Source organism: Streptomyces kaniharaensis (genome assembly GCF_009569385.1).
In the GTDB taxonomy this organism is placed as follows: domain Bacteria; phylum Actinomycetota; class Actinomycetes; order Streptomycetales; family Streptomycetaceae; genus Kitasatospora; species Kitasatospora kaniharaensis.
Genome location: NZ_WBOF01000001.1, coordinates 2889021 through 3115459, shown reverse-complemented (window position 1 = coordinate 3115459; position 226439 = coordinate 2889021). Strand labels below are relative to the sequence as shown.

Annotated in this window: 201 protein-coding genes, 10 tRNA genes, 1 other RNA gene, 6 pseudogenes and 1 riboswitch (2 of these 219 cut by a window edge); of the genes and pseudogenes, 111 read left to right on the top strand and 107 right to left on the bottom strand. The window is 72.5% G+C overall.

The genetic code is table 11. The features are described 5' to 3' along the window. The 5 genes from F7Q99_RS14275 to F7Q99_RS40400 all read right to left on the bottom strand — a co-directional run. A protein-coding gene (locus F7Q99_RS14275; protein ID WP_326846651.1) for an MBL fold metallo-hydrolase crosses the window boundary here: on the bottom strand, positions 1-246 show its 5' end (the start). The gene continues 588 nt to the left of window position 1, outside the view; 246 of the gene's 834 nt are visible here — the first part of the coding sequence; the start codon lies at positions 244-246; its stop codon lies off the left edge, out of view. Further along, positions 243-419, bottom strand: coding sequence for a hypothetical protein (locus F7Q99_RS41145; RefSeq protein WP_230210217.1), 177 nt, complete (start codon positions 417-419; stop codon positions 243-245). The genes F7Q99_RS14275 and F7Q99_RS41145 overlap by 4 nt, the downstream gene beginning before the upstream one ends. 90 nt (positions 420-509) lie before the next feature. After that, the gene (locus F7Q99_RS14270) at positions 510-1373 is read right to left on the bottom strand and encodes an NUDIX hydrolase (protein ID WP_153461659.1); all 864 of its coding nucleotides are present in this window, start codon (positions 1371-1373) and stop codon (positions 510-512) included. Between the two features lie 62 nt (positions 1374-1435). Continuing rightward, positions 1436-1903 (bottom strand): RidA family protein, encoded by a 468-nt coding sequence (locus F7Q99_RS14265; RefSeq protein ID WP_153461657.1) that lies wholly within the window; start codon positions 1901-1903, stop codon positions 1436-1438. Beyond that, positions 1900-2058 carry a DUF4177 domain-containing protein gene (locus F7Q99_RS40400; RefSeq protein ID WP_195911064.1) on the bottom strand — a complete coding sequence of 53 codons (159 nt, stop codon included), beginning with the start codon at positions 2056-2058 and terminating at the stop codon, positions 1900-1902. Before F7Q99_RS40400 ends, F7Q99_RS14265 begins: the two co-directional genes overlap by 4 nt. Positions 2059-2272: 214 nt before the next feature. Between F7Q99_RS40400 and F7Q99_RS14260 the strand changes: the two genes are divergently transcribed. Both F7Q99_RS14260 and F7Q99_RS14255 read left to right on the top strand, forming a co-directional pair. Then, on the top strand, positions 2273-3352 hold the full coding sequence (locus tag F7Q99_RS14260) for an ArsA-related P-loop ATPase (RefSeq protein WP_326846650.1): 1080 nt from the start codon (positions 2273-2275) through the stop codon (positions 3350-3352). Between the two features lie 65 nt (positions 3353-3417). Next, positions 3418-4632 (top strand): ArsA family ATPase, encoded by a 1215-nt coding sequence (locus tag F7Q99_RS14255; protein WP_153466173.1) that lies wholly within the window; start codon positions 3418-3420, stop codon positions 4630-4632. Positions 4633-4753: 121 nt separating this feature from the next. Here the strand turns inward: F7Q99_RS14255 and F7Q99_RS14250 are convergent, their stop codons facing one another. Next, positions 4754-5077, bottom strand: coding sequence for a WhiB family transcriptional regulator (locus tag F7Q99_RS14250; RefSeq protein WP_195911063.1), 324 nt, complete (start codon positions 5075-5077; stop codon positions 4754-4756). A gap of 425 nt (positions 5078-5502) precedes the next feature. Here F7Q99_RS14250 and F7Q99_RS14245 point away from each other — a divergent pair, with 425 nt between their 5' ends. Continuing rightward, on the top strand, positions 5503-7854 hold the full coding sequence (locus F7Q99_RS14245; protein ID WP_153461653.1) for a transglycosylase domain-containing protein: 2352 nt from the start codon (positions 5503-5505) through the stop codon (positions 7852-7854). Between the two features lie 102 nt (positions 7855-7956). Here the strand turns inward: F7Q99_RS14245 and F7Q99_RS14240 are convergent, their stop codons facing one another. Beyond that, positions 7957-8412, bottom strand: coding sequence for a GatB/YqeY domain-containing protein (locus tag F7Q99_RS14240; protein ID WP_153461651.1), 456 nt, complete (start codon positions 8410-8412; stop codon positions 7957-7959). 366 nt (positions 8413-8778) lie between these two features. On the opposite strand from F7Q99_RS14240, the gene F7Q99_RS14235 reads away from it, so the two are divergent. The 3 genes from F7Q99_RS14235 (at position 8779) to F7Q99_RS14225 (ending at position 11795) form a co-directional block, all read left to right on the top strand. After that, on the top strand, positions 8779-9723 hold the full coding sequence (locus tag F7Q99_RS14235; RefSeq protein WP_153461649.1) for a metallophosphoesterase: 945 nt from the start codon (positions 8779-8781) through the stop codon (positions 9721-9723). Positions 9724-9823: 100 nt separating this feature from the next. Beyond that, positions 9824-9897: transfer RNA gene (locus F7Q99_RS14230), tRNA-Pro, on the top strand. 545 nt (positions 9898-10442) lie between these two features. Further along, the gene (locus F7Q99_RS14225; protein WP_153461647.1) at positions 10443-11795 is read left to right on the top strand and encodes an EVE domain-containing protein; all 1353 of its coding nucleotides are present in this window, start codon (positions 10443-10445) and stop codon (positions 11793-11795) included. A 156-nt stretch (positions 11796-11951) separates the two neighbouring features. Here the strand turns inward: F7Q99_RS14225 and F7Q99_RS14220 are convergent, their stop codons facing one another. Continuing rightward, a complete protein-coding gene (locus tag F7Q99_RS14220) occupies positions 11952-14681 on the bottom strand; it encodes an ATP-binding protein (RefSeq protein WP_153461645.1) in 2730 nt (909 codons plus the stop codon). Positions 14682-14828: 147 nt separating this feature from the next. On the opposite strand from F7Q99_RS14220, the gene F7Q99_RS14215 reads away from it, so the two are divergent. From F7Q99_RS14215 to F7Q99_RS14205, 3 genes are all read left to right on the top strand, one after another. Further along, a complete protein-coding gene (locus tag F7Q99_RS14215; RefSeq protein WP_153461643.1) occupies positions 14829-15206 on the top strand; it encodes a nuclear transport factor 2 family protein in 378 nt (125 codons plus the stop codon). A 121-nt stretch (positions 15207-15327) separates the two neighbouring features. Next, positions 15328-17175, top strand: a complete 1848-nt coding sequence (locus tag F7Q99_RS14210; RefSeq protein ID WP_153461641.1) for a S9 family peptidase — start codon at positions 15328-15330, stop codon at positions 17173-17175. After that, the gene (locus tag F7Q99_RS14205; RefSeq protein ID WP_153461639.1) at positions 17172-17711 is read left to right on the top strand and encodes a hypothetical protein; all 540 of its coding nucleotides are present in this window, start codon (positions 17172-17174) and stop codon (positions 17709-17711) included. The genes F7Q99_RS14210 and F7Q99_RS14205 overlap by 4 nt, the downstream gene beginning before the upstream one ends. Positions 17712-17745: 34 nt before the next feature. On the opposite strand, the gene F7Q99_RS14200 is transcribed toward F7Q99_RS14205, so the two are convergent. The 10 genes from F7Q99_RS14200 to ffs all read right to left on the bottom strand — a co-directional run bounded on the left by F7Q99_RS14200 (position 17746) and on the right by ffs (position 27753). Further along, complete coding sequence (locus F7Q99_RS14200; protein ID WP_326846649.1) at positions 17746-18537, bottom strand: SURF1 family protein; 792 nt, start codon at positions 18535-18537, stop codon at positions 17746-17748. A gap of 108 nt (positions 18538-18645) precedes the next feature. Further along, positions 18646-19908: a hypothetical protein gene (locus tag F7Q99_RS14195; RefSeq protein ID WP_153461637.1), complete on the bottom strand. Its 1263-nt coding sequence runs from the start codon at positions 19906-19908 to the stop codon at positions 18646-18648. Next, positions 19901-20446 (bottom strand): SigE family RNA polymerase sigma factor, encoded by a 546-nt coding sequence (locus tag F7Q99_RS14190; protein WP_230210216.1) that lies wholly within the window; start codon positions 20444-20446, stop codon positions 19901-19903. Before F7Q99_RS14190 ends, F7Q99_RS14195 begins: the two co-directional genes overlap by 8 nt. A 235-nt stretch (positions 20447-20681) precedes the next feature. After that, positions 20682-21737 carry an aspartate-semialdehyde dehydrogenase gene (locus F7Q99_RS14185; protein WP_153461635.1) on the bottom strand — a complete coding sequence of 352 codons (1056 nt, stop codon included), beginning with the start codon at positions 21735-21737 and terminating at the stop codon, positions 20682-20684. Beyond that, positions 21734-23014, bottom strand: coding sequence for an aspartate kinase (locus F7Q99_RS14180; RefSeq protein WP_326846648.1), 1281 nt, complete (start codon positions 23012-23014; stop codon positions 21734-21736). Before F7Q99_RS14180 ends, F7Q99_RS14185 begins: the two co-directional genes overlap by 4 nt. Positions 23015-23350: 336 nt before the next feature. Further along, complete coding sequence (locus F7Q99_RS14175) at positions 23351-24091, bottom strand: DUF5063 domain-containing protein (RefSeq protein WP_230210215.1); 741 nt, start codon at positions 24089-24091, stop codon at positions 23351-23353. Next, entirely contained in the window at positions 24084-24683 is a 600-nt protein-coding gene (gene recR, locus F7Q99_RS14170; protein WP_153461632.1) for a recombination mediator RecR, read from the bottom strand. The genes F7Q99_RS14175 and recR overlap by 8 nt, the downstream gene beginning before the upstream one ends. Positions 24684-24968: 285 nt before the next feature. Beyond that, complete coding sequence (locus F7Q99_RS14165) at positions 24969-25307, bottom strand: YbaB/EbfC family nucleoid-associated protein (protein WP_326846647.1); 339 nt, start codon at positions 25305-25307, stop codon at positions 24969-24971. Positions 25308-25374: 67 nt separating this feature from the next. After that, complete coding sequence (locus tag F7Q99_RS14160; protein WP_326846646.1) at positions 25375-27576, bottom strand: DNA polymerase III subunit gamma and tau; 2202 nt, start codon at positions 27574-27576, stop codon at positions 25375-25377. Positions 27577-27656: 80 nt separating this feature from the next. After that, an RNA gene (gene ffs, locus F7Q99_RS14155) (signal recognition particle sRNA small type) lies at positions 27657-27753 on the bottom strand. A gap of 107 nt (positions 27754-27860) precedes the next feature. On the opposite strand from ffs, the gene F7Q99_RS14150 reads away from it, so the two are divergent. Then, positions 27861-27945 (top strand) — tRNA-Ser (locus F7Q99_RS14150). Positions 27946-28398: 453 nt separating this feature from the next. After that, a complete protein-coding gene (locus tag F7Q99_RS14145) occupies positions 28399-29574 on the top strand; it encodes a hypothetical protein (RefSeq protein WP_153461629.1) in 1176 nt (391 codons plus the stop codon). A gap of 686 nt (positions 29575-30260) precedes the next feature. On the opposite strand, the pseudogene F7Q99_RS14140 reads toward F7Q99_RS14145, so the two are convergent. The 3 genes and pseudogenes from F7Q99_RS14140 to F7Q99_RS14130 form a co-directional block, all read right to left on the bottom strand. Beyond that, positions 30261-31466, bottom strand: a pseudogene (locus F7Q99_RS14140) (tyrosine-type recombinase/integrase); the annotation flags it as partial. 11 nt (positions 31467-31477) lie between these two features. Next, the gene (locus F7Q99_RS14135) at positions 31478-31771 is read right to left on the bottom strand and encodes a helix-turn-helix domain-containing protein (RefSeq protein WP_153461625.1); all 294 of its coding nucleotides are present in this window, start codon (positions 31769-31771) and stop codon (positions 31478-31480) included. A 182-nt stretch (positions 31772-31953) separates the two neighbouring features. Next, positions 31954-32712, bottom strand: coding sequence for a helix-turn-helix domain-containing protein (locus F7Q99_RS14130; protein WP_153461623.1), 759 nt, complete (start codon positions 32710-32712; stop codon positions 31954-31956). 282 nt (positions 32713-32994) lie between these two features. On the opposite strand from F7Q99_RS14130, the gene F7Q99_RS14125 reads away from it, so the two are divergent. From F7Q99_RS14125 to F7Q99_RS14105, 5 genes are all read left to right on the top strand, one after another. Next, positions 32995-34791 carry a DnaB-like helicase N-terminal domain-containing protein gene (locus F7Q99_RS14125; RefSeq protein WP_153461621.1) on the top strand — a complete coding sequence of 599 codons (1797 nt, stop codon included), beginning with the start codon at positions 32995-32997 and terminating at the stop codon, positions 34789-34791. A 232-nt stretch (positions 34792-35023) separates the two neighbouring features. After that, positions 35024-35827 carry a DUF2637 domain-containing protein gene (locus F7Q99_RS14120; RefSeq protein ID WP_153461619.1) on the top strand — a complete coding sequence of 268 codons (804 nt, stop codon included), beginning with the start codon at positions 35024-35026 and terminating at the stop codon, positions 35825-35827. Between the two features lie 416 nt (positions 35828-36243). Then, a complete protein-coding gene (gene mobC / locus F7Q99_RS14115) occupies positions 36244-36909 on the top strand; it encodes a plasmid mobilization relaxosome protein MobC (protein ID WP_326846645.1) in 666 nt (221 codons plus the stop codon). Continuing rightward, the gene (locus F7Q99_RS14110) at positions 36906-38648 is read left to right on the top strand and encodes a relaxase/mobilization nuclease domain-containing protein (RefSeq protein WP_326846644.1); all 1743 of its coding nucleotides are present in this window, start codon (positions 36906-36908) and stop codon (positions 38646-38648) included. The genes mobC and F7Q99_RS14110 overlap by 4 nt, the downstream gene beginning before the upstream one ends. Positions 38649-38711: 63 nt before the next feature. Continuing rightward, the gene (locus tag F7Q99_RS14105) at positions 38712-39071 is read left to right on the top strand and encodes a hypothetical protein (protein WP_230210214.1); all 360 of its coding nucleotides are present in this window, start codon (positions 38712-38714) and stop codon (positions 39069-39071) included. Positions 39072-39140: 69 nt separating this feature from the next. On the opposite strand, the gene F7Q99_RS14100 is transcribed toward F7Q99_RS14105, so the two are convergent. Next, a complete protein-coding gene (locus tag F7Q99_RS14100; RefSeq protein WP_153461617.1) occupies positions 39141-40487 on the bottom strand; it encodes a transcriptional regulator in 1347 nt (448 codons plus the stop codon). A 453-nt stretch (positions 40488-40940) separates the two neighbouring features. Between F7Q99_RS14100 and F7Q99_RS14095 the strand changes: the two genes are divergently transcribed. Genes F7Q99_RS14095 through F7Q99_RS14065 form a run of 7 tightly spaced genes read left to right on the top strand, consistent with a single transcriptional unit; the run spans position 40941 to position 48222 of the window. After that, positions 40941-41981, top strand: a complete 1041-nt coding sequence (locus F7Q99_RS14095) for a UDP-glucuronic acid decarboxylase family protein (protein WP_326846643.1) — start codon at positions 40941-40943, stop codon at positions 41979-41981. Further along, the gene (locus tag F7Q99_RS14090; RefSeq protein WP_153461615.1) at positions 41978-42856 is read left to right on the top strand and encodes a glycosyltransferase family 8 protein; all 879 of its coding nucleotides are present in this window, start codon (positions 41978-41980) and stop codon (positions 42854-42856) included. The genes F7Q99_RS14095 and F7Q99_RS14090 overlap by 4 nt, the downstream gene beginning before the upstream one ends. Next, a complete protein-coding gene (locus F7Q99_RS43135) occupies positions 42853-44409 on the top strand; it encodes a glycosyltransferase family 2 protein (protein WP_195911062.1) in 1557 nt (518 codons plus the stop codon). Before F7Q99_RS14090 ends, F7Q99_RS43135 begins: the two co-directional genes overlap by 4 nt. Continuing rightward, positions 44406-45050: an AAA family ATPase gene (locus F7Q99_RS43130; protein ID WP_195911061.1), complete on the top strand. Its 645-nt coding sequence runs from the start codon at positions 44406-44408 to the stop codon at positions 45048-45050. The genes F7Q99_RS43135 and F7Q99_RS43130 overlap by 4 nt, the downstream gene beginning before the upstream one ends. After that, a complete protein-coding gene (locus F7Q99_RS14075; protein ID WP_153461611.1) occupies positions 45047-46015 on the top strand; it encodes a Gfo/Idh/MocA family protein in 969 nt (322 codons plus the stop codon). Before F7Q99_RS43130 ends, F7Q99_RS14075 begins: the two co-directional genes overlap by 4 nt. After that, on the top strand, positions 46002-46970 hold the full coding sequence (locus F7Q99_RS14070) for a phosphotransferase family protein (protein ID WP_153461609.1): 969 nt from the start codon (positions 46002-46004) through the stop codon (positions 46968-46970). Before F7Q99_RS14075 ends, F7Q99_RS14070 begins: the two co-directional genes overlap by 14 nt. 43 nt (positions 46971-47013) lie before the next feature. Beyond that, on the top strand, positions 47014-48222 hold the full coding sequence (locus F7Q99_RS14065; protein WP_153461607.1) for a DegT/DnrJ/EryC1/StrS family aminotransferase: 1209 nt from the start codon (positions 47014-47016) through the stop codon (positions 48220-48222). On the opposite strand, the gene F7Q99_RS14060 is transcribed toward F7Q99_RS14065, so the two are convergent. Beyond that, positions 48212-48826, bottom strand: a complete 615-nt coding sequence (locus tag F7Q99_RS14060; RefSeq protein ID WP_153461605.1) for a phosphotransferase — start codon at positions 48824-48826, stop codon at positions 48212-48214. The genes F7Q99_RS14065 and F7Q99_RS14060 overlap by 11 nt on opposite strands. 50 nt (positions 48827-48876) lie before the next feature. Here F7Q99_RS14060 and ltrA point away from each other — a divergent pair, with 50 nt between their 5' ends. The 5 genes from ltrA to F7Q99_RS41135 all read left to right on the top strand — a co-directional run bounded on the left by ltrA (position 48877) and on the right by F7Q99_RS41135 (position 53321). Further along, entirely contained in the window at positions 48877-50310 is a 1434-nt protein-coding gene (gene ltrA, locus F7Q99_RS14055) for a group II intron reverse transcriptase/maturase (RefSeq protein WP_326846642.1), read from the top strand. Positions 50311-51061: 751 nt separating this feature from the next. Further along, positions 51062-51856 (top strand): phosphotransferase, encoded by a 795-nt coding sequence (locus F7Q99_RS40390; RefSeq protein ID WP_195911060.1) that lies wholly within the window; start codon positions 51062-51064, stop codon positions 51854-51856. A 217-nt stretch (positions 51857-52073) separates the two neighbouring features. Continuing rightward, entirely contained in the window at positions 52074-52631 is a 558-nt protein-coding gene (locus F7Q99_RS40385; protein WP_195911059.1) for an ATP-binding protein, read from the top strand. Between the two features lie 14 nt (positions 52632-52645). Then, positions 52646-52945 carry a winged helix-turn-helix transcriptional regulator gene (locus tag F7Q99_RS14040; RefSeq protein ID WP_407697782.1) on the top strand — a complete coding sequence of 100 codons (300 nt, stop codon included), beginning with the start codon at positions 52646-52648 and terminating at the stop codon, positions 52943-52945. Beyond that, entirely contained in the window at positions 52929-53321 is a 393-nt protein-coding gene (locus F7Q99_RS41135) for a DUF6296 family protein (RefSeq protein WP_326846641.1), read from the top strand. Before F7Q99_RS14040 ends, F7Q99_RS41135 begins: the two co-directional genes overlap by 17 nt. 100 nt (positions 53322-53421) lie before the next feature. Here the strand turns inward: F7Q99_RS41135 and F7Q99_RS14030 are convergent, their stop codons facing one another. Next, positions 53422-53856, bottom strand: coding sequence for a CBS domain-containing protein (locus tag F7Q99_RS14030; RefSeq protein WP_153461599.1), 435 nt, complete (start codon positions 53854-53856; stop codon positions 53422-53424). Between the two features lie 245 nt (positions 53857-54101). Between F7Q99_RS14030 and F7Q99_RS14025 the strand changes: the two genes are divergently transcribed. Both F7Q99_RS14025 and F7Q99_RS14020 read left to right on the top strand, forming a co-directional pair. Continuing rightward, entirely contained in the window at positions 54102-54551 is a 450-nt protein-coding gene (locus F7Q99_RS14025; protein WP_326846640.1) for a DUF5994 family protein, read from the top strand. Between the two features lie 204 nt (positions 54552-54755). Then, a complete protein-coding gene (locus F7Q99_RS14020) occupies positions 54756-55334 on the top strand; it encodes a DUF5994 family protein (RefSeq protein ID WP_045698467.1) in 579 nt (192 codons plus the stop codon). Positions 55335-55373: 39 nt separating this feature from the next. Here F7Q99_RS14020 and F7Q99_RS14015 read toward each other — a convergent pair whose 3' ends face one another. After that, positions 55374-55625 carry a hypothetical protein gene (locus tag F7Q99_RS14015; RefSeq protein WP_153461595.1) on the bottom strand — a complete coding sequence of 84 codons (252 nt, stop codon included), beginning with the start codon at positions 55623-55625 and terminating at the stop codon, positions 55374-55376. A gap of 126 nt (positions 55626-55751) precedes the next feature. Between F7Q99_RS14015 and F7Q99_RS14010 the strand changes: the two genes are divergently transcribed. The 3 genes from F7Q99_RS14010 to F7Q99_RS14005 all read left to right on the top strand — a co-directional run bounded on the left by F7Q99_RS14010 (position 55752) and on the right by F7Q99_RS14005 (position 57061). Further along, a complete protein-coding gene (locus F7Q99_RS14010) occupies positions 55752-56108 on the top strand; it encodes a PRC-barrel domain-containing protein (protein WP_153461593.1) in 357 nt (118 codons plus the stop codon). A gap of 30 nt (positions 56109-56138) precedes the next feature. After that, positions 56139-56306, top strand: coding sequence for a hypothetical protein (locus tag F7Q99_RS40380; RefSeq protein ID WP_195911058.1), 168 nt, complete (start codon positions 56139-56141; stop codon positions 56304-56306). Between the two features lie 146 nt (positions 56307-56452). Beyond that, a complete protein-coding gene (locus F7Q99_RS14005) occupies positions 56453-57061 on the top strand; it encodes a DUF5994 family protein (RefSeq protein WP_153461591.1) in 609 nt (202 codons plus the stop codon). Positions 57062-57106: 45 nt separating this feature from the next. On the opposite strand, the gene F7Q99_RS14000 is transcribed toward F7Q99_RS14005, so the two are convergent. The 5 genes from F7Q99_RS14000 to F7Q99_RS13980 all read right to left on the bottom strand — a co-directional run bounded on the left by F7Q99_RS14000 (position 57107) and on the right by F7Q99_RS13980 (position 60440). After that, on the bottom strand, positions 57107-57352 hold the full coding sequence (locus F7Q99_RS14000) for a hypothetical protein (RefSeq protein WP_157882149.1): 246 nt from the start codon (positions 57350-57352) through the stop codon (positions 57107-57109). Positions 57353-57407: 55 nt separating this feature from the next. Further along, positions 57408-57899 (bottom strand): DUF5994 family protein, encoded by a 492-nt coding sequence (locus tag F7Q99_RS13995; RefSeq protein ID WP_153461589.1) that lies wholly within the window; start codon positions 57897-57899, stop codon positions 57408-57410. Between the two features lie 153 nt (positions 57900-58052). After that, positions 58053-59249 (bottom strand): PP2C family protein-serine/threonine phosphatase, encoded by a 1197-nt coding sequence (locus F7Q99_RS13990; protein ID WP_326847204.1) that lies wholly within the window; start codon positions 59247-59249, stop codon positions 58053-58055. Between the two features lie 511 nt (positions 59250-59760). Next, entirely contained in the window at positions 59761-60174 is a 414-nt protein-coding gene (locus F7Q99_RS13985) for a PIN domain-containing protein (protein WP_153461587.1), read from the bottom strand. Then, positions 60156-60440 (bottom strand): hypothetical protein, encoded by a 285-nt coding sequence (locus F7Q99_RS13980; protein WP_153461585.1) that lies wholly within the window; start codon positions 60438-60440, stop codon positions 60156-60158. The genes F7Q99_RS13985 and F7Q99_RS13980 overlap by 19 nt, the downstream gene beginning before the upstream one ends. 558 nt (positions 60441-60998) lie before the next feature. Here F7Q99_RS13980 and F7Q99_RS13975 point away from each other — a divergent pair. Further along, positions 60999-61622 carry a hypothetical protein gene (locus F7Q99_RS13975; RefSeq protein WP_153461583.1) on the top strand — a complete coding sequence of 208 codons (624 nt, stop codon included), beginning with the start codon at positions 60999-61001 and terminating at the stop codon, positions 61620-61622. Positions 61623-61800: 178 nt separating this feature from the next. Beyond that, the gene (locus F7Q99_RS13970) at positions 61801-62214 is read left to right on the top strand and encodes a VOC family protein (protein WP_153461581.1); all 414 of its coding nucleotides are present in this window, start codon (positions 61801-61803) and stop codon (positions 62212-62214) included. On the opposite strand, the gene F7Q99_RS13965 is transcribed toward F7Q99_RS13970, so the two are convergent. Both F7Q99_RS13965 and F7Q99_RS13960 read right to left on the bottom strand, forming a co-directional pair. Then, positions 62211-62921 carry a helix-turn-helix domain-containing protein gene (locus tag F7Q99_RS13965; protein ID WP_326846639.1) on the bottom strand — a complete coding sequence of 237 codons (711 nt, stop codon included), beginning with the start codon at positions 62919-62921 and terminating at the stop codon, positions 62211-62213. The genes F7Q99_RS13970 and F7Q99_RS13965 overlap by 4 nt on opposite strands. Positions 62922-62931: 10 nt before the next feature. Next, entirely contained in the window at positions 62932-64431 is a 1500-nt protein-coding gene (locus tag F7Q99_RS13960) for a dienelactone hydrolase family protein (RefSeq protein ID WP_153461579.1), read from the bottom strand. Between the two features lie 92 nt (positions 64432-64523). Between F7Q99_RS13960 and F7Q99_RS13955 the strand changes: the two genes are divergently transcribed. After that, entirely contained in the window at positions 64524-65471 is a 948-nt protein-coding gene (locus F7Q99_RS13955) for a helix-turn-helix domain-containing protein (RefSeq protein WP_230210213.1), read from the top strand. A 165-nt stretch (positions 65472-65636) separates the two neighbouring features. Here F7Q99_RS13955 and F7Q99_RS13950 read toward each other — a convergent pair whose 3' ends face one another. Together F7Q99_RS13950 and F7Q99_RS13945 are read right to left on the bottom strand one after the other, a co-directional pair. Then, positions 65637-66446 (bottom strand): VOC family protein, encoded by an 810-nt coding sequence (locus F7Q99_RS13950; protein ID WP_153461577.1) that lies wholly within the window; start codon positions 66444-66446, stop codon positions 65637-65639. A 193-nt stretch (positions 66447-66639) separates the two neighbouring features. Further along, entirely contained in the window at positions 66640-69075 is a 2436-nt protein-coding gene (locus tag F7Q99_RS13945) for a terpene synthase family protein (RefSeq protein WP_326846638.1), read from the bottom strand. Between the two features lie 400 nt (positions 69076-69475). Here F7Q99_RS13945 and F7Q99_RS13940 point away from each other — a divergent pair, with 400 nt between their 5' ends. After that, positions 69476-70075: an HhH-GPD-type base excision DNA repair protein gene (locus tag F7Q99_RS13940; protein WP_153461576.1), complete on the top strand. Its 600-nt coding sequence runs from the start codon at positions 69476-69478 to the stop codon at positions 70073-70075. 78 nt (positions 70076-70153) lie between these two features. Beyond that, positions 70154-70426: a DUF2087 domain-containing protein gene (locus F7Q99_RS13935; protein WP_153461574.1), complete on the top strand. Its 273-nt coding sequence runs from the start codon at positions 70154-70156 to the stop codon at positions 70424-70426. Between the two features lie 12 nt (positions 70427-70438). On the opposite strand, the gene F7Q99_RS13930 is transcribed toward F7Q99_RS13935, so the two are convergent. Together F7Q99_RS13930 and F7Q99_RS13925 are read right to left on the bottom strand one after the other, a co-directional pair. Further along, positions 70439-70651: a KTSC domain-containing protein gene (locus F7Q99_RS13930; protein ID WP_153461572.1), complete on the bottom strand. Its 213-nt coding sequence runs from the start codon at positions 70649-70651 to the stop codon at positions 70439-70441. A gap of 64 nt (positions 70652-70715) precedes the next feature. After that, positions 70716-72209: an MFS transporter gene (locus F7Q99_RS13925; RefSeq protein ID WP_153461571.1), complete on the bottom strand. Its 1494-nt coding sequence runs from the start codon at positions 72207-72209 to the stop codon at positions 70716-70718. 96 nt (positions 72210-72305) lie between these two features. Between F7Q99_RS13925 and F7Q99_RS13920 the strand changes: the two genes are divergently transcribed. After that, positions 72306-73274: a helix-turn-helix transcriptional regulator gene (locus F7Q99_RS13920; protein ID WP_153461570.1), complete on the top strand. Its 969-nt coding sequence runs from the start codon at positions 72306-72308 to the stop codon at positions 73272-73274. Positions 73275-73310: 36 nt separating this feature from the next. On the opposite strand, the gene F7Q99_RS13915 is transcribed toward F7Q99_RS13920, so the two are convergent. Next, the gene (locus F7Q99_RS13915; RefSeq protein WP_153461569.1) at positions 73311-73829 is read right to left on the bottom strand and encodes a YbhB/YbcL family Raf kinase inhibitor-like protein; all 519 of its coding nucleotides are present in this window, start codon (positions 73827-73829) and stop codon (positions 73311-73313) included. Between the two features lie 119 nt (positions 73830-73948). On the opposite strand from F7Q99_RS13915, the gene F7Q99_RS13910 reads away from it, so the two are divergent. From F7Q99_RS13910 to F7Q99_RS13900, 3 genes are all read left to right on the top strand, one after another. After that, entirely contained in the window at positions 73949-74605 is a 657-nt protein-coding gene (locus F7Q99_RS13910) for a rhomboid family intramembrane serine protease (protein WP_153461568.1), read from the top strand. A gap of 135 nt (positions 74606-74740) precedes the next feature. After that, positions 74741-75037 carry a type II toxin-antitoxin system VapB family antitoxin gene (locus F7Q99_RS13905; RefSeq protein ID WP_030061387.1) on the top strand — a complete coding sequence of 99 codons (297 nt, stop codon included), beginning with the start codon at positions 74741-74743 and terminating at the stop codon, positions 75035-75037. 286 nt (positions 75038-75323) lie between these two features. Further along, positions 75324-76007 carry a LytR C-terminal domain-containing protein gene (locus tag F7Q99_RS13900; protein ID WP_153466161.1) on the top strand — a complete coding sequence of 228 codons (684 nt, stop codon included), beginning with the start codon at positions 75324-75326 and terminating at the stop codon, positions 76005-76007. Positions 76008-76088: 81 nt separating this feature from the next. Here the strand turns inward: F7Q99_RS13900 and upp are convergent, their stop codons facing one another. Beyond that, entirely contained in the window at positions 76089-76724 is a 636-nt protein-coding gene (gene upp / locus F7Q99_RS13895; RefSeq protein WP_153461567.1) for a uracil phosphoribosyltransferase, read from the bottom strand. A gap of 171 nt (positions 76725-76895) precedes the next feature. Between upp and F7Q99_RS13890 the strand changes: the two genes are divergently transcribed. From F7Q99_RS13890 to F7Q99_RS13860, 8 genes are all read left to right on the top strand, one after another. Continuing rightward, on the top strand, positions 76896-77144 hold the full coding sequence (locus F7Q99_RS13890) for a hypothetical protein (RefSeq protein ID WP_153461566.1): 249 nt from the start codon (positions 76896-76898) through the stop codon (positions 77142-77144). A gap of 225 nt (positions 77145-77369) precedes the next feature. After that, positions 77370-77945: a tRNA adenosine deaminase-associated protein gene (locus F7Q99_RS13885; protein WP_153461564.1), complete on the top strand. Its 576-nt coding sequence runs from the start codon at positions 77370-77372 to the stop codon at positions 77943-77945. Positions 77946-77985: 40 nt separating this feature from the next. Then, a complete protein-coding gene (tadA, locus tag F7Q99_RS13880) occupies positions 77986-78507 on the top strand; it encodes a tRNA adenosine(34) deaminase TadA (RefSeq protein ID WP_153461562.1) in 522 nt (173 codons plus the stop codon). 56 nt (positions 78508-78563) lie between these two features. Beyond that, a tRNA-Ser gene (locus F7Q99_RS13875) sits at positions 78564-78653 on the top strand. A gap of 446 nt (positions 78654-79099) precedes the next feature. Next, complete coding sequence (locus F7Q99_RS40375; protein WP_167344920.1) at positions 79100-79264, top strand: hypothetical protein; 165 nt, start codon at positions 79100-79102, stop codon at positions 79262-79264. A gap of 78 nt (positions 79265-79342) precedes the next feature. Continuing rightward, positions 79343-79636 carry a Dabb family protein gene (locus F7Q99_RS13870; RefSeq protein WP_326846637.1) on the top strand — a complete coding sequence of 98 codons (294 nt, stop codon included), beginning with the start codon at positions 79343-79345 and terminating at the stop codon, positions 79634-79636. 282 nt (positions 79637-79918) lie between these two features. After that, positions 79919-80758 carry an RNA polymerase sigma factor SigF gene (locus tag F7Q99_RS13865; protein WP_407697854.1) on the top strand — a complete coding sequence of 280 codons (840 nt, stop codon included), beginning with the start codon at positions 79919-79921 and terminating at the stop codon, positions 80756-80758. Positions 80759-80902: 144 nt separating this feature from the next. Then, positions 80903-81808, top strand: a complete 906-nt coding sequence (locus F7Q99_RS13860) for an RNA polymerase sigma factor SigF (protein ID WP_153461560.1) — start codon at positions 80903-80905, stop codon at positions 81806-81808. Here the strand turns inward: F7Q99_RS13860 and F7Q99_RS13855 are convergent. After that, on the bottom strand, positions 81795-82706 hold the full coding sequence (locus F7Q99_RS13855; protein WP_195911057.1) for a tyrosine-protein phosphatase: 912 nt from the start codon (positions 82704-82706) through the stop codon (positions 81795-81797). The two genes, F7Q99_RS13860 and F7Q99_RS13855, sit on opposite strands and share 14 nt — an antisense overlap. 496 nt (positions 82707-83202) lie before the next feature. Here F7Q99_RS13855 and F7Q99_RS13850 point away from each other — a divergent pair, with 496 nt between their 5' ends. From F7Q99_RS13850 to F7Q99_RS13815, 8 genes and pseudogenes are all read left to right on the top strand, one after another. Then, positions 83203-85554: a hypothetical protein gene (locus F7Q99_RS13850; RefSeq protein ID WP_195911056.1), complete on the top strand. Its 2352-nt coding sequence runs from the start codon at positions 83203-83205 to the stop codon at positions 85552-85554. A 116-nt stretch (positions 85555-85670) separates the two neighbouring features. Further along, positions 85671-87176, top strand: a complete 1506-nt coding sequence (gene pelF, locus F7Q99_RS13845) for a GT4 family glycosyltransferase PelF (RefSeq protein ID WP_153461556.1) — start codon at positions 85671-85673, stop codon at positions 87174-87176. A 94-nt stretch (positions 87177-87270) separates the two neighbouring features. Beyond that, positions 87271-88794, top strand: a complete 1524-nt coding sequence (locus F7Q99_RS13840) for a hypothetical protein (protein WP_153461554.1) — start codon at positions 87271-87273, stop codon at positions 88792-88794. Positions 88795-88923: 129 nt separating this feature from the next. After that, a complete protein-coding gene (locus F7Q99_RS13835; protein WP_153461552.1) occupies positions 88924-89916 on the top strand; it encodes an SDR family NAD(P)-dependent oxidoreductase in 993 nt (330 codons plus the stop codon). 69 nt (positions 89917-89985) lie between these two features. After that, positions 89986-90687 (top strand): annotated as a pseudogene (locus F7Q99_RS13830) (nucleotidyltransferase family protein); the annotation flags it as partial. Between the two features lie 122 nt (positions 90688-90809). Then, complete coding sequence (locus F7Q99_RS13825) at positions 90810-91724, top strand: NAD-dependent epimerase/dehydratase family protein (protein ID WP_326846636.1); 915 nt, start codon at positions 90810-90812, stop codon at positions 91722-91724. After that, a complete protein-coding gene (locus F7Q99_RS13820) occupies positions 91721-92413 on the top strand; it encodes a spherulation-specific family 4 protein (RefSeq protein WP_153461548.1) in 693 nt (230 codons plus the stop codon). The genes F7Q99_RS13825 and F7Q99_RS13820 overlap by 4 nt, the downstream gene beginning before the upstream one ends. 22 nt (positions 92414-92435) lie before the next feature. Next, entirely contained in the window at positions 92436-93440 is a 1005-nt protein-coding gene (locus F7Q99_RS13815; protein ID WP_326846635.1) for an endo alpha-1,4 polygalactosaminidase, read from the top strand. Positions 93441-93500: 60 nt separating this feature from the next. On the opposite strand, the gene F7Q99_RS13810 is transcribed toward F7Q99_RS13815, so the two are convergent. Beyond that, on the bottom strand, positions 93501-93704 hold the full coding sequence (locus F7Q99_RS13810; RefSeq protein ID WP_153461546.1) for a hypothetical protein: 204 nt from the start codon (positions 93702-93704) through the stop codon (positions 93501-93503). A gap of 333 nt (positions 93705-94037) precedes the next feature. On the opposite strand from F7Q99_RS13810, the gene F7Q99_RS13805 reads away from it, so the two are divergent. Both F7Q99_RS13805 and F7Q99_RS13800 read left to right on the top strand, forming a co-directional pair. Beyond that, positions 94038-94364 carry a hypothetical protein gene (locus F7Q99_RS13805; protein WP_153461544.1) on the top strand — a complete coding sequence of 109 codons (327 nt, stop codon included), beginning with the start codon at positions 94038-94040 and terminating at the stop codon, positions 94362-94364. Between the two features lie 5 nt (positions 94365-94369). Next, positions 94370-96559, top strand: coding sequence for a hypothetical protein (locus tag F7Q99_RS13800; protein WP_153461543.1), 2190 nt, complete (start codon positions 94370-94372; stop codon positions 96557-96559). A 61-nt stretch (positions 96560-96620) separates the two neighbouring features. On the opposite strand, the gene F7Q99_RS13795 is transcribed toward F7Q99_RS13800, so the two are convergent. The 5 genes from F7Q99_RS13795 to F7Q99_RS13775 form a co-directional block, all read right to left on the bottom strand. Beyond that, positions 96621-97889, bottom strand: a complete 1269-nt coding sequence (locus tag F7Q99_RS13795) for an SPFH domain-containing protein (RefSeq protein WP_153461541.1) — start codon at positions 97887-97889, stop codon at positions 96621-96623. A gap of 169 nt (positions 97890-98058) precedes the next feature. Beyond that, a complete protein-coding gene (locus F7Q99_RS42565) occupies positions 98059-100500 on the bottom strand; it encodes an Ig-like domain-containing protein (protein WP_153461539.1) in 2442 nt (813 codons plus the stop codon). Between the two features lie 136 nt (positions 100501-100636). Next, positions 100637-100712: transfer RNA gene (locus tag F7Q99_RS13785), tRNA-Arg, on the bottom strand. A gap of 31 nt (positions 100713-100743) precedes the next feature. Continuing rightward, positions 100744-100819: transfer RNA gene (locus F7Q99_RS13780), tRNA-Arg, on the bottom strand. A 194-nt stretch (positions 100820-101013) separates the two neighbouring features. Continuing rightward, positions 101014-101107: transfer RNA gene (locus F7Q99_RS13775), tRNA-Ser, on the bottom strand. A 176-nt stretch (positions 101108-101283) separates the two neighbouring features. Between F7Q99_RS13775 and F7Q99_RS13770 the strand changes: the two genes are divergently transcribed. Continuing rightward, a complete protein-coding gene (locus F7Q99_RS13770; RefSeq protein WP_326846634.1) occupies positions 101284-104718 on the top strand; it encodes a hybrid sensor histidine kinase/response regulator in 3435 nt (1144 codons plus the stop codon). A gap of 70 nt (positions 104719-104788) precedes the next feature. On the opposite strand, the gene F7Q99_RS13765 is transcribed toward F7Q99_RS13770, so the two are convergent. Next, positions 104789-106450, bottom strand: coding sequence for a long-chain fatty acid--CoA ligase (locus F7Q99_RS13765; protein WP_326846633.1), 1662 nt, complete (start codon positions 106448-106450; stop codon positions 104789-104791). A 170-nt stretch (positions 106451-106620) separates the two neighbouring features. Between F7Q99_RS13765 and F7Q99_RS13760 the strand changes: the two genes are divergently transcribed. Continuing rightward, positions 106621-106803: a hypothetical protein gene (locus F7Q99_RS13760; RefSeq protein WP_153461535.1), complete on the top strand. Its 183-nt coding sequence runs from the start codon at positions 106621-106623 to the stop codon at positions 106801-106803. A gap of 7 nt (positions 106804-106810) precedes the next feature. Here the strand turns inward: F7Q99_RS13760 and F7Q99_RS13755 are convergent, their stop codons facing one another. Continuing rightward, complete coding sequence (locus tag F7Q99_RS13755) at positions 106811-107683, bottom strand: DUF1906 domain-containing protein (protein ID WP_153461533.1); 873 nt, start codon at positions 107681-107683, stop codon at positions 106811-106813. A gap of 152 nt (positions 107684-107835) precedes the next feature. On the opposite strand from F7Q99_RS13755, the gene F7Q99_RS13750 reads away from it, so the two are divergent. After that, positions 107836-108921 (top strand): EamA family transporter, encoded by a 1086-nt coding sequence (locus F7Q99_RS13750; RefSeq protein ID WP_230210212.1) that lies wholly within the window; start codon positions 107836-107838, stop codon positions 108919-108921. Positions 108922-108935: 14 nt separating this feature from the next. Here F7Q99_RS13750 and F7Q99_RS13745 read toward each other — a convergent pair whose 3' ends face one another. The 5 genes from F7Q99_RS13745 to F7Q99_RS13725 all read right to left on the bottom strand — a co-directional run bounded on the left by F7Q99_RS13745 (position 108936) and on the right by F7Q99_RS13725 (position 115111). Continuing rightward, entirely contained in the window at positions 108936-109718 is a 783-nt protein-coding gene (locus F7Q99_RS13745) for a pyridoxine/pyridoxamine 5'-phosphate oxidase (RefSeq protein WP_230210211.1), read from the bottom strand. 962 nt (positions 109719-110680) lie between these two features. Next, entirely contained in the window at positions 110681-112045 is a 1365-nt protein-coding gene (locus F7Q99_RS13740) for an FAD-binding oxidoreductase (protein ID WP_153461531.1), read from the bottom strand. A gap of 91 nt (positions 112046-112136) precedes the next feature. Beyond that, positions 112137-112964 carry a MerR family transcriptional regulator gene (locus tag F7Q99_RS13735; RefSeq protein ID WP_153461528.1) on the bottom strand — a complete coding sequence of 276 codons (828 nt, stop codon included), beginning with the start codon at positions 112962-112964 and terminating at the stop codon, positions 112137-112139. 130 nt (positions 112965-113094) lie between these two features. Continuing rightward, positions 113095-113182, bottom strand: a tRNA-Ser gene (locus F7Q99_RS13730). 63 nt (positions 113183-113245) lie between these two features. Further along, a complete protein-coding gene (locus F7Q99_RS13725) occupies positions 113246-115111 on the bottom strand; it encodes a S1C family serine protease (RefSeq protein WP_326846632.1) in 1866 nt (621 codons plus the stop codon). Positions 115112-115339: 228 nt separating this feature from the next. Next, positions 115340-115488: riboswitch (TPP riboswitch) on the top strand. Here F7Q99_RS13725 and F7Q99_RS13720 point away from each other — a divergent pair. The 4 genes from F7Q99_RS13720 (at position 115481) to F7Q99_RS13705 (ending at position 119760) form a co-directional block, all read left to right on the top strand. Beyond that, positions 115481-116947, top strand: coding sequence for a purine-cytosine permease family protein (locus F7Q99_RS13720; RefSeq protein WP_153461526.1), 1467 nt, complete (start codon positions 115481-115483; stop codon positions 116945-116947). It overlaps the preceding riboswitch by 8 nt. An 88-nt stretch (positions 116948-117035) precedes the next feature. Then, positions 117036-117860, top strand: a complete 825-nt coding sequence (locus F7Q99_RS13715; RefSeq protein WP_326846631.1) for a glycerophosphodiester phosphodiesterase family protein — start codon at positions 117036-117038, stop codon at positions 117858-117860. 230 nt (positions 117861-118090) lie between these two features. Beyond that, positions 118091-118675, top strand: coding sequence for an ATP-binding protein (locus F7Q99_RS13710; protein WP_407697781.1), 585 nt, complete (start codon positions 118091-118093; stop codon positions 118673-118675). A gap of 101 nt (positions 118676-118776) precedes the next feature. Further along, positions 118777-119760: a DUF5926 family protein gene (locus tag F7Q99_RS13705; RefSeq protein ID WP_153461524.1), complete on the top strand. Its 984-nt coding sequence runs from the start codon at positions 118777-118779 to the stop codon at positions 119758-119760. 174 nt (positions 119761-119934) lie between these two features. Here F7Q99_RS13705 and F7Q99_RS13700 read toward each other — a convergent pair whose 3' ends face one another. Further along, entirely contained in the window at positions 119935-120570 is a 636-nt protein-coding gene (locus F7Q99_RS13700; RefSeq protein ID WP_153461522.1) for a bifunctional DNA primase/polymerase, read from the bottom strand. A 618-nt stretch (positions 120571-121188) separates the two neighbouring features. Here F7Q99_RS13700 and F7Q99_RS42560 point away from each other — a divergent pair. Beyond that, positions 121189-122622 carry a PP2C family protein-serine/threonine phosphatase gene (locus tag F7Q99_RS42560; RefSeq protein ID WP_268267545.1) on the top strand — a complete coding sequence of 478 codons (1434 nt, stop codon included), beginning with the start codon at positions 121189-121191 and terminating at the stop codon, positions 122620-122622. A 124-nt stretch (positions 122623-122746) separates the two neighbouring features. Then, a complete protein-coding gene (locus F7Q99_RS13690; protein WP_326846629.1) occupies positions 122747-124246 on the top strand; it encodes an aminopeptidase P family protein in 1500 nt (499 codons plus the stop codon). A gap of 155 nt (positions 124247-124401) precedes the next feature. Here F7Q99_RS13690 and F7Q99_RS13685 read toward each other — a convergent pair whose 3' ends face one another. Both F7Q99_RS13685 and F7Q99_RS13680 read right to left on the bottom strand, forming a co-directional pair. Continuing rightward, positions 124402-125835 carry a hypothetical protein gene (locus F7Q99_RS13685; RefSeq protein WP_153461518.1) on the bottom strand — a complete coding sequence of 478 codons (1434 nt, stop codon included), beginning with the start codon at positions 125833-125835 and terminating at the stop codon, positions 124402-124404. Next, positions 125832-126509, bottom strand: coding sequence for an RNA polymerase sigma factor (locus tag F7Q99_RS13680; protein WP_230210210.1), 678 nt, complete (start codon positions 126507-126509; stop codon positions 125832-125834). The genes F7Q99_RS13685 and F7Q99_RS13680 overlap by 4 nt, the downstream gene beginning before the upstream one ends. A gap of 345 nt (positions 126510-126854) precedes the next feature. On the opposite strand from F7Q99_RS13680, the gene F7Q99_RS13675 reads away from it, so the two are divergent. Further along, positions 126855-127802, top strand: coding sequence for a helix-turn-helix domain-containing protein (locus tag F7Q99_RS13675; RefSeq protein ID WP_407697853.1), 948 nt, complete (start codon positions 126855-126857; stop codon positions 127800-127802). Positions 127803-127810: 8 nt separating this feature from the next. Here the strand turns inward: F7Q99_RS13675 and F7Q99_RS13670 are convergent, their stop codons facing one another. The 7 genes from F7Q99_RS13670 to F7Q99_RS13640 form a co-directional block, all read right to left on the bottom strand. Further along, the gene (locus F7Q99_RS13670) at positions 127811-128581 is read right to left on the bottom strand and encodes a MerR family transcriptional regulator (protein ID WP_153461514.1); all 771 of its coding nucleotides are present in this window, start codon (positions 128579-128581) and stop codon (positions 127811-127813) included. A gap of 142 nt (positions 128582-128723) precedes the next feature. After that, complete coding sequence (locus tag F7Q99_RS13665; RefSeq protein ID WP_407697780.1) at positions 128724-129956, bottom strand: hypothetical protein; 1233 nt, start codon at positions 129954-129956, stop codon at positions 128724-128726. 158 nt (positions 129957-130114) lie between these two features. Then, complete coding sequence (locus F7Q99_RS13660) at positions 130115-131272, bottom strand: LPXTG cell wall anchor domain-containing protein (RefSeq protein ID WP_153461512.1); 1158 nt, start codon at positions 131270-131272, stop codon at positions 130115-130117. Positions 131273-131640: 368 nt separating this feature from the next. Next, the gene (locus tag F7Q99_RS13655; RefSeq protein ID WP_326847201.1) at positions 131641-132192 is read right to left on the bottom strand and encodes a flavodoxin family protein; all 552 of its coding nucleotides are present in this window, start codon (positions 132190-132192) and stop codon (positions 131641-131643) included. A gap of 84 nt (positions 132193-132276) precedes the next feature. Next, positions 132277-132852 (bottom strand): GNAT family N-acetyltransferase, encoded by a 576-nt coding sequence (locus tag F7Q99_RS13650; protein ID WP_153461509.1) that lies wholly within the window; start codon positions 132850-132852, stop codon positions 132277-132279. Between the two features lie 58 nt (positions 132853-132910). Beyond that, positions 132911-133792 (bottom strand): NAD(P)-dependent oxidoreductase, encoded by an 882-nt coding sequence (locus tag F7Q99_RS13645; RefSeq protein ID WP_153461507.1) that lies wholly within the window; start codon positions 133790-133792, stop codon positions 132911-132913. A 107-nt stretch (positions 133793-133899) separates the two neighbouring features. Beyond that, positions 133900-134313, bottom strand: coding sequence for a YunG family protein (locus F7Q99_RS13640; RefSeq protein WP_153461505.1), 414 nt, complete (start codon positions 134311-134313; stop codon positions 133900-133902). 288 nt (positions 134314-134601) lie between these two features. On the opposite strand from F7Q99_RS13640, the pseudogene F7Q99_RS13635 reads away from it, so the two are divergent. Continuing rightward, positions 134602-134745: pseudogene (locus F7Q99_RS13635) on the top strand (response regulator transcription factor); the annotation flags it as partial. 437 nt (positions 134746-135182) lie between these two features. Here the strand turns inward: F7Q99_RS13635 and F7Q99_RS13630 are convergent. Beyond that, complete coding sequence (locus F7Q99_RS13630; RefSeq protein ID WP_153461503.1) at positions 135183-135686, bottom strand: hypothetical protein; 504 nt, start codon at positions 135684-135686, stop codon at positions 135183-135185. A 304-nt stretch (positions 135687-135990) separates the two neighbouring features. Between F7Q99_RS13630 and F7Q99_RS13625 the strand changes: the two genes are divergently transcribed. From F7Q99_RS13625 to F7Q99_RS42555, 6 genes are all read left to right on the top strand, one after another. Beyond that, positions 135991-136773, top strand: a complete 783-nt coding sequence (locus F7Q99_RS13625; RefSeq protein WP_153461501.1) for an alpha/beta fold hydrolase — start codon at positions 135991-135993, stop codon at positions 136771-136773. Positions 136774-136887: 114 nt separating this feature from the next. Next, complete coding sequence (locus F7Q99_RS13620) at positions 136888-137478, top strand: hypothetical protein (protein WP_153461500.1); 591 nt, start codon at positions 136888-136890, stop codon at positions 137476-137478. Between the two features lie 262 nt (positions 137479-137740). Further along, entirely contained in the window at positions 137741-138862 is a 1122-nt protein-coding gene (locus tag F7Q99_RS13615; RefSeq protein ID WP_153461499.1) for a nucleotide disphospho-sugar-binding domain-containing protein, read from the top strand. 324 nt (positions 138863-139186) lie between these two features. Beyond that, on the top strand, positions 139187-139699 hold the full coding sequence (locus F7Q99_RS13610; RefSeq protein ID WP_153466149.1) for a SigE family RNA polymerase sigma factor: 513 nt from the start codon (positions 139187-139189) through the stop codon (positions 139697-139699). A gap of 4 nt (positions 139700-139703) precedes the next feature. After that, the gene (locus F7Q99_RS13605; protein WP_153461498.1) at positions 139704-140525 is read left to right on the top strand and encodes a hypothetical protein; all 822 of its coding nucleotides are present in this window, start codon (positions 139704-139706) and stop codon (positions 140523-140525) included. Between the two features lie 4 nt (positions 140526-140529). Beyond that, on the top strand, positions 140530-141192 hold the full coding sequence (locus F7Q99_RS42555) for a L,D-transpeptidase (RefSeq protein WP_153461497.1): 663 nt from the start codon (positions 140530-140532) through the stop codon (positions 141190-141192). A gap of 91 nt (positions 141193-141283) precedes the next feature. On the opposite strand, the gene F7Q99_RS13595 is transcribed toward F7Q99_RS42555, so the two are convergent. Then, positions 141284-141357 (bottom strand) — tRNA-Gly (locus tag F7Q99_RS13595). A 276-nt stretch (positions 141358-141633) separates the two neighbouring features. Here F7Q99_RS13595 and F7Q99_RS13590 point away from each other — a divergent pair. Together F7Q99_RS13590 and dcd are read left to right on the top strand one after the other, a co-directional pair. Next, positions 141634-141855, top strand: a complete 222-nt coding sequence (locus F7Q99_RS13590; protein ID WP_153461495.1) for a hypothetical protein — start codon at positions 141634-141636, stop codon at positions 141853-141855. A 72-nt stretch (positions 141856-141927) separates the two neighbouring features. Further along, a complete protein-coding gene (gene dcd, locus F7Q99_RS13585) occupies positions 141928-142503 on the top strand; it encodes a dCTP deaminase (protein ID WP_326846628.1) in 576 nt (191 codons plus the stop codon). A 121-nt stretch (positions 142504-142624) separates the two neighbouring features. On the opposite strand, the gene F7Q99_RS13580 is transcribed toward dcd, so the two are convergent. The 4 genes and pseudogenes from F7Q99_RS13580 to F7Q99_RS13565 form a co-directional block, all read right to left on the bottom strand. After that, complete coding sequence (locus F7Q99_RS13580) at positions 142625-143524, bottom strand: alanyl-tRNA editing protein (protein WP_153461493.1); 900 nt, start codon at positions 143522-143524, stop codon at positions 142625-142627. A gap of 130 nt (positions 143525-143654) precedes the next feature. Then, a complete protein-coding gene (locus F7Q99_RS43125; protein ID WP_326846627.1) occupies positions 143655-144602 on the bottom strand; it encodes a YIP1 family protein in 948 nt (315 codons plus the stop codon). Between the two features lie 188 nt (positions 144603-144790). Next, positions 144791-145864, bottom strand: a pseudogene (gene manB / locus F7Q99_RS13570) (mannose-1-phosphate guanylyltransferase); the annotation flags it as partial. Positions 145865-146196: 332 nt separating this feature from the next. Continuing rightward, positions 146197-148419 (bottom strand): (Fe-S)-binding protein, encoded by a 2223-nt coding sequence (locus F7Q99_RS13565; protein WP_153461489.1) that lies wholly within the window; start codon positions 148417-148419, stop codon positions 146197-146199. A gap of 328 nt (positions 148420-148747) precedes the next feature. Here F7Q99_RS13565 and dnaK point away from each other — a divergent pair, with 328 nt between their 5' ends. From dnaK to F7Q99_RS13535, 6 genes are all read left to right on the top strand, one after another. Continuing rightward, entirely contained in the window at positions 148748-150586 is a 1839-nt protein-coding gene (gene dnaK, locus F7Q99_RS13560; protein ID WP_153461483.1) for a molecular chaperone DnaK, read from the top strand. Then, a complete protein-coding gene (gene grpE, locus F7Q99_RS13555) occupies positions 150583-151200 on the top strand; it encodes a nucleotide exchange factor GrpE (protein ID WP_153461481.1) in 618 nt (205 codons plus the stop codon). The genes dnaK and grpE overlap by 4 nt, the downstream gene beginning before the upstream one ends. Before the next feature lie 253 nt (positions 151201-151453). Beyond that, a complete protein-coding gene (gene dnaJ / locus F7Q99_RS13550; RefSeq protein WP_153461479.1) occupies positions 151454-152605 on the top strand; it encodes a molecular chaperone DnaJ in 1152 nt (383 codons plus the stop codon). Positions 152606-152612: 7 nt separating this feature from the next. Then, positions 152613-153128 carry a heat shock protein transcriptional repressor HspR gene (locus F7Q99_RS13545; RefSeq protein ID WP_326846626.1) on the top strand — a complete coding sequence of 172 codons (516 nt, stop codon included), beginning with the start codon at positions 152613-152615 and terminating at the stop codon, positions 153126-153128. A gap of 208 nt (positions 153129-153336) precedes the next feature. Next, entirely contained in the window at positions 153337-154353 is a 1017-nt protein-coding gene (locus tag F7Q99_RS13540; protein ID WP_153461478.1) for a helix-turn-helix domain-containing protein, read from the top strand. A 536-nt stretch (positions 154354-154889) separates the two neighbouring features. Then, complete coding sequence (locus F7Q99_RS13535; RefSeq protein WP_153461476.1) at positions 154890-155507, top strand: TIR domain-containing protein; 618 nt, start codon at positions 154890-154892, stop codon at positions 155505-155507. A gap of 7 nt (positions 155508-155514) precedes the next feature. On the opposite strand, the gene F7Q99_RS13530 is transcribed toward F7Q99_RS13535, so the two are convergent. From F7Q99_RS13530 to F7Q99_RS13515, 4 genes are all read right to left on the bottom strand, one after another. Beyond that, positions 155515-155715, bottom strand: a complete 201-nt coding sequence (locus F7Q99_RS13530; protein ID WP_153461474.1) for a hypothetical protein — start codon at positions 155713-155715, stop codon at positions 155515-155517. Beyond that, positions 155708-156640 carry a LuxR C-terminal-related transcriptional regulator gene (locus tag F7Q99_RS42550; protein WP_153461472.1) on the bottom strand — a complete coding sequence of 311 codons (933 nt, stop codon included), beginning with the start codon at positions 156638-156640 and terminating at the stop codon, positions 155708-155710. Before F7Q99_RS42550 ends, F7Q99_RS13530 begins: the two co-directional genes overlap by 8 nt. After that, entirely contained in the window at positions 156630-157652 is a 1023-nt protein-coding gene (locus F7Q99_RS13520; RefSeq protein WP_326846625.1) for a LuxR C-terminal-related transcriptional regulator, read from the bottom strand. The genes F7Q99_RS42550 and F7Q99_RS13520 overlap by 11 nt, the downstream gene beginning before the upstream one ends. A gap of 641 nt (positions 157653-158293) precedes the next feature. Continuing rightward, positions 158294-159403 carry a TDT family transporter gene (locus F7Q99_RS13515; RefSeq protein ID WP_153461470.1) on the bottom strand — a complete coding sequence of 370 codons (1110 nt, stop codon included), beginning with the start codon at positions 159401-159403 and terminating at the stop codon, positions 158294-158296. Positions 159404-159474: 71 nt separating this feature from the next. Here F7Q99_RS13515 and F7Q99_RS13510 point away from each other — a divergent pair, with 71 nt between their 5' ends. The 8 genes from F7Q99_RS13510 (at position 159475) to pyrE (ending at position 169886) form a co-directional block, all read left to right on the top strand. Beyond that, positions 159475-160455, top strand: a complete 981-nt coding sequence (locus F7Q99_RS13510) for a LysR family transcriptional regulator (protein ID WP_153461469.1) — start codon at positions 159475-159477, stop codon at positions 160453-160455. Positions 160456-160526: 71 nt separating this feature from the next. Beyond that, positions 160527-163148, top strand: a complete 2622-nt coding sequence (clpB, locus tag F7Q99_RS13505) for an ATP-dependent chaperone ClpB (protein WP_326846624.1) — start codon at positions 160527-160529, stop codon at positions 163146-163148. Positions 163149-163393: 245 nt separating this feature from the next. Beyond that, on the top strand, positions 163394-163954 hold the full coding sequence (locus F7Q99_RS13500) for a type III secretion system chaperone family protein (RefSeq protein ID WP_153461465.1): 561 nt from the start codon (positions 163394-163396) through the stop codon (positions 163952-163954). Between the two features lie 118 nt (positions 163955-164072). Next, complete coding sequence (locus F7Q99_RS13495) at positions 164073-165233, top strand: pyridoxal phosphate-dependent aminotransferase (RefSeq protein WP_153461462.1); 1161 nt, start codon at positions 164073-164075, stop codon at positions 165231-165233. A gap of 617 nt (positions 165234-165850) precedes the next feature. After that, positions 165851-166381, top strand: a complete 531-nt coding sequence (locus F7Q99_RS13490; protein ID WP_153461460.1) for a DUF2617 family protein — start codon at positions 165851-165853, stop codon at positions 166379-166381. Positions 166382-166520: 139 nt separating this feature from the next. Next, positions 166521-168158, top strand: a complete 1638-nt coding sequence (locus F7Q99_RS13485) for a polyamine aminopropyltransferase (protein WP_407697779.1) — start codon at positions 166521-166523, stop codon at positions 168156-168158. Between the two features lie 126 nt (positions 168159-168284). Next, positions 168285-169253 (top strand): SRPBCC family protein, encoded by a 969-nt coding sequence (locus tag F7Q99_RS13480; protein ID WP_153461458.1) that lies wholly within the window; start codon positions 168285-168287, stop codon positions 169251-169253. 96 nt (positions 169254-169349) lie between these two features. Continuing rightward, entirely contained in the window at positions 169350-169886 is a 537-nt protein-coding gene (gene pyrE / locus F7Q99_RS13475) for an orotate phosphoribosyltransferase (RefSeq protein WP_153461456.1), read from the top strand. Positions 169887-169974: 88 nt separating this feature from the next. On the opposite strand, the gene F7Q99_RS13470 is transcribed toward pyrE, so the two are convergent. Further along, positions 169975-170679: a DedA family protein gene (locus tag F7Q99_RS13470; RefSeq protein WP_153466144.1), complete on the bottom strand. Its 705-nt coding sequence runs from the start codon at positions 170677-170679 to the stop codon at positions 169975-169977. Between the two features lie 334 nt (positions 170680-171013). Between F7Q99_RS13470 and fbaA the strand changes: the two genes are divergently transcribed. Continuing rightward, entirely contained in the window at positions 171014-172036 is a 1023-nt protein-coding gene (gene fbaA / locus F7Q99_RS13465) for a class II fructose-bisphosphate aldolase (RefSeq protein ID WP_153461454.1), read from the top strand. Positions 172037-172117: 81 nt separating this feature from the next. Here fbaA and F7Q99_RS13460 read toward each other — a convergent pair whose 3' ends face one another. After that, positions 172118-172537, bottom strand: a complete 420-nt coding sequence (locus tag F7Q99_RS13460) for a DUF3151 domain-containing protein (RefSeq protein ID WP_153461452.1) — start codon at positions 172535-172537, stop codon at positions 172118-172120. Between the two features lie 118 nt (positions 172538-172655). Between F7Q99_RS13460 and F7Q99_RS13455 the strand changes: the two genes are divergently transcribed. After that, on the top strand, positions 172656-173540 hold the full coding sequence (locus tag F7Q99_RS13455; protein WP_326846623.1) for a DUF3152 domain-containing protein: 885 nt from the start codon (positions 172656-172658) through the stop codon (positions 173538-173540). 92 nt (positions 173541-173632) lie between these two features. Here F7Q99_RS13455 and F7Q99_RS13450 read toward each other — a convergent pair whose 3' ends face one another. The 4 genes from F7Q99_RS13450 to purS form a co-directional block, all read right to left on the bottom strand. Continuing rightward, a complete protein-coding gene (locus F7Q99_RS13450) occupies positions 173633-174448 on the bottom strand; it encodes a maleylpyruvate isomerase family mycothiol-dependent enzyme (protein ID WP_153461450.1) in 816 nt (271 codons plus the stop codon). Between the two features lie 92 nt (positions 174449-174540). Further along, on the bottom strand, positions 174541-176796 hold the full coding sequence (purL, locus tag F7Q99_RS13445) for a phosphoribosylformylglycinamidine synthase subunit PurL (RefSeq protein WP_153461448.1): 2256 nt from the start codon (positions 176794-176796) through the stop codon (positions 174541-174543). Next, positions 176796-177473, bottom strand: a complete 678-nt coding sequence (gene purQ / locus F7Q99_RS13440; RefSeq protein WP_326846622.1) for a phosphoribosylformylglycinamidine synthase subunit PurQ — start codon at positions 177471-177473, stop codon at positions 176796-176798. Before purQ ends, purL begins: the two co-directional genes overlap by 1 nt. Beyond that, positions 177470-177724: a phosphoribosylformylglycinamidine synthase subunit PurS gene (purS, locus tag F7Q99_RS13435; RefSeq protein ID WP_218201110.1), complete on the bottom strand. Its 255-nt coding sequence runs from the start codon at positions 177722-177724 to the stop codon at positions 177470-177472. The genes purQ and purS overlap by 4 nt, the downstream gene beginning before the upstream one ends. A 467-nt stretch (positions 177725-178191) precedes the next feature. Between purS and F7Q99_RS13430 the strand changes: the two genes are divergently transcribed. From F7Q99_RS13430 to F7Q99_RS13400, 7 genes are all read left to right on the top strand, one after another. Continuing rightward, positions 178192-178509: a histone-like nucleoid-structuring protein Lsr2 gene (locus F7Q99_RS13430; protein WP_030304494.1), complete on the top strand. Its 318-nt coding sequence runs from the start codon at positions 178192-178194 to the stop codon at positions 178507-178509. A gap of 157 nt (positions 178510-178666) precedes the next feature. Next, positions 178667-178739, top strand: a tRNA-Gly gene (locus F7Q99_RS13425). A 39-nt stretch (positions 178740-178778) separates the two neighbouring features. Further along, positions 178779-178851: transfer RNA gene (locus tag F7Q99_RS13420), tRNA-Gly, on the top strand. Between the two features lie 155 nt (positions 178852-179006). Further along, on the top strand, positions 179007-180011 hold the full coding sequence (locus F7Q99_RS13415; protein WP_153461446.1) for an ABC transporter ATP-binding protein: 1005 nt from the start codon (positions 179007-179009) through the stop codon (positions 180009-180011). Beyond that, complete coding sequence (locus tag F7Q99_RS13410; RefSeq protein WP_153461444.1) at positions 180008-180829, top strand: ABC transporter permease; 822 nt, start codon at positions 180008-180010, stop codon at positions 180827-180829. Before F7Q99_RS13415 ends, F7Q99_RS13410 begins: the two co-directional genes overlap by 4 nt. An 87-nt stretch (positions 180830-180916) precedes the next feature. Continuing rightward, positions 180917-182143: a sensor histidine kinase gene (locus F7Q99_RS13405; protein ID WP_153461442.1), complete on the top strand. Its 1227-nt coding sequence runs from the start codon at positions 180917-180919 to the stop codon at positions 182141-182143. 99 nt (positions 182144-182242) lie between these two features. Further along, the gene (locus F7Q99_RS13400) at positions 182243-182863 is read left to right on the top strand and encodes a response regulator transcription factor (RefSeq protein ID WP_153461440.1); all 621 of its coding nucleotides are present in this window, start codon (positions 182243-182245) and stop codon (positions 182861-182863) included. 26 nt (positions 182864-182889) lie between these two features. Here the strand turns inward: F7Q99_RS13400 and F7Q99_RS13395 are convergent, their stop codons facing one another. From F7Q99_RS13395 to purD, 4 genes are all read right to left on the bottom strand, one after another. Then, positions 182890-183789 carry a phosphoribosylaminoimidazolesuccinocarboxamide synthase gene (locus F7Q99_RS13395; RefSeq protein WP_153461438.1) on the bottom strand — a complete coding sequence of 300 codons (900 nt, stop codon included), beginning with the start codon at positions 183787-183789 and terminating at the stop codon, positions 182890-182892. 118 nt (positions 183790-183907) lie between these two features. Further along, entirely contained in the window at positions 183908-185452 is a 1545-nt protein-coding gene (locus F7Q99_RS13390) for a N,N-dimethylformamidase beta subunit family domain-containing protein (protein WP_326846621.1), read from the bottom strand. A 241-nt stretch (positions 185453-185693) separates the two neighbouring features. Then, entirely contained in the window at positions 185694-187256 is a 1563-nt protein-coding gene (locus F7Q99_RS13385) for a hypothetical protein (protein ID WP_153461436.1), read from the bottom strand. A 532-nt stretch (positions 187257-187788) separates the two neighbouring features. Next, positions 187789-189036 carry a phosphoribosylamine--glycine ligase gene (gene purD / locus F7Q99_RS13380; protein WP_326846620.1) on the bottom strand — a complete coding sequence of 416 codons (1248 nt, stop codon included), beginning with the start codon at positions 189034-189036 and terminating at the stop codon, positions 187789-187791. 369 nt (positions 189037-189405) lie between these two features. Between purD and F7Q99_RS13375 the strand changes: the two genes are divergently transcribed. Beyond that, positions 189406-190191: an SLATT domain-containing protein gene (locus tag F7Q99_RS13375; protein ID WP_326846619.1), complete on the top strand. Its 786-nt coding sequence runs from the start codon at positions 189406-189408 to the stop codon at positions 190189-190191. 34 nt (positions 190192-190225) lie between these two features. Here F7Q99_RS13375 and F7Q99_RS13370 read toward each other — a convergent pair whose 3' ends face one another. From F7Q99_RS13370 to F7Q99_RS13360, 3 genes are all read right to left on the bottom strand, one after another. Beyond that, positions 190226-190873 carry a hypothetical protein gene (locus tag F7Q99_RS13370; RefSeq protein ID WP_153461432.1) on the bottom strand — a complete coding sequence of 216 codons (648 nt, stop codon included), beginning with the start codon at positions 190871-190873 and terminating at the stop codon, positions 190226-190228. A gap of 108 nt (positions 190874-190981) precedes the next feature. Then, a complete protein-coding gene (locus F7Q99_RS13365) occupies positions 190982-191968 on the bottom strand; it encodes a GntR family transcriptional regulator (RefSeq protein ID WP_153461430.1) in 987 nt (328 codons plus the stop codon). 151 nt (positions 191969-192119) lie between these two features. Continuing rightward, complete coding sequence (locus F7Q99_RS13360; RefSeq protein ID WP_326846618.1) at positions 192120-192917, bottom strand: carbon-nitrogen family hydrolase; 798 nt, start codon at positions 192915-192917, stop codon at positions 192120-192122. Positions 192918-193090: 173 nt separating this feature from the next. Here F7Q99_RS13360 and F7Q99_RS13355 point away from each other — a divergent pair, with 173 nt between their 5' ends. Next, positions 193091-193912 carry a maleylpyruvate isomerase family mycothiol-dependent enzyme gene (locus F7Q99_RS13355; protein ID WP_326846617.1) on the top strand — a complete coding sequence of 274 codons (822 nt, stop codon included), beginning with the start codon at positions 193091-193093 and terminating at the stop codon, positions 193910-193912. Positions 193913-193918: 6 nt separating this feature from the next. On the opposite strand, the gene F7Q99_RS13350 is transcribed toward F7Q99_RS13355, so the two are convergent. From F7Q99_RS13350 to F7Q99_RS13340, 3 genes are all read right to left on the bottom strand, one after another. After that, positions 193919-195289, bottom strand: coding sequence for an MFS transporter (locus tag F7Q99_RS13350; protein WP_153461426.1), 1371 nt, complete (start codon positions 195287-195289; stop codon positions 193919-193921). 71 nt (positions 195290-195360) lie between these two features. Then, a complete protein-coding gene (locus tag F7Q99_RS13345) occupies positions 195361-196590 on the bottom strand; it encodes a M64 family metallopeptidase (RefSeq protein WP_153461424.1) in 1230 nt (409 codons plus the stop codon). 135 nt (positions 196591-196725) lie between these two features. After that, a complete protein-coding gene (locus F7Q99_RS13340; RefSeq protein WP_153461422.1) occupies positions 196726-197970 on the bottom strand; it encodes a benzoate/H(+) symporter BenE family transporter in 1245 nt (414 codons plus the stop codon). Positions 197971-198175: 205 nt separating this feature from the next. On the opposite strand from F7Q99_RS13340, the gene F7Q99_RS13335 reads away from it, so the two are divergent. After that, positions 198176-199138, top strand: coding sequence for an LAETG motif-containing sortase-dependent surface protein (locus tag F7Q99_RS13335; RefSeq protein ID WP_153461420.1), 963 nt, complete (start codon positions 198176-198178; stop codon positions 199136-199138). A gap of 78 nt (positions 199139-199216) precedes the next feature. Here the strand turns inward: F7Q99_RS13335 and F7Q99_RS13330 are convergent, their stop codons facing one another. From F7Q99_RS13330 to pdhA, 3 genes are read right to left on the bottom strand one after another with little or no spacing between them, the layout of a single operon-like run. Continuing rightward, on the bottom strand, positions 199217-200617 hold the full coding sequence (locus tag F7Q99_RS13330; protein ID WP_153461418.1) for a dihydrolipoamide acetyltransferase family protein: 1401 nt from the start codon (positions 200615-200617) through the stop codon (positions 199217-199219). 15 nt (positions 200618-200632) lie between these two features. Next, a complete protein-coding gene (locus F7Q99_RS13325) occupies positions 200633-201607 on the bottom strand; it encodes an alpha-ketoacid dehydrogenase subunit beta (protein WP_407697778.1) in 975 nt (324 codons plus the stop codon). After that, positions 201607-202761 (bottom strand): pyruvate dehydrogenase (acetyl-transferring) E1 component subunit alpha, encoded by a 1155-nt coding sequence (gene pdhA / locus F7Q99_RS13320; RefSeq protein ID WP_407697777.1) that lies wholly within the window; start codon positions 202759-202761, stop codon positions 201607-201609. Before pdhA ends, F7Q99_RS13325 begins: the two co-directional genes overlap by 1 nt. A 677-nt stretch (positions 202762-203438) precedes the next feature. On the opposite strand from pdhA, the gene F7Q99_RS13315 reads away from it, so the two are divergent. Then, on the top strand, positions 203439-204539 hold the full coding sequence (locus F7Q99_RS13315; protein ID WP_326846615.1) for a phosphotransferase: 1101 nt from the start codon (positions 203439-203441) through the stop codon (positions 204537-204539). A gap of 9 nt (positions 204540-204548) precedes the next feature. On the opposite strand, the gene F7Q99_RS13310 is transcribed toward F7Q99_RS13315, so the two are convergent. From F7Q99_RS13310 to F7Q99_RS13270, 9 genes and pseudogenes are all read right to left on the bottom strand, one after another. After that, positions 204549-206309, bottom strand: a complete 1761-nt coding sequence (locus F7Q99_RS13310; protein WP_407697776.1) for a protein kinase domain-containing protein — start codon at positions 206307-206309, stop codon at positions 204549-204551. Between the two features lie 112 nt (positions 206310-206421). Continuing rightward, a complete protein-coding gene (locus F7Q99_RS13305; protein ID WP_153461412.1) occupies positions 206422-207813 on the bottom strand; it encodes a protein kinase domain-containing protein in 1392 nt (463 codons plus the stop codon). Positions 207814-208103: 290 nt separating this feature from the next. After that, positions 208104-208670, bottom strand: coding sequence for a bacterial proteasome activator family protein (locus tag F7Q99_RS13300; RefSeq protein WP_153461410.1), 567 nt, complete (start codon positions 208668-208670; stop codon positions 208104-208106). Between the two features lie 244 nt (positions 208671-208914). Next, positions 208915-209628 (bottom strand): hypothetical protein, encoded by a 714-nt coding sequence (locus F7Q99_RS13295; RefSeq protein ID WP_153461408.1) that lies wholly within the window; start codon positions 209626-209628, stop codon positions 208915-208917. 128 nt (positions 209629-209756) lie between these two features. Beyond that, positions 209757-210734, bottom strand: coding sequence for an NAD(P)H-quinone oxidoreductase (locus tag F7Q99_RS13290; RefSeq protein WP_153461406.1), 978 nt, complete (start codon positions 210732-210734; stop codon positions 209757-209759). A 120-nt stretch (positions 210735-210854) separates the two neighbouring features. Continuing rightward, a complete protein-coding gene (locus tag F7Q99_RS13285; RefSeq protein ID WP_153466138.1) occupies positions 210855-212024 on the bottom strand; it encodes a molybdopterin molybdotransferase MoeA in 1170 nt (389 codons plus the stop codon). A 50-nt stretch (positions 212025-212074) separates the two neighbouring features. Continuing rightward, positions 212075-212357 (bottom strand): annotated as a pseudogene (locus F7Q99_RS13280) (DUF6457 domain-containing protein); the annotation flags it as partial. Between the two features lie 92 nt (positions 212358-212449). Continuing rightward, a complete protein-coding gene (gene mobA / locus F7Q99_RS13275) occupies positions 212450-213031 on the bottom strand; it encodes a molybdenum cofactor guanylyltransferase (protein ID WP_153461402.1) in 582 nt (193 codons plus the stop codon). Positions 213032-213389: 358 nt separating this feature from the next. Further along, the gene (locus F7Q99_RS13270) at positions 213390-214154 is read right to left on the bottom strand and encodes a polyprenol monophosphomannose synthase (protein ID WP_326846614.1); all 765 of its coding nucleotides are present in this window, start codon (positions 214152-214154) and stop codon (positions 213390-213392) included. A 327-nt stretch (positions 214155-214481) separates the two neighbouring features. On the opposite strand from F7Q99_RS13270, the gene manA reads away from it, so the two are divergent. After that, entirely contained in the window at positions 214482-215672 is a 1191-nt protein-coding gene (gene manA, locus F7Q99_RS13265; RefSeq protein ID WP_153461398.1) for a mannose-6-phosphate isomerase, class I, read from the top strand. 27 nt (positions 215673-215699) lie between these two features. On the opposite strand, the pseudogene dnaB reads toward manA, so the two are convergent. Continuing rightward, a pseudogene (dnaB, locus tag F7Q99_RS13260) lies at positions 215700-217206 on the bottom strand (replicative DNA helicase). A 567-nt stretch (positions 217207-217773) separates the two neighbouring features. Between dnaB and F7Q99_RS13255 the strand changes: the two are divergent. Beyond that, on the top strand, positions 217774-219108 hold the full coding sequence (locus F7Q99_RS13255) for an MATE family efflux transporter (RefSeq protein WP_153461396.1): 1335 nt from the start codon (positions 217774-217776) through the stop codon (positions 219106-219108). Between the two features lie 98 nt (positions 219109-219206). Here the strand turns inward: F7Q99_RS13255 and rplI are convergent, their stop codons facing one another. From rplI to rpsF, 4 genes are all read right to left on the bottom strand, one after another. Beyond that, positions 219207-219653 (bottom strand): 50S ribosomal protein L9, encoded by a 447-nt coding sequence (gene rplI, locus F7Q99_RS13250; RefSeq protein WP_153461394.1) that lies wholly within the window; start codon positions 219651-219653, stop codon positions 219207-219209. A 17-nt stretch (positions 219654-219670) separates the two neighbouring features. Next, entirely contained in the window at positions 219671-219907 is a 237-nt protein-coding gene (rpsR, locus tag F7Q99_RS13245) for a 30S ribosomal protein S18 (RefSeq protein ID WP_030304537.1), read from the bottom strand. Positions 219908-219986: 79 nt separating this feature from the next. After that, positions 219987-220574, bottom strand: a complete 588-nt coding sequence (locus F7Q99_RS13240; RefSeq protein WP_153461392.1) for a single-stranded DNA-binding protein — start codon at positions 220572-220574, stop codon at positions 219987-219989. A gap of 96 nt (positions 220575-220670) precedes the next feature. Continuing rightward, complete coding sequence (rpsF, locus tag F7Q99_RS13235) at positions 220671-220961, bottom strand: 30S ribosomal protein S6 (RefSeq protein ID WP_063348486.1); 291 nt, start codon at positions 220959-220961, stop codon at positions 220671-220673. A 317-nt stretch (positions 220962-221278) separates the two neighbouring features. On the opposite strand from rpsF, the gene F7Q99_RS13230 reads away from it, so the two are divergent. From F7Q99_RS13230 to F7Q99_RS13220, 3 genes are all read left to right on the top strand, one after another. Beyond that, on the top strand, positions 221279-221578 hold the full coding sequence (locus F7Q99_RS13230; RefSeq protein WP_153461391.1) for a hypothetical protein: 300 nt from the start codon (positions 221279-221281) through the stop codon (positions 221576-221578). A 167-nt stretch (positions 221579-221745) separates the two neighbouring features. Continuing rightward, on the top strand, positions 221746-222864 hold the full coding sequence (locus tag F7Q99_RS13225) for a lipid II:glycine glycyltransferase FemX (RefSeq protein WP_153461390.1): 1119 nt from the start codon (positions 221746-221748) through the stop codon (positions 222862-222864). Between the two features lie 13 nt (positions 222865-222877). Beyond that, positions 222878-223912 carry an alanine racemase gene (locus tag F7Q99_RS13220; protein WP_153461389.1) on the top strand — a complete coding sequence of 345 codons (1035 nt, stop codon included), beginning with the start codon at positions 222878-222880 and terminating at the stop codon, positions 223910-223912. Positions 223913-223916: 4 nt separating this feature from the next. Here the strand turns inward: F7Q99_RS13220 and F7Q99_RS13215 are convergent, their stop codons facing one another. Together F7Q99_RS13215 and F7Q99_RS13210 are read right to left on the bottom strand one after the other, a co-directional pair. Then, positions 223917-225494, bottom strand: a complete 1578-nt coding sequence (locus tag F7Q99_RS13215; RefSeq protein WP_153461388.1) for a glycosyltransferase family 87 protein — start codon at positions 225492-225494, stop codon at positions 223917-223919. 149 nt (positions 225495-225643) lie between these two features. Then, on the bottom strand, positions 225644-226439 hold the 3' portion of the coding sequence (locus tag F7Q99_RS13210; protein WP_195911055.1) for a transglycosylase domain-containing protein. Its footprint extends 1652 nt past the window's final position; the window shows 796 of its 2448 coding nt (coding positions 1653-2448); its start codon lies off the right edge, out of view; the stop codon is at positions 225644-225646.

The window sequence follows — 226439 nt, the reverse complement described above, 5'->3', positions numbered from 1 at the left end:
GAGCAGGGTGAGCGCGACGCGCTTGCCCTGCTGCTCCGCGAGGTCGATCACCCGGCGCAGGTGGCCCTCGTGCAACGGGCCCGGGTCGATCACCACCGCGAGGTCCGAGCCGGGCTCGGAGAGCAGCCAGGTGTTGGTGCCGTCCAGCGTCATCGGCGACGGGTTGGGCGCCAGCACGCAGAGTGCACGGGGGGTGGCCTCGCCGCCGACGCCGGCGGCGGGGTCACCCGGGAGGAGTCCGCTCACCGGCCGCCGCCCTCGCCGTCGCGGTGCAGGGCGCGCAGCGGGAGGGCCCGGACGAGGGCCCGCTGGGCGACCTCGACGAACGGGACCGGGCTGTCGCAGGCCGGGGTGCGGGGGGTCAGGCGACGGGCGGGCATCTCGGGTGCCGTCCGGCGAGCCACGTCCTTGTGGGTCATCGGGCGTCGGTCCTCTCTGCGTGGTGTGCGACCGGGTACGGGTCGTCCGTTGTACGGGTCGGGTTCGGTACGGGCCGGGCTCGGTGCGGGTCAGGCCTCGGGGAAGTCCCCGTCGATGGTCAGCTCGTCATACCCCGGCCATCGAACGGTCATGCGGTCCCCGCGGACCTCAGCCCGGCCCAGGACCGGATCCAGCGTGCGGCGCCCGGCCGCGGCCAGCGCGTCGGAGGCCGTCCGGACGGGCGACAGCTCGCGCAGCACCGTCACGGTCGGCGGCAGCATGCCGAACCGGCCCTCGTCGTAGCCCCGGACGGCCTCGGTGGGCGTCATCCAGGCCACCCGGTCGGCCTCGCCGACCTCCAGGGCGGCGCGCTGGCCCGAGGGCAGGGCCGCGACGAAGAACCAGGTGTCGTACCGGCGCTCCTCGAACGCCGGGGTGATCCAGCGGGCCCAGCCCCCCAGCAGGTCGCTGCGCAGCACCAGGCCGTGCTCGCGGAGGAAGTCGGCGAAGGACAGCTCGTGCGCCTCCAGGGCGGCCCGCTCGGCGCTCCAGTCGCGCGGCTCGGCGATGCTCCCCGCGTCCGGGCCGGCCAGCAGCACGCCGGCCTCCTCGAAGGTCTCTCGGACGGCCGCACAGACCACCGCCTGCGCCGTCCGGGCGTCCACGCCGAGCCGCCGCGCCCACTCCTGCGGGCCCGGCCCGGCCCAGGCCAGCTCGGCCTCGGCGTCCCGCGGGTCCACCCCGCCGCCCGGGTAGGCGTACATGCCGGCGGCGAAGGCCATCGAGGTGCGGCGGCGCAGCAGGTAGGCCTCCGGTCCGGCGGCGGCGTCGCGCAGCAGCACGACCGTCGCGGCGGGCCGGGGCACCGGCGGGGTCAGCACGCCGGAGTCGAGCGCCCGGATCCGGGCAGGCCAGCCGGGCGGCATCGGGAGCGTCGTTGCTCGATGGTCCATGCCCGGATGCTAAGCGCACGAAGGCGGGGTTGGACAGGCCCAACCCCGCCTCGTGATCACGGTCAGGCGGTCTTGACCCGCACCTGGAGCTCGACCTCGACCGGGGCGTCCAGCGGCAGCACCGCGACGCCGACCGCGCTGCGGGCGTGCACGCCGGCCTCGCCGAGCACCTTGCCGAGCAGCTCGCTGGCACCGTTGATCACGCCCGGCTGGCCGGTGAAGTCGGGGGCGGAGGCGACGAAGCCGACGACCTTCACGACCCGCTCGATCAGGTCGAGGTCGCCGATCACCGACTTGATCGCGGCCAGCGCGTTGAGCGCGCAGGTCTGCGCGAGCTCCTTGCCCTCCTCCGGGGACACCTCGGCGCCGACCTTGCCGGTGCTCGGCAGCTTGCCGCCGACGACGGGCAGCTGGCCGGAGGTGAACACGAACTCGCCCGACCGCAGGGCCGGCACGTAGGCGGCGACCGGCGCGGCCACCGGCGGCAGGCTCAGACCCAGCTCGGCGAGCTTCGACTCGACCTTGCTCATGCGTTCTTCTCCCGCTTGAAGTAGGCGACCAGCGTCTCCGGGTTGGGGCCCTGCACGACCTGGACGAGCTCCCAGCCGTCCTCGCCGAAGTTGTCCAGGATCTGCTTGGTGGCGTGCACGAGCAGGGGTGCCGTCATGTATTCCCACTTGGTCATGGCCAGACTCTAGACGAGCCGCCGCGGCGATCGGCGCCGCCCGCGGACCGGCGTGTGAGGTGGCCCACAAAGCGGGCATGATTCAGGCCCGGTCCCCCCGATGCTCCGGGCATCCGGCCCGGTCCCTGGTTACCCTCGCGAGAGGGCAATTACCGGAGAGCGGGGCCGGCCGACGGGGCGGCCCCCGGCTCTCGGAGACGGACGGAGACGGAGCGTGGCACGCACCCCCGGCCAGACGGCCCGGCGCGACCCCGACTGGGAGGGCGTCCGGCTGCACGTGGTCAGCGGCAAGGGCGGCACCGGGAAGACCACACTGGCCGCCGCGCTGGCGCTGGCCCTGGCCGCCGAGGGCGGCCGGGTCCTGCTGATCGAGGTGGAGGGCCGGCAGGGCATCGCCGAACTGTTCGGGATCGCCGCGCTGCCGTACGAGGAGCGCCGGATCGCCTCGGTGTCCAGGAGCCAGCTGGGCCTGCCGGCCGGCTCCACGGGCGGGGGCGGCGGCGAGGTCTTCGCGCTGGCCATCGACACCGAGGCGGCGCTGCTCGAGTACTTGGAGATGTTCTACAAGCTCGGCCGGGCCGGGAAGGCGCTGCAGAAGGTCGGCTTCGTCGACTTCGCGACCACCATCGCGCCCGGTGTCCGGGACGTCCTGCTCACCGGCAAGGCCTGCGAGGCCTCCCGGCGCAAGGGCCCGGACGGCCGTCGCAGCTACGACGCGGTGGTGATGGACGCGCCGCCGACCGGCCGGATCACCCGCTTCCTGAACGTCAACTCCGAGGTGGCCGGACTGGCCCGGATCGGGCCGATACACACCCAGGCGCAGGCCGTGATGCGGGTGCTGAAGTCGCCGGAGACCGCGGTGCACCTGGTCACCCTGCTGGAGGAGATGCCGGTGCAGGAGACGGTCGACGGCTTCACCGAGCTGGGCGAGGCCGGCCTCCCGGTCGGCGGAGTGATGATCAACATGGTCCGGCCGCCGGTGCTCGACGCCGCCGCGGTCGCCGCGGTGGACGGGAACCACCGCGAGGACGTCGCCCTCGCCCTCGGCGAGGCCGGGCTCGGGGGGCGCTCGCGCAAGCCGGAGACCGTCCGGGCCGTGGTCGACCCGCTGCTCGACCCGCTGCTGGAGCAGGCCCGGGAGCACGCCGAGCGGGTCGAGCTGGAACGCGAGCAGCGCGCCGATCTCCAGCAGCTGAAGCTCCCCACCTACGAACTCCCGTTGCTGGGCGAGGGCGTGGACCTCGGTGGGCTGTACCGGCTGGCGGGCGAACTCAAGCGGCAGGGGGCGGCGTGAGCGGCGGAGGGGCGAACCGCGGCGGGGCGAACGCCCGCGAGGGGACGGACGGGGTGCGGAACGCGATGGACGGCAACGGCGTACGGGGCACGGGCAGTCGGCTCGCGGTCGACGGACTGATCGACGACCCGAAGACCAGGATCATCGTCTGCTGCGGCTCTGGCGGGGTCGGCAAGACCACCACCGCCGCGGCGATCGGGCTGCGCGCCGCCGAACGCGGGCGCAAGGTCGTGGTGCTCACCATCGACCCGGCCCGTCGGCTCGCCCAGTCCATGGGCCTGACCGAGCTCGACAACACCCCGCGGCTGGTCAAGGGCGTCACGGCCATGGAGGGAGCACCGCTCGGCGGCTCCAACGGCGACGGGCGGCGGGAGGGAGAGCTCCAGGCCATGATGCTCGACATGAAGCGGACCTTCGACGAGGTCGTGCTCGCCCACGCCGAACCCGAACGGGCCAAGGCGATCATGGAGAACCCGTTCTACCAGTCCCTGTCGGCCGGCTTCGCGGGCACGCAGGAGTACATGGCCATGGAGAAGCTCGGCCAGCTGCGCGCGGCCGAGGAGTGGGACCTGATCGTCGTCGACACCCCGCCGTCCCGCTCGGCGCTGGACTTCCTGGACGCGCCCAACCGTCTCGGGTCCTTCCTCGACGGCAAGGTGATCCGGATCCTGACGGCCCCGGCCAAGGTCGGCGGGCGCAGCGCGATGAAGTTCCTCAACGTCGGCATGGGCCTTTTCACCGGCACCCTGGGCAAGATCTTCGGCGCCCAACTGCTCACCGACGTGCAGACCTTCGTCAGCGCGATGGACTCGATGTTCGGCGGTTTCCGCGAGCGCGCCGACCGCACGTACCAGCTGCTCAAGGCGCCGGGCACGGCGTTCCTGGTGGTGGCCGCGCCGGAGCGGGACGCGCTGCGCGAGGCGGCGTACTTCGTCGACCGGCTGGCCGCGGACCGGATGCCGCTGGCCGGCCTGGTGCTCAACCGGGTGCACGGCTCGGGCGCCCCGCAGCTCACGGCGGAGCGGGCGCTGGCGGCGGCCGAGGCGCTGGAGGAGAACGGCTCGGAGCACTCCTCGCCCGAGGCCGAGCTGCTCGCGGCCGGGCTGTTGCGGCTGCACGCCGAGCGGATGCAGATCATGTCGCGGGAGCGCCGCACCCGCGACCGCTTCGTCTCGGTGTACCCGGACGTGCCGATCGTGGAGGTCGCCGCGCTGCCGGGCGACGTGCACGACCTGGAGGGGCTGCGGGCCATCGGGGACCGGCTGAGCGGCACCGCGTAGGCCCGGGCCGGTGAGGCTGCCGGGCGCCGGCGCGGGTGGACGCCCGTTGCCTCGGGGCCGCCCGCGGGTCTGTGTCGGCTCGCCGCGTCCGCTCGCTGCGTGTCGGACCGCTGTGCCCCGGTCAGCCCGCCTGGGCGTAGTCCGTCAGTATCACGCCGGTGGCCAGGGACTCCTCGTACTCCGTACGGGCCGTCTCCAGCAGCTTCCGCCAGGAGATCACCGTCGGACGGCGGCGCAGCAGCGCTCGGCGCTCGCGCTCCGTCATCCCGCCCCAGACCCCGAACTCGACCCGGTTGTCCAGCGCGTCCGCGAGGCACTCCGTACGGACGGGGCAGCCGCTGCACACCGCCTTGGCGCGGTTCTGCGCCGCCCCCTGGACGAACAGTTCGTCCGGATCACTCGTGCGGCAGGCAGCCTGCGCACTCCAGTCGTCAACCCAGCCCATGCTGGCGCCGTCCTCTCCCGTATTCGAGGCTCCCCCACGGCGGCAACGGCATATTCACCGTTGCCAGTTGAGGACGTTACGGAAGAACGACAGCTTGCAACAGCCCCTTCGGGCTCAATCTCGAATGACCCGATTGGACTATGGGTGGCGGTCAGCTCACTCGTTGGAGTGATCGCAGGTCGCAAGCCTTGCCAAACACAGCAAGACCACTCTCACCACGCGCGCCATCACGGAGCGTCACCGGTTCACATCGACGCGATGGACTGCGGCCGCCTCAAAACTCGCCCAAGGTCGGGCAATTCGGGCAAGTCTCCGCACTCACAAGAGTGAACGATGTTGACGCACCGAAGCTGTCGCAAGCTTGTGACAAGCGTAGGCGAACGCCTGCCGCCGTGTGCGGGATTCGGCAACGTAGGGTTCTCCTCATGGCACCGAAGCGCCCCCAGGCATCCCAGCCCCCAGGCAACAACGGAGCTCCGCGCGGCCGGCGCCGCGAGTCACCGCTGGACTACGCGGGACACGGAGTGAAGTTCCTGGGCGTCAGCGTGCTCTCCGGAGTCCTGCTGGCAGGCCTCGCCCTGCCCGCCGTCGGCGCCATCGGGCTGACCGCCAAGGACACGGCGGAGAGCTTCGACAGCGTTCCCGACGACTTCAAGACGCCGCCGCTCACCCAGGCGACCCAGATCTTCGACGCCAAGGGCGGCCTGATCGCCAAGGTCTACGAGCGCGACCGCACCGTCCTCACCGCCGACCAGATGTCGCCCTTCATGCGGCACGCGCAGGTCGACATCGAGGACGCCCGCTTCTACGAGCACGGCGCCGTCGACCTCAAGGGCGTGCTTCGCGCCATCAGCAAGAACGCCGAGAGCGGCACCACCGCGCAGGGCGCCTCGACGCTCACCCAGCAGTACGTGAAGAACGTCAACGTCGAGAAGGCCGGCGACGACCAGGCCGCCGTCCTGGAGGCGCAGCGCAAGACCCTGGGCCGCAAGATCCAGGAGCTGAAGGTCGCGATCAAGCTGGAGGAGGATCTGACGAAGGACCAGATCCTCACCAACTACCTGAACATCACCTTCTACGGCCACCAGGCCTACGGGGTCGAGGCCGCGTCCCAGCGCTACTTCAGCAAGAGCAACAAGGACCTGACCGTCGCCGAGGCCGCCACCCTGGCCGGCATGGTGCAGAACCCGTCGTCCTACGACCCGGTGCGCTACCCCGACAACACGGTCAAGCGCCGGAACGTCGTCATCGACAAGATGCTCGAGAACAAGCACATCACCGCGGACCAGGCGAAGGAGGCGAAGGCCGCCCCGCTGGGTCTCAAGTACAAGGACCCGCAGAACGGCTGCATCACCGCCCAGGCCGGGATGGGCTTCTTCTGCGACTACGTCCGCCACGTGATCAAGCAGGACCCGGTGTTCGGCAAGAACGCCGCCGACCGCAAGAAGCTGTGGGACACCGGCGGTCTGAACATCTACACCACGCTGGACCCGGACAAGCAGGCCGCGGCCCAGAACGCCGTCACGAAGAAGGTCTTCGCGACCGACCCGGTGTCGGCCGCCGCGACCATGATGGAGCCGGGCAGCGGCAAGATCCTGGCGATGGCCCAGACCCGCGCGTACGGCCTGGACCCGAACAAGAACCAGACCGTCGTCAACCTGAACGTCGACTCCTCGATGGGCGGCGGCAACGGCTTCCAGACCGGTTCGACCTTCAAGCCGATCCTCGCCGCGGCGGCCCTGGAGTCGGGCATGTCGCCCACCCAGGCGTTCCCGTCCGAGAACAAGATCGACTACCCGAACATGTCCACCTGCTCGGGCACCTGGAAGAACATCCCGAAGCCCGGTGAGCCCAAGGCCACGGTGAAGAACGAGTCGACCGGCGAGGTCGGCCCGTACGAGCTCAAGCAGGCCATGGCGCTGTCGGTCAACACGTACTTCGTCGAGATGGAGCAGCAGATCGGCCTCTGCGCGATCAAGCAGATGGCCAACAAGCTGGGCATCTCCCAGTCCGCCAAGGGCGACGCGTTCACCGAGGTCCCCTCGATGGTCCTCGGCTCCCTGGAGCTCAGCCCGCTGACCATGGCGAACGTCTACGCGACCTTCGCGGCCCGCGGCAAGTACTGCACTCCGATCGCGATCAACAAGATCACCACGGTCGACGGCAAGGAGGTCAAGGTCCCGCAGTCCCAGTGCAGCCAGGCCTTCTCCGAGAGCACCGCGGACGCGCTCAACACCGTCCTGCTCAACGTGACCGAGAAGGGCACCGCCGCCGCCCTCGGCCTCGACGACGGCCGGAAGATCGCGGGCAAGACCGGTACCACCGACGAGAAGAAGGCCGCCTGGTTCAGCGGCTACACCCCCTCCCTCGCCACCTCGGTCTGGCTCGGCGGCCCGGCCGGCGGCGTGAAGATGAAGAACATCACCATCGGCGGCAAGCACTTCGACGAGGTCTTCGGCGCCGACGGCCCCGGCCCGATCTGGCAGATGGCGATGAACCAGGCGCTCAAGGGCACTCCCCTGGAGCCGATCCAGACGATGAACATCCCGGACCCGCAGCCCAAGCCGGACCCGAACGCCACGGCCCCGGCGGTTCCGCCGGCCGGCGACCCCAACCCGCAGCCGGGCGGCAACCCGCCGCCCCCCGGAAACCCGGGTGGCAACCCCGGTGGGGGCAACAACGGCGGGATGATCGGCGGCGGGTTCACCTTCCCGCCGGGCGTCATCGGCGGCAACGGCGGCAAGCACGGCGGCGGTGGCAACGGCGGCAACGGCTGAGCCGGTCAGCGCCGAGAACGACAGCAGGGGCGCCTTCCGAGATCACTCGGAAGGCGCCCCTCTTTCCTGTCGTGTCCGTCGCGGCGGCTCCGGCTGCGCGGATCAGCCTGTCAGCGCGGCCTTCACGGCGGCGGCGACGCGGCTGCCCTCCGCCAGACCGTCCACCTTCGGCTTCACCAGCTTCATCACGGCGCCCATGGCCTGCGGGCCGGTCGCCCCGCTCTCCGCGACGGCGGCCGCCACGATCGCGGCCAGTTCCTCGTCCGAGAGCTGCTTGGGCAGGTACCCGGCGAGCAGCTCACCCTCCGCCCGCTCCCGGGCGGCCTGATCGGCCCGACCCGCGGTGTCGAACGCCTCGGCGGCCTCCCGGCGCTTCTTCGCCTCGCGCGCGATCACCTTGAGCACCTCGGCGTCGGAGAGCTCGCGCTTCTCCTTGCCCGCCACCTCCTCGCTGGTGACGGCGGCGAGCGTGAGCCGGATGGTGGACGAGCGCAGCTCGTCCCGGTCCCTGATGGCAGCCGTGAGGTCCTCCTGCAGCTGCGCCTTGAGCGTCGTCATGGCCCGAGTCTCCCACCTGCGGCGTTCTGGTGCCCGGCATTAACGGCCGGGGGTTTCGGGCGGTCTTTCTGGGGGTGCCGTAACCCCTTAGGTGGTTACATGATCAAGGGTGAGCCGACCGGCGCAGCCGCCGGGGTGGTCCTGACAACCCCCGGAGCACCCGCTTCCACTTCGACCCCGGCGCACTCTGCCTCGAACTGCTCACCACCGGCGGCCCCGGCACCTACGCCGGTACGAGGTCCTCCACGAGCCCGCCGACCTCGCCCGCTGGCTGCCCCGGTCCAGGCCGCCTATGGAGCAGCCAGCCGCACCCTCGCCCGGCCGCCGGCGTTCACCAGCTGATCCGCCGTCTGAGAGCATGGAGCGATGCGACCGCTGTACTCCGTCCCCCTCGGAATCGCCGCCACCGGCGCCGCCTGCCTCGCCTACTCCGCCGGGTACGAGGTCCGTGCCTTCCGGCTCCGCCGGGTCGAGGTCCCCGTCCTGCCCCGGGGCGCCCGTCCCATCCGGGTACTGCAGGTCTCCGACATCCACATGGTGAGCGGCCAGGGCAAGAAGCAGCGCTGGCTGAAGAGCCTCGCGGGCCTGCGCCCCGACCTCGTCGTCAACACCGGCGACAACCTGTCCGACCCGCTCGGCGTCCCCGCCACCCTCGACGCCCTCGGGCCGCTGATGGAGTTCCCCGGCGTCTACGTCTTCGGCTCCAACGACTACTACGGCCCCGCCCGCAAGAACCCGGCCCGCTACCTGCAGGCCATGCGCAGCGGCATCCACGGCATGAACAACCCCGACGGCACCGCCCGCCGCGGCATCACCGGCGCCGTCCACAACCCCTGGGAGAAGCTCCGCGACGGCTTCGACGCGGCCGGCTGGCTCGACCTCACCAACACCCGCGGCCGGCTCACCATCGGCGGCCTCGACATCGAGTTCACCGGCCTCGACGACCCGCACATCCGCCGCGACCGCTACACCGAGGTCGCCGGCGGCCCCTCCGCCGACGCCGACCTCTCCCTCGCCGTCGTCCACGCGCCCTACCTGCGCGTCCTCGACGCCTTCACCGCCGACCGCTATCCCCTGATCCTCGCCGGCCACACCCACGGCGGCCAGCTCTGCATCCCCTTCTACGGCGCCCTCGTCACCAACTGCGACCTCGACGCCAAGCGGGTCAAGGGCCTCTCCACCCACACCGCCGGCGGCAGCCGCTCCTACCTCCACGTCTCCGCGGGCTGCGGCACCAACCGCTACACCCCCGTCCGCTTCGCCTGCCCCCCCGAAGCCACCCTCCTCACCCTCACCCCCACCCCCAGCTGACCCGCCCCGGACGCCCGCCGGGAATCGGATTTCGTGTCTCGGCGAGCGTCCGGTAGAGTTCTACTCGTTGCGACGGAGACAGAGCAACAAAACGCAAGACCGGGGTGTGGCGCAGCTTGGTAGCGCGCTTCGTTCGGGACGAAGAGGCCGTGGGTTCAAATCCCGCCACCCCGACCCAGTCCAGAGGGCCTATCGGAGAGATCCGGTAGGCCCTCTGGCGTTGTGCGTGACCAGCTGAGTGACAATGCCTCAGGGTCTCGGGAGAACGGGTCGTCACTGTCGGGCCGGTCTGGACCATCGGCGGACCTGCTTCCGGTTGCCCTTCTCGGTCACCGCCGTGCTGGGAGTGGCCGGCCAGTCGGAAGGTCTCCTCCAGGGGCACGCCGCTGTCCGAGTGCAGGGCGCACGAAGCTGTGGCGCATCTCACCTGGCGGCTACTGCGGCGTTCACGCCCACTGCCTCGGCGATGGCCGTACGAAACGCTCGCCCCGACGTGGGGGTCCAGTTCGGTGCCCACGGCGATCGGGGACATGTGCCACCTGCGTGTCGGATCGGGCGGTGCCGGGTCGGGGAACCGCTAGGGCGGCCGAGCCACCATTCCGGGCCCGTGACGAACAGCAACTCTTGTACAGCAGGGGTGCTCCCGCGCCGGTCGATAGATTCGTCTGTGCCGCGTAACTACGCTGTGGGTCTACGACCGTGGGGGAAGGGTGGGTGCCATGACGGCGTGGGTGCTGGTGTGCAACCCGGCGAGGTTCCGTATCGACGACCTGCGAGCGGACGGTGGCGAATTGGACTCATGGACGGTCCGGCGCTACCTGAAGGAGATGCAGAAAGGCGATCTGTTCGCGCTGTGGGTGAGCGGACCAGCCGGTGGTGTCGTGGCGCTTGGTGAGCTCACTGGCGAGCCCTACTGGTGCGACAGCGAGAAGGCAGACCATCAGTACTGGGCAGAGCCTCCCGGGGCCCGGGACGCCGTGCCGTTGAAGGTTCAGAAATGGCTGGATTCCCCTATCCCGCGGGCGTGGTTCAGGGACCACGACGTCTTCGCCGGTGCTGGGATCCTGTCCCAGCCGTTCGCTGGAAATCCGCATCGCCTTACGGATGATCAGTGGGAGGCACTGGCTGCCAGGGCAGATCACATCGTGTCCTCCGCTCGGGGCAACGAGATGCCGGCAGGCGATGACTGGCACCTCCAACCTGGTGAGGAGATTCGCCGAGTCGAACTGCATGACCGCTACGGGGGAAGCCGCCAAGGAGGCATTAGTCCGTCGTTGCAGTCCAAGAACGTCCTGCTCTTCACGGACGCCAGCACGGGCGAGCAGCACGGCTACGAAGACGTTTGGATATCTGACGACCACTTCCGGTACACGGGTGAAGGGCAGATCGGCGATCAGGTCTTCACCAAAGGCAACAAGGCCATCCGGGACCACCTCCAGGATGGTCGGTGTCTTCGCCTCTTCATCGGCAGTCGCGGCACGGTCCGCTACGCGGGTGAGTGGATCCTCGATCCCAGTGAGCCGTACTCGTGGGGGCGCGCCAGGTCCAGTAACGGCGGGCCGGAACGCACAGTCATCCATTTCCACCTGATCCGCGTGGGGGCCGCGGTAACCGCCCCCGGCGTGCCTGTGGGCAGTGCCTATCGGGTCGAGGACGAGACCACGGTTCCGGCGCCAGCTATCCCGAGCGCCCCGGACCCGGCGCTTGTCGGGCGAAATCTCAGCAAGCATCGGCAGCTTCAGAACGCGCTCGCTGAGCAAGTGCAGGCACGTGGCATGAAACCGCTTTCGCCGACTCCAGCCGACCCGGCCTTTGATATCGCGTGGCACGACGGGGACACCCTGACGGTTACCGAAGTCAAATCCTTGCGGCCCGAGAACGAATCACATCAACTGCGGACTGGAATAGGGCAGTTGCTGGACTACGTTGACCAACTCAGTGCGCGGGCACCGCAGGTTCGTGGAGTTCTCTGGTTGGAGCGCACACCGCTGGAGGAGCGGTGGTTGGGCATCTGCGAACGGGCCGGGGTGGTGCTCGCGTGGCCGGGAGCAGACGCCAGGGTGTGGGAATAGCAAAACAGGCCCGGTGTCCCTTCTCGGGGACACCGGGCCTGTGACGTTCTGTGGTGCCGGGCGGCGAGGCTACTGGATCGTGGGCGGATCGACCGTGGTGATGGCGAACACCGAGTCGCCTAGGCCCGAGTAGGCGTTGCTCAGGCCCGGCCGGGGTCAGACGAGGAGGGTGGGGAGGTCGGTGCGGGAGGTGATGCCCAGTTTGGGGTAGGCCTTGTAGAGGTGGTGGCCGACGGTGCGGGGGCTGAGGAAGAGCTGGGCGGCGATGTCGCGGTTGGTGAGGCCTTGGGCGGCGAGGCGGGCGATCTGGAGTTCCTGGGGGGTGAGGGTGGCGAGGGGGGAGTTGGCGGCGCGTGGGGTGGGGGCGGTGGTGCCGGTGGCGGTGAGTTCGGTGCGGGCGCGGGTGGCCCAGGGGTGGGCGGCGAGGCGTTCGAAGGTTTCGAGGGCGGCGCGCAGGTGGGGGCGGGCGTCGGTGCGGCGGCGGGCGCGGCGGAGCCATTCGCCATAGAGGAGCGCGGTGCGGGCCTGTTCGAAGGGGCGGTGGGTGCCCTCGTGCAGGTCGAGGGCGGCGCGGTAGGCGGATTCGGCGAGTTCGTCGGGGCCGAGGAGGGCCTGGCAGCGGAGGCGGAGGGCCTCGGCCCAGGGGCGGTCGGCGGCGGCCGTCCAGCGGGCGAAGCGTTCGTAGGGGGCGGCGGCGCGGTCGGGGGTGCCGAGGCGGACGGCGGCCTCGACGAGGTCGGGGACGGCCCGGGTGGCGCTGACGTGGTGCCGGTAGCGGCCGGTGGTGAGGGTGTGCAGGCGGTCGGCGGCGTCGGCGGCGCGGCCGTGGCCGAGGTCGAGCAGGGCGAGCGCCCAGTGGGCCCAGGGTTCGCCGGAGGCGGGGGCGGCGGTCTGCGGGCCGGTGGTGGTGAGGGCGGTGCCGGCGAGTTCGGTGCAGGTGTCGGTGGTGCCGGCGAGGGCGGCCAGGTAGGCGAGCAGGGCGGTGAGTTGGCTGACCCACTGGTGCTGGCCGGTGTCGCGGGCGAGGCCGAGGGCCTCGGTGGCGGTGACCTCGGCGTCCCGGTGCCGGCCGTGGAAGAGTTCGGCTTCGGCGAGGAAGAACTGCAGGGTGGGCAGCACGCCGACGCCGCCTTTGGCGCGGGCCTCGGCGACGAGTTCGCCGGCGAGTTCGGCGGTTTCGTCGTCCCGGCCGAGGACGAGGGTGGCGCCGCAGAGCTGGACGAGGTCGGCCGGCGTCTCGGCGCCGGCCTTGCGGGCGGCGTCGGCGGTGGTGCGGGCTGCGGGTAGTGGCGGCGCGGTCCGGCCGAGGGCCGGGAGGACGGCGGCCGGGAGGTGGCGGGCGAGCGGCGTGAGCGGGTCGTCGTCGGCGAGCGGGAGGGCGGCGAGGCGGTCGAGGACGGCGCCCACCGGTTCCTCGCCGGCGTACCAGGCGGCGTGGAAGGCCTGGAGCAGCATGCGGGCGGCGTGCGGCGGTTCGATGGCGGTGCCTGCGGCGTCGAGCAGGAGGCGGTAGGCGGTCGGGTAGGAGCCGCGCCAGAAGTGCGCGGTGGCCCGGACGTGGTCGAGCAGGGCGTGTGCGAGGACGCTGTCGGTACGGGCGGCGGCCTGGTCGGCGAGTGCCTCGGCGTGCGCCAACTTGCCTTCCTCGGTGGCGGCTTCGGCGGCCAGGATGAGGCGGCGGGTGGCGCCGTCGCGGTCGGGGGTGAGCCGGGCGGCGCGTTCGTAGGCCGCGGCGGCGCCGCCGTGGGCGCCGCGGGTTTCGGCACGGACGGCGGTGCGTTCCAGGGCGTCGGCGAGGGCGGCGTCGGGGCTGGTGGCGGCGAGGGCGAGGTGCCAGGTGCGGCGGTCGCCGTCGGTCAGGGCCTCGCCGACGGCCCGGTGGGCGGCCAGGCGCTGGACGTGTGGCGCGCGCTGGAGGATGGCGGCGCGCAGGAGGGGGTGGCGGAAGGCGAGGCGGCGGTCGGGGCCGATCGTCACCAGGCCCGCTTCCTCGGCGGGGGCGAGGTGGTCGGCGGTCGCGCCGAGGGCCGCGGCGGCGGGCAGGACGGCGTCCAGTTCGCCGTTCTCCTCGGTGGCGGCGACCAGCAGCAGGGTCTGGGTGGCGGCGGGCAGGCCGGTGACCTGGCCGTGGAAGGCGATGAGGAGTCGGCTGGTGAGCGGCAGGCCGCCCGGCGAGTGGGTCTGTGTGCCGGCTGCGACGGGGAGTTCGGTGAGGGCGAGCGGGTTTCCGGCCGCTTCGGCGAGCAGCCGGTCCCGGACGGAGGCGGGCAGGTCGGGGCCGGCGCGGTGGGTGAGCAGCCGCGTGGCGTCGGCTTCGGCCAGGCCGGCCACGTGCAGTTCGGGGAGGCCGAGTTGCCGGTCCGCGGGGGCGCCGCCGGTGCGGGCGGCGAGCAGCAGGGCGACTCCTTCGGCCTGGAGGCGGCGGGCGGCGAGCAGCAGGGCGTCCAGCGATGCGTGGTCCAGCCACTGCACGTCGTCGACGACGCACAACAGCGGTTGGTCTGCGGCGAGTTCGGCGAGCAGCCCGAGCGTGGCGAGCCCGGCCAGCAGCCGGTCGGCGGGGGCGGGCCCGGAGTCGGGTGCAGAGGCGAGGCCGAACGCCGCCTCCAGCGACCGCCGTTGCGGCCCGGGCAGGGCGGACAGCCGATCCAGGCCCGGCGCGAGCAGCAGACTCAGCCCGGCGAAGGGGAGTTCGGCCTCGTGTTCGACGCCGGCCGCCCGGATCACCCGGAAGTCCCGCCCCGCCGTCGCGACGGCGTGGTCCAGAAGGGCGGTCTTGCCGATCCCGGGCTCGCCCCTGAGCAGCAGCACCCCGCTGCGGCCGTTCCGCGCCCCGTCCAACAGCCCGTCCACGACAGCCTGTTCGCGTTCCCTCCCGTACAGCATGCCTCCGACCCTACCTACCCGGACGGGCGGCGAACGGTCCGTATCGCCTACCGATACGTGACCGATTCGCCCGCGCGAGCCCGTCCCTACCGTTATGAGCAGCGGGAACGACCCGCCCAACCACCCACCGGGACAAGGGAGAAGACCATGAGCGAGATCACCACCGCCACCCTCCAGCTGCTCGCCGAGCGCTACCTCGCGGTCTGGAACGAAACCGACCCGGCCGCCCGCCGCAAGCTGGTCGACGAGGTGTGGGCCGAGGACGGCAGCTACACCGACCCGCTGGCCGCCGTCACCGGGCGGGACGCGATCGACGCGCTGATCGGCGCCGCCCAGGCGCAGTTCCCGGGGCTGGACTTCACCCTCGGCCCGGTGGACGCGCACCACGGCATCGCCCGCTTCACCTGGAACCTCGGGCCGGCCGGTGCCGAGCCGATCGTCGTCGGCTTCGACGTGCTGGTGGCCGGGCCGGACGGGCGGATCGCCTCGGTGTACGGATTCCTGGACCGCGTCCCGGGCGCGTGAGGCGAGGCGGACGAGGGGGCGGGCACGAACGACCCGCCCCTGCCAAGTCCGGCGGGTCGCGGGAGGACCGGAGCCCACCCGCCCGTTCCGTTCTGTCCGCCCGATCGGGTTGGATGGTCGGATGAGCGAGGAGAAGAGCGCCGTACCGGCGTGGGAGCAGCGGTTCCGGGCCGCGCGGGTGTCACTGCCCGACTGGGCCGACGACGCCCCCGACCGGGCGCTGTACGTGTCCAACGCGACCGGCACCTACGAGGTCTACGCCTGGGATCGTGCCGCCGGCACCCACCGGCAGGTCACCGACCGGCCGAACGGCACCACCGACGCCGAGCTGTCCCCGGACGGCGACTGGGTGTGGTGGTTCGACGACCACGACGGCGACGAGTTCGGCGTCTGGCGCCGCCAGCCGTTCGCCGGCGGGCCCGACGAGGAGGCCGTGCCCGGCCTCGCCCCCTCCTACTCGGCCGGCCTCGCCCTCGGCCGCGACGGCACCGTGGTCGTCGGCCGCTCCACCGACGAGGACGGCACCACCCTGCACCTGCGCCGCCCCGGCGCCGCCGAGGCCGTCGAGATCTACCGGCACGAGGAGTACGGCGGCATCGGCGACCTCAGCTACGACGGCTCCCTGCTCGCCATCGACCACACCGAGCACGGCGACGCGATGCACTCCGCCATCCGGATCGTCCGGCTCTCCGACGGCACGACCGTCGCCGAGCTCGACGAGGTGACCGGCCGGGCCGAGCCGCGCGGCGTCGCCTGCCTCGGCTTCGCCCCGGTCGACGGCGACACCCGCCTGCTCGTCGCCCACCAGCGCACCGGCCGCTGGGAACCGGTGATCTGGGATGTTGCCACCGGTGCCGAGACCGCCCTCCCGCTGCGCGACGAGCAGGGCCGTGAACTGCCCGGGGACGTCTCGGCGCAGTGGCGCCCCGGCGCCGAGGCGCTGCTGGTCGAGCACGAGTACGAGGCGCGCAGCGAGTTGTTCTCCTACTCCCTCGCCGACGGCCGGCTGACCCGCCTCGACACCCCGCGCGGCACCGTCGGCGGCGCCACCGCCCGCCCGGACGGCACCGTGGAGTACCTCTGGTCCTCCGCCGCCGAGCCGTCCGCCGTGCGTTCCACCGCCGGGACGGTCGTCCTGCGGGCGCCCGGCGCGGTGCCGCCCGGCTCCGTCCCCGTCGAGGACGTGTGGGTGGACGGGCCCGGCGGGCGCGTGCACGCCCTCGTGCAGCGGCCGGCCGGGGCCGGCGAGGGCCCCGTCCCGACCGTGTTCGAGATCCACGGCGGCCCCACCCACCACGACAGCGACGCCTTCGCCGCCGGTCCGGCCGCCTGGCTCGACCACGGCTTCGCGGTGGTCCGGGTCAACTACCGCGGCTCCACCGGCTACGGCCAGGCCTGGACGGACGCGCTGCGCGAGCGCGTCGGCCTGATCGAACTGGAGGACATCGCCGCCGTCCGGGAGTGGGCGGTCGCGAGCGGCCTCGCCGACCCGCGGCGGCTGGTGCTCACCGGCGGCAGCTGGGGCGGCTACCTCACCCTGCTCGGCCTCGGCGTGCAGCCCGAGCACTGGACGCTCGGCGTCGCCGCCGTGCCCGTCGCGGACTACCCCACCGCGTACGCCGACGAGATGGAGGCGCTCAAGTCGCTCGACCGCACGCTCTTCGGCGGCACCCCGGAGGAGGTCCCGGAGCGCTTCACCGCGTCCTCGCCGCTCACGTACGTCGAGCAGGTGCGGGCGCCGGTCTACATCAGCGCCGGGGTCAACGACCCGCGCTGCCCGATCAAGCAGATCGAGAACTACGTCGAGCGGCTGCAGCAGCTGGGCAAGCCGCACGAGGTCTACCGGTACGACGCCGGGCACGGATCGCTGGTCGTGGACGAGCGGATCAAGCAGCTGCGGCTGGAGATCGACTTCGTGCGGCGGCACCTGGACGGCGAAGGCCTCGCCGAGGACGGGGGCCCGGCGTGAGACGTCGGCTGACGCTGGCGGGGGTGGGCGTGGCCGGGGCGCTGATGCTCACCGGCTGCTCCGGCGGGCATCGTGGCGAGGCGGACTGCCCGCCCCCGGCGGCTCCGCGAGTGTCGAGCCCCTCGGCCTCGGCGACGGCCACAGCCACGGCTGTCGCCACCGCGACGCGGGCGAGCACGGGCCTCGGGACGGTGGCGGTCGCCCAGGCCGCCTACCTGCCGGAGGACGAGAACGACGTCGTCTACCTGGCGAAGGGCAGCAGGTCCAAGGGGTCGGGCGGGTCCAAGGGGTCCGGCGGTTCGAAGGGCTCCAAGGGGTCGAAGACCGGGCGGACCGGGCACCACCACATCGACCACGACGACGTGGACGAGGTCGACGGGGGGAGCGGCTGCGACGACGACCCGATGCCGGCGCCTTCCCCGACGTCCGCGAAGCCGTCCTGGACGTCGTCGCCCTCGGCACCGGCTGTACCGTCCAGGCCTGCCGTACCGTCCCTGCCGGTCGCGCCGACGGCGCCGGGCAAGCCCTCGCGCTGAGGGCCGTCAGTCGCTGGAGGCCGGCTGAGGGCCGTCAGTCGAGGACCGGGTCCAGTCCGAGGGCCCGGTCCTGCTCGGCCTCCGCCTCGCGGCGGACCAGGCGGAACCACATGAACACCACGAACCCCGCGAAGACGAACCACTCCAGCGTGTAGCCCAGGTTCTGGAACGCGCGCAGCGAGAGCCCGTCACCGCCCTGCGGCTCGACCGTCGGCACCGGGCTGAGCCCGGGCGGCACCGCGTCGGTGGCGATCCAGCCGTCGTACCAGCCGTCGTACGACAGCACGTTGAGCAGGGCCGCCCGGTTGATCGTGCCGAGCTGGCCGGCCGGGAGACCGCCCGCCACGGCACCGTTGCTGCCGGCGGTCTCCCCTGCCTGCAGCCGGCCGGTGACGGTCACCTCCCCGCCGGGCGGCGCGGCCGCGGCGGAGGCGCCCTCTGCGGGCGTGCCGGGCGCCCAGCCGCGCACCACCGCGACGGCGTGGCCGTCGGCGGTGCGGAGCGGGGTGAGGACGAAGTAGCCCTGCCTGCCGTCCACCGTGCGGTTGGGGACGAGGAGTTGGTGCTCCCGGTCGTAGCTGCCGGTGACGGTGACGGGCTTGCCGACGGTGTCGGTGGTCACCTGCGGGCTGGCCGGGGTGAGCAGGGCGTCGATCGGCCTGGGCTCGCTCGTGTCGGTGACCGCCTTACCGGTCCCCCGGTGCGAGGAGACCCGGTCCTCGAACCGGCCGAGCTGCCAGGAGCCCAGCCAGAGACACACCGCCACGGCCACCACGGCCAGCGCGGTGCCGCTCAGCCAGCGCGGAGTGAGGAGGAACCGGTACACACCCCCCACGGTAACCACTCCTCACACCACTCCCGACCACAGGGGGCCCGGCGCCCTGCCGTCGGGGCTGCCCGGCAGCCGACGTACGAACGGCAGCCGCCCGCCCGACTACCCCGCCGACGGCGTCCCCGACGCCTGCTGGGCCGGACCACCCGACGCCTGCACGCCACCGCGGTACACCGTCCCCGCACACGCGCCCGGCAGCACCGCCGTCGCGGCCGTCGGGCTGCCCGGCGCCGGGGTGTGGGCGATGGTGGCGCTGGGCGGGGTGGGGGTGGTGGGGTTCTGGGTCGGGGTGGCGGTGGGGCTGGGCGCGCTGGTGGGCCCGGCGGTGGGTGAGGCGCTGGGCTGCGCGTTGGAGGTGGGTGCCGCGGCGGCGCCGGTGGCGGGGGCGCCGGTGGCGGCGGGGGCGTCGGTAGTGAACGCGGCCGGATTGGCGAGGCTCTGGCCGGTGGGGGCGGCGGTGGCGGTGCCGGGGCCGGTGGCCGGGCAGACCGGGTCGGGGATCCAGGCGAACGGCACCCGGTAGCCGCCCTGCGGGGCGAGCACGGGCGGGTCGGTGTCGGCGACGGGCAGCCCGGTGGCCGGGTCGCCGGCTGTGTGGTCGGTGACCCGGATCCGGCTGCGGTCGGTGCCGGTGACCGCCGTGACGGCGACCGCGCCGGGCCCGCCGAGCCGGCAGCTGCGGCCGGACACGTTGGTCACGGCGAACCACCCGTAGATCCTGCCGCCGGCGTCGGCCGGCCCGACGTGCGCGCCGCCCTGCCCGAGGTCGCCACGGGTGCAGAGCGGGACGATCAGGTCGTCGCCGCTGCTGGAGGCCGCGGCGGCTGTGGTGGCTCCGCCGACGACCTGGACGCTGCCGGCGGTGGCGCTGGGCGAGGCGCCGGCGGTGCCGGAGGGCTGCCCGGTGCCGCCGGGGCCGCCCGGATCGGGGTGCGGGGAGACGCCGACGGCGGTGGAGCCGTCGGGCACGGTGCCGGTCGGGGAGGTGGCGGCGGGGTCGTTGGCGTGGGGCGAGCCGGGGCCGCCGGAGAGGCCGAGGCGGTCGCCGGTGTGCAGGGCGGGCAGCGCGATGGCGACGGCGACGGCCAGGGCGGCGGCACCGGTCCAGGCGCCGCGGCGGGCGGCCCGGCGGCGGGGTACGGCGGTGCGGATGCGGGGCAGGCCGCCGGGGTCGGGCTGGATCTCGGCGACCGAACGGTGCATCAGGTCACGGAGGGTCAGTTCGTCGGCGGTGAGGCCCACGGCGAGGTCGGCCGTGAGGTCGGCGGCGAGATCGGCTGTGAGATCAGCCGTGAGGTCGGCACGGGCGGAGCGGCCGTCCTCCGTCCCGCGGCCCGCATTGCACTTGCCCGCGCCGTCAGCCATGTCCGGCCTCCATCTGGGTGCGGAGGGCGGCCAGTCCGCGCGAGCCGTACGCCTTCACCGATCCGAGCGAGATGCCCAGGGTCTCGGCGACCTGCGCCTCCGTCATGTCCACGAAGTAGCGCAGCACCAGAACCTCCCGCTGACGGCGTTGCAGACCACGGAGCGCGGCTTTCAACTGGTCGCGCTCCAGCGCATCGTAGGCGCCTTCTTCTGCACTGGCCATGTCAGGCATCGGCTTGGGCAGCAGTCGCAGGCCGAGGATCCGGCGGCGGAGCGTGGAGCGGGACAGGTTCACGACCGTCTGCCGCAGGTAGGCCAGGGTCTTCTCGGGTTCGCGGACCCGCCGCCGGGCCGAGTGCACGCGGATGAACGCCTCCTGCACGACGTCCTCACAGGTCGAGAGGTCGTCCAGGAGCAGCGCGGCGAGCCGCAGCAGTGAGCGGTAGTGGGCCTGGTAGGTCTCGGTGAGCTGGTCCTCGCTGGTACCCGCGTCGGTACCCGTCCCGGAGTCCGCCGCACCGGGTGCGACCGCGGTCATCTGGTTTTCTTCCGGCCTACTCGCAGGCCACTGGGCGCGCGGCGGGAACGTCACCGCGGCCGCCGCCGAGATGCCCGCCCCTGCCCCCACCATCACGTTCGCCACGCCCGTTGGACACTCGATCCCCTGTCATGGTTGCCCAGCCCGGGGGACATTCTTCCGCATCGGCGGAAGTGGCCTCCACGGAATTCGAGAGGGTTTCCGGACAGATTGTGAGGAGAAGGACGTACGGACCCTACGCAGGCCGCGGTTCGCCGGCGACGAGCTCGGCGATCTGGAGCAGGTTGAGCGCGGCTCCCTTGCGCAGGTTGTCGCCGCAGAGGAAGAGGTCCAGCGCGGCCGGCTCGTCGAGCGCGCGGCGCACCCGTCCGACCCAGACCGGGTCCGTCCCGACCACGTCGTTCGGGGTGGGGAACTCGCCGGCTTCCGGGTTGTCGTAGACGACGACGCCGGGCGCGTCGCCGAGGATCTCCTGCGCGTGCTCCTGGGTGACCTCGCGTTCGAACACCGCGTGCACGGCCAGTGCGTGGGTGCGGACGACCGGGATGCGCACGCAGGTGGCGGAGACCTTCAGGGCGGGCAGGCTGAGGATCTTGCGCGACTCGTCGCGGATGCCGAGTTCCTCGGAGGACCAGCCGCCGTCCGCCAGGGTGCCCGTCCAGGGCACCGCGTTGAGCGCGAGCGGGGCGGCGAACGGCCCGTGGTCGGCGATCACCGCTCGCAGGTCGCCGGTCTGCCGGCCGATCTCGACGCCGCCGACGAGCGCGGTCTGCTCCCGCAGGGCGGCCTCGCCGAGCCGGCCCTCGCCGGAGGCGGCCTGGTAGGAGGCGACGACGAGTTCGACGAGCCCGTACTCGGCGTGCAGCGCGCCGACCGCGGCGATCATCGCGAGGGTGGTGCTGGCGGGGCTGGCGACGATGCCGCGCGGACGGATCCGCAGCGCGGCGGCGTTCACCTCGGGGACGACCAGCGGGACGTCCTCGGCGGTGCGGAACGCGGCGGAGTCGTCGACGACCACGACGCCCCTGGCCGCCGCGACCGGCGCCCACTGGGCGGAGACCACGTCGGGCACGGCGAACACCGCCACGTCGATCCCGTCGAAGGCCGCCTCCGTCAGCGGGACGACCTCGACGGGCTCCCCGCGGACGACCGGCTTGCGGCCGGCCGAGCGCGGGGACGCGACGAGACGGATCTCGCCCCAGACGTCCTGGCGGAGCGAGAGCAGGCCGAGCAGCACCTCGCCGACCGCGCCGGTGGCGCCGACGACGGCGAGGTTCGGCCGCCGGGTCATCGCCCGGTGCCGCCGTAGACGACGGCCTCGTCGGATTCGCTGTCCAGTCCGAAGGCGGTGTGCACGGCGCGGACGGCCTCCGGCACGTCCTCGGCGCGGGTGACGACCGAGATGCGGATCTCCGAGGTGGAGATCAGCTCGATGTTGACACCCGCGGCGGACAGCGCCTCGAAGAAGGTGGCGGTGACGCCCGGGTTGGAGCGCATGCCTGCGCCGACCAGGGAGATCTTGCCGATCGCGTCGTCGTAGCGCAGCGACTCGAAGCCGATGCCCTCCTTGACCCGGCCGAGCGCGTCGATGGCCTTCTGGCCCTCGGTCTTGGGCAGGGTGAAGGAGATGTCGGTCAGTCCGGTCGACGCGGCGGAGACGTTCTGCACCACCATGTCGATGTTGACCTCGGCGTCGGCGATGGCGCGGAAGATCCGGGCCGCCTCGCCCGGCTTGTCGGGCACGCCGACGACCGTGACCTTGGCCTCCGAGGTGTCGTGGGCGACTCCGGAGATGATGGCCTGCTCCATCTCGCCCCCTTCGGGCTGGTTCGGGTTGTCGTTGCTGACGATCGTCCCGGGGAGCCCCGAGAAGGACGAGCGTACGTGAATCGGGATGTTGTAGCGGCGGGCGTACTCCACACAGCGGTCGAGCAGCACCTTGGAACCGGAGGATGCCAGCTCCAGCATGTCCTCGTACGCGATCCAGTCGATCTTGCGGGCCTTCTTCACCACGCGCGGGTCGGCGGTGAACACGCCGTCCACGTCGGTGTAGATCTCGCAGACCTCGGCCTTGAGGGCCGCGGCGAGGGCGACGGCCGTGGTGTCGGAACCGCCCCGGCCCAGCGTGGTGATGTCCTTGCTGGACTGCGAGACGCCCTGGAAGCCGGCCACGATCGCGATGTTGCCCTCGTCGAGGGCGGTGCGGATGCGACCCGGCGTCACGTCGATGATGCGCGCCTTGTTGTGGACGGAGTCCGTGATGACACCGGCCTGGCTGCCCGTGAAGGACTGGGCCTCGTGCCCCAGGGATTTGATCGCCATGGCCAGCAGGGCCATGGAGATGCGCTCTCCAGCGGTCAGCAGCATGTCGAACTCGCGGCCGGCGGGGAGAGGTGACACCTGCTCCGCGAGTTCGATGAGCTCGTCCGTCGTGTCGCCCATCGCGGACACCACGACGACGACCTCATGGCCGGCCTTCTTGGCGTCAACGATGCGGCGGGCCACGCGCTTGATGCCCTCGGCATCCGCAACGGATGAGCCGCCGTACTTCTGCACGACAAGGCCCACGTGCGCTCCTCGACTTGTGTCGTTTCCGGGGGCGGATGGGCCCCCGCACCCCCGGGGAGGGGGTTCTGCGGTCCGCGCCAGTCTACCGAGCAGGGGTGCCCCGACCGGCGCCCTCCATATGATGAGACGGCTGTTTCAGCAGGTGATCGGCGGTTCGGGGGCGGCACCGGCAGGTCTGCGGGGTATCCGGTACGGACCCGAAGAATCGACGCCCGAACGGGCGGGGACCGGGCCGGATTTCCTTTCCGGGCGGATCGCTGAGGCATTCGTCACAGTCCGCCGGAACGCTCCCGGCACGATCCGCGGGCCTTTCTCCGGGGGGCCGGGCCGCCCGTCCTACCGCTTGAGGCCCAGCTCGGCCGCCATCAGGTCCCCGGCCTGCTGCTCCAGCTGCTCGTCGGTGAGCCCGTCGTCGTCGGTGTCGGCGCCGTCCGGCACCGCACCGAGCGGGCTGTCCAGCCGGACGTGGGCGATCAGCGACTGCAGCGCCCGCAGCACCGCCGAGCAGGTCGTGCCCCAGTTGGAGAGGTACGAGAACTGCCACCACCACAGCGCCTCGCTGACCCGGCCCTCGCGGTAGTGGGTCAGCCCGTGCTGGAGCTCGCCGACCACACCGGCCAGGTCGTCCGAGATCCGGAAGGCGTTCGGCTTCTCCGGCGGGCCGTACGGGTCGAAGACCTCGTGGTAGACGTCGATCGGCGCGAGCAGCGCGGCCAGCCGCTCGCGCAGCTGCTCGCCGTCCGGCTCCGGACCGGCGTCGGGCTCGAAGCGGTCGTCCGGGACGACGTCCTCGATCGCGCCGAGCCGGCCGCCGGCCAGCAGCAGCTGCGAGACCTCCAGGAGGAGCAGGGAGACGGCGCTGCCCGGCTCGTCGCCCTTGGCGACCTCGGTGACGGCGAGGACGAAGCTCTCCACCGAGTCGGCGATCTGCACGGCGAAGTCGTCCGGCTCCGAGCCGTGCGCGTGGCTGTGCGGGGTGTGTTCCCCGTCGAGCCCGCCGTGCGGTCGGCCGTGCGGCTGGCCGTGGGACGGCTGGTGGGGCGTGTGGGGCTGCTGGTTGATCGTCCGGTCAGACATCGAGCAGTCGTCTCCCTTCGAAGGCGCGGCCGAGGGTGACCTCGTCCGCGTACTCCAGATCCCCGCCGACGGGCAGACCGCTCGCCAGGCGGGTCACCTTCAGGCCCATCGGCTTGCACAGCCGGGCCAGATAGGTGGCGGTCGCCTCCCCCTCCAGGTTGGGGTCGGTGGCCAGGATCAGCTCGGTGACCGTGCCGTCCGCGAGGCGCGACAGCAGCTCGCGGATCCGCAGGTCGTCCGGGCCGACGCCCTCGATGGGGCTGATCGCGCCGCCCAGCACGTGGTAGCGGCCGCGGAACTCGCGGGTGCGCTCGATGGCGACGACGTCCTTGGGCTCCTCCACCACGCAGATCACGCCGAGGTCGCGGCGCGGGTCCAGGCAGACCCGGCACTGCTCGGCCTCCGCGACGTTGCCGCAGACCACGCAGAAGCGGACCTTCTCCTTGACCTCCAGCAGCGCGTGCGCGAGGCGGCGGACGTCGGTCGGATCGGCCTGCAGGACGTGGAAGGCGATCCGCTGCGCGCTCTTGGGCCCGACGCCGGGCAGCCTGCCCAGTTCGTCGATCAGGTCCTGAACCACGCCCTCGTACAACGTCGCGCCTTCCCTCGGATGGTCGGTGGTGTCCCGGCCGGATGGTCGGTGACTCCCGGCCGGTGGTGCTCCGGTGCCATCATCCAACGAATCGGGCGCCGGACACACCGCCCGGCGCCCGACTCCCACAGAAATCACATGGGTCTGTCGCCTGAACTTCAGACCTGCTCGGGTGAGCTCGCGTGAACTTCGGACCTGCTCAGACCTACTCCGGCCTGCCCAGGCCTGCTCGGACCTGCTCCGGCCCGCTCGTGAACGCCGGGCCCGCCCGCCGGGACGTGCCGACTAGAACGGCAGACCGGGGATGCCGCCGCCCATGCCCTGGGTCAGCGGGCCCATGCGCTCGGCCTGCATCTTCTGCGCGGCCTGGTTCGCGTCCCGCACCGCCGCCAGGATCAGGTCGGCCAGGGTCTCGGTGTCCTCCGGGTCGACGGCGGCCGGGGCGATGGTCAGCGCCACCAGCTCGCCGGCGCCGGTCACCGTGGCCTCGACCAGGCCGCCGCCCGCCGAACCGTTCACCTTCGCCTCGGCCAGCTCCTGCTGCGCCTTGGCGAGGTCCTGCTGCATCTTCTGCGCCTGCTTCAGCAGCTGCTGCATGTTGGGCTGGCCACCACCGGGGAACACGGCTCACTCCTTGCTGTTGTGCGGTCGTCGCTGTGACGCGGTCGTCACGGCCGAGCCTACGTGCTGCTCAGTTGCCGCGGTGGTGGATCTCCTCCAGGACGGTCGCGCCCAGTTCGCGGATGATCAGCTCCTGGCCGGAGAACGCCTCCTCGTTGAGGTCCGGGTCGTCCTCCTCCGGGATGTCGTCCTCGGGCGCCACGTGCTGCGCCGGGGGCGCGGCCACCGGCGGCGGGCTCTGGACGGGCGCGGGGGCGGGCACGGTCTGCGGCACCTGGGGCCGGGGCTTCGGCTGGACGGGCGCGGGCGCCGGCGCGGGGGCCTGCACAGGGGGCGCGGCTGCGGCCGGACGCACCGGGGCGCCCCAGCCGCCAGTGGCGCCGCCGTACGCGCTCTGTCCGCCGGGCGCGCCGGCGCTGGCGCCTGCCCCTGCACCTCCGGACGGGTCGACGATGCACTCGATCCGCCAGTCCACGCCCAACGCGTCCGACAGCGCCTGGCGCAGCACGTCGTCGCTGTTGCTGCCGACGAAGCTGTCGCGGGCGCCCGCGTTGATGAACGACACCTGGAGCACGCTGCCGTCGAACCCTGCCACCTGGCCGTTCTGGCTGAGCAGGATCCAGGTGAAGCGCCGGCGGTTCTTCACCGCCTCCAGGATCTGCGGCCACAGCTGGCGCACCTGCGCCGCACCCTGCTGCGCGGCACCCGACGGCTGGCCGCCGGGGGCGGAGGCCGGGGCGGGCGCGGGGGCCTGAGCCGGGGCCGGAGGCTGAGCCTGGGGCTGGGCGGCCTGCGGCTGCGGGGTCGAGGGTGCGACCGGGGCCTGTGCCGCCGGCGCGGTGCCTGCGGGCGGGAAGCTGCGCGGGATCGGCCAGGCACCCGGCGCGGGCCCGGCGGGCGCCGCAGGGACCGGGGCCGCCTGCGCGGCCGGAGCCTGCACCGGGGCGGGCTCCGCCACCGGGTTCGGCACCGGACTCGCCGCCGGATTCGCCGCCGGATTCGCCACCGGGGCGGGATGGGCCACGGGCGCGGGCACCGGGGCAGGCGCGGCCATCGGCGGCACACCCGTCGGCGCACCCAAGGGCGCCCCCACGGCCGCGGCGAAGCCACCGGCCGCCGCCCGTCGCTCCAGCTTGTCCAGCCGCGCCTGCAGCGACAGCTCGTCGGCGTACGCGCCCGGCAGCATCACCCGGGCACAGATCAGCTCCAGCTGCAGCCGCGGCGCCGCGTTCCCGCGCATCTCGGTCAGCCCGGTGTTGACGATGTCCGCGGCCCGGCTCAGCTCCGCCGCGCCGAAGGCGTCCGCCTGTGCCTGCATCACCGCGACCCGGTCGGCCGGGGCGTCCAGCAGCCCCTTCTCCCCGGCCTCCGGCACGGTGGCCAGGATCACCAGGTCACGCAGCCGCTCCAGCAGGTCCGTCACGAACCGGCGCGGGTCGTGCCCGCCCTCGACCACCCGGTCGATCACCTGGAACACCGTCGCGCCGTCCTGCGCGGCGAAGGCGTCCACCACCTCGTCCAGCAGCGCCGAGTCCGTGTACCCGAGCAGCGCGGTCGCCATCTGGTACGTCACGCCGTCATCGCCGGCACCGGCCAGCAGCTGGTCCATCACCGACATCGAGTCACGCACCGACCCGGCCCCGGCCCGGACCACCAGCGGGTACACCGCGTCCTCGACCTGGATCCCCTCCCGGCCGCAGACCTCCGCCAGGTAGTCGCGCAGCGTGCCCGGCGGGACCAGCCGGAACGGGTAGTGGTGCGTGCGGGACCGGATCGTCCCGATCACCTTCTCCGGCTCGGTGGTCGCGAAGATGAACTTGAGGTGCTCCGGCGGCTCCTCCACCACCTTGAGCAGCGCGTTGAACCCGGCCGAGGTCACCATGTGCGCCTCGTCCAGGATGAAGATCTTGTACCGGCTGTGCACCGGCGCGAAGAACGCCCGCTCCCGCAGCTCGCGCGCGTCGTCCACACCACCGTGGGACGCCGCGTCGATCTCGATCACGTCGATCGACCCCGGCCCGCCCGTCGCCAGATCCCGGCAGGACTGGCACTCCCCGCACGGCGTCGGCGTCGGCCCCTGCTCACAGTTCAGGCAGCGGGCCAGGATGCGCGCACTCGTCGTCTTCCCGCAGCCGCGCGGGCCACTGAACAGGTACGCGTGGTTGACCCGGTTGTTGCGCAGGGCCTGCTGGAGCGGAGCGGTCACGTGCTCCTGCCCGATGACCTCCGCGAAGGTCTCGGGGCGGTAGCGGCGGTACAGGGCTAGGGACACACCACCGACGATATCGGGACGGACGGACAAACGCGTCGCCCCTCATCCCCGCCGGCTCCCCCACCGCCCCCGCCCGGGAACGCAAAGACCCCCCGTGCACCCGCCAGAGCCCTCCTACCCTTGCTGCCTTCCGGCCCTGGGGGGGTTCAGAGAGATAACGCCACACGAGGGGCTGCTCCCCACAGTACCGGATCCCGCCCCCGACGATCCACAGGCCACCCCACCTCCCGACCTACGGGATAGCTGGTCGCGACCACCCCAAAACATGTACTAAGCTCTCCCACGGAGGATTCGCCTAGAGGCCTAGGGCGCACGCTTGGAAAGCGTGTTGGGGGCAACCCCTCACGAGTTCGAATCTCGTATCCTCCGCCTTCGCCCGCCAGGGCAAACGTCGGCCCGGACCGCTCAGCGGTCCGGGCCTTCGTCGTCTCCTGGTTGCAGTTTTGGTTGCAGTTCTCGCCTCAGCGCACTTCTGGATCGCAGCCAGGCTGCGACAGCGGCCCTTGGCTCGATGCGAGGTCGGTCTTCCAGCGTCGACTTCAACAGAACGATCCAGCCCGATACCGTTGCCCGGTGGCGTTGCCCTACGTACCAGCCGATCGCCCACTCCTCGATCTCCCGAGGTATTCGGAGGCCGAGCGGCCGGCGCATCTATTGCCGGCAGACGAACTTCCTCTCCTCGGTCTGCGGATTCCCAGCTCTCGCCGCCCCGACGCGTGGCTCGCCGATCGAAGCGGTCACGGCTGCACATTCCGGCCCGCTTACGATCCGACTGGCCTCGAACCTCTCCAGGCGCGGCCCGCTGAGCGCTCTGCCGACGGGGTGGATGAGCACCTGGCACGGATGATGACGGCGCTGGAGGTCAAGGAGATGGTCGCCCGCGCGAGAAGCCGTGCGGGCCTAGTGGAAGACCGCACGCTAGACGGACGGCTCATCAGGGCCAAGGGCAGGCCCTACCAGACCGGCCACCCGCTGGTGCTGACCGTTCGCGCCAAACCTTGCTGCGGCAGGCTCTCCGAGGTGGCGGTGTGCTCCCTGTTCGACCTGGTGAACGAGCACTTCCTCATCCGTACGAAGCCCGGCCCGTCCTGTCCGGCCGGTAACCACCCGGCCTCGGCACAATCGCTCCCGGAGATCCTCCCCGAGCTCGCCCAGCTCGTGACCAAGACAGCGGGAGGCGAGGACGTCATCGTCTGGGGCCAGTACCCAGCACTCGCTCTGGAGGGCGAGCTCTCACTCGCGACCGAGCCGGAGAAGCGACGCAAGCGGACTTGGCCGGTGGGCACATGGGTTGACCTGCAGGCTGCTGAGGCGATCTGGCGCACCGGTGGAAGTGCCGACGACCTCGCGATGTTCTCCCCGGGCGCTGACGCAGCAGACGACGCACAGGTCCTCGTCCGGATCATCCACCGGATCAGCGAGTCGCACGCTGTCCTCAGACGCAGCGTCGACCGGATTCCGGAGCCCGCGCCGGAGATCCAGTCCTCGGCGTGCGCCCTACACTTCGCCCTGCCTGCAGACCTGGGTGTCAGCAGCCCAGTCGAGCCGGCCGAGACATGGTCCCGGACTTTCCCGGTCCACCTGCTGGAGGGGCCTACCGACGCAGTCCGGGTGGGCAGCGCCCGGCGGGAGCAACCCCAACTGCGCCGGTGGCTGCTCAACAACCGCGTGGACGCCCGATGCGCCCTGTGCGGGGAAACCTATCCGGCCGCCTACCTCCGTGCCGCGCACATCAAGCGCCGGGCAGAAGCGGCCGAGGGCGAACGGCGCGATCTCGCCATCGGGATGCTTGCCTGCACGTTCGGCTGCGATCAGATGTTCGAGCTCGGCGACATCTTCGTGGACGCCGATGGCGTAATCCGAAGCCGCCTCACAGGAGAGGGGAGCGCTGTTGCCGCCGCTGCCGCCCGCCTCGTGGGTCGGCGATGCCCGGCGGCCGTCCCGGAACGAGCGGAATACTTCCGCCACCACCGACAGTCTCATGGTCACGACGAGTAGGCAGGCCCCCACAGCCGCAGACGATGGGGCCTCGACACAAGGGTGGCCGTGCGCTCTCACCAGCCGTCGGTGAGAACGCACGGCCACTACAGATGCTCGGGCTACCAGTCGCTGGTATCGCCGAACTTCCCGGGGTTTCGCGCCCGGTCGACGGCCTGCTCCACCGCCTCTACGAACGCCGCCGCGACGGCGGACTTGTCGATGCCGCGGACCTGAGCCTCGACGAGCTGCTCGGGACCAGGTCGGCGGGCCGTACGCCAGGACGCCGAGCGGTCGGTGTAGACGTCACCCTCGAAGTCCCAGGCGGCAACCGACCACTGCTCGGGCAGAGACAGATCCACCCGTTCACCGCCTGGACGGAACGCCGCGTAGGCGTGGAAGACGACTCGCTGGTCAGACTCGCGTTCCCGCACCGCCCGGGAGCCGCCGGGGCCTTCGGCCTCCCACCTGGCCTCGTCCCAGACCTCAACCTGGGCTGAAAGGCCAGGCCGCTCCGTGTTCCACTGGTCAACGAGAGCTGAGGCGTGCTCGTGGAGCCGGAACGGGACGAGTTGCTGGCCGACCTTGGCAACGAAGACCACCGCCCGTGGCGAAACGGGATCATTGCTCGGCTGGACCTCCGACGGCGCCATCTGGTCCGGGCCGTCGACCGCCGACGGCGCCCTGCTGGTCTGGTCGCCCGCTGGCCAGAGCAGCCCGCCGACCTTGGCCGCGGTCTGCTGGAGGACAGGGCTGGTCATGTGCTGGTAGCGCCGCCGCATCCGGGCGGACTTGCCGGGTTCCCAGCCCATGATGGCGTCGACCACGGCGTCGGGGACGCCGAGGATCAGCAGCACGGTGGCGGCAGTATGCCGGGCGTCGTGGAGGCGGGCGTCGCGGACCTCGGCGGCCTTCAGCAGGTCCTTCCACCGGTGGTAGTCGGTGTTGGGGTTAAGCGGTTCGCCGACCTCCGAGGTGAAGACGTAGCCCTTCTCGACCCACAGGTCTCGGGCACGCACCCGCTCCCGGTCCTGCGTCTCCTTGTGCTGAGCCAGGAGCTTCATCAGCTCCTCGGGCACGCCGATGGGCCGCTTGCCGGCCTTCGACTTGGTGGACTTGGTCTCCCGGCGAGTGTTGATCTTCTTCGGGCAGTAGCCGGGCTTGCGCCCGCAACGGTCGCCGCAGCCGTGCTTGTAGCGGGGCCGCAGCCGACCGCGCCGCACCAGGATGACGCCGGCCTCGAAGTCGACGTCCTCCCACTGCAGTCCGAGCACCTCGCCTTGGCGGAGGCCCAGCGCGAGGGCGATGACCCAGCGGGCGGTGTTGCGGACCTTGGCCGCTTCGAGCAGGAGCCGCTGGACCTCCTCGACCGAGTACGGTTCGACCTCCGTCTCGTCCAGCACCGGGGCCTTGGCGATCGTCGCGGGGTTCTCGGTGATGGCCTTGCGGCGGACCGCCTCGTTCAGCGCCACTCGGACCGTGCGGTGGACCTGGTGAGCCGTACCGGCCGAGCTGCCAGCCTTCTGCATCTTCGCGTAGAGGCGTTCGAGGTGCTCGGGTTCGAGCTTCTCCAGGCGGTGTGCGCCGAGGCCGGGTATGAGGTGGTGGTAGACGGCGACGCGGTAGCCGTCGATCGTGTTCTCGCCCACGGTGAGGGCCGCGATGTTCTCGACCCAGTGGGTGAGCCAGCTTTCGACGGTCCAGCGCTGGCCGGCCTTAGGCACTTTGCCCTTGTCGCGTTTGGCCTCCAGGTCGCGGACGGCCTTGGTGATCTCCGGACGGGTCTTGCGGGTGACGTGGCGCCGGTCAGGCTTGCCGTTGTCCTTCACCCCGACCGTGACGTAGCCATGCCAGCGCCCGTCCTTGGCCTGGTAGATCGTCGAGTCGCCGTTGGGCTTGCGGGACTTGGTCATGGCGTCCCCCCTCAGGCCACGAGGGCGCCGGTGGCGCCGACGCGGGCGGCGATGTAGTCGCTGAGCGCCTTGGCGGGGATCCGGCGCAAGCGGCCGATCATCACGGACGGCACCTCACCGGAGGACACGAGGCCGTACATCGTGGTGCGGCCAACCCCGAGTCGGCGTGCGGCTTCCTCGACCGTGAGGGCAACACGGGTGGCGTCCGCAGCCTTGTCGCAGTTCGCAACGAGGGCGAGCAGGCTCTGCTCGGGCAGGCCGAGGGCTTCCGAGAGGCGAGCAAGGGACAGGTCAGGCTGAGGCATGGGACTCCTCGTCGACCGCACGGGGCTGGCACCTCGGCGGCCTGGTCGTTTGATGGGTGGTCATGGCGGCGCAATCCCTCGCCCAGGCGCGCTAACACCTGGAGCAAGACGCGGACGGGTCTGGCGGTCCGTCGCGCGTGCCGCGCGGTAGTTCAGGTCGGGCTCGGACACCCCCCTGACTTCTACTCGAAATTCCTTTTCGGGGGACGGTTGTACACGCCCGCAGGATCCTCGATCTCCTCATCTGTGGGCGGGCGGACACCCGGCGCATCAGCGGGTGCCTCGGAGACGTGAACCCAAGCGTCCTCCGTCTCGACATAGTCGAGATGGGCGAGAGCCGGCGGCAAGGTAGGCGGGTGGATGCCCTTGGCCCGCATCTCCGCACGAAGGTCCTGGATCGCGAGCGACATGTCACTGATCATCTCGTCGAACTGGGCAACCAGTCTGCTGTTGTGCTCGCGAGTAGGCATGTCGCGACTGAGGGCCGCACCACGGCGATACTCCTCGGTTCGGCTGATGGCCTTCTGCAGCCCGTACATCATCTGGCGGTGTCTGCGAACCTCGTCGAACCGCTCTTCGACGGTGTCATTGGCAGGTTCGTAGTCGAGCGGCAAGTCGCCACAGACCCACTGAAGCGCTTCATCGGTTGAGATCATCCGGCCCGGGAGAACCTCGATCTCTCCGGTCTCCCCAACCGGGACCACCAGGGCAACTGGGGGAACGTCGAGGACTTTGGCGAGGACCAGGACCTCCGCCACGTCGACGCTTGAGCGCCGCCCGTTCTCCAGATTGGCGATGATGCTCCGCGCGATCGGGTAGCCCAGGTCCGCGCAGGCCGCAGCGACGTCCTGCGCGCTCATCCCCCGCTCTTCCCGGAACCGCCGGACCGCCTCGGCGACACGACCGGTCACGCCGGCTTGCCAGTCCTTGGGGTTCGTCATGGCACACAAGGTACTGGCCAGCACAGGAGAAGTCAACAATCAGCACGCAAGTTGTGTAGCAAAGACACAGTTGCCGCCTTGACTGAGCACAGGCAGTGTGTGTTTACTCTGCGTACGTTGACGGACTCAGGCCAGCACGATTGGCCGTGCGAGCCCGGAAACGAGGGCGGCCCCCGGTGTTAGCGCACCGAGGGCCGTGAAGGCTCCCTTATGTGACCACCCATCAAGACGATCAACCGCTGTGCGGCCTGCCAGGGCCTGATGCACGGCGGGAGGGAATCCATGTCCCAGCCTACGGGCCCGGCACACGGGCCGTCGAGCTCCGGTGCGGCCGACGCCATCTTCGACGACGACCACGCGGTGTTTCCGAAGGGGACACTGCCGAACGACCTGGATGCCGAGAGGGCGGTCGTCGGCGCCTGCATGGCGCTGGGCGCGCCCGCCATCGACGCGGCGCGCGCCATCCTCGATGCCGACGACTTCTACCGGCCCGCCCACGAGACCATCTGGCGCGTGATCCTCGACCTCGCCTTCGACGGGGCCCCGACCGGTGCGGTGGCCGTCGCTGACCGACTTCGAGGTGCCGGCGCCCTGGAGCGCGTAGGCGGCGTGAGCTACCTGGTCCGGCTCGCCGCCGAGGCGCCCCCGTCGGCGGACAACGCCGACTACTACGCGGCCATCGTGCGACGCGAGTCGGAGCTGCGGAAGCTGCACGCCACCGGCATCCGGACCGTCCAGCAGGCCCTGCTGCCCGGCGCCCAACCGGACGAGATCCGCAGCGCGCTCGATGCCGAGGTCCGCGAGGGACGCGAGCGGGCGCTGGCATCGGGGAACAGCCGCCTGTCGCGGTTCATGGTGGACGGCTGGGACTTCGTCACCAAGACCGGGATCGACAAGGAGCCGCTGTGGGGCACCCGCGGGGAAACCGCGTGGGCAGCCGGCGAGAGCCTGATGATCGTCGGCGCCCCCGGCGTCGGTAAAACCACGATCGCCCACCAGGTGATCTTCGCCCGGATCGGCTTGGGCGACTCGGCGCTCGGTATGCCCGTCGCTGAGAGCAAGCGCGTCCTCTATCTGGCGATGGACCGGCCCCAGCAGATCGCCCGGGCCATGGCCCGACTGGTCCGGCCCGAGCACGAGAAGCTGGTCCGCGAGCGGCTCCTCATCTGGGAGGGCCCGCTGCCGAGCAGCCTGGACAAGGAGCCCGGCCTTCTCGCTGAGCTGGCCACCGCACACGGCGCCGACACCATCGTCATCGACAGTCTCAAGGACGCCGTCAGCACCCTCGTCGACGACAGCCTCGCCATCGCCTACAACAGCGCCCGCAACCGGGCCCTGCGCGAGGGCATCCAGGTCCTGGAGCTGCACCACCAGCGCAAGGCCACCGCAGACGCCCCGCGCGGCCAGCGCCCCACTCTCGACCGCGTGTACGGCTCCACTTGGCTGACCTCCGGCGCGGGCAGCGTGCTGTTCATTGCCGGTGAGGCCGGCGACCCCGTCGTCAACCTCCACCACCTCAAGACCGTCACCGGTGAGATCGGCCCACTCACCATCGTCCACGACCACGAGGCGGGCACCAGCGCCGTCGAGGAGACCATCGACATCGCCGAACTCCTGCGCGCAACGCCGGACGGCGTGACCGCCAAGCAGTTGGCCTCCGCCATGACCGGCGACAAGAAGCCGGACGCCGCAGCCATCGGTCGGGCCCGTCGGCGGCTGAACACCCAGGTCAAGTCCGGGCTCGCCGAGGTGGAGAAGGGCTCGGCCGGCGGCATCGGCGGTGGCAAGGAGGACCGCTACTTCCCCTCCGCCCGCCACATCAGCGCCAGCGCGCCGCTAGCTGCCGTCGAGCAACCCGCCATCCCGCTGACAGTCGTACCGGCCACACCGCCCACCAGCGCCGCGTCGGTGCAGCCCTCCGACCCCGCACTGACCGACGCCGACAAACGCCGAGTCGCAGCCGCGACCGCTGCGTCACCGGGAACAGGGCGTTTTCGCGAGCGTTCACGCACCTCCACCGCCGCGAGCGTTGTACAACCCGTTGTCGCGCCGGACGCGCACAGGAAAAACCGCAGGTAGAAGCGTTTTCGCGACCGTTTATGCCGTTGTCGCACCCGAGCGTTTTCGCGCGAACCCCCCTTTAGAAGGGGGTTCGCGTAAACGCCCCCGGAGCACCCGCCGTGCCACGACCTCGCCCTGACCGTCCCGGCTGCGGCACCGGCGACAACGACCGACAGCCGGCACCGGCCCGCACCGACACCCGGCACGCCTGTAATCCGCCACCGCCCGACCCGCGAGGACCACCTTCCGCATGACCGCCACCACCTCACCGCGTCTGCCCCGCCCGGACGCCGTCCTCGTACAGGCCGCCATCGCCGGCGCCCTGTCCTTCGCCCATCTCCACGACATCGCCGAGGCCGCCGGACAACACGGCTGGAAAGCCTGGGCCTACCCCGTCTCGGTCGACCTGCTGCTCGTCGTCGCCTGGCAGCGCATGCGGACCCTGCGCACCACCGGACGCCCCACCGGCACCGCCTGGACCTGGTTCGCCATCGCCCTGACCGCCTCCCTCGGCGCCAACGTCGCCACCGCCGGACTCCTCGACCTCGCCCACGTCCCCGCCTGGCTGCGGATCCTCGTCGCCGGATGGCCCGCCCTCGCCTTCTTCGGCGGCACCCTCCTCGCCCACAACGCCACCACGACCGCCGCCGAGCCCGAGCCCGCTGAGGCCGCACCCGTCCTGCACGACCACCTCAAGCCCGCTACAACTCCCCCCGCAGCCGACCCCACTCCACCGGCGGAAGCAGAACGCGACGACCAGCTCGACGACGGGCCACAGGCCACGGGTGACGACAAGACCCCGCCCGTCGACCGGAAGCCGGTCGTGGGGACCAAGCGGACCGGACGCAGGCCCGCCGCCTCGATGCACGAGCTGGCCGAGATCGCTCGCCCAGCCGTGGAACAGCACGGCCCCACCCAGGCCGTGATCAGGACCGCCCTGCGCGAAGCCGGCATACCCATCGCCAGCGACCGCCTCGGCAAGCTGACCCAGCGATTCAAGGACGAGCAGGCCACGCGGCAGGCCGATACGCAGGCCAGCCGCTCGGCCGCATGACGCCGCCCGATCGCCTCGGCTCGCCTGCTCCGGAACTACCCGGGCAGGCGAGCCGGCCTCCCTTCCGCACAGCCACCAGCACCCCACACGCCGCCGGTGGGAACACCGGAAGTCCCGAAACCCCGCCCCCTACACCGGATATCCGGCACCGCCAAACCGGATCCCTACCCGACCATCACCCCGAGTGCTGCACACACCTCGTGCCTGCTCCGCCCACCCCGACCGGAAATCCGGAGGACTCCTTGCCCGCCCCGCAGCCCCGCCGCGATCCCGCCCGTACCGTTCCCGAGGAGGGTGCCAAGGGCGGTAGGCTGATCGGCCGTCTGCTTCGCGCGTTCGGTAACTCGGCTCCTGGCGGAGCCAGTTGTACCCAGTCTCCGACACTTCGCGCGGGTCTGGGATTCTCCGCCCCAGGGGTGGCGGAGGAGGCCCGGCGCGAGGGCGCGCCAAGCCAGGAGGTCCAGGCCGAGGGCGGCCTGGCCCCGGAGAAGCTCGACGTCCTGCAGCGCGACATCCTCGCCCGCGTTCGAGCCGACCTGAGCGCCGACGAGCTGCCCTCCGCCGTCGATGACGAGAGCATCCGTGCCGCCCGTGCCGCGTTCCTGCACGAGAACACCGCAGCCCTCGACGTCCCGGAACTGAACGCCCCCGAAGGGGGCCAGCCGATGCCGAAGGGCAAGCACCGCAAACACACCGGAACCCGCCGCACGGCGCGCGTCGGACCGGTCAGCTACACCCCGCTGGAACACGCCCAGCTACTCGACGCCGCCGACCGCCACGGATACGGCGACACGATCTCCGGATACGTCGGCGACATCTCGCTGGCGTTCATCCGGGGCGAGTTCACCGTCGACCTTCCCCTGCACACCGACCGCCTCGCCCTGCAGGAGTTCCGGGCCGAGGTCCGCCAGGAGATCAACGCCATCGGCAACAACATCAACCAGATGGTCCACGTCCTCCACCGCGACGACCGCCTCGAACCCGACAGCCGCGAGCGCCTGATCCGTCTGGAAGACCTGCTCCGCGACATCGCCGAAGCCCTGCTCATCCCCACCAGCCCCGAAGGAGGCCGGCACCCGTGATCCCCTCCATCAAGGCCCCCGGCCACAACACCCGCGGACTGCTCGCCTACCTCTACGGGCCCGGCCGCCACGACGAGCACCTCGACCCGCACATCGTCGCCTCCTTCAGCCCGCTCGGGCTGCGCGACCCCGGCCGCGACCCGCAGGCCACGCTTACCCAGCTCGCCCGGATCCTCGACGAGCCGGTCAACCTGCGCAACAGCGGCTTCGGCAAGAAGGTCACCGACCACGTCTGGCACTGCCCCGTCCGCGCCGCTCCCGGCGACCGCTACCTCTCCGACGCCGAATGGGGTGAGATCGCCCGCCGCATCGTCCACGCCGCCGGCATCGCCCCTGACCGTGATCCGCACGGTTGCCGCTGGATCGCCGTCCGCCATGCCGACGACCACATCCACATCCTCGCCACCACCGTCCGCGAGGACGGCCGACGCCCCAAGCTCCACAACAGCGGCAAACGCGCCCAGGCCGAAGCCCGCGCCATCGAGAAGGAACTCGGCCTTCACCAGGTCCAGCCCGGCGACCGCACCGGCGAGCGCCGCCGCACCCAGGCCGAGATGCACAAGGCCGACCGCCTCGGCTGGCAGCAGACCAGCCGCGACTGGCTCCGGGACCGCATCCGCGACGCCATCCCCCACACCACCAACGCGGAGGAGCTCCTCGCCTACCTTCAGGCCGACGGCATCGAGGTCAAGATCCGCCGCTTCCCGTCCGGCGATCTCCAGGGCTACGCCGTCGGCCGACCCGGCGACACCAACGCCAAGGGCGAGCAGATCTACATCCCCGGCAGCAAGATCGCCCCCGACCTCTCCCTGCCCAAGCTCCAGGCCCGCCTCACAGCCGGCACCCCGGAGGAACACCCCACCGCCCGGCGCAACCGACCTTCCACCAGCTGGCAGCGCACCACTGACGCCCTCGACACCCTCTACCAGCACCTGACCGAAGACACCGCTGGCGCTGGCGACGGGGACGGCGCGTTGGCGCAGGCACAGATCACCGCACTGGGCGACATCATCAACGCCACCGCCCAGACCGCGCCCCAGGAACTGCGGGCAGAACTGCGAGCCGCCACCCGGGCATTCGCCCGCGCCCAGCGCTCCCAGGTCCGCGCCGACCACCAGGCCGCCGCCGACCTGCGCCGCGCCGCCCGCGACATCATCCACGCAGGCGACGGCCCCGACGGCAACGCACTCACCGTGATGATCGCGGCCCTGGTGTGGGCGGCGATCCTCACCAGCCGCTGGCACCAGGCCCGCGGCCACGCCCAGCAGGCCCAAGCCGCACAGCAAGCCGTCCAGCACCTCCAGACCGCCTACGACCAGGCCGCGACCGAACAACTCGCCGCCCTCACGCACCGCCGGCCCAAGCCGGAGATCACCAACACCCTCGCCGGAGACGTCCGCTCCGCCGTCCCCGACCACGCCCAGCGCATCCTCGCCGACCCCAACTGGCCCGCGCTGGCCACCGTCCTCGCCGACGCCCAAGCCCTCGGCCACCAGCCCCGACACCTCCTCCAGGAAGCCGCCGCCCGCCGCGAACTCACCACCGCCCGCCAGCCCGCCAAGGTCCTCCTCGGCCGCATCCAGCACACCAGCCGCAACCCCGAACGCAACCTGGCCGCCGAGGCCGCCCGCCGCCGCTCACCCGCCGCGATCGCACTCGGCGTTCGTACCGCCGCCCCCACCGACCCCGCGGTCGTGCCCACCGCCGCTGCCCGCACCACGCCCAACCGCAGCCGCTGACGCCGTCAGGTGTCGATGTGATGTCGTCTTCGGCGGCCGGGAACATCCCGGCCGCCATACGTCTTGTGGTGTCGCTGGAACCGTCACCGGACGAAGGGCACCACACTGATCAACCGCCGCCACGACGAGAACGCCCACCGCCCCACCACCATCCGAGCCGTCCCCCACCCCGACGAACTCGACGCCCGCGGAATCCCGATCAGCTGCCCCCACTGCCGGGCCCGCCGCGACTGGCTCCTCCTCAACGTCCGCGAGCACGTCTTCATCCGCTGCCGGTGCGCGTACGAGTGGCACGAGCCCGACCTCACCCGCGCCTTCTTCGAGCAGCACTTCACCGCCCCCGAGGAGGAGTGGGGCGACTTCGACACCGCCATGAGAGCGCTCGCGTTCGACGGCCTGCTGGCGGGCACTACGTGGGATTAGCCGCGGGCGCTTGGTGGGGCCAACGCTCGGACAGCGTTGGTCCCACCAACTCATTCAGGAGGCATCCGCTCAGGCAGCCATAGCGGGCAGAGCCTGCAGGCGCTCGCGGAACTCGGCGACAGCGGGCTCAGTGGCGTAGGGCTCGAGGTAGCCGTCGAACTTGGTGAGGCGGCTGACGGCACGAACGGAGTGGACCTTCGTTTCGAGAAGGCCGAGGCCACGGTTGGCGGCGTCGAGGGCGCCGTCGAGGTCCTTGCCGGCGAGGCGGGCGGTGGCCAGGCGGCCGGAGCGGACAGCCTGGTCGCGGGGGACAGCGTGGTCGATGGAGGAGGCAAGGGCGCTGGTGGCCCGGTCGACCTCGCCGGCGCGGAGCAGGACCTTGCCCTCGGTGGAGCTGAGCTGAGCGTCGCCGTACCAGGAGAGCCAGGTCGGGAGCTTATCGCCGCCGTTCCTGGACCAGAGGTCATGGGCGCGGTTGAGGGCGGCGGCGGCCCTCTTGTGCTGGCCGTCGCGGGAGAGGCTTTCGGCGTGGTGGAGTTCGAGGTAGCTGCGGACGCCGGGCTGCATCGTCGCGGGGGTGTTGTCGAGCGCGGTCTCGACCTGGGCGACTCGTTCGGCGGGGTTTCCGGCGTCGGAGAGGTGGACGCCCATCTCGGCGAGCAGGAAGGCGCCGAGAGCGTCGTCGCCGATGGTCTTCGCGGCCCGCAGGGCACCGAGGTAGTACTGCTGGCCGGCTGAGCGCAGGCCGCTGTCGTAGGCCATCCAGCCGGCGATGTAGTTGACCTGGGCGGCCAGGCCGTAGAGGCGGACCTCAACGTCTTCAGTGTGGCGGCCCTGCTTGAGCAGGGTGGTGATGATGGCGAGGTCGCCGCGGGCCTGCTCGATGAGGCGGGCGCCGCCCATCTGGGCATCCAGGGTCTGGAGGGTGGCCACGCGGGCTTCGAGGGTGTCCGCCATGGAATCGGTCACCTGATCGCCGCGCAGGGCGGAGGCGAAGGCAGGTGAGGCCGCAGCCCAGCTCGCGGCGACGGTGGCCATGGCGGCCCCGGTGATGGTGAGAAAGCCCCGCCGATCCATATGACCACTCCTGACCAGTTCCACCAGTACGTCCACGGTACCGGCCTTTGTCCATGGCGCCGTGATGCCGGTCACTTCCCAGACCGGGAGCCACCGCGGCCACGGATTGGCAACCAGAGTACGGGGGTTGACGCCAAGTAGGTCGGCCAGAACGAACTGTGCATCAGGCTCGGGTTCCTGACCCTGCTCCCACTTCCACACCAGCGTCCGGTTGGTCGCCAGGTGGATCTTCAGCGCGGCACCGTGGTCGCGCATCATGCGCGCGAACTGGATCTTTCCCCACCCGCGTAACCGCATCAGGTGGGTGAGCGGGTGGACTGCCAGAACGTCTGAGCTCATCTCAACCCCCCAGCGATTCATGACCTGTTGGTGAGCGTACTGCTACCCGCTGTGGCGTGGGCCGCATCGACCAGAAACCCCCCAGAAACGTTCCGAGTTGCGCTGCGGCCCGGCGAACCTGTACCGGCCGCCCGACCCCGGAGGCCAGCGAGGAGGGAGGAGCCATGGAGGCAGTCCAAAGGCCGCATCAGAGCCGTCAGGGCAGGCACCGCGGCGCACACCGTGACCCGGTCGGGACAGCGCTCGCCGTGCTGTGGGGCCTGGGGCACGTCGTCACACTCGCGCTGCTCGGGGTCGCCACCGACCATCAGCTCAGCACTGACCACCCGGTCGCGGCGCCGCCCCCACGATCCCTTCCCGATCGCGATCCGGCCGTCTGAACCCCGGGCCCACGCTGCCACGACGGCCCGCCACGAAGCCGAAACCCGCCCGAAGACTTGGAGGACACGCACCGTGCCACGCCTGCAAGCAGCACTGCCCTACCCGCGAGACCCCGCAGCCACGACATTGCCCGCGGCCTTCGCCCGCCGTACCGCAGTCGTCACCGGTGCTGCCGGGTTCATCGGCTCGCATCTGTGCGAGCGCCTGCTGAGCCTGGGGGCAGAGGTGATCGGCGTCGACAACCTGCTGACCGGCCGCCTCGACAACCTGGCCGGCCTGCGCTCGGCCGGCGGCTTCCGTTTCCAGACTGACGACGTGACCCGACCGTTCACGGTGGCCGGTCCGGTGGACTTCGTCTTCCACCTCGCGTCGCCCGCCTCGCCGCTCGACTATGCCCGCCACCCGCTTGCCACGCTGAAGGTCGGCGCGATGGGCACGCTCAACGCCCTGGAACTGGCCGAGACCAAGCACGCCCGGTTCCTGCTGGCTTCAACCTCCGAGGTGTACGGCGACCCGCTCGTGCACCCGCAGCCCGAGCAGTACTGGGGCAACGTCAACCCGGTCGGCCCCCGCAGCGTCTACGACGAGGCCAAGCGGTACGCCGAGGCGCTTACCTCCTGCTTCGAGCGCACCGGCAGCACCCGCACCCGCATCGTGCGGATCTTCAACACCTACGGCCCGAGGATGCGCGCCGACGACGGCCGTGCGGTGCCCGCCTTCCTACAGCAGGCGCTGGCAGGCGAGCCGATCACGGTGGCCGGCGACGGCAGCCAGACCCGCTCGCTGTGCTTCGTGTCCGACACCGTCGAGGGCCTGCTCGCCGCCGCCACCGCGGATTACCCCGGCCCGGTGAACCTGGGCAACCCGGACGAGATCACCATGCTGCAGCTCGCCGAGGAGATCCGGGCGATGACCAGCTCCGCCTCCGTCGTCACCTTCGTCCCGCTGCCCACCGACGACCCCAAGCGCCGCTGCCCCGACATCACCGCTGCCCGTGCCCACCTCGGCTGGGAGCCCACCACGCATCTGCGCGACGGCCTGCGCCAGACCCTCGTCTGGGCCCAGAAGCACTTCCCCCTCCAGGCCGCTACCCCTGGAAGGAGCGCCTCGTGAACACTGCCCCGCGCCCGCTTCCCGCACTCGTCTGCGGGGTCGACGACGGATACGCCCGCCCGCTGCGGACGCTGATGCACTCGATCGCCGCCGCCCACCCCGGCAGCGTCGACGAGCTTCGCCTGATCGTCCTCGACCAGCAGATCAGCGAGGCCAACCGGAAGGCGGTCCTGCGGGATGCCGACCGCATCGGCCTCGCCACCGAGCTACGGCCGGCACCGGCGACCGACCCGCTCTACCCGGTCTCCGACTGGGTCAGCGGCGCGGTGTACGTGCGGCTGGCCATCCCGGAGGTCATCCCGGACGAGCGGCGGGTGCTCTACCTGGACGCCGACACCATGGTGCTCGGTGACCTCCGGCCGCTGCTGCGGCAGTCCCTCGACGGGCGCCCGATCGGGGCGGTGCGCGACCCTCAGAACCCGGTCATCGGCCGCGGCATCCAACTTCCCGGCTGGGAGGAACTCGGCGTCCCGTACGGCAGGGACTACTTCAACAGCGGCGTCATGCTCATCGACCTCGACCGGTGTGAGCGGCTGGGCCTCTTCGACCGCTCCCGGGAGTTCCTGTCCGAGCACCCCGACAAGGTCCGGTTCTGGGACCAGGACGCCCTGAACTGGGCCGTCGATGACAACTGGCAGCGCCTGGACCGGCGGTGGAACACCTTCGCCATGTCCCCGCAGGCCACCGCGCCCGGGTTCATCCACTACGCCGAGGCCGACAGCCCCCTCGCCCAGCTCCTCCAGGACGAGAAGACCGCCGCCCTCGTGCACTTCGCCGGCCCCGACAAGCCATGGCAGGACACCTACCCGGCCAGCTCACTGCGGGATACCTACCGGCTGTTCCACGACTACGTCCACGCTGGCGGCATCGAGTGAACGCTGACGCCCGGAAGCCGCTGTGGCGAAGCACGGCCTGGTGGATCGCCGCCGCCGTGGCCGCGCGCAACCTGAACGGTCAGCGGCAGGTCCGCCGGACGCTGGCCTGGGCCGACCGACCCGCGCCGACTGGAGACAGGCGGTCGGCGTTCCCCTTGGTGCTGCACGTGGTCATCCCGGTGCTGCGGGAGCAACAGCAGATCCCCGCCGCCCTTTCCTGGTTCGTCCCTCTCCTGCGCAACTTCCCCGGCTCAACGCTGACCATGGTGACCACAGCCCGTGAGGAGGCTGAGCGGCAGCACCTGGCCGCCAAATTGGCGGGGGCGACGGCGGCCGACCTCACGGTGGAGCGCTTCCCTCAGCTGACCGACGACGAGCTGGCCGCCCTCGGCAAGGCCCTTCCCGGCACCATCGATGGCTCGCTGACCGGGGCCCTGGCCGCCGAGGTGCTGTCCAGCTTCCCCACCACGGCGGAGGTCGTCACGGCGGAACTCGCGCGCCTGCCGGAGCCGCATCGGATGGTCCGGCACGTCCACTACCGAGGGGACGGGCGCAAGGCCGCACAGGTGAATGCCGCCGTCGACCAGCTCTCCACCGCCGGAGCGGACCAGGAGTACATCGCCGTCTACGACGTGGACTCCCGCCCGAGCCGCGAGCTGCTGGACCGGACCGCCGATTTCCTGGCCCACCGCCAGGCCAACGACGGCGGACTCCCATGCGTCGTCCAGCAGTCGGCTCGCTTCGCCACCCAGAACACGGCCGGCACCTGGTGGGAGCGGAGCCTGTGCCGAGGCGCCGCCCGCGCTCAGACCCTATGGACCCTTCGCCGCGAGATCCCCAACCTCCGCCGTTACGCCGACGCTGCCCGCCGCCCGCACGCCACCCCCCGTCTGCCGGGACTGGCCCAGACCGTCGGCCACGGCCTCCTCGTTCGCATGGACGTCTTCCGGCAGGTCGGCGGGCTGCCTACCTTCACGGTGCTCGACGACGTCGCCTTCGGCTACCGGCTCACCGTGGACGGCATCCCGGTGGACAGCCTGCCCTTCACCACCACCGTGCCGGCGGCCGAATACCTGCGCGAGCTGCTCGCCCAGAGCGAGCGCTGGTTCCAGAGCTACCTCGACTACCCGCAGTGCGCCGCCCGCTGGCACGCCGAAGGTCACGGCAGCAGCCGCGACCACGCGGCGGCCCTGACCATCGGCGCCTACCGGGGCATGGCCTGGCTGCTGGTGTCCCCTGCAACCGCTGGTTGTCTGGCCCTCGCACTCGGCCCGCGCACGCGCCTGCCCACCCGGGCAGCAGCCGCGACGGCGCTCTGGGCAGCCACCGTCGCACCCGTCCGTGCCCTCGCCGCAGCCGAAGGCCGACATCTGACGGTGCGGGAGACCGCCGTGCGAAGCGCGGAGACGCTGGCCGGGCTCCTGCTCAAGAGCGCTGGCCCGCTGACCGCGCTCGGCCGCTGGGCGGTCACCGGCACCCGACACGCCGCGCTCGCTCCCAAGAGCAACCGCCGCACCGCCCCATCCACCACCACGGACAGGGAGTTCGCGTGATCCTCGGCATCGAGGGCGTCAGCTGCGTCGGCAAGACCACGCTGGCCGCCCAACTCGCACCCCACCTCGACAGGCCCGCCGTCATCCCCTGCTACTACCACGCCAGCCCCGACCCCACCCGGCTGCCGGCCCCCGAGCCGTTCACAGCCGAGCACCAGTTGGCCAACATCGTCCAGTTCCTGGACGTCGAGGACCTGCGGCTCGCCCGAGCCAGGCACGCCCTCGCCGAGGGCCGAGACGTGATCCTCGACCGCACCGTGGACACCCTCCTCGCCCACGCCCACGCCGTCGGCCGGATGCACGGCTTCGACTGTGACAACCAGGCCCGGCACCTGGTTACCGGCCGTCCGGTGGCGATGCCCGACCTGACGATCGTGCTCACCGCCGACCCGGACGTGCTCGCCCGTCGGGCACGCCTGCGCAAGGGCATGCCGACGATCTTCTACGACCGGCACTTCAGCGAGCACTTCAACGCCTACCTCGCGCACCCGCTCGCCCCGACCGTCGCCCTGCTGGACGCCACGAGTGGCTCGCTCGATGACCTCACCGCACGCGTCCTCGACCACGTCCGCCGCCACCAGGCTGCCCAGCACCGCTCCGGCCCTGCACCCAGGCCGCACCCGCTCAAGGAGGCGTCGTGAAGGCCGTGATCATCGGCTGCGGTGCCATCGCCAGCCGCTGGGTCCGCTCCCTGCTCGCCGACAGGCGCGTTGAGATCACCGCCCTCGTCGACCCCGACCAGCAGGCCGCCCAAGCCCTGGCCGCCAGGTACGGGCTGAACCCGGCCTTCGCGACGACGCTCCCCGGCGCGCTCGCCTTGGCCGAAGCCGACGTCGTCGTCAACCTCACCCCACCCGAACTCCACTACCCCGTCAGCCGATCGGCGCTCGCCCAGGGTCTGCACGTCCTGACCGAGAAGCCGCTCGCCCTGAACCTGCCCGACGCCCTCGACCTCGTCCACCTCGCCCGCGAACGCGGCCTGCTGCTGGCCGTCATGCACAACCGGGGCACCGACCCCGACTTCCTCGCCTTCGCCGACACGGTTCACTCCCGCAGCCGGGCACCGTTCGCCATCACCGCCGACTCCCTGGTCACCCTGCCCGGCCCAGGCTTCCGCGCCGGACAGCACCTGCCCGTCACCACGGACCTCGCCATCCACGCCTTCGACCAGGTCCGCGTGCTGATCACCGCACCGCCCACAGAGGTCATCTGCACCGAGACGGCGACCGGCTTCCTCGCGGCCCACAGCTCGATCGCCACGGTCACCGTCCACTTCGCCGACGGCTCCCTGTTCACCTACCGGGGCGGGTACATCGTCGACCCGGCCCTGCGAACCGACGCGGGCGGTGACTGGCGGGTGGAGAGCCGGGGCTTCGCCGCCCGATGGACCCCGGACCCCCACCGAGCGCGGAACGCGCCCGAGGCCGGGCCGCCGGCCTACCAGCGGTGCATCACCGCCATGGTCGACGCCCTCCACCAGGACCATCCCCTGCCGGTACCCGCCGCCGACAACCTTCCCTCCATCGCCCTGCTGGACGCCGCGCTCACCTCCGCCGCCCACCGCCGCCCCGTCCCCGTGCCGGAGGTGCCCCATGGCCGCCACTGACGCCGTGGTCAGCCGCCCGCACCCGCTGCTGGTCAACGCGCTTGCCGCGGCGGGCTTCGACGCCGCCGGAGCGCGCTTCACCCCGCTCAAGGCCGGGACGGACAGCCTCCCCTTCGCGGTCACCACCCACGCCGGTGACAACCTGGTCGTCAAGGTCCGCCGCGCGGGCAGTCGCTCGCGCTACCCGACCGCCGCCTGGGCATCGGCCCGCATGCGCGAGGCCGGTATCCCGGCCGCCGAGATCCTCTGGCACAGCCGGGAAGCCTGCGTGGAGACCCGCTGCCCCGGCCGCCCCCTCGAAGCCGAGCCGCCCACGCCGCAGGACCTGGACGCGGCGGCCCGCGCGGGCGAGATGCTCCGGCGCCTGCACAGCATCCAGGTCGGCAGCTTCGGCCAGCTCGACGGCCACGGCATCGGCCAGCACGCCACCATCCAGGGCTGGTTCCTCAGCCTCGCGGCCCGCAGCGTCCCGAGCCTCGACGGCCTGGACCTGCCCGGGCTGCTGAACCGCACCCGCTTCATCCTGGACGTCGGATCGCCCCGCCTGGCCGAAGGCCGACCCCGGTTGCTGCACGGCGACTGGGTCGGCCGGCACCTGTTCACCAACGGCCGGCAGATCACCGGCATCGTCGACCTGGAGAGCGTGCGCGGCGGCGACCCGCTGGCCGAACTCGCCGGGTGGTCGCTGCGCGAACCGGCCCCGATGACCGCGGCCCTGCTCGACGGCTACTTCGACGGCCCGCTGCCCGCCGACCACCTGCTGCCGCTCGTCCTGTTCCGCCTGCGCATCGCCTACTCGCTGCTGCAGTTCCACGCCTCCTGCGACGACCAGGACATGGTCCGGCTGCGGGCCGCACAGCTCCAGGCCGACCTCGACGACCTCGACCACGGCCACCTCTCCGCGATCCCGCGCATCACCCCCGACGCCGACTCCAGCGCGCGACGCCGCCCATGACCCCGTCCAGCCTCCGCTCACTCCCCCGCCCGGAAGGAAACCCGTGAACGACCCTGCCGTCACCCTCCCGTTCCCCCGCGAGCCCAAGTACGGGCAGGCCGAGAAGGACGCCGTCCTCAAGCTCCTCGACGAAGGTCACCTGTCCGAGATCAACCGAGGCCCGGCCACCAACGCCCTCGAAGCCGCGTTCGCCCGCCTCACGGGCACCCGCCACGCGCTGTCGTTCAACTCCGGCACCGCCTCCCTGCACGCCGCCCTCCACGCGGTCGGCGCCAGTCCCCAGGCTGGCGTCGCCGTCTCCCCGATGACCTGGGTCTCCGCCATCACCGCCGTCTTCCAGGCCGGCAGCTACCCCGTCTTCTGCGACATCGAGCCGGACAGCCCGAACATCGCCCCCACCGCCGTCGCCGAGGCCGCCCCCGCCTGCTCCGCGGTCCTCGCCACTCACACCTGGGGCATCCCCGCCCGCATGGACCAGCTCGCCAAGGCCACCGGCCTGCCGATCGTCGAGGACTGCTCGCACGCCCACGGAGCGCTCTACCAGGGCCGCGCCGTCGGCTCCTGGGGTGCTGCCGGATGCTTCAGCCTCCAGGAATCCAAGTCCGTCTCCGGCGGAGAGGGCGGCATCCTGACGACCACGGACCGCGAGGTCTACGAGCGGGCCCTCACCCTCGGCCACCACCCCGCCCGCCTGGCCGCCGAGCTCACCCTGCCCGAGCTGAAGCCGTTCGCCACCACCGGTGCCGCCTACAAGTACCGGATGCCCGCCGTGTCCGCCGTCATCGCCCGCCAGCAGCTGCGATCCCTCCCCGACCGGATGCTGGCCGCCGAGCAGAACCTCGCCACTCTCCGCAAGGTGTTGGAGGAGTGCGACGCGCCCGTCACCTGGCCCTCGATCGGCGAGCTGTCCGTGCGCGGCTGGTACGGCACCCCGTTGACGATCAACGTCCGCGTGCCGGACCCGGCCGAGCTGAGCAAGCAGCTCAAGGCCGCCGGCATCCCCGTCCGCTCCATGTACGAGGACTGGACGCAGGCCCCGCTCCTCCAGCGCCCGGACCTGGCCGCCCGGTTCTGGCCGCACCTGGCCCGCAGCCCCTACCGGCCGCCGACCATCGACGCACTGCCGAACTTCCACAAGGCGATGCGCCAGATGATCGTCCTCAAGGTGCCGCAGCTCCTGGCCCCGGACTACATGGAGCAGGTCGCCGAGGCCCTCGCCGCCGTACTGGTCCGCACGCTGGTCACGGCATAGCCGCGAACGCCTCCTGCACGTCCTCACGCCGCTCGGTCCACCAGGCCAGGAAGCGCTCGGCGGGTAGGAACAGGTGGTCGCAGGAGTGGTCGTCCCGGTCGTAGTGGAAGACCAACTGCCAGTAGTCGGACATGCGCTTCCACCACAGCCGCTCCACCGCATCCGCCAGGGCCGGCACCGGGATCGGCACCACCGACCGGTAGCCGGCCACGAACGCGGAGGTCCGCTCCAGGTCGAGGAAGCCGTCCTCGCCGCCGAACTGCACGGTGGCAGTGCGGGCGACCTCCTCGCCGAACGGCCGCACCCGGATGCGATCCCAGTCGATCACCCCGGCGATCTTGCCGTCCCGCCACAGCACGTTGCGGTGCTGCACGTCACCGTGCGTCCAGCCCACTGGGTCGGCCGCCACCTCGGTGGTGGGTCGTTCGCTGCCGTACTTGTCGAGCAGCGTCTTGCGCTCGCCCAGCGCCTGGACCGCCTCGGCATCGAACGCCGTCGGGCTCTCCAGAGCGGCAATCAGCGCGAGGAAGCGGTCCGCCTCAGCGTGCGCGGCACCCGGTGTAGTCACCGGGGCGGCCGACGGCTCCGATGCCTGCGGCAGCAGGCGGGCGAAGTCAGTGGCTGAAGTACTGGAAGATCAGGAGGTCATCGCCGGTGAACACCGACGATCTGGAGTCCGCCCTGTTCGGGGCTGAGCTGCGGGTACTGAATATCCAGACCAAGCTGCACCGTTGGGCTCGTGATGATCCTCATCGCAGGTTCGACGACCTGTTCAATCTCGTTGCCGACCCGGGCTTCCTTCTGGTGGCCTGGGATCGGGTGCGGGGCAACAAGGGTGCACGTACTGCCGGGGTGGACGGACGCACGGCGTCGTCCATCGAGCTGGGAACGGGGGTCGAGGAGTTCCTCGGCATGCTGCGGTCGCAGATCAAGGACTGTAGTTTCCGTCCCCTGCCGGTGCGGGAGCGGATGATCCCCAAGGCGGGCGGCAAGCTGCGTCGCCTGGGGATCGCGACGATCACCGACCGGGTGGTGCAGGCATCCTTGAAGCTGGTGCTGGAGCCGATCTTCGAGGCGGATTTCCTCCCGTGTTCCTACGGGTTCCGCCCGAACCGCCGGACCCATGACGCGGTGGCCGAGGTGCGTCTGCTCACGTCCAAGAAGTACGAGTGGATCGTGGAAGGCGACATCAAGGCCTGCTTCGACGAGATCTCGCACACGGCCCTGATGGACCGGGTGCGGGCACGAGTCGGAGACAAGCGCGTCCTGGCTCTGGTGAAGGCGTTCCTCAAGGCGGGCATCCTCGGTGAGGACGGTCTGCTGCGGGACAACGACACCGGCACCCCGCAGGGTTCGATCCTCTCGCCGTTGCTCAGCAACGTGGCTCTCTCGGTCCTGGACGAGTTCGTCGCCCGGGCACCCGGAGGTCCCGGAACTGATGTCTACGAGCGCCGGAGGCGCCGACGCCGCAGTCTGCCCAACTTCCGGCTGGTCCGGTACGCGGACGACTGGTGCCTGCTGGTGCACGGCACCCAGGCAGACGCCGAGGCGCTACGCGAGCGGATCGCAGAGGTCCTCACCACGATGGGCCTGCGCCTGTCTCAGGAGAAGACCCTGATCACCCACATCGAGCAGGGCCTGGACTTCCTCGGCTGGCGCATCCAGCGCCACCGAAAACCAGGCACCAACCGGTACTACGTCTACACCTACCCGGCCAAGAAGGCCCTGCGGGCCATCATGGCGAAGGTCAAGACGCTGTGCCGCGAGGTCGGTACGAACCAGCCGCTCGACGCCCTGCTCGCCCGGATCAATCCGGCGGTGCGGGGCTGGTGCGCCTACTTCCGGCCGGGGGTGTCCTTCGCGACCTTCTCCTACCTGCGCAACTACCTGTGGTTCGCGGTCTGGCGATGGGTGCGGCAGAAGCACCCCAAGACGGCCTTGAGGAAGATCTACCGCCAGTACCTTGGGCGTGGATCTTGGTGGGCCAGCGAGAACAGGGAACTGTTCAACCCGATCTCGGTAGGCACCACCACACGCTACCGCTATCGGGGAGCAGCTATCCCCTCTCCCTGGCCGATCACGGGATGAGAACCACCACCACGAGGCCCTTTCGGGGCTTGTGGAGAGCCGGGTGCGGTGCCAAGTCGCATGCCCGGTTCGGGAAGCGGCTCCGGGGAAACGGGCCGGTCGAAAGACTGGAACCGCGCCCCGGGCCGACTTCACCGTTCCACCTCCGGCGGTGAAATCGAGCTGGCAGTGACGGCGGACCGCTGCTGGGCCGAGGTGACTCTCCACGGTGGTTCGCCTGCTTCCCGTTGCAGCTCCTCGAACCATGCGGCTACCCGTTCAGGTGGGGATCATGTGCGTGGCAGTGGCCGGGCCTCCGGGACTGCGGTGCCGCCGGAGTAGTCGCTCACCCGGCGCCGACAAACTGAGACCAAGACCGAAACCACGACACGAAGAAGGCCCCGGCCGGGAACCCGGTCGCGGCCTTCAACTGCCCTGCTGGGCAAAGGCGGAGGATACGAGATTCGAACTCGCGAGGGGTTGCCCAAACACGCTTTCCAACTGTTCTTCCGGCTGTCCGAAGAGGTCCGCGTCAGTCCTGGCCTGCGGCGGAGCGGCCCGGTGGTCGGGCTCTGGACGGTGCCGGACGGGGTGAACGCAACCAAAACTGCAATCAGAGCCAGCCGAGTTCTTCCTACTCAGAAGTCCCCGGATCGGGCTTGTGCGGGCGCGCCGTCGGTCGTTCCCCGGTGTCCCGAGCCTAGGCCCGGCGGGCTCTGCATGGTTGGTGAACGCCGCGCATCGGCGAGCTGCCTCCGATAGCCTGCTTCAGGTGACGGAAGCGATGGACGACGCTACGTGTGGCTCGCGCTACAGCATCATCGAGGAGGACCTGGTGGTCCTCGGCGAGACCTTCGGGCTCGGTGAGGTTCAGGCATGCCGCTTCCTGCCCAACGGCCTGATGAACGGCAACTGGCGGCTCGAGACGGCCGACCGCGCATTCGCACTGAAGCGGATCATGGACGTGCCGTTGTCGCTCGCCCGCCGGAACCTGGCGGTCCTGGCGGAGCTGGCCGCCGCCGGAGTCCCGGTCGGGCGGCCACTGACCACCTTCTCCGGCCAGACCGTGGCGGAGGTCGCGGACCGCGGCTACTGCCTGATCCCCTGGATGGAAGGCAGCCACCAGCCGGGGACCGAGATCACATTGGACCAGGCCGGTGACCTCGGCGTCCTGCTCGGCCAGATCCACCGGAGCCTGAACGACGAGCGGATCTTGCTGGCCCCCTTGGCCCTGCGACCGGCTTTCCCGGTCTCCATGACGGGTCGTTACTCCCGCGACTACTACGGGGCCTCCGCCCCACCCACGGTCCTCAGTCGGCAACGGACCTGCCCACCGCCGCACTGGCTGTCCGGCGGTTCGGGCGATCGCGGATGGTTCCCACGTTCACCACTCGATCGATCGGTCAGGGAGATGCCCAGCTCTACTCCGGCAGCATCGCCACGCCTACGCCGCAGGCCTTCAACGTGGCCTCCCCACCGGAACGGGCATCCAGCTTCGGAGTTGACCCACCCGCCCGAAGGCGGCCGCATCACGCACTGCACACCGGCCCGTATCCACCAGGTTTGAGCCGGCTCGCTGCTTACGGAGCTTCAACCACTGGTTCGCTCTCGCTACACCTTCTGACCTCGCTAGACGGACCCGCACCGTCCGGTAGTACCGGCACGTCCCGCCGTTGTCGGGGCTGCTTACCGCCCTCCCCGGCGTTCCCCGGACCAGGCTGCCCCCAGCTTCACCAGACCGCTGCGACGGCCCGGCGGAGAAGGTCTTCCACCTCCACTCGATCGTGTGGTACTTCGTGGCGCACTCCCCCGTCAGCGAAGGTAGGGCGTTCACCCGCCGAACCCTGTCCGGTTGGCATCTCGCCCCATCCGTTCTCGGCGACGACGTCCAGCTCATCGTCTCGGAACTGCTCACCAACGCCGCCAGGTACACGGCGGGCCCACTCGCACTGGATCTGGACCAGAACGGCCCGTGCCTGCGCATCACCGTGACCGACCCCCAATCCGGCAGCACGCTGCCCGACCCCGGCACGCACCAACCGACCCGGGTCGGCGGCCATGGCCTGTTCATCGTCGACCGCCTCGCCCTCTGCTGGGGCGCCCTCCCGAACGACGGCGGCAAGGCCCGTATGGGCCGAACTCATCGTCCCCTCCGAACAACCACCGCCATCGCCTTGGAGCCCCGCGCCGTGACACGGATCCGCGGGCGAAAACTCGACCCCACGTTCCACGGTGTGCCCCAACAGCGGATCCTCAAGTCAGGCATGGCAAAAGCGGAATCCGGGTTCATATTTGTGGTGTGTCGGATGAGCGAGAGCCGCGAACGAGCTGGACGTTCCTGACGCAGCACGCGCGTGTGCTGTTGATGATCTCGCGGGATGCGGACGTCCGCTTGCGGGACCTGGCCGCGATGTGCGGCATGACCGAACGGGCCGCGCGGGCGATCGTCACGGACCTGGAGAAGGCCGGCTACCTGACCCACTCCCGGCACGGACGCCGCAACCGCTACCAGGTGGTCCGCGGCACGTACTTCCGTCATCCCGCCGAGGGCCACCACGAGATCGCCGGGCTGCTGGCCCTGTTCGCCGATCTCGCCCCCGACGCCGGCCACCAGCCTGCGACCACCACCGGTGATCATCATGATGAGCATCCGTGACCCCGCGCCAACCCGTCCCCCGTACCCCGCCGCACCGTGTGCGCGTCCCGGCCGCTCTGCCACCACCCCTCCCGTTGAGGCGGTGAGTCCAGTGCCCGACCCCATCGGATCCACCCGGCACGGATCGGGTGAGGAGCTCCGGACGGACACTCCGTCTCGCTACGCGGTGACCCTTCCGGGTGTGCCCGGCAGGCACAGTCCGCTCGAGGTCGTCGTCGTTCATGCCACGGACGAGGTGACCGCGGACGGGACCCCGGTCTACGCGGACAAGGCCGGCACCCTCCGCGTAGAGATCATCGGGGAGACGGCCCGACCGCTCGCCGAGCCGACCGGTCAGGGACGGCACACCTGCCTGCACGCCACCCCACTGCCCTGACCTCGCCGCGGCTTCGCTCCGGGCGTGGCCCGACCTGTCACCATGCTCGATTCCTGACCGGCGCAAACAACCCAGGACTCTCGAACGCGGGCACTCAGCCTCAGGCAGCCTTGCCCGCGAGGAGGCTGGTGACACGGTCAGCCATGAGGACACCGAGGATGTAGCCGTCCTCGTCGACGACGGGCCAGACCGCCAGGCGCTTGACCCGCATGGCGATCGCGGCCAGGGCCAGGCCCATGGTCGGCCAGGCGAACGGGCCGCGCTGGTGGGTGGTGGCACTGATCACGGTCCGTCCGGTGTACCAGGAGCGGTTCAGGAACGGATGGAGTCCGGTGCGGGTGACCAGCCCCTCGCACCGGCCGTCGTGGTCGCGGACCAGCAGGTAATCGAGGTGGGCGCCGCGGAGGACGTCGTCGGCCTGGTCAACGGTGCTGTCGTCGGCTATCTGGTAGTCGCAGGGGTCCATGGCGTCGGCGACTGTGAGGCCGTGGCCGGGCCGCACCGACTGCGGGGAGTGGATGGTCACGGTGCTCACCGTTCCCGTCTCCGGCCGCCCCCTGGGGGCTGCCGAGCTTTCCTTCACCCAGAACGAGGCCGGAACGGCTACCGGAATGCGTGATGCCCTGGATGCCTACGACCCTACTCCGGTGGCGAACGGACCGGAGCAGACCGCTGCGGAGTAGCCTGGAAGACAACCGAGGACATATCGCACACCGGCATCAGCGTCGACGTCGCCCTGGGTCATGACGGGTCCCTCGCGGACCGGACGGGCGGCTTCGTATGATGCCGATTCCTTTCCCCACCTCTTCCTCTCCTGGGCCGTGGATGGCACCCGGCGCCCCGCTGCTGCCTCGCCTGGTTCTGGAACCGACGATGTCACGGGAGGGCGTCTTCGACGGCGCCTGGTGGCCCCGCTCGAACCACGTCCTCGCCGAACTGCCGGACCTGATCACCGCGCTCGGTGCCCACTTCGGGCGCATCGTGCGGGTCGGCCTCGACACCTCGGCCTGGGACGGCGTGCCCCGGTCCGTGGCGGCGAACGGCCTGACGGTCAGAATCAACTGGTTCACCGGCAGCAACGCGACGATCAGCGTCACCCGGGGGTTCCAGGACCACTTCCTGCTGCTGGTGGTACCGCCCGGCACCAAGTCGGCAACGGCCGCCTCGGCGATGGCCGGCGCCTCGGCCACCGGAAACCACACCCCAGCAGCAGAACTCCTGCTCGGCTGAACGGCCCGGGCACGGTCTCGGCTGCCGCTTCGAGAAGGCGGCAGCCGACGCCGCGTCCGGACCGGACCGGACCGGACCGGACCGGAGTAGCCTGGACATCACCGAAGGCACTTCGCATGCCGGCACCGGATACTGGCGTCGTCTCCGGCGAACGGCAATGCCGGACCCGGCTTCTCGGCCGGGCCCGGGGACAGGTCTCTGATCATGACCACGACCCTCGATCGTGCGACGACGCCCGCCGCCACGGATTCCACGGCTCGGCTCACCCTCGCGCCCAGTGGCGTGCGGCCCGGCCGTCTGGACGGTGCCTGGTGGCCCCGCTCGCGTGATCTTCTTCTCGAACTCCCCGCCCTGGCCGCCGAGATCGACGAGCGGTGGGGCCGGATCACCCGGATCACCGTGAACCCCGCGCGGTGGCCTGTCATCCCCCGGCGGATCCCGGTCACGGGTCACACCGTCCACGCGGGCTGGTTCACCATCGAACAGGACCAGCACATGATCATGGTCTGTTCCTATGCCCCCCGTCGGCTGAGCCTGCTGGTGGTCCCGCCCCAGACGGATGCCGTCGAGGCCGCCCGGCTGATGGCCGAGGCCGCCGATCCCGCGAACACCAGGACCGCGAGCGAACTGCTCGCCGCCGAGCCGAGCACCGGTGCGACCGGGCCGGAAGTCGGTTCCGATTTCCTGCCGTCGGCCGTCACACCCTCCACCGGGCTTGGCGAGGCCGACCGGCGGGCCGATCTCGCCCGGAGCCGGGCCGCCTCCTGGCCGGCATCCGCGTAGGCGGCTGGCGGGAGCTGCCCGGGCCGGGGCCGGGCTGTCTCACTCGCGTGACCACTCGGTCTCGGCCTGGGGTTCGCCGTCGGCACCGGTCCCTTCCCAGAGCCGGACCCTGACTGCCCGAGGGCCCGGCGCGGGTCGGGAGAGGGTTCGAACGAACACGTCCCGGAGATGGTTGGCCGCCCGCTGCGGCGGACCGTCGTACTCCAGCGGATTCGGCATCGTCGTGTCGTCCTGCCGGGACCAGCGGCCGTCGTCGTCCTGGGTCTCCAGAATCCACCAATAGCGCTGCATCGTGCCCTCCTGTGACAACCCTCCTGCCCTGACACGACCGTACGAGGCGGGCGGGCGGAGGGCGACCGGGGATGTCGACCAGCAGCCGCGGCACCACAATGGAACCAGGAGCGGAGGAGATGGCCGATGTTCGAGGCAGGCGACATCCGGGAGTGGCGCGGCCATGACGTGGTCGACGCCGACGGACACAAGATCGGCACGCTGGAGTCCGTCTACGTGGACACCGCGACCGATCAGCCGTTCTTCGCGACGGTCATGGTCGGCCTGCCCACCCGCCGCCGCCTGGTGTTCGTCCCGCTGTCCGACGCGACGGTAGGTCCCGGTTACCTGAAGGTCCCCCAGCCCAGGAGCCAGGTGAAACACGCCCCGGCCATCGACACCGACGGCGAACTCCCCGCCGAGGACGAGGCAGCCGTCTTCGCCCACTACGGGCTGGACTACGCACCGGGCACGGGCGGGGAGCGCCGCCTGGCCCGCCGCTAGGAGCCCTCCGGACCCTGAAGGAGGCCGACGATGGCCCTGGTACTGTTCCTCGTCATCGTGGCGATCGTGCTCGGACTGGTGGGTGTCGTCGCCGATGGCCTGGGGTACCTGCTGTTCATCGGCATCGCCGTACTGATCGTCGCGCTGATACTCTCCGCCGTCCGGTTCCGGCGCGGGGGCCGGTCCGTGAACCGCTGAGTACCGCGCCGGGTCCGGGCCGGACCGGGAGTAGCCTGGACATCACCGAAGGCACCCCGCATGCCGGCACCGGACACTGGCGTCGTCTCCGGCGAACGGCAATCCCGGACTTGGCACCGGTCAGGCTCGGAGACAGGTCCTTGATCATGACTGTGATCGACGGCGCGACGCTTGCCACCCCCGAACCCACCCTGCGGTTCTCCCTGGCACCGGACGGCCCGCGAGCCGGACGACTGGACGGGGCCTGGTGGCCCCGATCGCACGACCTTCCTTTCGAACTCCCCGCCCTGGCCGCCGAACTGGACGAGCGATGGGGTCGGATCGCCGGAATCGCCGTGAACCCCGCCCAGTGGTTGACCGTCCCCCGACGGATCCCGGTCGCGGGCCACACCGTCCATGCGAGCCACACCGTCCACGCGAGCTGGTTCACCGCCGTGCAGGACCAGCACACGATCTCGGTCCGCTCGCACCTTGCCCGTCGGCTGACCCTGCTGGTCGTCCCGCCGCGGACGGGAGCCGTCGCTGCAGCCTGGCTAATGGCCGAGGCCGCCGATCCCGCGAACACCAGGACCGCGAGCGAACTGCTCGCCGACGAGCCGTCCGCGAAGATGCCCGACCGGCGGGGGATCGTCTGGCCGGTACGCGACCCCTCGGTCTCGGCCTGGGGCTCCGCCCGGTGGGGCGGGCCGTCGTCCCCGCCCGGGCGCTCCGGCACTGGCCCCCGACCGACCACCGGTGACGCCGACCACCGGTGACGCCGCCGCCCGATCCTTAGCTCTTTCGCTCCCGGCAGGTCGCCGTCAGTACTCGGAGCCGCTTCGCAGGTAGGTGCCAGCGACCTGGAGCCACGCTCCGGGGCTGAAGCACGCCTCGATCCGGTGCGGGGTGTCCTCGAAGACCCGCAGGACACGAAGCGCCCCGCTGGGGTGCAGGTCGTACTCGAAGGTGACGCCGTCCGCACCGTCCTCGTACTGCAGGTCCAGCGGCCCCTTCGACGGCTCCGCCGGCGACCGGGCCTCCGCCGAGAGTTTCACGTAGACGGACATCTTCACGTCCCGCCTTTCCTGCCTGCCCGGCGTGACCGGCTCACGGGTCTGCCCCTCAGGGCGTTTCGACCGGGGGGCCGGAGCTGACGCCGGTGTCGATGAGGATCTGCCGTGCCGAGTCGCTGCCACCAGCCCTGACCGCGCGTGCCATGGAGGCCAGGGCCGCCTCCTGGCTCGCGTGTGGGGGGACGACGAGCAGGCTGAAGTGGTCACGGTCGCCCCGTGTGATGATCACGGTGTCGTCGCCGACCGGGTAGCGGTCGATGTGCACCGACCGGCCGTCGACCATCAGGCTGGCCGGGACGTCGTCCCAGGCGCCCGCGTCCAGACCGACGCTCTCGATGGGGCCGAGATGCCCGGTCAACGCGTGGATCAGGTCGGGAAGTTCGGCGCCGATGTCCCGTGAACGCGGCCACCACGCACCGTCCAGCATGCCTTCGCGTGACCGGATGGTCTCCAGGCGCAACGCCACCGTCCCCGGCTTCGCGGCCTGCCGGAAACGCTCCGGCAGAAACCCGTCGCGGGAGGCACTGGCTTCGTCCGACATAGCTCGCCACCTGTCCGCCCTGAGAGACCTGGCACGCCGGGTGCGGGCCGGGCCTCGCGGGGAGCGACAACTCGGGCCGCTCCGATATCCCACGGTACTCCGCCCGCGCCTGGCCAAACCGGTCGGTCGTGAGAGCCTCGGCGAGGGCCGCTCTCAGCGCCACTCGATCAGGAACAGGGTGGCGTCGTCGCTCGTGTGCCCGCCCCGCTTCTCCTTCAGTACGTGGGAGAGCGCCCGCACCACGGCCCGCACCCCCTCCTGCGAACGCTCGACGCGATTGACCCAGTCGATGAGCTGTTCCTCCCCGAACTGTTCCCCGCCGGGCTCGCGCTCCTCGACCAGGCCGTCGGTGAAGCACAGGACCCGGTCGCCGTGCCGCAGTGCCCGCTCGCTGATCACCGGCTCCTCGCCGCCGAAGCCGACCGGCAAGGTCGTCTCGCTCTCCAGCCGCTCGACGACGACGTGGTCGCGGATCAACAGCGGCTGGGGATGGCCGGCGTTGACCCACTGCAGGTGGCCGCTGACAGTGTTCAGGCGCATCATCTGCGCGGTGACGAAGTGGTCCGGCCCGAACTGCTCCGCGATGGCCCGGTCCATGAACGCGTAGATCTCGGCCAGTCCGATGTCGGCTCGCCTGGCGTGCCGGTACGCGCCGATGGCCACGGTCGCCATGGCAGCGGCGTCCAGCCCGTGGCCCATGGCGTCGATCGTGGCCACGTGCAGAAGATCGTCGTTCAGCGCGTAGTCGAAGCTGTCGCCGGCCACCTGGTAGGCGGGTTCGAGGACGCCGGCCACGGCGACCCGCGGGGCGGTCATCGCCAATGGAGGCAGCAGTGACCACTGGATCTCCGCGGCCACGCTCATCGGCTGGAGGCGCCGGGCCTGAAAGATCCGGTCGGTGTAGCCGCTCTTGGTGACCAGCAGATCCGCGACCAGGGAGGCGAAGCGCCGCAGGAGCCGCCGGTCGTCGCCATCGACGTCGTCCAGCGTGAGTGCCAGCACTCCCACCTCGTCCCCGCCGTCCAGCAACGGCAGGTACACCCGCACCCCGTCGCCATGCGGCACCTCGACGGAGACACCACTCAGAAAAGCCGCGCCTGCGGACGAGCCGTCGATCGGCACCGGCTCCCGGGCGGCCAGCCCCCGGCCGGACAGCGGCACCAGCACCAACTGCCCGTAGTCCTGCAGCAGGAGCACCGGGTCACGGCCACCGAACCCACGCACCGCGTCGGCGACCAATGGAGCAATCAGATGGGGCGGAAGCTCGTGGGCCTGGTCGAGCAGTGCGCCCAGCAGGTGTTCGCCGAACCCCTCCGACCGGTCCAGGCGCCGCTCGCCGTCCCTGCCCACCGACGATCCTTCCTGTCCCGTACAAGTCGGCACGGGCGCGATCAACCCCGGCACCCCGGTGCGGTTCACCGGGCCGGTCCTTCCATTACGCCCGACGTCGACGCATTCCGCCCCCGGTTACGCCCCTCCCCGCGGGGCGACGCCGCCGAGAAATCGGCTCTACCACCCGTGGGCACGACCCCGATGCGCCGCGGAGGCCGCCGATCCTGGTCTCAGTTCTGGTCTCATTCACCCCCGTCCGACCGGGTTCAGCCGCCGCTCAACCAGATGTTTCGCCGCAGGTCAGAACCGGTGTGAACGCCGACGGACACCGTTCGGGAGAATTGGAAAGCGTGTTGGGGGCAACCCCTCACGAGTTCGAATCTCGTATCCTCCGCCTCCGCCCACCTGGGCAAACGAAGGCCCGGACCGCTAGCGGTCCGGGCCTTCGTCGTTCACCGCCTCATCTGCAGTCTCAACGGACCCTCTCGGTGGCCCTGCCTCCTGTCCGGCCGTCGCCGAACGGTAGCCGTCAGACGGCCACGAGACGGACGCGATCTCCGCAGAGCTTGGCCATGTCGTCGGTGTCCGACGTCAGCACGACGACTGGCCGCTGCTGCCGCAGCGCCATCTCGGCAACAGCGGCGTCGATCGCGTACTTGTGGCCATGAAGGCCTGCGGCGATCAGCATCGCGGAAGCCGCCCGAGCCTCCTCGTCACCCACCGGCACAATTCTCAGCCCGGACAGAATCCACCGGAGGCGAGTCTGATCAGTACGGCTGTGCACGGATTCGATGATGGTCAAGGCGCTGATCACGACTTCCATGCCACGTTTCCGGGCTTCCGCGACCAGCGCGACGGCCGGCTCGTGGTCGTTGAGCAGCTTCGAGAGGCCCTCGGAGTCGAGCACCAGAGTGCCTTCATGACTCAGCTTGCGACGGGCCATTCGCCCTCCTCGGCGAACACCTCGTCGAAGACCTGCCGGGCCCGGTCCTGCTCTGCCGCCGCGATCGGCCCCTTCCGACGCTCGTAGTCGGCCAGGTACTCATCCAGGATCTGCCCCCGCAGCTCCCGCTCGACGGCTGCAGTGATGAATGCCGAGAACTCACGCTTCCCCACCCGTTGGCGGATCGCCTCGGCCGTACCTTCAGGCAGGGAGAGGCTGACCCTGGTGGCCGGCCCTTCGCCGATGCTGTAGGGCATCTCAGTCATGAGCCCAGATTATCAAAGAAGTAGGAATGCCGTCCCTGATCGCGATGCGCCTGCCCTGGTTGCCGTTTTGGTTGCATTCACCTCCGTCCAGCATCGTTCGGAGCACAGCCGCCGAGCCGCTCCGCCGCAGGTCAGGACGGACGCCGCTGCACACTCGGACGGACAGTTGGAAAGCAGCGGATCGCGCTGGACCCGCAGGACCACCGACCCACCGCGGCCCCACCCGACCGCCGCTTCGACATCCCCAGCGGCGTGCTATCGCCATCGGCATGGTCTTGGCCGCCGAACAACAACCTGCGGCCGATCGCGGCCCCGCCGGCGGCTACCACCGCGAGGCCCGGATGGCCTGACCTGCCGCTACCTCGGCCGCCTGGCGGGCTCGACGACCCCGCCGGTACGAATGTCACTACTTGACGGTACGTTTCGTCCGCACGGGGGGCGCGCAGACGTATCCCGCCTCCGAACCACACGGACGGCGCCGGGTCCTGCCCTCCCTGTCACCCCTACGCGACATCCGCCGCGACCACCGTGTCGCGCGACACCACACCCAGGAGAGACATGACTTCGCGATTCCGGAGAGCGCGCCTCGCCGCCTCCGCCGTCATCGCCGCCGCCGCCATCGGCCTGGTGAGCAGCCCGGCCGCTCAGGCCGCACCCACCGGCACCGTCAACGGCGACTTCGAGGCCGGGAACACCGGCTGGTTCTCGTTCTCCACGCCGTTCGGCGGCGCCCAGCTGATCAACAATTCCTCCACCCACCCGGCCCACTCGGGCAACTGGAAGGCGGAGTTGGGCGGTCGCGGCTACACCGGCGTCAACCGGATCACCCAGCAGGTGACCATACCCGCGAACCGGGTCCCGGTCCTCACCTTCTGGCTGCGCATCGACCCGCAGGGGCCGGGCGGTCTCGCCTACCGCGAGCTCGACGTCGAGGCCGTCGCCCAGGACGGCACCCCGTACCTGCTGACCAGCCGCACCAACAAGGACGGGAACAGCGCCTACGAGCAGGTCACCATCACCCTGCCGGACGCCTTCTACTCCTCCACGCAGAAGACCGCCACCATCTCCTTCATGGCGGTCGAGGACAGTGCCAACAAGGTGCCGTTCCTCATCGACGACGTGTCCATGGCCTACCGCCTCAAAATGGCCCGGCCCTGGCTCCCGCCGCTGCTGCACTTCTGATCCACCGTCGCCGACGGGCTCAGGTCGCGCGTGCGGGCGCGACCGAAGGGTCGGCGTCGTCCCGTACTTCCACCAGCCGGGCACCGAGCTCGGGTACCACCCGGTCGCACGGCTTGGCACGGCGCGGGTGTCCGGTTTCTTCAAGACCGGACACCCACGTCCTGCCTACGGTGGCGGCATGAACAGCAGCACAGCAGCACCTCGGTTCGCGTTCGTCGGTATCGCCGTCTCCGACATGGCTGCCTCGGTCGCCTTCTACCGGCGGCTCGGGCTCGCGTTCCCCGAAGGGGCGGAGCAGGAGCCGCATGTCGAGGCCGAGTTGCCGGGCGGGGTGCTCCTGGTGCTCGACTCCGAATCGACGATCCGCTCGTTCCACCCGGGCTGGCGGCCGCCGACCGGCGGCGCGCGGGTGGGACTGGCGTTCCGCTGCGAGAACCCCGCGCACGTGGACGCGGTGTACGAGGACCTCGTCGGCGCCGGGTACCACGGGGAGTTGAAGCCGTTCGACGCGTTCTGGGGCCAGCGGTACGCCGTCGTGCACGACCCGGACGGCAACGGCGTCGACCTCCTCTCGCCGCTGCCGGGGAGCTAACGCCGGCGGATCAGGGACGTGAGCGGCAGGCCCGTCAGCTCCCGGACGTCACGGGCAAGATGGGGCTGGTCGGCGTAGCCCGTCCGGGCCGCCGTGTCGGCGAACGGGACGCCGGAGCGGGCCAGGGCGAGGGCGCGTTGCAGGCGGAGGATCCGTGCCAGCGTCTTCGGCCCGTAGCCGAACGCGGCGAGCGAGCGGCGGTGCAGCCGGCGCTCGCCGAGGCCCACCCGTTCGGCGGTCGCGGTGACGGAGCGGCCGGCCGCCAGGGACGCGACGACGGCACCGAGCAGCGGGTCGACGGGATCCGCGTCGGCCGCGAGCCGCAGCGCGAACTCCTCCAGGGCTGCCGCCGGGTCGGGCGCCGCGTCGATGCGCTCGGTGAGGCGGCGCACCTCGGCGCCGGGCCGCAGGTCCGCCAGGGCGACGCGCCGGTCCCGCAGTTCGTGTGCGGGGACGCCGAGCAGGGTGGGGGCCGTGCCGGGGTAGAAGCGGACGCCCGCCCAGGGGCCCGGCAGATCGGGCCCGGGGTGGAAGGCGCGGGTGTCCGGGCCCGCGACGAGGAGCCTGCCCTCGGTCCACAGCAGGTCCATGCAGCCGTCGGGCAGCACGGGGAGCTCCGGTCCGCTCCCCGTTCGCCTGACGGCTGCACGCGTCCACACCACCGCACCGGGCAGGCGGGCCGCGCGCTCTGCGTACTCGGGGGCCACGCCTCGAAGGCTACGCCCGCAGGTGCCGCAGGACCGAGGCGGAGGCCTGGGCGAGGGCGTCCCGGACCTCGTCGATGTGGTCGACCACCTCGAAGCCGTGGTGACCGTTGGGCACGTCGATCAGTTCCAGGTCCGCCTTGTGCTCCACCGCCGCCGTCACGAACTGCGCGACCGTCGTCGCGATGGCCTCCGACTCCAGCCCGGCCCGGGTCAGCACGATCGGCAGCCGGCCGGCCCCGGCGACCGCCTCGACCGGCCGGAAGTGCGGGTCGACGGCATCCCAGCCGGGCAGCGGCGCGAGGATCGGGTAGTTCGCGGCCAGGCAGCGCAGCCAGGACGGCGGCGCGGCCAGCCAGTCGGTGGTGAGCAGGCCGCCGCCGGAGAAGAACCAGAGCGCGATCCGCTCGCCGTCCACCCGGGGATGGGCGCGCAGTGCGTCGACGGCCGCAGCGAGGTCCTCGGCGGCCTGCGGATAGTCGTGGAGGTGGTGCAGCCGGTGTTCGGCCGTCGCGCCGACGACGCCGAGGCTCGCCGCGTACCGGCCGTTGCCGACGTACATCGGCCAGTCGCGCGGGGTGGGCTCCAGGTCGGCGGGCACGGGGCCGCCGTGGACGAACAGGATGGCGGGCAACGGGCTCTCGGACTCCGGGAAGTAGAGGTCGAGGTTGCCGATCCGCTCGCGCGGGCAGTCCGGCAGCGGGTGTTCCGGCGTGTCCAGGACGTGCGGGCGCGAGAAGGTGGGCACCTCGGTGGCGGGCGGCGGGGCGATCCGGTGCCCTTCGCCGGCGGCGGCCCGGAGCAGGACGCCGGCGAGGTCGTCCGGGCAGGAGAGCATCGGCCAGTGGCCGGTGTCGAGGTCGAAGAAGCCCACCCGGGGGTCGGCCAGGAACCGGAACTGCGGCATGCCCGAGGCGACCACGGCCTCCACGGTGGCGATGCTGGTCCCGCCCGCGGTGCAGAAGATCCCGGAGGTCGGCACGGCGGCGAGCGCGCCGGACAGCCGCAGGGGCTCGGTGAGGGTGGCGACCGGCTGGGCGGCGGCCAGCGCGGTCAGCCGGTCCAGCGCCTCGCCGGAGAGGCCCGCGACGCTCCCCCAGCGGTGCCACTCGCCGCGGCCGGGGGCCGGGAGCAGTCCGTCGGCGGGGGTGCGGGCCGGGTCCAGCAGCAGCTCGCGGGCCGCCTGGTCCGGGACGAGCTGGACGGCCCGGTCGCCGTCCTTCGGCAGGCCCGCGTCCAGGTAGACGATCCGGGTGGTCCGCCCGGCCCGCCGGTCGGCGGCGCCGAGCACCGGGTGGATGCCGTACTCGTGGCCGACCAGGACGAGTTCGGGGTCGGCGGCCGCGTCGACCAGGCGGAGCACGTCCGCGATGTGCGTCTCCAGCCCGGCGTCGCCCGATCCGGTCAGGGTCGCCTCGTACACCTCGGCGCCCGCCTCCCGGAGCCGGTCGCCCACCTCCCGCCAGATCCAGCCCCCGGTGAAGTGGCCCGGCACCAGCACGAACGCAGTCATGATCGCCTCCTCGTCTCGTGATGGCCCGGCCGTCCCCCGTGCGGCCGGGCTCGCGGGTACCGTAGGAACTCCCCCTGAGGGAGGTTCAAGCCTTGCCACCGGCCATCCTGTGGAGCATCGGTGAACTCGCGGAACACGCGGGCGTCACCGTCAAGACCGTCCGCTTCTACTCCGACCGCGGTTTGCTGCCCGAAGCCGGCCGCAGCTCCGGCGGCCACCGCCGGTACGGGCCCGAGGCGCTCGACCGGCTGCGGCTGATCCGCTCCCTGCGCACCCTCGACCTGCCCGTCCCGGAGGTCGGCAGGCTGCTGGAGCAGGACGAGGTGCTGGGGGGCGCCCTGGAGGACGCGGTGGCCCGGCAGTTGCGCGAGCTCGGTTCCCAACTCACCGCCCTGCGCTGGCGCGAGGCCGCCCTGCGGCTGCTGCACGACTGCCCGCCCGAGGAGCGCGCCGACCGGCTCACCCTGATCGGCGGGCTGGCCACCCCGCCCGACACCACCGTGCTGGCCCGGTTCTGGCGCCGCGCGCTGCCGCCCCGGATGCCCGCCGGGCTGACCGCCGCGATCCTCGACGCCGCCGTCCCGCAGCCCCCGACCGACCCGGCGCCCGACAAGGTGCTGGCCTTCGCCCGGCTGCACGCGCTCGCCTCCGGCGGCTGCTCCGGCGCCAGCCACTCTCCCACCGGCAAGACCGCCTGCCCGAACGAACTGGCCCGCACCGACGCGGAGTACCGGCCCGCCGTGCTCTACCAGGGCCTCGCCGAGGCCTACGACCTGGCCGGGGCGGAGCTGCGGGCCGGACGGGACCCGCGCGACGGCGAGGCGCTCGACAGCTTCGTCGCCGCCCACGCGGCCTCCCGCTCCACCCGGGACACCCCGGCCTTCCGCCGCCGGCTCCGGGTCATGCTGACCGTCACCGACGACCCGGTGATCGCCCGCTACTGGGAGCTCGCCGGCGAGCTCACCGACGCCCCCACCCTGGGCAGCGCGCACGAGTGGCTGCGGACCGCGCTGGACGGCCAGTTGGCCGCCGCGGCCTGAGCGGCCTGAGCGGCCTGACGGGCGGACGGCCCGACTGCCTGAAGCAGCCGGGCCCGCACGGGAGTTCGGTGAGGCGTGGCCGGCGGCCGGCCCCACGGCCGTCGACCACCGGAGTGCTGTGCCAACTCCTCTGTCCAGAACCTAGTTGGGTGCTGCGCAAGCCTCTCAGGCGTCCGCCATCGGGGGCATGTCGCCGGAGGTCGTGCCGAGGTCGATCATCCCGAAGGCCGCGCCCTGCGGGTCGCCGACCGCCGCGAACCGGCCGAACGGGCTGTCCATCGGCCCGAAGTGCACCGTGCCGCCGCCTGCCCGCACCCGCTCGATCGCCGCGTCGGTGTCGTCCACCGCGAAGTACACGCTCACGTACGAGGGCGCCTCGGGCGGCAGGTCTGCCGGGCCCATCGCCATCCGGCCGAGCACCGGCTGCTCGCCGAGCCGGAAGACCTTGTAGTCGACCTGCTCGGTGTCCATCCGCTGCACACCGTAGGGGAAGACCGCCGGGTAGAACGCGTCCGCCTTGGCCGCGTCGCGGGTCAGCACCTCGGCCCAGGTGTACGAGCCGGGCTCGCCCTGCTTCTCGAAGCCCTTGTGCGTCCCGCCCTGCCAGACGCCGAACACGACGCCGGCCGGGTCCTTGGCGATCACCATCGTGCCGAACTCGCCGACCTGCATCGGCCCCATGACCACCTCGCCGCCGTTGCCGCGGATCCGCTCGGCGGTGGCGGCGGCGTCCGGCGAGGCGAAGTACAGGCACCAGGCGGACGGGGCCTGCCCTGCGCCGTTGGAGCCGGGCATCGGCGGCACGATGGCGGCGACCGCCTTGCCGCCCGAAAATGCCTGCGTGTAGTTGCCGTACTCCGACGAGGCCTCGCCGAACGTCCAGCCCAGGACATCGCCGTAGAAGGTCTTGGCGCCTTCCAGGTCGGTGAACATCGCATCGGCCCAGCAGGGTGTTCCCTCAGGTGTTGCTGCCATCTCTCCGCCCTCTCGCGTGGCGATATGTACGATTCGTCCCCGTCGGCCACCCTAGCCAGTCCGCTACCGTCCCGCCGCTCGTGAGCACGCTCAGGAGCACCCTTATGAGCACGCCGGTACACGCCTACGGCCCGCGCGAGCTGCCGGTTCGCCCCGGCGGGCCCGCGCGGGCCGTGTGCCACTCATCCGGCCGCTAGCCGATCCGGGCCGGCGGGGTGCGGGTACCGGCCGTCCCCAGCCCGGTCGGCCCGCCGGGCACCGCGCCCGGCCTCGGCACCTCCGCGCCGCCCACGGCTGCGGCGGCCCCGCCGGCGTGCGCCGCGACGCCCGGGTGCGCCGCCGACGTGCCCGGCCCGGTCGGCCCGAGCGGCAGGGCGCCCGCCGGGTCGGCGCTCGTCGGCCGCGCCGCCGCACCGCGGAAGTGCCGCTCCAGGTCCGCCTTGGTGTACCGGCGGCAGCCCTGGTGCCAGTTGAGGACGCCCGCGAGCCAGTTCTCCAGCTCCTTCACGTACCCGTCGAGCCTCTCCCGCGCCGCCGGCTCCAGCTTGAAGTCCTCGCACAGGACGGGGAGTTCCTTCTCGGCGACGTGGCGGAACTGGGCGAGGCGCGAGTGCATCAGGTCGTCGACGATGCGGACGGCCGACGGGTAGTCGCAGTTGAAGAAGTTCTGCACCACTAGGACCGCGTTGTGCACCTCGCCCTCGTACTCGATCTCCTTCTGGTACGAGAACAGGTCGTTGACCATGCAGCCGTAGTCTGCCGCCGAGTTCTCCAGCGAGCGCATCGAGCCGTGCCCGTACACCTCGGTCGGGACGACCTGCCCGTGGCCGAGCCGGCTGAGGCTCATGGTGAGGTCGGAGCCGAAGGTGGCCCGGCGCATCTCCAGGTAGTCCACCGGGTCCGGAATCCGGTTCTGCACCTGGTTGTTGATCTCCCAGATCCAGCTGAGCGTCATGGACTCGACGGCCCGGCGGAGGGTGCGCCGGGCGTCGACGGTCATCGGGTCGGCCGTCCGCTCCCAGAGGTCGGCCAGACCGCGTTCCAGCGCGTTGGCCGGCTCCGCGGCGGGGCTGTCGTCGTCGACCGGCATGAACAGCGACAGCCGCTCGTTGGCGAGCTTGGCGCCGGCCAGGTCGCGGGTGCGGCCGTGGACCAGCGGGAAGTAGTCGTCGGCCCAGGTGCCCCAGGCCAACCAGGCCGAGCCGAGGTCGAGTTGGTCGGCGGTGGCATCCGGGTGGATGCCCGCTGCGCACAGCGGCAGGTCGTAGTCGCGCATCGACTCGGCGGTCCAGACGGCGGACCCGGGCAGGCCCGGCCGGTCGTCCAACAGGCCCATCCGCTCGGCCCATTCGACGACCCGTTCGCGCGCGCCGTCCAGGTGCGGGCTCAGCGCGAGGGGGAACGGCAGCCTGAACTCGGGCAGCCGGGACGGCCCGACGCGCTGGAACGGCACGTGGCCGTGCGAACGCACCCGCCGCACCGCCGGCTCCACGCCACCGGGGCCCGCGGGCGCGTCGCGCATCGCCCCGGTGCGCAGGATGTCCAGCGCCGAGGTGCCGATCCCGCCGATCCCGCCGATCGCGAACGGGTCCCACCAGTTGGCCGTGTCGCCGTCCCCGCCCGGATCGGCGACCGCGCCACCGCCGTTCATGTACCGGCTGGACCGCAGGTGCCACTCGTGGCCGCCGGACTGCCAGTCCTGCAGGCCCTTGACGTACGCCATCACCCGGGCGCAGTCCTCCGGGTCGAGCCCGGTCTCGGCGAACAGCGCGGGCAGTTCGGTGAACACGGTGTTCTCGAACTGCTGGAGCCGCGAGGTGAGCAGGTCGTTGACGGCCTCGGCGGCCTCCTGGGTGGAGCATCCGAGGAACTCCTCCAGCACCAGGATGCCGTTGCTCAGCTCGCCCTCGTCCTCCACCTCCCGCTGGTACGAGAAGATGTCGTTGCGCAGGTGCACGCCGTCGGCGAAGGCGTCCATCAGCACCCGCAGCGCGCGCGAGCCGGACACCTCCTTCGGCACCTCGGCGCCGGCCGCGTACTCGACCAGCTGGGCGGACCACGGCGCGCCGCCGACCTTGCGGCGCATCTCGATGTACTCGACCGGGTTGGCGACCCGCCCGGCGTCGATGTTGGCGAGCTCCCAGAGCGATTCGTCGAGCAGGTTCCGGGTGCTCCTGGCGAACCGGATCCGCCAGTCCTCGCCCATCGACGGCACGGTGCGCCGCCACAGGTCGGCCAGGCCCGCCTCGACCGGGTTCTGCGGCTCGGGCATCGGGGTGACCGGGTCGGCCGGCATGAACAGCGGCAGCCGGTCGAGGTGCGCCTTGCCCCCCTCGCGGTCGTTGGTCCGCTTGTACATGTCGAGGAAGTGGTCGTCGAAGAAGAAGACCCACACGTACCAGTCGGTGACCAGCGACAGCGCCTCGGCGGAGGCGTCGGGGTGGGTGTAGGCGCAGAGCAGGCCGTAGTCGTGGGCGTCCAGGTCGGCCTGTTCCCAGATGCCGGACCCCTCCACCATGCCCATCTCCCGGGCCCACGCGGTGGAGTGGGCCCGGGCCTGGTCGAGATGGGGGTTGAGGCGTGCCGGATGCGGCACGTAGAAGGACGGCAGTTCGAACGGCTGGGTCACGGCGGGCGAGCCTTTCTGGACGCGTCGATTGGACCAAGAATGACCCGCGGCCACCGTCCCGCATCGGCGCAACCGGAACAGTCATATGAGATGACCCACTTCCTCGAACCCCCGGTCGAACTGCCGCCCGAGCGAACGCTCACGGCTGGTTCGCCAGTACGGAGGCCGGCCCCGGCCGTGCGGCCGAGGAGACCCGCAGCAAGGGGCAGAAGTGTTCCGCCTGACTGTTCCGCCGAACGACGCGCCCCACCCCGACAACCGCTACGCCGACGAACCAACCAGCTGCGCAAAGGCCTCGATCACCAAGACTTCCCCTGCTCCGGGCGTGTTGCCCCCCGCCCCCCAAGCCATTCGACGAGACTGGGCGCCGACCCCGAGCCAACGACTCCGAGGAGCACCCATGAACGTCACGGTCCGGCTAGCGCAGCAGCCCGAGGCGGACGAGCTGCTCGGACGCAGTGCGCTCGCCGCGCTCGTCGGCATACTGCTGGACCAACAGGTGCCCATGGAATGGGCGTTCACCGGGCCGCTGACGATCGCTCAACGCCTCGGACGCGACGACCTCGACGCCCACGAGATCGCCACGTACAACCCCGAGGAGTTCGTCGCCCTGCTCTCCGCGAAGCCCGCCGTGCACCGCTACCCGGCCGCGATGGCCAAGCGCGTGCAGCAGCTCTGCCAGTTCCTCGTGGCGCAGTACGACGGCGACGCCACCGCGCTGTGGAAGGACGCCCGGACCGGCAAGGAACTGCTGAGCCGGCTCAACGCCCTGCCCGGCTTCGGCAAGCAGAAGTCCCAGATCTTCCTGGCGCTCCTCGGCAAGCAGTACGGCGTGCGCCCCGAGGGCTGGCGCGAGGCGGCGGGCGCCTACGGCGACGAGGGCTCGCACCGCTCGGTCGCCGACATCACCGGCCCCGAATCCCTGGACCGGGTACGGGCGTTCAAGCAGGAGATGAAGCGTGCCGCCAAGGAGGCCAAGGCCACCGCCAAGGCCCGCTGAGGGGTCACCGACCGCCGATCGCGGAGCCCGCGGAAAACCGATTGCCGCCGCACCGCCCCCGGGGCGAACCTGCGAGGTATGACCGACACAGCCCACGCCTCCGGCGTGTCCGCCCTGTTCGCTCCCGACGGCCGCCTCGTCGCGATCCCGCGCAAGGCGGCTCGCCGGGAGCAGCTGCTGACCCACCTCACGGCCACCCTGTTCGAGCCGGGTCGCAGCTACACCGAGGCCGAGGTGAACGACGTCCTGCACACCGTTCACGACGACGCCCCCGCGCTGCGCCGCTACCTGGTCGAGGCCGGCCACCTCGCCCGTCCCAAGGACGGCAGCAGCTACCGCCGCGTCGCCTGACGGAGCCCGGGCCTACCCGAGCCGCCGGTACGCGTACCGCCCCCGGATCTCGCGGACGAAGTACCGGCCGTGGCTCTCCGCCGCCATCAACTCCCGGTGCACCCGGGCGGGCACGGCCGCGTACTCGTACAGCCCCCCGCTGCGGAACTCCAGCTCCAGCAGCCGCGCCGGCCGGTCGTAGCCGACCGAGCGCAGCGCCGAGGAGTCCACCGCCGTACGGTCCATGACGTACCCAGTGTGTGCCCGTGGGCCCCGGTCGCGCATCGCGACCGGGGCCCACGGGCATGTGTCAGGCGAGCACCGGCTCGCGCTCGTCCGCCGGCTCGGAGCCCGCCTCCGCGGCAGCCGCGGCCGGCGGGGCCGCCTTCCGCCGCGGCAGCGCGAACATCAGCAGGAACACCACCAGCAGCACCCCCGCCACCCACCACATCGCGTGGACGAAGGCCCCGCCGAACGCGTCGCCCACGGCCTCCGGCGCGACCACGTCGTCCATCGCGCCGAAGAAGGCCACCGACACCAGCCCGAGCCCGAGCGCGTTCCCGACCTGCTGGACGGTGTTGATCAGGCCCGAGGCCGACCCGGCGTGCTCGCGCGGCACCTCCGCCAGGATCGCGTCCGTGATCGGCGCGACGATCAGCCCCATCCCGAGGCCCATCACCACCAGCGGCAGCGCCATCTGCCACGGCGCGATCGCCGTCCCGTAGCGGTCCGCCTCCCAGATGTACGTGAGCACGCCCGCCGCCATCACCAGCGCGCCCGCCTGGAGCACCTTGCGCCCGAACCGCGGCACCAGCTTCTGCACGGAGAGCCCGGCCGCCGTGGAGACCGCGAGCGAGAACGGGATGCCGGTGGACCCGGCCTTCAGCGGGCTCCAGCCCAGGCCCACCTGCATGTAGAGGGTCCACACCAGGAAGAAGATCCCGCAGACCACGCCGAAGGTGAGCTGGACACCGATGCCCGCCGCGAAGGACTTGACCCGGAACAGCGACAGCTCGACCAGCGGCGAGCCGTCCCGCCGCGTCTTGACCTTCTCGTACGCCACGAACAGCGCGAACACCATCAGGCTGCCGGCCATCGACAGGTACCCCCAGAGCGGCCAGCCGGCCTCCCGCCCGTGCGTCAGCGGGTAGATCAGCATCAGCAGGCCGAGGCTCGCCAGGGCCACGCCGACCAGGTCCAGCTTCAGCGCCCGCTCGGCCTTCGACTCACCGATGAAGCGGGCTCCGAGCAGCAGGCCGGCGAGGCCCACGGGCAGGTTGATCAGGAAGATCGGCCGCCAGGCCAGGCCGAACGCGTCCCACTCGGTGAGCAGCGCGCCGATCATCGGGCCGGAGACGGCTCCCAGTCCGACCACCGCGCCGAACATCCCGAACACCTTGCCGCGCTCCTCCGCGGGGAAGGTCGCGTGGATGATCGAGAGCACCTGCGGCACCATCAACGCCGCCGTCCCGCCCTGCAGCACCCGCATCGCAACCAGCATCTCCGGGCCGGAGGCCAGGCCGCACAGCGCGGAGGCGATGGTGAACCCGCCGATCCCGATCAGGAAGAGCCGCTTGCGGCCGTGGATGTCGCCCAGCCGGCCGCCGGTGATCAGCCCGATCGCGAAGGCCAGCGCGTATCCGCCGGTCACCCACTGGACGGCGCTGAAGGAGGCGCCGGTGTCCTGCTGGATGCTGGGGATGGCGATGTTGACGATCGTCACGTCCACCAGGTCCATGAAGGAGGCGACCATCACGATCGCCAGCGCGATCCACCTCCGCCGGTCGGTGTCCACGGTCTTCATCCGATGCTCCTCGTTCGTCTCGCTCGTCGGCACGTCTGCGACGGTAGAGGGGATGTAGGCCAGATCCTGTCCCACTTCTCCGGCATTCTGGACGGCATGACCGACACCCCGGCCCGGCTGCTGAACCTGCTGTCCCTCCTCCAGACGCCGCGCGAGTGGCCCGGCAGCGAACTCGCCGAACGGCTCGGTGTCAGCCCCCGGACGATCCGGCGCGACATCGACCGGCTGCGGGACCTCGGCTACCCGGTGCAGGCGACCATGGGCGCCGTCGGCGGCTACCGGCTGGTGGCCGGGACGGCGATGCCGCCGCTGCTGCTGGACGACGAGGAGGCCGTCGCCATCGCGGTCGGACTGCGGGCGGCGGCCGGACACGCGGTGGTCGGCATCGAGGAGGCGTCCGTCCGGGCGCTCGGCAAGCTGCTCCAGGTGCTGCCCGGCCGGCTGAGGCACCGGGTGGGCGCGCTCAACACGGCCACCGTGCCGCTGCTCGCCGGGGACGGCCCGACCGTCGACCCGGACGACCTCACCGTGCTCGCGGGCGCCGTCGCCAACCACGAGCGCCTGCGCTTCGCCTACCGGGCCCGCGACGGCGCCGAGACCCGGCGCAACGTCGAACCCGAGCGCCTGGTCTCGGCCGGCCGCCGCTGGTACCTGGTCGGCTACGACCTGGACCGGGAGGACTGGCGGCTCTTCCGGGTCGACCGCCTCAGCGAGCCCTTCGCCACCGGCGCCCGTTTCACCCCGCGCCCGCTCCCCGCCGAGAACGCCGCCGTGTACGTGGCGAGCAAACTGCGCCACCGGTCGATGACGCACACCATGGTCGCCACCGTGCACCGCCCCGCCGCGGAGGTCGACAGCTGGATGCCCTGGACCGGGGACTACCAGGTCGAACCGATCGACGACCACAGCTGCCGTCTGCGCTCCCGGGCGGATTCCCTGAAGTGGCTGGCGACGGGACTGCTGCTCCTCGACTGCGACTTCGAGGTGCACGAGCCCCCGGAGCTGATCGCCCACCTGCGCACCCTCGCCGCCCGCGCCAACCGCGCCGCCGACCAGGCGGGTTGAACCCCGGCGCGGCCGGCGCGGGCGTACGACGGAACCTCAGACCCCGTACTCGGCGGTGAGCAGGGCGCGGCCGAGGGTGTGGAAGGTGAGGTGGAAGCCCACCTGGGCCGGCGGGGTGTCGGCCGAGACGTCCAGCTTCTCCACGTCGAGCGCGTGGACGGCGAAGACGTAGCGGTGCGGGGCACCGGGCGGCGGGGCGGCGCCGTCGTACTTGTTGCCCGGGAAGTCGTTGCGCCCGTGGAAGGAGGCCGCGCCGGGCAGGTCGCGGTCCGAGGAGCCGGCGCCGCGCGGCAGGGAGGTGGTGTCGGCGGGCAGGTTGAGGGCGAGCCAGTGCCACCAGCCGGAGCCGGTCGGCGCGTCCGGGTCGTAGCAGGTGACGGCGATGCCACGGGTGCCCGCGGGCAGGCCCGACCAGGCCAGCTGCGGCGAGAGGTTGCCGCCGGAGTGGGTGAACTCCCGGGCCAGCGTGCCGCCTTCGGCGATGTCCTCGCTGGTCAGCGGGAAGGACGGCACCTGGGGCAGGAACTCGTACGGCAGCGGCGGGCGAGCGCTCATGCGGGGTCACCTCTCGACGTGGGCCGCGGACGGCCTCGGGCTGAACTGACCGACTCAATGTAATGGGGTGCACGTCCCATGGGGTGCACCTCCCGATCCGCGGCCCCTACAGTCGGGTCATGGCCTCCAACCTCGCCCGTCTGCTCTCCGATTCCCGCCGCGCGCTGTTCACGATGCTCGGCATCCAGGCCGTCATATGGTCGGTGCAGCTGGTGAACTGGCTGGACGACTACCGGCTCTCCCGGGACTTCGGGCTGCGCCCGCAGCGGCTGGACGAGCTGCCGGAGATGTTCACCATGCACCTCCTGCACAACAGTTGGGGCCACATCGAGGCCAACTCCTGGCCCCTGTTCGTGTTCGGCTTCCTCGCCGCCTACCGGGGCATGCGCAGGTTCCTGCTGGCCAGCCTGGTGATCGCGGTGTCCGGCGGCCTGACGGTCTGGCTGCTGGAGAGCCCGGGCACGGTCACGGCCGGGGCGAGCGGCATGGTCTACGGCTACTTCGGCTACGTGGTGCTGCGCGGGGTCCTCGACCGCAACCTGCTGGACGCGGCGATCGGTGTGGTCGTCGCCGCGATCTACTCGTACCTGCTGATCGGCATCCTTCCGGGCTCCCCGGGCGTCAGCTGGCTGGGCCACCTGGGCGGGCTGATCGGTGGGCTTTCCGCCGCCTGGCTGCTCCGCGGCGGCGCCCCGAAGCCCGCGCCCGTACCCGCGCCGAGCAGCAGCAGCCCGAACGCCGCCCTGCTCAAGGAGCTGGACGACCTGGGCCTCTAGGCCACCCGGGGCACAGCGAATGTTCGCGACATTTCCTGCAAAACAGCCACAAACGTCCACCCGCGGTTCACGGCGACGCGCGCGGCGGCGACGCGGCTGCTGCGCCATCCGCCGCCCAAACGGTAGGCTTTCCGTGTGATCTTCAAGCGCATCGGCAACGGGCGGCCGTACCCGGATCACGGCCGTACCAGCACCCGCCAGTGGGCTGACGTCGCCCCGCGTCCGGTGCGGCTCGACCAGCTGGTGACCACCAAGGGACAACTCGACCTCGAAACCCTGCTGGCCGAGGACTCGACCTTCTACGGGGACCTCTTCGCCCACGTGGTGAAGTGGCACGGCGACCTCTACCTGGAGGACGGGCTGCACCGGGCCGTACGGGCCGCGCTGCAGCAGCGCCAGGTGCTGCACGCCCGCGTCCTCGAAATGGAGTGACGGGCTCCGTCAGCCTGCTTCCGGACCGCCCCCTCGCCGACCCCGGCGAAGGGCGGTCCCGTCGTACCCGGGCGTCCGGGCACCCCTCCGGTACCTCCTTTCGGGTACCGGGGTACTCCAGTCGATGATCATTTAGTACCTTCACGGGCATCCGGCACTAATCTGCTGACTACGGCCGCGACCAGGGGATCCTCCCCCAGCCTTCGGGCGGGAGGCGCTCCCGTCACCGGCCGACCCACCGTCATCCCGACCCCGCCCCGGCACAAGGGGGAGACAAACCGTGAGCATGTTGACTCCCCAAGGGCTCAAGGGGAAGCAGTACCGCATCACCGGCAACGCCTATCCGCGCCTCGGCCGGCCGCCGAGGAAGAGCCGCAAGGTGATCGCCGGGCTCGCGGCACTGCTCGCGCTGGCTCTGATCGGCCTCGGCGGCGTGCAGCTCTACGACATCTTCACCGGCAAGAACAGGCACAGCAGCGCCCAGGCCTGCGCCACGCCGTCCGGCAAGGCGCTGGCCGCCCCCACCCCGGCCGCCTCGCCGGGCGCGCCCGCCGCCTCCGGCGCCCCCGCGGCCGCCCCCGGCGACCCGCACGCGATCCCTCAGCCGGCCGCCGTCACGGTGAACGTCTACAACGCCACCACCAAGTCCGGCCTGGCCGGGCGGACCGCCGAGGAGCTCAAGAAGCGCGGCTTCGCCATCGGCAAGGTCGGCAACGCCCCCGCCGAGCTGGACAAGAAGGTGCCCGGCACCGCCCAGGTGATCGCCGGCCCCGCCGGCGCCGGCGCCTCCACCCTGCTCACCTCGCAGATCGCCGGGGCCACCGCCACCGCCGACGCCCGGACCGACGCCAGCGTGGACTTCGTCATCGGCGACAGCTACAACGCCCTGCTGGACGAGACCCAGGCCGCCGCCGCTCTCGCGCTGGCCACCAAGCCGTCCCCCACGCCGAGCGCCACCGGCACCTGCTGACCCTCCGCCGGACCTCGCGGACGAACAAGGGAGCCCCCCGGCGATCCGCCGGGGGGCTCTCGTCCGTTCGGGGGATCCGGCTCAGCCGGCGGTGCCGTACAGGCGGTCGCCCGCGTCGCCGAGGCCGGGGACGATGTAGCCGTTCTCGTTGAGCCGCTCGTCCATCGCGGCGGTGACCACGGTGACCGGCAGGTCCGCCAGCTCCCGCTTCATCACCTCGACGCCCTCGGGCGCGGCCAGCAGCACCACCGCGGTGACGTCGGTGGCGCCGCGCTCGATCAGCATCCTGATCGCCGCGACCAGGGTGCCGCCGGTGGCCAGCATCGGGTCGAGCACGTAGACCTGGCGGCCGGAGAGGTCGTCCGGCATCCGGGTGGCGTACGTGGAGGCCTCCAGGGTCTCCTCGTTGCGCACCATGCCGAGGAAGCCCACCTCGGCGGTCGGCAGCAGGCGGGTCATCCCGTCCAGCATGCCGAGACCGGCCCGCAGGATCGGCACCACCAGCGGGCGCGGGTAGCTCAGCCGGGTGCCGGTGGTGACCGCCACGGGCGTGGTGATCTCCACCGCGTCGGTGCGGACGTCCCGGGTGGCCTCATAGGCGAGGAGGGTCACCAGCTCGTCGGTCAGGCGACGGAAGGTCGGCGAGTCGGTGCGCTCGTCGCGCAGGGTGGAGAGTTTGTGGGCGACCAGGGGGTGGTCGACGACGTGGAGACGCATGTACCGAGGTTAGCCCGGTCCCGGACGCCCGTACGACTCGCCGCGGGCCCGCCGCCCCCCGGAACGGCCTACCGGAGGGGGTCCGGTCTCACTCGGGCGTGACACGCCGTGACGCACCGCGAATGTCCGGACGGAACCGGGTGCTGTGGTATCAACCGGACCGTTCTGGGAATGTCACGTCTTATGACGAGCAACCCGAAGGCCGGGGACGGCTCGACGGAGCAGCCCAGAGGCCCGTCGGGCAGCCGTCCGGGCCCGCCGCAGGACCCCCCGGAGACCGAGTCGGAGCGCCGCAAACGGCGGGCCCTCTTCCTCCGCGAACTCGCCGAGGCGCGGGAGCTGCGGGAGCGGGTCCAGCCCCGCCGGACCAAGGAGCGGCGGATGCGCGAGGCGATGCGGATGCGAACCTTCCGGATCTGACACGGGGTCCGGCGGGCTCCCGGCGGGCTTGGGACGGCCCCGGTCGCGCCACACCGGCCGCCGGCCAACCCTTCCGACACGACCTGCAAAGACGCGCTGCCGAACACCCCCCGCAAGGGCGGGCTTTCTGTCACGATTCCGATGGGACGGTCCGAACAGCGGACCGCCTCTGGCGCGGGGGCGGCCAGATGTTCGAGTCGCCGTGCGTGCCGACAACCGAGACCGATGATCTTGGGAGTGTCCCTGGTGGCGTACTTCGCTGCAGTGCTTGCTCGCACCGAGGACGGGTGGGATGTGAGCGAGACGGAGCTCGACGACGTCGAAACCCTGGCCGATCTGACCGACCTGGCCCGCGACGCCGCGCAGGACGACGACAGCGTCCTGATCTTCATCGAACAGGAGGACGCCTGGTTCGCCATCGTCCGGGTGGACGGCGAGGAGGATCCGCGGATCTTCGTGTCGGACGGCGCCACCGCCGCCCGCAGCTCCTACGGCTCCGTCCTCACCGACGAGCTGGTCGACCAGGCCGGCGAGAGCGAGTTCGGCGACCTGGACCACCTGGTCGTCGAGCTGGAGGACGGCGAGGCCGCGGAGAGCCTGGACGAGGAGGCCAACGAGGACGCCGGCCCGCACGGCGGCGTCCCGGTCGGACCGCTCGGCGACTCCCACCTGCTCACCGAGTTCGGCCTGCCCTCCGACGAGCTGCTCGCCCTCAGCGGCGAGGGCGCGGTGCCGGGCGACGCCCTGGAGGAGATCGCCGAGGCCCTGGGCTGCGGCGAGGTCCTGGAGGCGGTCCGGTAGGTGGCGGGTGTCCTCCGCCGGATACCCGACACTGGATGCCATGCAGTCCGCATCCCCCGCAGCCCCCCTGATCGCCCCGCTGCCCGCCCCCGTCCGCCCCGACCCGGTCCGCGACCGCTGGGCGGCGCCGATGCGCCTGGCCATCGCCGAGGCCGCTCTGGCGCCGGCCACCGGGGACGTCCCGGTCGGGGCGCTCGTCCTGGGCCCGGACGGCGAGGTGATCGGGCGCGGCCACAACGAGCGCGAGGCCGTCGGCGACCCGACCGCGCACGCCGAGGTGGTCGCGATCCGGCAGGCCGCCGAGAAGACCGGAGAATGGCGGCTCAGCGGCTGCACGCTGGTCGTCACCCTGGAGCCCTGCACCATGTGCGCGGGCGCCATCGTGCTGTCCCGGATCGACCGGGTGGTCTACGGCGCCCTCGACGAGAAGGCCGGCGCGGCCGGCTCGCTCTTCGACGTGATGCGCGACCGCCGGCTCAACCACCGGCCCGAGGTGATCTGGGGCGTGCTCGCCGAGGAATGCGGCGAGCAGCTGCGCGAGTTCTTCGACACCCACCGCTGAGGTCGGTCGGGATACGGATTTCGTGACCGCGCCACCCGTCCGGTAGAGTTCCCCTCGGTAGCGTGTCCGAGCGGCCAAAGGAGCACGCCTCGAAAGCGTGTGTGGGGGCAACTCCACCGTGGGTTCGAATCCCACCGCTACCGCCACGAATCCCGAGGGCCCGTCCGATCCGGACGGGCCCTCGGCGTTTCCACGCACCCTCGAACGCGGAAACGGCTCCGCTCTCCGGGCCGATGACCACCAACACCCTCAACGAGTACGGAGCCTGGAGGGGGAGCGGTTCGGGGGGCCGGCCGCTCCCCCGGCGGAGTCCCACAACCGGTGCCGCATCGGGGGAAGCCGCGACACCCGGTCCCACAGCGGGGAGCTCCGGATCCACGCACCGGGGACTCCTGCCAGGTCCTCGGCACATCGACCATCCTGCCGCCGAGGTCGCACGCGGGCATCCGGAGAAAGGCCCCACCCGCGGGGACCTTCGTCCCGCCGGGCCAACGCGTCGCACACTTGATAGCCCGTCCGGTGGATAAGCTGCCCCTGCACGGCCGCTCGGGGACCGGATGACGGCGGCCAAAGCAGGGAGGAAGGTCACCCGATGGCGCAGGCGAAGAAGATCGGCATGGTCCTCCTGCTCATCTTCGTCCTCTACTCGATCATCACCTCACCCGCCCGCTCCGCCGAACTCGTCCAACTGGGCTTCGAGGGCATCTCGAACGCCGCCAAGGCGGTCGGCACCTTCATGACCGGGCTGATCAAGTAGCGGGCGGCGGTGATCCGTGCCCGGCGCACCCGTTACGGTGGGCGGGACTTTCCACCCCCGTCCGCGAGGAGCGGCATCGTGATTCGGCACCTGGTCCTGTTCAAGCTCAACGAAGGCGTCAGCAAGGACGACGAGCGCGCGCTCGCCGGCGCCAAGGCGTTCGCCGAGCTCGGCTCGCTGATCCCCGAGCTGCGCGAGTGGGAGTGCGGCTGGAACACCACCGAGCGCGACATCGCGTACGACTACGCGATCAACAGCCTGGTCGAGGACCGCGACGCGCTCCAGGCCTACCTGACCCACCCGGCCCACCAGGCCGCGGCCGGCCTCTGGCGCGAGTTCGCCACCTGGGTGATCGCCGACATCGAGGTCTGAGCCCCCGTCCGCCCGGGCTTGTCCCCGGACGAACCACGGCGCCCCGCCCGGGCCCCGGGCGGGGCGCCCCTCCCGACACCGGAACGGCCCTCACGGCGCCCCGCCGGCGGGCCCGGCGAAGGACCGGCACCGCAACCAACACACCTCCGTCGGGTGCTTGCCCGACCTGCGCCCACCTTGTGATGCTATGACCGGTTTTGCCGGACGTGGCGAGGTGGTGAACCAGCCGCGACACCCGATCCGCAGGTCCCGCCGTAGTCGACTTTGGGAGGGGTGGTGCCCGTGGACGAGGTGCTGGCGGGGATCATCAGCCCGGCCGGCGAGCTTCGGCCGGACCGTCTGCGCGGCCCCGGCGGCCGTCCGGCGGTGGACGTCCGGACGCTGACCCGGGTGCTGTTCGAGCGGCTGGCGGAACTGCCCCCGGACGCCCCCGAGCGGGAGCGGGTCCGGGCCGCGCTGATCGAGATCAACATCCCGCTGGTGCGCTACGCGGCCACCCGCTTCCGCAGCCGCAGCGAGCCGATGGAGGACGTCGTCCAGGTCGGCACCATCGGCCTGATCAACGCGATCGACCGGTTCGACCCCAGCCGCGGGGTGCAGTTCCCCACCTACGCCCTGCCGACCATCCTCGGCGAGATCAAGCGCTACTTCCGCGACAACGTCCGCACCATGCACGTCCCGCGCCGGCTGCAGGAGCTGTGGGTGCAGGTCAGCGGCGCGATGGAGGAGCTGACGGTGCTCCACGGGCGGGCCCCCAAGGTGCCCGAGATCGCCGCCAGCCTGCGCATCCCCGAGGAGGACGTCCGGGCCTGCCTGGACGCCGGGCGGGCCTACAACGCGGCCTCCCTGGAGGCGGCGCAGGAGCACGAGGGCGGGCTCGCCCTGCTCGACCGGCTCGGCTACGAGGACTCCGCGCTGGCCGAGGTCGAACACCGCGACATGGTCCGTCACCTGCTGGTCCAGCTGCCCGAACGGGAGCGCCGGATCGTCATGCTGCGGTTCTTCGCCAACCTGACCCAGTCCCAGATCAGCACCGAGCTGGGGATGTCCCAGATGCACGTCTCCCGGTTGCTCTCGCGCATCCTGACGAGGCTTCGGACCGGCAACTCCTGGGAAGAATGAGGTCGCTCCGCGTTACCACCAAGTGACATCTTGCGACCTTCGGGTTTGCCGACGATCGTGTGCCGGTATGGAGGGGGAAGGCCGTCGCCGGGAACGTCCGCGCGTCGGCGCCCGTTCATCCGTCAGTCACAAGGGGGTGGGTGCATGTCCGGAGAGCTGGGCACTGCGGAGATCCACGCTGGTCAGGCCAACGGCACCGCGGTCGCCGAGGACCGGGTCCCGCTGCAGCGGGGGCCATCCGAAGCGCCGCCCGTCCCCGAGGCGCCCGCGCAGGCACAACCCGGCGCCGGGCTGGACACCCGCACGCTCTCCCGCTCGCTCTTCCTGCGACTGGCCGACCTGGCGCCGGGCAGCGCGGAGCACACCTACGTGCGCGACACCCTGATCGAGCTCAACCTGCCGCTGGTCCGGTACGCCTCCGCGCGCTTCCGCAGCCGCAACGAGCCGATGGAGGACATCGTCCAGGTCGGCACCATCGGCCTGATCAAGGCGATCGACCGGTTCGACCCGGAGCGCGGGGTGGAGTTCCCGACCTTCGCGATGCCCACCGTGGTCGGCGAGATCAAGCGGTTCTTCCGGGACACCAGCTGGTCGGTCCGGGTGCCGCGGCGGCTCCAGGAGCTGCGGCTGGCGCTCACCAAGGCGGGCGACGACCTGGCCCAGCGGCTGGACCGCTCCCCCACCGTCGCCGAGCTGGCCGCCTGCCTCGGCGTCAGCGAGGAGGACGTGGTCGAGGGCCTCGCGGTGGGCAACGCGTACACCGCGAGCTCGCTCGACTCCAGCCCCGGCGAGGAGGACGGCGACGGGCCGCTGGCCGAGCGGCTCGGCTACGAGGACCTGGCGCTGGAGGGCGTGGAGTACCGGGAGTCGCTCAAGCCGCTACTGGCCAAGCTGCCGCCGCGCGAGCGCCGGATCATCATGCTGCGGTTCTTCGGCAACCTGACGCAGTCGCAGATAGGCGAGGAGATCGGCATCTCCCAGATGCACGTCTCCCGGCTGCTCACCAAGACCCTCACCCAGCTCCGTGAGGGCCTGATCAGCGAGGGCTGAGCCGGGCCCCGGGCTCGTCGCCGTCCAGCAGGTTGGCCCGAAGGCCCGCCAGCACGTCGTCGTCCAGCCCGAGACCGTCCCGCCAGAACGCCCCGAAGTCGGGCCAGCCGGCCTCGACCTCGGCGAAGGCCGCCGCCAGGTAGCCGGGGTCGGCCCGGAACACCGGGAGCAGCAGCTCCGGCTCGCGCATCAGGCCGCGGGTGCCGAAGTCGTCCATCACCCGGCCGACGATCGGGGCGGACCGCTCGTTGGTGAGCAGGTAGTCGGCGAGGACGGTCTCGCGGTCGACCCCGAGGGCGGTCAGCAGCAGTGCCGCCACCCAGCCGGTGCGGTCCTTGCCGGCCGAGCAGTGGAACAGCAGCGGCGGCCCGTCCGGGGCGGCGAGGAGGCGCAGCACGGTGCCGAAGCGCTCCCGGGCCACCGGGTCGGTGACGAACCAGCGGTAGAGGCCGGTCATCATCGCGGCGGCCCGGCCGTCGCCGAGCAGCGCGCGCTGCCGCTCCGGGCTGCGGTCGGCCAGGGCGTCGCGAAGTGTTACGTAGATGTCGAATTCCTCGGCGAACACCGGGAGATGGTGCAAGGTCACGCCGTCGCCCGAGGCCGACTCGACGGTCATCGTGGTGCCCGCGGGGAGGTCCCCGGCGAGCTCGGCGGGCGGGAGGCCGGGAAGCCGGTCCGGCCCCGCCTCGCGGACCTCGTCGAGGCTGCGGAGGTCGACGACGTGGCGCAGCCCCAGGGCCTGAAGCGTGTCCAGGTCGTCCGCGGTGACATGGTTCAGGCCATCGCTGCGCAGGACCGTACCGGGTCGAAGGACCCTTCCGTCCGCGGTCCGATAGCCGCCCAGGTCCCGGGCGTTGAGCGCGCCGCGCAGCCCGAGACTGCGCCCTACCTGGGGCATTCCGTCCGGCTCCGGCGACGCATTCCGCCCACCGCCGATTGCCCCCACCTCGGTCCGCTGATCGGTCACGCCGGCGCCTCCATTGCATATTCGGACCGTCACATGCCACACCGGTGCCCGATATTGCATGAACCTGCCCATTGGATCGGCAAGATGTGCAAGAGTGTCATGCGCAACGACCACAGTGTAGGTGTCCCGCCGACCCACCCATGTCCCCGGCTGGTAACCACGGTTGGTAACGACGCGTAGCGCTCAGGCTCCGTTTTTTCATTTTCAATTCATCATTTGCATGGCCGGTCCCGTTCCGGTCACAATCAGCGCCTTCATGGCATCGCCATGAACGTTGGTAACAGGTTTGCTGCACTCTCGCCCAATTGGTCCCTTGCCGAGCCGACCCTCGACCAGGATGGGCGCCGGGCAGCCTGCTGCCCGCGAACAGCTACAGGGCAGGCGAGCGCCGAGCCGCGGAAGCGCCTGTCCCAAGGGGAGGATCACCATGGGTCGAGCGACCCGAAGAGTTGCCGCCTGCGCGGCGGCAGTTCTGCTGGCCAGCGGCCTGCAGACCACCCTGGCTCACGGCGACACCACGCCCGTCAGGATCGATCTCACCGTCCTGGTCATCGACGACGGCGGCCCGTCCGTCGCGGCGATCACCGCCGAGCTCAAGAGCCAGGGCACCCCGTACAAGGTCGTCAGCCTGAGCGACCCCAACCGTCCGGTGATCAACGCCGCTTTCCTCAGCGACACGGTCAACGGGACCCCCCGGGGTAAGTACCAGGGCATCGTGCTGCCCAACGAAAACCCCTTCACCAACTCGCCGGCCGAGATGACGGCGATCGCGACGTACGAGGCGGCTTTCAACGTCCGCCAGATCGACGCGTACACGCTCGCCAGCCCGGCGGTGGGTCTGAACTGGGCCCAGAATCCCGGTTACATAGGCACCTTGGACGGTTTCCAGGGAGCCACCACCGCGGCCGGCACTTCGGGCCCGTTCGGCTACCTGAAGGGCAGCGTCCCGTTCGAGGACAACGACCCGAACGTCAGCGAGAGCTACGGCTACCTGGCCACCCCGATGGCCGGCCTGCCGGCCGGCGCCTCGTTCACGCCGCTGGTCGACGCCCCGATCCCGAACAGCACCGCGCGCGGCTCGCTGGTCGGCGAGTACACCCACGACGGCCGCAAGGAACTGGTCGTCACGTTCGTCTACAACCAGTACCAGCAGCAGTACCGGCTGCTGGCCCGCGGCATGGTCGACTGGATCACCCAGGGTGTCCACCTCGGCTACGACCGCAACTACTTCGCGGCCCACGTGGACGACGTCTTCCTGGCGGACGACCGCTGGTCCACCACGCTGAAGTGCACCCCCGGTGACGTCACCTGCCCGCCCGGCACGCCGGACACCGGAAACCCGATCCGGATGACGGCCGCCGACGCGCAGTACGCCAAGCAGTGGCAGGCCGCCAACAACTTCACCATGGACATGGTGTTCAACGGTGGCGGCAGCGAGGACTGGAAGGCCGACCACAGCGCCACGGTCGACCCGACGTCGAGCCAGATGATCGCCGACCAGACCAGCTACCGCTGGGTCAACCACACCTACACCCACCCGTACCTGGGCTGCGTCCAGGACGTCAGCGTGGTGCCGTGGCGCTGCACCAAGGACGCCACGGGCAACGTGGTCTGGGTCGACCAGAACACGATCAACACCCAGATCAAGAACAACTTCGACTGGGCCACGAAGAACGGTCTCCACGTCGACCCGAACGTCCTGGTCACCGGCGAGCACTCCGGTCTGCTGACCGCCCCGCAGGAGACCAGCGACAACCCGAACCTGGCGCCGGCGCTGGCCGCCAACGGCATCAAGTTCACCGGCAGCGACGCCTCCCGCGAGCCCGCCCAGCGGGCCGTCGGCTCGTCGACGCTGACCGTGCCGCGCTACCCGATGAACGTCTTCTACAACGCCGGCTCGGCGGTGGAGGAGGCCGACGAGTACAACTGGATCTACACCAGCAAGGCCAACGGCGGCAGCGGGATCTGCGAGAACAACGCGAACTCGACCTGCCTGCCCAAGCCGCTGGACACCGCGACCGGCTACCAGTCGTACATCGTGCCGCTGGAGGCCCGGATCGACCTCGGCCACGTGATGAACAACGACCCGCGGCCGCACTTCATCCACCAGTCGAACCTCTCCGAGGGCCGGATCCTGTACCCGGTGCTGGAGAAGATCCTCGGCACCTACCGCTCGCTCTACACCGACAACACCCCGATCATGAACCTCGGTGAGGGCGAGATCGGCCAGGAGTTCCAGAAGCGCGCGGCCTGGAACGCGGCCCTGGCCTCCGGCCAGGTCACCGCCTACAAGGTGGGCAACACCGTCACGGTCAACGCGCCGTCCGGTGTTCAGGTCCAGGCCACCATGCCGACGGGAACTACTCAGAAGCTGGCCATCGGTTCGACCGCCTTCGGTTCCGCCTACGCCGGTACGCTGTCCGGCTGGGTGGCACCCGGTTCCCTGCAGAGCAGCGTCACGCTGCAGCTGTCCTCGGGCTCCGCCCCGGCGGCCCCGGCCGCCGTCGCTCCGAACGTCGCGGCCAAGTCCGTCACGGCCCCGGCGACGACCGACAAGACGGTGCCGCAGGGTGTCGCCACCCCGGTCCCCGTCGGTCCCAGCGACACCACCCGGACCAAGGCTCCGTCCCTGGTCCCCGGCAGCGGAACCCCGGTGCCCGGCAAGGGCGTCGTGAAGAACGGCAACGGCAACGCCGCCGATGCCGCGAAGAACGCCAAGGCCTCCGGGGGGACGGCCGAGCGCGATCGCAAGCACGCCGGACAGTCCGGCAACCGGTAACACGTAACACCCGCTGGCGGGGCCTGGCCGGGCGAACCCCGGCCCGGCCCTGCCACGGCTCCCGTTCCGGCCACCCGGAACGGACGCCCGACGCAAGAACAGGAGGGGGGACAGGAATGCGCGTCACCCTGCTCACCGAGGGGACGTATCCGCACCAGCACGGCGGCGTGAGCGTCTGGTGCGACCAGCTCGTTCAAGGCATGCCCGACGTCGACTTCGACATCATCGCCGTCACCGGAACCGGTCACGAACCACTGGCCTGGGAGTTGCCCGCCAACGTGCGGTCCGTCACCACCGCACCGCTGTGGGGCCCCGCCGCCGAGGCGAGGGCGCCGCGCGGCCGCGAGATGCGGCGCTTCCTCAACGCGTACGAGCGCTTCCTCCACTCCATCCTCGACCCCGTCTACACCACGCACTTCGGCACCGAGCTGTACGGCTTCGCCGACCTCGCCCGGCGCGGGCTGCTCAGCCCCGCGCTGCGCAGCGAGCGCGCCCTGCGCACCCTCCAGCACGTCTGGACCCGCGACTACCTCCCCACGGCCGTCTCCCGGCCCACCCTCCACGACGCCCTGAACGCCACCGACCTGCTGGAGCACGCGCTCCGCCCGCTCTCGGTCGAGCCGCCGACGAACGGTGTCGCCCACGCGGCCAGTGGCGGCCTCGCCACCCTGCCCGGGCTGATCGCCGCTCAGCAGTACGGCGTACCGTTTCTGCTCACCGAGCACGGCATCTACCTGCGCGAGCGCTACCTCGGCTACCGCACCGGTCCGTACCGGTGGCCGGTCAAGGCGCTGCTGCTCGGCTTCTACCGGATGCTCGCCGAGGAGAGCTACCGTCAGGCCGCGCTGGTCACCCCCGGCAACCGGTACAACCGGCGCTGGGAGGAGCGCGGCGGCACCCCGTCCGCGAACATCCGGACCGTCTACAACGGCGTGGACCCGACGGCCTTCCCGCCCGCCGGCCCGGAGCCGCAGACCCCGACCCTCAGCTGGGCCGGCCGGGTCGACCCGATCAAGGACCTGGAGACCCTGATCCGGGCCTTCGCCATCGTCCGACGCGAGATCCCCGAGGCGCGACTGCGGCTCTTCGGCGGCACCCCCAAGGGCGGCGAGGCGTACCGGGACGGCTGCATAGCCCTGGCCGCCGAGCTCGGCATAGCCGACTCGGTGGCCTTCGAGGGCCGCGTCGCCGACATCACCGACGCCTACGCGGCGGGCAACGTGGTCATGCTCTCCAGCATCAGCGAGGGCTTCCCGTTCACCCTGATCGAGGCGATGTCCTGCGGACGCGCGACCGTCTCGACCGACGTGGGCGGCGTGCGCGAGGCCGTCGGCGACACCGGGCTGGTCGTCCCGCCGCGCGAGCCCGAGCCGATGGCCGCCGCCGCGATCGAGCTGCTGCGCGACCCCGAACGGCGCGGCAGGCTCGGCGAGCAGGCCCGGCTGCGGGTCATCGAGCAGTTCACGCTCCGCCAGAACATCGACGGCTTCCGCGGCATCTACACCGAACTCCTCGGCACCGCCCGCTGGATGCCGAGCGGCGTCGTCGCCGCCGAGAACGTCCCCGCCGACTGGGACCAGCAGCTCGTCGCCCGAGCCCAGCCGAGCGAGGTGGGGGCATGAGCGAGCGAATCATCAGGAGGTGCGTGTACCGCGAAGCGGCTACCGAGCGGTGGGGGCACCTCCCGGCCGCCCTGGCCGGGGGAGAGGTGGGCGCATGAGTGGTCCGATCCGTCTGGTGCCCGACGAGGGCGGCTCCGAGCGGACGGTGCAGCTGCGCACCCTGCCGCTCAAGCGCCGCCGTCCGTCGCTGCCCGCCCAGCCGGCGCCCGCGGAGGAGCTGGGCCTCTCCGCGGACCCGCTGGACGAGCTCGCCGAGCGGCTGCAGGACATCTGCGCCGACGCCGTCCACCCCTTCGAGATCGCGGCCATCCTGGAGTCCGACGGCCTCTCCGACGAGCAGGCCGCGCTCCTGTACGGCCGGCCCGACGCTTTCACCCTCGCCGAGGAGCTGTTCGAGAAGGTCGAGCGGCGCTACCCCGGCCCGAGCTCCGAGTTCGCCAACCCCTGGCGGGCCGACCCCTGGCGCTGCGTCGTGCGCGGCCTGGTGTTCGCCCTGCCTGGGCTCGGCTACCTGCTCGGCACCAACCTGTTCGCGGCCACCCGGATGCGCTTCGGCCTGCCCTCCGGCATGCTCGCGCTCACCCTCGCGACGCTCACCAGCTGGGCCTTCAACCAGGCGCTCGCGCACCGCGCGTACCGCTGGCTCAGCCGGCTCCGGCGTCGCGACGCCGCGGTCTGCCTGGCGATCGGGGCGCCGGTCGGCGCGCTGATCGCCGCGACGGTCGCGTACGTGGTCGGAGGTCCGTTCAGCTCGCTGTGCTTCGCCGCCGGGCAGTCCGCCTACCTGGGCGCGGCGACCGTGCTGCTGGTGCTCGGGCGGGAGAAGTTCCTGCTGGTGGCACTGGCGCCGGCCTCGGTCGGCGCGGGCGTGGTGCTCGCGGTGGACGTCCCGCAGGTCGTCCGGACCGTCGTCCTGCTGGCCTCGCTGCTCCTCGCGGTCGGACTGGCCGCCCGGGAGCTGCTGTTCTGCATCCGCCGCGACAAGGACGGCAAGGACGCCGTCGCGCTGAAGCTGCAGATCCGCCAGGAGATCCCGCACCTGCTGTTCGGCCTGGCCTGCGGCACGCTCACCCTGATCGCCGGTCTCGGTGTGACCATCCACCAGGCCGTCAGGACCGGTGCCGCGCACGGCGCGAGCACCACGCCGACCGGCCCGGCCATGATCGCGCTGACGCTCAGCCTCGGGCTCGCCGAGTGGCTGCTCTTCCGCTACCGGGCGATGGCCGTCGCCGCGCTGCGGACCAGCCACACCTCGGCCGAGTTCACCCGGCGGACCGGCGGGGTGCTGCTCGGCTGCCTCTTCATCTACCTCACCACCGTGGCCGCGCTGGACGCCGCCGCGACCGTGCTGTGGCCCGGCGCCCCCGCGCTCGGCGTCCCGCAGCTCGGCGCGCTGCTGCTCCTCGGCGGCTCGCTCTGGCTGGCGCTGCTGCTGAACGCCTTCGGGCTCAGCTGGAGCACCGCCCTCATCTGTCTGGCCGCCGCGGGTGCCGAGAGCGCCGGGCTGCTGACCGGTGTGGATCCGACCCTCCTGCAGCTGATCGGCTGCGGGACGGCCGCCTTCGTCCTCACCGCCATCGCCGGGCCCGTGCTCGGCCGCACCACCCAGCATCGCTGAACACCGAAACACCCGCACGACCCAACCACGTGCACAGCTGGACCCGCATCACCGGTCACAGCTGAGTCACCACGGCCGGGCCACCACAGAGCGCCCGGTCACATCCGAGAACGAGAAAGCGAATCACGCATGAGCAGCGTCGCGGTTACCGGAGCCGAGGGCTTCATCGGCTCCCACCTCGTCGAGACCCTGGTCTCCGACGGTCACCACGTCCGCGCGATGGTCCAGTACAACTCCTTCTCCTCCTTCGGCTGGCTGGAGACCCTGCCCCGGGAGGTGCTGGACTCGGTCGAGATCGTCCTCGGCGACGTCCGGGACCCGGGCTCGGTCAACGGCCTGGTCAAGGGCACCGAGGCGGTGTACCACCTGGCCGCGCTGATCGCCATCCCCTACTCCTACCGGGCCCCGCACTCGTACGTCGACACCAACGTCACCGGCACCCTGAACGTGCTGGAGGCGGTGCGCCACCTGGACATCCCGCGCCTGGTGCACACCTCGACCAGCGAGACGTACGGCACCGCGCAGACCGTGCCGATCACCGAGGACCACCCGATCAACACCCAGTCCCCGTACGCCGCCTCCAAGGCCGGCGGGGACCGGCTGGCCGACAGCTACCACGCCAGCTTCGAGACCCCGGTCGTCACCCTGCGCCCGTTCAACACCTTCGGCCCGCGCCAGTCGATGCGCGCCGTCATCCCGACCGTGATCGCCCAGGTCGCGGCCGGCGAGACCGAGATCACCCTCGGCGACCTGCGCCCGACCCGCGACTTCACGTTCGTCAAGGACACCGCTAACGCCTTCCGCACGGTCGGCACCGCGCCCGCCGACACCGTGGTCGGCAAGACCTTCAACGCCGGCACCGGCGGCGAGATCTCGGTCGGCGACCTGGTCACCCTGGTCGGCAAGCTGATGGGCGTCGACCTGGTGGTCAAGGAGGACGAGCAGCGCATCCGTCCGGCCAACTCCGAGGTCATGCGCCTGGTCGCGGACGCCACCCGGCTGCGCAAGGCCACCGGCTGGGCGCCCGAGTTCACGCTGGAGCAGGGCCTGGAGCAGACCATCGAGTTCTTCCGGGACCCGGCCAACCTGGCCCGCTACAAGACCGACATCTACAACGTCTGACCGCCGCACCGACCCAGCCAGCCTCGTTGTCAAGGTTCGTGTCCTGCACATCCTTCCGTGGGGGAAAAAATGCATGCAGTGATCCTGGCCGGCGGTAAGGGCGTCCGTCTCCGCCCGTACACCACCGCGCTTCCCAAGCCGCTCGTTCCGATCGGCGACCAGCACGCGATCCTGGAGATCGTGATGCGCCAGCTCGCCGCCGCGGGCTTCAAGACCGTCACCCTGGCCATCGGCCACCTCGGCCACATCATCCGCGCGTACGTCGGCAACGGCTCCCAGTGGGGCCTGCGCGTGGGCTACGCCGTCGAGGACAGCCCGCTCGGCACCATGGGCCCGCTGCTCACCATGCAGGACCGGCTGCCCGAGCACTTCCTGGTGATGAACGGCGACATCCTCACCGACCTGGACTTCGCCGGGGTGCTCAAGCACCACGAGGCGTCCGGCTCGCCGCTGACCATCGCCACCTACGCCCGCCAGGTCAAGATCGACTTCGGCGTGCTCACCACCGAGTCCGGCAGCATCACCGGATTCCAGGAGAAGCCGAGCATCGACTACCGCGTCTCGATGGGCGTGTACGGCGTGTCCCGCTCCGCGCTCGCCAAGTACACCCCGGGCCTGCCGCTGGGCTTCGACGAGCTGGTGCTCGACCTGCTGGCCGCCGACACCCCGCCGTCCTCCTACGACTTCGGCGGCTACTGGCTCGACATCGGCCGCCCGGACGACTACGACCGGGCCAACGCCGAGTTCGCCGACATCCGCTCGGTCCTGATGCCCTTCGAGACCACCGGCGCCGCGCCGGGCGTCGCCGAGCTGCCGATCCCGGCCGCCCGCACCGCGCCGAACGCCGTCGACGAGCCCGCCGCCGCGGGCAGCGAGAGTGACGGACGGGCCGCGTGAGGATCCTGCTTCTCGGTGGGGACGGCTTCCTCGGCCGCCACGCCACCGCCGTCCTGCGGTCGCTGCCCGGTGCCACCGTGCTGACCGCGGGCCGGCGGCCCGCTCACGACCTCCGGCTGGACCTGGCCACCGCCCAGGCCGGCCCGCTCGGCGAGGAACTGGCCGCGCTGGCCCCCGACGTGGTGGTCAACTTCGCCGGCGCGGTGGCCGGCAGCGCGGTCAAGCTCGCCGAGGTGAACGCGCGCGGTCCGGCCGTGCTCTGCGAGGCGCTGCAGCTCGGCGCCCCGAAGGCCCGGCTGGTGCACATCGGTTCGGCCGGCGAGTACGGCGTCTGCGAGGCGGGCAGCTCGCTGTCCGAGGAGTCCGACGCCCGCCCGGTCGGCGTGTACGGCGCGACCAAGCTGGCCGGCTCCCTCGCGGTGGCTGGCTCGCCGCTGGACGCGGTGGTGCTGCGGGTGTTCAACCCGGTCGGCCCGGGGGCACCGGCGGGCTCGCTGCCCGGCCGGCTGGCCGCCGAGCTGCGCCGGGTGGCCCCGGAGGGCGCCGACGGCGTGGTCGAGGTCGGGGACCTCTCCGCCTACCGCGACTTCGTCGACGCCCGGGACATCGCCCGCGCGGTCGGCCTGGCCGCCGCCGCGGACCGTCCGCTCCCCCGGGTGCTCAACCTCGCCTCCGGGCGGGCCAAGCCGGTCCGGGCGATCGCCGACGGCCTGGTCGCGGCGGCCGGCTTCACCGGCCGGATCGACGAGAGCGGGGCGGGCTCCGAGCGCTCGGCCGCGGTCTCCTGGCAGCAGGCCGACGTGTCGGCCGCCGCCCGGGAGCTCGGCTGGCACCCGGAGACCGACCTCGCCGACACCCTGCGCGACCTCTGGCTCAGCACCGAGCCCGACTCCGCCCCGGTCGCCGGATGACCGGGACCACCCCCGACGGCCGCCTGCTGGTGCCGCTGTACGTCCACCCCGCGGTGGACCCGGCGGCCTGGCGGGCGGTCGCCGCCGCCGACCCGAGCCGGATCGCCGCCGTCGTGCTCAACCTCGCCGACGGCCCGGGCGACACCCCGGACCACGTCTTCACCGAGGCCGCGGAAGAACTGCGGGCCGCCGGCCTGCCGTTGGTCGGCTACACGGACACCGACTACGGCCGTCGGCCCCATGCGGCAGTGGTGGCCGACATTTTGACGTATCGTCAGCGTCATGGCATCACCGGCGTCTATCTCGACCAAGTCGCCTGCCACCCGGGCGCGTTGGCGCACTACCGGCGGCTGGCCACCGCGGCGCGGGCCGCGGGCTGCGGCACCGTCGTGTTCGGCCACGGCAAGCACCCGGACCCCGGGTACGCCGAGGTCGGCCTGGCCGACCTCCTCGTCACCTTCGAGGGCACCTGGCAGGCCTACCGCGAGATGACCCTCCCGCTGTGGACCGCCCGCCACGCGCCCTCCCGCTTCTGCCACCTGGTGTACGACGTCCCGGCCGACCACGCGTCGGACGTCACCGCGCTGATCGCCGCCCGCCGGGCCGGCGTCGGCTGCGCCGTCCCGGGCTCCGGGGAGAACCCCTGGAGCACCCTTCCCCACGGTCTGACCGCCGCTGAACTGACCTGACCAGATCCGGAGTTCGACAACCGTGAACCGCCGTACCCGGCCCCTCCTGGCCGCCGTCGCCCTCACCACAGCCCTGTTAGCCACCTCGTGCAGCAGCTCCGGCTCGGAGGACGACAAGGACCCCTCGGCCGAGGACACCCCGAGCAATCCGCCCGCGGCGACCGCCCCCGGCACTCCCGGAACGCCGAGTGCCACCGGCGCCCCGAGCACCCCGGCCACTCCGAGCGCGCCGAGCACGCCCACCGCGACCGGCACGCCGTCCGCCCCGGCCCCGTCCTCCGCCCCGGGCACTCCCGGCGGCAGCACCCCCGCCCAGCAGCCGGCCGGCGCCCGCTGGCAGCCCACCCCGGGCCTCGCCTGGCAGTGGCAACTCGGCGGCGGCGTGGACCAGTCGGTGGACGTCCCGGTCTACGACATCGACGGCTTCGAGAACGACGCGTCGGTGGTCGCCTCGCTGCACGCCAAGGGCCGCAAGGTGATCTGCTACATCAACGCCGGTTCCTGGGAGAACTTCCGCCCCGACTCGGCCACCTTCGCCAAGGCCCTCCAGGGGTCCGACACCGGCTGGAAGGGCGAGAAGTGGTTCGACATCCGGAAGATCAACGAGCTCAGGCCGCTGATGGCCGCCCGCTTCGACATGTGCAGGAGCAAGGGCTTCGACGCCATCGAGCCCGACACCATCGAGGCCTACAACCAGAACAGCGGCTTCCCGCTCACCGGTGACGACCAGATCAGGTACAACCGCATGCTCGCCGAGCTGGCGCACGAGCGCGGACTGGCGATCGGCCTGAAGAACGACCTCGACCAGATCCCCGCGCTGATCAACGACTTCGACTTCGCGGTCAACGAGGAGTGCTCGCAGTTCGACGAGTGCGACCGGGTCGCGCCCTTCGTCAGGGCGGGCAAGGCGGTGTTCCACGTCGAGTACAAGGTCGACACGGACCAGTTCTGCGCGAAGGCCAAGTCGCTCGGCTTCAGCTCGATGCAGAAGAAGCTCGAACTGAACGCCTGGCGCAAGCCCTGCTGAGCCGCGCACCGCGGCCTCCCGTCGCGCGGGTGACCCGGACGAGGGCCACCCGCGCGAGGGTCACTTGACCGCCAGCCAGATGACGCCGGCCAGCACGGCGAGACCGAGCACGGCGACCAGCGCGATGACGCCGGTGCGGCTGCCGCTACTGCTGCTGCTGCCGTAGGTGGAGACGGAGCCCGGTGCCGGAGCCGCCGGGGCCTCGTCGACGAACGCCCGGAACATCTGGGTGCTTCCGGCGGAGTCGTAGTCGTTGTCAGCCATGGCACGGACTCTAACGAATCCGGCCGCCCGCCCGACACCCCGGACCCTCCTCCGGCACCCGGCCGCCCTCGCTTGCAACGGCGGCGCGACGGGCTCGTGAAGTCCTTGCGAAGCACGGAGTAGCGCCCGGCGCAGCCCGGTTGGCGGCGATCATGACCGGACACCACCCGGAACGGACGGCGCTGCCGGACGAAGCGTCCGCGTGACGAACTGCCGCACGCCCCGCAGGCACCACACGCGCCGCCCGTCCGGGTGGCGTGCGCACGCCCTGCGGGCGCTCCCGGGCCACCATGGGTCGTGCCCGAGCGACCCACCCGCAGCACCGGGGGCCCGATGCCCGAAAACCCCGCCCGGGACGGCCTGTTGCCCGCCACCGGGACCCTCGCCGTCTCCCCCGCCGACCTCTTCGCGCACGCCGGGACGGTCGACGAACTCCACGCCGGGTTCACCGCCGCCGACGGCACCGCCCGCGAGCACACCACCGCCGCCCGCGCCGCCCTGGACGGCTGGCGCACCGGCCCCGAGCTACGCACCCGTGCCGCCCGCTGGGAGGACCAGGTGGCCGCCCTCGGCGGCATCCTGCACGAACTCGCCCACCGCCTGCGCACCACCGGCGCCCGCTACGCCGCCACCGAGAGCGCCCTGACCGGCGAGGAGTGACCTCGGTGCTGAGCTACGAAACCGTCCGCGCCACCCGCCTCGACGGCCTGACCAGCGCCGCCGAGGAGTGGACCGCCCTGCGCAGCCGGTACCTGGGCCTGCGCGACCGGCTCTCCGCCGACGTCGCCGGCCCGCTGGCCGCGGGCTGGGAGGGCGAGGCGGCGGCCGCGGCCCGTGCGCTGATCGCCGAGGTGGCCGGGCAGTTCACGGCCGCTGGCCGGGAGTCCGCCGACCTCGGTGCCCTGCTGGCCGACGCCGCCCGCCAGTTCGCCGACGCCCAGCGGCAGCTCGTCCGGCTCGCCGACGAGGACGCACCCGCCGCCCACCTGCGGATCTCCCCCACCGGCGGCGTCACCGACGTCCACCCGCTGCACGACGACGAGTCCGCCCGCCACCAGCCCGAGTACCGAGCCGTCTTCCTGCCCGAACGGCGCCGGACCGTCGCCGAGCTGGCCGGGCGCATCGAGTCCGTCCTGCGTAGCGCCACCGAGGCCGACGAGGCCGCCGCCTGGGCGCTGCGCTCCGCCCCGCCCGCCCCGGCCGACAGCCCCTTCGGCCCGGACGGCTGCCACACCCTCGCCGAGGCCCGGCAGGCCCGCGCGGACCTCGGCGCCGCCCTCGCCCTGGCCGCGAGGCGCGACGCGCTCACCGCCGACGAACTGGCCCGGCTCGACGCCCTGCTCGCCGCCCACGCCGACGACCCCGCCTTCGCCACCAGGTTCGCGACCACGCTCGGCGCGCAGCCCGTCCTGGAGCTCTGGCGCGACCTCAATGACCCCGCGCTGTCCGGCCGCTCCGGCCGCCCGCGCACCGATGCCCTCCGCCGCCTCCAGGCCTCGCTCGGCGCCGTTCTCGGCACCGCCACCCACGGCGCCGACCCGGCCATGCGCGCCTGGGAGCAGGAGGTCATCCGCCTCGGCCCACGGCAGCTGACCCGCCCCGGCAGCGGCCCGATGCCCACCGGCTACCACCTGATGAGCGCCCTGCTGCGCGGCGGCCGGTACGCGCCCGGCTTCCTCACCGCCTACGGCGAGAGCCTGCTGGCCGCCGAACGCGCCGCCAGGGTGCCTCCGCAGCTCGTCTGGGCACCGGACGCCACCCAGCCCGCCTGGGACCACCTCGGCGAGGGCCGCGGCGGCGACCCGGTGGCCGGTCTCCTGGCCGCCCTCGGCCACAACCCGCGAGCCGCCACCGCCTTCCTGGACCCGGGCGACCCTCGGCGCGGCGACCACCTCGCCTACCTCCTGCACGACCGCCGCTGGCCCGACGAGCTGGTGGCCGGTGCCCACGTCCGGGGCCACCACGCCCTCGGCCTCGCGATCCAGGCCGCCGCCACGGGCGGCTGCCCCGACCCGCACCACCACACCCCCGCCCAGGCCCGGGTGCTGCGCGACACCGTCACCCTGCTGGACCGCGGCATCGGCCGCGAGCACCTCCCGACCGGCCTGCACGTCCCCGTCGCCGCGGCGCTCGCCGACTACGCCGCCGACACCCACGCCGTCCTCTCCGGCGTCAGCCGCGCCGTCCGGGAGCACGCCGCCGCGGCCGCCGCCGGGGTGTGGACCGACGACCGCACCGGCGAGGTCCGGACGGCCGTCGAGAAGGGCCCGCTGATCCGCGTCCTACGCGGCCTCGCCGACCTTCCCGACGCCCACCACCGGCTCCAGCAGGCCGAGTTGACGTACATCGCGGAACGGCTCGGCGCACTCCCGGCCAACGCCCCCGCCGCGGAGTGGAAGGGCCTGATGGCCGACTCCGCCGTCGTCCTCGGCGTGCTCGACGCCGTCCAGGCCGACGCGGTGCTCGACCAGCGCGACGACGCCGCCAAGATCGCCGCCTGGAAGGCCAAGGGCCTGTACACCGGGGTCGGCGCCCCGCTGAAGCTCGTCCCCGTCCCCGGACTCGGCGAGCTGACCCAGCGGATCCTCGCCGCCGGGATCGCCGAGTGGCAGGGCGGCGCCCTCGACGCGATCGACGCCGCCGCGGCCGGCCGGATCGAGCGGAACACCCTCACCGGCGCCGACGGCCGCAGCGGCCACGAGGGTGTGGCCGCCATGGTCGAGCAGTGGCGGCGCGAGCACGGCCACCCGGACGCGGACGGCCTCGCCGCCGACTGGGACAAGCAGCAGCTGCGGAGCATCTACAACACCGGTCGCACCGACGCCGCCGCGGCCCTCGGCCGGACCGGCGGCTGAGCACGGACCGGGCCCCGGCAGCAGCACGCCGCCGGGGGCCCGGAGCAGGCCGGGGGCCTTCCTACGCAGGCCGTCGTTCCTTCCGTCCGGCCCGGGCGGCCGGGGGCGGCACCGAGGCCGTCACTCCGGCCGGGGCGACGAAGGCGACCAGCAGCTGCTCCATCAGCGCGCTGCGAGCGGCCTCGTCCAGCTCGTGCGCGGTCGCCCGTTCCAGCCGGCGGACGGCGAGCGCCGCCGCCTCGACCGCGTCGTCCACCAGCACCGTCCGCAGACCCGCGTCCAGGTCGGCCAGCCGGCGGCGACGCATCGACTCGGCGACCTCGGGCGCGTAGTCCAGCGCCAGCGGCTGCACCGAGTACACCTCCAGACCTGCCGGGGCGGCCTCGGCGGCCAGCGCGCGGGTCAGCTCGTCGGCGAACCACTGTCCGTCGCGCAGCGCGGGCCCGACCCCCGCGTCGCTGTCGCACGGCAGGATGGACGCGGTCCGGGTGAGCACCGCCTGGACCTGCTCGCGCAGGTAGCTCTCGTGGTCCTCGATCGCCAGCAGCGCCCGCGCGGTGTCCTTGACCCGCCACACGATCAGCAGCCGGACCACGATCGGCGTCCCGGTGCGGTCGACCACCTTGACCGGCTCGCTGCGCCAGTGCCGCAGCCGCACGTCCACCCGGCGGCGGCGCAGCAGGGGGTTGACCCAGACCAGGCCGGTGCGGCGGACGGTGCCCCGGTAGCGGCCCCAGCGGGTGAGCACCCGGGTCTCGCCGCCCGCGTTGGCCAGCAGCCCGGCGAGGGCGTGGAGCACGAGCAGCCCGGCGGTGCCGAGGGCTGCGATCGACGTCGCATCCATCGCGGCCCGACGATGTGCCCGTACGGCGGCGCCGCGCAGGTCGGGCAGGGCGTCCCAGTACGGGATGACGCCGTCGTGCAGGAGCACCAGCAGGATGGCGGCCAGGCCGACCAGCACCGCGAACAGGGCGATCCAGCCCGGCAGGGCGACGGCGCGGTGCTCGCGCAGCGCGTGGTCGGCGCGCGGGGGGCGGCGGGAGGTGACGGCCACGATGCGACCGGACGGGGTGACGACGGGGAGCTCGATGGTCTCCGGGGCGGCCGACTCCAGCGGGTCGCACAGGTCCGCCGGGTCGGCCACGGTCGGGCCGGGGACGACGGCGGGCGGGCCGTCGGCAGGGCCGGCCGACCTGTCGCGCCTGGCCGGCGCCACGGCGGACGGCCTGGTCAGCGCGCTGGCGCCGCCGGCGGACCGTTCCGGCAGTGCCGGCGGGAACGCCCTGGGCAGGTGGTCGGGTCGCTGCGAAGAATCGCGGGTGACGTCCATGCACGGATCCTCGGGGTCGGTGTGTCGCGCAACGAGCGGCCCGGGTCTGACGGGCGGTGCCAGGTCAGGCTAAGTCATACGTCATCAAATGCGACATTTAGGACGTCGCGTGTCGATATTCACTGACGAATCGTCCGAATCGCCCGACGGCCGCCCGAGCCGGCCCGGGTCAGCGCCGCCGGGCCCCGGGCCCCCGACCGAACACCCGACGGGTGATCAGCCCGACCGCGGCGAGGAGCAGCAGGCCCCCGGCGAGCCCGCTGCGCCAGCCCTCGGCCTCGGGACGTTCGGCCGCCGCGTGCGACGACTCCGCCGACACCCCGACGGGCGAAGTGGTCGGCGGCACCGCCTGCGCCCGGACGCCTTCGGCGGGCGCCGTCACACCGCCCGCGGGGAGCGGGGGAGCGACGACGGCTCCGGACGGGCCACCGGCCCGGGACGGCGGGACGGAATTGGTGGGAACGGGGACGGACGGCGCGGCCGCCGCCGGGGCCGGTGCCGCCGCGACGCAGACCCGCACCGCGTCCCCCGCCGTCGCGCTCCCGGTCAGGTCGTTCGCCCGGGCGGTCAGCCACTGCTCACCATCCGTCAGGTCCCGGTTGCCGGTGCAGGTCCAGCTCCCGTCGAAGGCCGCCGTCGCCCCGCAGAGCACGGTCCGCTCGGCCGCGGCCGGTCCCGGGCCGGATGCGGCGGTGACGAGCACCCGCGCCCCAGGCTCCGCCCGTCCGGCGAGCCTCGGCCGGGCGGTCCGGACGGTCTGCCCGGCGGCGGGCGCGGTGAGCACCGGCTTGTCCGGCGGGACGGTGTCGACGACCAGCACCACGGCCTTCCCGCTCGTCCGGTTCCCGGCCGCGTCCACCGCCACGGGCGTCAGCTGGTGATGTCCGTCCGGCAGGTTCTCCACCGGCAGGCAGGACCACTCGCCGTCCGCCCGCACGGTGGTGCTGCAGACCTCGCCCGCGGCCGCGTCCCGCGCCCCGCCCGGCTGGTCGGCGACCGAGACGGTGCTGCCCGCCTCGCCGGTCCCGCTGAGGCGGACGCCGGGGTCGTCGGTGTACTCGGGCAGGGTGAGCACGGGCGCGGCGGGCGGCGCCGTCTTCACGGTGATCCGGACGGCCTCGCCGCGCAGCACCACACCGCCGCCGGTGGTCTCGACCGGGGTGAGGCCGTGCGGGCCGGCGGCCAGCGCCCTGTCGGGGCGGCAGGACCAGTCGCCGCTGCGCTCGACCTGGGCCCGACAGAGCACCGCGTCCCCGTCCCGGACCTCGACCGAGGCACCGGCGACCGCCCCCTCACCGCGGATCTGCGGGCGGACGTCGGCCAGCACGGTGCCGTCGACCGGTTCGGCGATCTCGGGCCGAGCGGCCCCGACGGTCAGTTTGAGCCGCTGGTCGGAGACCTGCCCGGAGTCGGCGAAGCCGCCGGAGGCGATCAGCTGGGCGGGGTTGCGGGCGATCCGCAGCCGGGCCCAGGTCTCGCCGGAGGCGGCGCCGGGCGGGACGGTCCACTCCAGGGTCGCCGTGCCGGCACCGGGCGGGATCTCGGTCTGCACCCGCTCGGCCGGGTCGAACCGCCCGTTGCGGTCGAAGTCGATCCAGCCGGCCAGGGTCGCGGGCTGGTCGCCGACCGCGACCGGGACGGTGATCCGGTAGGAGCGGCCGATCGCGGCCTCGGCCGGATAGCCGATCGACGGGTCGGCGCCCTGGTACTCGCCGCGGCCGGGCTGGCGCGCCGGCGGCACCGGGTTTGCCCAGACGCTGCGCCGGTCGGCGCCACTGCGGCCGACGGCCACGCTTCGCACGCCGCGATGGGCCGGGTCGGCGTCCGCGCCGAGGAAGAGGTCGGAGATCACGTGCGAGGCGTTGCCGTAGCCCTGCGGCGCGGTGCCGAGGTCCTCGTCGACGGTGACGGTGTAGGCCTGGCGCAGGGCGGGCGGGGCGGTGGTGGTGCCGGCCCGGGCGGTGGTGCGCTGTTCGACCCGGAACACGGCGGTGCGGACGGTGCCGGTGAGCTCCAGGCTGCCCTCGGCGGCGGCGCCACCCGAGCCGTCGGTGGTGCCGTCGGCCCCGGCGGGCGCGAGGGTGGTGGCGTCGGTCTTCCAGCCGGGCCATTCGGTGCGGTTGACCAGGGCGGGGACGCTCGGGGTCCCGCCGGTGAGGGTAAGCCGGGCGGCGGTGCCGGTGGCCCCGGTCCTGCCGGTGGCGACGGCGGCGAGCCCGCTGACGTGCAGCCGGGGATTGCGGACGGGCCGCGAGAAGCTCAGCCGGAGGGTGCCGGCCGTACGCCAGGACCCGTCGGCCCGGGGGCGCTCGTCGGAGATCCGGAAGGCCTGGGCGGGGTCTCCCGGGTGCACGCCGTCGGCGTACAACGCGGCCGCGCGCCCCCCGCCGGCGCGGTCAGCCAGGTCGCCCGGCTCGGCGGCGGCACCGAAGCCGGAGGAGGCGGCGAAGTCGAGCTGGACGGAGAGGCCGGAGGGCATGACCGCGCGGTGGCCCCCGGTCCAGGCGTCGGGGGACTGCTGGGCCGCCGAGGGTGGTGGGTTCCATCCGATGATCAGCCCGGTCGCAAGGGCGGCCACGGCGGCAGCTGTGCGGGGGACCTGTCGCCTCATCCGGCTCTCCTTCGCGGTCGGCGGACCGGATGTACCCGAAACGGCGGATTCCATCCGTCGGAGAACCGGGCGGGCCGGAAGATCACTCCGGAGAGAAACGGAAGAAGCCCCCGGCCGACGGCCGGGGGCTTCTTACTGGTGCGCTCAGCAGGATTCGAACCTGCAACCTCTTGATCCGTAGTCAAGTGCTCTATCCGTTGAGCTATGAGCGCAAGGAACGGGCGAACCCGATCTTGCGGAGGTTGGTGCGCTCAGCAGGATTCGAACCTGCAACCTCTTGATCCGTAGTCAAGTGCTCTATCCGTTGAGCTATGAGCGCTCGCCCTGGTGAACGTGCCACCGGGGCGGTGCGGGGACAACATTACATGACCTGCGACGTGGGACGAAATCCATTGATCCGGCCCCTGCCCCGTGGCCGCCGGACCGGCCCCGAGGTGCCCCCTCACCGGCCTCGGGCCCGGCCCCGGACATGCGAAGAGCCCCGCCGACAAGATCGTCGACGGGGCTCCCGGCTGGCGGAGGCTGAGGGATTTGAACCCTCGATCAGGAATAACCCCGAAACCGCATTAGCAGTGCGGCGCCATAGACCGGACTAGGCGAAGCCTCCTCCACAGGGACGCTCCCGCAGGGCGGACGCGTTCCGTGTGCCTGAGATGATGCCACACCCGTGGGGTCCGGCACCAACCACCGCCAACGTTACTAGGCGGGTCGTCCCGGCCGCAAAGAAGAATGAGATACTGCCGATTCCGGAGGAGCTGCCCTGACCCGAGGAGACCTGTCGACGTGAGCAGCAGGCCGATCCGAGGCGCTGCTCGCCTCGCCGCCATACTCGACGCCCTACCCGACGCGTTGTTGCTGGTGAACAGCAACGGCACCGTCGTCGACGCCAACAGCGCGGCGGTCCAAGCGCTGCAGGCGCCGGGCACCTCGCTGGTCGGCATGGGCGTGCTGGGCCTCCTGCCCGAGTTCGACCCCAGCCGGATCCCCGGCTCGATGCGGCCGGCCGCCCGCGAGGACGAGGCGCTCGACCGCCCGGTCCGGATGACCGCCCGCCGCACCGACGGCACCACCTTCCCCGTCGAGGTCTCCGGCAACGACTTCGCCGACGACGGCGCCGGCGAGGGCCGCGGCTACGCGCTCTCCCCGCTCGTGCCGTACGACCCGTACCGCGAGGGCTCCAACTCGCCGTCCGCGAGCGACCTGCTCCTGCTGCTGGTCCGCGACCTGTCCGGCCGGCTCGGCGTCGAGGCGGAGCTGCGCCGCCAGCACAAGCAGACCGAGATGATCCTGCGGGCCGCCGCCGAGGGCGTCCTCGGGGTGGACCTCGAAGGCCGCTGCGTGCTGGTCAACCCCGCCGCCGCGCACATCCTGGAGTACCGGGCGAGCGAGCTGGGCGGGCGCGAGCTGCACCCGCTGATCCAGCACTCCCGGGCCGACGGCACCCCGCTGGCGCTGGAGGAGTCCGCGCTGCTGGACACCCTGGCCTCGGGACGCAAGCACCGGGTGCGCGGCACCGTGCTGTGGCGCAAGGACGGCCGCCCGGTCACCGTCGACCTCACCACCGCCCCGGTCCGGGACGGCGACCAGCTGGTCGGCGCGGTGATGACCTTCACCGACCGCAGCCGCGAACTCGCCCTGGTCGCCCGCAACGAGCACCTCACCGCCGTCCTGGAGAACGAACTGGGCAGCGCGCTGACCGCGCTGAACCGCCGGCTGGACGCGCTCGCCGCCGACCCGGCCGGGCAGTTGTGGCCGGAGGCCAACTGGACGCTGCGCCGGCTCGCCGACGAGTGCCGCCGGTTCGGCCGGCTGATCGACGGCGTGCTCGCCCACCAGCGCTCCGAGGCCGGCGAGGCCGCACCGTCCGAAGGCAAGGGCGGGGCGGACGGCAAGGGCGACAAGGGTGACAAGAAGGCCGAGCGGGTGCCGGTCGCCCTGGACAAGATCGTGCGACGGGCCGTCGAGGACGCCGACGAGCTCGTCGGCGCGGGCCGGGTGCGCTTCTCGGTGCACGCCGCCGGCGTCGAGGTGATCGCCGACGAACGGCGGCTCGCCCAGGCGCTGGCCCACCTGGTCGCCGACGTCAGCGGCATCGGCCTCTCGCTGGACGCCCCGACCACCCCCTCCCCCGGCCTGGCCCCCGGACTGAACGGCAGCGGCGGGACGGCTCTCCCGTCCGCGGACGAGCCGCCGACGGTCGTCCTCGCGGCGGCCCAGCGCGGGGACGTCGCCCGGGTCGAGATCCGCGGCCCCGGGCGCGGCGGCAGCCCCGTCCACCTGCCGATAGCCCGCGCGGTGGTCGAGCGCCACGGCGGCGTGCTCCAGCCGCACGAGCTGCCCGGCAAGGCCGGCACCACGTACGTCGTAGAGCTGCCGCTGGACCCGGCCGCCGCGAAGGCCGCCGCCGAGCGCGCCGGCGCCGAGGGCCGGTCGGACCGGCCCAAGGAGAGCGACAGCGCCGTCCTGCCCGAACTGCCGGGCATCCCGCAGCTGCCCACCACCGACCGCGCCCATGACCCCGTCGTGGAGATCACCGAGACGCCGGACGAGCGGCCCGAGGCCGAGGAGCCGAAGGCGGAGCACGCACCCGCCGACGAACGTCCCGCCGAGCGGCGCGGGCGCCGCGGCCGCCCGGCCGCCGACACCCCGGCGCCCACCGCCCCCGAAACCCCCGCCGACCAGTGGCCGAACGCCCCCGCGCGGATCGAGCGGGCCGTCCCCGAGCAGTGGCACGGCACCGGCAACGACCCCGCGTACGGACGCCAGGGCCTGCCCGGCGCGGACGGCGCGCAGCGCGACCCGTGGGGCCAGGACGACGGCCGCTCCGGCCCGGCCTACGCCGTGCCGGTCGGTGGCGAGCCCGCGCAGGACCGGACCGGCGGGCGCGGCCCGCTCGCCCTCGGCCCCGGCCCCAGCAGCGCCCAGGCCGACGGGACCCCCGCCGGCGGCACCCCGGTCGGCGAGCCCGGCGCCCCGGCCGACGGCGGGGAGGCCAAGCCCCGCCGGCGACGCGCCCTGCCCTCCGCCGAGGACTCCTCCGGCGGCTTCGCCCTGCCCGGCGTCCCCGACACCCCGGTCTACCCCGGCCTGGAGCACGCCCTCCCGGCCGGTCCGGCGCCCACGCCGCCCGAGCCGGCCGCCGCGCCGACCGGCCGCCGCCGGCGCCTCGCCGTCCCGCCCGGCCCCGGCCCGGAAACGCCCGCCCCCACCGGCCAGGACACCCCCTCCACCGCGCTGGAGCCCGCCCGCCCCGCGCTGCCCGCCGCGGAGCACCCCGCCGACACCGCTCCGCGGCCGGTCGGCACCGGTCTCGCCGAGCTCGCCCCGCCGCGCCCGCTAGGCGTCCCGCCGATGCCGGCCGCCCCGCCGCAGCCGCTCGCACCCGCCGAGGCCCGTACCGCTCCGCGCCCGCTGGCCGAGCTGCCCGCCGCAACCCGCGACCAGGCCAGCGCCGACCAGTCGCCGGCCGGGAACACCGAGGACGCCGGCACCCGCCGGCTGCTGGTGTGGCCCGAGCCCGATCCGGCCACCCGGCAGGCCCTCCAGGAGCGCGGCTACCGCCCGGTGATCGTCCGCTCCCGCGAGGAGGTGGACGCCCAGGTGTCCGGCTTCCCCGCCGCGCTCTTCGTCGACCCGCTGACCAGCCCGATCACCCGCACCGCCCTGCAGTCGCTGCGCACCGCCGCGCTCAACAGCCGGATCCCGGTGCTGGTCACCGCAGGCCTCGGCCAGGCCACCCGGGAGAACGCGTACGGCGCCGACCCGGCCGTCCTGCTGCGCGCCCTCGCGCCGCGCGACGGCGAGCACCACGCCCCGCGCGTCCTGCTGGTCGAGAGCGACCCGGACATCGCCGCCGCCATGATCAGCAGCCTGGAGCGGCGCGGCATGCACGTCGAACACGCGGCGGACGAGAACGACGCGGTCGCCCGGGCCAGCAGCGTCCAGCCGAACCTGGTGGTGATGGACCTGTTCCAGATCCGCCGCCGCCGGGTCGGCCTGCTGGACTGGCTGCGCACCAACGACCGGCTGCACCGGACCCCACTGGTCGTCTACACCTCGGTGGACCTCGACCCGCGCGAGCTGCCCCGGCTGCGCACCGGCGAGACGGTGCTGTTCCTCGCCGAGCGCTCGACCAGCGCGGACGTCCAGTCCCGGATCGTCGACCTGCTCGGGCGGATCGGCGCGATGGGCGAGGCGGGCGTCGCCGCGACGGGCTGAACACGCGAGAGGGCCGGTCACCCCTTCCACAGGGGTGACCGGCCCTCGTCGTACGGCCGTTACTCCTTGCCTACTCCTTGCCGAGCACCGTGACGTCCAGCTCGCCCGCCGCGTAGCTGGCCCGGATCACCTTCTTGTCGAACTTGCCGACCGAGGTCTTCGGCACCGACTCGACGATCGACCAGCGCTCCGGCAGCTGCCAGGAGGCGACCCGCTCGGCGAGGAAGGCCCGCAGCTCGCTGAGCCCGACCGTGGCACCCGGCCGCAGCACGACGGTGGCCAGCGGGCGCTCGCCCCACTTCTCGTCCGGGACGGCGACCACGGCGGCCTCGGCCACCTCGGGGTGGGCCATCAGCTGGTTCTCCAGCTCGACCGAGGAGATCCACTCGCCGCCGGACTTGATCACGTCCTTGGCCCGGTCGGTGAGGGTCAGGTAGCCGTCCGCGGTGATGGTGCCGACGTCCCCGGTGCGCAGCCAGCCGTCCTCGGAGAACTTGTCGTCCGGGCGGACCGGGTCCTGGCCGGCGCCACCGTAGTAAGCCCCGGCGATCCACGGGCCGCGCACCTCCAACTCGCCCGCCGCGACGCCGTCGTGCGGCATCCGCTCGCCGCCGGGGCCGATCAGCCGGGCCTCGACGGAGGCCGGGAAGATGCCCTGGGTGATCCGGTAGGGCCACTCCTCCTCGGGGGTGAGGCCGCCGGGCGGCTGGGCGAAGCAGCCGAGCGGCGAGGTCTCGGTCATGCCCCAGGCGTGGATGACGCGGATGCCGTGACGCTCCTCGAAGCCCTTCATCAGGGACGGCGGACAGGCGCTGCCGCCGATGACCACCATGCGCAGGCTGGAGGTGTCGTAGTCGCCGGCGTCGAGCTCGTCCAGCAGGCCGCTCCAGATGGTGGGGACGGCCGCGCTGACGGTGGGTCGGACGGCGGCGATCATCTCGGCCATCGGCTTCGGCTGGAGGAAGCGGTCCGGCATCAGCAGGTTGGCGCCGGACATGAAGGCGGCGTGGGGTATGCCCCAGGCGTTCACGTGGAACATGGGCACCACCGGCAGCGCGGTGTCGCGCGGGGTGAAGGCGAAGTTGTCGCCGGTGTTGACCTGGAGGCAGTGCAGGTAGACCGAGCGGTGGCTGTAGAGCACGCCCTTCGGGTCCCCGGTGGTGCCGGAGGTGTAGCAGAGCACCGCGGCCTGCCGCTCGTCGATGTCGCTGCACCACGGGTAGGCGGTGGGCCGGTCGGCGATCAGGTCCTCGTACTCGTGCACGGTGCCCGCGAAGCCGGCCAGCAGCGAGCGGTCGCCGGGGCCGCTCACCACGATGTGCCGGAGCGTGGGGTTGAGGTCCGGGAGGACGGCGGCGAGCAGCGGGAGGACGGTGCCGTTGACGATGATCACGCGGTCGGCGGCGTGGTTGACGATGAACGACAGCTGCTGGGCGGGCAGCCGCAGGTTCAGCGTGTGCAGCACGGCCCCCATGGCGGGGACGGCGAGGTAGGCCTCCAGGTGCTCGGCGTTGTTCCACATCAGCGTGGCCACGCGGTCGTCGCCGCTGACCCCGAGCTCGTCGCGCAGCGCGCACGCGAGCTGGGCGGCCCGCGCCCCCACCTCGGCGTACGTCCGCACGACCGGCCCGCTGCCGTCCCAGGTGGTGACGGTGGACCGGCCGTGGATCGTGGACCCGTGCTCGAGGATCCTGGCGACGGTGAGCGGTACGTCCTGCATCGTGCTGAACACGGGTCCTCCTTGACCTGGCGGCACTGGCCTCGCGCCTGCGGCACCTACCGGGCGGTAATGCACGCCGACGTGCCCGATTTTGCCTCCCCCGTCCGCCCCCTGTCAGCATCCCGCCCCCGTTGCACGGATCACGGAAAGGCCGAAGAGGGGCCCGGGGGATACTGGGCGGCATGGACGACAGCCAGGACGGGCGGCGGGAACCGGTGCGGTTCCGGGTGCCCTGCCCGAACTGCTCGGGCGGGGTGCGGACGCGGGCCCGGCTGGGCGTCCGCGGCGACCGGACCGGGACCGGGCACATCCCGGAGGCGTGCCCGGACTGCTTCGGCCGGGGCTGGCTGCCGTTCGGCCGCTGAGGAGTCGTCAGTCGGCCGTGGGGCCGTCGACGTGGTCGCGGTCGATGGTGAGGGTGGCGCCGCCGTAGGTCTCCTCGACGTTGCCGTGGTACTGGTGGACGCGCTGGTGGTAGACCCACAGGTCGGGGGCGAGCGCGCCGGAGCCGGCGGTGTCGGCCCGGTCGTCCCAGCGGGCGTACCAGAGCCCGTCGGGCATGGGGGAGCTGCCGGCCCGGGCGGCGGCGGCCATGTCGGCGACGCCGGAGTCGAGGCTGGAGTAGAAGCCGGAGCGGTAGCCGCGCGCGTGCAGTTCCTGGGTCCAGCCGAGGGTGAAGTCGACCACGGCCTGGCCGCAGGCGGGGTCCCGCATGGGGTAGGCCTCGATGTCCAGGTAGACCGGGCTGCCCTTGCCGAGCCCGAGCACCCGCAGCCCGCGGACCGCCTCGGCGGCCTCGCTCCGGCCCTGCTCGGCCGCGCGGGCCGGGTCGATCCGCCTGGGCTTGCGCGTCAGCTCGCTGCACGGCGCCTGGAGCCCGACGTGCACCGGCAGGAACCGCCAGCCCATCGCCCGCGCCTGGCGGACCCACTCGGCGGTCAGCCGGGGCTGGCTGCAGCCGCGCTGGGAGCCGCTGGTGTAGATGCCGAGCGCGCCGTACGGGGAGGCGCCGCGCCAGGCCCGCAGGGTGTCGATCGGCGGCGCGGTGCAGGCGTCGAAGGCGGGGCCGGCGTAGCCGTCCCGGACCTTGGGCGGGCCCGCGTGGTCGGGCAGCGTGACGGCCCGGATGCGGGGGATGGCGACGGCGGCCGGGGCGGTGGCCTCGGCGCTCACGCCCGACCCGTCGGTGGCCAGCAGGAGCACGAGGGAGGCGGCGACGAGGGCCGCGGGGCGGAGATAGCGCACCCGGCCTTGATACTGACGGGCCGTCGGATGACGGCGGCAACCACGCCGCGTGCGCCGGGCGAGCCCATCCTTTCGGCCGCACCCGTCCGCATCCGTCCCGATATTTGTAACGAGCTTGCCCGTTCAGCACTCCTTACGGCAAACTCGCCAGCATGCCCACGCCCACCCCCAGCGAAACCGTCACCCCGACGCCGGCCACCGCGGCGCCGGCCCCAGCCGGCACAGGGGCCCTTGCCATGCCGCCCGCCCCCAAGGGCGAGCCCGCCGGCGAGCGCGGCGGCTGGCGACGAGGCGAGGCGCCCGGCCCCGCGGCACCCCCCGGCGTTCGGTTCGACCGGCCCACCGGCCGATTGGCGAAGGTCCTGCGGCGCCGGGGGCAGATCCCGGCGCCGCTGTTCTGTCTGGCCGCGATGGTCCTGGTGCAGACCGGGATCGCCCTCTCCAAGCCGCTCTTCGGCCCGCTCGGGGTCAGCGGCACGACCTTCCTGCGGCTGGGCTTCGCGGCGGTCGTCCTGCTCGCCGTCACCCGGCCGCGGCTGCGGGGCCTGCGCCCGCGCGACCTCGCCGCGGCGGCGCTGCTCGGGATGGCCTCGGCCGGGATGACCTTCCTGTTCGCCGGGGCGATCGACCGGCTGCCGATGGGCACCGCCGCGACCATCGAGTTCCTCGGCCCGCTCGCGGTCGCCCTGGTCTTCGCCCGGCGGGCCGGCCATCTGCTCTGGGCACTGCTCGCGGCGGGCGGGGTGGCGCTGCTGACCCTGCTCGGCGAGGGCGGCGGCGCAGGCGGGAACGGGCTGGACCCGGTCGGCCTGCTGTACGCCTTCGGGGCCGCCGCCTGCTACGCCGCGTACATCCTGTTCACGGACCGGGTCGGCGCCGTGTTCCAGGGCTTCCAGGGCCTCGCGGTGTCGATGACGGTGGGGGCGCTGAGCCTGGCGCCGTTCGGGCTCGGCCAGGCCTGGGACGGGCTGACCGCCCCGGGCGCCTCGCCGGTGGTGCTGCTGGCCTCGGTGGCCGGGGTGTCGCTGCTGGTGCCGGTGATCCCGTACGCGCTGGAGATGACCGCGCTGCGGCGGATGCCGCAGCGCGTGTTCAGCGTGCTGGTCAGCCTGGAGCCGGCGGTCAGCGCCCTGGTCGGCCTGGTGGTGCTGGGCCAGCTGCTGAACGCGGTGCAGCTGGCCGGGATCGGCTGCGTGGTCGCGGCCAGCGTCGGCGCGACGCTGACCGGGCGGCGGTAGCGGCCGCCGGCGCCTTACGGCCAGAGGAGGGTGCGCGACCACTCCGGGGTGCGGACCGGGCCGGTGCGGGTGTAGCGCAGCCGGATGTGGCGGCGCTCGGCGTCGCCCTGCCAGAACTCGACCTCGTGCGCCCAGAGCGTGTAGACGGCGTGCCCGGCCGCGACGGCGTCCGGGGTGGCCTCCAGCCGGCGGCGGGCGACCGCGACGGCCTCGTCGTACTCGTCGAGCGAGGCCAGCGGCTCGCTCTGGCGCCCGACCAGCGCGCCCACCCGGGCGGCCGGGGAGCGGGTGGCGAACTCGGCGGCGGCGACCAGGTCGGCGGCCCGCTCGACGGTGCCGCGGACCCGCACCTGGCGGCCCAGCTGCGGCCAGTAGACGGTGAGCGCGGCGGCCGGGTGGACGGCGAGCTGACGGCCCTTCGGGCTGTCGGCGGCGGCCGAGAAGACCCAGCCGGTGCCGGCCGCGTCGACGTCCCGCAGCACCAGCACCCGGGCGTCCGGCATGCCGTCCGCGTCGACCGTGGAGAGGGTGACCACCTGCGGGTCCGGCACGCCGGCGGCGAGCGCGGTGGCGAGCCAGTCGACGAACAGCGGGCCGGGTTCGGCGGGGGCGGCCTCGGCGTCGAAGGTCGGCAGCGGCCGGGCCATCGGCGGGCGGCCGAGCAGCAGCTCCGGCACGGACCTGGGCTCGGGCCGGTGCTCGTCCCTCGGTTCGGGCCGCGACTCGGGCCGCGAGTCCGATCCCGGCGCAGGCCTGGCCCCGCCCGGGCCGGTCAGGCCCTCCTCCTCCGCTGCCATCGCGCCCTTCCTTCCGGTTGCCGCGGTTGCCGCCCCGGCCGGCCGGGCCGTCCGGGGCCCGGGCGCGCGGTGCGCTGTCGGAGCGCAATGTACCGCCGCGGACCGACGGCTCCGGGCGCGGGCCCTCGCTGGGCGGGTCCGGCCGGGCGCGGCTCTCTCGGGACGGTTCGTGCCAGGTCCGGACGGACGGTTCGCACCAGGGCCTGACGGACAGTTCGTACCGGGCTCGGACACACCCGTGGGCGGTGCCGGTTTCGACGGCACCGCCCACGAGGCCGGTTTCGCGGCGACCCTTTCCGCTGGCCGGTCATGCGCATCGATGTCCACCCGGGCGGTACCGCCCGGAGCCTGGTTCGAGCCCCACCGCGGGTGCTCAGCTCACCCGCGGCCACTCACCTCCGGCGCCCCCGCCGGCAGTGGTGTCCGCTCGGATCAGTGGAGGACCGGTGCGGCGTCGACGTCGGTGTTGTTGTCGGACCGGCCGGCTGCGAGCGGGCCGGCGAGCCGTAAGCCGGCCACCCGGCGGGGGTGGATGCGAGCCATGAGATCCTCCGGAAAGCTGTAAATCGCGCAATGTGTGCGGAGTCCGCCGGCCAGAACACCTGGGGCTGCGACGCCGAGGGACAGACTTCCGCAACAAATCGACAAAGCGCCACCCCACGTGGCACTTTTCGCCCGATAGCGTGATGTCCGACAGGGCCGCGCATAACGGCCGGGCCGACGGTCAGCCTGCCCACCCATCACCTCTGAGCTGGCATTTCTCCGAAACATGTGCCGCTCGTGACACCTCGCCGAGCACGAAAGAACCAGTTCACCACCCCCGGCGCGAGGGCACCGAAAACGCGCCCCAAAAGGTTCGATCACCCGCCAATGTCGATATTCGACAACGTCCCGGAATTCGGAATACCGTCGGACCTGTCAGACCTGTCGGACCTGTCGAAGTATCAGAAGTATCGGAAGCGTCAGACCATCTTGCCCGGATTGAGGATCCCCAGCGGATCGAAGACCGCCTTCAGCTGCCGCTGGAGATCCAGCGCCACCGGCCCCAGCTCCCGCGCCAGCCAGTCCCGCTTGAGCAGTCCCACCCCGTGCTCGCCGGTGATCGTGCCGCCCAGCTCCAGCCCCAGCGCCATGATCTCGTCGAAGGACCGCTGCGCCCGCGCCGTCTGCTCCTCGTCCGAGGCGTCGAAGATGACGATCGGGTGGGTGTTGCCGTCCCCGGCGTGGCTGACGACTCCGATGGTCAGCGCGTGCCGCTCGGCGATCGCCGCGACGCCGTCGAGCATCTCGGCCAGCCGCGAGCGGGGCACCGCCACGTCGTCGATCATCGTGGTCCCGAGCCTGTCCAGCGCGGGCAGCGCCAGCCGCCGGGCCGCCAGCAGTAGCTCGGACTCGGTCTCGTCGTCGGCCGGCACCACCTCGGTCGCGCCCGCCGCCCGGCAGAGCTCGGCCACCCGGGCCAGCTCGGCCGCCCGGTCCGGCCCGTCGAAGGCCACCAGCAGCAGCGCCTGGGTGGACTCCGGCAGCCCCATCCGCCCCATCGCGTTGACGGCCCGCACGCTGACCGCGTCCATCAGCTCCATCAGCGACGGGGTCAGGCCGGCCGCCATCACCTCGCAGACCGCCGTCCCCGCGGCGTCCGCGCTGGGGAACTCGGCCGCCAGCGCCAGCTGCGGCGGCGGCGCGGGCCGCAGCGCCAGCACCGCCCGGACCACCACGCCCAGCGTGCCCTCCGAGCCGACGAGCAGCCGGGTCAGGTCGTACCCGGCGACGCCCTTGGCCGTCCGGCGCCCGGTGGACAGCAGCCGTCCGTCCGCCAGCACCACGTCCAGCCCGAGCACGTACTCGCTGGTCACCCCGTACTTGACGCAGCAGAGCCCGCCCGCGCCGGTGCCGATGTTGCCGCCGATGGTGCAGGACTCCCAGCTGGACGGGTCCGGTGGATAGGTCAGGCCCAACTCGGCTGCGGCGCGCGAGAGTTCGGCGTTCACGACGCCGGGCTCGACCACCGCGATCCGGTTCACCGGATCGAGCTCCAGGATGCGGTTCAGCTTGACCAGCGACAGCACGATGCACCCGTCCACGGCGTTGGCCGCCCCGGAGAGCCCTGTCCGCGCCCCCTGCGGCACCACCGGGACGCGCAGCTCGGTGGCCGTCCGCAGCACGTGCTGCACCTGCTCGACCGTCTCCGGGAAGACCACCACGGCGGGCGTTCCGGCCGCGCAGAAACCCGCCATGTCGTGCCGGTAGGCGGCCATCACGTCCTCGTCGACGACGACCGCCCCTGGCGGGAGCCCCTGCGTCAGCCGATCCGTCAGATCACCCATCGCCGCCTCCGCTCACCGCCCGCAGCCGTCCCCCGCACTCTGCCCGCCCTCCTGGGGCCCGGCAAGTGGGCCCCAGGAGGAAGGCGGTCGGTCACCGCCGGACGACGGGCTCCTGGAGCTCGGTCACCCACTGCGCCGGGTCGTCCGGGCACTCCAGGTAGAGCTCGCGGGCGTAGCCGGCGGAGCGGTAGCCGTTGGCGTCGATGAAGTGGGCGAGCTCCTGGGAGCTGCCCATCACCTCGTCCATCGGGCCGCGGTGGACGACGGTCGCCGCCTGCTCGATCGGGGGCAGGTCGACGACGTCGAAGTCGTACGCCCCCGCCGCCACCCCCGGCCCGACCGGGACGCCGACCCGGATCAGCACGGCACCGCCGCCCTCCGGCGCGTCCTCGTAGCGGGCGACGGACGGGCCGGTCTCCGCCACCCCGGCCTCCTCCAGCCGGCGGCACAGCTCGGCGAACAGCGGGCCGATCACCGGTCCGATGTCCTCCGGCTGGTAACTCGCGGCCACCGCGGTCAGTTCGGCCACCCGGACGGACGGCACCCGCTTCACCACGACATCGTGTGCGGACATGGTCCCCTCGCTCTCGATCGTCCGGAGCCTCGCCTCCACCCGGGCCAGCCGCCGGGCGTCCGCCGCGATCGCCGCGGCGAGCTCGGCGCGGCGCAGTCGCAGCATCCCGCGCAGCTCGGCCGCGTCCACTTCCTCGTCCAGGACGGCTCGCACCTGCTGGAGCGTGAAGCCCAGCTCCTTCAGCGCGATCACCCGGTTGAGCCGGGCGAGTTGGGCCGCCCCGTAGAAGCGGTAGCCGCTCAGCGGGTCCACCCGGGCCGGGCGCAGCAGCCCGATCGCGTCGTAGTGGCGCAGCATCCGCACCGACACCCGGCCGTGCTTGGCGAAGTCTCCGATGGTCAACATGGTGCTCCCAGTGCACGGCCTCTCACCGTGTCAGGGTCAAGCGCGGGCCGCCGCCGCTTCCCGGGAAACACCGAGGGCGGGTGCCGAACGATCATCGGCACCCGCCCTGAGCAGGTGGTTCTCCTACCGGCGGAGAGCGTGGGATTCGAACCCACGGTGACGGGTCACGCCACGACAGTTTTCAAGACTGTTCCCTTAGGCCGCTCGGGCAGCTCTCCAGGCGGAGGTCAGCCTAACGGGTCCGGCGGGGTTCGGTGCACACGGTTTCCCGGTGGCGCCGGTCAGCTGTCGCCTTCCCGCTGGCCGAGGGTGACCTTGGTGGTCATGGTCTGGCCGTTGCGCAGGTACTCGACGTCGACGGTCTCGCCGGGCTTGTGCGTCCAGATCCGGCTGACCAGGGCCGGGCCGTTCTCGATCGGGGCACCGCCGAGCTTGGTGATGACGTCGCCGGGCTTGAGGCCGGCCTTGTCGGCGGCGCCGCCGGGGGTGACGGCGGGCTGGCCCTGCACGTCGCGGGTCTGGATCTGCGCGCCGTCGCCCTTGTAGTCGTCGTTGCGCAGCACGTCGAGCTTGGCATAGACCGGCTTGCCGGTCTTGATCAGGGTGTCGGCGACCCACTTGGCCTGGTTGATCGGGATGGCGAAGCCCAGGCCGATGCTGCCGGCCCGGCCGTTGGCGGAGGCGTTGGACTGGATCGCAGAGTTGATGCCGACCACGGCGCCGCTGGAGTCGAGCAGCGGGCCGCCGGAGTTGCCGGGGTTGATCGAGGCGTCGGTCTGAAGGGCGTTCATGTACGAGGCCTGGGCGCCGGTCTCGTCACCGGAGGCGACCGGGCGGTCCTTGGCGCTGATGATGCCGCTGGTGACGGTGGACTCCAGGCCGTACGGGGCGCCGATCGCGATGGTGGCGTCGCCGACGTTGACCTTGTCGGAGTCGGCCAGCGGGAGCGGGGCCAGCTTGCCCTTGGGCGGGTTGTCGAGCTTGACCACGGCCACGTCGTAGCCTTCGGCGCGGCCCAGCACCGAGGCGGTGTAGGAGGTGCCGTCGGCGAACTTGACGGTCAGTTTGCCGCCGCTGCCGGTGACGGCGGGCGCCACCACGTGGTTGTTCGTGAGGATGTGGCCTTCGGTGTCGAAGACGAAGCCGGTGCCGGTGCCCGACTCGCCGTTGCCCTGCGCCTTGATGGTGACGACGCTGGGCAGCGCCTTCTGCGCGATGCTGGCGATCGAGCCGGGGGCGGGCTCGTTCTTCTGGGTGTTGCTGGCCTGGACGGTGGTGCTGCGGTGGTCGTCGGCGGCAGCGACCGGGTTCCGGTCGCCCGAGACGACCACGCCGACCGCGCCGCCGGCGAGGCCCGCGACGAGGGTGACGGCGGCGATCAGGGCGACCAGGCCGCCGCGCTTCTTGCGGGGACCGCCGGGGCCGGTCGGGCCGCTGGGGAAGTCCGCCGGGTAGCCGAACGGGCCGCCGGGGACACCGGGACCGCCCGGGTGGCCCGGAGCACCGGGCACGCCGGGCATGCCGGTGGTGGCGTCGTGCGCGGCGCCCCAGCCGCCGAGCGGCTGGCCGGCGCCGAACGGGTGGTGGCCGGGCGCGCCGTGGGCGGCCTGGGCGCCGTACGGGTCGTGGGCGCCGGCGGCCGGGACGCCGTGGGTCGGGGTCGCGTACGGGTTGGCACCCGGCGGCAGGGCCATGGTCGGGGCGGGCGCGACCGGGGCGGCGGGCGCGGGCGGCAGGACGGGCGGCGGCGCGTCGATGTAGCCGGTCTCGGCAGCGGCAGGCGCGGCGGGCAACTCGGCGGCGGGCACCTCAGCGGCCGGGGCAGCCGCAGGGGCGGCCTCCGGCGCCGGGACCTTGGTGAAGGCCACGGTGGGCTTGTGCCCGCCCTCCGCCGGAGCTGCCTCGGTGGCCGGAGCCGCCGGGGCCTCCGGAGCGGCCGTCGGCTCGGGGACCCGGCCGAACGCCATGGTCGGCTTGTGCCCGCCCTCCGCCGGCGCCGCCTCGGGCTCGGGCACCCGCCGGAAGGCCATCGTGGGCTTGTGGCCGTCCGGAGCCGGGCCTTCGGAGACGGCGCCGGCCGCCTCCTGGCTGCCCGAGGGCTGCTCCCCCTGCGGCCCGGCGGGCCCAACCTCGCGCTCGGTGCTCACGGACGACCTCCATAGCTGACAGAACCAAGGACCATAGTTTTTCGCACTGCCGATTCGATTGCCGTAAGGACCCCTCTGAAGAACTCATAAGAATCCTTAGCCGGGGCCGACGAACCCGCTCGACGACCTCCCGACGGAAGCTCCCCACCCCCACCGGCCGTCCCGCGATGCGGACCTCACACCCCTCGCGTTGGCGTTCGCCCACGAGCCGGTTAGCCTGTCCGCTCCAAACTGACACGCGGGAGCTTGGACCTTCCAGGCTGAGAGTGCGCTGGTCGACCGTACGCCACGGGAATCGTGGACGGACCGTCGAGGGGGCGCTGACCGCCGGAACCTGTCCGGGTAATGCCGGCGTAGGGAGTATCGGCCATGCCGTCTGCTTCGCCATCCTCTTCTTCGGGCGCGCCCGCGTCCAAGGGTTTCTCCGAATCGTCCACGACCCCGCCCCACGAGGTCGCAGGCACCGACGCGCCCGGTTCTGCGGGCGCGAGCGCGACCGCCGTCCTGGACCGCCCGGAGAGGGTCGAGGCGCCGCTCGTCCTCGACACCGAGCCGCCTCGCACCCTCCGCTTCCGCGACCACTTCGCGCTCTGGATGAACCTCGGCGTCAGCCTGATCGGCTTCTCCACCGCCGCCACCGTGCTCGGCGCCCCGGGCAGCGAGCTGTCGCTGGCCGCCGCGGTCACCGCGATCACGGCCGGCACCGTGGTCGGCACGGCGATGCTCGGCGTGGCCGCGCTGATCGGCGCCCGCACCGGCGCGCCGGCGATGGCGAGCCTGCGCGGGCTGTTCGGCACCCGGCTGTCGTACGTCCCGACGGTGCTGAACATCGTCCAGTGCGTCGGCTGGGGCGTGTTCGAGCTGCTGACGATCGCGGCCGGCGCGCAGACCGTCGCCCACACCGACGGCTACCGCTGGCTGTTCGTCCTCCTCGCCGGCGCGCTGACCACCGTGCTCACCATCTGGCCGCTCGGCTCGATCGCCGTGCTGCGCCGCTTCGTGGCCGCCGCCGTCGCCGTCGCGATGGTGTACTTCACCGTCCAGCTGGGCCGCCACGGCGTGCCCGACCCGGGTGCCGGCAACTGGCACGGCTTCCTGGGCGCCACCGACGCGATGATCGCGGTGTCGATCTCCTTCGTCCCGCTGGCCGCCGACTACACCCGCCACTCGCGCACCCCGCGCTCCGCCTTCTGGGGCAGCTTCTCCGGCTACACGCTCGCCCAGGTGTGGTGCTACGTGCTGGGCCTGATCGCGCTGCTGCAGTCGGGCGGCGACCCGGACAAGATCTTCGACTCCTTCCTCGGCGTCGGCGCCGGCTGGCTGTTCCTGCTGGTGCTGGTGCTGCGCGAGACCGACCAGTCCTTCGCCAACGTGTACTCGACCGCGATGTCGGTGCAGAACCTGCTGCCGAAGGTGGACCGCCGGGTGCTGACCGGCGGGATCGGCGTGCTGACCACCGTGCTGGCGCTGCGGATCGACCGGTTCACCGACACCTACACCAACTTCCTCGGCCTGATCGGCTCGGTGTTCGTGCCGCTGCTGGCCGTGCTGGCGGTGGACTTCTTCCTCGGCGCCGGCCGGCACGGCTGGGACCTCTCCGCCGACGCGCCGTCCCGCTGGCTGATGCTGCTGCCGTGGGGGCTGGGCTTCGCCGTCTACCAGTTCATCGCGCCGACCCCGGTGGCCGGCTGGTGGACCGACTTCTGGACCTCCGCCCGGGAGACCCTGCACTTCACCCCGCAGGAGTGGACGTCGGCCTCGCTGTTCGCCTTCCTGGTGCCGGCCCTGGCCACCTGGGCGCTCACCCCGCTGACCCGGCGCCCCGCGCGCGGCTGAGCCCGGGAGCGCGACGGGAGCGAAGACGGCCCCGCAGGTTGGGACCTTCTTCGCTCCCGCTTCACCTCCGCCGCCTATCGTGGGCGGTGTGACCAGCCCAGATCTGTCCCCGGCGGCCCCGCGCACCGTGCCGCCCGTCCAGGTGATCGCCCACCGCGGTTCCTCGGACGCCCTCCCCGAGCACACCCTCGCGGCCTACCGGCGCGCTCTCGACGAAGGCGCGGACGCGGTCGAGTGCGACGTCCGGGTGACCGCCGACGGCGAGCTGGTCTGCGTGCACGACCGCCGGATCGGCCGGGTCTCGAACGGCCAGGGCACCGTCTCGGCGATGACGCTCGCCGAGCTGGAGGCGTACGACTTCGGCGCCTGGAAGACCGGCCGGCCCAGCACCGACCCCGAGCTGCGCGGAGTGCTGCGGCTGGAGCGCCTGCTGGAGCTGGTCGTGGACTGCGGGCGCCCGGTGGACCTGGCGATCGAGACCAAGCACCCGGTGCGCTACCGCGGCCGGGTCGAGGCCGAGCTGCTGCGGATGCTCGAACGGTTCAAGATCTCCGGCAGCCGGGACGGCGACCGTCCGTCCGCCCGCATCATGAGCTTCTCCTCCATCGCCCTGAACCGGGTGGCCGCCGCCGCGCCGGACTACCCGCGGGTGTTCCTGTTCGAGCGGATGCTGCCCCTCCTCGGGCAGCTGCGCCCGGGCAGGCCGCTGCCGGGCGGGGCGCGGATCGCCGGGCCCGGCATCGAGCTGGTGCGGGCCCGCCCGCAGCTGGTGCCGCGGCTGCGCGAGCTGGGCCACGAGGTCCACGTGTGGACGGTCGACGAGCCGGCCGACGTGGAGCTCTGCCGGGAGCTCGGCGTGGCGGCGATCATCACCAACCGGCCCTCGGACGTCCTGGGACAGCTCGGGCGGTGAGCCCGGGAGGGCTCGGACGGCCCCGATCGCCGCGGTCGGCAGGCAAACCTTCCGCATACGTTCATTGCCGAGAATTGGGCGTCCGGCACGACGGAGGGTGAGCGGGAATGGCCTCGCGCCCACCCTCCGTCGCGCCGCGCGAAATGGGCTCACGGGATCGTCGCCTGGTCGTTTCCGACGCATTACGAAGGGGCATCCATCCCTCGGCATACGCTGAAGGAGGTCCGGGGGTGGCGTTGATGGTGGTGCGTGAAGTACCGACTTCATCGGCCATGGCAGTGCCGCACGGCCCGGCGAGTGTCGGGGTCGCACGGCGCAGGCTGCGTCGAGATCTCGGTGATAAGGAGATACCGGAACGGGTCATTGACGACGCCGTACTGATCCTTTCCGAACTCTTGAGCAATGCGTGTCAGTACGCCCGGCCGCTCGGCCCGTTGCCGGCCCTCGGGCGCGGCGCCCGAGCCGAGGTCGTGGACCAGGTCCTGGTCGGCATCCCTTCCGGGCCGCACGCCGGACAGCCGGCCCACTGGGGCGCCGAGGAGTACGGGAGCGACGACGGCGGCGTCCTGGTCCGCTGGCAGGTGCACGCGGACGGCGTCCTCACCCTGGAGGTCACCGACGGCGGCGCGCCGACCCGGCCGTCGCCGGCCAGCCCGTCGCTGACCTCGCACGGCGGCCGCGGCCTGAGCATCGTCGACCAGCTGGCCAGCGACTGGGGCGTGCGCGACGCGCCCGGCGAGGTGACGGTCTGGGCGGCGCTGCCCGCCCGCGCCCGGCACGCCCGGCGCACCGGCGGTGACGCCCGCAGCGCCTGACGCGCGGCACCCGGCCCAGGCCCCGGCGGGTGCCCACGTGCCGGGGGAACGTCAGTAGGCTTCCCGGAGAAAAGCACCATCGTCCCCGGGAGAGCCGCACCATGGGCAAGAAGGCCGCCAAGAAGGCGCCGCAGCGTCAGTCCGCCACCGCCGTCACGGGCGAGGTCCCCGTGGTCGGGGCCCGCGAGAACTGCCCCTGCGGCTCGGGCCGCCGGTACAAGGCCTGTCACGGCCGCGAGGCCTCGCACGCGGTGCAGGAGCTGGTGCACCGCCCGTTCGAGGGCCTGCCGGGCGAGGCCGACTGGGTCGCGCTGCGCGAGCTGGTGCCCGCCGCCACCGTGCCGCTGACGCTGGCCGCCGGGGTCGCCGAGACCGCCAACGGCGAGGTCCCGTCGGTCACCCTGGCCACCGTGCTGCCGCTGGCCTGGCCGGCCCTGCGCCGCCAGGACGGCTCCATCCTGCTCGGCCTGCAGACCCAGTCCGCCTCCGGCGACCTGAGCCGCGACCTCGCCGACGCCCTGGAGCTGGCCCTGGCCGCCGAGCCGGGCAGCCCGGTCCCCGCGCGCCGGACCGTCCCGGGCGGGCGCCGCCTGCAGGACCTGCTGGACGTCACCGCCGCGTTCACGCCCGCCGTGCACACCGGCTTCGAGTTCTGGCTGGAGGACGCCGAGACCGCCACCGGCGAGGTCGCCGCCTCGCTGGAGCGCGCCAACGCCTCCGCCATCCCGACCGAGAAGCTCGCCGGCGTGGACGCCGCCTACTGGTGCGGCACGCCGGACAAGAACCACCTGCGCTGGGTGATGACCGTGCCGGAGGAGCAGCTGCTGGACGCCCTGGCCCGGCTGAACGCCGCCGGTGACGCCTCGCTCGGCGCGGACACCCGCCTGGTCGGCTCCTTCCGCGCGCACGGCCTGACCGTCCCGGTGTGGGACCTGCCGCTCGCCATGACGGCCGCCGACTGCGAGAAGCCGGCCGCCGAGTTCGCCGAGCGGCTCGCCGCCGTTCTCGCCGACGAGACCCCGCTCACCGCCGAGGAGCGGCGCGCCCGCGCGAACCTGGTGAACCGTCAGGTCACCTTGAACTAAAGCGCGGCAGCAACAAGGTGATACGCGTCACATTGTCGCCGTGAAGCGCAATTTCCGGGCGTGGAGGGCGTCTTGGAAATTGGCGCGGGCGCGGATCCTTGTTACTGTCTAAAGAGTCCGGTCGCTGGTGCATCCCCCGTCGCCAGCGGCCGGATCTTTTGTTTTTCCGGGCGATCAGTACGCCGAGTGCCCGCTGTCCAGCCGGACGGTCGCCTCCACCAACTCGCCCAGCAGCGGCCCGACCTGCGGCAGCCACACCCCGCCGTCGACCGAAGAACGCGGCGCCAGCACCCAGCGCACCGGCCCCGCCGCGCCGCCGGGCGGCAGCGGCAGGAAGCCGCCCGGCCCGTGATAGTGCAACGAGCCCGGCACCCAAGGGAGTTGGGAGAGCATCTCGCCGAGCGCGTCCAGCGAGTACGGGGCGACCAGCAGCGCGTACCGGCTCGGCGTCGCCAGCACCGGGCCGAGCGGCAGCCGCAGCGCGCCCAGGTACGCCAGCGCCCGCGCCCCGGCCTCGGCCGGCAGGCTGACCGCCGAGACCGCCCGCCCGGTGGCCGCCAGCACCGGCGCGTCCGGGCTCTGCCGCTCCCACCACCAGCGCACCATCCGGGCGTCCGTGGTGGCCGCCAGCAGCGGCGGGTCGTGCGGGTGCGCGCCGGGGACGGGGCAGTCCGGGTCGCCGCAGGAGCACCGCCCGCAGCGCAGCACCGCTCCCGGCACCACCGGCCAGCGGTGGTCGACGGCGGCCTCCAGGGCGGCGGCCAGCCGGGCGGACCGGGCCGGCGGACGGCCCCTCGGATTCTCACGCATGGCGCTCGTTCCTTTCCCTGACCGCTCGGTTCGCTCCGGGGCCGCTCGCGTCCGCCGGGCTCACCGCACGGACCCGCGACCTCACGGCCCGGAGGGCGCGGGGCGGGTGGGCGGTACAACGGACGGCGCGGCGAGGACGTGGAGCACGGTGTGGAGCACGACATGAGAAGGGCCGCGCACGGGAACAGCCCTTGGAACGAGAATCGCGTATGCGCCCGGATGGACGCCGCCCGGGAGCGCTTGGTTCCACCGTACGAGTGAGTGACATCCGGCCAGCACGGCTTCCGGACGGCGAACGCCTACGATCCGGACGGCCACCGGGTCCGTCCTCACGGTTCTGCCCGCTCCCGGGCCGCTCCATACCTCCCGGAGGGAACGGCGCGCGCACGGACCGGACGCGCCGTCCGTCCGGGTCGCAAAGGGCGCGGAACGGGTCACCGCCCCGTCCTGGATCTGGACATGCCCCAAATGGCCTGTGTAGAAGTGGTGGCATTGCTGTCGATCAATGACGAGTAGTAGCGAATCCAGACGAAACACGCCCTTTGGCCGTGCCCGCTCCACATCCGGCCGTACCCGGGGGTTCCGCATGACACGTAGCACCGCGTCAGGAGTGGCGGCATGACCGAGCCGAACCCGTCGTCGACACCCTCCGAGCCGGGCGAGCCCGGCTGCGCCGGCGGGCTCTCCGTCCTCGACCCGCCGGGCCTGCCCGGCCCCGCCGACGCCGAGGACGGCGCGGCGGACCCCCGCATGGCACCGTCCGCCGGGGTGCAGGACCGTTTGGTCGGACGGCTGTCCGATTTCACCAGCCTGCACGAACACACCGAACGGCTCGCCCGCGCCCGCGGCCTCGACGCCACCCTCGCCGCCGTGCTCGCCTCCGGCGCCGACCTGCTCGGCGCCGGCCGCGGCGTCCTGGTCACCCGGCGGCCCCGCGGCGGCCCCGGCCAGCCCGTCGGTCTCGGCCTCGACCGCGCCAGCCTCGGGGCCCTGGAGACCGTCCCGCCCGAGCAGAGCCTGCTCGCCCGGCTGCTGCGCGACCACGACCGGCCCGAGCTGCTGCACTCCCCCGACCTCGCCGCCGACCCCGCCACCGGCGCCCGGCTGCGCGAACTCGCCGCCCACCTCGGCCTCGGCGGCTGCTACGGCCTGCCGCTCGCCACCGAGGAGGACGGCCCGGTCGCCGCCGCCGTCTGGTTCTTCGACCGGCCCGCCGAACCCACCGAGCGCCAGCGCGAACTCGCCCACCACTACTGCCGGTTCGCCGCGCCGCTGCTCGCCAAGCAACTGGAGGCCGACAAGGTCCGGCACACCACCGAGGCCCTGCGCCGCGGCCTGCTGCCCGACCGGCTTCCCCAGCCCGTCGGGCTGCGGCTCGCCGCCCGGCTCGTCCCCGCCGCCCTCGACCGCTCGTGCGGCAGCGACTGGTACGACGCCATCCCGCTGCCCGACGGCACCGTCGGCCTCACCGTCGGCTCCGTCTCCGGCGACGGACCGGGCGCCGGCCCCGGCTCCGCCCCCGGCGCCGCCGCCGCCATGGGCCGGATCCGGGCCGCGCTGCGGGCGTACGCGGTGCTGGAGGGCGAGGACCCGGTCTCCGTCCTCGGCGACCTAGAACTGCTGCTCAAGACCACCGAACCCAGCCGCACCGCCACTGCCGTCTACGCCTGGGTCGAACCCGACGAGCGCCGGATCACCCTGGCCGGCGCCGGGCACTGCCCGCCGATCCTGGTCGACCGGCACGGCGCCGAGTTCGTCGAGACCTCGCTCTCCGCCCCGCTCGGCATGCTCGCCTGCTGGGAGGCCCCCGGCGTCGAGTTCACCGCCGAACGCGGCGACACCCTGCTGCTCTACACCGAGGGCCTCGCCCGCCGCTGCGGCCGCACCCTGCACGCCGGGCAGGCCAACCTGCGCCGCGCGGCCGCCGACGCCCCGCGCGACGTGCGGCTCGACCCCGACCTGCTCTGCGCCCACCTGCTCGCCGTCTGCCCCGACCGCGGCGCCGCTCCCGCCACCGACGACCTGATGCTGCTCGGAGCCCGGTTCGAATAGCCGCCCCGGCCTCGAAACAGCGGGCGACCGGGCGTCCGTACCATGGAACGCACGGCCGCCCACACGTGTCGCGATCCGACATCCCCCATGGGCGGGCGGCACCACCCCCAAGGAGGCGTTGTACGTGACCGAGGACCGCACCCCGGCCGTGGCCGAGAACCCCGAGGCCACCGGCGGCGAGGAGCCCCAGCAGTTCAAGGGCCGCAAGAACGGCCTGTACTCCGAGGTCTCCGACGAACTGGCCGCCTCGATGAAGACCGGCTGGGCCGACACCGAGCTGCACGGCCTCGCCCCCGTCGCCCAGGCCCCGTACGCGGCCGAGCGGCGCGCCAAGCTCTCCGCCGCCCACCCCGGTGAGCGCCTGGTGATCCCGGCCGGCAACCTGCGGGTCCGGGCCAACGACACCGACTACGGCTTCCGCGCCGCCAGCGAGTACGTGCACCTCACCGGCGACCAGACCGAGGACGCCGTCCTCGTCGCCGAGCCCACCGGCGACGCCGGCCACGAGTTCGGCCTCTACCTGCTGCCCCGCTCCGACCGCGAGAACGGCGAGTTCTGGCTCGACGGCTACGGCGAGCTGTGGGTCGGCCGCCGGCACAGCCTCACCGAGCAGGAGCAGCTGCTCGGCCTGCCCGTCCGCGACGTCCGCAAGGCCGCCGACGAGCTCGCCGCGCGCGCCAAGGACTCCACCGCCCCCACCCGGATGGTCCGCGGCTACGACGCCGGGCTGGAGGCCGCCCTCGCCGACGTCCTCGACGCCGGGAAGGACGCCGAGCTCAAGGAGTTCCTGAGCGGCCTGCGGCTGGTCAAGGACGAGTGGGAGATCGGCGAGCTGCGCGCCGCCTGCGACGCCACCGTCAAGGGCTTCACCGACGTCGTCCGCGAGCTCGGCCAGGCCGTCGCCACGTCCGAGCGCTGGATCGAGGGCACCTTCTGGCGCCGCGCCCGGGTCGAGGGCAACGACGTCGGCTACGGCACCATCGCCGCCGCCGGCCCGCACGCCACCACCCTGCACTGGGTCCGCAACGACGGCGACGTCCGCCCCGGCGAGCTGCTGCTGCTCGACGCCGGCGTGGAGACGCACACCCTCTACACCGCCGACGTCACCCGCACCCTGCCGATCAACGGCCGGTTCACCGACCTGCAGCGGAAGATCTACCAGGCCGTCCACGACGCCCAGGAGGCCGGCATCGCCGCGGTGAGGCCCGGCGCCCGCTTCCGCGACTTCCACGAGGCCTCCCAGCGCGTGCTCGCCGAGCGCCTGCTCGCCTGGGGCCTGCTCGACGGCTCGGTGTACGACGTCGAGAAGGTCCTGGAGCTCGGCCTCCAGCGCCGCTGGACGCTGCACGGCACCGGCCACATGCTCGGCCTGGACGTCCACGACTGCGCCCACTCCCGCCGCGAGGAGCACGTCGACGCCCTGCTGGTGCCCGGCATGGTCCTCACGGTCGAGCCCGGCCTGTACTTCCAGCAGGACGACCTGACCGTGCCGGAGGAGTACCGCGGCATCGGCGTCCGGATCGAGGACGACATCCTGGTCACCGCCGACGGCAACGAGAACCTCTCGGCCGGCCTGCCGCGCCGCGCCGAGGACGTCGAGGCCTGGATGGCCTCGCTGGCCTGAGCCGGCTGAACGCCCGAGGGCCCGGCCTCCCCGGGTGAGCGGGGAGGCCGGGCCCTCGTGCGTGCGGGCTCAGCGACGGGAGGGTCTTAGCGACGCGTCCTTTCGCCCAGGGGATATCCCCTGGGCGCGACACCTCAACGGCGGTCTGACGGGTACTACTTCACGACCTCCACCGCGACGGAGCGCGTCCCGAGCACGGTCAGCCGCTGCGTGCCGTCGTACGGCAGCACCGCTTGGGCCGTCACCGGCATCGCTCCGGGGCCGTCGTCGCCGTCCAGCGTCAGCCGGTACGTCACCGTCCTGCTCTGGCCCGGCGCCAGCGGGAAGGAGGCCGTCCTGGGCGCCATCGCATAATCCATGCCACCGCCGGGCGAAACCGGGAGCTGGACCCAGGTGTCACCGTCCTGGCGCTCCAACTTTCCCAGATTCATGGGGACCGGACTGCTTGGCGTACCCGCGTAGGTCTCCGTGAAGACCAGCGGCTCGACGGCGGCGTAGTTGGTCTGGCCGGTGTTCTGGTAGATCACCGAGAAGATGGCAGGCGCACCCTTCACCTTCACCTGCGAACCGATCTGGCTGAACGTGACGCTGACGCCGGGCGGGGCGCTCGGGAAACCCGAGGGGGTCGACGAGGCCGCGAGCGCGGGACGGCCGCTGACGTCCAGGCTGTTGACGATCGACATCAGGCCCGGCTGGTAGTCGTCCTTGAGACCGATCGCCGAGACGAACACCTGGTCCTTGGGCAGCGCCCACATCTGAGCCGTGAAGGCGTCCTTGCCGCAGGTCACCTTCCACTGCGACTTGAGCGCGGAGCGGCCGGCCACGGTGGGGGTGCTCTTCGTCGGGCCGACGCTGTTGATCGACTCGCCCGCGGGCGCGTGCGGGTTGCCCCAGACCGGGCAGTAGGGCTGGTGGGCCCAGCCACCTTCGGCGTCGAGATCAGCGGTCGACGGCCAGTTCTGCGGCTCCGTGTCGAACACCGACAACTCGACGCCGTAGGGCTGGCAGTCGCTGTAGCCGGCGTCCTGCGGCGCCCCCGGGCTCAGGACGCACAGGTGGAAACCGACTGGGTCCGCGACCCGCCAGCCCGCGGGGATCTTCAGCTTCACGCCCCGGAACGTGTACGGTCTCGCCGAGCCCAGGGGGATGCCGGTGCTGCTCGGCGTCGGGTCGGCGGACGGCATGTCGTCGCCGAGGGGGGCGACGGTCTCGGAGGTGCTCGACGGGGTGGCGGTGTCGGTCGGGGTGGCCGTGGGGGTGGGGGTTTCGGTGGGCGTCGCCGTGGGGGTCGGGCTCGGGGAGGCCGTCACGGTGGCGGCCGGCGGGACCTCGTGGTCGGCCACCGGGCTTCCGTGGAGCGTGACCACGCCGATCGCCATGGCGGCGGCCAGGCCGAGCAGCGGGACCGTGACGGCGTAGACCGGCCGCAGGCGGCGGATCCGGCGATTGGGGGGTGCGGCCGGGCGCAGGTCGTGCGCGGTGATCAGGGACGTGCGGGCGTTCATCGCCTCGCGCAGCAGCCGTTCCGTCGGTGTCTCGGCCGGCCCGTCGCCGTCGCCGCCGATCCGGCGGGGGAACTTCTCGGTCATCGAACCTTCTCCAGGTACTTTTCCAGAGCGTCCAGGGCCCGGCTGGCGGTGGACTTCACGGCGCCCCGGGACAGCCCCAGGGTCTCGGCTATCTGCGCCTCGGACATGTCGGACCAGTAGCGCAGCACCAGCACCTCGCGCTGGCGGGGGGTCAGCTCCTGCAGCGCCACCAGCACGCGCCGGTGCTCGTCGTTGAGCACCGCGTGGTCCTCGGCCGACGGCGCGTCGGCCTCGTGCGGCGGCACGTACTCGCGGGCCGTCTTGCGGCGGCGCAGCATCGAGCGGGCGCCGTTGACGACCGCCGTGCGCAGGTAGCCGAGCGCGTTGTCGAGGTCGTCCAGGTCCTCGCCGTGGCGCTGGTAGAGCTGGGTGAAGGCCTCCTGGACGACGTCCTCCGCGAGGTCCTGGTGGTCGACCAGCAGGACGGCCATCCGGACCAGGCCCAGCCGGTGGGCGTGGTACAGGTCGGTGAGGGTGGGCCGGTCCTCCGCGGGCCTGCGGCCGCCGCGCAGCAGCCGGAAGCCGGAGCGGCGCTGCGCCGCCTGCTGGTCGGCGGTGGGGCCGGCGATCGGCTCGCCGGCCTCCTGGGCGCCGAACAGTACGGCGACGGCTCCGCGGATGGAGAAGCCGCGCCCCCGTGTTGGTCCGGCGAGCGGCCCGATGGCCATGGACATGTGCGTTTTCCGCTCTCCCCCGGGACGGTTCCGGCGCGTGCCGGACCGCCACATCACCTGATCAAGATCATGATCGGAGAGATCCTCCCAGCCCCCGTCGGCCCGAATCCCTCCGCCCCGTACCAAAGGACGTTCGACCGGGGCGGAGGTTGCAGGTGGATTCGAAGAAAATTCCGGGCTGGCCGGGGCGGCTACACTCACCGGCGTTCCGCCACCCGTGAGCAGGGGGTTCGCATGGTCGAGCAGCACGCCGAGGGACGGATCGTCACGCCCGAGCCGGTGCCGGTCGCCATCGGGCGGCGGCCGGAGCCGGTGCACGACGTGGCGGTGTACGCCTTCCCCGGCATGGCACCGTTCGAACTCGGGGTGGTGGTGGAGGTGTTCGGGCTCGCCCGGCCGGAGCTGACCGGCCTGCTGGCGGCGCCCTGGTACGGCCTGAAGGTGTGCGCCGACCGGCCGGGGACGGCCCTGGACGCGGTGGGCGGGTTCGCGATGGTGGCCCGGCACGGGCTCGACGAGCTGGCGGCGGCCGACACCGTGGTGGTCCCCGGGGTGCCGAACGCGCTCGGCGGCGTGGGGGTCTCGCCGGGGCTGGTGGCCGCGCTGCGGACGGCGCACGAGCGCGGCGCCCGGATCGTCTCGATCTGCGGGGGCGCCTTCGCCCTGGCCGCCGCCGGGCTGCTGGACGGCCGGGAGGCGACCACCCACTGGCGGTACGCCGAACTGCTCCAGCAGCGGTACCCGCGGGTGCGGGTCAATCCGGACGTGCTGTACGTGGACGACGGGGACGTGCTCACCAGCGCTGGCAGCGCGGCCGGGATCGACCTGTGCCTGCACCTGGTGCGCCGGGATCACGGCGCCAAGGTGGCCAACAGCGTCGCCCGCCGGTTCGTGGTGCCGCCGCACCGGGACGGCGGGCAGGCCCAGTTCATCGAGGCGGCGGTGCGGCCGGTCGAGGAGGAGGACGACGGGATCGCCCGCAGCATGCAGTGGGCGATGGCCAACCTGTCGTCGCCGCTGACCATTTCGGCGCTGGCCCGGTCCGCGCGGATGTCCGACCGCTCGTACCTGCGGCACTTCACGGCCCGCAACGGGACCAGCCCGATGCGCTGGGTCGTCACCCAGCGCATCGCGGCCAGTCTCCCGTTGCTGGAGTCCCCGGAGGGGACGGTCGAGGAGATCGCCGCCGCGGTCGGCTTCGAGAGCGCGGCGACGTTCCGTCACCACTTCGGCCGCGTGATGCGCACCTCCCCGACGGCCTACCGGCGCGGCTTCGGCCACGGGGTCGCGTAGCGGTTCCGTCAGGCCTCGTGCCGGTCCGCGTTGGCGAGGATGGCGTCGTGCAGCCACTGCGCGAGGCCCGGGGTGAGGTTCTCGTACGTGGTCGTCCACCGCGGGTCGGAGACGTACAGCCCGGCCAGGCCGCGGTGGATGGTGTAGGTGCAGTCGTAGAAGTTCTGGCAGATGTGCTGCCGGTGCTCCTCGGCGAGGTCCATGGCGACGGCGCCGTCGGCGGGCTCGCCGGCGGTGAGCGCCTCGACCAGGCTGGTGTTGAGGGCGGTCATCTCGGTCTGGATCCGCTGCCAGTCGGCCTTGGTGTAGGAGCCGGCGCGGCGCTGCGACTCGGCCCAGGCCTCGGTGTCGCCCCAGCGCTGCTCGGCCTCCTGCTCCCACTCCTCCTTGTAGTCCTCGCCGAAGATCTCGAACTTCTCTTCCGGGGTCAGCTGAATGCCCATTCTCCGTGCCTCCATGGCGTGTTCGACGGCCGTGGCGAGGTCCTGGAGGTGCTTGATCCGGTCGGTCAGCAGCCGGTGCTGCCGCCGGAGGTGCTCGCTCGGGCTGACCGAGTCGTCGTCCAGGATCGCCGCGATCTCTTCCAGGGGGAACCCGAGTTCGCGGTAGAACAGGATCTGCTGCAGCCGGTCGAGATCGGCGTCCACGTACCGGCGGTAGCCGGCCCGGGTGCGGCCCGCGGGGGACAGCAGGCCGATCTCGTCGTAGTGGTGCAGGGTGCGGACGGTCACCTTGGCGATCTTCGCCACGGCGCCGACCGAGTATCCGTCGCTGCTCATGCGGGGGTGCTCCCTTCGTGCTGACGTCCACGCTCGTCTCTCACGCCGCGTGAGGGTCAAGCCGCTTCGAAGGAATCCCGCACGACGCGCGCGACCTGGTGACCCAGCCGGGCGTCCAGCTCGACGTCCGGCGCTCGGCCCGCTAGTTCCCGGTGCCGACGAGCACGCGCTCGCGCCGCCGGCGGGGCCGGCCGCGGCCGCTGCCCGGGTCGTCGGACGAGGGGCGCGGGCGGCGGGTCTGCTGGGTGGGCCAGAGCAGCACGTAGGCCGCCGAAATGACGACGAAGGCGAGCCGGACGAAGCCGCGCCCCGCGTCGGACGGTATGAACAGCGTGCCGCCGTACAGCGCGGCCAGCGCGATCCAGCTCCACCACGGCACCAGCCGCTTCTGCCCGACCGCGTCCCAGAGCAGGGTGCCGAGCAGGATCGAGGCGGTGTAGTACGTGTAGACGCTGGGGTCGAGCAGGACCCGGGCGTCCGCGCCGAGCAGCACGACGGCCGGCCAGCGGCCCCGCCAGACCGCGATGCTGCCGAGGCCGATGCCGAGCGCGAACTGGGTCGGCCGGTCCCACCAGGGGGTGGACGGGTCGGTCACGCCGAACCAGCGCAGCGAGGAGGCGGGCTGGTTGGGGATGGTGAACTTGGCGGCGGCGAGGGTGTCCAGGTTGCCGAGGTAGAACGGCAGCCAGGCGATCGCCACCAGCCCGGCGAACCAGAGCGCGGTGCGCAGCCAGGCGGTTCGGGGCAGGGCGAGGATCAGCGGGGCGAAGGCGATCGCCCAGGGCTTGGAGTCCACCGCCAGCGCCAGGAAGAGGGCCACCTGGGTGGGCTTGCCGCGGGCGAGCGCGTGCGCGGCCAGGGTGGTGAAGAACAGCGCCAGCACGTCGTCGAGGTGCGCGAAGCGGACCGAGACCTCGACCCACATCGGGATGAACGCCAGCCCGGCTATCAGCAGGCGCTGCTGGAGCCGGCGGTGGTTGGTGCCGGTGCCGAGGTAGTACAGGGCGGCGGTGCGGCCGACCAGGACCAGCATCACCAGGCCGAGCGCGGACATCACCGCCTCGGCCACCAGCTGGCCGGTGTGCGGCGAGAACGGGGCGGTGAGCCGGGCGGCGGCCAGGCTCACCGGGCCGATCTGCAGCTCGGGGTGGCGGGCATAGAGCGCGAGCCCGCCGTCGGGCTGGCTGCTGAAGAGCAGCTGCTCACCCTGGCGCAGGTAGTGCCAGGAGAAGCCCCCGCTGGGCTCGACCAGGAAGAACCAGAGCACCGTCCAGGCAACCAGCAGAACGTGGTGCCTGCGGAGCGGGAGACCCGCGATCCGCCCGGTGTCGGCCTCGTAGTCGGTGGTCGTCCGTGCCGTGCGTGCTCCCCGCACCTGTCCCTCTCCCCGCCGGTTCCGCCCCCCTCCGGCCGGACATCCTATGTGACGGAGAAGTACCTTCCGCGCCGCCCGGGTGTCCGTCGGGTGGACGGCCGGGCGGCGCGGCGGTACTCAAGCGGTCCTGTCCTGCCGGTGCGGCAGGACGGCCGGGGTCAGCCCTGCTGGGCCGACTTGCGGCGGCGCAGCACGACGAGGGTGCCGACGCCGGCCACCAGGACGGCGCCACCGGTGGCGGCGATCGCGGTGGTGTGGTCGCCGCCACCGGTGGCGGCGAGGGCCTTGTCGGTGTTGTCGGCGGCGGCCTTGGCCTTGGTGACGCCGGCCTGGGTGATCTTCGGCGGGGTGACGGTCGGGACGGTCACCGGGAAGTCGATCGGCTGCTGGGCATCGGTGCTGCTCCCGGACGGGGCCGGGGCGGCGGTCGAGGCGGACGCGGTCGGCGAGGCGGTCGGCGCGCCGGTGGTCGGGGCCGGGGCGGTCGCGGTGGCCGTGGCGGTCGCCGTCGCCGTGGCGGTGGAGGTGGACGTCGCGGTCGCCGTGGCGGTGGAGGTGGCGGTGGCCGTCGGCGACGCGGTGGCGGTCGGCGAGTGGGTGGCCGTCGGCGAGGTGGTCGCGGTCGGGCTCGGCTTGCCGGTGTGGGTGGGGCTGGCGGTCGGGCTGGTCGTCGGGCTCGCCTTCTTGATGGTGAAGCCGGCGCCGCGGATGCCCTCGCAGCTGAAGGTGCCGTTGTTGACCGGCAGGTGGGTGTTGTCGTCGAGCTCGGCGGCGTACACCACCGGGACGACACCGGCCTTGCCGAGCGGGGCGTCCGCGGTGAAGGAGACCCGGACCTTGATCGTGAGGCTCTTGCCCCGGTTCACGACCAGCAGGGAGTCGTCGGTGACGTTGCCGTCCGGCCCGATGGAACCGAGCAGGGTCAGGACGCCGCCGTCGTCGCCGTCGCCGCCGGGCGCGACCACACCGGTCTGCCACTTCTCGCCGGGCAGCTGGTACTCGACCTTCAGGTCCTTGCCCTTGAGCGAGGCCGCCTTGTTCTTGAACTTGAGCAGCGGGTAGAAGGCGTCGTCGTGCTTGCTCGGGTTGTTGATCTTGTAGGTGAACTCGCGGGCCTCGCCGCCGGCGATGAAGGTGTCCGGCACCCCGTGCACCGAGAGGTCGAGGGTCTGGGCCGCAGCCTTGTCGGCCTGCGACGGGGCGGTGGACGGGGAGGCGGTGGCACCGACGGCGGCAGCGCCCTGGGCACCGGCGAGCACCATCGAGGACGCGAGCGCGGCGGCGCCGGCAAGGGCAAGAGTGCGACGTATGGACAAGGGAGACCTCACGGGAGAGTCCGGGCGCGGCCCGGAGGCGCGGCGGGCACGGCTCGTTCGCACCGCATACCCCCCGCGAAGTTTGAAAGTCGGACGGAGACTACCGAACGATCCGGCCACTTCGAAAGGCAGGTGTCACGCGCTGTCCCGTCCAGCCGGAATGCCTGCCCGAATCGTCCAACTCCGTCCCCCGGCAAGGCATTTGACCTTTGCCAAATGATGACCGGAGAGTGACGGGTACACGCCCAGAGGACCGTACCGCACGGGCCTGTCTGGCGTGAATCCGACGGTCGCCGGAACAGGCAACCGGTCGACCGAGCCGGCCCGGTTGATCAAGCCCGGTCGCCCGGCTTGATCAACCGGGCCGGTCAGCCGGCGAAGAAGGACTTGGCGGCGACCATCGCCCGCTCGTCGCTGAGCACGTCCCCCGGCCGGGTGCCGTTGCCGAGCAGCGCGCCGCCCCAGCGCATGCCCATGTAGTCGGCCGTCAGCCGGAGCGTGCCGATCAACGGGTCGGCCGTCTCGTCCTCGCCGGCCAGGGCGGTGACGGCCCATATCGTGCCGCCGTTCATCCCCGCCCGGAAGTCCACGCCGGGCACCCGGAACCAGGCCGACCAGTAGTCGAGGTACAGCTTCGCGCTGGTCGGCAGCGAGTACCAGTACAGCGGCGCGACGAAGACCACGTCGGTGGCGGCCAACGTCGCGTCCAGCAGCGTCCGTTCGTTGCCGACGGGCTCGGGGTAGCGGCCGTCCCCGGTGTGGCGCAGGTCCGCGAACGGCGGCAGCGGGTGCTCGCTCAGCCGCAGCCAGCGCTGCTCCGCCCCGGGCGGCAGGCTCGCCTCGGCGGCCAACCGGGCGAGTTGCTCGGAGTTCCCGTCGGTGCGCGAACTCGCGGTGAGGAACAGGAAACTGCGCGGCACGTCGGTGCCGGCCGGCTGATCGGCCATCGGTACTCCCCCGGTCATGTCATGCGGACGACGGTGCGAGCGCATGATCCGGGCCGGTTATTCCCGGGGCGGCCGGTCCGGATCGGCGGGCGGAACCGGCCGGTCCGCCCACAGCCGCACCGGATCGCCGAGGACGGGGTGCGTGCGCAGCCCGTGGTCCGCCAGCCCGAGCTTCTGGACGACCGCACGGGACTGCGCGTTGTGGTCGTCCACCCAGGCCGCCACCAGCCGCTCCGGCGCGTGCCGGTGGGCGGCGTCGAGGGCGGCCCGGGAGAGCTCGGTGGCGTAGCCGTGGCCCCAGTGGGCCGGATCGAACCGGTAGTAGAGGTTCCAGTAGCCGGAGGCGTCCTGGTACGAGGCGCCGCCGATGCCGATCACCGGGCCGCCGGCGCCCAGCCGGGCCGTCCAGTAGCCCATGCCGTCGGACTCCCAGACGTCGACGGCCCGTTCGATCCAGGCCCGGGTGGTCGCCTCATCCAGGTGCCGGCCCTCGGGCAGATGCGACCAGGTGCGCGGATCGTGGTTGATCGCGTGGAGCGGTGCGAGGTCGGCGAGGCGGACGGCGCGCAGTTCCAGCCGGTCGGTGCGGACCAGCCAGGGCGCGCCGCAACGGTCGTCGTTCGTGAGCGTCACGCCCGGATGGCAGGCGGAACGCGCCGCGGCGGGCACGTGGTTGTCGCGCGCGGACCGCTCAGTCGGGCAGGCCCGCCCTGCGGCGGGCGACGGCCGCGACGGCGGCCCAGTCCTTGTCGCCGTCCCCGTGCGCGAGCGCGTCCAGGAAGGCGTCCCGCAGGACACCGCCGAACGGGAGGGGGACGGTCGAGGCGGCCCCGGCGTCCAGTGCGAGGCCGACGTCCTTGAGTCCCAGCGGCAACCTGAACCCGGCCGGTTCGTAGCGGCGTTCGGCCACCATCGCGCCGTAGCCCGTGTAGACCGGCCCGGGGAAGAGGGTGGCGGTGAGCAGTTCGATCAGGTCGGTCGGGCGGACGCCGTTGGCCTCGGCCAGGCTGCACGCCTCGGCCATCGACTCGATCGCGCAGGCCAGCAGGAAGTTGGCGCCGATCTTGGCGGTGTTGGCCTGGCGCGGACGGTCGCCGAAGTGCCAGGTGCGCTGCCCCATCGCGGCGAACAGCGGCTCGGCGCGGGCCAGAAGGGCCGGCTCGCCCGCGGCCAGGATGTTCAGCTGCCCGGCGGCGGCGACCGGGGGCCGGCCGAGGACGGGCGCCGCGACGTAGCCGATGCCGTGCTCGGCGTGCGCGGCCTCGGCGCGCCCGGCGAGCGCGAGGGAGACGGTGGCCATGTTGACGTGCAGGGTCGCCGCCGCGCCCGCCAGCAGGGCGCGGTCGAGCACCAGCCGCTCGACCGTCTCGTCGTCGGCGAGCATGGACACCACGGTGTCGGCGGCGAACACCTCGGCGAGCGTGCCGGCCGGCTCGGCGCCCCGGGCCGCCAGGGCGGCCACCGGCTCGGGTGAACGGTTCCAGACCCGTACGACGTGGCCGGCCCGCAGCAGGCTGTCGGCCATGCCCCGGCCCATCGCGCCCAGCCCCACGAAGCCGATCGTCCCGGTCATCGCGCACTCCTGTCGCCGCAGCCGTCCGCATCGTTTGGACGACTGTACGTCAGGCGGATTCCACTCCTGCGGAGTTCACGCGCAGGGCGGCTGCGGCGTCGCGGAGTTCACGCGCAGGCGCGCTCCGGCAGCCGCGTCCGGCCGCGCTCCAGCTCGATGGCCACCCGGTGGCGCAGCAGCACGTACTGGGCGTGCAGCCTGCCGGGGCGGGCCGGGCGGGCGACCGGGCGGCCGGGGCCGACCAGCTCGTCCGGCCCGAACTGCTCGTGGGTGAGGTCGATCTCGATGCCGGCGGCGGAGCGGTTCCACCAGTGCAGGTCCGTCCGGACACCGCCGGCGCGCACCTCGCCCATCATCAGCTCGCCGCCGAGCAGGTCGTGCACCACCATCGCCGTCACGCCGGCCTGGCCGCGGGCGGGATTGTCGGGACGCCAGTGGGCCAGGTCCTCGGGCGCACAGGTGTCGACACCCCAGGAGGAGCGGATCGCACGTTCGATGTCGTTGAGGGTCCACGCCGTCATACCGGGAAGCCTGCCACGCGCCACTGACACCGGCACCGGCTTTCCACCGGACCGCCCTGTGTGCTGCGGCAACCTTCTCGATCTTCACTCGAACGAGCAACTCCTCCGGCACGCCCTTCCGGTCTCCGTACGGCTCGGCGACGCCCGCCCCGTACACCGGCGGCGGGACGGGCGGACGTGCTGAAGGCCTTGCGCTGGGCCGACTCCGGCGACTGCGGGCCCGTGCTGGCCGGCCTTGGCCGCCGCGTCCAGGGTGGCCTGGGCGGCGCGGGTGGCGGCGTCGATGGTCTGGCGCAGGGGCTCGGCAACCGGGAGATCGCCCGCGCGCTGTTCATCAGCGAAGCCACCGGGAAGACCCATCTGGGCCGGATCTACGACAAGTTGGGTGTCGACACCCGGGCCGGCGCGGTGGCCGTGGCCAAGGAGCGCCGCTGCTGCGCTGAGCGCTCGCCCGGTGCCGCTCCGTACTGCCGGGATGCTCGGAATGTCGGATTCCAGGCCACTCGTGCCCGGTGCCCGCGCCCCTCGTGCGCGCTCTTCACACCCCCTGCACGCTCTGAGGCGCCCTGACGCACCCACAAATACCTGGTGGCGCACCCCCGAGCCTCCTGCCACGATTGTGGATGTTTCGTGGATCCGGCTATTGACAAACCAACCACGCGGTTTGTTAGCGTGGTGACCAACGACGTCCCCGGGGGAGGGGGCTCGCCGGAGCCTGTGCGGACCGCTCTCGCCGGAGGGTGCAGCCAGGGGGGAACGGCGGGCGGCCGGGGAGTCGGGGGGAGCGGCAATGCCGAAGCCGCGCGACGAGGCGGCGCGGAGCGAGTCGGGGGACTGGCTCCGCGCCTCCCCCGCCGGTCGCCCGCCCGTCACGCCATCGCGCTCCAGTAGGGACAGCACACGTGCGGCAGCGACGGGCGACCACAGCCGGCCACACCCTGCACGTACGGCAGCCGCTCCGAGCGGGCCGCCCCCGGCGAGCTCGCCGTCAGCCCTACCTCACCCAAGTCTCCAACGTGCAAGGCGAGTTGGTAGCCATCAGGGGTCTCGGCGGCCACCCCCGGCAGCCGCCGACCGGCGTTCACCGAGGTGATCGTCCAGCCGCGCCGCCGCCAGTACCCGCCCACCGCGCCGACCAGCGCTCCGCGCCGGGCCTCCGAGACGATGGTGAGGAAGTCCCGCCCCCGGGTGACGTACCAGCGCGGGTCCACACCCTCCCCCGGCAACGGCAGCCGAGTGCCCTCGCGAGGTAACGCGCTCCGCCAGACCGGCGCCGGGCTGATGGCGTCCACCGTGTCCTGGAGCAGCGTCTCGCAGCGTGCCGCAGCGTCGAGTTGATCGATCGTCGCCTCGACAGCCGGCCACTCGGACACCGGATCCGGCGCACAGCCGGGGCAGCCCGCCGGGCATCCGACGTTCAGTTCGGCACCACCTGACAGCACAGGGCACTCCGTACTCCTCCCGGTGTTCAACCCGGGCAGGGATTCCGTCACTCCTCCGACGGCGAGCATGCGGGATCAGTTCCACCCCTGCCGTTCCCGCGAAACCAAAGTGCACTGCACGGTGCAGTTGAATCACTAATCTGCACCGTGTAGTTTACTTCTCGTTGCGAGGGACGGCGGGGCGATCAGGCCCCCACCGCCCCATCCCAACCACCACCATCCGGAAGGACCCGCCATGCCCACCATCACCGTCGGCCCCGCCCGCATCCCCTACCGCGTCGTCGGCGACGGCCCCGACACCCTCGTCCTGGTCCACGGCACCGGCCCCGGCTCCGGCATGTGGGACGCCCTGCTGGACTCCTTCACCGACCGCTACACCGTCCTGCTGCCCGACCTCTCCGGCAGCGAGGCCGCCGAGGACGACGGTGCCGAGCTGACCGTCGAAACCCTCGCCGCCCAGGTCAACGCCGTCATCGAGGACGCCGGCCGCGGCCCCGCCGACGTCGTCGGCTTCTCGCTCGGCGCGGTCGTCGCCACCGCTGCCGCCGCCCTGCGCCCGGACCTGGTGCGCCGCCTCGTCGCCGCCGCCGGGTGGATCAGCGCGGACCAGGACGAGTACCTGCGCGTCTCGTTCCACACGTGGCTGTCGCTCGCCGACAACCCCGCCGCCTTCGGCCGCTACGCCACTCTCACCGCCTTCAGCCGCGGCTTCCTCAACCGGATCGGCCGCACCGCGGTCGAGGCCAACACCGCCTACATGCAGCCGACTTCCGGCACCCTGCGGCACATCGCCCTCGACCTCGGCCTGGACATCAGCGCCCTGCTCCCCGGCGTCCAGGCCCCGACCCTGGTGATCGGCTGCACCCAGGACGCCACCGTCCCGGTGGAGAACACCCGCCGGCTGCACGCGGCCATCGCCGGCAGCGAGTACGCCGAGTTCGACACCGGGCACATCGTGCTCGCCGAGGAGACCGAGGCGTTCACCCGGACCGTCCGCGACTTCCTCACCGCCGCCTGACCGGGCCGGCCCGCCCGCGACCGCGGGAATCCCCGGGAGGGCTCGCGGCCCGAGCACCGGATGCGAGAGACTGCCCGAACAGCCGCCACGCAATCGCCGCGGGAAAGACCGTTCATGACGACTCCTCCGCCCCCGTTCGACGCTCCGGGCCAGCCCCCCGTCCCGCCGCCCCCGGCGGCGCCCCCGGGCATGCCGGCCCAGCCGCCGGCCTCGGGCGCCCCGGTCTACGGCTACCCCCACCCCACCTCCGACTACGGCTACCCGCCGGCCGCCCTGCCGGTCCCGGCCGCCGGAGGGTACGGCTACCCGGAGCCGGCCGCGGGCGGTTACGGCTACCCGGAGGCGGTCGGTTCCGCCCCGGGCCAGCCGCTGGTGACCATCGGCGACATCGCCGTGACCAGCACCGGCATCATCACCCCGGCCGGCCCCATCCCACTGCGCGGCGCGGTCTGGACGGCCACCGACCTCTCCCGCACCGAGGAGCGGATCGCCCCGGCCGGGATCGTGCTGGCGATCATCTTCTTTTTCTTCTGCCTCATCGGCCTGCTCTTCCTGCTGATGAAGGAGCGCCGCACCGTCGGCCACGTCCAGATCACCGTCTCGGGCGCCGGCCGCTACCACACCACCTCCGTCCCGGTCAGCTCGCCGAACCAGGTGATGGACCTGATGAACCGGGTCAACTACGCGCGCGGCCTGAGCATGTGACCCGACGACGGAAGCGGCGAACGCCCGCGGGAAGCCGCAGTCACCCCGACTGCGGCTTCCCGCTTTTCCGACGTTTCCCCTTCCATCGGCGACCACCCGCAGAGCACATCGCGGCCCGACTGGCAAGACCCGCACCAGAACGTCCGATTCCCGCACGCCCAGCACAAAAGCGAATTGACTCGACATCATCGTGCGAGGGGAGATGGATGCGTTCGCCGGCGCTTCGCACACGAGCGCGATCAGAAACGGCAAGGAGACGATCATGCGCATACTTCTCACCGGCCCGGCCGCGGCCGGCCACCTGTTCCCGATGGTGCCCACCGCCCAAGCCCTGCGCGCCGCCGGGCACGACATCCTGTTCGCCGCCTCGCTGCCGATGGACCAGATCCGGTCCGCCGGCTTCCCACTCGTCGAGATCGGCGACGGTCGCGAGATGTGGGAGCTCTTCTCGGAGGCCAACGGTGGGCAGCTCCGCTACGACGGCGGCGGCCTGCCCCAGAACGAGATCTTCGACATGGCCGCCCGCGCCTTCGCCCACGCCGCCCGTCCCACCGTGGACGGCCTGCTGGACGTCGCCTCCGACTGGGGCGCCGACCTGCTCGTGCACGCCGCCTTCCAGCCCGCGGCCCCGCTGGTGTCGGCCAAGCTCAAGATCCCGTCGGTGCTGCACAACTACGGCATCCCGACCGGCCGCGACATGGTGGCCCGCCTCGCCGCCAACTTCACCGACGTCTACGAGCGGCACGGCGTGGCCGGCCCGGCCGAGTCCACCGCGCTGAACATCGGCCCGATCGGCGGCGACCCGGACGGCCTGCGGATGCGCTACCTGCCCTACAACGGCGGTGGCGTCGTGCCGTCCGAGTTCCTCCGCCCTGCCGACCGCCCCCGCGTCCTGATCACCCTCGGCACGGTCGTCACCACGGTCAACGGCGTCAGCGCCGTCGCCCGGCTCGTCGAGGCGGCGGCCGCCGTCGACGCGGAGTTCCTGCTCGCCGTCTCCGACGCCGACCTCGCCCCGCTCGGCACCCTGCCCGACAACGTCCGCCCGCTGCCCTGGGTGCCGCTCGCCGAGCTGGTCCGCCACGCGGACGCCGTGATCCACCACGGCGGCGCGGGCACCACGCTCACCACCCTCCAGGCCGGCATCCCCCAGCTGCTGCTCCCCCAGGGCGCCGACAACTACGCCGTCGCCGACGCCCTCACCGCCGCCGGCATCGCCCTGCGCTCCACCTCCGAGACCGTCGACGCCGAGGTCCTGACCCGTCTCCTGACCGACCCCGACCTCCGCGCCGCCGCAGCCCGCGTCCAGGCCGAGAACACCGCCCTCCCCACCCCCGCCGCCTTCGTCCCCACCCTAGAAGCCCTCGCGACCAACCCCCGCTGAGGCCACCCGAACCACCCGAAGAACCAGAAAGCCGCAGGTCAGAAGACCTGCGGCTTTCTCGCTCCGGCGCGGGCGACGAGAATCGAACTCGCCCCCGCCGTCTCTCGCTCCCAGGACGCCGGAATCATCCGGCGCCGCCCTCTGCCACCCACTCACCCGGTCGGTGGCCCGCGCCCCGGCGCCGACCACCGACCGTGGGCGCCCGGCTGCCCATTCGGTTCCCTGCGTGTGATGCGTCACACTGGCCAACCTGGCGTGGGATCCCCCCGGTTACAGCAGGTGTGGGACCGACGAGAGAAGAAGTGCAAGTCGTACATGGACGAAATGACCGGCGGCTGGGCCACTTTCGAGGAGTTCGCGGCCACGTGCGGACCGAGGCTGCTGCGTTCGGCATGGCGGCTGACCGGCGATCAGTACCTGGCCGAGGACCTGTTGCAGACCGCCCTGGCGCGAACCTGGCCGAAGTGGAGCCGGATCGCCGTCGAGCAGCCCGAGGCGTACGTCCGCCGCACCATGGTCAACATCCATGTGAACTGGTGGCGGCGGTCCTGGCGGCGCGAGCTGCCGCACGCCAAGGTGCCGGATCCCCCGGCCGCCCCGGACCGCTACAGCGAGGTAGACGGCGAGCTCGAACTAGCTCTGCTGCTGAGGCATTTGCCCAAGCGGCAGCGAGCCGTGGTGGTGCTGCGCTACCTGGAGGACCTGAGCGTGGAGGAGACCGCCGCGATCCTCGCCTGCTCGACGGGAACGGTCAAGAGCCAGGCGTTCAGGGCGCTGCGCACGCTGCGCGACCGGCTGCCGGACCATGCCCTGGCAGCGCACACGGCGGGCAGGTGACCTGATGAGCACGCCCGATGACGACCTCGTCGACGGCGAACTGGCCGCGGTCGTCGAGTACCTGCGACGACGTGTGGCGGCCGAAGGCACCCCGGTGCTGCCGGCGGCCGAGGACCGGATGCCGCAGGTTCGGCGGCGGATCCGCCGTGCCCGTCGGATCCGGGTGGCCGCGCTGGCCACGCCGGTACTCGCACTCGCCGTGGCCGCCGCCACGCTGCTGCCCGGCTCTCCACGGAACACCGGTCCGGCGGCCGACGTCCCGGCCGCCACGACCGGGCCCGTGTCGAGCCCGCAGCCCAGCCCGTCTGCCGACACCACGACGCGTCCGCTCGAACTGCACGGGTGGACGATCAGCCACCTCGGCAAGATGCCGGTCGCCGCGGTGCCGGTCACCTGGCACGTGCTGCGGCGGCCCGAACCAGGGCACGAGGGCGAGTACCAGGGCGCGTACGTCACCTCGGTAGCCAGCGGCGGCGAGGGCGCAGGCCCCTGCCACGGACCGCTCAGCGGAAACGACACGGCTGACTGCATGCCTGCCGTCAGCCTGCCGAAGGGAGGGGTGCTGGTGTTCTGGGCGGGCGTCTACCGAGAGATCATCGTGCCCACCGGCCCGCAGCCGGTCACCCCGAGCAGTCAGTGCCGCGCGATCGGCGGCACCCAGGCGATCGAGGAGTACATCCCTCTCCCGCCCGTGCGGGGAAACTTCGTACGCGCCTATGCCTGCCTCGCCTCCCCGGACCAGAGCCTCGTCAACGAGACGACCGCCGTGCTGAGTTCGACCCACCTGCTGGACGTGCCGGTCAGCCCGACCGCGTCAGGCCGTTGAGCCACTGCCGCAGGCACGGCCTCCGTCCCGGGATCACCTCCAGACCAGCCACTGGTTCGGCGACCAGCAGCTGGACTTCCGCCCGGCCGAGTACTGGAAGCCGGGCACCAGGGTCACCATCCACTACCGGCTGAAGAGCGTCGAAGTCTCCCCCGGCGTCTACGGCGACGTCGACAAGGACGAGCCGTTCGCCATCGGCCGCTCCCAGGTCTCCACCGCCGACTCCGGCACCCACCAGATGACGGTCGTCCGGGACGGCCAGAGCCACACCGTGCCGGCCACCCTCGGCGACGAGAAGAACCCGTCCTGGAACGGCGTGATGGTGATCATGTCCAAGGAGAACGTCGTCGACATGGACTCGCAGACCGTCGGCCTCGGTAACGCGTACAGGATCCCGGACGTCCGGCACGCGATGCGGCTGACCACCAAGGGCACCTACGTCCACGGCAACTACTGGGCCAGGGCGAACCCGTTCGGCAGGGACAACACCAGCCACGGCTGCGTCGCACTGCAGGACGAGAAGGGCGGCAGCGACACCTCGCCCGCCGGCACGTTCTTCAAGGACTCGCTGATCAGCGACGTCGTCAAGATCGTGAACTCGAAGGGGCAGACCGTCGCCCCCGACAACGGGCTGGGCGGCTGGAATCTCGACTGGACGAAGTGGTAGTCACCACCACCCGGACGACCGTCCGATACGACCGGCCCGAATCGGTCCGGACACGCGAAAGCCGCAGGTCGCTGACCTGCGGCTTTCGGTATGGAGCGGGCGACGAGAATCGAACTCGCGCTCTAAGCTTGGGAAGCTCATGTTCTACCATTAAACTACGCCCGCCTGACGAGCCGTCAACGACCGCTCGACCGCCTTCACTGTACCCCATCCGTGACTCCGGTTGCACGGGTGGCCGGGAGACGTGGCGGAGCCGGGCGGGGTGGGGTGAGGGGCGTACTGTTTGGGCCGCGTGAGAGTGCTCCGCCGGGTGGGGTCGGGGCGGCGAGCCATGGGGTGGAATGTCCGGAACATCCCCTAATGTGACGCTGCCCCGAGGCTCGGGCCGTCGGGGCGCGACGACCACGGGTGAGTACTGGGTTAGGGATGGGAAGGGGATCGATGGAGCAGCGCGCCGTCGTTCGTTGTGCCGAGGGGCACCTGTTCAGCACCACCACGTTCCCGATGCAGAACCTCGGACCCGGCCGGCTGGGGCCCGGCCGGCTGATCCGCTGTCCGCAGTGTGGACGGCTGAGGAGCTCGGTGCTGGCCGACGTGCAGGAGCTGTCGGCGCCGCAACTGGCCCGGGCGATGCGGCTGGAGGCCGCGGAGTTCCTGGCCTGACGGCCGATGCGAGGACGACAGGGGCCCCGGGCGGATTCGTCCGGGGACCCGTCGTGCACGTAACCTCGAAGCGTGCTGCTCTCTGACAAGGACATCCGGACCGAGATCGACCTGGGCCGGGTCGTGATCGACCCGTTCGACCCCGCGATGATCCAGCCCTCCAGTATCGACGTGCGCCTCGACCGCTTCTTCCGCGTGTTCGAGAACCACCGGTACCCGCACATCGACCCCTCCGAGGAGCAGCCGGACCTCACCCGGCTGGTCGAGCCCGATGGCGACGAGGCGTTCATCCTGCACCCGGGCGAGTTCGTGCTGGCCTCGACGTACGAGGTCATCACGCTGCCCGAGGACGTGGCCTCCCGGCTGGAGGGCAAGTCGAGCCTGGGCCGGCTGGGCCTGCTGACGCACTCCACGGCCGGCTTCATCGACCCCGGCTTCAGCGGCCACGTGACGCTGGAGCTGTCGAACGTCGCGACCCTGCCGATCAAGCTGTACCCGGGCATGAAGATCGGGCAGCTCTGCCTGTTCCGGCTCTCCTCGCCGTCGGAGCACCCGTACGGATCGGAGCGCTACGGCTCGCGCTACCAGGGCCAGCGCGGCCCGACGCCGTCGCGCTCGTACCTGAACTTCCACCGCACCCGGGTCTGACCGCAGCAGAGCGCACGCACGACGGGCGGCCGCCCCTCCCCGGAGACGGAGGAGGGGCGGCCGCCCTCGGCGTTCTCAGGCCCGCCGTACTCAGGCAGGTCTGTCCTCAGGCCCGCCGTTCTCAGGCCCGCTTCGGGCGGGTCACGGCGACCAGCTCGGTGCCGTCGTCGGAGAGCCGCAGCTCGGTGCGGAGCTCGGCCAGCTCGCCGAGGTGGTGCAGGTGGGTGCCGCCGCAGAAGATCTGCGCGCTGCCCTCGGGCAGCTCGCAGTGCCACTGGCGGCGGGCGGTGAGCTCGGGGCCGGGGACCTCGATGCGGACCGGGGCGTCGGCGGCGACCCAGGCGGCCAGCTGCGCGTTGACGGCCTCGGTGAGGGCGGCCAGGGCGTCGGCGAGGGCCGGGAGGTCCTCGGTGGCGTCGACCGTGAAGCCCTTCTTCTTGAGCGACTTGCCGAGGCGGTAGGTGTCGGTGCTGGCCTCGGTGTCCATCACCGAGGTGGCCATCGCGAGGCTGTCGAAGTCGGGGTGGCCGAAGGCGTCGGAGCGGCCCGGGTCCTTGCGCCAGCGCGGGGCGAGCGCGGCGTTCAGGGCGAGGGCGAGCAGGTGGCAGCCGCTGTGCGAGGCGCTGAGGGCGGCCCGGCGGCCAGCGTCGACGGCGAGCACCGCGGTGCGGCCGACGAGGGCGGCGAGCTCGTCGGCGTCGCCCTCGACCACGTGCAGGACCAGCCAGGACCACTCCTCGTCGCCGCGCCGCACCGGGATGTCGGCGCCGGCCAGCGGGGCGCCGCCGTCCGGGCCGACCGCGCCGGTCAGGCAGTCGACGACAGCCAGCTCGGTGCCGTCCACGGTGAGGGTGCCGAGGTCGGCGGGCTGGTCGGGCCAGGTGTGGTCGAGCGGGTGGAACGGGGTGGCCTCGGTGACGACGGCGCAGCGGCCGTCCGCCAGCGGGTGCACCGCGAGCACCGGGGACTCCCCGGTCACCGCCCCGGCCGGGAAGCTGACGTGGGTGGTGGGGAGGGTCATACCTGGCTCCGGTGGATGTCGACCAAAAAGAGGGTGGACGGGCCCCGCCGAGCGGGACCCGTCCACCATTCTGCCGTCCGGCGCCCGGCCCGAGGCCGGCCGCTCGATCAGCCCGGGCTCGGCAGCTCGATCAGCCCAGGGTGGGCAGCTTGATCAGCACCAGCAGCGCGAGCAGTTGGAGTGCCGCGGCGGCGGCCGCCTTGCCCCAGGGCAGGTCGTGCAGCCGCCGGACCATCGTGGTCAGCAGGAACGCGCAGAGCGCCCAGGTGGCCCAGCCGACGGCCTGGACGACCGCGCTGCCGGACGGCAGCACCAGGGCGAACAGCAGCCGCGGCGCGTCCGTCAGCCAGCCGATCAGCGCGGCGAGGCCGACGGTGGACTTCCAGGGGCCGTCCCCGCCGAGCTGGCGGGCGAGCGCGTAGGTGACCGCGCCGAAGATCGCGCCGGTGACGGTGAAGCCGAGGGCGGCGGCGAGCATGCCGGTCAGTGCGACGGTGAAGGTCGAGTTGACGATGTCGTCGTGGGTCAGGCCGATGCCGAGCACCGCGAGCGCGCCGTAGAGGAGGGAGACGGTCAGGGCGGGCAGCCAGACCTGGTGGTCGCGGGTGCGGTCGAAGGTCGCGGCCGGGGCGCGGACGATGCCGATCAGCAGCTCGCGCCAGTGCGGGCGCGGTCCGGAGACGTGCGGGGCGGACTGGCCGCCGGCCCGGTAGACGGCGACGTTGTCCTGGCCGTACGGCGGCTGCTGGTGGCCCCCCTGCGGGTAGCCGCCGGCGTCGTAGTAGCCCTGCCCGTCGTACCCCTGCCCGTCGTACCCCGGCTGTTGGTACCCCTGGTACGGCGGCTCCGCCGCGTACGGGTCGCCGCCGGTCGGGAAGGCCCGGGTGTTCCCCGGCCGGTCGGCGGCGTACGGGTCGTAACCGGCCGAGCCACCGCCCGCCCCCGGGTGCGGGGCCGTGAAGTACTCCGGCCCGTCCGTCTGCCCGTGTCCCCCGGGCGCCCCCGCCGGCGGCGGAGAGGCCGACCACCTGCCGTGGGGGTCGGCGCCCTGACCGCTGTCGTATCGATTACCAGCCACGTTCCGAAGGTACCCGTCCGGCTGACTCCGCGTCGGCCCCGGGCGGTGCCGGGGCCGGTTTGCAGCGAGCCTGAGACGAACGGGTCCGGAACCCGCGTCCCGGGCGGGCGGCGCTACCGCTGCGCGGTGACCGTCGGCCCGTGCACCGCGGCCGCCGCCGAGGCGCCGGCCGGGCAGCCGCCCGGGCCGGCCGAGGTGCGGACCGCGCCGACCGGCAGCAGTGTGCCGCAGGCGATCCGGACGCCGCTCGGCAGCTCGTTGTCGGACTCGACGATCGCGCCGTCGCCGATCACCGCGCCGTCCAGCGCGGAGCGGTCGCCGACGGTGGCGAAGGCGCCCACGATGGAGTCCTTGACCAGGGTGTCCGGGCCGATCACCGCGCCGGGCAGGATCACGCTGCCCTCGACGATCGCGCCGGCCTCGACCACCGCGCCCTCGGACACCACGGTGCCGCCGCTGAGCACCGCGCCGGGGTGCACGGTCGCGCCGGGCAGCAGCAGGGCGTCGCCGGTCGGCCCGGGGACGGCCGGGGAGTCGACCTTGCCGAGCACGAGGTCGGCGGAGCCGCGGACGAACGCGGCCGGGGTGCCGAGGTCCAGCCAGTACGAGGTGTCGACGACGCCGCGCAGCAGCGCGCCGGTGGCCAGCAGCTCGGGGAAGGTCTCGCGCTCGACGGAGACTTCCCGGCCGGCCGGGATGCGGTCGATGACGGACCGGGTGAAGACGTAGCAGCCGGCGTTGATCTGGTCGGTGACGATCTGCTCGGGCGTCTCCGGCTTCTCCAGGAACTCCAGCACCCGCCCGTCCTCGTCGGTCGGCACCAGGCCGAAGGCGCGCGGGTCCTCGACCCGGGTGAGGTGCAGGGTGACGTCGGCCCCGGCGGCCACGTGGCCGTCGCGCAGGGCGGCGATGTCGACGCCGGACAGGATGTCGCCGTTGAAGACCAGGACCGGCTCGTCGGGGCCGCAGGTGAGCCCGGAGGCGGCGTTGCGGATGGCCCCGCCGGTGCCCAGCGGCTCGCGCTCGGTCAGGTAGACCAGCTCGATGCCGTACGGGGTGCCGTCCTGGAAGTGGTCCTCGAAGACCTCGGCGAGGTAGGAGGTGGCCAGCACCACGCGGGTGACCCCGGCGGCCGCGGCGCGGGCCAGCTGGTGCGCGATGAACGGGACGCCTGCCACCGGCAGCATGGGCTTGGGGGTGTGGGTGGTCAGCGGACGCAGTCGCGTGCCCTTACCACCGACCAGCATGATCGCCTCGGTCATGGTCTGCGCTGTTCCCCTTGTGGTCTCTGCGGCCCGGCCCGGCGGGCCGATACCTCCGTCGGTGGTCTGGACCCGCTCGTCCATCCGTCCGGAACGGGTCGACCGGCCCGGGGGGCCGGTCGACCTACTGTATTTCCTTCCAACCGAATGCCAGTCCGGTGGCTGTGCGATTGGCATCACGCGTCGTCGGCCAGGGCCGGGCGACAGTTGTGCGACAGTCCGGCAACGGCCCGGTAATAGCCCGGCCACAGCTTCGAAAGCCCGGCCCGGCGGGCGCCTCTCGCGGCGCCCACCGGGCCGGGCAGTTATTACAGAACTGTCGAACTGAGGCGCTACGCGTCGACCGTCGCGGGCTCCTCGGCACCGGTCGGCGGGGTCGCCTTGACCGAGTCGAGCAGCAGCTGGGCCACGTCGACCACCTTCAGGTGCTCCTTGGCCGCGCCCTCGTTCTTCTTGCCGTTGACCGAGTCGGAGAGCATCACCAGGCAGAACGGGCAGGCGGTGGAGACGATGTCCGGGTTGAGCGACAGCGCCTCGTCCACGCGCTCGGTGTTGATCCGCTTGCCGATGCGCTCCTCCATCCACATCCGCGCACCACCGGCGCCGCAGCAGAAGCCGCGCTCCTTGTGCCGGTGCATCTCCTGCTGGCGCAGACCCGGGACCTTGTCCATGATCTCGCGCGGCGGGCTGTAGACCTTGTTGTGGCGGCCCAGGTAGCAGGGGTCGTGGTAGGTGATCAGGCCCTCGACCGGGTTCACCGGGACGAGCTTGCCCTCGTCGATCAGGTGCTGCAGCAGCTGGGTGTGGTGGATGACCTCGAAGTGGCCGCCCAGCTGCGGGTACTCGTTGGCGATGGTGTTGAAGCAGTGCGGGCAGGTGGCGACGATCCGCTTGACCGGGGCGTCCTCCAGGGCCGCGTTCAGCGTCTCGACGTTCTGCGCGCCGAGCATCTGGAAGAGGAACTCGTTGCCCAGGCGGCGGGCGGAGTCACCGGTGCAGGACTCCTCCTTGCCGAGGATCGCGAACTTCACGCCCGCGGTGTGCAGCAGTTCGGCGAAGGCCTTGGTGGTCTTCTTGGCGCGGTCCTCCAGGGCACCGGCGCAGCCGACCCAGTAGAGGTACTCGACCTCGGCCGGGTCGATGTCCTCGCCGATCACCGGCACCTCGATGCCGGTCTCCTTCTTGAGCTCCTTGACCCAGTCCAGGCGCGCCTTGGTGGCCATGCCCCACGGGTTGCCCTTGTTCTCCAGGTTCTTGAGCATGGTCCCGGCCTCGGTCGGGAACGACGACTCGATCATCACCTGGTAGCGGCGCATGTCGACGATGTGGTCGATGTGCTCGATGTCCACGGGGCACTGCTCGACGCAGGCGCCGCAGGTGGTGCAGGACCACAGCACGTCCGGGTCGATGACGCCGTTCTCCTCGGCGGTGCCGATCAGCGGGCGCTCGGCCTCGGCCAGGGCGGCCGCCGGGACGTCCTTGAGCTGCTCGGGCGTCGCCTGCTCCTCGCCCTCGACGGACTTGCCGCCGCCGGCCAGCAGGTACGGCGCCTTGCCGTAGGCGTGCTCGCGCAGGCTCATGATCAGCAGCTTCGGCGAGAGCGGCTTGCCGGTGTTCCAGGCCGGGCACTGCGACTGGCAGCGGCCGCACTCGGTGCAGGTGGAGAAGTCGAGGATGCCCTTCCAGGAGAAGTGCTCGACCTGGGAGACGCCGAAGACGGCGTCCTCGGCCGGGTCCTCGAAGTCGATCGGCTGGCCGCCCGAGGTCATCGGACGGAGCGCGCCGAGCGCGGTGCCGCCGTCCTCCTCGCGCTTGAAGTAGATGTTGAAGAAGCCGAGGAAGCGGTGCCAGGCCACACCCATCGACGGGTTGAGGCCGATGGTGATCGCCCACGCGAACGAGATGCAGATCTTCAGCATCGCGAACAGCCAGACCAGGTTCTCCAGCGTGCCGTGCGACAGGCCGCTCAGCGCGGAGACCAGCGGGTACGAGACCAGGTGCTCCGGGCCGTACGAGTCGACGCCGCCCAGGGCGCCCTCTAGGGCGCGCAGCATCAGGATGCAGACGCCGATGCCGAGGATCGTGTACTCGACGTAGAAGGCCTGCCAGGCGATCGAGCCGGCGAAGCGGGACTTGCGGCCGGACCTCGACGGGAGGCTCATCAGCCGGATCACGATCAGGGTCACGATGCCCAGCGTGGTCAGGGTGCCGACGAGTTCGACGAAGAGCTGCCAGATCATCCAGTGGCCGATGATCGGCAGCTCGAACTCGGCGTCGAAGAGCTGGCCCATGGCGTTGACGATGGTCAGCACCAGGCTGAAGAAGCCGACGGCGACGAACCAGTGGGCGATGCCGACGATCCCCCAGCGGTTCATGCGGGTGTGGCCGATGAACTCGACCGCGACGGTCTTGACCCGCTGGGCGGGCTTCCCGAAGCGGGTGGAGTCCGGCGCGCCGGTCAGCACCACCTTGAAGATGTGCCACGCCGCACGGAGGGCGAGCGCGGTGCCGATCACGAATGTGACCAGCGAGATGACGATCGCTGCTAGTTGCATCGCTCTCCGTCTCCTGCGGCTTGCGGTTGAGCAGTCTCTACGGTTCTAAGGGTCTCTGAGAGTTGAGTGTACTCGCCGGTAACTTTCCGGGCCGACGGCCCGGACATTACCGGTCGTTAACAGTTCTCCAGAAGGTTCTCAAGCTATGGCGGCAGTCACGTAAGTCCACACTCACCACACACTCCGGGTGACGGCACGCGACGAACCACGGCCTGCACGGTCGGGCGCAGCAAACTTGAGCGGCATGGGCTCATAGCTGTTGACGCCTTCCACCGGGTCATGCATCCTTGAGCCCGTAAAGCTCAACTCTCCCGTGGAGGTATCTACGATGGCACGCGCGGTCGGCATCGACCTCGGCACGACGAACTCGGTCGTCAGCGTTCTCGAGGGTGGCGAGCCCACCGTCATCACGAACGCCGAGGGCGCGCGGACCACGCCGTCCGTCGTCGCCTTCGCGAAGAACGGCGAGGTCCTGGTCGGCGAGGTGGCCAAGCGCCAGGCGGTCACCAACGTCGACCGCACCATCCGCTCGGTCAAGCGCCACATGGGCACCGGGTGGAAGATCAACCTGGACGGCAAGGACTTCAACCCCCAGCAGATCAGCGCCTTCATCCTGCAGAAGCTGAAGCGGGACGCCGAGGCCTACCTGGGCGAGACGGTCACCGACGCCGTCATCACCGTCCCGGCGTACTTCAACGACTCCGAGCGGCAGGCCACCAAGGAGGCCGGTGAGATCGCGGGCCTCAACGTCCTGCGCATCGTCAACGAGCCGACCGCGGCCGCCCTCGCCTACGGCCTGGACAAGGACGACCAGACCATCCTGGTCTTCGACCTCGGCGGTGGCACCTTCGACGTCTCCCTGCTGGAGATCGGCGACGGGGTCGTCGAGGTGAAGGCCACCAACGGTGACAACCACCTCGGTGGTGACGACTGGGACCAGAAGGTCGTCGACCACCTGGTGAAGACCTTCCAGGCCGGCCACGGCGTCGACCTGTCCAAGGACAAGATGGCCCTCCAGCGCCTGCGCGAGGCCGCCGAGAAGGCCAAGATCGAGCTGTCCTCGTCCTCCGAGACCTCGATCAACCTGCCCTACATCACGGCCTCCGCCGAGGGCCCGCTGCACCTGGACGAGAAGCTCACCCGCGCCCAGTTCCAGCAGCTCACCGCCGACCTGCTGGAGCGCTGCAAGGTCCCGTTCCACAACGTGATCAAGGACGCCGGTATCTCGCTCTCCGAGATCGACCACGTCGTCCTGGTCGGTGGCTCCACCCGCATGCCGGCCGTCGCCGAGCTCGTCCGCGAGCTGACCGGCGGCAAGGACGCCAACAAGGGCGTCAACCCGGACGAGGTCGTCGCCATCGGCGCCTCCCTCCAGGCCGGTGTCCTCAAGGGTGAGGTCAAGGACGTCCTGCTGCTCGACGTCACCCCGCTGTCCCTCGGCATCGAGACCAAGGGCGGCATCATGACCAAGCTGATCGAGCGCAACACCACGATCCCGACCAAGCGCTCCGAGATCTTCACCACGGCCGAGGACAACCAGCCGTCCGTGCAGATCCAGGTCTACCAGGGCGAGCGCGAGATCGCCGCGTACAACAAGAAGCTCGGCATGTTCGAGCTGACCGGCCTGCCGCCGGCGCCGCGCGGCCTGCCGCAGATCGAGGTCACCTTCGACATCGACGCCAACGGCATCATGCACGTCGGCGCCAAGGACCTCGGCACCGGCAAGGAGCAGCGGATGACCGTCACCGGCGGCTCCTCGCTGCCGAAGGACGAGGTCGACCGCATGCGCCGCGAGGCCGAGCAGTACGCGGAGGACGACCACAAGCGCCGCGAGGCCGTCGAGACCCGCAACTCCGCCGAGCAGCTCGTCTACTCGACCGAGAAGTTCATCGCCGACAACGCCGACAAGCTCCCGGCCGACGTCAAGACCGAGGTCGAGACCGCCGTCGGCGAGCTCAAGGAGGCCCTGAAGGGCGAGGACATCGCGGCCATCCGCGAGGCCTCGGAGAAGGTCTCCACCACCGCCCAGAAGCTCGGCCAGGCCCTCTACGCCAACGCCGACGCGGCCGGTGCCGCCCCCGCCGGCGACGCCCCGCACGGCAAGGACGACGACGTCGTCGACGCCGAGATCGTGGACGACGAGAAGCCCAAGGGCGGTGCGGCATGACGGACAAGGGCGGCAAGCCCGGCGACGACTCCGCCGCCGAGGAAGCCGTGATCAAGGCGGCCGAGGAGGCCGCCGCCGGCTCCGACGCCTCGGGTGCCGAGGAGCTGGCCGCGGCCAAGCGCGAGGCCACCGAGCGCACCGCCGACCTCCAGCGCCTCCAGGCCGAGTACCAGAACTACCGCAAGCGGGTCGAGCGGGACCGTCTCACCGTCCGCGAGATCGCGGTCTCCAACATCCTGGAGTCCCTGATCCCGGTCCTGGACGACGTCGGCCGGGCCCGCGAGCACGGCGAGGTGACGGGCGGCTTCAAGTCCGTCGCCGAGTCGCTGGAGACGGTCGTCGCCAAGCTGGGCCTCCAGCAGTTCGGCAAGGAGGGCGAGCCCTTCGACCCGACCATGCACGAGGCGCTGATGCACAGCTACTCCTCGGACGTCACCGAGGACACCTGTGTGCAGATCCTCCAGCCCGGCTACCGGATCGGCGAGCGGATCATCCGCCCGGCGATGGTCGCGGTCGCGGAGCCCCAGCCGGGCACCCAGACCACGGCCGGGCCGGACGCCGACACGGACAAGTCCGGCGAGTCGGACAAGACCGACGGTGGCTCGGACAGCTGACAACCAGTGACAGCTGACAACCAGTGCGCTGCGGAGTCGTACGCCGGCAATTCAGGCGGCCGGCTCCGCAGCGCGCTGTCGGCAGCGGCCCACCGCGGCCACGCTGTTGACAGCGCAGTGACGATGGACATCGGGAGGTGGCGGGAGCCGTGAGCGAGCGCAGCATGGGGGTCTCCCCGGCCCGCGGCCGGGGGAGCGCCGTTAGCAGGTGCGCGTGGCGCGAAGCGGCTGCCGAGCGAAGTGAGGTGGGCGCATGAGTGGCAAGGACTTTGTCGAGAAGGACTACTACAAGGTCCTCGGCGTGCCCAAGGACGCCACCGCCACCGAGATCAAGAAGACCTACCGCAAGCTCGCGCGCGAGTTCCACCCCGACGCCAACAAGGGTGACGCCAAGGCCGAGGAGCGGTTCAAGGACATTTCCGAGGCGTACGACGTCCTGTCCGACGAAAAGCGCCGCAAGGAGTACGACGAGGCCCGCAGCCTCTTCGCCAACGGCGGCTTCCGCTCCGGCGGCCCCGGCGGCGGCAACTACGGCTTCGACTTCGGCGACCTCTTCAGCGGCAGCCAGGGCGGCGGCGGAGGCGGCGGCATCGGCGACGTCTTCGGCGGCCTGTTCAACCGGGGCGGCCGGCAGGCCCAACCCCGGCGCGGCGCCGACGTCGAGACCGAGGTCACCCTCTCCTTCGAGGAGGCCGTCGACGGCGCGACCGTCCCGCTACGGATGACCAGCCAGGCCCCCTGCCGGTCCTGCAACGGCACCGGCGCCAAGTCCGGCACCACCCCGCGGGTCTGCCCGACCTGCGTCGGCGCCGGCACCGTCAGCCGCGGCCAGGGCGCGTTCGCGCTCTCCGAGCCCTGCAAGGACTGCCGCGGCCGCGGCATGATCGTCGACGACCCCTGTACCGACTGCCACGGCAGCGGCCGGGCCAGCTCCGCCCGCACCATGCAGGTCCGCATCCCGGCCGGCGTCCAGGACGCCCAGCGCATCCGGCTCAAGGGCAAGGGCGCCCAGGGCGAACGCGGCGGCCAGCCCGGCGACCTCTACGTCACCGTGCACGTCGACGCGCACCCCGTCTTCGGACGCAAGGGCGACAACCTCACCGTCACCGTCCCGGTCAGCTTCCCGGAAGCCGCCCTCGGGGGCACCATCGAGGTGCCCACGCTCAACGGCCCCGCGGTGAAGCTCAAGCTGCCCCCGGGCAGCGCCAACGGCCTCACCATGCGCGCCCGCGGCAAGGGCGCCACCCGCAAGGACGGCACCCGCGGCGACCTCCTCGTCACCGTCGAGGTCGTGGTGCCGCAGCACGTCACCGGCGACGCGCTGAGCGCCCTGGAGCAGTACCGCGAGGCCACCGCCTCCGACGACCCGCGAGCCGCCCTGTTCCGGGCGGCGGAGGGAGCGTGACGACCAGATGTCCCCGATGACCCCCGACAGCCCGATCGGCCCCGGCCTCGGCGAGGGCCTGCCCGGCGGCCACCGCCGCACCAGGCGCCCCGCGGCACCGCCGCAGTACGTCCTCACCGAGGACACCCCGGTGTACGTGATCTCGGTCGCCGCCGAGCTCTCCGGCCTCCACCCGCAGACGCTGCGCCAGTACGACCGTCTCGGCCTGGTCAGCCCCGACCGCACCGCCGGCCGCGGCCGCCGCTACTCCGCCCGCGACATCCAGCAACTGCGCGAGGTCCAGCGGCTCTCCCAGGACGAGGGCATCAACCTGGCGGGGATCAAGCGGATCATCGAGCTGGAGAACCAGGTCACCGCTCTCCAGGCCCGCATCGGGGAACTGGTCGACTCACTCGAAGGCGCCGCCGCCGCGCTCCAGCAGCGCGAGGCCGCCGTCCACGCCTCCTACCGCCGCGACCTCGTTCCGTACCAGCCCCCGACTCCCCAGTCGAGCGCCCTGGTCGTCTGGCGCCCCAAGCGCTGACCTGCCCGTACACAACAAGCCGCCGGCCCCTCCTGTTCGGGGGGTGCCGGCGGCTTGCGTGTGGTGAGAGGGTGCCGTCTCGAGAACACTGCTGCGCTCCGGGCACCTGCGAAGCTCGGCCGGGTGGCCAGTCAGACTTTAGGATCAGTTGCAGAGCACAGTCGTGTTTCTCTGGCAATTTTGTCCGGTCTACGACAAGGAGACGGGGATGAACGGGCGCGAGCAGGCAGGAATCATGCCGGACAGGCCCCGCGCTCTGTCAGCCAACGCCCGAGCCCTGTATCTGGCCACCATCGAGGGGAATGGCAAGGCCGCCCGGAGAGAAGACAGTCCACAGGAGGCCGCCTCATTCGACGAGCTGGTCACGCTCGGCCTCCTGGTGCCGGATATGGATGAACCCGGCCTCTATGCCGCAGTCGATCCGGCCCAGCTCTCCAACAGAATGAGCCTCACCTGGCAGCGCCAGGCCCTCGATTTGCTGACACGGGCGGTCGCACTCCCCGCCGACCTCGGCGATCTCGCCGAAGCCTTTCATTCACGAGGGCAGGAGGGAGGTCCGATCGAATACGTGCGAGGGAAGGCTCTGATAAATCAGCGCATCCTTCAGGCCCAGGCGGACGGCCCGGACGAAGCACTCGCCATGCAGCCTGGTGGCCCGCGCCCGCCCGAAGTACTGGCCGCCGGACTGGACTATGACTTCGCCAGGCTCAAAATGGGCGCCAGCATGCGAACGATCTATCACGCCAGCACTCGCTACCATCAGCCGACGCGCGATTACGTCGCAACGCTGTCCGCTGCCGGATGGCAGTTCAGAACGCTTGACGAGCCCTACACCAGGCTCATCATCATAGACCGGCGACTTGCCGTTATCCCGGCAGCCGACGACATGGACCTGGCCGCATTCATCCACGACCAGTACGTCATCGAATACCTGGTGGAAGAGGTATTCGAGCGGAACTGGAGTCGAGCTCTCGAATTCGACGGCGCGACGACCGTGCCGCAGCAGGTCGTCTCCCGACTCCGGCAAACCATCATCGACCTGCTGCTCGCCGGCACCAACCATCGCGTCATCGCGCGACGCCTCGGAATCAGCGAACGGACACTGGCCCGCCATCTCGCCGAAATGCGGGAGGACTACAACGTCGAATCGCTCTTCCAGTTGGGATATGTCCTGGGACGGGCCACTCCGGGCCACGACGAACAGCCCGAAGCGACCGAGTCATAAGGTGTGCGATCCCGAGAACCACGAGATCTCGTGACGCTCGGTCAGCCGACTCAGGTCCAGTGCGTATCGGCCGCGACAACGGTGGCCGTGGCACTCGCCTGCTCTTCCTCGACATACCCGCTCCCCACCGTCCCGGCGGCAACCGCCAGGACCGCAGTCAGCCCGGCGACGAGCGGCAATACGACCTTTCGGACGTACCGGTGTATACGAGACATACGCTCGTCCCTTCCCTCAAGCCTGCGATCGCGCAAATGAGTGGCAATGAAACGCCTGCACCCATGTTGCCGCAAGTCCGGGGACCATGTCATCTCTCTGCCAGGCATCCAGATGACACCTCTCAAACCTGGACGCCACCGCACCGCCCGATGGACGATCAGTTCGCTCCCGATAACCCACGCAAGTCCACCACACTTGCCGATGTACCTTCAACTCGAGTGCAAACGGCCGAGTTTCCACCGGCATGAGCAGTAACTCCCCCAACATCCCATAACGCCGCCGACGTTCCTTCCCCTGGTCGGCCTTCCCCCGGAGTCGACATGACTGAGCCCTACCTGCGTCACCACGACAGCCAGGCCCAAGAGGGCCGGCGTGCACGTGTGTTTCTGGCCGCGCCGCTGATGCGGTTGACCGGGCCCGCGGACAGTGTGGTGACGCTTGCCAGTCGGACGCGGCTGACGACGCTTCGCACCACGCTGCTCCGCAGTGGTGCCGCCGTGTACAGCGCGCACCACAGTGATGCCTGGACGGTGGCCGGTCGGGCGCCGGAGCCCCGGGTTCCGTCCGACTTCCGGGCCCTGCAGTCGGCGGACCTGGTGTTCGCCTACGTCGGGGCGCCGCTGTCGGCCGGAGTGAGCCTGGAGCTGGGGTGGGCGTCGGCCCTGCGGAAGCCGATCGTCCTCCTCGTCGACGAGGCCATCACCCACAACCCGCTGATCGCCACCATCGAGCAGGTCGCCCCCGTCCTGCCGCTGGTCTTCGACGACACCTGGTCGCAGGAGGCCCTCAACCACACCGTGGAGACCGCGCTGGACTGGGCCGGCATGGCGCTGTCCCTGCGCGAGGGCTTCTGGACCGCGCCCGGCGAGCACTTCACCGTCCCCCGACAGCAGCCCCCGGTCGCCGGATACTGGCCGACCAGCGCCGCCACCGGCTGAGCAGCGCTCACGCACCGGGCTCTCCCGTCCGGACTCCCCGCAGCTGCCAGCCCAGTTGGAACCGCGTCTTCGCGACGTACAGCTCACGCCCCGGACGGCAGGCGATCGCCCGGGGCGTGAGCTTCCGCGCGAGCAGGCACCCCACCTGCTCCTGGACGTGTTCCTGGACGGCCGACTCGGTGGCGTCGGCTGCCGTCGGGTCAGGCATCGTCCTCTCCCCGCATCTGCCAGCCGAGGTGGAAGAGGGTCTGGGCGCCGTGACGGTCGCGGAGGCGGGAGATGTGGGCGGCGACGGTGCGTTCGCTGAGGCCGAGGCGCGTGGCGACGGCCCGTTGGGTGAGGCCGCGGGCGAGCAGGCGGCCGATGCGGGTCGTGGTGGGGTGCGGGGAGTTGACGTGGTGGTCGGTGGGGGTGGCGCGTGCCCAGTCGCGTTCGAAGTGGGCGACGAGGAAGGCGACGACGGCGGGATCGGTGAGGACGGCGGCGCGGGTGACGTCGTCGGAGGCGGGGATGACCGCTACCGAGCGGTCGAAGATCAGCACCCGCTGGTAGGCCTCGGCCAGGACCTTGACCTGGGCGCCCCGGCCCGTTCGGAGCAGGATCTGCCGCAGGACCTCACGGTCGGAGACGGCGACGGGCTGGTAGACGATGCGCATCGCGCAGCCGCGGTCGAGGAGGGCGAGGTCCTGGGGCAGGGCCATGCGCAGGCCTTCGAGGGGGCGCAGGCCCGGCTGGGCGGCCAGGAACTCCTCCCGGCAGTCGGACATCAGCTCGGCGATGCGCTGGCGGATGTCGGCGGTGCCGTCGATGTGGATGGCGTCGCCGGTGGGCGAGGTGGGACGCGGGACCGCGTCGTAGGCGTGCGAGAGCGGGGCGAGCGTGGTGGGGATGCGTTCGGCGTGGACGAGCAGGCGGGTGGCCCGGGTGCGCAGTTCGGTGCCGACGCCGTCGCCGACCGAGCGCGGGTTGACGGCGGTGTAGCCGGTGGCGGTGGGGGCGAGCAGGCCGCGGGCGACGAGGACGGCGAGGGTGGGGCGGTCGGCGGGGGCGAGGTCCTCGGGGCGCAGGTGCCCGCCGCGGCGGATGGCGGCGAGGTAGAGCGCCCGCTCGGCCGCGGTGGGCTCATCGGTCATCGCGGGAGCCTCGCATCAGCCAGCCGAGCTGGAAGAGGGTCTGGGCGCCGTAGCGGTCGCGGAGGCGGGAGATGTGGGCGGCGACGGTGCGCTCGCTGAGGCCGAGGCGGGTGGCGACAGCCCGTTGGGTGAGGCCGCGGGCGAGCAGGCGGCCGACCCGGTCGGGGGTGCTGCGGGCCTGGCCGTGGCCGAGGGCGGCGGCGGCCTCGGTGGTGTCGGCGCGGGCCCAGTCGCGTTCGAAGGCGCCGACCAGGTGGGCGATGACGGCCGGGTCGGTGATGAAGGCGGCCGCGCTGTTGTCGTCGTTGGCGGAGATCACGGCCACGGCCCGGTCGAAGACCATCAGCCGCTGGAAGGGCTCGTCGAGGACGCGGATGAGCGAGCCGTGCCGGGTGACCTCGTCGGCGTAGGCGACGGCGGGCTGGTCGGCGAAGGCGACCGGCTGGTAGATGGTGCGCAACGAGCAGCCGCGCTGGAGGAGTTGGACGTCCTGGAGGACGGCGACCTGGAGGGTGTCGGCGGGCCGGTGGCCGGGCTGGGCGGTGAGGACCTCGGTGCGGCAGTCGGAGACGAGCTGGGAGATCCGCTGGCGGATGTGGACGTGGCCCTCGACGTGGACGGCGCCGCCGGTCCGGCCGGACGGGCGGGGCATGGCGTCGTAGGCGCGGGTGAGGCTGTCGAGGGCGCCGGGGAGGTTCTCGGCGCGGACCAGCAGCCGGGTGGCCTCGCTGCGCAGTTCGGCCCCGAGGCGGTCGCTGACGGAGCGCGGGCTGACGGCGGTGTAGCAGGCGTCCATCGGGTTGGGCATCAACAGGCCGATGTCGACGAGCTGTTGCAGGGCGGCCTGCTCGGTGTCGTGGATGCCGGTGAACGGGATCCGGCCGCCTTCGGCGAGGATCGACAGGTACAGCTGCCGGGCCGCGTCGTCGGGTTCTCCCGCGCCGGCGAGCCCGCGCGCTCCCCCGTCCGCGAACTGGCCGTGGTCCGGAGCGACCGCCGGTTCCGCCGTCACCTCGAACACTCCCTGCCGGACGTCCTACGGATGTGCAGTGCCCCCGTGTCCCGCGTCCCCGATCACTGGTGCCGGCGGCCACGGTACCGGGCGGCCGGCGGACCCCCGGGGGCCCGGGTGCCGTCGCACTCCGGGTGCCCGGGGGCCACCATTGCCACGCCATGCCAAGGCGCTTCCGGCGAGGCGGAGCAGCAACGCCTCGCCGGATCCGGTTCCGGGGGCCATCACCACACATGGCGTCCCGGCCGGCGCTCTTCCCCCCGTTATGCAGGCACGGGATGTCCTGCATCCGTCATGAAGAGCAAGTCGCCACCATCGGGCTGCGATTGCCCGGACGACTTGGCGTGTCTCCACCATCACAGCGTGACGCCCGGTGAACAAGTGCCACCCGAGTGCAGGTTCCCGCAATTGCAGCTATCTGCACCGAGGGCCGGTCGGGGAAGGCCGGGCGGCGGGTCGGGTTCCGGTAAACACCGAGGCCATGAAGGTATACGGACGATGCCCGGGAGCGGGGCGCTTGGCGGTGAACGGTCAGGCGCGACCTGCGCGTTCCTGCAACGGGTCGGTTCACGCGACCGGAGCGGAAAGCAGCACTGCCCGCAGGGGAATCCGCGCGCAGCCCGCCCCTCGGCGACGGACCGTCAGCGCCCCAGCAGCCGACCGCTCGCCAGCCCGGCGGCGGTGCCGGTCGCCGCGGCCGCCCAGGCGGCGGCCAGCAGCACGTACAGCCCCGCGGCCAGCGCGGTGAACCCGCCGAAGCCGGTGTGCCGGGCGAGCGCTGCGGCGCCGGTGACGCACGTGCCGACCGGGAAGGTGTACGCCCACCAGGTCATCGCGAACCGCATGCCGGCCCGCCGGGCGCGCAGGTTGGCGGCGAGCGCGACGGCCAGCCAGAGCATGGCGGCACCGATCACCGCGACGCCGTACAGCTCGGCGAGCGCGAGCATGGCCGGCGCCAGCGCGGGCAGCACCGGGCGAGCGGCGTCGGCGAGTTGGTGGACGGCGGAGACGGACTGGCCGAGCGGCCCGAGCACCAGGAACAGCGACGGGGTGAGCGCGAGGGCCGGCAGCTTGCTGTGGACGAGCCCGGTGAACACCACCGGCAGCAGCACCAGGGTGGCCGGCAGGCCGACGCCGAACAGCGCCCAGCAGCCGTACAGCATGGCCTCCTGCGGCAGGCCGGCCGGAAGGTGCGGGACCAGCGCCGGGCCGCAGGCGGAGGCGACCAGCGGGGCGACCACGGGCAGCAGCCAGGTCGGGTTGGCCTCCAGCGCGGAGACCCGGTGCCGGGTGATCATCAGGTACGGGATGCCAGCGGCGACGGCCAGCGCGTACACGGTGCCGACGCTCCAGAGCACGGCGTCGACGGCCACGGCGGGGCCGGTGCCGATCACCCGGGAGCCGAGCAGCAGCGTGCCGAGGCCGACCGCGAGCAGGGCCATCGGCGGGCAGCCGTAGAACACCGCGGTGGCCGGGTTGTCCAGCAGCTGGGCGCGGGCCGCGTCGCGGTGCCGGGTGAGGTGCACCAGCCGGGCGGCGGCCAGCACCAGCAGGGCGGCCAGCGCGAGCGCCCACATCACCTCGCCGAAGCCGACCAGCCCGGGCGGACGGACCGGGAGCACGGCCGCGCCGTTGCCGAGGATCGCGGTGCCCATGACGGCGGCGTACCAGTTGGGGCCGAGCTGGGCCAGGTCGAACCGGGCAGGGGCGGCGGGGCGGGTGATCGGGCGGACTGCGGCCAAGGTGGACATGGCACCCACCGTCCCTCCGCGGTCCGGCCGCCGGTAGCGCCGGGCGTTCTATGAGGGCATAGCCTGAACCTATGGCTCTCTCCCCGCGCGTCCCCGAACTCGGCGCCCTGGAGCTGCTGCTCGCGGTGGCCCGGCTGGGCAGCGTCGGACGGGCGGCGGCCGAGCTGGGCGTCAGCCAGCCGACCGCCAGCGCCCGGATCAAGGGCATGGAGCGGCAGATCGGCGTCCCGCTGCTGGAGCGCTCCACCCGGGGCAGCAAGCCGACCGAGGCGGGCCGGCTGGTGGTCGAGTGGGCCCGGCAGGTGGTGGAGGCGGCGCAGGCGCTGGACGCCGGGATCGACGCGCTGCGCGAGCGGCGGGACGCCAAGCTGACGGTGGTCGCCAGCCTGACCGTCGCCGAGTACCTGATGCCGGGCTGGCTACTGGCGCTGGCCGAGGCCAGCCCCGGGACGGCGGTGACGCTGCGGACGGCGAACTCGGCGGAGGTCGCCGGGCACGTCCTGGCCGGGCACGCCGATCTCGGCTTCGTCGAGGGCCCGTCCACGCCGCCCGGCCTGGACGGCGCGGTGGTGGCCGCGGACAAGCTGGTGGTCGTCGTGGCGCCCGGGCACCCGTGGGCGCGCCGCCGGGCGCCGCTGACCGGGCCCGAGCTGGCGGCGACGCCGCTGGTGCTGCGCGAGCCCGGCTCGGGCACCCGGGAGGTGCTGGAGATGGCGCTGGCGCCGTACGGGGGTGCGGCGCGGCCCCGGCTGGAGCTGGCCTCGTCGACCGCACTGAAGGCGGCGGCGATGACCGGCGCCGGGCCGGTCTGCCTGAGCGAGCTGGCGGTGGTGGAGGAACTGGCGACCCGGCGGCTGGTCGCCGTGCCGCTGGCGGCGGGGCTGGACCTGCGGCGCCCGCTGCGCGCGGTGTGGCCGGCCGGACAGCGGCCGGGCGGTCCGGCCCGGGAGCTGCTGGTACTGACCAGGCGGGCTGCCCAGCCGCGGCGAGCACCGTCCCGGAACAGGACGCCGTCCCGGATCGGACCGAGCACCGATCGAGCACAGACTTGAGCGGAATAGACTCAACTTAGTGCATGCTGTACCCAGCAGGACTGAAGGACGACGAGGGAGGCCCCCCAGCAGTGGACGCCAGCAAGTTCACCACCAAGACGCAGGACGCCCTGTCCGCCGCGATCCGGCAGGCCGGCGCGGCCGGGAACCCGGACGTCAAGCCGGTGCACATCCTGATCGCCCTGCTGGAGCAGCCCGAGGGCATCACCAGGCCGCTGCTGGAGGCGGTCGGCGCGGACGTCGCCCGGATCGACGCCGAGGCCCGCCGCCAGCTCACCGCGCTGCCCAGCGCGAGCGGCTCCACCGTCGCCGCGCCGCAGCTCGCCCGGGACACCCTCGCGGTGCTCACCGAGGCCGGCAGGCGCGCCGACGACCTGGACGACCAGTACGTCTCCACCGAGCACCTGACGGTCGGCCTGGCCGCCGAGGGCGGGCCGGTCGCCGAGCTTCTGGTGCGCCAGGGCGCGACGCCCAAGGCGCTGCTGGCCGCGTTCAAGGACGTGCGCGGCAGCAGCCGGGTCACCTCGCCCGACCCGGAGGGCACCTACAAGGCACTGGAGAAGTACGGCACCGACCTGACCCAGGCCGCCCGGGACGGAAAGCTCGACCCGGTGATCGGCCGTGACCAGGAGATCCGCCGGGTCGTCCAGGTGCTCTCCCGCCGGACGAAGAACAACCCGGTGCTGATCGGCGAGCCCGGTGTCGGCAAGACCGCCGTGGTCGAGGGCCTGGCCCAGCGCATCGTCGCCGGCGACGTGCCGGAGTCGCTGCGCGGCAAGCGGCTGGTCGCGCTGGACCTCGGCGCGATGGTCGCGGGCGCCAAGTACCGGGGCGAGTTCGAGGAACGGCTGAAGGCCGTCCTCAACGACATCAAGCAGAGCAACGGCCAAATCGTCACGTTCATCGACGAGCTGCACACCATGGTCGGCGCGGGCGCCGGCGGCGACTCCGCGATGGACGCCGGCAACATGCTCAAGCCGATGCTGGCCCGCGGCGAGCTGCGGATGGTCGGCGCCACCACCCTGGACGAGTACCGCGAGCGGATCGAGAAGGACCCGGCGCTGGAGCGCCGCTTCCAGCAGGTGCTCGTCGACGAGCCCAGCGTGGAGGACTCGATCGCCATCCTGCGCGGCCTCAAGGGCCGGTACGAGGCGCACCACAAGGTGCAGATCGCGGACGCCGCGCTGGTCGCCGCAGCCACCCTGTCCCACCGCTACATCACCTCCCGCTACCTGCCCGACAAGGCGATCGACCTGGTCGACGAGGCGGCCTCCCGGCTCCGGATGGAGATCGACTCCTCCCCGGTCGAGATCGACGAACTCCAGCGCTCCGTCGACCGGTTGCGGATGGAGGAACTGGCCCTGGAGAAGGAGCCCGACCCGGCCTCCGTCGACCGGCTGTCCCGGCTCCGGCGCGATCTCGCCGACCGGCACGAGCAGTTGAGCGCGCTGACGGCACGCTGGGAGCAGGAGAAGAAGAGCCTCAACCGGGTCGGCGAGCTCAAGGAGCGCCTGGACGACCTGCACGGCGCCCTCGAACGCGCCCAGCGCGACGGGGACTTCGAGCGCGCGTCCAAGCTGATGTACGCCGAGATCCCGGCCGCCGAGAAGGAGCTCACCGACGCCCAGGAGCGCGCGGCCGACCAAGACGCCTCCGCCTCGATGGTCAAGGAGGAGGTCGGCCCGGACGACGTGGCCGACGTGGTCGCCTCCTGGACGGGCATCCCGGCCGGCCGCCTGTTGGAGGGCGAGAGCGCCAAACTCCTGCGCATGGAGGAGGAGTTGGGCAAGCGCCTGATCGGCCAGGCGCAGGCCGTGCAGGCCGTCTCGGACGCGGTGCGCCGCACCCGCTCCGGTATCGCCGACCCGGACCGCCCGACCGGTTCGTTCCTGTTCCTCGGCCCGACCGGCGTCGGCAAGACCGAACTCGCCAAGGCCCTGGCCGACTTCCTGTTCGACGACGAGCGGGCGATGGTCCGGATCGACATGAGCGAGTACGGCGAGAAGCACTCGGTCTCCCGCCTGGTCGGCGCCCCGCCCGGGTACGTCGGCTACGAGGAGGGCGGCCAGCTCACCGAGGCGGTCCGCCGCCGCCCGTACAGCGTGGTGCTGCTGGACGAGGTGGAGAAGGCCCACCCGGAGGTCTTCGACGTGCTGCTCCAGGTGCTGGACGACGGCAGGCTCACCGACGGCCAGGGCCGCACGGTGGACTTCCGCAACACGATCCTGATCCTCACCTCCAACCTGGGCTCTCACGCATTCAATGAACCGAGCCTCGTCGACCCGGCCACCGCGGAGGAGAAGAAGAAGGAGCTGGTGCTGGAGTCCGTCCGGGCCGCGTTCAAGCCGGAGTTCCTCAACCGGCTGGACGACATCGTGGTCTTCGACCCGCTGGGCACCAGCGAGCTGAGCCGGATCGTCGACCTCCAGGTGGCCCGGCTGGCCGAGCGGCTGCGCGAGCGGCGGCTCACCCTCCAGGTCTCCGAGGCCGCACGCGACTGGCTGGCGCTCACCGGGTACGACCCGGCGTACGGCGCCCGCCCGCTGCGGCGGCTGGTGCAGTCCGCGATCGGGGACCAGCTGGCCCGGGCGATCCTCTCCGGCCAGGTGCACGACGGGGACACCGTTCTGGTCGAACGCGACGAGGAGAACGACCGCCTCACCGTCCGCGGACGCGGGCCGCTGGAGAAGTAGCCGGCGGCCGGCCACGGGCCGCTCCCTCACCGGAGGGGGTGGCCCGCACAGCGCCCGCCACCTGTGGATATTCCGTCGCCGCCGACCCGTACCCGCGGTCCGGAAGACCGGCACCCGAGGTCCGGAACGAAGATCCGCCGGCGGCCGGTACCCCTGTGAGGCGGGGCCCGAATAGGGCAGGATGGGAGGTGGAAGGGCGGCCTCTCATTGCCGGCCACCACGTGCACTGAGGAAGAGGACCCCCCATGAGCATCGACCCGTCGTCCATCCCGTCGTTCGGCGCCCCGCAGGGCGGCCAGCCCGGCGGCCAGGGGCGGCCGGCCGGCCCGCCGCCGATCGTCGTCCCGGACCAGAACCTGGTGACCCAGCTGCTCGACCAGATGCAGCTCAAGCACGTCGTGGACGAGGAGGGCGACCTCACCGCCCCCTGGGAGGGCTTCCGCGTCTACTACATGTTCCGCGGCGAGCAGAAGGAGCTCTTCGCGGTGCGCGCCTTCTACGACCGCGCGTACCCGCTGGAGAAGAAGGGCGAGATCCTCGACCTGATCGACGAGTGGAACCGCGAGACCCTCTGGCCCAAGGTCTACACCCACACCCACGAGGACGGCGTGGTCCGCCTGATCGGCGAGGCGCAGATGATCGTCGGCACCGGCGTCAACCTGGACTACTTCGTCACCACCACCGCCAACTGGACCCAGGCCGCGGTCGGCTTCGAGCAGTGGATCATCGAGCGCCTCGGTCTGCAGAACGACATCGAGGGCGAGGAAGGCGACGGCGAGGACGCCGAGGGCACCGACGAGGCCTGATCCCGCCCCTGAGCACCACGACGGCCCGCCACCGGCACGACCCGGTGGCGGGCCGTCCTTGTCCCGGGCCCCCGCCTGCCCCCAGGATGGGCGCACGACGAGCCGTGAGGAGCCGCTGATGGGTACGAGGCCGCTGCTGAACCGCAGGCTGGCGGGCATGGGGACGACGATCTTCGCCGAGATGTCCGCCCTCGCGACCGCCACCGGCTCGATCAACCTCGGCCAGGGCTTCCCCGACACCGACGGGCCCGAGGAGGTCCGCGAGGCCGCCGTCCGCGCGCTGCGCGAGAGCCGCGGCAACCAGTACCCGCCCGGCCCCGGCATCCCCGAGCTGCGGCAGGCCGTCGCCGAGCACCAGCAGCGCTTCTACGGCCTCGCGTACGACCCGGACACCGAGGTCCTGGTCACCGCCGGCGCCACCGAGGCCATCGCCGCCGCCCTGCTCGCCCTGCTGGAGCCCGGCGACGAGGTGATCGCCCTCGAACCCTTCTACGACTCCTACGCCGCCTGCATCGCCATGGCCGGCGCCACCCGCGTCCCGCTGACCCTGCGCGCCCCGGACTTCCGCCCCGACCTCGACGAGCTCCGGACGCTGATCACCCCGCGCACCCGGCTGCTGCTGATCAATACCCCGCACAACCCGACCGGCACCGTGCTCACCGCCGACGAACTCACCACGATCGCCGGCCTCGCGGTCGAGCACGACCTGCTGGTGATCACCGACGAGGTCTACGAGCACCTGGTCTTCGGCGCCGCCCACCACCCCATCGCCGCCCTGCCCGGCATGCGCGAGCGGACCGTCGCCATCTCCTCGGCCGGCAAGACCTTCTCCTTCACCGGCTGGAAGGTCGGCTGGGTGACGGCGAGCCCGGCCCTCGTCTCGGCCGTCCGCACCGCCAAGCAGTACCTGACCTACGTCAGCGCCGGGCCGTTCCAGTACGCCGTCGCCGAGGCGCTCCGGCTCCCCGGCACCTACTTCGACACCTTCCGGGAAGACCTGCTGCGCAAGCGCGACCTGCTCGCCGACGGGCTCTCCGCCGCCGGCTTCCGGGTCTTCAACCCCGAGGGCACGTACTTCATCACCACCGACATCACCCCGTTGGGCGAGACGGACGGCATCGAGTTCTGCCGCGCCCTGCCCGAGCGCTGCGGCGTCGTCGCGATCCCCAACGCCGTCTTCTACGACGACGCCGACGCCGGCCGGAGCCTCGTCCGATTCACCTTCTGCAAGAAGGACGAGGTTCTCGCCGAGGCGGTGTCACGGCTTCGGCGCCGCTGAACCACGAGGTGCCCCGGGCCCGCCGGGCGGGCGGCGTGCAGCATCGACCCGGCCTCGGGGACGGGGAGGCGCCGTTGCTGCTCGGACGGGTGTTCACCGAACCCCCGATCGACCCGAGAGCGTTGACCCTGCACATCATGCCCCTCACACAGGAGCAATGATGGCCCGACATTGACTCTGACCATTCGTCAACTCTTCTTCTGCACAAGGGTCGTTGATGCCAGATAGGCAATCATCTCTGCCTTCCCGGCACGCCCCGCTGCCCGCGGGGGACCCCCGGCTCGACCGGCGGCAAAGCCCGAATGCGCGATCGGCGCACAACCAGCGCGCACGGCACACGACCCGGCGCAAGGAGCGCACGCTGTGCAGACTCGCACACCGGATCGATCAGAGCCGGGAAGCCGGTGAGCTCGAACCGGTGAATGCTTGACAAAGTTGGGTAATTCCTCGGCGGACCCGGCGTATTCATGCTTCTCTGCTGCTGAATCTCCAGCCGGAATCCTTCCTTCCACGGCCGGCCGCGCCCAGCGCCGCACAGCCACGAAGAGCCTTGCCATCGCGCCCAGGCCTCGATGCTGCTCGGCGGGCGCGCATGGAGCTGAAACGCGGAGCCGAGCATGCTCACCACACTGCAGACCTCTTACACGGACACCCGGGCCGGCGACCTGGCCTGGCGCCTGGGCGGCGAACCGTTGCCCGCTCTCGCGGTCCGAGACCTGAGACTCGACGGCACGGGCCGCCCCGGCACGTCCGGCACCCTCCAGCTGCGGCTGCTCGGCGCGTCCCACCAGGTGGTCATCGCCGCCGGCCCGGGCCAGTGCCTGGAGACCGTCGCCTGCCTGCCCGGCAGCCGCACCCCGCTGCCCGCAAGGGTGGCCAAGCAGGTGGGCGGCTGGGAGTACGAGTTCGCGGCCCGGATCGAGGTGCTGCCGCCGCACGACTTCGCGGCCCGCGCCCAGGAACTGCTCGCGCTGGTCGAGGGGCACCCGCGCGGCCTCGCCGGGGTCTTCCCGGGCGACCCCAGCGCGTTCACCGCGCTGGTCACCCAGGGCAGCGCGGACCGGCTGCTCTGGCGCACCTGGCACGCCTATCCGCAGGAGGGTCAGCTGGTCTGCACCCGCTCGTCGCTGGTGGTGCCGCAGGCATGAACGGCACCGGCCACGGAGGGAGCGAAGAACCCCCCATAGCCGCTGAATCGCACGCAGGAACGATCCGTCAACCAGGCATCCCGCACTGTCCGTCGCATGGGTGCAGCTATCCGTCCCGAACGTCGCCTAGCGTTTGTCCGTGATCAATCATCCAGCCGGTCCGCCCACGCACTCGACCGTGGACCTCGACGACGACAGCCCACCCGGATCCGGACGGAAACCCGCCCCGCTGCCCGCCCGCCGTCCGTGCCCCCTGCGCTCCCACCCCCGGCTGGCCCGCCTCACCGTCCTCCTGGCCGCGTTCGTCTGCGCGGCCTGCGGACTCGTCTACGAGCTCGAACTCGTCGCACTCGGCGACTACCTCCTCGGGGACACGGTCACCCTGACCTCCGTCGTGCTCTCCGTCATGGTGTTCGCCATGGGCCTCGGCTCACTGCTCGCCAAACGCCTCACCCGCCACCCCGCCACCGCCTTCGCCCTCGTCGAGTGCGCCCTCGCCCTCACCGGCGGGCTCTCCGTCCTCGTGCTCTACTCCTGCTGGGCCTGGATCGGCCGCTACCAGGCCGCCATCGTCGGCCTCACCTGCCTCATCGGCATCCTCATCGGCGCCGAGATCCCGCTCCTGATGACCCTCATCCAGCGGATCCGCCGCGAGGAGGCCGGCCGGGCCGCGGCCGACCTGTTCGCCGCCGACTACGTGGGCGCGCTGATCGGCGGCCTCGCCTTCCCCTTCCTCATCCTGCCCGGCCTCGGCCCCGGCACCGGCGCGCTCGTCACCGGTGCCGTCAACGCCGTCGCCGGAGCCGCCGTCGTGCTCTGGCTGTTCCGCGAGGAACCCGCTCCCCGGATACGACTGCTGCTCTGGGCCGGCTGCGGACTCGTCCTCGCCGTCCTCGCCGGCGCCGCCGCCGGCTCCGACGCCATCGAACGCGCCGCCCGGCGCGCCCTGTACGGCGCCGACATCCGCGACGCCACCCGCAGCCGCCACCAGGAGATCGTGCTCGCCGGCCCCGTCGACGGCCCCCTCCGGCTCTACCTCGACGGACGGCTCGCCGTCTGCGGGCCCGACGAGTACCGCGGCAGCGAAGCCCTCGTCCACCCCGCGATGGCCGCCGGCCCCGACGCCCGCGTCCTGCTGCTCGGCGGCGGCGACGGGCTCGCCCTGCGGGAGGTCCTCCGGCACGGCGGGGTCCGCTCGGTGCGGATCGTCGACACCGACCCCGAACTCACCCGGCTCGCCCGCACCGACCCGGGCCTGGCCGCCCTCACCGGACGCTCCCTCGACGACCCCCGGGTCCGGACCACAGTTGCCGACCCCATGGAGTGGCTACGGCGCGACACCACCGCCGACCGCGCCTACGACGTCGTCCTCGCCGACCTGCCCGCACCCGCCGACGGCGGGCCGGTGAAGTACCACTCCCAGGAGTTCTACGGCCTCACCGCCCGGCTGCTCTCCCCCGGCGGCCGGATCGCCGTCCGGGCCGGCGGCGACCTGACCAGCCTCTGGCCGGTCGAATCCGGCCTCCGCGCGACAGGCCTGCGGACCGTCCCCTACGCCGTACAGGGCGGCGCCACCGCGAGCTGCCGCCCCGGCGCGCCCGGCGCCGCCCAGCACTTCCTGCTCGCCTCCGCCGAACAGCCCGCGCTCGCCCTCGCCCCCGACGCCCCGCCACCGCGCGCCCTCACCCCCGACACCCTCCGCACCACCTCCACGCAGCTCACCGCCCTTCGCCCCGCCCGCTCCCCGGCCGCCTTCACCCTCCTGGGCCCCCGCTGAACTCCCGTCCGGCACAGGCCGGAAGCCGCGCTCGGTGTGCACCTCCGTGGCGTGCGCGGGGCCGGGCGGAAAGCCGGGTGGGCGGCGGTAGGGACCAGGCGGGGTTCGGTCGGTAGGCTCCGTGCCATGGAGCATGACGTTGTCGTCCCGATGCCCGCCGAGCTGCTGCGGCAGGCCTTGCAGGATCCGGCTCTGCTGGCCCGGAGTGTGCCGGGCCTGAGCACCGAGCCGGCGGCCGTCGGCACGAGCCCGGCCGAGGAGATCGGGGGCCGGCTGCGGGTGCGGATCGGCGGCTCCACCATCACCTACAAGGGCGTGCTGTCGCTGATCGAGGGCCGTGAGGGCGTGCTGACCGTGCTCGCCGAGGGGCAGGAGGCCCGCGGCAGCGGTGAGGCGACGGCCACCGTCCGGGTGAGTGTCGCGGACGGCGCCGAGGACGGCACCGCCGTCATCCGCTTCACCGGCGACCTGAGCGCCACCGGTCGGCTCACCGACTTCGACGAGGACACCCTCACCGCCACCGGCCGCCGCCTGCTGGACCGTTTCGCCGCCGCCCTCGTCTCCCCCGACGACGACGCGGACGCCGCGGACGCCGCGGAAGAGGAGGCGGCGGACGAGGAGACCGCGGAGGAGGCCGAGGCGAGCGTCCTGTTCATCGAGGAGCGCCAGGATCAGCCCGGCGACGACCTCGACGACGACCTCTCCGACCTCATCGCCTTCTCCGACGCCGACGCCGAGCGCTTCGGCCTGCCCACCGGCGGCGACGACGAGCACGAGGACGCCGTGGCCGAGGAGCTCCCCGCCGAGCTGCCGTTCGAGTACGAGGACGAGCCTGTGCTGAGCGGCCCGGTGCGCCGCAGCATCGTCGGCCGTTCCGCCGAGGAGGTGGACCACGCCCCGCCGCGCGGCCGCTACGCGCCCGCCCTGCCGGCCCGCAGCGCCCGCGCCCGTGCGGCGTCCCGCTGGGGCGGCGAGGCCGGCGGGATCGTGGTGCCGGGCCCGGGGGGCCGCAGTGCGATGCCGTGGGTGATCGGCGGCGGTGTGGCCCTGCTGGGCGGGGCCGTGGTGCTGGCCAGGGTGCTGCGCCGCCGCTAGCCGGAACGCCGGGCGTCAGGGCCTGGGCCCGTCTTAAAACTCCCGTCGTTCGCCCGGCAGGCGGGAGGTTGAAGACGGGCCCTAGACTGGACGCTCATGAGCAACGACCGCGACGCCCTGCTGGCACAGATCAAGGACAAGGCCGTCGTGCACGGCAAGGTCACCCTCTCCTCCGGCAAGGAGGCCGACTACTACGTCGACCTGCGCCGGATCACGCTGGACGGCGAGGCCGCCCCGCTGGTCGGCCGGGTGATGCTGGACGCGACCTCGCACCTGGAGTACGACGCCGTCGGCGGGCTGACCCTGGGCGCCGACCCGGTGGCCACCTCGATGCTGCACGCGGCCGCCGCGCGCGGCCGGCGGCTGGACGCCTTCGTGGTGCGCAAGGCGGGCAAGGCGCACGGCCTGCAGCGCCGGATCGAGGGCCCGGACGTGAAGGGCCGCCGGGTGCTGGCGGTCGAGGACACCTCCACCACCGGCGGCTCGGTGCTGACCGCGGTCGAGGCGCTGCGCGAGGCGGGTGCCGAGGTGGTCGGTGTCGCGGTGATCGTCGAGCGTGGCGGCGCCGCCACGGTCGAGGCCCAGGGCCTGGAGTACGTGACCGCCTACACCGCCGCCGACCTGGGCCTCTGAGCCCCGGAACGCCCCCGAGTACGACCGCGGGCCTGGTCCTGTTTCACGTGAAACAGGACCAGGCCCGCTCTGCTTTGCCCTCTGACGCTCAGCTCCGCCGGTGGCGCCCGCCGCCGGTCTGCACGGCATCGCCCATCGCCTCGTCGCCGCCCGCCTTCTTCTTGCGCTCGCGCACGACCTCGATGAGGATCGGCGAGATCGACAGCAGGACGATCAGCAGCACCGCCGGGATCAGGTACTTGTCGATCACCGGGGCGAGCGCGTCACCGAAGAAGTAGCCGATCAGCAGCATGGACTCGGTCCACAGCACACCGCCGACGACGTTCCACAGGAAGAACGTGCGGGCCGGCATCTCCAGGGTGCCGGCGACCGGGTTGAGGAAGGTGCGGATGATCGGCATGAAGCGGGCCAGCACGACGGCCTTGCCGGGTCCGAACTTGGCGAAGTACTCCTCCGCCTTCACCACGTACTCGCGGCGGAAGATCTTCGAGTCGGGCTTGTCGAACATCCTGGGCCCGATCTTCGCCCCGATCAGGTGCCCGAGCTGGGCCCCGGCGATCGCCGCCAGCGGGGCGCCGACGAGCAGGGCCGCGATCGGCAGCTTGGCGCCGTCACCGAGGACCGACGAGGCGGCGTCGGAGGCGGCGACACCGCCGATGATCAGCAGGGAGTCGCCCGGGAAGAAGAACCCGACCAGCAGGCCGGTCTCCGCGAAGATGATCGCGATCAGCCCGATGGCGCCGACGGACGAGATCAGTTGTTTGGCGTCGAGCAGGTTGACGGCCAGCTGCATAGAGTCCACGGGCGCAGGATAGCGGGCGCATCTTCACGGCGACTGCCCGCCGGGGGGCCGTCCACGTCGTGCTGCCGGCCCCGTGGGGCGGCGTTCCGACAGGCGGGCTCCTGCTGACCTGCGCGCACTTGTCTGGGAAGATGGCACAGGCTTCCGGTCCGCGGTCGCAAAACACCCTCGTTGACGTACCGCGGTGGTCGCCTCGAACCTTGGTACCGGACCAGCCGGACCGCAGAGCCGCGCATCGGCGGCCGGTACCCCGGAGTCGTCACGAAGGCGTACACAGCGTCGGACCACACCGTCCGTACGCCCCAACCCGACAGGAGCGGATCGCATGCCCATCGCAACTCCCGAGGTCTACAACGAGATGCTCGACCGGGCCAAGGCGGGCAAGTTCGCCTACCCGGCCATCAACGTCACCTCGTCGCAGACCCTGCACGCCGCGCTGCGCGGGTTCGCCGAGGCCGAGAGCGACGGCATCATCCAGATCTCGACCGGTGGCGCGGAGTTCCTGGGCGGCCAGCACAAGAGGGACATGGTGACCGGCGCCGTGGCGCTGGCCGAGTTCGCCCACGTCGTGGCCGCCAAGTACGACATCACCGTCGCCCTGCACACCGACCACTGCCCGAAGGACAAGCTGGACGGCTACGTCCGCCCGCTGCTGGCGATCTCCGCCGAGCGCGTGGCCCGGGGCGAGAACCCGCTGTTCCAGTCGCACATGTGGGACGGCTCGGCCGAGACCCTGGCGGACAACCTGGAGATCGCCCAGGAGCTGCTGGCCCAGGCCGCCGCCGCCAAGATCATCCTTGAGGTCGAGATCACCCCGACCGGCGGCGAGGAGGACGGCGTCACGCACGAGATCAACGACGAGCTGTACACCACCGTCAACGACGCCGTGCGCACCGCCGAGGCGCTGGGCCTGGGCGAGAAGGGGCGCTACCTGCTGGCCGCCTCGTTCGGCAACGTGCACGGCGTGTACAAGCCGGGCAACGTCGTGCTGAAGCCGGAGCTGCTGCGCGAGCTGCAGGACGCGATCGGCAAGCAGTATGGCAAGACCGACCCGTTCGACTTCGTCTTCCACGGCGGTTCGGGCTCGACCGCGGAGGAGATCGCCACCGCGCTGGAGAACGGCGTCGTGAAGATGAACCTGGACACCGACACCCAGTACGCCTTCACCCGCCCGGTCGCGGACCACATGTTCCGCAACTACGACGGTGTGCTGAAGGTCGACGGCGAGGTCGGCAAGAAGAACACTTACGACCCGCGCACCTGGGGCAAGCTGGCCGAGGCGAGCATGGCCGCCCGTGTGCTCGAGGCCGCCCAGCAGCTGCGCTCGGCGGGCAACCGCCTGAAGTGAGCGCGCCAGCCGCGTGAGCGCGTGTGCCCCCCGGTGGTCGTCCACCGGGGGGCACACGCGTCTGTCGCTGCCGGGCTGCCGCTACTGCTTGAGTTCGGCGTACGCCTCCTCGCTGCTGTCCTTCAGGAACTGCCAGCAGCGGGCCTCCTCCTCGGTCTCCTTGATCGCGCCGGCCGCGCGGGCGAGCGCCGCGAGGCAGCGCAGGAAGCCGCGGTTGCCGCGGTGCTCCCACGGCACCGGCCCGTGGCCCTTCCAGCCGTTGCGGCGCAGCGCGTCGAGGCCGCGGTGGTAGCCGGTGCGGGCGTAGGCGTACGACTCGACGTAGCGGCCGGCCGCGTAGGCATCGTCGGCGAGCATGGCCCAGGCCAGGCAGAACGCCGGATAGTCGGCCGCGACCTGGGTCGGCGAGGCCGATTCCTCGGCCAGCATCTTGTAGGGCTGCTCCTCCTCCGGCAGGAGGGTCGGTTCGGGGCCGTCGAGAAGATTCCTGTGAGTCGCCATGGAGTGCAGTCTGCCACCCGAGCCGCAGGGGTCAACCGCCATCGGATGATCGGACCGGGCGGGAAGTTGCATACCGGGTATGTAGACATTCACCCGTTCTCCATGTCAGGGTGTCGAGGTGCCCGCAGCCCGAACTGCCCCGCGCCGACGTGCCCGCGCCGGCCGCCGCCGTGCGCCGCGCCGACGCATAGGCCCCGCGTTCCTCGTGGCGCTCGTCGCCTCGGTGGCCGTCCTGTCCACGGCGGTCGTCACGCTGATGGACCGCCACTCCGCCGCGCCCGCCTCCGGCCCGACGACGCAGGCCCGGGTCGTGCCGTCGGCCGAGCTGAGCGCCCCCGCTCCGACGCCGACGGCCACCCCGACACCCACGCCCACCCCGACACCCACGCCCACCCCGACGGCCACACCCACCCCCACCCCCACGACGCCCGACTCCGGCCCCGCCAAGGGCGACGGGACGTTCACCGTGGCCCCCGCCGCCGCCCAGGCGGTCGGCAAGGGGAACATCCGACGCTACCGGGTCGAGGTCGAGGACGGCATCGGGATCGACCCAACGGCCGCCGCCACCCAGATCCACGGCATCCTCGGCGACCGGCGGGGCTGGACCAGCGACCACAGGAACGGCTTCCAGCTGGTCGCGAGCGGCCCGTACGACTTCACCGTGAAGATCGCCTCGCCCGCCACCGCGGACCGGCTCTGCGCCACCGCCGGCCTGGACACCCACGGCGAGGTGAACTGCGACGTCGGCAGCCAGGTGATCGTCAACTCCAAGCGCTGGAACACCGGTTCGCCGCAGTTCGACGGCCCGCTGGACGAGTACCGGGCGCTGATCGTCAACCACGAGGTCGGCCACCGGATCGGCCACGGCCACGAGACCTGCCCCGGCCCGGGCAAGCCGGCGCCGGCCATGATGCAGCAGATCTACGGCCTCAAGGGCTGCACCCCCAACGCCTGGCCGTACTCGGCGGACGGGACGTACCTGGGCGGGCCATCCGTCCCGTAGCGGAACGGAGTTGAGACCCGCGCAGGGAAGAGGGCGACCTCGTCCGCCGAAGCCCTGGCCGCCCAGCTGAAGCAACCCCGGCACAGGGCGGATCAGCCGAGCACCGGCAAGTACGCGCTCAGGTCGCTGCGTTCGCCCGAGGCCGACACCGCGGCGGCGTCCACCGCCGCGGTCCACGCGGTGCGGCCGGTGGCGAGGCGGATCCAGGTCAGCGGGTCGGTCTCGACCACGTTGGGCGGGGTGCCGCGGGTGTGCCGGGGGCCCTCGACGGCCTGCACGACGGCGTACGGCGGGATCCGCAGCTCGACCGCCCCTCCGGGGGCCCGGGCGGCGAGGGCGTCGGCGAGCATCCGGGTGACGGCGGCGAGGGCCTGGCGGTCGTGCGGGAAGCCGTCGACGCCGAGGGCGTCGGCGAGGTCGTCGGCGTGCACGACGGCCTCCACCAGGCGGGTCACCAGGTAGTCGGTCAGGACCATCGGCCGGCCGCCCAGCACGTCGACCCGCCGCTCCGGCTCCAGCGCGACCGTGCCGTCGAGCACGGCCCGCACGGCGTCGAGCGGCCGGTCGAACGCGGCGGCCACCTCCTCGGGCGGGCCCGCGAATCCGGTCGCCGCGTGCTCGGTCACCGCGGTGTCGACCGCCTCGGCCAGCGTCCTGCTCAGCTCCGCGTAGCGGGCCAGCGAGAGCGGCGGCCCGTCCGGTTCGGCCTTGTCCAGCGTGGCCGGCAGGTGGCCCAGCGCCAGGCCCAGGTGGGCCAGCAGCTCCCGCACCCGCCAGGAGCCGAGCCGGGTCGGCCGGTCCAGGTCCGGCGCCGTCAGCCGGTGCACGACCGCGCGCAGCGCCTCGTTCTGAGCCGCGAGAGCGGCGCGGAGCTTCTGCGGCTGGTACGTACGGGACTTGGGAGGCATGGTCCCCAACATACGCCCCCGACAAACGCCCCCGACAAACGCCGAGAGGCGGACGGTCCACCGAGAACCGTCCGCCTCTCAGAGCGCGAACGTCAGCCCAGCAGGGCCTCGATGACGCCGGTGTGGGCGTCCTTCAGCTCGGCCAGCGTGACGCTGAACTGCCCCTGGACGTCGATGCTGTCGCCGTCCACGACACCGATCCGGGTGGCCGGCAGGCCACGCGCGGTGCACATGTCGTTGAACCGGAGCTCCTCGCTGCGCGGCACCGCCACGACGGCGCGGCCGGCCGACTCGGAGAACAGGAACACGAACGGGTCCATGCCCTCGGGCACGATGATCCGCGCACCGCGGCCGCCCTTGAGGCAGCTCTCCACGAGCGCCTGGCCGAGGCCGCCGTCGGAGAGGTCGTGCGCGGCGTCGATCATGCCGTCGCGCGAGGCGGCGATCAGGATGTCGCCGAGCAGCCGCTCGCGCTCCAGGTCGACCTTGGGCGGCAGACCGCCGAGGTGGTCGTGGACCGCCTGCGACCAGGCCGAGCCGCCGAGCTCGTCCGCGGTGTCACCGAGCAGGTAGAGCAGCTGCCCCTCCTCGGCGAAGGCGACCGGGGTGCGCCGGGTGACGTCGTCGATGACGCCGAGCACCGCGACCACGGGGGTCGGGTGGATGGCGACCTCGCCGGTCTGGTTGTACAGCGAGACGTTGCCGCCGGTGACCGGGGTGCCGAGCACCTGGCAGGCGTCGGCCAGACCGCGGGTGGCCTCGGCGAACTGCCACATCACGTCCGGGTCCTCGGGGGAGCCGAAGTTGAGGCAGTCGGAGACCGCGAGCGGGCGGGCGCCGCCGGCCGCGACGTTGCGGTACGCCTCGGCGAGGGCCAGCTGGGCGCCGGTGTACGGGTCCAGCTTGGTGAAGCGGCCGTTGCCGTCGGTGGCGACCGAGACGCCGAGGTCGGTCTCCTCGTCGATCCGGATCATGCCCGAGTCCTCGCCGACCGAGAGCACGGTGTTGCCGAGCACGTAGCGGTCGTACTGGTCGGTGATCCAGGACTTGGAGGCCTGGTTCGGGTGGCCGGCGATCTTCAGCAGGTCGGCCTTCAGGCCCTCGCCGGTGGTGGGGCGGGCCAGCCGCTCGCCGGTGGGGGCGTCGGCCTGCAGCGCGTCCTGCCAGCTCGGGCGGGCGTACGGGCGCTGGTAGGTCGGGCCCTCGTGGGCGACGGTGCGCGGCGGCACGTCCACGACGAGCTCGCCGTGCCAGAAGATCTCCAGGCGCTCGCCGTCGGTCACCTCACCGATGACGGTGGCGATGACGTCCCACTTCTCGCAGATCTCCAGGAAGCGGTCGACCTTGTCGGGCTCGACGATGGCGCACATGCGCTCCTGCGACTCGCTCATGAGGATCTCCTCCGGCGAGAGCGTGTGGTCGCGCAGCGGCACGGTGTCCAGCTCGATCCGCATGCCGCCGGAGCCGGCCGAGGCCAGCTCGCTGGTGGCGCAGGACAGGCCGGCGCCGCCGAGGTCCTGGATGCCCTTGACGAGCTTCTCGCCGAAGATCTCCAGGGTGCACTCGATGAGCAGCTTCTCCTGGAACGGGTCGCCGACCTGGACGGCCGGGCGCTTGGCCGGCTTGGTGTCGTCGAAGGTCTCGGAGGCGAGCACCGAGACGCCGCCGATGCCGTCGCCACCGGTGCGGGCGCCGTACAGGATGACCTTGTTGCCGGCGCCGGAGGCCTGCGCGAGGTGGATGTCCTCGTGCTTCATGACGCCCACGCACAGCGCGTTGACCAGCGGGTTGCCCTGGTAGCAGGAGTCGAAGACGACCTCGCCGCCGATGTTCGGCAGGCCCAGGCAGTTGCCGTAGCCGCCGATGCCCGCGACGATCCCGGGCAGCACGCGCCGGGTGTCCGGGTGGTCGGCCGCGCCGAACCGCAGCGGGTCCATGACGGCGACTGGGCGGGCGCCCATCGCGAGGATGTCGCGGACGATGCCGCCGATGCCGGTGGCCGCGCCCTGGTAGGGCTCGATGTACGACGGGTGGTTGTGCGACTCGACCTTGAAGGTGACCGCGTAGCCCTGGCCGACGTCGACGACGCCGGCGTTCTCGCCGATGCCGACGAGCATCGCACTGGAATCGGGCTTCTTCTCGCCGAACTGCTTGAGGTGGACCTTGGAGCTCTTGTACGAACAGTGCTCCGACCACATGACCGAGTACATCGCGAGTTCCGCCCCGGTCGGGCGGCGGCCGAGAATCTCCCGGATGCGCGCGTACTCGTCCTCCTTGAGGCCGAGTTCGGCCCACGGCTGGGCCGCGTCCGGGGTCTGCTCGGCGTTCTTGACGGTGTCGAGGCTCATCAGGCGTTCACCAGCTGCTTCAGGACGGAAGTGAAGAAGCCCAGGCCCTCGGTGGTCGGACCGGTGAGCGGCTCCACCGCGTGCTCCGGGTGCGGCATCAGGCCGACGACGTTGCCGGCGGCGTTGGTGATGCCGGCGATGTCGCGGTACGAACCGTTCGGGTTGACGTCGAGGTAACGGGCGATCACCCGGCCCTCCGCCTCCAGCTCGTCCAGGACGTGCTCGTCGGCGACGAAGCGGCCCTCGCCGTTCTTCAGCGGAACGACGATTTCCTGGCCCGCCGAGTAATCCCGGGTCCACGCGGTGCCGGCGTTCTCGATCCGCAGCTTCTGGTCGCGGCAGACGAAGTGCAGCGAGTCGTTGCGGGTGAGCGCGCCGGGCAGCAGGTGCGATTCGCACAGCACCTGGAAGCCGTTGCAGATACCGAGCACCGGCATTCCCAGCTTCGCCTGCTCGATGATGGTGTCCATGACCGGCGAGAAGCGGGAGATCGCCCCGCAGCGCAGATAGTCGCCGTAACTGAATCCGCCCGGCAGGACGACGGCGTCGACCTGGTGGAGATCCTTGTCACGGTGCCAGAGGGCGACCGGCTCGGCGCCGGCGAGGCGGACCGCGCGCTGCGCGTCGCGGTCGTCGAGGGAACCGGGGAAAGTGACGACGCCTACGCGGGTGGTCACTTCGCCTCCTCCTCGACCCGGACGGTGAAGTCCTCGATCACGGTGTTGGCGAGAAAGGTCTCGGCGGCTTCGCGGATACGGGCGAGCGCGGCGTCGTCGACCGGGCCCTCCAGCTCCAGCTCGAAACGCTTGCCCTGGCGGACGTCGGCGATCCCGGTGAATCCGAGACGGGGCAGTGCGCGCTGCACCGCCTGTCCCTGGGGGTCGAGGATCTCCGGCTTGAGCATGACGTCGACTACGACGCGTGCCACTGGCACTCCCGGTGGTGTCTTCGTGAGGCGGGGGAACTCCAGACTACCGGGGGTTTCGGGCGGGATTGCTGGCCGGGGAGAGCGACGCGCGTAGACCTGAGACCCTTACGCCGCAAGGGATCCGGGCCCGCGGACCCCCTCGCCGGGCGCCCCATTTCGGCGGATTGGGCGGCCCGCTCGGAGAGCCCCCGAAGAACACCCGAATACGGCACTCCGGGACAGAACCGCCCGTCCCGCGCGCAGGTATCCGGTAGTCCGACGGAGATTCGTGAATATCCGGAAAAGAAAGCCGAACTCTTCGATTTCGACCAGCTTCGGGTGCAGAATAGGGCCACCTGTCGCGGCAAGTGCTGCGTATCCGGCGGGCCACCAGGCCTGCCCGTATGCGCTTGCGCGAGTGGTGCACAACGGGCCCCGGCGCGCACCCCGCGCACCCGCGGCCGAATTGCCCGAGAGGATTGACACCCATGGCTCAGCGTGTAGTTGTCACGCTCTCCGACGACCTGGACGGCGGCGCCGCCGCGGAAACCGTCCACTTCGGCGTCGACGGGAAGTCGTACGAGATCGACCTGTCCGTGGACAACGCGGAAAAGCTGCGGGAGGCCCTCGCTCCGTTCGTCGCGGCCGGCCGCCGTCAGAGCCGCACCGGAAAGTCCTTCCGCCGCACCGCGCTCACCCCGGACCCGGCCGCGGTCCGCGCCTGGGCCCAGTCGCGCGGAATGGAGCTGCCGGCCCGCGGCCGCATCCCCAAGCACGTGTACGAGGCGTTCGCCGAGGCGAACTGACCTCCTCGGGGGCACGGCCGGCCCACGGCCGGAGGTCCCGCGGTCGCCCTGCCCGTCCGAAAGGGTGGGGCGACCACCCCGAACGATGCTGTAGAGTATTCCTCGTCGCCGCAACGGAGAGATCCGAAGAGGCGGCCGGTGCCCCACCAGGCACCGTGCGGACGTGGCTCAGTTGGTAGAGCATCACCTTGCCAAGGTGAGGGTCGCGAGTTCGAATCTCGTCGTCCGCTCGCAGTGCGCGAGCACAGCACAAATCAATAGTTTGACCTGCGGACGTGGCTCAGTTGGTAGAGCATCACCTTGCCAAGGTGAGGGTCGCGAGTTCGAATCTCGTCGTCCGCTCAGAAACGAAGGGCCCCCTCGATCGAGGGGGCCCTTCGGCATTTCCGTACCGGACTCCACCCATGACATTTGTCATCGCCGACCCGTGGATCCGCATCCCCTTCTCATGACGGCGCGCACTGACCGCGCGGCCGGGGCGGCGGAAGGCTGGAGCCATGGAAACGCGCCAGCCCCCGGCCCCCTCCGGGCACGTGATCGAGGTCACCGACCTGCACCGCCGCTACGGCACCGGCACCGCCGGCTACCACGCCGTCCGCGGCGTCGACCTGGCCGTCGGCCGCGGCGAGCTGTTCGCCCTGCTCGGCACCAACGGGGCCGGCAAGACCTCCACCCTGGAGCTCATCGAGGGCCTGGCCGCGCCCAGCGGCGGCACCGTCCGGGTGCTCGGCCACGACCCGTACCGGGAGCGCGCCGCCGTCCGCCCGCGGATCGGCATCATGCTCCAGGAGGGCGGCTTCCCCGGCGACCTCACCGTCGCCGAGACCGGCCGCAGCTGGTCCGGGATGACCAGCGGCGCCCGCCCGGTGGAGGAGGCGCTGGAGCTGGTCGGCCTCGGCCACCGCCGGGGCGTCCGGGTCAAGCAGCTGTCCGGCGGCGAGCGCCGCCGGCTCGACCTCGCGATGGCCCTGCTCGGCCGCCCCGAGGTGCTCTTCCTGGACGAGCCCAGCACCGGCCTCGACCCGGAGGCCCGCGCCGCCGTCTGGCGGCTGGTCCGCGAACTGCGGGCCCAGGGCACCACGGTGCTGCTCACCACGCACTACCTGGAGGAGGCCGAGGAGCTGGCCGACCGGCTGGCCATCATGCACGGCGGCCAGGTCGTCACCACCGGGACGGTCGCCGAGGTGATCGCCGGCCGGCCCTCCCGGATCACCTTCGAGCTGCCCGAGTTCACCGGGGCCTCGCTCCCGCCGCTGGCCGGGGCCGAGCTCACCGTCGAAGGCCGCAAGGTCACCGTGCAGACCACCGGCCTCCAGAGCACCCTCTTCGACCTGCTCGGCTGGGCCCACCACCACGGCATCGCGCTCGGCGCACTGGACGCCCGCAGCGCCTCGCTGGAGGAGGCCTTCCTCGCCATCGCCTCCGAGGCCGCCCACCGGCCCGAGCCCGAGACCCCCGCCGCTCCCGCCGCCCGCCGCCGCCTGATCGGATCCGCCCGATGACCGTCCCCACCGCCACCGGCCCGCAGAGCACCGCCGTCCGCCGCCTGACCGCCCTCGGCCGGGCGGAGACCACCCTCCTGCTGCGCAACCGCACGGCCCTGTTCACCGCCCTGCTGCTGCCCCTCCTGATGCTCGCCGGGCGGCGCAACATGCTCAAGCAGCAGGCCGAGTCCCACCCCGGCCTGGACGTCGACTCGCTGCTGATCATCGGCACCATCGGCGGGATCCTGGCGTTCGTCGTCTACTACAACCTGACCGCCGCGTACGTCGGCCGTCGCAACCAGCTGGTGCTCAAGCGGCTGCGCACCGGTGAGGCCGGGGACGTCGAGATCCTAGCCGGCACGGCGGTGCCTTCGGTGAGCCTCGCCCTGTTGATGACCGCCGTGGTCGCCGTCGGCGGCGCCGTCGTCCTGGACCTCAGCACTCCGGTGAACCCCCTGCTGCTGGCCGCCGGTCTGCTCCTGAGCATCGGCACCCTGATCGCGCTGGCCGCCCTCTCCAGCGCCTTCACCAAGACCGTCGAGACCGCCGGCATCACCACCCTCCCGATCCTGCTGATCTCCCAGTTCGGCTCCGGCCTGTTCATTCCGCTGGAGGTCATGCCCGACCGGCTGGCCGACTTCTGCCGGATGCTGCCCACCACCCCGGGCTTCCAGCTGATCCACCTCGGCTGGACCGGCACCGACGGCTCGGCCGCGGCCACCGGCTTCGCCGGCACCTGGTCCACCGCCGCCCCGCACCTCGTCACCGGCGCCGTCTGGCTGGGCCTCGCGGTCTGGGGCGCCGTGCGCTACTTCCGCTGGGAGCCGCGCCGCTGACGACTCGACGGAATCCGCAGGACAAGCCCCGTTCCACCTCTGATATGAAGGCAGCGACAGCATCGTGATCGGGTGGGGAGCAAGTCGATGGGTGTCCGGGGGCCTATCCGCCGGTGGAGGGGCTTCGGCAAGCCGCAGCGTGCCGAGCTGTACTTCCGCTGGTCGCTCTATCTGATGGCCTTGCTCATGTTGCCGGTGAACCTGCTGGTCAGCGCCTCCCCGTCGAACCCCCCGAGCTCGGGCACCGCCGTCCAGGTCGCCCTGGTCCTCTCGCTCGCCTCGACCCTGGTGACCCTCCGGGCGTACCGCACCTCGCTCGACCACTACCTGAAGCGCCCCGGCGACCGTCGCTGGCTGATCGTCAACGCCGTTCTCACAGTGGCCGGTTCCTGGGCGGTCCTGCTGCTCGGCCCGTCCGGCGGCGGGCCGGCGAATCCCCATGGGCCGCCGTTCACGGCGGTCATCGCCTCCGCCATGCTGGGCGCGGCCGTCGGCCCGATGAGCGTCGGCCTGCCACTGCGCTGGGCCTGCCTCGGCGGACTCGGCCTGATGCTGCTGGTCGCCCCGGCGATCCTGCTGGCCGGGGTCGAACCCGGCACCGCGATCGGGATGCTGGTCGGGACGGTGATCGGCCTCGCGGTCCTCGTCGGCAGCTGCCGCAGCCTCGCCTGGGTGGCCGCCATCGTCTGGGAGCTGGACGCCGCCCGCGAGGCGCAGTCCCGGCTCGCCGTCGCCGAGGAGCGGCTGCGCTTCTCCCGCGACCTGCACGACGTGATGGGCCGCAACCTCACCACCATCGCGCTCAAGAGCGAGCTCGCCGTCCAACTCGCCCGCCGCGGACGCCCGGAGGCCGCCGACCAGATGGCCGAGGTGCAGAAGATCGCCCAGGAGTCGCAGCGCGAGGTCCGGGACGTCATCCGCGGCTACCGCACCGCCGACCTGCACGCCGAGGCCATCGGCGCCCGCGCGGTGCTCCGCTCGGCCGACGTGGCCTGCGAGATCGACCTCGGCGAGGACGCCGACCAACTGCCGGCCCCGGTGCAGTCGGTGCTCGGCTGGGTGATCCGCGAGGCCACCACCAACGTGCTGCGGCACAGCGAGGCCGGCCGCTGCCTGATCCGGCTGCGCCGGGAGGACGGCCGGGCGGTGCTGGAGCTGGAGAATGACGGGGTGCCCGCCGTGCCGCTCCCCTCCCAGGGCGGCGGCACCGGGCTGCGGGGGCTGCGCGAGCGGCTGGCCGCCCACGACGGCGAGCTGACCGTCCCGGAGGCCGCGCCGGGCACCTTCCGGATGCTCGCCGCCGTGCCGCTCTGAACCGTCGCTGACCCGAACACTGAACCCGAACGCTGAACCCGAACGCTGACCCGTCGCCGAACCGTCGCCGAACCGTCGCCACCGAAGGAAGGCCCGCCGATGACCGGCACCGCGCCCGTCCGCGTCCTGCTCGCCGACGACGAGCACCTGATCCGGGGTGCGCTGGCCGCGCTGCTCTCCCTGGAGGACGACATCACCGTGGTCGCCCAGGCGGGCTCCGGCCCGGAGGCACTGGCGATGGCGCGGGCGCACCGCCCGGACATCGCGGTGCTGGACCTGCAGATGCCCGGAAAGGACGGCATCGAGGTAGCCACCGAGCTGCGCCTGCTGCTGCCGGACTGCCGCTGCATGATCGTCACCGGCCACGGCCGCCCCGGCTACCTGAAGCGGGCGCTGGAGGTCGGGGTGCGCGGCTTCCTGCCGAAGACCGTCTCGGCGGCCGACCTGGCCGGGATCATCCGGACCGTCCGGGCCGGCGGCCGGTACGTCGACCCGGAGCTCGCGGCGGACGCGATCAGCGCGGGCGAGACCCCGCTGACCCCGCGCGAGACGGACGTCCTGGAGCTGGCCGCCGACGGCACCCCGATCGCCGAGATCGCCCGGCGGGCGGGCCTGTCCCAGGGCACCGTCCGCAACTACCTCTCCTCGGCGGCCACCAAGCTGGGCGCGGAGAACCGGCACGCGGCGGTGCGGATCGCCCGCGAGCACGGCTGGATCTGAGCCGGCCCGCGGGCTTCCGAGGGGCGTCAGACCCAGCTGGTGCCGGTCAGCCGCTCGTACACCTCGATGTACTTGGCCCGGGTCTGCTCGACCACCTCGGCCGGCAGGACCGGCGGCGGCTCCTCGCTGTAGCGGTCCCAACCGGAGGCCGGGGAGACCAGCCAGTCGCGGATCAGCTGCTTGTCGAAGGACGGCTGCGAGCGGCCCGGCTGCCACTCGTCGGCCGGCCAGTAGCGGGAGGAGTCCGGGGTGAGCACCTCGTCGCCGATCACCAGCTCGCCGTCCCGCAGGCCGAACTCGAACTTGGTGTCGGCCAGGATGATGCCGCGGTCGCGGGCGATGTCCCGGGCCCGGGCGTAGATGTCCAGGGTGGTTCGGCGCAGCTGGGCGGCCAGCTCGGCGCCGATCCGGCGGGCCGTCTCCTCGTAGGGGACGTTCTCGTCGTGCTCGCCGACCTCGGCCTTGAGCGCCGGGGTGTAGATCGGGGCGGGCAGTTCGGAGCTGTTCTCCAGGCCCTCCGGCAGGGCGATGCCGCAGACCGTGCGGCTCTCGTCGTACTCGGTCAGACCGGAGCCGGCCAGGTAGCCGCGGGCGACCGCCTCGACCGGGATCATGTCCAGGCTGCGGCAGATCAGGGTGCGGCCCTTCCAGTCGGCCGGGGCGCCGGCCGGGATCTCGGTGGAGATCACGTGGTTGGGCACGATGTCGGCGATCCTGTCGAACCACCACAGGGAGAGCTGGGTGAGGATGCGGCCCTTGTCGGGGATCTCGTTCGGCAGCACCCAGTCGTGGGCGGACATCCGGTCGCTGGCCACCATGACCAGCTCGCCCGACTCCGTGCGGTAGAGGTCGCGCACCTTGCCGGTGTGCAGGTGGACCAGGCCGGGTACCTGGACCGGCTCGGGCTTGGTGACAAATCCGCTCAAGGTGTCTCAGTCCTCAGGGGTCGTTCGCGGGCGTGGGGCGACGCGAAAGGGGAGGTCACTGCCCTCGCAGTCTTTCACGAACGCCCGCGACGGCCTCCGGGGCCCGGGGCCGCGGGCCTCAGGGCTGGTTCTTGCACAGCCGGTCGAGCAGGTTGGCGGTGGCACGCTGGATGCGCTCGTCGGTGAGGCCGGGGCGGCCCAGCGCGGGCGACCAGGCGAAGGTGCCGGCCGCGAAGACGTACGCGCCGCTGGGCGCCCGGTACAGCGAGGTCTCCTGGTAGCGGGTGCGGCCCGCGAGGTCCCGGTACGGGGAGTGGGCGAGCAGCACCCGCTCGGTGTGCTCGGGCAGCGCCACCTTGGGGTAGTAGCGGTCGGCCTCGCCGGCGACCAGGCCGGGAAGTTCGTCGCCCTCCTGGAGCCCGGTGCCGTCCCACAGCCAGTGCGCGGTGTGCCGGGCGATCAGCGGGACGGGCGCGGCGACCCGGCCCGAGTACTGCACCCCGAGCAGGTGTTGCTCCGGCTCGCCGGCGTCCCGCCACAGCGCGCTGGCCGCCCCGGGCGCTCCGGCCGCCGGGCTGCCGGGCCGGACCTTCTGCCGTTTGCGGCAGTTGAGCAGCCGGTTGGGCTCGCCGGAGGCCGCGGCGGTCAGCTCGACCCGCCAGTACATGGTGTTGGCGGAGAGGAAGACCAGCGAGGTGCCGCCGTCCCGGGCCCGCTCGGCGGCGCGGCGCATCGGCTCGGACCAGTACTCGTCGTGGCCGGGGAAGACCAGCGCCCGGTGCCGGGCCGGGTCGACCAGGCCGGCGTGCAGGTCGGTGGCGGTGGCGTAGGCGAGGTCGTAGCCGTAGCGCTCGGCCCAGCGGATGAAGTCGTACGCGTGGCCGACGTGCAGCGGCAGCCCGGCGGTGGCGTGCGGGCGGTCGAAGGAGACGGTGACGGCGGCCTCCGCCTCGCCGACCAGCCCGCCCTGCCCGTCCCACGCGTGGTAGAGGCTGGCGCCGCTGCGGCCGTCCTCCGGGAACAGGTTGTAGGCCTGCCAGGTCACGTCGGGGAGCACCAGGAGGAGTTCGGGGGCGTGTGCGTGCTCCCCGAAGTCCCGGACGGTGAACGGGATGTGGCTGCGGTGCAGCATGTCCGCGGTGGTCAGCACGGCGACGTACGCGCCGGGCATCCAGTGGGCGGGGATCTGCAGCCGCCAGGAGTGCCACCAGTGGTGGCAGGAGACGGTCCGCCCGACCACGAGCGGGGCGGGCTGGGCGAGGCCGGGGATCAGCGGGCTGGACGTCATGTGGCGGGCGCCGTCGCCGCCGTAGTGGCCGATCCGGTAGACGTCCACGGTGAACTCGCGGGGCGGGTTGACGGTGACCCGGAAGTCCACCGAGCCGCCGGGGCGGATCAGCCCGGCCGAGGCGAAGCCCTTGATCTGCTGGACGACGTCGTTGGCGCTCTGCGGGGTGCCCACCGGCGGCTTGGGCCGGGCGCCGCCGGCCAGCGGCCGCTGGCCGGGCGCGTCCACCGAGACGTACCAGGGGACGGTGCCCTCGGCGTCGGCCAGGTACTCGTCGGGGCTGCGCAGCCAGGGCAGCGGGCCCTGGCCGAAGGGGTCGGAGACGCTGTAGGCATGCGTTCCGGACTCCCAGCGGCGGTTGAGTTCGGTCCCCACGCGCCCCTCCCAGGTGCACTTCCGCCCGGCTGGCACGCGCCCCCCGGATGTGCGTGCGGTCTAATAGACCACACCGTGCTGGCGCTGCGTCACCTACCGGTAGCAATTGGTGGCGGGAATTCTCCGGCCGTCCGGTCCCGGGCCTCCGGCCTGCGGAGACGGCCGCCCGCCAGCCCGTCCCGGGGGCGCGTACGGAGGCGCCGAGCGCCGGGATTCCGGATGCCGGCGGGCCCCTGAGGACCTACAGGCGGACGGGCTTCTCCAGGCGGACGTCGGCGGCGTCCAGCCAGGCGCGCAGCGGCCCGTCCTGGCCCTGTTCGACGGCCTGGGCGACCGGGCCGGCGAGGTCGGTGCGGCGGACGCCGCCGAGCAGCAGGACCGGGCCGTCCAGCCAGTCCAGGCCGGAGGTGGCGCCCGCGGTGTCGACGGCGGCGCAGCAGACCATCGCGGTGACATGGTCGACCAGCAGGTCGCGGCCGCTGGGGGCGGGTTCCAGCAGCGGGGCCGGGGTGGTGGTGTGGGCCGGCTGGGCGGCGAGCGCGGCGGCGAGCTGCTCGCCGTCGCCGTCGGCGAGCCGGGCCAGCAGCCGGGTGAGGGTCGGGGCACCGGGGCGGGCCTGCGGGGCGAGCCGGTCCAGGGCGGCCTGCAGGGCTGCGGCGCGGGCCCGCCAGCCGGCGTCCACGACCTCGGCCGGGTAGTCGGCCCAGTCCAGCTCGTGCCAGGCGCCGGCGGCGGGGCGGCCGAAGAACAGCTCGGCGGCGAGCCAGGAGACCGCCCGGTCGACGGCGCCGGGCTCCTCCAGCAGGTCGCAGGCGGGGCGGTCGCCGAGCCGGGTGCCGTAGCCGTCGGCCAGCCGGTCGCGCCGGGACAGCTCGGTGAGGGCGGCGACCACGCCGGCGTTGAGGTGGGCGGGGTGACGGCCGAGCCGCCAGGCGGGCAGCGCGACCCGGGTGAGCAGCCGGTCCCAGCCGGCGTAGGCGAGGCCGACCTGCTCCTGGGCGGCGATCCGCAGGCCGTAGTCGACGGTCCGGGCCTGTTCGGAGGCCCAGCCCGCGACCGAGCGCTCCAGTTCGGCGGCGTGGCCGCGGCAGGCGCCGAGCAGGCGGCGGGTGATCCGGTCGGTGAGCGCGGCCGGGCCGCGGTGCGGGGCCCGGGGCGGGCCGGCGAGGGTGGCGCCGCCGAGGCCGGCGGGGGCCGGGCCGGTGTCCAGGCTGGCGTCGAGGCTGCGCAGGAAGCGGCGGGCGGCGGCGATCTCCGGGTCGGCGGAGGCGGCGGTGCCGGCCACCACGGGGGCGAGCAGGGCGCGCAGTTCGCCGGCCCGCATCCACCAGAGGAACGGCGAGCCGATCACCAGGACGGGGGCGGGCGGCTCGTGCCGGGGGCCGGGCCGACGCCGCGCGGGCGGGACGTCCTCCAGCCAGCTGTCGCAGTCCGGGGTGAGGGCGATGGCGGACGGGGCTGGGACGTCCAGCCGGTCGGCCAGTTCGCCGATCAGCCGGTACAGCTCGGGGGCCTCGGCGCGGTCCAGCGGGACGGCCGGGGTCTGCGGCGGGACGGCCCGGCGGTAGGCGCGGGCGGTCAGCCCGGCCACCGCGAGGGTGAGCGCGGCCACGGCGCAGACCACCCAGCGGGCGGCGTCCCAGCCGGCGGCGTCCGGGGAGCCGGGCGCGCCGATCCGGCCGGTGAACCGGCCGGCCAGCAGGACCACCGCGACGGCAGCGGGCAGGGCGCCGACGGCCAGGGCGAGACCTCGGATCCGCAGGACCGCCTGGGCGTGAGCGCGCGCGGTGTCGACAGCGGCCATACGGTGCGGCACCCCCTTCGGAGCCCTCAGGCGCCCGCTGACGGGCCCCTGAGCCGACTCGAAACGATCAGTTCCGACCGGGAAGCGGAGGCGTCCGATCCCGGTAGTGCATGCTGTGCGGCGCTTCTGACATGTTCGACGCCCCGGTCCGGGTGGGTGTTCCGGACGCCCCGGTTTCCACTCGTCCCGGTGACGTTGCCCGGATTCCGGACGACGCGCCCGGTCCGGTGCGAAGCACCCGGGAGACCGCCCGGCCGGACGCCGTCCAGCATCCCCCCGCGGGGACGCCGCTACCCGGCGGCGACCCCGACGCGCGGCCAAGGCGCCGTGCGATCCAGCGCACCATAAGGCCGGGCACCCGGCTACGTCAGCCGGATGCGGCTGCTGTCACCCGATGGGCTGGATTCCGGCCGCCGAACGGTGCGTCGCCCCCCGCAGCCGCTCCGGTTGTGGAACGCCGCAGGGCGCTGCGTCCATGGGGGTTGTTTCCCACGGCACGCAGCGCCCTGCGGGGGTGCGCCAGGAGCGACGGCTACGCGGTGGCCGCCTTGAGCGCGATGTCGGTGCGGTGCTGGCCGCCCTTGAGCGAGATCCGGTCGACGGCGGCGTAGGCGCGGTCGCGCGCCTCGGCGAGGTCGGTGCCGGTCGCGGTGACGGACAGCACCCGGCCGCCGGCGCTCAGCACCCGGCCGTCCTCGTCCGCCCTGGTGCCGGCGTGCAGGACGAACGCGGTGCCGTCCGCCTCGGCGTCGGTCAGGCCCTCGATCGGGTCGCCGGTGCGCGGCGCGGCCGGGTAGCCCTCGGACGCGACGACCACGGTGACGGCCGCGCCCTCGTCCCAGCGCAGCGGCTCCAGCTGGTCCAGCGTGCCGGTGGCGGCGGCCAGCAGGACACCGGCCAGCGGGGTGCGCAGCCGGGCCAGCACGACCTGGGTCTCCGGGTCGCCGAAGCGGGCGTTGAACTCGATCACCCGGGTGCCGCGCGAGGTGAGCGCCAGGCCGGCGTAGAGCAGGCCGGAGAACTCGGTGCCGCGGTGGCGCAGTTCGTCCACGGTCGGCTGCAGGACGGTCTCCAGGACCTCCTCGACCAGGCCGGCGGGCGCCCACGGCAGCGGCGAGTAGGCGCCCATGCCACCGGTGTTGGGGCCCTCGTCGCCGTCCAGCGCGCGCTTGAAGTCCTGCGCGGGCTGCAGCGGGACGACGGTGGTGCCGTCGGTGATCGCGAACAGCGAGACCTCGGGGCCGTCGAGGTACTCCTCGATGACCACGCGCTCGCACGACGCGGCGTGCGCCAGCGCGGCCTCGCGGTCGGAGGTGACCACGACGCCCTTGCCGGCGGCCAGGCCGTCGTCCTTGACCACGTACGGAGCGCCGAAGGCGTCCAGCGCCTCGGCGGCCTCCTCGGCGGTGGTGCACACGTAGGAGCGGGCGGTCGGCACGCCGGCCGCGGCCATCACGTCCTTGGCGAAGGCCTTCGAGCCCTCCAGCTGCGCCGCGGCGCCGGACGGGCCGAAGACCGGGATGCCGGCCGCGCGCACGGCGTCGGCGACGCCCGCGACCAGCGGGGCCTCCGGGCCGACGACGACCAGGCCGGCACCGAGCCGCGCGGCCAGGTCGGTGACCTGGGCGCCGTCCAGCTGGTCGACCGGGTGGACCGTCGCCACCTGCGCGATCCCGGCGTTGCCCGGGGCGCAGTGCAGCTCGGTGACGGCGGGATCTTGGGACAGGGAGCGGCACAGGGCGTGTTCGCGGGCGCCGCCGCCGATGACGAGGACCTTCACGGTTGGCAAGGGTAGTCGGTGGCCCGTTCCGGCCGCTCTCCGGCCTCGTCGGAACCTCCAGCCGAAGACCTCCGTACGCTCACGATGTCGGAGGATCATCCAAACCCGGGCCCGCGATGTCGGCGGTGGGTGCCCGGGTCAGGACGGCGGGTGACCGGGCCCTCGCTCGGACGGGTGAAATCTCGTCGCGCCCCGCATCCCTCCCACCTCGGGTTCCGGTGCCCGGATCCGGTAACGATCAGCTGGGAAGCGCCCCGCGGTCAGCCATTTGGCGGTAAGAAGTGATGTTGGACAACCACCGGCGGACGCCACGTCAGCCGATGCGCCCGCCAGACCCAGCAGTCCCGCCCGCCACAGGGAGCCCCACAGGTGAGCCAGCCGGAAATGCAGCCCGAGGAGAGTCCCTGGGGCAAGGAGATCGGCGAGGAGGACCAGCCCGCCGCGACGGTCGCACACCGGGAGTCCACCCGGCGCCGCACCGACCTGAGCACCCGCCAGTTCCCGCTCGGGGACTGGGGCGAGCCCGCCGAGCGGCTGGAGGAGCTCTACCGCTGGTCCGAGGAGCGGGCGGTCGAGGCGATCGAGTGGTACCGCAGGGACCGGATCTGGAAGCGCCGCTGGGCGCGCCTGCTGCGGTTCGGCACGGCCGGCTTCGCGATCGGCGGGGTGACCGCCCCGCTGGTGGACCTGACCGGCGCGGTCGCCCACGGCACCGGCTGGGGCTTCGTCGGCCTGGCGCTCGCCGCGGCCTGCCACGGCACCGACCGGGTGTTCGGCCTCACCTCCGGCTGGATGCGGGACGTCAGCACCGCGCAGGCGCTGCAACGCCGCCTGGAGGCCTTCCAGTTCGACTGGGCGTCGGAGTGCGTGCGGGAGGTGCTCGGCCCGACCGAGGGCACCGCGGGCGAGGCCGCCGAGCGCTGCCTGGGCGTGCTGCGCCGGTTCTGCGAGGACGTCTCGGACATGGTCCGCACCGAGACCTCGGAGTGGATGCTGGAGTTCCGCGCGTCGATGACGCGGCTGCCCACCCAGGCCCCGGGGGCGTGGGGCGGGCGCAGCGAGACCGGGATGGGCGCCCAGGTGCGGGTCCTGCCGCCGCCGGGTGCCCGGCCCACCATGCCGCGTCAGCGCCCGCCGGAGGGCCCGCTGCGCTGAGCCTTCCGGCAGGTCAGCCGGCCCGGGGGCGGGCTCAGGCGAAGACGATCATCGAGCCCTGGGCGACGCTGCGGGTCGCCGCCGCGTACAGGCCGGACCAGGCGTGCCGCTCGCGGGCGAAGGGGTGCACGTCGTCCAGCGGCGGTGCGAACGGCTGCTCCAGGCCGGTCGGCCCGAGCGGCCTGGTCGGGGCCGGCGGGTTGTGCGGGTCGAGGCCCAGCGCCGGTGCCACGGCGTGCAGTTCGCGCAGCAGCCCGTGGCTGGATCCGAGCGGCCCGCCGGAGGCCAGCAGCACGTCGTCTACCAGCGGTGTCGCGAACTCGATCGGCACGTAGGCGCCCGCGTGGTCGAAGTGCCAGACCAGGTGCGACTGTTCGGCGCTGCTCTCGAACATCTCCAGCAGCTGCTCGTAGTCGCCGCCGAGCGAGTCCACCGGCGTGATGTCCAGGCCGGTGAGGCCCAACAGGTAGGCGCGGCGCAGGAAGTGCAGCGAGTCGTAGTCGAAGGCGGCTATCGGCTCGACCGCCCCGCTGATCCCCGGGACGTACTGGTAGACCGGCACCTCGGGCAGTCCGCGCGAGGTCAGCACGGCGTTGTAGAGCGCGAGATCGTCCCGGAAGGGGTTGTCGGGGCTGTGGCTCAGCACGTCCACGAGCGGGACGAGCCAGAGGTCGCAGGCCATGGCCGGCTCTTCCTCTCCGGGCGGGAGTCGTCCGCGAGACCGGGACGACGACTGGGGGGCGGGGTCGGGCGGCCGCCAGTCGGGCGGCCGGTTCGACGAGCGCCCACCCTACCGGCCCGGCGCACGGTGCGGATCGGGCCGTCCGGACGCGGACTCGGAAGGCGGCTCGGGCGGCCGCCGGGCGAACCGGCCGTACGGGATCGCGCGGGGCGGGGGCACCAGGCCGAGCCCCAGCCCGAGCTCCCGGCCCAGCTCGCGGCCGACGTCCTCGGCCCGCCGGGTCCGCTCCGGCCGGACCGTCCCGGGCCCTGCGGACGGCTGCGACGGCACGGGCGCCAGCGGCTCGGGCTCCGGCTCCCCGTCCGAGAACTCCGTGAGCAGCCCGAGCACGGCCACCGACTCCAGTGGCTGCCCGGCCAGCCCGGCCAGCATCTGCACGGTGAACAGGTTGTACTCGCAGATGATCCGGTACGCCCCGACCGGGTCCCGCGCCTCGATCGTGTCCACCAGGTCGAGGTGGCGGTCCCAGCACGCCCCGGCCAGGACGGGTATCGCCCGCAGGTAGGCCGCCGCGAACATCCAGGACTGCACCCGCAGCCAGTCCAGGTAGTCGCCGACCCGGCGGTTGCCGAGCAGCCCGGCGACCTCCTGCCAGAAGCGGCGGTCGCAGCCCACCATCACGTCCAGGTTCCCGGCCCGGGCGGCGCGCACCGCGGCGTCGGCCCGGCGGCGCAGCGAGGGCAGCCGGGTGAGGTCTGGCAGCGCCCGGCGGGTGCGGAACTGGCGGTAGTAGCTGTCGGTGAGCAGTACCCGGGACTCGAAGATCTCCAGGAAGTCGTCCCAGCCGAGCTCAGGCACGGTGAACCCGCGGTGGTGCTCGGTCCGCAGCAGCCCCTGTGCGCCGAGGTCGACCAGCGCCTCGCGGGCCGGGGTCGCGGAGACGCCGTACAGGTCGGCGATCTCCTTGACGGTGAAGTTGCGGCCGGCCTCCAGCCGGCCGGCCATCATCTCCTCCCGCAGCGCGCCCGCGATCTGCTCGCGCAGGCTGTTGCGCCGGATGACGGGACGGGTGTCGCCTGCGCCGTTGCCGGGCATGCGCGCGACCTCCTCGGGCGGGCCGGTCGGCCGCCCCTCGGCGAACCGGCCGAAGAACGGCTGGGAACACGACGAGTGCTCATCTTCTCAAACCCGCCCCGAGCAGGTACAGGCCAACCCCGGGCCCTCGGACCGGCCCGGTGGTGGCCCCTCAGCGCTGGACCGGCGCCGGAATGCCGAGCAGGCGGTCCCGCAGCACCGGGAACTCGGCCCGGGCCTTGGCCACCTCAGCCGGGTCGAACTCGACGGTCAGCACCTGCTCCCCCGACCCGGCCTCGGCCAGCACCCGGCCCCACGGGTCCACCACGATGCTGTGCCCGGCCTGCTCGACCCCGCCGTGCGTCCCCGCGGTGTTGCAGGCCAGCACGTACGCCTGCTCCTCCACGGCGCGCGCCCGGGCCAGCAGCGTCCAGTGCTCCCGCCGCCGCTCCGGCCAGGCCGCCGGGACGACCAGCAGTTGCGCGCCCGCGTCCAGCAGGGCCCGGAACAGCTCCGGGAAGCGCAGGTCGTAGCAGGTGGCCAGGCCCAGCGTGCCGAAGTCGGTGGCCGCCGTGACGATCTCCTGCCCGGCGCCCATCACCACCGCCTCGCCGCTGTCGAAGCCGAAACGGTGGATCTTGCGGTAGGTGTGCACCAGCTCGCCGTCCGGCGCGAACAGCAGCGAGGTGTTGTAGATCGGGCCGTCGGGATCACGTTCGACGATCGACCCGGCGTGCAGCCAGACCCCGGCCGCCCTGGCCGCCGCCGCCATCGCGTCCGAGGTGGGCCCGTCCAGGGTCTCCGCACCGTCCGACCAGAGGTCGTAGGCGAAGCCGCCGAGCGGCCACAGCTCGGGCAGGACCACCAGGTCGGCGCCGGTCTGCGCACGCACCAGCGAGGCGGCTCTGGCCCGTCGCTCGGCCGGCGGCTCGGCGTCGGAGACCGCGAGTTGGATCAATGAAGCGCGCACAGTACCACCGTCCACGGCAAGAGTCCTACGATCGTCACCCGAAAGCGCTGCCCGGCTGTCTCCCGGCAGCGTAACGTGCGGTTAGCGTGTGCGCCCGGAGGCCGGACCAACCCGGTCGGCCGCGGAGGCAGGGCGCGCGCGGCAAGGCAGCTGACGGAGGGCCGGAGATTCCCGTGACGGACAACCAGACCGTGCAGGCTTACACCGAGGCGTGGACCCAGAGCATCGAGTCCATATCGGAGCTGGTCGCCCGCCTCCCCGAGGACTCCTGGAACCGGGCCACCGAGTGCCCCGGCTGGTCGGTGCGCGACATCGTCTCGCACGTCATCGCCGTCGAGTCCGAGCTGCTCGGCGACCCCCGCCCGATCCACTCGCTGCCGCGCGACCTGCGCCACGTCACCAGCGAGTTCGCCCGGTACATCGAGCTGCCGGTCGACAAGCGCCGCTGCCACACCGCGCTGGAGATGACCGGCGAGCTGGAGTACACGATCATCCGGCGCTCGCGCGCCCTGCGGAACGCCAAGCAGACGGCGAACGAGCCGATCCGCTGGCCGGCCGGCCCGTACAGCCGCGACGTGCCGTACCACGAGCTGCTGCGCCTGCGGGCCTTCGACGTCTGGGCGCACGAGCAGGACCTGCGCCGGGCGCTGGACGCGCCGGGCAACCTGGACTCACCGGCCGCCCTGATCAGCCGGGACGTGCTGCTGGAGGCGCTGCCCAAGGCCGTGGCCCACAACGCCGGCGCCCCGGCCGGGACGAGCCTGGTACTGGACGTCACCGGCCCGGTCGAGTTCCTGCGCACCGTCCGGGTGGACGGAGCCGGCCGCGGCATCGTGGACGAGTCGATCAGCCTGGCCCCGGACGTCCAGCTGACCATGGGCTGGGAGACCTACGTCCGGCTGGCCTGCGGCCGGGGCCGCCCCGGCCCGGTGAGCGTCGACGGCGACAAGGAGCTGGCCGAGCGGGTGCTGGCCACCTTCTCCGTCACCCTCTGACCGGCTCTAGCCGGTCGGTCCGGCCTGCGCCAGCTTCCGGCGCAGGCGGAGGATCATCAGCGTGCCCACCGCCAGCGGGACGTACTGCCAGCAGAACGCCCAGCGGAAGGCGGTGGCCGAGTACGTCTCGGCGCCGGCCGGGGCCAGCGCGTCGAGGGCGACGCCGATGCCGAACAGGGTGATCATCGTGCCGATGAACCCGCCCATGTTGACGATCCCGGAGGCCGTCCCGAGCCGCTCCACCGGGTTGCGGGCCCGGGCGTAGTCCAGGCCGACCAGCGAGGCCGGGCCGTTGCTGCCCATCACCAGGACGATCCCGGCCAGCAGCCAGGACGGCGGGTGCCCGCCGGGCCAGGCCAGCACCAGCGCCCAGCCCAGCCCGGTGGCCGCGACGACGGTCAGCACGATCGGCATCCGGGCCCGCGGCGAGACGGAGAGCACCCGGCCGAACAGGAAGCCGAAGGTCATGTTGCTGAGCACCAGCAGGGTCAGCAGCCCGCCGGCCTCGGCGCGGGACATCCCCTGCGCCTCCACCAGATAGGGCATGCCCCAGAGCAGGGCGAAGGTGTTGCCGGGGAACTGGGTGGTGAAGTGCACCCAGAGCCCGAGCCTGGTCCCCGGCTCCTGCCAGCACGCCCGGACCTGCCGCCCGACCCGTGGCCGGTGCTCCACCGGGTGGACGGCCGCCGGGTCGGGCGGCAGGTCCGGGAACTCCCGCAGCGCCGGGGACTCCTTCAGGAAGAGCGCGACCAACGCGAACACCGCGACGCCCAGCAGCGCGATCGCCGCGAAGGTCGGCGTCCAACCTTCGCTGTGCAGGGCCTGCGCCAGCACCACGGTGGTGACCAGGTTGCCGGCCATCCCGGAGAGGCCGGTCAGCTGCGCGACGAACGGGTTCCGCGCGGCCGGGAACCACCGCGCGGCGATCCGCAGCACGCTGATGAAGGTCATCGCGTCGCCGCACCCGAGCACCGCCCGGCAGGCCAGCGCGGGGACGAAGGAGGAGCTGAACGCGAAGGCCAGCTGGCCGGAGCTGAGCAGCAGGACGCCGAGCAGCAGCACCTTGCGCGGCCCGAACCGGTCGACCAGCACGCCGACCGGGATCTGCATGGCCGCGTAGACCAGCACCTGGAGGATCGAGAAGGTGGAGAGCGCGGAGGCGCCGATGCCGAAGCGGTCGGCGGCGTCCAGCCCGGCCACGCCGAGGCTGGTGCGGTGGATCACCGCGAGGACGTAGACGCAGGCGCCGATGGACCAGGCCAGCCAGGCGGCGCGCCCGCCGGGCGGGGCGGGGACCGGCGCGGGTGCGTGCTCGGCGGAGGAACGGGGAGCGCTGGCGGACAGGGGACGGGCTGAACTGGCGGGCTCCGCGGTCATAGTGCGTCCAGAGTAGTCATCCCATCATCGGATGCCCAGCGCGGGGTGGGGCCGATCGGCCACGAACAGCCTCAGCCGGTGACCGTCCAGGACACCGAGCGGGTCATGTAGCGGTCCCGGAAGGCCTCGTCCCGCACCCAGTCGGTGGTGTCCCGGACGGTCGCGGTCACGGTGGCCGTGCGGCCGGGAGCGAGGTTCAGCTGGGCGGTGTCCAGCCAGCCGCGGTCCGCCGCCTGCGGCTCCACCGGGACGCCGTCCACCTTCCAGTCCACCCGCAGCTGACGCGGCCCGGCCAGCGGCAGCGGCCGGACGTCCAGCCGGGGGCGGCCGCTCACCTCGCCGGGCGGCGGCATCGGGGCGTCGGTCGGCCGGACCCTGCGGTACAGCTCCTCGATGATCGCCTCCCGCGACGGGAGGTTGTACGCGCTGCCCAGGGTGCGCATCACCGAGTCCGGCGTCGGCCGGTAGAGCCCGTTGGCGCTGCGGTACGCCCCCACCGTCCCGGCGCCGTCCGGGGACTCGGCGCCCAGCCAGCGCCACCACTTGGCCTGCTTCTTGCGCATGTCGTCGGCGTTGAGGGTGGAGAGGTTCGGGTAGTCGGAGTCGTCCGGGGCGCTGTCGTACTCGTCCCCGAGGTCCCCCACGGTGTGGCCGATCTCGTGCTGGATGATCCGCCCCGCGTCCGGACTGCCGCCCGCCAGGGTGGTCACCCCGGTGCCCCCGGCGCCGCCGTACTCGGCGGAGTTGGCCAGCGCTATCAGGTACTGCGGCCCGGCACCGTCCCCCGCGTACCGGGCGGTGGCGGCCTCGTCGGCGCAGAGCAGCCGGGCGGTGCCCTCACACCAGAAGTGCATGCCGAGCGGGGTCGCGTTGTGCCCGCGGCCCTCGGTCTCGGCTATCCCGGAGACCGGGGAGACCACCTCGACCCGCCGTATGTTGAAGAACCCCTGGTAGGTGCGGAACGGCTCGATGTCCATCAGCGAGCGCCAGGCCCGGTCGGCCTGCTGCCGGAACAGGTCCTGCTCGTCGGCCGTGTAGCCGTCTCCGAGCAGCACCAGGGTGATCCGGTTGGCCGGGTCCCCGGTGCGGCGTATGTCGACGGTGGGGGCGGCCGCGGCGCTGCCCAGGTCGGCGCGCTGCGCGGTGTGCGGCGGCACCGCCCGGTCGACCGCGGCCCCCGGCCCGATCACGCCGAACGGCGGGGGCCCGGCCAGCTCCAGGGCGGCCGGCAGTACGGCGGTGGACACCAGCACGAGCGCGGCCAGACTCCGGACGAGACGGCCAGGGTTGCCAGGCGGCATACGGGTGCGTCCTCGGTGCTCCGGTCACCCGGAGTCGCCCGGGTGGTGGAGCGGAGACGTACCCGGACCGGCGTGTCGCCCCTACCGGCCCACGAAAATGTCACCGACCTGGCCGAACGATCCGCATCGCCCCAGTCATACCAACGAATTTCGGCCCGGCTGCTTCCGCAGGGTCAGCACCAGATGGGTCCCCAGCCCGAACAACAGCCCCCAGAACGCCGAACCGATCCCGAACAGGCTCATCCCCGACGCACTCGCCAGGAACGTCACCACCGCCGCGTCCCGCCCCCGCTCGTCCGCGACCGCCGCCGCCAGGCTGCCCTGCAGCGACGCCAGCAGCGCCACCCCGGCGATCACCGCGATCAGCTCCTTCGGCAGCCCGGTGAACAGGCTCACCAGCACCCCGCCGAAGCTGCCCACCACCACGTACAGCGCCCCCGAGGACATCCCCGCGACATAGCGCTTGCGCGGGTCCGGGTGGCTCTCCGGACCCGAGCAGATCGCCGCCGTGATCGCCGCCAGGTTCACCCCCGGCGAGCCGAACGGCGCCATCAGCAGCGACGCCACACCGGTCGAGCCGATCAGCAGCCGGTCGTCCGGCCGGTAGCCGGAGGCCCGCATCACCCCGAGACCCGGCGCGTTCTGCGAGGCCAGCGCCACGATGGTCAGCGGCAGAGCCAGCCCGACCAGGGCCGACCAGGAGAACGCCGGCACCGTGAACACCGGCCGGGTCGGCCCGCCCGAGCCCAGGTGCAGCGGCAGCCCGACGGTGACCGCCGCCAGCACCCCGCCCACCAGCAGCGCCACCGGGACGGCGTACCGCGGTGCCAGCCGCTTGGCCAGCAGGAACGCCGCGAAGCTCCCCACAACAAGCGCCGGCGCGCTGTGCACGGCACCGAAGATCCCGGCGCCGAAGGAGAACAGGATGCCCGCCAGCATGGCGTTGACGATCCCGACCGGGACCGCCGCGATCAGCCGCCCGAACCAGCCGGTCACCCCGAACAGCGTCACCACCACCGCACTCACCGCGTACGCCCCGATCGCCTCCCGGTACGGGTACGCGCCCAGGCTCGTCACCAGCAGTGCGGCCCCCGGCGTGGACCAGGCGGTGATCACCGGTGTTCTGGTCCACCAGCTCAGCAGGAAGCCGCTCACCCCGCTGCCGATGGACACCGCCCAGATCCAGGACGCCGTGTGCGCCTCGTCCAGCCGCCCGGCGGCCGCCGCCGCGAGCACCACCACCAACGGGCCCGAGAACGACACCGCTATGCACACCAGCCCGGCCAGCAGCGCCGGCCCCGACACGTCCCGCCGCAGCGACCGACGTTCCCCGCCCCCGACCGGCACTGTCTCCGGTCGAACTGTCAGCTCTTCAGTCATTCAGGCAGTATCCCGAAGCCCCGCCGAAGACTCCCGGAAAAAACTTTTGAACTCACCTGCAACCCCCGGCGGGGATGCGCGTCTATGTGGATGAAGGCACGGAGAGCGAGACCGGCAGAGCCGGGGGGCGCTTCCGCTCACGAGGAGCGGGGCCGGTCGTCTTCATCCACACACCGTCAGTCACATGACCCTGGGGAGTCACGTCATGCGCACGTCCGTTATCACCCGTTTCGCGAAGAACGACCGCGCCCTCTCCGGCCGCCGCCGCATCGCCACCCTCGCCGCCACCGTCGTCCTGGCCGGCGGCATCCAGATGCTCGCCACCGACAGCGCCTGGGCCGCCTGCCCCGGCCCGTACGAGGCGAACAACCCCACCGTCTCCCAGGAGGCCCGGCAGCGGCACCACGACGGGACCCCGGTCGCCGACTTCATCGCGCCGGTCCCGGCCTCGCTGACCGTCGGTTCGAGTGTCGAACTCGGCGTGGAGTTCGGCAACTTCACCGGGGCCGACTACGACGACGCCGCGCCCAGCCTCACCCTGTTCAGCCCCAGCGGTGTTGCGCACCGCCCCCTCCTCCAGTACCTGACGGTCGAGGCCATGCACGACGGCGCCTGGACGCAGCTCGCCATCGACCCCGGTTGCCTCGGCGAGGCCATCCGGGTCGACACCTCGCCGCTGTTGCAGCACCTGGCGAACGGCCGCGCCAGCCGCGCGATGTTCCGGATCAGCCTGGCGGCCGACACCCCCGAGGCCCTCAAGTCGCTGTCGATCACCACCTCGGCGTGGGCCGAGGTCGGCGGCACCGGCAAGTCCCGGAGCAGGACCGTCAAGGTCCTCCACACCGCCACCGAGCCCACGGCCACCGCCACCCCGAAGCCGACCGCCCCGGCCACCAAGAAGCCCGCTCCGGCCAAGGCCTCCCCGGCAGCTCCGGCCAAGCCCGCCGCCGACAAGACCGCCGCCGCGCCCGCCGCCGAGGCTCCGAAGTCCCCGGCACCGCAGGCAACTTCGGCCGCGCCCGCGACCACCGCGCCGGCCGGCACCCCCGAGCTCGCGCAGACCGGCTCCAGCAGCACCAACGGCTTCCTCGCCGCCTCCGCCGCCGCCCTCCTCGCCCTCGGCGCGGGCGTCCTGATCGCCGTCCGCCGGCTGCGCACCCAGCGCTGACCGGCGCACCGCGCACGAAAGGGGCCCTCCTCCGCACGGCGGTGCGGAGGAGGGCCCCTTCTTCGGTCCTGCCGGGCGTCAGCCCCAGGTGATCAGGCGCTTCGGACGCTCCAGGAGCGCGGCCACGTCGGCCAGCACCTTGGAGCCCAACTCCCCGTCCACCAGGCGGTGGTCGAAGGAGAGCGCCAGCGTGGTCACCTGGCGCGGAACGACCTTGCCCTTGTGCACCCACGGCAGTTCCCGGACCGCGCCGAAGGCGAGGATCGCGGCCTCGCCCGGGTTGAGGATCGGGGTGCCGGTGTCGACGCCGAAGACGCCGACGTTGGTGATGGTGACCGTCCCGCCCTGCATGTCGCCGGGCGAGGTCTTGCCCTGGCGGGCGGTTTCGATCAGCTCACCGAGTGAAGTGGCCAGGCCCGCAAGGGTCTTGCCACCGGCGTCCTTGATGTTCGGGACGATCAGGCCGCGCGGGGTGGCCGCGGCGATGCCGAGGTTCACCTGACCCTTGATGACGATCTCCTGGGCCGCCTCGTCCCACTGTGCGTTGATCTCGGGGTGCCGCTTGATCGCGACGAGCAGCGCCTTGGCGACGAGCAGCAGCGGGCTGACCCGGACGTCCCGGCCCAGCTCGCCGCTCTCCTTGAGGTTGCGGACGAGCTTCATCGTGCGGGTCACGTCGACCTGGACGAACTCGGTGACGTGCGGGGCGGTGAAGGCCGAGGCCACCATCGCCTGCGCCGTCGCCTTCCGGACGCCCTTGATCGGCACCCGGACGTCGCCCGCGGCCTGAACCAGCACCGGTGCCTCGACCGTCTCGGCCACGACGGGCTCGGCGGCCGGGGCCGCGGCGGCAGCGACGGCCGACGCGTGGGCGTGGACGTCCTCGCGGGTGATCACGCCGTCCCGCCCGGTCGGGGTGACCGCGCGCAGGTCGATGCCGAGGTCCTTGGCCAGCTTGCGCACCGGAGGCTTGGCCAACGGCCGCTCGCCGGCGGGCTGTTCGGCCACGACGGGCGCCGGGGCGACCGGGGCGGGGGCCGGCGCGACCGGGGCGGCGGGCGTCGGAGCCGGCTTCACCACGGTCGTCGTGGTGGTCCGGCGGGCCCGGCGCTGGGTGACGCCGGTCCGCGGCCCGTAGCCGACCAGCACCTCGCGCCGCTCCGGCTCGGCCGGCTCGGCGGGAGCAGCGGCGGGGGCGGCCGGAGCCGGGGCCCCGCCCTCCCTGGCGACCGCGACCGCGATGATCACGGTGCCGACGTCGACCGTCGCGCCCTCCGGGAAGAAGAGCTGCTCGACGACCCCGTTGAACGGGATCGGCAGCTCCACCGCGGCCTTGGCGGTCTCCACCTCGCAGACGACCTGGCCGTCCGTCACGGTGTCACCCGGCTTGACGTACCAGCTGAGGATCTCGGCCTCGGTGAGGCCCTCACCCACGTCTGGCATCTTGAACTCGCGGAGCGAGCGAACTTCGGTGGTCATCATCGCTCCCCGGGATCAGTACGCGAGCGCGCGGTCGACGGCGTCGAGCACGCGGTCCAGGTCGGGGAGGAAGGCCTCCTCGACGCGGGACGGCGGGTACGGCGCGTAGTAGCCGCCGACCCGCAGGACGGGTGCCTCCAGGTGGTAGAAGCACCGCTCGGTGAGCCGGGCGGCCAGCTCGGCGCCCATGCCCAGGAAGACCGGCGCCTCGTGCACCACGACGGCCCGCCCGGTGCGCTTGACCGACTCCTCCAGGGTGGCGAAGTCCACCGGGGAGAGCGAGCGCATGTCGACGACCTCCAGCCGGCGGCCGTCCTCCTCGGCGGCCGCGGCGGCCTCCAGGCAGACCTTGACCATCGGGCCGTAGGCGATCAGCGTGGCGTCGGTGCCGGGCCGGACGATCCGGGCGTCGTGCAGGCCCAGGTCGGCGGCGTCGCCGACCTCGCCCTTGTCCCAGTAGCGGCGCTTGGGCTCCAGGAAGATGACCGGGTCGTCCGACGCGATGGCCTGCCGCAGCATCCAGTGCGCGTCGTGCGCGCCGGACGGGGTGACCACGCGCAGACCGGCGGTGTGCGCGAAGTACGCCTCGTGCGACTCGCTGTGGTGCTCGACCGCGCCGATGCCGCCGCCGTACGGGATGCGGACGGTGATCGGCAGCTTCACGTGGCCGAGCGCGCGGGCGTGCATCTTGGCCAGCTGGGTGACGATCTGGTCGAAGGCCGGGTAGACGAAGCCGTCGAACTGGATCTCGACCACCGGGCGGTAGCCGCGCAGCGCGAGGCCGATCGCGGTGCCCATGATGCCGGACTCGGCGAGCGGGGTGTCGATCACCCGGCTGTCCCCGAAGTCCTTCTGCAGGCCGTCGGTGATCCGGAAGACGCCGCCGAGCTTGCCGATGTCCTCGCCCATGAGGACGGTCTTCGGGTCGTTCTCCAGCGACTTGCGCAGCGCGTCGTTGAGCGCCTTGGCGATGGTGAGCTGACCGGCCATCAGAGGTTCTCCCCCGCCTCGAAGGAGGCCGCGTACTCGACGTACTCGGCCCGTTCCTCATCGACCAGCGCGTGCGGCTCGGCGTAGACGTGGTCGAAGATCAGGGTCGGGTCCGGGTCCGGCATGCTGCGCACGCCCTCGCGCACCCGCAGCCCCAGCTGCTCGCTCTCGGCGTCGATCGAGGCGAAGAACTCCTCGTCGGCCAGGCCCTCCTTCTCCAGGTGGGCCTTGAGCCGGGCGATCGGGTCCTTGGCCTTCCAGGCCTCCGTCTCCTCGGCGAGCCGGTAGCGGGTCGGGTCGTCGGAGGTGGTGTGCGCGCCCATCCGGTAGGTGAACGCCTCGATCAGCACGGGGCCGTTGCCGCTGCGGGCGTAGTCGAGCGCCCAGCGGGTGACGGCCAGGCAGGCCAGCACGTCGTTGCCGTCGACCCGGACGCCCGGGAAGCCGAAGCCGGAGGCGCGGCGGTACAGCGGGATCTTGGTCTGGTTGGTGGTGGGCTCGGAGATCGCCCACTGGTTGTTCTGGCAGAAGAACACCACCGGGGCGTTGTAGACCGAGGCGAAGGTGAAGGCCTCGTTGACGTCGCCCTGGCTGGAGGCGCCGTCGCCGAAGTAGGCGATCACCGCGTCGTCCGCGCCGTCCTTGCTGATGCCCATCGCGTAACCGGTGGCGTGCAGGGTCTGCGAACCGATCACGATGGTGTACAGGTGGAAGTTCTTCTCGTTCGGATCCCAGCCGCCGTGGTTCACGCCGCGGAACATGCCGAGCAGGTTCAGCGGGTCGACGTCGCGGCACCAGGCCACACCGTGCTCGCGGTAGGTCGGGAAGGCGTAGTCGCCGGTGCGCATGGCGCGCCCCGAGCCGACCTGGGCGGCTTCCTGGCCGAGCAGCGAGGCCCACAGGCCCAGCTCGCCCTGGCGCTGCAGCGCGGTGGCCTCGCCGTCGAACCGGCGCACCAGCACCAGGTCGCGGTAGAGGGCGCGCAGCTCCTCCGGGGTCGTGGTGAGCGGGTAGTCCGGGTGCTCGACCCGCTCGCCTTCCGGGGTGAGCAGCTGTACGAGCTCCGGCTGGGCGTCCGTCCCCTTGGCACGGAGGGTGTCAGGGACGCCGGGGGCCGCCTTCTTGCGGGCCCTCGCCGTGCTTTTGACGGTCACGTTCACTCCTCGGTCTGTCCGGCCGCCCGGGGTCGCCGGTGACCGGTCCGGTCACCGCCTCGCGGGGCGCGCGTGGGTGTGCGCACCTACTGCGGGGCAGGTGGTGATCCTGTTCCGACGGCGTCCCTCACGAGAACGTTACCCAGCGTCCGCCCTTGGCGCGCCTGCGCTAGGACGTCCTACTTGTTCAGGGCCTACAACCCCGAGGGTGCTACGCGCGGCGCGCCGTCGGAAGGGTGGGATGACGGAGGGCGTGACGCAGCTCTCAATTCGGGCGCCTTCAGGACACCAGCGCACGTTATCCGGGCGACGGCCCGTACGTAAGGGGGTTCTCGGTATCGGTTTCGGACCGGTCTGGCCGGATCGCGCCCCTGGGGCGGTGTGAGAGACAGGTCCGTTGTCTGTCGATATAAGCCGGTTTGGCAGCACCCCATAAGGGACAGATCAATCCATTCCGACTCGACGATCGCGAGGCGGCCGCGGCGGGGTGTGCACGATGCGCTGTCGGTCGACCACGACATCGCGATGGTCGACGTGGCCGGCCCGGCCGGAAGCCACGATGTCCCGGGCGTCCTCGCCAGACGGGGGCGGAGTCGCACACCCGCACCAGGCGGACTCACATACACACCCATGACTCTTTGTCAAGGGCCCCAACCGGATGGCCCTAACCTCTGGCTGTGACTTTCAGCCAGACCCTCGCCTGCGCCCCGGCCCGCCCCGACCTCTCCGCCCCGCCGATAGGGACCCTCAGCCCGCCAGTCCCGCACACCGGTCTGGCCGAGGTCCTGTGCCGCTACCGGGTGGGACGGATACTGACCGCCGAACCCGTCGCCGAGGGCCTGCTGAACCGGGGGTACCGGGTCACCACCGAGGCCGGCACCTACTTCCTGAAGTGCTACGTCGACGCCGCCACCGCCAACCGCCCGAAGATCGTCGCCCACCACCGCGCGATGGCCGCGCTGCACGCCCTCGGACTGCCCGTCGCGCCCCCGCTGACCTGCGCCGACCGGGGCGGCACGGTGGTCGGCCACAGCGGCCGGCTGTTCGCCCTGTTCCCGTGGACCGATGGCCGGCACCGGCACGGAACCGAGCTCACCCTCCCGCAGTGCGACGAGCTCGGCGCGCTGCTCGGCCGGCTGCACGGCGCGCTCGACGACGTGTGCGCCCCCCTCGCCCAGCCCGCCGGCTACCGCAGCGCCGACCCCGCCGACAGCGCCGACCTCGCCCGCGACCTGCTCGAACACGCCCGCGCCCACCGCCCGCACGACGACCTGGACGCCCTGGTCGTACAACGCCTCACCGAACGGCTGGAACTGCTCGCCGAACACGCCCACCGCCGGCCCGCCCCGCAGGCCGCCCCGCCCACCGGCTGGACCCACGGCGACTTCCACGGGCTCAACCTGCTGTACGCCGACACCCCGGACGGCAACCGGGTCACGGCCGTCCTGGACTGGGACAAGCTCGGCCCGCAGCCGCGCGCCGAGGAGGCCGTCCGCGCCGCCACCCTGCTCTTCAACGACCGGACCACGGGCACGCTCGACCTGGTCCGGGTCCGGCACTACTCCCAGGCCTACCGGGCCACCGGTGCCGCCACCGCCGAGCACCTGGCCGCGGCCGCCCACCGGGTCTGGTGGGAGCGGCTGAACGACTTCTGGATGCTCCAGTGGCGCTACCAGCGGGCCGACCACCGGGCCGACCCGCTCTACCCCGCCTCGGCGGGCCAGCTGGCGTGGTGGTGCCAGGAGTACGAGCAGGTCCTGGACGCCTTCGCCAACTGACCCGGGCGGTCAGGGCGTCGCCGGCGGCGGCGTGACCGGCAGCGTCGGCTTGGACGTCTGGGTCGGCGCGGGCTGCGCGGAGGACGAGCTGCCGCTGGTCGGCGTCGCCGTGGCCGAGGACGTGCTGGTCGCCGTCGACGTGGCCGTCGGGGTGTGCGTCGCGGTCGACGTCGCCGTCGGGCTGGCCGAGTGCCGGCCCGACGGCGGCGTCGGCGTCGTGTTGCCGCCGTTGTTGCCGCTGTTGTTGCCGCCGTCGGTCGGCTGCTGCGTCTTCCGGGTGGCCGTGCTGGACGCCGACGGGCTCTGGCTGCCGGTCTGGGTCGGCGTGCCGGTCTCGGTGGTGCTCGCCGCCGGGGCCGACGTGGTCTGGACGCCGCCCGGGTTGTTGCCGCCGCCGCCGTCGTTGCCGCCGCCGCTGAGCGCGAGCGCGATGCCGACCCCGGCCGCGACCAGCACGGCCACCACGCCGGCCACCCAGCCCCACGGCCCGCGCCGCCGCCCGGAGTCGTACCCGTCGTCGTCCCCGCCGTCGTGGCCGTGGCCGCCGTCGTACGGGCCGCCGGCCGCCTGGTAGGGCGACGACGGGGTGTGCGGACCGCCCCCGTGATAGGGCAGCCCCGAGGTCGGATCGCCCGCGCCGACCACGCCGAAGGCCGCGGTGGCCGCCGTCTCGTCGGGACGGATCACCTGGGTGGCGCCGGTGTTGCCCTGCCCCGCCGCGGCCAGCCCGGCCGCGGCACCCGCCCAGCCGGCCCCGGCCGCACCGTGCATCTCGCGCAGCATGTGCTGGACGTGCGCGCGGAACTCGTCGGCGTCCTGGAACCGGTCGTCCGGGTTCTTGGCCAGCGAGCGCAGCACCAGCGGGTCCAGCCCGAGCGGCACCCGGCTGTTGGCCTGCGACGGCGGCACCGGCGGGTCCTGGACGTGCTGGTAGACCACCGAGAGCGGGGTGTCGCCGGTGAACGGCGGGCGCAGTGTCAGCAGCTCGTAGAGCATGCAGCCGGCCGCGTACAGGTCGGAGCGGTGGTCGACCGGCTTGCCGAGGGCCTGCTCGGGCGACAGGTACTGCGGGGTGCCCATGACCATGCCGGTCTGGGTCATGGTGGTGGCCCCGCCGGTCAGCGCCCGCGCGATGCCGAAGTCCATCACCTTGACGGCGCCCGTGGTCGTGATGATCACGTTGGCGGGCTTGATGTCGCGGTGGACGATGCCGTGCCGGTGGCTGTAGGCGAGCGCCTCCAGCACTCCGGCGATGATGATCAGCGCCTGGTCGACCGGCGGCGCCGCCTCGTCCAGCAGCAGCTCGCGGACGGTCCGGCCCTCGACCAGCTCCATCACGATGTACGGCGTGGACTCGTCCCCGACGTACTCCTCGCCGGTGTCGTAGACCGAGACGATCGAATGGTGGTTGAGCGCAGCGACGGCGTGCGCCTCGCGGGTGAACCGCAGCCGGGCGACGTCGTCCTGGGCGAGCTCGCCGCGCAGCAGCTTGACGGCGACGGTCCGGCCGAGCCGGACGTCCTCGGCGGCGAACACCTCGGCCATGCCGCCGCGCCCGAGCCGGTGGGTCAGCCGGTAGCGGCCGTCACCGACCGTGCCCAGCGGCGCCGCGGTGCCGCGCCCGGGCGTCTGCGGGCCGCCGGGTGGCATCGACGGAAGCGCGGTGGTCGCGGCGGCGTCGCTCCCCGGGGCGGGCGGCTGCGGGGGCCCACCGGCCTGGCCGGCCGCCCGGGCACCCTCGTCGTCGTCCGGATGCTGCGTCTGTGCCATCGCTCCTCGCCCCGGGCGTTCGCTCGGATCGCGGTGCCCTGTCGCTTACGTATCCCCGAACGCTACCGCTTCCGGGCAGCCCCCGTAGCACACCAAGTTCGGCCGTAAACCGTCAGAGCAGGCCATTCCGGTCGGACGGGGCGTCCAGCACCAGCACCGCGGCGGGCCGCTCGCCGTGCCCGTACTTGGTCTTGGTGTTCTCGGTCTTGGCCTTGTTGATCACGATCGCGATGATGATGCCCGCCAGGACGAGCACACCGACGATGATCGCGATGACCACCGCGGCCGTGGAGCAGCCGCCGCCGCTGGGCGCGGGGGTCGGGTTCGGCCGGTACGGCGGCACCGGCTGCGGCATCGGGCGCGGCGGCGGGGTGTGCGCCGGCTGCTGGAAGGGCTGCGGCGTGCGGTACGCGGGCGGCGGCGTCTGGTACGGCTGCTGCACCCCTCCCTGCTGGAGGAACTGGGGCTGCGGCGTCTGGTAGGCCGGCGGCGGCGTCTGGTACGGCTGCTGCTGCTGGAAGGGCGGCGGGGTCTGCGGGGTGTGCGGCGCGGCGTGCACCGAGCGCGGGCCCTCGTTGATCACCAGCGGGGTGCTGGCCTGCAGCGAGTGCCCGCCGCCGCCCTTCAGCTCCGCGATCAGCCGCTCCGCCTCGTCGCGCATCGCCGCGGCGCTCGGGAAGCGGTGCGCCGGGTCCTTGCGCAGCGCCTGGGCGACGAACGCGTCCACCGCCGGCGTGACCGACCGGTTGATCGTGGACGGCGCCGGCGGCTCCTCCTGCACGTGCTTGTAGGCGATCGAGAACGCCGAGTCGCCGTCGAAGACCAGCTGGCCGGTGAGCATCTCGAACAGCATCACGCCGACCGAGTACAGGTCGGAACGGGCGTCCACCGGCTTGCCGAGCGCCTGCTCCGGCGACAGATACTGCGGCGTGCCGACCACCATGCCGGTCTGCGTCATCGAGGTGACGCCGGACTCCAGCGCCCGGGCGATGCCGAAGTCCATGACCTTGACATTGCCCTTGCGGTCGAACATGACGTTGCCGGGCTTGATGTCGCGGTGCACCAGGCCCATGTCGTGCGAGGCCTCCAGCGCGTTCAGCACGCCGACGGTGACCTTCAGGGCCTCCTCGGTCGGCATCGCGCCGTACTGGCCGATCGCGTCGTTGATCGCCTCGCGCAGGCCCTTGCCGTCGATCAGCTGCATGACGATGTACGGCGTGCTGGAGCCGTCCGCGGCGATGTCCTCGCCGCTGTCGTACACCGTGACGATGTTGGGGTGCTCCAGCCGGGCCACCGCCTGGGCCTCGCGGCGGAACCGCTCCTTGAACGAGTCGTCCCGGCCCAGCTCGCTGTGCATGCTCTTCAGCGCGACCTGCCGGTCCAGCACGCTGTCGTACGCGAGGTGCACGGAGGCCATGCCGCCCTCGCCCAGCAGCCGCTGCAACACGTAGCGGCCGTTGCCCAGGGAGTAGCCCTCGACCGCCGCGTTGCCGTGCTCGCTCATGGTCCTCTGCTCCCCCTCGGCGCGGGCGTCGCCCCCGCGACCGTGACGTTCGGTCTCGTCCGTACGTGGTGTGGGCCCGGCCCGCCGGCCGGCCCGACCCCTGTCGCGGCGGCTCCAGCGGCCTGCGACAGGGGGCCAGGGTATCGGCTCACGCCGACGGCGATCGGCTCAGGGCCGATCCTGGGTCCGGTCCGTGGCCGCCACCCGGCGGTACGACGCTGCACGGCGGACCGTCGCGGTACGACCGGTACGACCGTCTGCGGCCGCCCCCCAGGGACTACCGGTACGGCCTACAGGTACGGGCCGGAACGGATGCCGCGGCCGTGGCCCGGCTCGTCCTCGTCCGCCTCGCCGCCGTGCAGCCCGGGCGGCAGCGCCCGGCGCATCTGCTCCAGCTGCGCCCGCGCCGCCATCTGCTGGGCGAACAGCGCCGTCTGGATGCCGTGGAACAGGCCCTCCAGCCAGCCGACCAGCTGGGCCTGCGCGATCCGCAGCTCCGCCTCGGTCGGGATGCTGTCCTCGGTGAACGGGAGGGACAGCCGCTCCAGCTCGGCGACCAGCTCGGGGGCCAGGCCGAGCTCCAGCTCCTTGATGGAGCTCGCGTGGATGTCCTTCAGCCGCGCCCGGCTGGCCTCGTCGAGGGGCGCCGCCCGGACCTCCTCCAGCAGCTGCTTGATCATGCTGCCGATCCGCATGACCTTGGCGGGCTGCTCGACCATCTCGGTCACCGGGAGCTCACGCGGCGCATCGCCCTCGTCGTCCCCCGCCGGGCTGGCCGAGCCCACGGGCAGCCCGTCCGGCCCGACGATCAGGATCTTCTGGCCGTCCTGCGACTGCTCGTTCATCGGATTCGTCATGAACAACATTCTCTCTCACTGGGGTTGGCCGAGCGGAAGCCCCCGGCCTGCCCACCGCCCTGTACCGCCGACCACGACGGTACGCCCCGGCCAGGCCACCCGGGTATCCGTACGGATACTCAGTTCCCTTGCCACTCGGCCGAACTACGACTCCCCCACCCCGCACCCCACCGATCCGCCAGAACCCCACACAACCACCCCACGCCGCGGACGCCCGAAGCTGCGGGACGTCCGCACGGCAGGGTCAGGGCTTGCGGAGGCGCAGGCCGATCAGGCCGAGGCCGCAGCCGATCAGGCCCAGGCCGACACCCAGCGGGAGTTGGAGGGTGGAGGCGTCGTGCCAGCGGGCGGGGAGGACGGTGGGGGCGGCCGGGGCGGCCTGGTTGGTGACGGCGGCCGGGGTGTCCGCGGCGTCCTCGGCCGGGGCCGGGGTGTCCGAGGTGCCGGGGTCGGGGTCGGGGTCGGCGGCGGGCTGGTCGACCCCGGGTGCCTGCTCCGGAGGCTGCTCCGGAAGCCGCTCCGGCGCCTGCTCCGGCACCTTCTCCGAGGGCTGCTCCGGCGCCTGCTCGGCGGCCTGGTCGGGCGCCTGCTCCGGAGCGAGGTCGGCCCGCTCGGGTGCCGCGAACCGGTGGCGGCGGACCCGCGCGTCCCGGTCGTCCGGGCGCGGGTGAGCGACCGGCCGCTCCGGCGGCGCGGCAGCCGGGGTGGCGGGGGTGGCGGGAGACTCGGACGTCCGCACGGGCGTCGATCTCGGGGCCGGCCCCGCCCACCGGGAGGTGCCCGGCCCCTGCGGGCTCGGCGCCGCCCCCGCCCCGGGAGCGGCGACGGCCAGCGTCACGGCGGCCAGCGGAAGTGCGAGCCCGAGCATGGTCGCCGTCACCAGCCGGCGGCCTCGGGTACGGCGACGAAGCGAAGCGGCGGGCAGCGGCCCGAGGAGCGCGTGCATTGGTGCGGCCACGGTCGGAGTCCTTCCGACGGCCGACCGCGCGGGGCGGGGTCGGCGGCGGGACAGCTCCGGACCAGCCTCACACAATCCGACAATCGAGGCATTTCGGGCTCAGGTCACCCGTACGCCCCGAACCCGGCTCAGGCCCGCAGCACCACCTTGCCGACCTGCTCCCCTGCCTCCAGCACCCGGTGCCCGGCCCCGGCGTCGGTCAGCGGCAGCACGCGGTCGATCACCGGCCGGACCACCCCGGACTCGACCAGCGGCCAGACGTGCTCCCGCACCGCCGCCACGATCGCCGCCTTCTCCGCGAGCGGACGCCCGCGCAGGTTGGTGGCGACGACCGCGCCGCGCTTGCGCAGCAGCGTGTTGAGGTCGAGCTCGCCCTTCACCCCGCCCTGCAGTCCGATGATCACCAGCCGCCCGTTGACGGCCAGCGCGTCCACGTTCCGCTGGAGGTACCTGGCGCCCATGATGTCCAGGATCACGTCCGCCCCGGCCCCGTCGGTGGCTTCCCGGAGGGCCTCGACGAAGTCCTGCTCGCGGTAGTTGATCGCGATGTCGGCGCCGAGCTCGACGCACCGGGCGAGCTTCTCGGCGCTGCCCGCCGTGACCGCCACCCGGGCGCCGACGGCCTTGGCCAGCTGGATCGCCATCGTCCCGATGCCGCTGGCGCCGCCGTGCACCAGCACCGTCTCGCCGGGCCGCAGGTGGGCGGTGAGGAACACGTTGGACCACACCGTGCAGGCCACCTCGGGCAGCGCGGCGGCCTCCTCGAAGCCCAGCCCCTTGGGCAGCGGCAGCAGCTGCCCGACCGGCACGGCCACGCGCTGCGCGTATCCGCCGCCCGCCAGCAGCGCGCACACCTCGTCGCCGACGGCCCAGCCGGAGACGCCCGGCCCGAGGGCGGCGATCCGCCCGGAGCATTCGAGCCCGGGGTAGCTCGACGCGCCGGGCGGCGGGTTGTAGAAGCCCTGCCGCTGGAGCAGGTCGGCGCGGTTGACGGCGGTGGCCGCCACCTCGACCAGGACCTCGCCCTCGCCGAGCTCCGGGTCGGGCACCTCGGCCCAGACGAGAGCCTCGGGGCCGCCGGGTACGGGAATCGTCATCGCATGCATGCCCCCGAACCTACTGCGCGTCAGTCCTCGCCGGAGGCAGCGGCCGCGCCGGTCCTCGGTCTCACGGGCCGCGCCCGGGTGACCGGCGGTTCCATCACGCGCAGGACGCGCCCAGCCGGCTCACGGAGTCGCCAGCAGCTCCACGAGGTCCCCGGCCGCCGCGCCACCGGGCGGGACGACGGCGAGCGCCTCGGCCCGCGCGAGGCCGCGCAGCATGGCCGGCCCGTCGAAGGCGAGCGGCACGACACCGTCGGCGGTGCGCCGGACGGGCACCAGCCGGGTGTCCGTCGGGTGCCCGGGCAGGTCGACGGCGGCGGGTGCGGGGGCCGGTCCGCCGGCGGACCGGCCGCTGCGGGCGTGCAGCAGCGGCAGCGCGAGGGTGACGGTCCCGGCGACGGCGGCCAGCGGGTTGCCGGGCAGGCCCACCAGGTGGCGCGTGCCGGGGAGTTCGGCCGAGGGGAGTTCGGCGAGCAGCATGGGGTGGCCGGGCCGGATGGCGACGCCGTCGACGAGCAGTCGGGCACCGGCCTCGACGAGTGCGCGGTGCAGGAAGTCGACCGGGCCGGCGGCGGTCCCGCCGGTCGTGACGACGACGTCGGCGGTGGAGTGCCGGAGGGCGTCCCGGAGCAGGCCGAAGTCGTCGCGTACGGCGCGGACTTCGACCACCTCGGCGCCGGAGGCTCGCAGCCAGGGCGGCAGCAGCGGGCCGAGCGCGTCCCGGACCAGGCCCGGCCCGGGCACCCCGGAGGCGAGCAACTCGTCGCCGAGGACGAGCAGTTCGACGACCGGGCGGCGGCGGACCACGAGCCGGTCGTGGCCGCTGGCGGCCGCCAGGCCGAGCACGGCCGGGCCGACCGGGGTGCCGCCGGGCAGCAACGCCTCACCGCGGCGGCACTCCTGGCCGCGCGGGCGGACGTCCTGACCGGTGGTCAGCGGCCTGGGGCCGCAGTCGCGCAGCAGCGTGCCGTCCGTCGTGCCGTGTTCGCGGCGCAGGACGGCGGTGGCGCCGTGCGGCAGCTGGGCACCGGTGGCGATCTCGACGGCGGTGCCGTCGGTCAGCGGCGCCACCGCGGCCTGGCCGGCCAGCAGCCGCCCGGCCACCCGCCAGGGGCCCGGCCCGGCGACGGCCCAGCCGTCCATCGCGGAGGTGTCGAAGGCGGGCAGGTCGGTGAGGGCGGTGAGCGGTTCGGCGAGGGTGTGGCCGAGGGCGGCGGCGAGCGGCAGGCCGACCGGCGGCAGCGGGCGCAGCCCCGCCCGGCGGGCGGTCTCGCGGGCCTGCGACCAGGCCATGACGCCGGGTGCGGTCACCGCGGGCTCCTTGACGTCGTACTCGACGGCGCTCACGGCTCGCCCGGCCCGGCGGCGGCGCTCCAGCGCTCGGCGAGCACGGCGGTGCGCCGGGCGGCCTCGGCGACGGCCTCCGGGCCGCCGCCCTGCTGGGCGGCGGCGTAGCCGATCAGGAAGGCGGTCAGCGGCGCGGCCGGCCGGGCCACCCCGTGTGCGACCACCCGGGCGAGGTCCAGCAGGCCTCGGACGTCGACGTCCAGGTCGATGCCCAGGTCGGCCCGGACTTCCGCGATCCAGTCATCCAGCGTGCGCTCCATGCGCCCCATGCTGCCTGATCGGCGGTTTCCCCGGGATGTTCACCCCATGTGCACGGCGCATCGTTTCGCTCACAGGCCTCTGTTCGCACGGTGAGGACGCGCGGGAGCGCCCTACCCCCGGTCGCGTTCCCGGGCCTGTTCGAGGTCCTCCCAGGTGTCGCAGTCGTACGCGACGTTGTCGGTGTCCGCGACCAGCAGCCGGGGGAGGCCGCCGACGAGGCGGCGCAGCGGGAGGCCGGCCGGGTCGCCGAGGGCGGCCAGGGCGGTGCGCAGGGCGGCGGTGCGGTAGGCGGCGGCGAGCGGCTGGTCGCGGCCGCCGGCGTCGACCAGGACGGCGGCCTGGACGGCCGGGCCGGCGTCGTCGAGGGCGGTGGCGAGCCGGTCGACGGTCCTCCGGTCCAGGAACGGCAGGTCGGCGGCGAGCAGCAGGACGGTCTCGGCGGTGACGAGGTCGAGCCCGGCCGCGACGGCGGCGACCGGCCCGCCGCCGGGCGGCTGCTCGCGGGTCCAGCGGACGCCGGTGCGGGCGGTGGGCCGGGCCGGGCCGACCACGACGGTGGTGTGGGCGCCGGTGCAGGCGGCGAGGACCCGGTCGAGCAGGGTGGTCTCGCCGACGGTCAGCCCGGGCTTGTCGGCCCCGCCGAGGCGCCGGGCGGCCCCGCCCGCCGGAACGATCACGTCGTACGGCGTCATGCGGCCAGTATCCGCCCTAGTCGGCCGCGCCTTCCGCGGTCCCCGCCTCCGTGGCACCGGCCTCTGTGGCCCCGCCCTCCTCCGCCGACTCCACCGACTCCACCGACGCGCTTGACGCGCGGGCGCCCGGTGTCCGGCGAGCACCCGGTCCACGCCGAGGTCGGCGATCCGTCCGAGGTTGTGCCCCCAGGTGACACGCTGCACGGGTGTGGTGTCGCCGGTCCAGATGTGGGTGCCGTTGTACAGGCGGCCGGATGTGCGGAAGGCGCGCCCGGAGGGGGCGCGCCTTCCGGCGAGCGTCGACGACGGGGCCCGCCTGCGGTGGTCAGCAGAGGGGCCCGGTCGAAAAACCTTCGGCTCAGCGCCTCTTCACGCCCCGCAGCCGGGCCACCCGGTCGGAGATGCCCCAGGAGGTCACCCGCCACAGCGCCTCGACCACGATGTTGCGGCTCATCTTGGACGCGCCCAGCTCGCGCTCGACGAAGGTGATCGGCACCTCGGCCACCTTGAACCCGGCCTTCACGGTGCGCCAGGCCAGGTCGACCTGGAAGCAGTACCCGGCCGAGGCCACCTCGTCCATGCCCAGCCCGAGCAGCGTCTCCTTGCGGAACGCCCGGTAGCCGCCGGTGACGTCCCGGATCGGCACGCCGAGCATCAGGCGCGAGTACGTCGAGCCGCCGCGGGACAGCAGCAGGCGGGACTTCGGCCAGTTCACCACGCGGCCGCCGGGCACCCAGCGCGAGCCGAGCACCAGGTCGGCGCCGCGCAGCGCGCCCAGCAGCCGGTCCAATTCCTCGGGCTGGTGCGAGCCGTCCGCGTCCATCTCGACGAGGACGTCGTAGCCGTTGTCGATGCCCCAGCGGAAACCCGCGAGGTAGGCGGCGCCCAGGCCCTCCTTGCCCTTGCGGTGCATGACGTGCACGTGGGCGTCCTCGGCGGCGAGCTTGTCGGCCAGTTCGCCGGTGCCGTCGGGGCTGTTGTCGTCGGCGACCAGGACGTGCGCCTCGGGCACCGAGGCGCGGACCCGGCCGACGATCCGCTCGACGTTCTCCGCCTCGTTGAAGGTCGGAATGATCACCAGCACCTTGCCGAGGTCAGCAAAACGCGGCTGGTTCACGGTCACGTACAAACCTCTCGGCCGATGGCGGGAGTGCCGGTCACCGTCGCCCGCTCCTCGGAACGCCGCGCCCGTCGGCGGCCCGCCGACGTGGTGACCGCGGCGGAAACTGCTGCGCACGGTGGAAACTAATGCGTCCTGGCATCCTACTACCGCGTCTGTGCACCGCCGGTCCGACCACGGCACTCCCACGGGACGCCCGCCGTTTCCCCTCAGGTGACGCGGTTCGGCTAGGGTCGTTGCCCTGTCTCGGCCCGGACCGCCCGCACGCCGGGCCCGTGTCCCGGCGATCCGGCAACACCCGCACAGGAGCGAAGGAGTAGGACCTCGCGCATGGACCGGCTCGTCAACACCGTCCGCCCGTACGCCTGGGGGTCGGTCACCGCCCTCCCCGAACTGCTCGGACGGGAACCCACCGGCGAACCGCAGGCCGAGCTGTGGATGGGCGCCCACCCCGGTGACCCGTCCCGCGCCGACCGGGGCGACGGACCGCAACGGCTGGACGAGCTCATCGCCGCCGACCCGGAGGGCGAACTCGGCGCCGCGGCCGTCGCCCGCTTCGGCCCCGCCCTGCCGTTCCTGTTCAAGATCCTCGCGGCGGGCATTCCGCTGTCCATCCAGGCCCACCCCACACTCGACCAGGCCCGGGCCGGCTTCGCCGCCGAGAACGCCCTCGGCATCCCGCTGGACGCCCCCGAGCGGAACTACCGCGACGCCAACCACAAGCCCGAACTCGTCTGCGCGCTGGGCGAGTTCGAAGGCCTCTGCGGGTTCCGCCCGGCCGCCGAGGCGGCCGGGCTGCTGGCCGGGCTCGCCGTCCCGGGGCTCGACCCGATCATCGACCTGCTGGCCGCCGAGGACGAGTCCGAGGCGCTGCGCAGCGCCCTGGCCGCGATCCTCACGATGGACGACGGGACCGCCGAGAAGACCATCCGGGAGACCGCCGAGGCGCTGGCCCTCACCGGTCCGTACGGCGACTACGCGCCCTACCGCCGGATCGCCCGGGATTTCCCCGGCGACCGCGGGCTGATCGCCGGGATCCTGCTCAACCACGTCCGGCTCCGAGCCGGCGAGGCGCTCTACCTCGGCGCCGGCGTGCCGCACGCCTATCTGCACGGCGTCTGCGTCGAGCTCCAGGCCAACTCCGACAACGTCCTGCGCGCGGGGCTCACCCCGAAGCACATCGACGTGCCCGAGCTCATGAAGGTGGTCGTGTTCGAGGCGGGCGCCCCCGCCGTCCTCCACCCCGCCCCGGTGCCCGGCACCCCCGGCGAGGATCTCTACCCCGTGCCGATCGACGAGTTCCGCCTGTCCCGCTTCGTCCTGGACGGCACCGACCGCGAGATCGACGGCCGCACCCCCCAGATCCTCCTCTGCACCGCCGGCTCCGCCCGCCTCACCGCCCCGGACGGCACCGCCCTCACCCTCGCCCGCGGCGAGTCGGCCTTCCTCCCCGCCACCGGCACCCCCACCCGCCTCTCCGGCAGCGCGACCACCCTCTTCCGCGCCACCGTGACCCTCTGACGCCACGGGCCCCGGGGCCCGCCCCCGTCAGTCGCGGGTCATGTCGACGAAGCGGGAGTAGTGGCCCTGGAAGGCGACGGTGATGGTGGCCGTCGGGCCGTTACGGTGCTTGGCGACGATCAGGTCGGCCTCGCCGGCGCGAGGGGACTCCTTCTCGTAGGCGTCCTCGCGGTGGAGCAGGATGACCATGTCGGCGTCCTGCTCGATCGAGCCGGACTCGCGCAGGTCCGAGACCATCGGGCGCTTGTCGGTGCGCTGTTCGGGGCCACGGTTCAGCTGGGAGAGCGCGATCACCGGGACCTCCAGCTCCTTGGCCAGCAGCTTGAGGTTCCGGGACATGTCCGAGACCTCCTGCTGGCGGTTCTCGGCCCGACGGGAGCCGCCGGACTGCATCAGCTGGAGGTAGTCGATGACGATCAGCTTGATGTCGTTGCGCTGCTTGAGCCGACGGCACTTGGCGCGGATCTCCATCATCGACAGGTTCGGCGAGTCGTCGATGAACAGCGGCGCCTCGCTGACGTCCGGCATCCGGCGGGCGACCCGGGTCCAGTCGTCGTCCGTCATGTTCCCGGAGCGCATGTGGTGCAGCGCCACCCGGGCCCTCGGCGGAGAGCAGGCGCATGGCGATCTCGTTGCGCCCCATTTCCAGCGAGAAGATCACGCTCGGCAGCTTGTTGTGGATCGAGCAGGCCCGGGCGAAGTCCAGCGCGAGGGTGGACTTACCCATGGCGGGGCGGGCCGCGATGACGATCATCTGGCCGGGGTGCAGGCCGTTGGTGAGCTGGTCGAAGTCGGCGAAGCCGGTCGGGACGCCGGACATCTGGCCGTTGCGGGAGCCGATCGCCTCGATCTCGTCGAGGGCGCCCTCCATGATGTCGGCCAGCGGCGCGTAGTCCTCGTTGGTGCGCTGCTCGGTGACCGCGTAGATCTCCGCCTGCGCCGAGTTGACGATCTCGTCGACGTCGCCCTCGGCCGCGTAGCCCATCCCGGCGATCCGGGTGCCGGCCTCGACCAGGCGGCGCAGCACCGCGCGCTCGTGGACGATCTGGGCGTAGTACTCGGCGTTGGCGGCGGTCGGGACGGAGTTGACCAGGGTGTGCAGGTACGGGGCGCCGCCGACGCGCTGGAGTTCGCCGCGCTTGGTGAGCTCGCCGGCCACGGTGATCGGGTCGGCCGGCTCGCCGCGGGCGTACAGGTCGAGGATCGCGCCGTGGATCATCTCGTGCGCGGGCCGGTAGTAGTCGGCGGGCTTGAGCACCTCGACGACGTCGGCGATGGCGTCCTTGGACAGCAGCATGCCGCCGAGGACGGACTGTTCGGCGGCGAGGTCCTGCGGGGGGACGCGCTCGAAGCCGTCGCCGCCGGAACGCTCGTCGTCGCGGCGGTCGCGGCCGCCGTCGCGCTGGCCGTCACGCTGGAAGCCGTCGCGCCGGCCGCCGTCCCGCTGACCCTTGCCGCCCTGGAAGCCGCCGCCCCGCTGGAAGCCGTCCCGGCCGCCGCCCTGACCGGCACCGCGCCCGCGGGGGACCGGCAGCCGGTCGCCGGGGCCGTCCGGGAACGGCGCGTCGTCGAAGGCGCCGGCGGGGAAGGGGTCTTCGGCGGTCTGCCAGTCCTCCTCCGGCGGCGGGGCGTCGTGGTCGTCGTACTGGGGGCCGGTCACGCGTGTTCCCCGATCAGCGAGTGGTGCGAGTTGGAGCGCGTCTTGCCGGGTCGGCTGCGCTCCTCTTTGTACGGCACCGCACCGACAAATCGGACGCCGAGGCGGGTGGGAGTGTCGGACGGAGGGCCCACGCTAAGGCGCCGGACGCCGTTCGGCCAAGACGGTTATCCACAGGGGGTGTGGACGAGGGGCCCGGGGCTGTGGAGAACTGCGGCAAACCTGTGGACACCCCTGTGGAAGACCCTGTGGATAAGCACACCATCGGTCCACCGTCACCCTGCTGACCTGGGATTACCTCTTCCGGGGCCTGTGTATGAGAAATTCTTCACACGCCACCGAGTGGCTGTGAACACACCGCGGGCCGAGCGCGCCGCTCAAGATTTCGAGTAATGGACACAGGCGACTAGCAGTCATTACCTGTGGATGAGTAGCCTGGAGCCCATGACCGCCACCTCCACAGACGCCGGAAGACGCCGGCACGACCGGGAGATCCTCGCCCTGGCGATCCCGGCCTTCGGCGCCCTGGTCGCCGAGCCGCTCTTCCTGATGGCCGACTCGGCGATCGTCGGCCACCTCGGCACCTCGCAGCTGGCGGGCGTCGGCGTCGCCTCCGCCGCGCTCACGTCCGTGACGGGCGTGTTCGTCTTCCTGGCCTACGCCACCACCGCCGCCGTGGCCCGCCGGATCGGCGCCGGGGACCGCCGGGCGGCCGTCCAGCAGGGCATCGACGGCATCTGGCTGGCCCTCGCCCTGTCCACCGCGGTGGTCGCACTCACCCTGCTGCTGGCGCCCCAGGTGGCGGACGTCCTCGGCGCCTCGCAGACGGCCACGCCCTACGCGGTGACGTATCTGCGGATCAGCGCCCTGGGCATCCCGGCGATGCTCATGGTGATGGCCGCCACCGGCGTGCTGCGCGGTCTCCAGGACACCCGTACGCCGCTGCTGGTGGCCGTGGCGGGCTTCACCGCCAACATCGCCCTGAACGTCGGCCTGGTGTACGGGGCCGGGCTCGGGGTGGCCGGCTCGGCCTGGGGCACCGTGCTGGCGCAGACCGGGATGGCCGCGGCATACGTGGCCGTCGTGGTCCGCGGGGCCCGCCGGGAACACGCGTCGCTGCGGCCGGACGCGGCCGGCATCCGGGCCGGCGCCAAGGCGGGCGGCCCGCTGCTGGTCCGGACGATCAGCCTGCGGGCGGTGCTGATGCTCGCCACCGCCGTGGCCGCCCGGCTGGGCGACGACGAGGTGGCCGCGCACCAGATCACCATGACCCTGTTCAGCTTCCTGGCCTTCGCGCTGGACGCCATCGCGATCGCCGGCCAGGCGATCATCGGCCGCTACCTGGGCGCCTCGGACGTCCCGGGGGCGAAGGCCGCCACCCGGCGGATGGTCGAGTGGGGCATCGGCTCCGGCGTGGTGCTCGGCCTGCTGGTGGTGGTCGCGCGCCCGCTGTACGTCCCGCTGTTCACGCCCGATCCGGCCGTGCAGGCGCAGCTGGACACCGCCCTGCTGCTGCTCGCGCTCAGCCAGCCGGTGTCCGGCCTGGTCTTCGTGCTGGACGGCGTGCTGATGGGCGCCGGGGACGGCCCGTACCTGGCCTGGGCGGCGATCGCCACGCTCGCGGTGTTCGCCCCGGCGGCCCTCGCGGTGCCGGCCACCGGCGCCGGGCTGGCCGGGCTGTGGTGGGCGATGAACCTGTTCATGCTGGTCCGCGGCGCCTTCCTGGTGTGGCGCGCCCGCGGCGGCAAGTGGCTGGTGACCGGGGCCGTCCGAGGCTGAAAACGCCAGGGGCCGAACGTCAGGACATCAGAGGCCGAACAACGACCGAGGGCCGGACTCCGCGGAGGAGTCCGGCCCTCGGGCCACTGCTACGAAGCTCAGGCGGCGACGACGGCGACGTCGAGGTTGGCCTGGACATCGGCGTGCAGCTTGACCGAGACCTTGTGGGTGCCCACGGTCTTGATCGGCGAGGCGATCGCGACGGCGCGCTTGTCCACAGCCGGGCCACCGGCGGCCTTGATGGCCTCGACGACGTCGGCCTGGGTCACCGAACCGAACAGGCGGCCGGCCTCACCCGAGCGGACGGCCAGCTTGACCTGGACGCCCTCGAGCTTGCCCTTGACCTCGTTGGCGGCCTCGAGGGTCTGGATCTCGTGGATCTTGCGGGCGCGACGGATGGCGTCGACGTCCTTCTGGCCACCCTTGGTCCAGCGGATGGCGTAGCCACGCGGGACCAGGTAGTTGCGGGCGTAGCCGTCCTTGACCTCGACGACCTCGCCGGCGGAGCCGAGACCCGGCACCTCGTGCGTGAGGATGATCTTCATTACTCGGTCACCCTCTCTTAGCGCGCGGTGCTGGTGTAGGGCAGCAGCGCCATCTCACGGCTGTTCTTCACGGCCGTGGCGACGTCACGCTGGTGCTGGGTGCAGTTGCCGGTGACCCGGCGGGCACGGATCTTGCCGCGGTCGGAGATGAACTTCCGCAGCAGGTTCGTGTCCTTGTAGTCAACGTAGTTGACCTTGTCCTTGCAGAAGACGCAAACCTTCTTCTTCGGCTTGCGAGCAGGCGGCTTCGCCATTGTGTGCTCCATTTGGGGTTCACGGCCCGGCGGGCGTCGTCCGACGCCTGCGGCCGGGCCGCACGAAATCTGTCAGCTCTTAGAACGGGGGCTCTTCCGAGAAGCCGCCACCGGACGGGGCACCCCAGCCGCCGCCCTGGTTGCCACCGGACGGGGCGCTGGACGCCCACGGGTCGTCGGAGGGGCCGGACTGGCCGCCGGAGCTACCGCCCCAGCCGCCCTGCTGGCCGCCACCGCCGCTCCAACCGCCCTGCTGGCCGCCACCCTGCTGGCCGCCGAAGCCGCCGCCGGGGCCGCCGGACCGGTTGGCCCGGGTGACCTTCGCGGTCGCCGAGCGCAGGCTCGGGCCGACCTCGTCGACCTCGACCTCGAAGACCGTCCGCTTCTCGCCTTCCTTGGTCTCGTAAGACCGCTGGCGCAGCCGGCCCTGCACGATGACGCGCATGCCGCGCTGAAGCGACTCGGCCACGTTCTCCGCCGGCTGCCGCCAGACGTTGCACGTGAGGAAGAGGCTCTCGCCGTCCTTCCACTCGTTCGTCTGACGGTCGAAGGTGCGGGGGGTGGACGCGATGCGGAACTTCGCGACCGCCGCACCCGACGGGGTGAAGCGCAGCTCGGGGTCGTCGACGAGATTGCCGACGAGGGTGATGACGGTCTCGCCTGCCATGGTGGTGATGACCTCTCGGGAAGATGTCCGTTCACCGCTGTTTCACGTGAAACAGCGGACGCGAGCTACCCGAGACCCGAAGGCCTCAGAGGTGGCTCAGTGGGTGTCCGGGCGCAGGACCTTGGTCCGCAGAACCGACTCGCTCAGGCCCATCTGGCGGTCGAGCTCCTTGACGACCTCAGGCGTGGCCTTCAGGTCGATGACCGAGTAGATGCCCTCGGACTGCTTGTTGATCTCGTAAGCCAGACGGCGACGACCCCAGGTGTCGACCTTCTCCACCTTGCCGCCGGCGTTGCGGACGACGGTGAGGAAGTTCTCGATCAGGGGGGAGACAGCGCGCTCCTCGACCGAGGGGTCGAGGATGACCATCACCTCGTAGTGACGCATGGGTAACCCACCTCCTTTGGACTCAACGGCCACGGTCTCTCCGTGGCAGGAGGGTTGTGCAGCGTCGGCACCGGAGCAGTGACGACACGGCCCACCGTAGCGGCCGGGTCCGACAGTCGGGCCCCACTCGCCCGGAACGGGCGGTCGCCCCGGAAGAGGGCGCAAGGGGGCACAACTACACCAGTGCAGACGGCACAGCCTACCCGCACCCGTACGGCCGAACAAAACGCATAGGGGTTGTGAGACCTGTCCAACCGCCGCAATCTGGACGGAACGGGATTCCTGCCCGTTCGTCTCCACGCCAGGAGGTGGGACACATGGCCCAGTCCGTCCAACGCATGCCCGCCCTCACGCTCAACACCGACGGCCACCCGCACCCGCGGGAGAACACCCTGGTCGCGCTGACCGCCCTGCTGGGCACGATCGCCTTCACGACCTCGTTCTTCCACAACCTGCACATCCTGACCTCGTGGACGGGCCTGTTCGGCATCGTCACGGGGCTCTGGGGCATGTTCATCTCGGTCACCACCGCCGAGCGCTTCGTCCTGATGATCACGCTCGGCGCCTCCGCCATCGGCTTCTATCTGGGCATCGCCCGCGGTGGCCTCTGGGGCTGAGCCCACCCACCCGTCCAGGAACCCTCGGCGCCCCCGTCACGTATCTGCTTGAGGACAGGTACGCACGGGGGCGCCGTCGCGCCCGCACCGGCGGGGGCCAGGGCCCCGGACGATAAGGTCACCCCGAGAACCCGGGGCCACCACAGCCCGACCGACGAGGAGCACCGATGAGCCTGCGCCTGAGGACGATCACCCGCGAGGAGCACCTCGCCTTCATCAGGAGCCGCGCCTCGGCCAGCCACATGCAGGTGCCGGCCTGGGGTGACGTGAAGGCCGAGTGGCGTTCCGAGTCGATCGGCTGGTTCGACGACGCCAACCAGCTCGTCGGCGCCGGCCTGGTGCTCTACCGCCAGCTGCCGAAGGTCAAGCGCTACCTCGCCTACCTGCCGGAGGGCCCGGTCATCGACTGGTTCGACCGGGACCTCGACCGCTGGCTCTCCCCGATGCTCGCGCACCTCAAGTCGCAGGGCGCGTTCTCGGTGAAGATGGGCCCGCCGGTGGTCATCCGCCGCTGGAACGCCCCCACCATCAAGGAGGCCATCGCCGCCAAGCAGGCCAAGCGCCTGCGCGACATCGAGGCCGACTGGTACGAGCCGCGCGCCTTCGAGGTGGCCGACCGGCTGCGCAAGGCCGGTTGGCTGCAGGGCGAGGACGGCGGCGCCGGCTTCGGCGACGTCCAGCCCCGCTACGTGTACCAGGTGCCGCTGGCCAACCGCTCGCTGGACGACATCCAGAAGGGCTTCAACCAGCTCTGGCGCCGCAACATCAAGAAGGCCGAGAAGAGCGGCGTCGAGGTCGTCCAGGGCGGCTACGACGAGCTGCCGATCTTCCACCAGCTGTACCTGGTGACCGCCGAGCGCGACAAGTTCATGCCGCGCCCGCTGTCCTACTTCCAGCGCATGTGGAAGGCCCTCAACTCCGAGGACCCGAACCGCATGCGGCTCTACATCGCCTACCACGAGGGCGAGCCGCTGGCCGCGACCACGATGCTCGTGGTCGGCGAGCACGTCTGGTACTCCTACGGCGCCTCGGCCAACCACAAGCGCGAGGTCAAGCCGTCGAACGCCGTCCAGTGGCGGATGATGCGCGACGCCTACGCCCTCGGCGGCGGCGTGTACGACCTGCGCGGTATCTCCGACACCCTGGACGAGAACGACCACCTGTTCGGTCTGATCCAGTTCAAGGTCGGCACCGGCGGGCAGGCGGCCGAGTACCTCGGCGAGTGGGACTTCCCGCTCAACAAGCTGCTGCACAAGGCCCTCGACCTCTACATGTCCCGCCGCTGAGGAGGCTGACCCGATGACGCTGTCGCTCTACCTCGAGACCGAACGCTGGCGCGCCCACCAGCGCTCCGTCCTGGCCGAGTTCCCCGGTCTGGTGCCGGTCGCCAAGGGCAACGGCTACGGCCTGGGCAACCACCGGCTGGCCGAGGAGGCGACGCTGCTCGGCACCGGGGTGCTGGCCGTCGGCACCGCGTACGAGGCGGCCGACGCCGCCGAGTGGTACGGCGGCGAGCTCCTGGTGCTCACCCCGTACCGGGTCGGCGAGGAGGTGCTGCCGCTGCCGCACGCCCGGGTGATCCGGACGGTGGCGAGCCTGGACGCGCTGCGCGCGCTGCCCGGCGCCCGGGTGGTGCTGGAGTGCATGACCACCATGCGCCGGCACGGCGTGGGCGCGGCCGACCTGAAGGCGGCCGCCGCCGAACTGGAGGGCGTCTCCTTCGAGGGCCTGGCGCTGCACCTGCCGATGGACCGGCCGGACGGCTCCAGCCCGGTCGAGGAGGTGGCGTACTGGGTGGACACCGCCCGGGCGGCCGGGGTGCCGGTGCACACCGTGTTCGTCAGCCACCTCGGCGCGGCCGGCATGGACGAGCTGGCCCGGCGCTACCCGGACACCGTCTTCCGGGCCCGGATCGGCACCCGGCTCTGGCTGGGCGACCACGGTGCGCTGGAGGTCCGGGCGACGGTGCTGGACGTCACCCGGGTGAAGAAGGGCGAGCGCTACGGCTACCGCCAGCACCCGGCGCCGTCCGACGGCCACATCGTGGTCGTCGCCGGCGGCACCGCGCACGGCATCGGCCTGGAGGCGCCCAAGTACGTCCAGGGCATGTCCTCGCGGGCCAAGGGCATCGCCCGGGCCGGCCTGGCGACCGTCAACAAGACCAAGTCGCCGTTCCACTGGGCGGGCAAGCAGCTGTGGTTCGCCGAGCCCCCGCACATGCAGGTCTCGCTGCTCTTCCTGGACGGGGAGACCAAGCCGCCGGTGATCGGCGACGAGCTCGGCCTCCAGGTCCGCCACACCACCACGCACTTCGACCGCGTGGTGGACCGCTGACGGCTCACGCCTTCTCGGCCGGCTCCGGCAGCTCGGGCTCCCTCAGCCAGTGCTCGGGGCCGGCCGGCGCGTAGGCGGCGTAACTCTCCTCCTCGCGCAGCCGCCGGGCGGTGCCGACCACGAACACGTCCGGGGCGTGGTCGAGCACCCCGCCGGACGGGTCGTCGCTGCCGTCCCAGCGCACCGGGTCGCGGTCCGGCAGCAGGATGTCGCGGACCACCAGGCCTACCAGGTACAGCGTGCCGAGCAGGTGCAGCACGATCGCGAAGTGGTACCAGGCCTCGCCGATCCCGTGCTGCTTGGGCCCGACGACGAAGCCCAGGTGGGACCAGATGCCCAGGGTGTACAGCACCTCGCAGGCCTGCCAGATCAGGAGGTCCCGCCAGCGCGGCCGGGCCAGCACCGCGAGCGGCAGCAGCCAGAGCGCGTACTGCGGTGAGTACACCTTGTTCACCAGCACGAACAGGGCGACCACCAGGAAGGCCAGCTGCGCGAAGCGCGGGCGGCGGGGCGCCGAGAGCCCCAGCCACGTGATGGCCAGGCAGCCGAGCACCATCAGCGCCGCGATGTAGGCGTTGAGGTGCTCCAGCCCGACCCCGCGGTTCTGCATCACGATCAGCCAGAACGAGCCGTAGTCCTCGGCGCGGTGGTTGCTGAAGACGTAGAAGGTCGACCAGCCCTGCCAGTTGGCCAGCATGATGGGCAGGTTGACCAGCAGCCAGGCGCCGGCCGCGCCGCCCAGCACCGCGCGGAACTCGCGCCACTTGCCGGCCCGCCAGCACAGCACCAGCAACGGGCCGATCAGCAGCAGCGGGTAGAGCTTGGCGGCGGTGGCCAGGCCGATGAAGACACCGGCCCGGAACGGCCGGGAGCCGGCCCACCACGCCATCGCGACCGCGGCCAGCGCGACCGCGAGCAGGTCCCAGTTGATCGTGCCGTTCAGCAGCAGGACGGGCGCGAGCGCGAACAGCAGCGCGTCCCAGGGGCGGCGCCGGTGGGTGCGCGAGAGCGCCACCGCGGCGACCACCGCGCAGGCCATCAGCAGGCCCGCGTTGATCGCCCAGAACCACTGCTCCTGGTCCTGCTGGCTGCCGCCGCCCGGCGTCAGCCAGGCCGCGACCTGCATGAACAGGCCGGTCAGCACCGGGTATTCGAGGTACTGGAGGTCCCCCGAGGTGCCCGGGATGCGATCCACGTACGGGTGCAGCCCGGCCGCGAAGCCGCGGCCGGAGAACAGGTGCGGGATGTCGCTGTAGCAGGCGTGGATGTACTGCGGCGAACCCGGCTGGAACCAGGCCTGGTTGTAGCAGGGCAGGTCGCGCACCATGCCGAGCACCGAGACCACGATGACCACGAGCGCCAGGAAGCGCGCCGGGATCCACCAGGAGACGCCCAGCAGCGCCCGGCGTCCGGGCGGGCCGCCGATCACCTCGCTACCGGCCGCCGCCACCGGGTCCTCGTCGGCCGGGACCACCACGGTGTTGGGTGGCGGACCGGCCGTGGCGCCGGGCGCCGGGACCGGCCCGACGGCGTCGCTGGGCCCGGTCAGGCCGGCGGATTCGTCAGGAGCGCTCGACGTCATGCCGGACATCCTGCCGCACCCGCCCCGCTCCGACGAGGAGGAGGCCCCCGCAACGGGCCCGCCCGGGCCGCCGTGCATCACGACGAAACGGCGGTGGCGGCCCTCCGGAGAGGACCGCCACCGCCGTTTCCGCCGGTGTCCGGCTCGGGTTAGGGCACCGAGCCCTGGGCGCCGCCCGTCGTGGTGGACGACGGGGTCGGCTTGCCGGGCTTGGTCGGCGGCGTGGTGTCCGTCGGGGTCGCCGTGGGCTGCGAAGTCGGGCACAGGATCGGCAGGCAGCTGGGCGTCGGACCCGGGCGGGTCCTGGTCGGCACGGTCGGCTGCGGGGCCGGGCAGTCCACGCCCGGGACGCAGGCGCCCTGGGTCGGCGCCGGCGGCTGCGGCTTGTCGGGCTGGGGCTGAGTGCCGGTCGGCTGGGCGGCGGTGGCCGACGGGGCCGCGGTCGTGGTCTGCGTGGCGGTGGCGGTCGGGGAGGCCGGGGCGCCCGAGGAGTCCACCTCGGAGCCGATCGACGTCGGCGACGGGAAGTCCATCTTCTTCTCGTTCGCCAGCGCGGCCTTCATGTAGCGGGTGAAGACGTCGGTCGGGATGTCGCCACCGTGGACGGACTCCTTGCCGCCGGTGCCGTTGAGCGAGAGCCGCTCGTGCTTGGTCGGGTCCTCGCGCCACATCGCGACGCTGGTGACCAGCTGCGGGGTGTAGCCGACCCACCACGCGGACTTGTTCTGGTCGGTGGTACCGGTCTTCCCGGCCACCGGACGGCCCAGCGCGTTGCTCTTCGAACCGGTGCCGTTCTTCGCCACGTTCACCAGCACGTCGGTGACGTTGTCCGCGACGGCCTGCTCCAGTGCCTGCTTGCCCTCGGGCTTCGCGAAGCCCGGCCGCTCCACGCCGTTCACCTCGACCTTGGTCACCGAGTAGGGCTCGGCCTCCTTGCCGCTGGCG

Excerpts from the sequence above, each read along its gene's own strand:
- dnaK (WP_153461483.1), top strand. The coding sequence starts at position 148,748 with ATGGCACGCGCGGTCGGCATCGACCTCGGCACGACGAACTCGGTCGTC.
- F7Q99_RS13750 (WP_230210212.1), top strand. The coding sequence starts at position 107,836 with ATGCCCACGCCCACCCCCAGCGAAACCGTCACCCCGACGCCGGCCACC.
- rpsF (WP_063348486.1), bottom strand. The coding sequence starts at position 220,961 with ATGCGTCACTACGAGGTGATGGTCATCCTCGACCCCTCGGTCGAGGAG.
- F7Q99_RS13810 (WP_153461546.1), bottom strand. The coding sequence starts at position 93,704 with ATGGCTGACAACGACTACGACTCCGCCGGAAGCACCCAGATGTTCCGG.
- F7Q99_RS14000 (WP_157882149.1), bottom strand. The coding sequence starts at position 57,352 with ATGTCCGTCTACGTGAAACTCTCGGCGGAGGCCCGGTCGCCGGCGGAG.
- F7Q99_RS14240 (WP_153461651.1), bottom strand. The coding sequence starts at position 8,412 with ATGACGACGCTCAAGGCGCAGCTGCAGGAGGACCTCACGGCTGCCATC.
- grpE (WP_153461481.1), top strand. The coding sequence starts at position 150,583 with ATGACGGACAAGGGCGGCAAGCCCGGCGACGACTCCGCCGCCGAGGAA.
- F7Q99_RS13500 (WP_153461465.1), top strand. The coding sequence starts at position 163,394 with ATGAGCATCGACCCGTCGTCCATCCCGTCGTTCGGCGCCCCGCAGGGC.
- F7Q99_RS13430 (WP_030304494.1), top strand. The coding sequence starts at position 178,192 with ATGGCTCAGCGTGTAGTTGTCACGCTCTCCGACGACCTGGACGGCGGC.
- F7Q99_RS13530 (WP_153461474.1), bottom strand. The coding sequence starts at position 155,715 with ATGCCTGACCCGACGGCAGCCGACGCCACCGAGTCGGCCGTCCAGGAA.
- F7Q99_RS14190 (WP_230210216.1), bottom strand. The coding sequence starts at position 20,446 with ATGACCGCGGTCGCACCCGGTGCGGCGGACTCCGGGACGGGTACCGAC.
- F7Q99_RS13930 (WP_153461572.1), bottom strand. The coding sequence starts at position 70,651 with ATGGACCGTACGGCGGTGGACTCCTCGGCGCTGCGCTCGGTCGGCTAC.
- F7Q99_RS13580 (WP_153461493.1), bottom strand. The coding sequence starts at position 143,524 with ATGACCCTCCCCACCACCCACGTCAGCTTCCCGGCCGGGGCGGTGACC.
- F7Q99_RS13915 (WP_153461569.1), bottom strand. The coding sequence starts at position 73,829 with ATGAGCGCTCGCCCGCCGCTGCCGTACGAGTTCCTGCCCCAGGTGCCG.
- F7Q99_RS14135 (WP_153461625.1), bottom strand. The coding sequence starts at position 31,771 with ATGCCTCAGCCTGACCTGTCCCTTGCTCGCCTCTCGGAAGCCCTCGGC.
- F7Q99_RS13405 (WP_153461442.1), top strand. The coding sequence starts at position 180,917 with ATGGGTGTCCGGGGGCCTATCCGCCGGTGGAGGGGCTTCGGCAAGCCG.
- F7Q99_RS13850 (WP_195911056.1), top strand. The coding sequence starts at position 83,203 with ATGGGTCGAGCGACCCGAAGAGTTGCCGCCTGCGCGGCGGCAGTTCTG.
- F7Q99_RS13290 (WP_153461406.1), bottom strand. The coding sequence starts at position 210,734 with ATGCATGCGATGACGATTCCCGTACCCGGCGGCCCCGAGGCTCTCGTC.
- F7Q99_RS13615 (WP_153461499.1), top strand. The coding sequence starts at position 137,741 with ATGCGCATACTTCTCACCGGCCCGGCCGCGGCCGGCCACCTGTTCCCG.
- F7Q99_RS42560 (WP_268267545.1), top strand. The coding sequence starts at position 121,189 with ATGACCGAGCCGAACCCGTCGTCGACACCCTCCGAGCCGGGCGAGCCC.
- F7Q99_RS14215 (WP_153461643.1), top strand. The coding sequence starts at position 14,829 with ATGAGCGAGATCACCACCGCCACCCTCCAGCTGCTCGCCGAGCGCTAC.
- F7Q99_RS13470 (WP_153466144.1), bottom strand. The coding sequence starts at position 170,679 with ATGCAGCTGGCCGTCAACCTGCTCGACGCCAAACAACTGATCTCGTCC.
- pyrE (WP_153461456.1), top strand. The coding sequence starts at position 169,350 with ATGAGCAACGACCGCGACGCCCTGCTGGCACAGATCAAGGACAAGGCC.
- F7Q99_RS13350 (WP_153461426.1), bottom strand. The coding sequence starts at position 195,289 with ATGACCGCGGAGCCCGCCAGTTCAGCCCGTCCCCTGTCCGCCAGCGCT.
- F7Q99_RS14255 (WP_153466173.1), top strand. The coding sequence starts at position 3,418 with ATGGACGGCAACGGCGTACGGGGCACGGGCAGTCGGCTCGCGGTCGAC.
- F7Q99_RS13910 (WP_153461568.1), top strand. The coding sequence starts at position 73,949 with ATGGCCTCCAACCTCGCCCGTCTGCTCTCCGATTCCCGCCGCGCGCTG.
- F7Q99_RS14185 (WP_153461635.1), bottom strand. The coding sequence starts at position 21,737 with ATGACCCGGCGGCCGAACCTCGCCGTCGTCGGCGCCACCGGCGCGGTC.
- F7Q99_RS14250 (WP_195911063.1), bottom strand. The coding sequence starts at position 5,077 with ATGGGCTGGGTTGACGACTGGAGTGCGCAGGCTGCCTGCCGCACGAGT.
- F7Q99_RS14020 (WP_045698467.1), top strand. The coding sequence starts at position 54,756 with ATGACCACGACCCTCGATCGTGCGACGACGCCCGCCGCCACGGATTCC.
- F7Q99_RS13670 (WP_153461514.1), bottom strand. The coding sequence starts at position 128,581 with ATGAGCAGCGACGGATACTCGGTCGGCGCCGTGGCGAAGATCGCCAAG.
- F7Q99_RS13415 (WP_153461446.1), top strand. The coding sequence starts at position 179,007 with ATGGAAACGCGCCAGCCCCCGGCCCCCTCCGGGCACGTGATCGAGGTC.
- tadA (WP_153461562.1), top strand. The coding sequence starts at position 77,986 with ATGCAGTCCGCATCCCCCGCAGCCCCCCTGATCGCCCCGCTGCCCGCC.
- F7Q99_RS13225 (WP_153461390.1), top strand. The coding sequence starts at position 221,746 with ATGAGCCTGCGCCTGAGGACGATCACCCGCGAGGAGCACCTCGCCTTC.
- F7Q99_RS14130 (WP_153461623.1), bottom strand. The coding sequence starts at position 32,712 with ATGACGAACCCCAAGGACTGGCAAGCCGGCGTGACCGGTCGTGTCGCC.
- F7Q99_RS13460 (WP_153461452.1), bottom strand. The coding sequence starts at position 172,537 with ATGGCGACTCACAGGAATCTTCTCGACGGCCCCGAACCGACCCTCCTG.
- F7Q99_RS13340 (WP_153461422.1), bottom strand. The coding sequence starts at position 197,970 with ATGACTGAAGAGCTGACAGTTCGACCGGAGACAGTGCCGGTCGGGGGC.
- purL (WP_153461448.1), bottom strand. The coding sequence starts at position 176,796 with ATGAGCCTCGACACCGTCAAGAACGCCGAGCAGACCCCGGACGCGGCC.
- F7Q99_RS42565 (WP_153461539.1), bottom strand. The coding sequence starts at position 100,500 with ATGAGGCGACAGGTCCCCCGCACAGCTGCCGCCGTGGCCGCCCTTGCG.
- F7Q99_RS13335 (WP_153461420.1), top strand. The coding sequence starts at position 198,176 with ATGCGCACGTCCGTTATCACCCGTTTCGCGAAGAACGACCGCGCCCTC.
- F7Q99_RS13325 (WP_407697778.1), bottom strand. The coding sequence starts at position 201,607 with ATGGCCGGTCAGCTCACCATCGCCAAGGCGCTCAACGACGCGCTGCGC.
- dnaJ (WP_153461479.1), top strand. The coding sequence starts at position 151,454 with ATGAGTGGCAAGGACTTTGTCGAGAAGGACTACTACAAGGTCCTCGGC.
- F7Q99_RS13860 (WP_153461560.1), top strand. The coding sequence starts at position 80,903 with ATGTCCGGAGAGCTGGGCACTGCGGAGATCCACGCTGGTCAGGCCAAC.
- F7Q99_RS13620 (WP_153461500.1), top strand. The coding sequence starts at position 136,888 with ATGACGACTCCTCCGCCCCCGTTCGACGCTCCGGGCCAGCCCCCCGTC.
- F7Q99_RS13255 (WP_153461396.1), top strand. The coding sequence starts at position 217,774 with ATGACCGCCACCTCCACAGACGCCGGAAGACGCCGGCACGACCGGGAG.
- F7Q99_RS13685 (WP_153461518.1), bottom strand. The coding sequence starts at position 125,835 with ATGACCGAGAAGTTCCCCCGCCGGATCGGCGGCGACGGCGACGGGCCG.
- F7Q99_RS13900 (WP_153466161.1), top strand. The coding sequence starts at position 75,324 with ATGTTGACTCCCCAAGGGCTCAAGGGGAAGCAGTACCGCATCACCGGC.
- F7Q99_RS13345 (WP_153461424.1), bottom strand. The coding sequence starts at position 196,590 with ATGCCGCCTGGCAACCCTGGCCGTCTCGTCCGGAGTCTGGCCGCGCTC.
- F7Q99_RS13365 (WP_153461430.1), bottom strand. The coding sequence starts at position 191,968 with ATGCCCGGCAACGGCGCAGGCGACACCCGTCCCGTCATCCGGCGCAAC.
- F7Q99_RS13885 (WP_153461564.1), top strand. The coding sequence starts at position 77,370 with ATGATCTTGGGAGTGTCCCTGGTGGCGTACTTCGCTGCAGTGCTTGCT.
- F7Q99_RS14015 (WP_153461595.1), bottom strand. The coding sequence starts at position 55,625 with ATGCAGCGCTATTGGTGGATTCTGGAGACCCAGGACGACGACGGCCGC.
- F7Q99_RS40400 (WP_195911064.1), bottom strand. The coding sequence starts at position 2,058 with ATGACCAAGTGGGAATACATGACGGCACCCCTGCTCGTGCACGCCACC.
- F7Q99_RS13590 (WP_153461495.1), top strand. The coding sequence starts at position 141,634 with ATGGAGCAGCGCGCCGTCGTTCGTTGTGCCGAGGGGCACCTGTTCAGC.
- F7Q99_RS13645 (WP_153461507.1), bottom strand. The coding sequence starts at position 133,792 with ATGACCGGGACGATCGGCTTCGTGGGGCTGGGCGCGATGGGCCGGGGC.
- F7Q99_RS13745 (WP_230210211.1), bottom strand. The coding sequence starts at position 109,718 with ATGGCAGCGGAGGAGGAGGGCCTGACCGGCCCGGGCGGGGCCAGGCCT.
- F7Q99_RS13535 (WP_153461476.1), top strand. The coding sequence starts at position 154,890 with ATGACTGAGCCCTACCTGCGTCACCACGACAGCCAGGCCCAAGAGGGC.
- F7Q99_RS14270 (WP_153461659.1), bottom strand. The coding sequence starts at position 1,373 with ATGGACCATCGAGCAACGACGCTCCCGATGCCGCCCGGCTGGCCTGCC.
- F7Q99_RS13310 (WP_407697776.1), bottom strand. The coding sequence starts at position 206,309 with ATGGCACAGACGCAGCATCCGGACGACGACGAGGGTGCCCGGGCGGCC.
- F7Q99_RS14225 (WP_153461647.1), top strand. The coding sequence starts at position 10,443 with ATGACGGCGTGGGTGCTGGTGTGCAACCCGGCGAGGTTCCGTATCGAC.
- F7Q99_RS40380 (WP_195911058.1), top strand. The coding sequence starts at position 56,139 with ATGGCCCTGGTACTGTTCCTCGTCATCGTGGCGATCGTGCTCGGACTG.
- F7Q99_RS13720 (WP_153461526.1), top strand. The coding sequence starts at position 115,481 with ATGCCGTCTGCTTCGCCATCCTCTTCTTCGGGCGCGCCCGCGTCCAAG.
- upp (WP_153461567.1), bottom strand. The coding sequence starts at position 76,724 with ATGCGTCTCCACGTCGTCGACCACCCCCTGGTCGCCCACAAACTCTCC.
- F7Q99_RS13605 (WP_153461498.1), top strand. The coding sequence starts at position 139,704 with ATGAGCACGCCCGATGACGACCTCGTCGACGGCGAACTGGCCGCGGTC.
- rplI (WP_153461394.1), bottom strand. The coding sequence starts at position 219,653 with ATGAAGATCATCCTCACGCACGAGGTGCCGGGTCTCGGCTCCGCCGGC.
- F7Q99_RS13920 (WP_153461570.1), top strand. The coding sequence starts at position 72,306 with ATGACCGACACCCCGGCCCGGCTGCTGAACCTGCTGTCCCTCCTCCAG.
- F7Q99_RS13220 (WP_153461389.1), top strand. The coding sequence starts at position 222,878 with ATGACGCTGTCGCTCTACCTCGAGACCGAACGCTGGCGCGCCCACCAG.
- F7Q99_RS13700 (WP_153461522.1), bottom strand. The coding sequence starts at position 120,570 with ATGCGTGAGAATCCGAGGGGCCGTCCGCCGGCCCGGTCCGCCCGGCTG.
- F7Q99_RS40375 (WP_167344920.1), top strand. The coding sequence starts at position 79,100 with ATGGCGCAGGCGAAGAAGATCGGCATGGTCCTCCTGCTCATCTTCGTC.
- F7Q99_RS13450 (WP_153461450.1), bottom strand. The coding sequence starts at position 174,448 with ATGCCTCCCAAGTCCCGTACGTACCAGCCGCAGAAGCTCCGCGCCGCT.
- mobA (WP_153461402.1), bottom strand. The coding sequence starts at position 213,031 with ATGACGCCGTACGACGTGATCGTTCCGGCGGGCGGGGCCGCCCGGCGC.
- F7Q99_RS13515 (WP_153461470.1), bottom strand. The coding sequence starts at position 159,403 with ATGTCCACCTTGGCCGCAGTCCGCCCGATCACCCGCCCCGCCGCCCCT.
- F7Q99_RS13305 (WP_153461412.1), bottom strand. The coding sequence starts at position 207,813 with ATGAGCGAGCACGGCAACGCGGCGGTCGAGGGCTACTCCCTGGGCAAC.
- F7Q99_RS14005 (WP_153461591.1), top strand. The coding sequence starts at position 56,453 with ATGACTGTGATCGACGGCGCGACGCTTGCCACCCCCGAACCCACCCTG.
- F7Q99_RS13370 (WP_153461432.1), bottom strand. The coding sequence starts at position 190,873 with ATGGCCTGCGACCTCTGGCTCGTCCCGCTCGTGGACGTGCTGAGCCAC.
- F7Q99_RS13545 (WP_326846626.1), top strand. The coding sequence starts at position 152,613 with ATGTCCCCGATGACCCCCGACAGCCCGATCGGCCCCGGCCTCGGCGAG.
- F7Q99_RS42550 (WP_153461472.1), bottom strand. The coding sequence starts at position 156,640 with ATGACCGATGAGCCCACCGCGGCCGAGCGGGCGCTCTACCTCGCCGCC.
- F7Q99_RS13995 (WP_153461589.1), bottom strand. The coding sequence starts at position 57,899 with ATGTCGGACGAAGCCAGTGCCTCCCGCGACGGGTTTCTGCCGGAGCGT.
- F7Q99_RS13835 (WP_153461552.1), top strand. The coding sequence starts at position 88,924 with ATGAGCAGCGTCGCGGTTACCGGAGCCGAGGGCTTCATCGGCTCCCAC.
- F7Q99_RS13410 (WP_153461444.1), top strand. The coding sequence starts at position 180,008 with ATGACCGTCCCCACCGCCACCGGCCCGCAGAGCACCGCCGTCCGCCGC.
- F7Q99_RS13980 (WP_153461585.1), bottom strand. The coding sequence starts at position 60,440 with ATGACTGAGATGCCCTACAGCATCGGCGAAGGGCCGGCCACCAGGGTC.
- F7Q99_RS13950 (WP_153461577.1), bottom strand. The coding sequence starts at position 66,446 with ATGGCAGCAACACCTGAGGGAACACCCTGCTGGGCCGATGCGATGTTC.
- F7Q99_RS14245 (WP_153461653.1), top strand. The coding sequence starts at position 5,503 with ATGGCACCGAAGCGCCCCCAGGCATCCCAGCCCCCAGGCAACAACGGA.
- F7Q99_RS14100 (WP_153461617.1), bottom strand. The coding sequence starts at position 40,487 with ATGAGCTCAGACGTTCTGGCAGTCCACCCGCTCACCCACCTGATGCGG.
- F7Q99_RS13215 (WP_153461388.1), bottom strand. The coding sequence starts at position 225,494 with ATGACGTCGAGCGCTCCTGACGAATCCGCCGGCCTGACCGGGCCCAGC.
- F7Q99_RS13805 (WP_153461544.1), top strand. The coding sequence starts at position 94,038 with ATGCCCGAAAACCCCGCCCGGGACGGCCTGTTGCCCGCCACCGGGACC.
- F7Q99_RS13925 (WP_153461571.1), bottom strand. The coding sequence starts at position 72,209 with ATGAAGACCGTGGACACCGACCGGCGGAGGTGGATCGCGCTGGCGATC.
- F7Q99_RS41145 (WP_230210217.1), bottom strand. The coding sequence starts at position 419 with ATGACCCACAAGGACGTGGCTCGCCGGACGGCACCCGAGATGCCCGCC.
- F7Q99_RS13300 (WP_153461410.1), bottom strand. The coding sequence starts at position 208,670 with ATGACGAATCCGATGAACGAGCAGTCGCAGGACGGCCAGAAGATCCTG.
- F7Q99_RS13285 (WP_153466138.1), bottom strand. The coding sequence starts at position 212,024 with ATGGCCTGGTCGCAGGCCCGCGAGACCGCCCGCCGGGCGGGGCTGCGC.
- F7Q99_RS13960 (WP_153461579.1), bottom strand. The coding sequence starts at position 64,431 with ATGACTGCGTTCGTGCTGGTGCCGGGCCACTTCACCGGGGGCTGGATC.
- F7Q99_RS13760 (WP_153461535.1), top strand. The coding sequence starts at position 106,621 with ATGGACGACAGCCAGGACGGGCGGCGGGAACCGGTGCGGTTCCGGGTG.
- F7Q99_RS13240 (WP_153461392.1), bottom strand. The coding sequence starts at position 220,574 with ATGGCAGGCGAGACCGTCATCACCCTCGTCGGCAATCTCGTCGACGAC.
- F7Q99_RS14220 (WP_153461645.1), bottom strand. The coding sequence starts at position 14,681 with ATGCTGTACGGGAGGGAACGCGAACAGGCTGTCGTGGACGGGCTGTTG.
- F7Q99_RS13970 (WP_153461581.1), top strand. The coding sequence starts at position 61,801 with ATGAACAGCAGCACAGCAGCACCTCGGTTCGCGTTCGTCGGTATCGCC.
- F7Q99_RS13490 (WP_153461460.1), top strand. The coding sequence starts at position 165,851 with ATGCTCACCACACTGCAGACCTCTTACACGGACACCCGGGCCGGCGAC.
- F7Q99_RS41135 (WP_326846641.1), top strand. The coding sequence starts at position 52,929 with ATGATGAGCATCCGTGACCCCGCGCCAACCCGTCCCCCGTACCCCGCC.
- F7Q99_RS13840 (WP_153461554.1), top strand. The coding sequence starts at position 87,271 with ATGAGTGGTCCGATCCGTCTGGTGCCCGACGAGGGCGGCTCCGAGCGG.
- F7Q99_RS13510 (WP_153461469.1), top strand. The coding sequence starts at position 159,475 with ATGGCTCTCTCCCCGCGCGTCCCCGAACTCGGCGCCCTGGAGCTGCTG.
- F7Q99_RS13625 (WP_153461501.1), top strand. The coding sequence starts at position 135,991 with ATGCCCACCATCACCGTCGGCCCCGCCCGCATCCCCTACCGCGTCGTC.
- F7Q99_RS13985 (WP_153461587.1), bottom strand. The coding sequence starts at position 60,174 with ATGGCCCGTCGCAAGCTGAGTCATGAAGGCACTCTGGTGCTCGACTCC.
- F7Q99_RS14210 (WP_153461641.1), top strand. The coding sequence starts at position 15,328 with ATGAGCGAGGAGAAGAGCGCCGTACCGGCGTGGGAGCAGCGGTTCCGG.
- F7Q99_RS14235 (WP_153461649.1), top strand. The coding sequence starts at position 8,779 with ATGCGACCGCTGTACTCCGTCCCCCTCGGAATCGCCGCCACCGGCGCC.
- F7Q99_RS13640 (WP_153461505.1), bottom strand. The coding sequence starts at position 134,313 with ATGACGGCGTGGACCCTCAACGACATCGAACGTGCGATCCGCTCCTCC.
- rpsR (WP_030304537.1), bottom strand. The coding sequence starts at position 219,907 with ATGGCGAAGCCGCCTGCTCGCAAGCCGAAGAAGAAGGTTTGCGTCTTC.
- F7Q99_RS13675 (WP_407697853.1), top strand. The coding sequence starts at position 126,855 with ATGGCACCGTTCGAACTCGGGGTGGTGGTGGAGGTGTTCGGGCTCGCC.
- F7Q99_RS14175 (WP_230210215.1), bottom strand. The coding sequence starts at position 24,091 with ATGTCTGACCGGACGATCAACCAGCAGCCCCACACGCCCCACCAGCCG.
- F7Q99_RS14010 (WP_153461593.1), top strand. The coding sequence starts at position 55,752 with ATGTTCGAGGCAGGCGACATCCGGGAGTGGCGCGGCCATGACGTGGTC.
- manA (WP_153461398.1), top strand. The coding sequence starts at position 214,482 with ATGGACCGGCTCGTCAACACCGTCCGCCCGTACGCCTGGGGGTCGGTC.
- F7Q99_RS14025 (WP_326846640.1), top strand. The coding sequence starts at position 54,102 with ATGATGCCGATTCCTTTCCCCACCTCTTCCTCTCCTGGGCCGTGGATG.
- F7Q99_RS13230 (WP_153461391.1), top strand. The coding sequence starts at position 221,279 with ATGGCCCAGTCCGTCCAACGCATGCCCGCCCTCACGCTCAACACCGAC.
- F7Q99_RS13680 (WP_230210210.1), bottom strand. The coding sequence starts at position 126,509 with ATGTCCATGGCCATCGGGCCGCTCGCCGGACCAACACGGGGGCGCGGC.
- pelF (WP_153461556.1), top strand. The coding sequence starts at position 85,671 with ATGCGCGTCACCCTGCTCACCGAGGGGACGTATCCGCACCAGCACGGC.
- F7Q99_RS13400 (WP_153461440.1), top strand. The coding sequence starts at position 182,243 with ATGACCGGCACCGCGCCCGTCCGCGTCCTGCTCGCCGACGACGAGCAC.
- F7Q99_RS13330 (WP_153461418.1), bottom strand. The coding sequence starts at position 200,617 with ATGACCACCGAAGTTCGCTCGCTCCGCGAGTTCAAGATGCCAGACGTG.
- F7Q99_RS13935 (WP_153461574.1), top strand. The coding sequence starts at position 70,154 with ATGACCGACACAGCCCACGCCTCCGGCGTGTCCGCCCTGTTCGCTCCC.
- F7Q99_RS13940 (WP_153461576.1), top strand. The coding sequence starts at position 69,476 with ATGAACGTCACGGTCCGGCTAGCGCAGCAGCCCGAGGCGGACGAGCTG.
- fbaA (WP_153461454.1), top strand. The coding sequence starts at position 171,014 with ATGCCCATCGCAACTCCCGAGGTCTACAACGAGATGCTCGACCGGGCC.
- F7Q99_RS14120 (WP_153461619.1), top strand. The coding sequence starts at position 35,024 with ATGACCGCCACCACCTCACCGCGTCTGCCCCGCCCGGACGCCGTCCTC.
- F7Q99_RS14070 (WP_153461609.1), top strand. The coding sequence starts at position 46,002 with ATGGCCGCCACTGACGCCGTGGTCAGCCGCCCGCACCCGCTGCTGGTC.
- F7Q99_RS13480 (WP_153461458.1), top strand. The coding sequence starts at position 168,285 with ATGGAGCATGACGTTGTCGTCCCGATGCCCGCCGAGCTGCTGCGGCAG.
- F7Q99_RS13385 (WP_153461436.1), bottom strand. The coding sequence starts at position 187,256 with ATGGCCGCTGTCGACACCGCGCGCGCTCACGCCCAGGCGGTCCTGCGG.
- F7Q99_RS13795 (WP_153461541.1), bottom strand. The coding sequence starts at position 97,889 with ATGGACGTCACCCGCGATTCTTCGCAGCGACCCGACCACCTGCCCAGG.
- F7Q99_RS13975 (WP_153461583.1), top strand. The coding sequence starts at position 60,999 with ATGACTTCGCGATTCCGGAGAGCGCGCCTCGCCGCCTCCGCCGTCATC.
- F7Q99_RS13705 (WP_153461524.1), top strand. The coding sequence starts at position 118,777 with ATGGGCAAGAAGGCCGCCAAGAAGGCGCCGCAGCGTCAGTCCGCCACC.
- F7Q99_RS13495 (WP_153461462.1), top strand. The coding sequence starts at position 164,073 with ATGGGTACGAGGCCGCTGCTGAACCGCAGGCTGGCGGGCATGGGGACG.
- F7Q99_RS13735 (WP_153461528.1), bottom strand. The coding sequence starts at position 112,964 with ATGTTGACCATCGGAGACTTCGCCAAGCACGGCCGGGTGTCGGTGCGG.
- F7Q99_RS13565 (WP_153461489.1), bottom strand. The coding sequence starts at position 148,419 with ATGCAACTAGCAGCGATCGTCATCTCGCTGGTCACATTCGTGATCGGC.
- F7Q99_RS13610 (WP_153466149.1), top strand. The coding sequence starts at position 139,187 with ATGACCGGCGGCTGGGCCACTTTCGAGGAGTTCGCGGCCACGTGCGGA.
- F7Q99_RS13740 (WP_153461531.1), bottom strand. The coding sequence starts at position 112,045 with ATGGGTGATCTGACGGATCGGCTGACGCAGGGGCTCCCGCCAGGGGCG.
- F7Q99_RS14195 (WP_153461637.1), bottom strand. The coding sequence starts at position 19,908 with ATGGCTGACGGCGCGGGCAAGTGCAATGCGGGCCGCGGGACGGAGGAC.
- F7Q99_RS13540 (WP_153461478.1), top strand. The coding sequence starts at position 153,337 with ATGAACGGGCGCGAGCAGGCAGGAATCATGCCGGACAGGCCCCGCGCT.
- F7Q99_RS14125 (WP_153461621.1), top strand. The coding sequence starts at position 32,995 with ATGTCCCAGCCTACGGGCCCGGCACACGGGCCGTCGAGCTCCGGTGCG.
- F7Q99_RS13855 (WP_195911057.1), bottom strand. The coding sequence starts at position 82,706 with ATGCCCCAGGTAGGGCGCAGTCTCGGGCTGCGCGGCGCGCTCAACGCC.
- F7Q99_RS14265 (WP_153461657.1), bottom strand. The coding sequence starts at position 1,903 with ATGAGCAAGGTCGAGTCGAAGCTCGCCGAGCTGGGTCTGAGCCTGCCG.
- F7Q99_RS13820 (WP_153461548.1), top strand. The coding sequence starts at position 91,721 with ATGACCGGGACCACCCCCGACGGCCGCCTGCTGGTGCCGCTGTACGTC.
- F7Q99_RS13890 (WP_153461566.1), top strand. The coding sequence starts at position 76,896 with ATGTCACGTCTTATGACGAGCAACCCGAAGGCCGGGGACGGCTCGACG.